Source organism: Cognatitamlana onchidii, assembly GCF_004804355.1.
Lineage (GTDB): Bacteria > Bacteroidota > Bacteroidia > Flavobacteriales > Flavobacteriaceae > Cognatitamlana > Cognatitamlana onchidii.
Map to the genome: position 1 here is coordinate 173015 of NZ_SRWZ01000004.1, position 193650 is coordinate 366664.

At 35.4% G+C, this 193650-nt stretch carries 175 protein-coding genes, 1 tRNA gene and 2 riboswitches (1 of these 178 running past the window's edge); of the genes, 109 read left to right on the plus strand and 67 right to left on the minus strand.

Annotated features, from left to right (window positions below):
- A protein-coding gene (galE, locus tag E5D58_RS09390; RefSeq protein ID WP_136481602.1) for a UDP-glucose 4-epimerase GalE crosses the window boundary here: on the plus strand, positions 1-176 show its 3' portion. The gene continues 850 nt to the left of window position 1, outside the view; 176 of the gene's 1026 nt are visible here — the last part of the coding sequence; its start codon lies off the left edge, out of view; its stop codon occupies positions 174-176.
- 47 nt (positions 177-223) lie between these two features.
- Here the strand turns inward: galE and lspA are convergent, their stop codons facing one another.
- The 4 genes from lspA to E5D58_RS09410 are packed head-to-tail and all read right to left on the minus strand — an operon-like array spanning position 224 to position 3827.
- On the minus strand, positions 224-733 hold the full coding sequence (gene lspA / locus E5D58_RS09395; RefSeq protein WP_136481603.1) for a signal peptidase II: 510 nt from the start codon (positions 731-733) through the stop codon (positions 224-226).
- Positions 734-744: 11 nt separating this feature from the next.
- A complete protein-coding gene (fabD, locus tag E5D58_RS09400) occupies positions 745-1626 on the minus strand; it encodes an ACP S-malonyltransferase (protein WP_136481604.1) in 882 nt (293 codons plus the stop codon).
- 38 nt (positions 1627-1664) lie between these two features.
- Positions 1665-2225 (minus strand): sugar O-acetyltransferase, encoded by a 561-nt coding sequence (locus tag E5D58_RS09405; protein ID WP_136481605.1) that lies wholly within the window; start codon positions 2223-2225, stop codon positions 1665-1667.
- A gap of 45 nt (positions 2226-2270) precedes the next feature.
- Positions 2271-3827, minus strand: a complete 1557-nt coding sequence (locus tag E5D58_RS09410) for an NAD(P)/FAD-dependent oxidoreductase (protein ID WP_136481606.1) — start codon at positions 3825-3827, stop codon at positions 2271-2273.
- Between the two features lie 157 nt (positions 3828-3984).
- Between E5D58_RS09410 and E5D58_RS09415 the strand changes: the two genes are divergently transcribed.
- Complete coding sequence (locus tag E5D58_RS09415; RefSeq protein WP_136481607.1) at positions 3985-4893, plus strand: DUF6268 family outer membrane beta-barrel protein; 909 nt, start codon at positions 3985-3987, stop codon at positions 4891-4893.
- A gap of 15 nt (positions 4894-4908) precedes the next feature.
- Here E5D58_RS09415 and E5D58_RS09420 read toward each other — a convergent pair whose 3' ends face one another.
- Together E5D58_RS09420 and E5D58_RS09425 are read right to left on the minus strand one after the other, a co-directional pair.
- Entirely contained in the window at positions 4909-6201 is a 1293-nt protein-coding gene (locus tag E5D58_RS09420) for an APC family permease (protein ID WP_136481608.1), read from the minus strand.
- A 58-nt stretch (positions 6202-6259) separates the two neighbouring features.
- Complete coding sequence (locus E5D58_RS09425) at positions 6260-7174, minus strand: dihydrofolate reductase (protein ID WP_136481609.1); 915 nt, start codon at positions 7172-7174, stop codon at positions 6260-6262.
- A 320-nt stretch (positions 7175-7494) separates the two neighbouring features.
- Here E5D58_RS09425 and E5D58_RS09430 point away from each other — a divergent pair, with 320 nt between their 5' ends.
- Positions 7495-7791: an isoamylase early set domain-containing protein gene (locus E5D58_RS09430; protein ID WP_136481610.1), complete on the plus strand. Its 297-nt coding sequence runs from the start codon at positions 7495-7497 to the stop codon at positions 7789-7791.
- Positions 7792-7850: 59 nt separating this feature from the next.
- On the opposite strand, the gene E5D58_RS09435 is transcribed toward E5D58_RS09430, so the two are convergent.
- From E5D58_RS09435 to E5D58_RS09455, 5 genes are all read right to left on the minus strand, one after another.
- A complete protein-coding gene (locus tag E5D58_RS09435; RefSeq protein ID WP_136481611.1) occupies positions 7851-8675 on the minus strand; it encodes a thymidylate synthase in 825 nt (274 codons plus the stop codon).
- 202 nt (positions 8676-8877) lie between these two features.
- Positions 8878-10404 (minus strand): NupC/NupG family nucleoside CNT transporter, encoded by a 1527-nt coding sequence (locus tag E5D58_RS09440; RefSeq protein ID WP_235835886.1) that lies wholly within the window; start codon positions 10402-10404, stop codon positions 8878-8880.
- A 9-nt stretch (positions 10405-10413) separates the two neighbouring features.
- On the minus strand, positions 10414-11037 hold the full coding sequence (locus tag E5D58_RS09445) for a bifunctional nuclease family protein (RefSeq protein ID WP_136481612.1): 624 nt from the start codon (positions 11035-11037) through the stop codon (positions 10414-10416).
- A 119-nt stretch (positions 11038-11156) separates the two neighbouring features.
- Positions 11157-12116: an electron transfer flavoprotein subunit alpha/FixB family protein gene (locus tag E5D58_RS09450; protein WP_136481775.1), complete on the minus strand. Its 960-nt coding sequence runs from the start codon at positions 12114-12116 to the stop codon at positions 11157-11159.
- A gap of 75 nt (positions 12117-12191) precedes the next feature.
- A complete protein-coding gene (locus E5D58_RS09455; protein ID WP_136481613.1) occupies positions 12192-12938 on the minus strand; it encodes an electron transfer flavoprotein subunit beta/FixA family protein in 747 nt (248 codons plus the stop codon).
- A gap of 360 nt (positions 12939-13298) precedes the next feature.
- On the opposite strand from E5D58_RS09455, the gene E5D58_RS09460 reads away from it, so the two are divergent.
- Together E5D58_RS09460 and E5D58_RS09465 are read left to right on the plus strand one after the other, a co-directional pair.
- The gene (locus tag E5D58_RS09460) at positions 13299-14276 is read left to right on the plus strand and encodes a pyruvate dehydrogenase complex E1 component subunit beta (RefSeq protein ID WP_136481614.1); all 978 of its coding nucleotides are present in this window, start codon (positions 13299-13301) and stop codon (positions 14274-14276) included.
- A 64-nt stretch (positions 14277-14340) separates the two neighbouring features.
- The gene (locus E5D58_RS09465) at positions 14341-16842 is read left to right on the plus strand and encodes a DUF5686 and carboxypeptidase-like regulatory domain-containing protein (protein ID WP_136481615.1); all 2502 of its coding nucleotides are present in this window, start codon (positions 14341-14343) and stop codon (positions 16840-16842) included.
- An 84-nt stretch (positions 16843-16926) separates the two neighbouring features.
- Here the strand turns inward: E5D58_RS09465 and metK are convergent, their stop codons facing one another.
- Positions 16927-18183 (minus strand): methionine adenosyltransferase, encoded by a 1257-nt coding sequence (gene metK / locus E5D58_RS09470; RefSeq protein WP_136481616.1) that lies wholly within the window; start codon positions 18181-18183, stop codon positions 16927-16929.
- Between the two features lie 525 nt (positions 18184-18708).
- Between metK and ilvD the strand changes: the two genes are divergently transcribed.
- The 7 genes from ilvD to azu all read left to right on the plus strand — a co-directional run bounded on the left by ilvD (position 18709) and on the right by azu (position 27822).
- Positions 18709-20394: a dihydroxy-acid dehydratase gene (ilvD, locus tag E5D58_RS09475; protein ID WP_136481617.1), complete on the plus strand. Its 1686-nt coding sequence runs from the start codon at positions 18709-18711 to the stop codon at positions 20392-20394.
- A gap of 55 nt (positions 20395-20449) precedes the next feature.
- On the plus strand, positions 20450-22183 hold the full coding sequence (ilvB, locus tag E5D58_RS09480) for a biosynthetic-type acetolactate synthase large subunit (RefSeq protein ID WP_136481618.1): 1734 nt from the start codon (positions 20450-20452) through the stop codon (positions 22181-22183).
- Positions 22184-22195: 12 nt separating this feature from the next.
- Entirely contained in the window at positions 22196-22729 is a 534-nt protein-coding gene (ilvN, locus tag E5D58_RS09485; RefSeq protein WP_136481619.1) for an acetolactate synthase small subunit, read from the plus strand.
- A 19-nt stretch (positions 22730-22748) separates the two neighbouring features.
- A complete protein-coding gene (ilvC, locus tag E5D58_RS09490; RefSeq protein ID WP_136481620.1) occupies positions 22749-24224 on the plus strand; it encodes a ketol-acid reductoisomerase in 1476 nt (491 codons plus the stop codon).
- A 10-nt stretch (positions 24225-24234) separates the two neighbouring features.
- Positions 24235-25500, plus strand: a complete 1266-nt coding sequence (ilvA, locus tag E5D58_RS09495) for a threonine ammonia-lyase IlvA (protein WP_136481621.1) — start codon at positions 24235-24237, stop codon at positions 25498-25500.
- 177 nt (positions 25501-25677) lie between these two features.
- Positions 25678-27270 (plus strand): NADP-dependent glyceraldehyde-3-phosphate dehydrogenase, encoded by a 1593-nt coding sequence (locus tag E5D58_RS09500; RefSeq protein WP_136481622.1) that lies wholly within the window; start codon positions 25678-25680, stop codon positions 27268-27270.
- A gap of 48 nt (positions 27271-27318) precedes the next feature.
- The gene (gene azu / locus E5D58_RS09505) at positions 27319-27822 is read left to right on the plus strand and encodes an azurin (RefSeq protein ID WP_136481623.1); all 504 of its coding nucleotides are present in this window, start codon (positions 27319-27321) and stop codon (positions 27820-27822) included.
- A 230-nt stretch (positions 27823-28052) separates the two neighbouring features.
- On the opposite strand, the gene E5D58_RS09510 is transcribed toward azu, so the two are convergent.
- The 3 genes from E5D58_RS09510 to E5D58_RS09520 are packed head-to-tail and all read right to left on the minus strand — an operon-like array spanning position 28053 to position 31217.
- Positions 28053-28856, minus strand: coding sequence for a 3-keto-disaccharide hydrolase (locus E5D58_RS09510; RefSeq protein WP_136481624.1), 804 nt, complete (start codon positions 28854-28856; stop codon positions 28053-28055).
- 14 nt (positions 28857-28870) lie between these two features.
- Complete coding sequence (locus E5D58_RS09515; protein ID WP_168796669.1) at positions 28871-29500, minus strand: gluconate 2-dehydrogenase subunit 3 family protein; 630 nt, start codon at positions 29498-29500, stop codon at positions 28871-28873.
- A 4-nt stretch (positions 29501-29504) separates the two neighbouring features.
- Positions 29505-31217 (minus strand): GMC oxidoreductase, encoded by a 1713-nt coding sequence (locus E5D58_RS09520; RefSeq protein WP_136481626.1) that lies wholly within the window; start codon positions 31215-31217, stop codon positions 29505-29507.
- A 147-nt stretch (positions 31218-31364) separates the two neighbouring features.
- On the opposite strand from E5D58_RS09520, the gene E5D58_RS09525 reads away from it, so the two are divergent.
- The 23 genes from E5D58_RS09525 to E5D58_RS09635 all read left to right on the plus strand — a co-directional run bounded on the left by E5D58_RS09525 (position 31365) and on the right by E5D58_RS09635 (position 54954).
- Positions 31365-32402, plus strand: coding sequence for an AraC family transcriptional regulator (locus E5D58_RS09525; RefSeq protein ID WP_136481627.1), 1038 nt, complete (start codon positions 31365-31367; stop codon positions 32400-32402).
- A gap of 95 nt (positions 32403-32497) precedes the next feature.
- Positions 32498-33466: a sugar phosphate isomerase/epimerase family protein gene (locus tag E5D58_RS09530; protein ID WP_136481628.1), complete on the plus strand. Its 969-nt coding sequence runs from the start codon at positions 32498-32500 to the stop codon at positions 33464-33466.
- 28 nt (positions 33467-33494) lie between these two features.
- Complete coding sequence (locus E5D58_RS09535; RefSeq protein ID WP_136481629.1) at positions 33495-34667, plus strand: MFS transporter; 1173 nt, start codon at positions 33495-33497, stop codon at positions 34665-34667.
- Between the two features lie 9 nt (positions 34668-34676).
- A complete protein-coding gene (locus E5D58_RS09540; protein ID WP_235835887.1) occupies positions 34677-35825 on the plus strand; it encodes a Gfo/Idh/MocA family protein in 1149 nt (382 codons plus the stop codon).
- Positions 35826-35838: 13 nt separating this feature from the next.
- Positions 35839-36891, plus strand: coding sequence for a sugar phosphate isomerase/epimerase family protein (locus E5D58_RS09545; RefSeq protein WP_136481630.1), 1053 nt, complete (start codon positions 35839-35841; stop codon positions 36889-36891).
- Between the two features lie 77 nt (positions 36892-36968).
- Complete coding sequence (locus E5D58_RS09550; RefSeq protein ID WP_136481631.1) at positions 36969-37943, plus strand: ThuA domain-containing protein; 975 nt, start codon at positions 36969-36971, stop codon at positions 37941-37943.
- A 547-nt stretch (positions 37944-38490) separates the two neighbouring features.
- Complete coding sequence (locus tag E5D58_RS09555) at positions 38491-39111, plus strand: GNAT family N-acetyltransferase (protein ID WP_136481632.1); 621 nt, start codon at positions 38491-38493, stop codon at positions 39109-39111.
- The gene (locus E5D58_RS09560; protein ID WP_136481633.1) at positions 39108-40289 is read left to right on the plus strand and encodes an argininosuccinate synthase; all 1182 of its coding nucleotides are present in this window, start codon (positions 39108-39110) and stop codon (positions 40287-40289) included. Before E5D58_RS09555 ends, E5D58_RS09560 begins: the two co-directional genes overlap by 4 nt.
- Positions 40286-41263 carry an N-acetyl-gamma-glutamyl-phosphate reductase gene (gene argC, locus E5D58_RS09565; protein ID WP_136481634.1) on the plus strand — a complete coding sequence of 326 codons (978 nt, stop codon included), beginning with the start codon at positions 40286-40288 and terminating at the stop codon, positions 41261-41263. Before E5D58_RS09560 ends, argC begins: the two co-directional genes overlap by 4 nt.
- A 121-nt stretch (positions 41264-41384) precedes the next feature.
- Positions 41385-42179, plus strand: coding sequence for a pyrroline-5-carboxylate reductase (gene proC / locus E5D58_RS09570; protein WP_136481635.1), 795 nt, complete (start codon positions 41385-41387; stop codon positions 42177-42179).
- 1 nt (position 42180) lies between these two features.
- Positions 42181-43335, plus strand: a complete 1155-nt coding sequence (locus E5D58_RS09575) for an aspartate aminotransferase family protein (RefSeq protein WP_136481636.1) — start codon at positions 42181-42183, stop codon at positions 43333-43335.
- A 13-nt stretch (positions 43336-43348) separates the two neighbouring features.
- Complete coding sequence (locus E5D58_RS09580; protein WP_136481637.1) at positions 43349-44542, plus strand: glutamate-5-semialdehyde dehydrogenase; 1194 nt, start codon at positions 43349-43351, stop codon at positions 44540-44542.
- Positions 44543-44544: 2 nt separating this feature from the next.
- Positions 44545-45309: a glutamate 5-kinase gene (proB, locus tag E5D58_RS09585; protein WP_136481638.1), complete on the plus strand. Its 765-nt coding sequence runs from the start codon at positions 44545-44547 to the stop codon at positions 45307-45309.
- A gap of 22 nt (positions 45310-45331) precedes the next feature.
- A complete protein-coding gene (locus tag E5D58_RS09590; RefSeq protein WP_136481639.1) occupies positions 45332-45751 on the plus strand; it encodes a GNAT family N-acetyltransferase in 420 nt (139 codons plus the stop codon).
- A 63-nt stretch (positions 45752-45814) separates the two neighbouring features.
- Positions 45815-46753, plus strand: a complete 939-nt coding sequence (locus E5D58_RS09595) for an N-acetylornithine carbamoyltransferase (RefSeq protein ID WP_136481640.1) — start codon at positions 45815-45817, stop codon at positions 46751-46753.
- Positions 46746-47528, plus strand: a complete 783-nt coding sequence (gene argB, locus E5D58_RS09600) for an acetylglutamate kinase (RefSeq protein ID WP_136481641.1) — start codon at positions 46746-46748, stop codon at positions 47526-47528. Before E5D58_RS09595 ends, argB begins: the two co-directional genes overlap by 8 nt.
- Position 47529: 1 nt before the next feature.
- Positions 47530-48597: a M20 family metallo-hydrolase gene (locus E5D58_RS09605; protein ID WP_136481642.1), complete on the plus strand. Its 1068-nt coding sequence runs from the start codon at positions 47530-47532 to the stop codon at positions 48595-48597.
- A gap of 35 nt (positions 48598-48632) precedes the next feature.
- Positions 48633-49907, plus strand: a complete 1275-nt coding sequence (gene argH, locus E5D58_RS09610; RefSeq protein WP_136481643.1) for an argininosuccinate lyase — start codon at positions 48633-48635, stop codon at positions 49905-49907.
- A gap of 144 nt (positions 49908-50051) precedes the next feature.
- The gene (locus E5D58_RS09615) at positions 50052-51149 is read left to right on the plus strand and encodes an NAD(P) transhydrogenase subunit alpha (protein WP_136481644.1); all 1098 of its coding nucleotides are present in this window, start codon (positions 50052-50054) and stop codon (positions 51147-51149) included.
- 11 nt (positions 51150-51160) lie between these two features.
- Complete coding sequence (locus E5D58_RS09620) at positions 51161-51469, plus strand: NAD(P) transhydrogenase subunit alpha (RefSeq protein ID WP_136481645.1); 309 nt, start codon at positions 51161-51163, stop codon at positions 51467-51469.
- Entirely contained in the window at positions 51469-52860 is a 1392-nt protein-coding gene (locus E5D58_RS09625; RefSeq protein WP_136481646.1) for an NAD(P)(+) transhydrogenase (Re/Si-specific) subunit beta, read from the plus strand. The genes E5D58_RS09620 and E5D58_RS09625 overlap by 1 nt, the downstream gene beginning before the upstream one ends.
- Before the next feature lie 240 nt (positions 52861-53100).
- On the plus strand, positions 53101-53883 hold the full coding sequence (locus tag E5D58_RS09630) for a hypothetical protein (RefSeq protein WP_136481647.1): 783 nt from the start codon (positions 53101-53103) through the stop codon (positions 53881-53883).
- A gap of 15 nt (positions 53884-53898) precedes the next feature.
- A complete protein-coding gene (locus E5D58_RS09635) occupies positions 53899-54954 on the plus strand; it encodes a bestrophin family protein (protein ID WP_136481648.1) in 1056 nt (351 codons plus the stop codon).
- Positions 54955-55162: 208 nt separating this feature from the next.
- Here the strand turns inward: E5D58_RS09635 and leuB are convergent, their stop codons facing one another.
- Together leuB and E5D58_RS09645 are read right to left on the minus strand one after the other, a co-directional pair.
- Positions 55163-56278 carry a 3-isopropylmalate dehydrogenase gene (gene leuB, locus E5D58_RS09640; protein WP_136481649.1) on the minus strand — a complete coding sequence of 372 codons (1116 nt, stop codon included), beginning with the start codon at positions 56276-56278 and terminating at the stop codon, positions 55163-55165.
- Between the two features lie 85 nt (positions 56279-56363).
- The gene (locus E5D58_RS09645) at positions 56364-57539 is read right to left on the minus strand and encodes a 2-isopropylmalate synthase (protein WP_136481650.1); all 1176 of its coding nucleotides are present in this window, start codon (positions 57537-57539) and stop codon (positions 56364-56366) included.
- Positions 57540-57687: 148 nt separating this feature from the next.
- Between E5D58_RS09645 and E5D58_RS09650 the strand changes: the two genes are divergently transcribed.
- The 24 genes from E5D58_RS09650 (at position 57688) to E5D58_RS09770 (ending at position 85033) form a co-directional block, all read left to right on the plus strand.
- Positions 57688-59232 carry a hypothetical protein gene (locus E5D58_RS09650; protein ID WP_136481651.1) on the plus strand — a complete coding sequence of 515 codons (1545 nt, stop codon included), beginning with the start codon at positions 57688-57690 and terminating at the stop codon, positions 59230-59232.
- Between the two features lie 93 nt (positions 59233-59325).
- Positions 59326-59451: riboswitch (SAM riboswitch) on the plus strand.
- A 111-nt stretch (positions 59452-59562) separates the two neighbouring features.
- On the plus strand, positions 59563-60837 hold the full coding sequence (locus tag E5D58_RS09655) for an O-acetylhomoserine aminocarboxypropyltransferase/cysteine synthase family protein (protein ID WP_136481652.1): 1275 nt from the start codon (positions 59563-59565) through the stop codon (positions 60835-60837).
- A gap of 30 nt (positions 60838-60867) precedes the next feature.
- Positions 60868-64266 (plus strand): bifunctional aspartate kinase/homoserine dehydrogenase I, encoded by a 3399-nt coding sequence (gene thrA / locus E5D58_RS09660; protein ID WP_136481653.1) that lies wholly within the window; start codon positions 60868-60870, stop codon positions 64264-64266.
- A gap of 96 nt (positions 64267-64362) precedes the next feature.
- Positions 64363-65535 (plus strand): trans-sulfuration enzyme family protein, encoded by a 1173-nt coding sequence (locus tag E5D58_RS09665; protein WP_136481654.1) that lies wholly within the window; start codon positions 64363-64365, stop codon positions 65533-65535.
- A gap of 6 nt (positions 65536-65541) precedes the next feature.
- Positions 65542-66159 carry a PhzF family phenazine biosynthesis protein gene (locus tag E5D58_RS09670; RefSeq protein WP_136481655.1) on the plus strand — a complete coding sequence of 206 codons (618 nt, stop codon included), beginning with the start codon at positions 65542-65544 and terminating at the stop codon, positions 66157-66159.
- Positions 66160-66354: 195 nt separating this feature from the next.
- A complete protein-coding gene (locus E5D58_RS09680; RefSeq protein ID WP_136481657.1) occupies positions 66355-66768 on the plus strand; it encodes an RrF2 family transcriptional regulator in 414 nt (137 codons plus the stop codon).
- A 168-nt stretch (positions 66769-66936) separates the two neighbouring features.
- A complete protein-coding gene (locus E5D58_RS09685; RefSeq protein ID WP_136481658.1) occupies positions 66937-67194 on the plus strand; it encodes a DUF2061 domain-containing protein in 258 nt (85 codons plus the stop codon).
- A 13-nt stretch (positions 67195-67207) separates the two neighbouring features.
- Positions 67208-67828 (plus strand): phosphoadenosine phosphosulfate reductase domain-containing protein, encoded by a 621-nt coding sequence (locus tag E5D58_RS09690; protein ID WP_136481659.1) that lies wholly within the window; start codon positions 67208-67210, stop codon positions 67826-67828.
- A 19-nt stretch (positions 67829-67847) separates the two neighbouring features.
- Positions 67848-68807, plus strand: a complete 960-nt coding sequence (gene cysD / locus E5D58_RS09695) for a sulfate adenylyltransferase subunit CysD (RefSeq protein WP_262710727.1) — start codon at positions 67848-67850, stop codon at positions 68805-68807.
- A 130-nt stretch (positions 68808-68937) separates the two neighbouring features.
- Positions 68938-70185 (plus strand): sulfate adenylyltransferase subunit 1, encoded by a 1248-nt coding sequence (locus E5D58_RS09700; protein ID WP_136481661.1) that lies wholly within the window; start codon positions 68938-68940, stop codon positions 70183-70185.
- Between the two features lie 49 nt (positions 70186-70234).
- Complete coding sequence (locus tag E5D58_RS09705; protein WP_136481662.1) at positions 70235-72340, plus strand: HEPN domain-containing protein; 2106 nt, start codon at positions 70235-70237, stop codon at positions 72338-72340.
- 8 nt (positions 72341-72348) lie between these two features.
- On the plus strand, positions 72349-73110 hold the full coding sequence (cobA, locus tag E5D58_RS09710) for a uroporphyrinogen-III C-methyltransferase (RefSeq protein ID WP_136481663.1): 762 nt from the start codon (positions 72349-72351) through the stop codon (positions 73108-73110).
- The gene (locus E5D58_RS09715; RefSeq protein ID WP_136481664.1) at positions 73111-73698 is read left to right on the plus strand and encodes a precorrin-2 dehydrogenase/sirohydrochlorin ferrochelatase family protein; all 588 of its coding nucleotides are present in this window, start codon (positions 73111-73113) and stop codon (positions 73696-73698) included.
- A gap of 1 nt (position 73699) precedes the next feature.
- Complete coding sequence (locus E5D58_RS09720) at positions 73700-74755, plus strand: NAD(P)/FAD-dependent oxidoreductase (RefSeq protein WP_136481665.1); 1056 nt, start codon at positions 73700-73702, stop codon at positions 74753-74755.
- 125 nt (positions 74756-74880) lie between these two features.
- The gene (gene epsC, locus E5D58_RS09725) at positions 74881-75624 is read left to right on the plus strand and encodes a serine O-acetyltransferase EpsC (protein WP_136481666.1); all 744 of its coding nucleotides are present in this window, start codon (positions 74881-74883) and stop codon (positions 75622-75624) included.
- Positions 75608-76498 (plus strand): cysteine synthase CysM, encoded by an 891-nt coding sequence (gene cysM / locus E5D58_RS09730; RefSeq protein ID WP_136481667.1) that lies wholly within the window; start codon positions 75608-75610, stop codon positions 76496-76498. The genes epsC and cysM overlap by 17 nt, the downstream gene beginning before the upstream one ends.
- A 79-nt stretch (positions 76499-76577) precedes the next feature.
- Positions 76578-76686: riboswitch (SAM riboswitch) on the plus strand.
- A 51-nt stretch (positions 76687-76737) separates the two neighbouring features.
- On the plus strand, positions 76738-77751 hold the full coding sequence (locus tag E5D58_RS09735) for a homocysteine S-methyltransferase family protein (protein ID WP_136481668.1): 1014 nt from the start codon (positions 76738-76740) through the stop codon (positions 77749-77751).
- A gap of 100 nt (positions 77752-77851) precedes the next feature.
- Complete coding sequence (locus E5D58_RS09740; RefSeq protein ID WP_235835888.1) at positions 77852-78040, plus strand: antibiotic biosynthesis monooxygenase family protein; 189 nt, start codon at positions 77852-77854, stop codon at positions 78038-78040.
- Between the two features lie 33 nt (positions 78041-78073).
- Positions 78074-80749, plus strand: coding sequence for a methionine synthase (metH, locus tag E5D58_RS09745; protein ID WP_136481669.1), 2676 nt, complete (start codon positions 78074-78076; stop codon positions 80747-80749).
- 3 nt (positions 80750-80752) lie between these two features.
- Positions 80753-80989 carry a hypothetical protein gene (locus tag E5D58_RS09750; protein ID WP_136481670.1) on the plus strand — a complete coding sequence of 79 codons (237 nt, stop codon included), beginning with the start codon at positions 80753-80755 and terminating at the stop codon, positions 80987-80989.
- Positions 80989-81933 (plus strand): methylenetetrahydrofolate reductase, encoded by a 945-nt coding sequence (locus E5D58_RS09755; protein ID WP_136481671.1) that lies wholly within the window; start codon positions 80989-80991, stop codon positions 81931-81933. Before E5D58_RS09750 ends, E5D58_RS09755 begins: the two co-directional genes overlap by 1 nt.
- Positions 81934-82114: 181 nt before the next feature.
- Complete coding sequence (gene metF, locus E5D58_RS09760) at positions 82115-83071, plus strand: methylenetetrahydrofolate reductase [NAD(P)H] (RefSeq protein ID WP_136481672.1); 957 nt, start codon at positions 82115-82117, stop codon at positions 83069-83071.
- A gap of 76 nt (positions 83072-83147) precedes the next feature.
- The gene (locus E5D58_RS09765; protein ID WP_235835889.1) at positions 83148-84206 is read left to right on the plus strand and encodes an acyloxyacyl hydrolase; all 1059 of its coding nucleotides are present in this window, start codon (positions 83148-83150) and stop codon (positions 84204-84206) included.
- 80 nt (positions 84207-84286) lie between these two features.
- Entirely contained in the window at positions 84287-85033 is a 747-nt protein-coding gene (locus E5D58_RS09770; protein WP_136481674.1) for a head GIN domain-containing protein, read from the plus strand.
- Here E5D58_RS09770 and E5D58_RS09775 read toward each other — a convergent pair.
- From E5D58_RS09775 to gldA, 3 genes are all read right to left on the minus strand, one after another.
- Positions 85019-86206 (minus strand): acetate/propionate family kinase, encoded by a 1188-nt coding sequence (locus tag E5D58_RS09775; protein WP_136481675.1) that lies wholly within the window; start codon positions 86204-86206, stop codon positions 85019-85021. The genes E5D58_RS09770 and E5D58_RS09775 overlap by 15 nt on opposite strands.
- A 1-nt stretch (position 86207) precedes the next feature.
- Positions 86208-88298, minus strand: coding sequence for a phosphate acetyltransferase (gene pta / locus E5D58_RS09780; RefSeq protein WP_136481676.1), 2091 nt, complete (start codon positions 88296-88298; stop codon positions 86208-86210).
- Between the two features lie 174 nt (positions 88299-88472).
- On the minus strand, positions 88473-89372 hold the full coding sequence (gldA, locus tag E5D58_RS09785) for a gliding motility-associated ABC transporter ATP-binding subunit GldA (RefSeq protein ID WP_136481677.1): 900 nt from the start codon (positions 89370-89372) through the stop codon (positions 88473-88475).
- A 326-nt stretch (positions 89373-89698) separates the two neighbouring features.
- Here gldA and E5D58_RS09790 point away from each other — a divergent pair, with 326 nt between their 5' ends.
- From E5D58_RS09790 to E5D58_RS09805, 4 genes are read left to right on the plus strand one after another with little or no spacing between them, the layout of a single operon-like run.
- Positions 89699-90526, plus strand: coding sequence for a prephenate dehydratase (locus tag E5D58_RS09790; RefSeq protein ID WP_136481678.1), 828 nt, complete (start codon positions 89699-89701; stop codon positions 90524-90526).
- Positions 90523-91668, plus strand: a complete 1146-nt coding sequence (locus tag E5D58_RS09795; RefSeq protein ID WP_136481679.1) for a pyridoxal phosphate-dependent aminotransferase — start codon at positions 90523-90525, stop codon at positions 91666-91668. Before E5D58_RS09790 ends, E5D58_RS09795 begins: the two co-directional genes overlap by 4 nt.
- A 2-nt stretch (positions 91669-91670) precedes the next feature.
- Complete coding sequence (locus E5D58_RS09800) at positions 91671-92522, plus strand: prephenate dehydrogenase (RefSeq protein ID WP_136481680.1); 852 nt, start codon at positions 91671-91673, stop codon at positions 92520-92522.
- Between the two features lie 10 nt (positions 92523-92532).
- Positions 92533-93615 carry a bifunctional 3-deoxy-7-phosphoheptulonate synthase/chorismate mutase type II gene (locus E5D58_RS09805; RefSeq protein ID WP_136481681.1) on the plus strand — a complete coding sequence of 361 codons (1083 nt, stop codon included), beginning with the start codon at positions 92533-92535 and terminating at the stop codon, positions 93613-93615.
- Between the two features lie 102 nt (positions 93616-93717).
- Here the strand turns inward: E5D58_RS09805 and E5D58_RS09810 are convergent, their stop codons facing one another.
- Complete coding sequence (locus E5D58_RS09810) at positions 93718-94167, minus strand: hypothetical protein (protein ID WP_136481682.1); 450 nt, start codon at positions 94165-94167, stop codon at positions 93718-93720.
- A 149-nt stretch (positions 94168-94316) separates the two neighbouring features.
- On the opposite strand from E5D58_RS09810, the gene rsgA reads away from it, so the two are divergent.
- From rsgA to E5D58_RS09875, 13 genes are all read left to right on the plus strand, one after another.
- A complete protein-coding gene (gene rsgA / locus E5D58_RS09815; RefSeq protein WP_136481683.1) occupies positions 94317-95267 on the plus strand; it encodes a ribosome small subunit-dependent GTPase A in 951 nt (316 codons plus the stop codon).
- Positions 95264-95716 (plus strand): D-aminoacyl-tRNA deacylase, encoded by a 453-nt coding sequence (gene dtd / locus E5D58_RS09820; protein WP_136481684.1) that lies wholly within the window; start codon positions 95264-95266, stop codon positions 95714-95716. Before rsgA ends, dtd begins: the two co-directional genes overlap by 4 nt.
- Positions 95717-95963: 247 nt before the next feature.
- Positions 95964-97871: a DUF3857 domain-containing transglutaminase family protein gene (locus E5D58_RS09825; RefSeq protein WP_168796670.1), complete on the plus strand. Its 1908-nt coding sequence runs from the start codon at positions 95964-95966 to the stop codon at positions 97869-97871.
- 15 nt (positions 97872-97886) lie between these two features.
- Complete coding sequence (locus E5D58_RS09830) at positions 97887-99905, plus strand: transglutaminase-like domain-containing protein (RefSeq protein ID WP_136481686.1); 2019 nt, start codon at positions 97887-97889, stop codon at positions 99903-99905.
- A 345-nt stretch (positions 99906-100250) separates the two neighbouring features.
- Positions 100251-102263, plus strand: coding sequence for a DUF3857 domain-containing protein (locus E5D58_RS09835; RefSeq protein ID WP_136481687.1), 2013 nt, complete (start codon positions 100251-100253; stop codon positions 102261-102263).
- Position 102264: 1 nt separating this feature from the next.
- On the plus strand, positions 102265-102591 hold the full coding sequence (locus tag E5D58_RS09840) for a nucleotide pyrophosphohydrolase (protein ID WP_136481688.1): 327 nt from the start codon (positions 102265-102267) through the stop codon (positions 102589-102591).
- 34 nt (positions 102592-102625) lie between these two features.
- A complete protein-coding gene (locus E5D58_RS09845; RefSeq protein WP_136481689.1) occupies positions 102626-103849 on the plus strand; it encodes a 3-phosphoshikimate 1-carboxyvinyltransferase in 1224 nt (407 codons plus the stop codon).
- A 158-nt stretch (positions 103850-104007) separates the two neighbouring features.
- Positions 104008-105057, plus strand: coding sequence for a tRNA preQ1(34) S-adenosylmethionine ribosyltransferase-isomerase QueA (gene queA, locus E5D58_RS09850; protein WP_136481690.1), 1050 nt, complete (start codon positions 104008-104010; stop codon positions 105055-105057).
- A 145-nt stretch (positions 105058-105202) separates the two neighbouring features.
- Positions 105203-106243, plus strand: coding sequence for a 23S rRNA (adenine(2503)-C(2))-methyltransferase RlmN (gene rlmN / locus E5D58_RS09855; RefSeq protein ID WP_136481691.1), 1041 nt, complete (start codon positions 105203-105205; stop codon positions 106241-106243).
- A 49-nt stretch (positions 106244-106292) separates the two neighbouring features.
- Positions 106293-107270, plus strand: a complete 978-nt coding sequence (locus E5D58_RS09860) for a polyprenyl synthetase family protein (RefSeq protein WP_136481692.1) — start codon at positions 106293-106295, stop codon at positions 107268-107270.
- A gap of 210 nt (positions 107271-107480) precedes the next feature.
- Positions 107481-108044, plus strand: a complete 564-nt coding sequence (locus E5D58_RS09865) for an RNA polymerase sigma factor (protein ID WP_136481693.1) — start codon at positions 107481-107483, stop codon at positions 108042-108044.
- Complete coding sequence (locus E5D58_RS09870; protein ID WP_136481694.1) at positions 108031-108780, plus strand: hypothetical protein; 750 nt, start codon at positions 108031-108033, stop codon at positions 108778-108780. Before E5D58_RS09865 ends, E5D58_RS09870 begins: the two co-directional genes overlap by 14 nt.
- Before the next feature lie 55 nt (positions 108781-108835).
- Positions 108836-109933: a hypothetical protein gene (locus E5D58_RS09875; RefSeq protein ID WP_136481695.1), complete on the plus strand. Its 1098-nt coding sequence runs from the start codon at positions 108836-108838 to the stop codon at positions 109931-109933.
- A gap of 3 nt (positions 109934-109936) precedes the next feature.
- Here the strand turns inward: E5D58_RS09875 and E5D58_RS09880 are convergent, their stop codons facing one another.
- Together E5D58_RS09880 and E5D58_RS09885 are read right to left on the minus strand one after the other, a co-directional pair.
- Positions 109937-111430 carry a YfcC family protein gene (locus E5D58_RS09880; protein WP_136481696.1) on the minus strand — a complete coding sequence of 498 codons (1494 nt, stop codon included), beginning with the start codon at positions 111428-111430 and terminating at the stop codon, positions 109937-109939.
- 76 nt (positions 111431-111506) lie between these two features.
- Positions 111507-112961, minus strand: coding sequence for a DUF3360 family protein (locus E5D58_RS09885; protein WP_136481697.1), 1455 nt, complete (start codon positions 112959-112961; stop codon positions 111507-111509).
- Between the two features lie 207 nt (positions 112962-113168).
- On the opposite strand from E5D58_RS09885, the gene dnaG reads away from it, so the two are divergent.
- A complete protein-coding gene (gene dnaG, locus E5D58_RS09890) occupies positions 113169-115127 on the plus strand; it encodes a DNA primase (RefSeq protein WP_136481698.1) in 1959 nt (652 codons plus the stop codon).
- Here dnaG and E5D58_RS09895 read toward each other — a convergent pair.
- Positions 115122-115751 carry a response regulator gene (locus tag E5D58_RS09895; protein ID WP_136481699.1) on the minus strand — a complete coding sequence of 210 codons (630 nt, stop codon included), beginning with the start codon at positions 115749-115751 and terminating at the stop codon, positions 115122-115124. The two genes, dnaG and E5D58_RS09895, sit on opposite strands and share 6 nt — an antisense overlap.
- A 96-nt stretch (positions 115752-115847) precedes the next feature.
- Complete coding sequence (gene nadE / locus E5D58_RS09900) at positions 115848-116636, minus strand: NAD(+) synthase (RefSeq protein WP_136481700.1); 789 nt, start codon at positions 116634-116636, stop codon at positions 115848-115850.
- A 93-nt stretch (positions 116637-116729) separates the two neighbouring features.
- On the opposite strand from nadE, the gene gldB reads away from it, so the two are divergent.
- Complete coding sequence (gldB, locus tag E5D58_RS09905; RefSeq protein WP_136481777.1) at positions 116730-117692, plus strand: gliding motility lipoprotein GldB; 963 nt, start codon at positions 116730-116732, stop codon at positions 117690-117692.
- Entirely contained in the window at positions 117692-118027 is a 336-nt protein-coding gene (gldC, locus tag E5D58_RS09910) for a gliding motility protein GldC (protein ID WP_136481701.1), read from the plus strand. Before gldB ends, gldC begins: the two co-directional genes overlap by 1 nt.
- A 47-nt stretch (positions 118028-118074) precedes the next feature.
- Here gldC and rodA read toward each other — a convergent pair whose 3' ends face one another.
- The 7 genes from rodA to E5D58_RS09945 form a co-directional block, all read right to left on the minus strand.
- The gene (gene rodA / locus E5D58_RS09915) at positions 118075-119352 is read right to left on the minus strand and encodes a rod shape-determining protein RodA (RefSeq protein WP_136481702.1); all 1278 of its coding nucleotides are present in this window, start codon (positions 119350-119352) and stop codon (positions 118075-118077) included.
- Positions 119352-121289, minus strand: a complete 1938-nt coding sequence (gene mrdA, locus E5D58_RS09920; RefSeq protein ID WP_136481703.1) for a penicillin-binding protein 2 — start codon at positions 121287-121289, stop codon at positions 119352-119354. The genes rodA and mrdA overlap by 1 nt, the downstream gene beginning before the upstream one ends.
- The gene (locus tag E5D58_RS09925; protein WP_136481704.1) at positions 121286-121792 is read right to left on the minus strand and encodes a rod shape-determining protein MreD; all 507 of its coding nucleotides are present in this window, start codon (positions 121790-121792) and stop codon (positions 121286-121288) included. The genes mrdA and E5D58_RS09925 overlap by 4 nt, the downstream gene beginning before the upstream one ends.
- Positions 121785-122597, minus strand: coding sequence for a rod shape-determining protein MreC (gene mreC, locus E5D58_RS09930; RefSeq protein WP_136481705.1), 813 nt, complete (start codon positions 122595-122597; stop codon positions 121785-121787). The genes E5D58_RS09925 and mreC overlap by 8 nt, the downstream gene beginning before the upstream one ends.
- Before the next feature lie 28 nt (positions 122598-122625).
- Positions 122626-123654 carry a rod shape-determining protein gene (locus E5D58_RS09935; RefSeq protein ID WP_136481706.1) on the minus strand — a complete coding sequence of 343 codons (1029 nt, stop codon included), beginning with the start codon at positions 123652-123654 and terminating at the stop codon, positions 122626-122628.
- A gap of 205 nt (positions 123655-123859) precedes the next feature.
- Positions 123860-125392, minus strand: coding sequence for a bifunctional phosphoribosylaminoimidazolecarboxamide formyltransferase/IMP cyclohydrolase (gene purH / locus E5D58_RS09940; RefSeq protein WP_136481707.1), 1533 nt, complete (start codon positions 125390-125392; stop codon positions 123860-123862).
- A gap of 188 nt (positions 125393-125580) precedes the next feature.
- Positions 125581-126036, minus strand: a complete 456-nt coding sequence (locus E5D58_RS09945; protein WP_136481708.1) for a GAF domain-containing protein — start codon at positions 126034-126036, stop codon at positions 125581-125583.
- Between the two features lie 76 nt (positions 126037-126112).
- On the opposite strand from E5D58_RS09945, the gene xrtF reads away from it, so the two are divergent.
- The 7 genes from xrtF to E5D58_RS15030 all read left to right on the plus strand — a co-directional run bounded on the left by xrtF (position 126113) and on the right by E5D58_RS15030 (position 131624).
- Complete coding sequence (xrtF, locus tag E5D58_RS09950) at positions 126113-126664, plus strand: exosortase family protein XrtF (protein ID WP_136481709.1); 552 nt, start codon at positions 126113-126115, stop codon at positions 126662-126664.
- Positions 126657-127085: an exosortase F system-associated membrane protein gene (locus E5D58_RS09955; RefSeq protein ID WP_136481710.1), complete on the plus strand. Its 429-nt coding sequence runs from the start codon at positions 126657-126659 to the stop codon at positions 127083-127085. Before xrtF ends, E5D58_RS09955 begins: the two co-directional genes overlap by 8 nt.
- Before the next feature lie 57 nt (positions 127086-127142).
- Positions 127143-127544 carry an HYC_CC_PP family protein gene (locus E5D58_RS09960; protein WP_235835891.1) on the plus strand — a complete coding sequence of 134 codons (402 nt, stop codon included), beginning with the start codon at positions 127143-127145 and terminating at the stop codon, positions 127542-127544.
- Positions 127545-127605: 61 nt separating this feature from the next.
- Positions 127606-128328 (plus strand): heavy-metal-associated domain-containing protein, encoded by a 723-nt coding sequence (locus E5D58_RS09965; RefSeq protein WP_136481711.1) that lies wholly within the window; start codon positions 127606-127608, stop codon positions 128326-128328.
- On the plus strand, positions 128329-130575 hold the full coding sequence (locus E5D58_RS09970) for a TonB-dependent receptor (protein ID WP_136481712.1): 2247 nt from the start codon (positions 128329-128331) through the stop codon (positions 130573-130575).
- Between the two features lie 10 nt (positions 130576-130585).
- Complete coding sequence (locus tag E5D58_RS09975) at positions 130586-130960, plus strand: heavy-metal-associated domain-containing protein (protein WP_136481713.1); 375 nt, start codon at positions 130586-130588, stop codon at positions 130958-130960.
- Between the two features lie 124 nt (positions 130961-131084).
- Positions 131085-131624: a collagen-like protein gene (locus tag E5D58_RS15030; protein WP_205660312.1), complete on the plus strand. Its 540-nt coding sequence runs from the start codon at positions 131085-131087 to the stop codon at positions 131622-131624.
- Between the two features lie 82 nt (positions 131625-131706).
- Here the strand turns inward: E5D58_RS15030 and groL are convergent, their stop codons facing one another.
- The 8 genes from groL to miaB form a co-directional block, all read right to left on the minus strand.
- Positions 131707-133338 (minus strand): chaperonin GroEL, encoded by a 1632-nt coding sequence (gene groL, locus E5D58_RS09985; RefSeq protein ID WP_136481714.1) that lies wholly within the window; start codon positions 133336-133338, stop codon positions 131707-131709.
- 66 nt (positions 133339-133404) lie between these two features.
- Complete coding sequence (locus E5D58_RS09990; protein ID WP_136481715.1) at positions 133405-133680, minus strand: co-chaperone GroES; 276 nt, start codon at positions 133678-133680, stop codon at positions 133405-133407.
- A gap of 152 nt (positions 133681-133832) precedes the next feature.
- Positions 133833-134210 (minus strand): preprotein translocase subunit SecG, encoded by a 378-nt coding sequence (secG, locus tag E5D58_RS09995; RefSeq protein ID WP_136481716.1) that lies wholly within the window; start codon positions 134208-134210, stop codon positions 133833-133835.
- Positions 134210-135142: a hypothetical protein gene (locus E5D58_RS10000; RefSeq protein ID WP_235835892.1), complete on the minus strand. Its 933-nt coding sequence runs from the start codon at positions 135140-135142 to the stop codon at positions 134210-134212. The genes secG and E5D58_RS10000 overlap by 1 nt, the downstream gene beginning before the upstream one ends.
- Positions 135120-135671, minus strand: a complete 552-nt coding sequence (gene lptE / locus E5D58_RS10005) for an LPS assembly lipoprotein LptE (protein WP_136481717.1) — start codon at positions 135669-135671, stop codon at positions 135120-135122. Before lptE ends, E5D58_RS10000 begins: the two co-directional genes overlap by 23 nt.
- Complete coding sequence (locus tag E5D58_RS10010) at positions 135661-136935, minus strand: sigma-54 interaction domain-containing protein (protein ID WP_136481718.1); 1275 nt, start codon at positions 136933-136935, stop codon at positions 135661-135663. Before E5D58_RS10010 ends, lptE begins: the two co-directional genes overlap by 11 nt.
- A gap of 14 nt (positions 136936-136949) precedes the next feature.
- Positions 136950-137288: a hypothetical protein gene (locus E5D58_RS10015; RefSeq protein WP_136481719.1), complete on the minus strand. Its 339-nt coding sequence runs from the start codon at positions 137286-137288 to the stop codon at positions 136950-136952.
- Between the two features lie 11 nt (positions 137289-137299).
- Positions 137300-138748: a tRNA (N6-isopentenyl adenosine(37)-C2)-methylthiotransferase MiaB gene (miaB, locus tag E5D58_RS10020; RefSeq protein ID WP_136481720.1), complete on the minus strand. Its 1449-nt coding sequence runs from the start codon at positions 138746-138748 to the stop codon at positions 137300-137302.
- A 237-nt stretch (positions 138749-138985) separates the two neighbouring features.
- Between miaB and E5D58_RS10025 the strand changes: the two genes are divergently transcribed.
- From E5D58_RS10025 to E5D58_RS10065, 9 genes are all read left to right on the plus strand, one after another.
- Positions 138986-139753 (plus strand): hypothetical protein, encoded by a 768-nt coding sequence (locus E5D58_RS10025; protein WP_136481721.1) that lies wholly within the window; start codon positions 138986-138988, stop codon positions 139751-139753.
- 12 nt (positions 139754-139765) lie between these two features.
- A complete protein-coding gene (locus E5D58_RS10030; RefSeq protein WP_136481722.1) occupies positions 139766-140536 on the plus strand; it encodes a hypothetical protein in 771 nt (256 codons plus the stop codon).
- Between the two features lie 143 nt (positions 140537-140679).
- A complete protein-coding gene (gene topA / locus E5D58_RS10035) occupies positions 140680-143184 on the plus strand; it encodes a type I DNA topoisomerase (RefSeq protein ID WP_136481723.1) in 2505 nt (834 codons plus the stop codon).
- A 5-nt stretch (positions 143185-143189) separates the two neighbouring features.
- Positions 143190-144356, plus strand: a complete 1167-nt coding sequence (locus E5D58_RS10040) for a formimidoylglutamase (protein WP_136481724.1) — start codon at positions 143190-143192, stop codon at positions 144354-144356.
- Between the two features lie 162 nt (positions 144357-144518).
- Positions 144519-145880 carry a T9SS ring complex lipoprotein PorK/GldK gene (porK, locus tag E5D58_RS10045; protein WP_235835893.1) on the plus strand — a complete coding sequence of 454 codons (1362 nt, stop codon included), beginning with the start codon at positions 144519-144521 and terminating at the stop codon, positions 145878-145880.
- Positions 145881-146025: 145 nt separating this feature from the next.
- Complete coding sequence (gene porL, locus E5D58_RS10050; protein ID WP_136481726.1) at positions 146026-146661, plus strand: type IX secretion system motor protein PorL/GldL; 636 nt, start codon at positions 146026-146028, stop codon at positions 146659-146661.
- A 55-nt stretch (positions 146662-146716) separates the two neighbouring features.
- Complete coding sequence (gene porM, locus E5D58_RS10055) at positions 146717-148276, plus strand: type IX secretion system motor protein PorM/GldM (protein ID WP_136481727.1); 1560 nt, start codon at positions 146717-146719, stop codon at positions 148274-148276.
- Positions 148277-148334: 58 nt separating this feature from the next.
- Positions 148335-149225, plus strand: a complete 891-nt coding sequence (gene porN, locus E5D58_RS10060) for a type IX secretion system ring subunit PorN/GldN (protein WP_136481728.1) — start codon at positions 148335-148337, stop codon at positions 149223-149225.
- Between the two features lie 93 nt (positions 149226-149318).
- Positions 149319-150362 carry an NAD(P)/FAD-dependent oxidoreductase gene (locus E5D58_RS10065; RefSeq protein WP_136481729.1) on the plus strand — a complete coding sequence of 348 codons (1044 nt, stop codon included), beginning with the start codon at positions 149319-149321 and terminating at the stop codon, positions 150360-150362.
- Between the two features lie 117 nt (positions 150363-150479).
- Here E5D58_RS10065 and E5D58_RS10070 read toward each other — a convergent pair whose 3' ends face one another.
- Entirely contained in the window at positions 150480-150863 is a 384-nt protein-coding gene (locus tag E5D58_RS10070) for a DUF983 domain-containing protein (protein WP_136481730.1), read from the minus strand.
- A gap of 85 nt (positions 150864-150948) precedes the next feature.
- Between E5D58_RS10070 and E5D58_RS10075 the strand changes: the two genes are divergently transcribed.
- From E5D58_RS10075 to E5D58_RS10110, 8 genes are all read left to right on the plus strand, one after another.
- A complete protein-coding gene (locus E5D58_RS10075) occupies positions 150949-152856 on the plus strand; it encodes an ABC transporter ATP-binding protein (protein ID WP_136481731.1) in 1908 nt (635 codons plus the stop codon).
- A gap of 76 nt (positions 152857-152932) precedes the next feature.
- Complete coding sequence (locus E5D58_RS10080; RefSeq protein ID WP_136481732.1) at positions 152933-154063, plus strand: efflux RND transporter periplasmic adaptor subunit; 1131 nt, start codon at positions 152933-152935, stop codon at positions 154061-154063.
- Positions 154064-157261, plus strand: coding sequence for an efflux RND transporter permease subunit (locus E5D58_RS10085; RefSeq protein ID WP_136481733.1), 3198 nt, complete (start codon positions 154064-154066; stop codon positions 157259-157261). It abuts the gene before it with no gap.
- On the plus strand, positions 157251-158567 hold the full coding sequence (locus E5D58_RS10090) for a TolC family protein (protein ID WP_136481734.1): 1317 nt from the start codon (positions 157251-157253) through the stop codon (positions 158565-158567). The genes E5D58_RS10085 and E5D58_RS10090 overlap by 11 nt, the downstream gene beginning before the upstream one ends.
- Before the next feature lie 157 nt (positions 158568-158724).
- Entirely contained in the window at positions 158725-159546 is an 822-nt protein-coding gene (locus tag E5D58_RS10095; protein WP_136481735.1) for a Two component regulator three Y domain protein, read from the plus strand.
- A gap of 75 nt (positions 159547-159621) precedes the next feature.
- The gene (locus E5D58_RS10100; RefSeq protein ID WP_136481736.1) at positions 159622-159804 is read left to right on the plus strand and encodes a CPXCG motif-containing cysteine-rich protein; all 183 of its coding nucleotides are present in this window, start codon (positions 159622-159624) and stop codon (positions 159802-159804) included.
- 59 nt (positions 159805-159863) lie between these two features.
- Positions 159864-159936: transfer RNA gene (locus E5D58_RS10105), tRNA-Met, on the plus strand.
- 154 nt (positions 159937-160090) lie between these two features.
- Complete coding sequence (locus E5D58_RS10110) at positions 160091-161290, plus strand: serine hydrolase domain-containing protein (RefSeq protein WP_136481737.1); 1200 nt, start codon at positions 160091-160093, stop codon at positions 161288-161290.
- A gap of 107 nt (positions 161291-161397) precedes the next feature.
- Here E5D58_RS10110 and E5D58_RS10115 read toward each other — a convergent pair whose 3' ends face one another.
- The 8 genes from E5D58_RS10115 to E5D58_RS10150 all read right to left on the minus strand — a co-directional run bounded on the left by E5D58_RS10115 (position 161398) and on the right by E5D58_RS10150 (position 168351).
- On the minus strand, positions 161398-161892 hold the full coding sequence (locus E5D58_RS10115) for a glycine zipper domain-containing protein (RefSeq protein ID WP_205660313.1): 495 nt from the start codon (positions 161890-161892) through the stop codon (positions 161398-161400).
- 16 nt (positions 161893-161908) lie between these two features.
- Entirely contained in the window at positions 161909-162394 is a 486-nt protein-coding gene (locus E5D58_RS10120; protein ID WP_136481738.1) for a nuclear transport factor 2 family protein, read from the minus strand.
- A gap of 68 nt (positions 162395-162462) precedes the next feature.
- Positions 162463-163269, minus strand: a complete 807-nt coding sequence (locus E5D58_RS10125; RefSeq protein ID WP_205660314.1) for a hypothetical protein — start codon at positions 163267-163269, stop codon at positions 162463-162465.
- A gap of 18 nt (positions 163270-163287) precedes the next feature.
- Positions 163288-163842 carry a porin family protein gene (locus E5D58_RS10130; RefSeq protein WP_136481739.1) on the minus strand — a complete coding sequence of 185 codons (555 nt, stop codon included), beginning with the start codon at positions 163840-163842 and terminating at the stop codon, positions 163288-163290.
- A 17-nt stretch (positions 163843-163859) separates the two neighbouring features.
- Positions 163860-164717 (minus strand): transporter family protein, encoded by an 858-nt coding sequence (locus E5D58_RS10135; protein ID WP_136481740.1) that lies wholly within the window; start codon positions 164715-164717, stop codon positions 163860-163862.
- A gap of 18 nt (positions 164718-164735) precedes the next feature.
- On the minus strand, positions 164736-165500 hold the full coding sequence (locus E5D58_RS10140) for a hypothetical protein (RefSeq protein WP_136481741.1): 765 nt from the start codon (positions 165498-165500) through the stop codon (positions 164736-164738).
- A gap of 17 nt (positions 165501-165517) precedes the next feature.
- Positions 165518-166642 carry an ABC transporter substrate-binding protein gene (locus E5D58_RS10145; RefSeq protein WP_136481742.1) on the minus strand — a complete coding sequence of 375 codons (1125 nt, stop codon included), beginning with the start codon at positions 166640-166642 and terminating at the stop codon, positions 165518-165520.
- A gap of 83 nt (positions 166643-166725) precedes the next feature.
- Positions 166726-168351 (minus strand): sulfatase-like hydrolase/transferase, encoded by a 1626-nt coding sequence (locus E5D58_RS10150; RefSeq protein WP_136481743.1) that lies wholly within the window; start codon positions 168349-168351, stop codon positions 166726-166728.
- A 108-nt stretch (positions 168352-168459) separates the two neighbouring features.
- Between E5D58_RS10150 and E5D58_RS10155 the strand changes: the two genes are divergently transcribed.
- Complete coding sequence (locus E5D58_RS10155; protein WP_136481744.1) at positions 168460-169404, plus strand: helix-turn-helix domain-containing protein; 945 nt, start codon at positions 168460-168462, stop codon at positions 169402-169404.
- Positions 169405-169433: 29 nt separating this feature from the next.
- Here E5D58_RS10155 and E5D58_RS10160 read toward each other — a convergent pair whose 3' ends face one another.
- The 3 genes from E5D58_RS10160 to E5D58_RS10170 all read right to left on the minus strand — a co-directional run bounded on the left by E5D58_RS10160 (position 169434) and on the right by E5D58_RS10170 (position 172118).
- Complete coding sequence (locus tag E5D58_RS10160; protein WP_136481745.1) at positions 169434-170228, minus strand: hypothetical protein; 795 nt, start codon at positions 170226-170228, stop codon at positions 169434-169436.
- A 78-nt stretch (positions 170229-170306) separates the two neighbouring features.
- Positions 170307-171278: a DUF481 domain-containing protein gene (locus E5D58_RS10165; RefSeq protein WP_136481746.1), complete on the minus strand. Its 972-nt coding sequence runs from the start codon at positions 171276-171278 to the stop codon at positions 170307-170309.
- Positions 171279-171464: 186 nt separating this feature from the next.
- A complete protein-coding gene (locus E5D58_RS10170; protein ID WP_136481747.1) occupies positions 171465-172118 on the minus strand; it encodes an outer membrane beta-barrel protein in 654 nt (217 codons plus the stop codon).
- Between the two features lie 162 nt (positions 172119-172280).
- Between E5D58_RS10170 and E5D58_RS10175 the strand changes: the two genes are divergently transcribed.
- Positions 172281-174449, plus strand: a complete 2169-nt coding sequence (locus E5D58_RS10175) for a tetratricopeptide repeat protein (RefSeq protein ID WP_136481748.1) — start codon at positions 172281-172283, stop codon at positions 174447-174449.
- Here the strand turns inward: E5D58_RS10175 and E5D58_RS10180 are convergent.
- The 13 genes from E5D58_RS10180 to E5D58_RS10240 all read right to left on the minus strand — a co-directional run bounded on the left by E5D58_RS10180 (position 174439) and on the right by E5D58_RS10240 (position 187755).
- Positions 174439-175791: a BatD family protein gene (locus E5D58_RS10180; protein WP_136481749.1), complete on the minus strand. Its 1353-nt coding sequence runs from the start codon at positions 175789-175791 to the stop codon at positions 174439-174441. The genes E5D58_RS10175 and E5D58_RS10180 overlap by 11 nt on opposite strands.
- Positions 175785-177488, minus strand: a complete 1704-nt coding sequence (locus E5D58_RS10185) for a VWA domain-containing protein (protein WP_136481750.1) — start codon at positions 177486-177488, stop codon at positions 175785-175787. Before E5D58_RS10185 ends, E5D58_RS10180 begins: the two co-directional genes overlap by 7 nt.
- Positions 177488-178480: a VWA domain-containing protein gene (locus E5D58_RS10190; protein WP_136481751.1), complete on the minus strand. Its 993-nt coding sequence runs from the start codon at positions 178478-178480 to the stop codon at positions 177488-177490. Before E5D58_RS10190 ends, E5D58_RS10185 begins: the two co-directional genes overlap by 1 nt.
- Complete coding sequence (locus tag E5D58_RS10195; RefSeq protein WP_136481752.1) at positions 178473-178946, minus strand: DUF4381 domain-containing protein; 474 nt, start codon at positions 178944-178946, stop codon at positions 178473-178475. Before E5D58_RS10195 ends, E5D58_RS10190 begins: the two co-directional genes overlap by 8 nt.
- A gap of 9 nt (positions 178947-178955) precedes the next feature.
- Positions 178956-179894 (minus strand): DUF58 domain-containing protein, encoded by a 939-nt coding sequence (locus E5D58_RS10200; protein ID WP_136481753.1) that lies wholly within the window; start codon positions 179892-179894, stop codon positions 178956-178958.
- 10 nt (positions 179895-179904) lie between these two features.
- Complete coding sequence (locus tag E5D58_RS10205) at positions 179905-180873, minus strand: AAA family ATPase (RefSeq protein WP_136481754.1); 969 nt, start codon at positions 180871-180873, stop codon at positions 179905-179907.
- A 31-nt stretch (positions 180874-180904) separates the two neighbouring features.
- Positions 180905-181936: an HAD family hydrolase gene (locus tag E5D58_RS10210; RefSeq protein WP_136481755.1), complete on the minus strand. Its 1032-nt coding sequence runs from the start codon at positions 181934-181936 to the stop codon at positions 180905-180907.
- Positions 181937-182060: 124 nt separating this feature from the next.
- A complete protein-coding gene (locus tag E5D58_RS10215; RefSeq protein WP_235835894.1) occupies positions 182061-182993 on the minus strand; it encodes a transporter in 933 nt (310 codons plus the stop codon).
- 65 nt (positions 182994-183058) lie between these two features.
- Positions 183059-183742 (minus strand): hypothetical protein, encoded by a 684-nt coding sequence (locus tag E5D58_RS10220; RefSeq protein WP_136481756.1) that lies wholly within the window; start codon positions 183740-183742, stop codon positions 183059-183061.
- Positions 183743-183789: 47 nt separating this feature from the next.
- Positions 183790-184872: a BamA/TamA family outer membrane protein gene (locus tag E5D58_RS10225; RefSeq protein WP_136481757.1), complete on the minus strand. Its 1083-nt coding sequence runs from the start codon at positions 184870-184872 to the stop codon at positions 183790-183792.
- A gap of 136 nt (positions 184873-185008) precedes the next feature.
- Positions 185009-185548, minus strand: coding sequence for a lipid-binding SYLF domain-containing protein (locus E5D58_RS10230; RefSeq protein ID WP_136481758.1), 540 nt, complete (start codon positions 185546-185548; stop codon positions 185009-185011).
- Between the two features lie 434 nt (positions 185549-185982).
- On the minus strand, positions 185983-186723 hold the full coding sequence (locus E5D58_RS10235) for a porin family protein (protein WP_235835895.1): 741 nt from the start codon (positions 186721-186723) through the stop codon (positions 185983-185985).
- 9 nt (positions 186724-186732) lie between these two features.
- The gene (locus E5D58_RS10240) at positions 186733-187755 is read right to left on the minus strand and encodes a S1C family serine protease (protein WP_168796671.1); all 1023 of its coding nucleotides are present in this window, start codon (positions 187753-187755) and stop codon (positions 186733-186735) included.
- A gap of 174 nt (positions 187756-187929) precedes the next feature.
- Between E5D58_RS10240 and E5D58_RS10245 the strand changes: the two genes are divergently transcribed.
- Positions 187930-190266: a serine/threonine protein kinase gene (locus E5D58_RS10245; RefSeq protein ID WP_136481760.1), complete on the plus strand. Its 2337-nt coding sequence runs from the start codon at positions 187930-187932 to the stop codon at positions 190264-190266.
- On the opposite strand, the gene E5D58_RS10250 is transcribed toward E5D58_RS10245, so the two are convergent.
- Positions 190263-191009, minus strand: a complete 747-nt coding sequence (locus E5D58_RS10250) for a protein phosphatase 2C domain-containing protein (RefSeq protein WP_136481761.1) — start codon at positions 191007-191009, stop codon at positions 190263-190265. The genes E5D58_RS10245 and E5D58_RS10250 overlap by 4 nt on opposite strands.
- 100 nt (positions 191010-191109) lie before the next feature.
- Positions 191110-191676, minus strand: coding sequence for a sigma-70 family RNA polymerase sigma factor (locus E5D58_RS10255; RefSeq protein WP_136481762.1), 567 nt, complete (start codon positions 191674-191676; stop codon positions 191110-191112).
- A 172-nt stretch (positions 191677-191848) separates the two neighbouring features.
- Between E5D58_RS10255 and E5D58_RS10260 the strand changes: the two genes are divergently transcribed.
- The 3 genes from E5D58_RS10260 to E5D58_RS10270 all read left to right on the plus strand — a co-directional run.
- The gene (locus tag E5D58_RS10260) at positions 191849-192316 is read left to right on the plus strand and encodes a DUF2141 domain-containing protein (RefSeq protein WP_136481763.1); all 468 of its coding nucleotides are present in this window, start codon (positions 191849-191851) and stop codon (positions 192314-192316) included.
- A gap of 170 nt (positions 192317-192486) precedes the next feature.
- Positions 192487-192951, plus strand: a complete 465-nt coding sequence (locus E5D58_RS10265; RefSeq protein WP_136481764.1) for a DUF1295 domain-containing protein — start codon at positions 192487-192489, stop codon at positions 192949-192951.
- Positions 192952-193336: 385 nt separating this feature from the next.
- Positions 193337-193650: linear amide C-N hydrolase (locus E5D58_RS10270; RefSeq protein ID WP_136481765.1), on the plus strand; the 314-nt coding region annotated here is incomplete at its 3' end.

Consider the following 193650-nt stretch of genomic DNA (forward strand, 5'->3'; position numbering starts at 1 on the left):
TCTCGGGTAAAAAATTAAACTACAAAATTGTTGGCAGGAGGGCAGGCGATATCATTTCGGCGTATGCCGATACTAATAAGGCCAATAACGAATTAGGATGGAAAACTAAATTAACGTTAGATGAAGCCATGGATTCGGCTTGGAAATGGGAGCAGAAGGTAAGGGCTAATGATTAAATTAATTGTGATATAAATGAAAAAGGGTTGCTAATTGCAACCCTTTTTTATGATGTTTTTTTCTTCTTAAAACTAAACAGTACTAAGATAATCATTCCTGTTGTAACAGACAGGTCTGCAAGGTTGAATATACCTGTTTTAAAAATACCTCCAAGGTCTATAAAAAGGAAATCGGTCACAGAACCATAAACGATTCTGTCATATACATTGGCTATGCCGCCTCCAATAATACTAGAAAAAGCAAAAAGAGACCAGTTGTCTAGCGTTTTGTCTTTTAAAATATGACGTAATACAAAACCGAGAACTAAAATTGGCAAAATAAGCAACAAGATAATTCTTAACGTAGGATTTAAATCACTTCCCATACCTAAAAAGGCTCCAGTATTCTCAACATTCATTAGCGTGAAATACTCGCCAATAATAGGAATACGTTCGCTAGGAGTTGTTTCTGTCCTCCCTAAGACATTAGCTCGAACAATAGCTTTAGATATTTGATCTGCTACTATGGTTAAAATTATTACTATGAAAATATACGCGGAGCGTCTTTCATGCTTCATTTAAAAAAAGTTTATAACGTAGCAGAAGCCGTTTCCGATGCTCTATTTATTTTCTTAACCAACCCTTGAAGTACCTTGCCAGGTCCTACTTCAGTAAATAATGAGGCACCATCTGCAACCATTTGTTGTACAGATTGTGTCCATCGAACAGGAGCGGTTAATTGGGAAATTAAATTAGCTTTTATTAGTGATTCATCCTTCACAGCATTTGCTGTTACATTCTGATAAATAGGACAGTTAGGTTTACCAAAAGACATATTTTCAATAGCTGCAGCTAATTCTTCTTTGGCAGGTTCCATTAAAGGAGAATGAAATGCACCTCCAACAGGCAGTACTAATGCTCTTCTTGCACCTTCTGCTTTTAGGGCTTCGCAGGCCTTATTAATGGCTTCGATTTCACCAGAAATTACTAGTTGTCCTGGGCAATTATAATTCGCAGCAACTACGGTGCCTTCAGTACTAGCACAAACTTTTTCAACAATATCATCATTTAAGCCTAGTACGGCAGCCATTGTACTTGGTTGAAGTTCACATGCTTTTTGCATGGCCATGGCCCGTTGAGCAACCAGTTTTAAACCGTCATCAAAGCTTAAGACACCATTAGCAACAAGAGCAGAAAATTCACCTAAGGAATGTCCTGCAACCATATCAGGTTTTAAAGAATCTCCTAAGACTTTAAATAAAACTACAGAATGTAAAAATATAGCAGGCTGAGTAACTTTTGTTTCTTTAAGTTCTTCCGCAGAGCCTTCAAACATAATATCTGTAATGTTAAATCCAAGAATTGCATTTGCTTGTTCAAATAACTCTTGTGCTAAGGATGAATTTTCATAAAGGTCCAGACCCATTCCGGAAAACTGTGCACCTTGTCCAGGAAAAATATATGCGTTCATTTGTTTAAAATTAGAATCGTAAAAATAATAATTAATATTTAACTGTTATCCATCCATTTAATAATTTTGGCAGGGTTACCACCAACTACCACGTTGGTAGGCACATCTTTTGTAACCACAGCTCCTGCTGCGATAACAGCATTATTTCCTATGGTAACACCAGGGCAAATGGTACTATTCCCTCCAATCCATACATTGTCGCCTATATTGATGGCCTTCGCATACTCTAAACCACTGTTTCTTAATTCATGTTCAAGAGGATGTGTAGCAGTATAGATCTGTACATACGGACCAATCATAACGTTATCCCCCAAGGTAACCGTTGCTACATCCAGAACGCAGCAATTAAAGTTAAAGTATACATTTTTCCCAGCTATTATATTGTAACCATAATCGCAATAAAAAGGAGGTTCTATGTATAGGTTGGTTTTGGCATTTGCAATTAACTTACTTAGTAACTCGTTGCGTTCGTGTTTTTTATTTTCAGAAAGGAAATTGAACTTAGTTTGAAGAATTCTACAGCGCCGTCGGTCTTCAACTAAGGTCTCGTCAGAAGGGTTGTACATCTCACCAGAAATCATTTTTTCTTTCTCCGTCATGTTTGAAAATTAATAGTTGTTATTGAAAATTCAATATAACAAAAATCACGGAGTTTTTGAAGCTGCTTCTGCACAGCGCTCGCCATCCATGGCAGCTGAGACAATACCTCCTGCATAACCACCTCCTTCACCACAGGGAAACAGATTACGAATTTCTGGATGTTCTAAAGTCTTATTTCTAGGTATAGAAATAGGGGATGAGGTTCTTGATTCTACACCTACAATATTGGCTTCCTCGGTGTAATAGCCATTCATTTTCTTTCCAAAAGCTTCAAATCCTTTTCTAAGTCTTCCGCCAATAAATTTTGGAAGTAAGGAATGAAGCGGCGCAGATTTTAAGCCGGGTTGGTACGATGTGTCGTTTAAGTTATTCGATAATCTACCCTCAACAAAGTCGGTTAAACGTTGGGCAGGAGCTACTTGACTCCTTCCTCCTGAAGTAAATGCAAGGCGTTCGAGGTTTTTTTGATATTCTAGTCCTTTTAAAGGGCCATATTGTTCGTACTTCGGTAAATCGGCATCCACATTGATTTCGACAACAATTCCAGAGTTTGCATACAGGTTATTGCGTCTTGATGGAGACATACCATTTACTACAACCTCTCCATGGGCCGTGGCAGCAGGTACTATAAAGCCACCTGGGCACATGCAAAAAGAATAAACGCCGCGGTCTTTAACTTGTTGCACTAGGCCATAAGAAGCAGCAGGCAATAGTTCGTGTCTCGCACCAGAACAATGATATTGTATAGAGTCTATAATATGTTGAGGGTGCTCTACACGAACCCCCATAGCAAAGGATTTCGCTTTTATGGAGATGCCTTTTTTGTTTAATAAATAGAAAATATCTCTTGCAGAATGTCCTGTTGCTAGTATAACTTTATCAACGTTCATAGTTTCTCCATTTTGAAGACTAATAGCGTTGATTTCGTTATTTTTTATGTTAAAATCTGTTACCCTTTTTTCGAAATGAATTTCGCCACCATATTTAATAATAGTTTCTCTAATGTTTTGAACAACTTTAGGCAATTTATTTGTACCTATGTGCGGATGAGCGTCAATTAGGATTTGTTCGGTAGCTCCATGATAAACTAGGTTTTCAAAAATTTTGCGAACATCACCTCTCTTAAGACTTCGTGTGTAAAGTTTACCGTCGCTGTAAGTCCCAGCACCACCTTCACCAAAGCAATAATTAGAATCTTCATTAACAATATGTTTTTGATTTATTGCTCTGAGGTCACGTCTTCTATCTTTTACATTTTTTCCTCGCTCTAAAACAATAGGTTTAAAGCCTAATTCAATACACCTTAAGGCGGCATACATACCAGCGGGGCCAAAACCTATAATATGAATTGGATTAGCGTTTGAAACATCTTTGTAATCAAAATTATAATTCGAACTCTTTGGAAGGGCTTCTCTTATGTATACGGCTACTTTGTAATTAAATATGATTTTTGGTTTTCTAGCATCGATAGACTTTCTTAGAACCTTAACCCCTGTAATATCTTCTCGGTCAATACCTAGTTTTAAAGCCGACTTAAAAACTAAAATATCATTGCGTTCTTCCTCCTGAAGTGTTATACGAAGTTGCAGTTCTTTCACCATTTGGCGAAGGTACTAAATAAAGCTGTTTGGTTTGAATGATTAAATCCAAAACAGATATATTCAGTATTGTTAAATCTTTAGCTTACTGCATGCTTCAAAAAAAGCATTTTTCTTATAAGATGGGTTAAGCTTTAATAAAATAGTATATTAGTAAGTCATGAATACTTTTAAAATCATATTATTTGCTTTAGTATGTGTCCCTTTATTAGTTGGTTCTCAAGACTATATAGATGTTTTTAAACTAGGAATGAGCCAGAGCCTAGAAAACAAGTTTGAGGGAACCAATCAAAGTACCAACATAACTTCACTAGAGGGCAATTTGACATTGCCAATTGTTTTAAATGACAATTATGCGATTATAAGCGGAGGCATATTCAGTAGAAATAGCTTGCAGTTATTTCCCTCTTCAGATAATATAAAAGCTCCATATACCAATTTGTATAGTACAACACTTAAAGTTGGGTTTAGTGGTTCTTTTTCTGAAAATTGGAGTATGTTATTGGTTTTCTTACCTAAAATTGCTTCTGATTATCATGACATATCTAGTAATGACTTTTTCTTTGGTGGTTATGGTATATTGAACTATCAAAAGAAAGACAATATTAAGTATCGTTTTGGTTTATATAGTTCTTCGGAAGCTTTTGGTTTTTATACAACCCCCATTTTAGGTTGGCATTCTTTAAGTAAGAATGAAAAAATTGAGATGGATATTTACATGCCTATATCGGCAGATATTAATTACACTCAAGGTAAGTTTACTTATGGGTTTAGTTATTTTGGTATAGGAAGGAGTTTTAATTTAGAAGAAGGCCAAGCCAATCAGTATGTACAATTAAATTCTTTAGAATTTGCTGGATATGCCCAGTATAATCGATTGTTTAAAAATGTCATATTAAGAGGGAAATTTGGATATGCTAGTGATGATTATGAAGTGCATACCTATGGGGATAAAATAGATTTTGGATTTATTGCATTTAATTTTGGAGATAATAGGCAACAGCTTAATCCAAAAATAAAGGGAAGTCTCTTCTTTAAAATGGAATTAATATACAGAGTGAAGATTTAGCAAAATGTAAAGCACTTAGTGTTTCTTGTTTTGTTTTTTTCTGTTTTGTTTATATATAACCTCCGCAATAAAACATAGGGCGATTATTGCAAAAGAAACCATGACTCCAATAAAATTAGATTGATATTGTTGGGATATAAGTATAATACAGGCCAATAAGCACATTATAAAGCCAAGGTAGGGAATGAATTTATTGCCTTGGACGTCTTTGTGTAATTTATACCCAACATAGTTTACCATAGCAAATATTAACAAGAAACCCACACTACCTGCTGTTGAAATACTCTCTAGGTTTAGAACATTTGCAAAGGTTAAGGTGGCTATTGCTGTTATTAGTAAACCTATAGGTTGGTTCCAGAGTTTGCTAGTTAAATGATGCGGGAGTTCATCGTCTTCAGCAATTTCAAAACTTACTCTGCTTCCTCCATATAAGGACGCATTAATAGCTGAAAAAGTAGAAATTAGGGCTGCTACTGTGATTATTTTAAAGCCTATAGCTCCAAGCATAGGTTTAGCGGCCTCTGCCAAAACATAATCTTCGGCGTTAGCTATAACTTCAAAAGGTAAAGAGCCTACAGTAACTATAGCAATGGTAAGGTACAAGAGAATAACAAATAACACAGAGTATAGATAGGCTTTTGGAGTATTTTTATTCGGATTATGAATATCTGGGGCAGCATTAGCAATAAGTTCAAAACCTTCATAAGCAACAAAAATAACCATGCCTCCAGTAATTAGTTGAAGCGGTGTTTTCCAGTTTTCAACAGAAAGTTGCTGGAGATGACTACTTGAAAACAACCCATATATTCCAATGACTATAAAACCCATTAGAATAATGAGTTTTATAACTACGGCATAGGCTTCTATTTTTCCAACAACTTTTATGCTATAATAGTTTATAAATGTGGCTAGAATAATAATACTGGTGGTATATATATGAAAGTCTATATCGGGGCTAACTAGTTCAAACAAGTTAGGAGCATACGATCCAAATGCAGAAGCGTATAAAGACAGCATAATTATATAGCTTATCCAGAGCAGGTTATTAATAGATCCACTAAATACTGTTTTTCCAAACCCTTGATTTATAAACTTGACAGTGCCTCCCCGGTCAGGAAACTTAAGAGATAACTTAATATAGCTATAAGAAGTTATTAATGCGATAGCACCGGCAAATAAAAAGGCCATGGGAGTTCCGCCTTTAGCTAGTGAGACTGCTAAGCCTAAAACAGCAAAAATACCGCCACCTACCATGCCACCAATACCAATGGAAACAGCTTCTTTAAGACTTATTTTTTTGTTCGGCATGAATTACAATTACTGGTATAAAATTGATTAAATAACGATTCAACCTACAATAAACATTTTAATCAACGCGGTTATAAGTAACAAACGAAAAATCATAATGATGTTTGTCATCTTTATGGTGCCTAATTTTGGTCGTTTCTCTCCAAACGGTAGGGTCTATTTCAGGAAAAAAGGCGTCTGCCTCAAAACTCTCATGCACACGTGTAAGTTCAATTCTGTCTGCTATGTTCATGGCTTGTTTGTAGATTTCTCCACCACCAATAATGAAAGGCTGAGAATCATGTCTACTAGCATCAATAGCGTCTGTTAGGCTATGAACCACTATAACGCCTTCAGGAGCTTTGTAATCTTTTTGTCTTGTAATTACCACATGTGTCCGATTTGGAAGTGGTTTAGGAAAACTTTCAAAAGTCTTACGTCCCATAATAATATGATGCCCATTTGTTAAAGTTTTGAATCGTTTCAAGTCATCACTTAAATGCCATATTAGTTTGTTCTCTTTGCCTATAGCATTATTCTCAGCTGCTGCAACAATAATAGTAAGGATGGTTTTTTTGGGGGATTCTAATGAACTATTTTTTGAGGTACTTGTTTCTAGTAGATTTTCTTCTTTTATTAATTTGGTTTTCATTTTTTTAATGCGAGCTTCTTGTTTAGATACTAATTTTTCCATTTGTTTTTGTTCCCATGCTTTTCCCATAAATTTATTAGTTATAAACACATTGAACATATGATAAATAAGAAAGAATAACCAAATAAGGATGGCAAATAAAAACCATTCTTTTCCAAAAAGCGTAACCTCTTTGCCAATACCTAACACCGTATTAGCTAGTATTAAAAATACACTACCTATTAAAAAAAAGATAAAATGAATGTATAACCTTTTTTTTTGCTTAATACGTTTTTGAGCATTTTCTAAAAGTTCTAACTGATCTTTATCTATAGATGTTGTGGTTTTCTTTTTGCTGAACATGATCTTATATTGTGGTTTGTAAAGTTAGAGTTTTTTTATTGACATCATAATCATTCCTAAAGCTTCTGAAAAATCAAAATATCGAAAACGTTTTCGATGTTAAGTATGCTGAAAATCAGTAAAAAAGACTGTTTTTTTGATTAAGAATTATATAATTATTATGCTAATTTTTTTATAGACTTCAATTTTTTGGGAAGTCATATTAGCAAATTGATAATTCTTTAGAACTATAGGTTACTGATTACCTTTGGGTTAAAAAATGTTTATAAATTTGTGGTATAAAAAAAGAATCAAAATAGATTATATCAAAAAATTATATTATGGCAATTAAGAAACAATTTTTAAAGAGTAAACCAGTTTGTAAAGTAACTTTTTCTTTACCTGCAGAGGATGCAAAAAAAGTATCGGTTGTTGGGTCTTTTAACGACTGGAATGAAAAGAAAGCAGTTTTGAAAAAATTAAAAAATGGTACCTTTAAAGGGACTGTTGATTTAGAAACTGGAAATTCTTATGAATTCAAATATGTTGTAGACGGCGTTTATGTTAATGACGAGGCTGCTGATGCTTATGCATGGAATGATTATGCAGGTGCAGAGAATGGCGTTATAAATATTTAATTTACCCTGGTAAAACTTAACTTAAAAGGCACCTTTTTACAAAAAGGTGCCTTTTTCATTTATACAGCTACAACACCTTTTATATGGGGGTGTGGGTTGTAATCTTTTAAAGTAAAATCTTCAAAGGTAAAATCGAAAATATCTTTTATATCAGGGTTTAAAATCATTTTAGGTAGGGGCCTGATATCTCTTGATAGCTGCAACTTTAGCTGCTCATAGTGATTGCTGTAAATATGCGCATCGCCAAATGTGTGAATAAATTCACCAGCCTCATAGCCGCATACCTGAGCCATCATCATTGTAAATAGTGCATATGATGCAATATTGAATGGAACTCCCAAAAATATGTCTGCACTTCTTTGATAGAGTTGACAAGATAGTTTACCATCGGCCACGTAAAACTGAAAAAAGGCATGGCATGGCGGAAGCGCTGCTTTTCCGTTAGAAACGTTTTCACTAAAAGAAACAGATGTGTCTGGTAGCACTGATGGATTCCAAGCAGAAACCAACATTCTTCTGCTATCTGGATTGTTTTTAAGAGTGGTAATAACTTCTTTAATTTGGTCTATTTCATCACTATTCCAATTACGCCATTGATGCCCATAAACGGGTCCCAAATCACCGTTTTCATCTGCCCATTCATTCCATATTCTTACCCCGTTTTTGGTAAGATAATCAATGTTAGTATCACCTTTTAAAAACCATAATAGTTCGTAAATTATCGACTTTAAATGTAATTTTTTTGTGGTCACCATAGGGAAACCTTCGCTCAAATCGAAGCGCATTTGATAACCAAATACACTTTTTGTTCCAGTGCCAGTACGATCGCTTTTTTCGTTGCCGTTCTCTAAAACATGCTTTACTAGGTCGTGGTATTGTTTCATATGCTATTCCTAGTATACATAGGAATTTTGGTTTAAAATTATACGTATTTGCAGGTCATAAAATTTTATGATTGCAGCATTGCAATTTAACAAAAAGACAAATTACTATTTTGAGAGAAAAGTATATAGATATTAAAAGTTATTAACGAGAAGCTAAATGGGTTAAAGGTTTTTTAAAACCTGTAGTGTTTGGCATTCTAAATTAGCCGATAATCATTCCAGCAATGGTTGCTGAAACAAGCGATGCTATGGTGCCTCCAATGAGTGCTTTCATGCCAAATCTAGATAGGGTTTTACGTTGCCCAGGAGCCAAAGATCCTATACCTCCAATTTGAATGCCAATAGAGGCAAAATTAGCAAACCCGCAAAGCATATAAGTGGCCATAATTATTGATTTTTCATAACGAAGGTGTAAAGCGTTTGAAGCATCTTTTAAGTCTGCTAATTGAATATATCCTATAAATTCACTAGCAGCCAACTTAATTCCAAGTAATTGACCCATCAAGGCCATGTCTTCTTTGGCAACACCAATAAGCCACATGAGTGGAGCAAAGGTGTAGCCCAAAATTAGCTCAAGTGATAGGTTTTCATAAGTAGTATTGGAAGCGATGAAATTATTTAAAGAAGTGATGTCTCCAATCCAACCTAAAATACCATTAAACATAGCAATAAAAGCAACAAAAACTAAGAGCATGGCGCCTACGTTTACCGCTAGTTTTAATCCTTCTGTGGTGCCGTTTGCAATGGCGTCTAAAAAGTTTGCTCCAATTTTTTCTTGAGAAACAGACACATCTGTGTTTACTCTGGCCGTTTGAGGATATAATATTTTTGAAATCACTATGGCGCCTGGAGCCGCCATTACTGAGGCTGCTAATAAATGTTTAGCATAGAAAAGGCGCAGGGCTTCATCACTTCCTCCAAGAAACCCAATATAGGCTGCCAGAACAGCACCAGCCACAGTGGCCATACCGCCAATCATAACCAGTAGCATTTCAGATTTGTTCATTTTTTCGAGGTATGCCTTTATTAACAGCGGGGCTTCTGTTTGTCCTAAAAAAATGTTGCCTGCCACACTAAGGCTTTCTGCTCCTGAAATTTTAAGTCCTTTAGAAAGTAGCCAAGCCATGGCTTTGACAATCTTTTGAATGATACCTAAATAAAAAAGAACTGAAGTTAATGCCGAAAAGAAGATAATAGTTGGAAGTACCTGAAAAGCGAAAATAAAACCGAAAGTTTCCATATCTACTACCAAACCCTCAAATAAAAATTTACTACCAGCTCTAGTGAAGTCTAAAACGCTAACAAATAAACTACCTATAAATTCAAATACATTTTTTATTAGGTCTATTTTTAAAACGCCTATAGCTATAAATAATTGAAAGGCTAGACCTAATCCTACAATACGCCAGTTAATTGCTTTTCTGTTGCTGCTAAAAAGTAAAGCAAGGCAAACTAAAGAGAGCATACCAATGAGGCCTCGGAATAAGCTATTCAATGAAAATCCTTGGTTTGGGATAATGGTTTTGGTTGTTGACTTTGGAATATCAAGGGCTGAATCACTAGTAACCTCAGTCTTGTGGGGTTTCTCAAACGATAATGTTGTCGAGTCTATTAACGTGGTTTTTTTAACAGGACTACTAATTATAGGATCGCTTTTGTCATTTTGCGCCTTAGCATTTAAAGAAAATAAGATGCAGGAAGCAACAAAAAACAAAAAAAGCCTTTTCATAATGCTGTATTACTCACGTTTTGAAATTTCATCTCTAATGCGGGCTGCTTTTTCGTAGTCTTCATTAGCCACTGCTTCATCCAACAGTTTTTTTAGCTCTTCAATGGATTTACCTTTAAAGCTTTCTTTAGGCTGATCGGATTCAAGTTCATTGGTAACCAATTCATCCATTAAGATACTATCTTCGTTTTCTTGGTTGGTATCTTCTTTTTTAGGGTTAACTTTTAAATAAATACCGGCCTTATCTAGTATGTTTTTATAAGTAAAAATAGGAGCTTGAAAACGCAGGGCTAAGGCAATAGCATCACTAGTTCTAGCGTCAATAATTTCTTCAATTTTATCACGTTCACAAATAAGACTTGAATAAAAAACACCGTCAACTAACTTGTGAATAATTACTTGTTTAACAACAATATCAAATCGATCAGCAAAGTTTTTAAATAAGTCGTGGGTTAATGGTCTTGGCGGGCTAATTTCTTTCTCTAATGCAATGGCAATGGATTGCGCTTCAAAAGCACCAATTACTATTGGAAGTTTTCTGTCGCCATCTACTTCATTCAAAATCAAAGCATAAGCCCCATTTTGGGTCTGGCTATAAGAAATGCCCTTAATATTTAATCTTACTAAACTCATAATAGTTAAAAACGCAAAGAACCACTTAATTTAGAACTTTACCAACTGCTAATGCAGAAATAGGTATAAAAAGCTAAATTAAGCAGTTCTATCGTCGATTACAATTTAATATTCTTTTTTTATTGCTGAGATTTAAACGCTTTTAATTTTTCTATGAGTTCTGGAACCACCTGAAAGGCATCGCCAACAACGCCATAATCGGCTGCTTTAAAGAAAGGAGCTTCAGGGTCTGTATTGATAACAACCTTGGTTTTGGACGCGCTTACCCCGGCTAAGTGCTGTATGGCACCAGAGATCCCAATGGCAATATACAGGTTTGAAGCAACAGGTTTTCCGGTCTGTCCAACATGTTCACCATGGGGCCTCCAGCCCAAATCAGATACTGGTTTTGAACAGGCGGTTGCTGCACCCAATACATGGGCTAATTCTTCAATCATACCCCAATTCTCAGGACCTTTTAAGCCTCTTCCACCAGATACAACTATTTCGGCATCTGCTATGGTTACCTTGTCACTTGCTTTATCGACAGATTTAACAGAAATGCCAGATTCAGGTAAGGCAGGTGCAAAATCTTCTACGCTGGCACTCGCACTATTTTCAACGATACCAAAGGCATTATTTGAAACACCTAATATTTTTATTTTGGTATTTATTTGTGTCAACTCAAATGCTTTGTTTGTAAAGGCATTGCGTTTTACAGTAAATGGACTTGTGTTTGAAGGTTCAGCAATAACATTTGAAGCATAACCAGCCTCTAGCTTAACGGCTAAAAGTGGGGCTAAATATTTACTATCGGCACTAGAACTTACAATAACAACCTGTGCAGATTCCCGCTCTGCAGCTTGTTGAATAATACTAGCATAGGTGTGCGCATTAAAGTCATTTAATGAAGGGTTGCTCACATTCAAAACTTTATCGACCCCAAAGTTTCCTAAAGGAGAAGCATCATTTACGTTTATGGAAATTGCTGTAACCGAAGTGCCTAATTGATCTGCTACGGCTTTAGCATAAGAAGCCACTTCAAAAGCTGCTTTTTTAAAAGTTCCTTGATCTGATTCTGTATATACTAAAACGGACATAATTTGTGTTTTGTCATCCTGAGTATACTCAGGGTTCATTAATTTATTTTTAAGATTCCTTACAAGCCTAAAGGTTTATATTACCTTAGCTTCATTATGAAGTAGGTTTACCAATTCGTCTAAGTTGTCTGGTTCTACTAACGTTACGGCACCTTTTGGGGCTGGTTTCTCAAACGAGACCGACGATGTTGCTGCATCTGCGCTTGTAGGTTCAACAATGTTTAAAGGTTTTTTACGTGCCATCATTATGCCACGCATGTTAGGAATACGTAGGTCGCTTTCTTCAACTAAGCCTTTTTGTCCACCAATAACCAAAGGTAAAGATGTGGATACTGTTTCTTTTCCTCCATCAATTTCTCTGGTTGCTTTTGCGTTGTTACCATCTATGTCTAGGCCAATGCAGTTGTTTACAAAGTTGGCATTGATTAAACCTGCAATCATACCAGGAACCATACCGCCATTATAGTCTATAGACTCACGACCAGCAATTACTAAATCGTATTCCCCTTCTTTAACCACATTGGCTAGTTGTTTGGCTACAAAAAAACCATCTGTTGCTGTTGCATTTACCCTTATGGCGGCGTCTGCACCAATAGCTAAAGCTTTTCTTAAGGTTGGTTCAGTATCAGCTCCTCCCACGTTTACAACAGTAACTTGAGCTCCTTGTTTTTCTTTAAACCACATGGCACGAGTTAAACCAAATTCATCATTTGGGTTTATTACAAACTGAACACCATTGGTATCAAATTTTGTATCACTTTCGGTAAAGTTAATTTTTGAAGTAGTGTCTGGAACATGACTAATACACACTAATATTTTCATCTTTTTGTCTATTAAAAGGTCTAATTTTTTGTGGCAACGAAGTTACTTATTTTATTCCATATTTTTACTATGCATGCATAGTAAAAATATAATAATTTCTATAATTGCAATAAGTTTTTTTTGAAAAAGCTATCTCTCGCCCATTTTTTTGACGTTCGCCGTAACAAATATCTTTTCGAGTTAGAAAATGCTTTTTAATGTCTTGCATAGTTTTTCTAATTCGTAGTTTTTTCTATTCAAGGCAGGTTTATTTGAAAATTTGCAAAGGAAATAGCTTATTTTTATCTTTTTTGAAATTACTTTTTAACGGAAGTGTTATGAAATATTCCTATTTTTGCAATTCGATTTAAAATAAATTTAATGAAGACAATTCAATTTAGAGAGGCTGTTTGCGAAGCCATGAGTGAAGAAATGCGCAGAGATGAAAGCGTATATTTAATGGGAGAGGAAGTAGCGGAATATAATGGTGCATACAAAGCATCCAAAGGAATGTTAGATGAGTTTGGTCCAAAGCGTGTAATTGATACGCCTATTGCCGAGCTAGGTTTTGCAGGTATTGCTGTTGGATCGACTATGACTGGCAATAGGCCTATCGTAGAATACATGACGTTTAATTTCTCGTTAGTTGGAATTGATCAAATTATTAATAATGCTGCAAAAATCAGACAAATGTCTGGTGGTCAATTTAAATGTCCTATCGTATTTCGTGGGCCAACAGCTTCTGCGGGTCAATTAGGAGCTACACACTCTCAAGCATTTGAAAGTTGGTTTGCAAACACACCAGGACTAAAAGTTATTGTACCTTCAAATCCATATGACGCTAAAGGATTGCTTAAAGCGGCCATTAGAGATGACGATCCGGTTATTTTTATGGAAAGTGAACAAATGTATGGAGATAAAGGTGAGGTACCAGAAGGTGAGTATATTGTGCCTATTGGAGTTGCCGATATTAAGCGAGAAGGAACAGATGTAACCATTGTATCTTTTGGTAAAATAATTAAAGAGGCTTACAAAGCAGCCGATGAATTAGAGAAAGAAGGTATTTCTTGTGAAATTATAGATTTGCGTACTGTTCGTCCAATGGATAGAAAAGCTATTGTTGAATCTGTTAAGAAAACAAATAGATTAGTCGTTTTAGAAGAAGCTTGGCCGTTTGGAAATGTTGCTACAGAGATTACGTACTTGGTACAATCTGAAGCATTCGATTATTTAGATGCACCAGTAGTAAAGATAAATACAGCAGATACCCCTGCACCATATTCGCCGGTATTACTAGCAGAATGGTTGCCAAACCATGAAGATGTTATAAAAGCTGTTAAAAAAGTAATGTATAAATAATATAACTTTTTTTACGTTATATAAACTTCATTAACAATATTTGTTGATGAAGTTTTTTTGTGTTATGAAATTAAGATTACTCATCGCCTTACTAGTTTTTGGAGTATGTGCCTCGTTTGCGCAAACCAAAGTTAGCGGTTATGTTTTTGATGTTAACAAAGAACCTGTTGCTTTTGCTAACGTAATTTTTTCTGGATCGACCGAGGGAACAGTCACTAATGAAAACGGTAAGTTTTATTTAGAGTCTGACGAAACTTGGGGTAGCTTGTCTGTGTCGTTTTTGGGTTACGAAACACTAAAGATTTCATTAAGCAAAAAAGTAAACTATAATTTGGAGTTAATTCTCAAAGAGGAAGCTGCTCAATTAAACGAGGTTGTTATTGTTTCAGGTAAACAACCTAAAAAGAATAATCCAGCCATCGATTTACTAAGGAAAATCTGGTCTCATAAGCGTAGTAATGGACTTAGGCAGTTTAAGCAATATCAGTATGACAAATATGAAAAGGTAGAATTTGATCTTAATACTGTAGATAGTGCTTTAATGAAAAGCAAACTTTTTCGAGGTATGGAGTTCGTTTTTGATAAAGTAGACACCTCACGAGTTACAGGGAAAACGTATTTGCCCATTTTTATAAATGAGGCCGTTTCAAAAGTGTATGGGGATAATAGTTTAAATAAAACTAAGGAAGTCTTAGAAGGAAATAAAAACTCTGGATTTAGTGATAATCAGGTTATAATTGATTTTATTGGCGATTTGTACTCAGATTTTAATGTGTATGACAATTATTTAAAGTTTTTTGATAAAAGTTTTGTAAGCCCGCTGTCTAGAACTGGTATTAGCACTTATAACTATGTATTGATGGATAGTGCCTATATTGATAATAAGTGGTGTTACAATATTGTATATTATCCACGACGTAAAAACGAACTCACTTTCAAGGGAGATTTTTGGGTGGCAGATACCACCTACGCCATTAAGGATATTAATTTACAGGCTTCTAAAAGTGCAAACATAAACTGGGTAAAAGAGATTTATATAGAACAGGAATTTGAAGTGCTTAATGACTCACTTTTTTTGATAAAACGTGACTATATGATGTCTGAGTTTGCTTTAAATAAAAAGGAAACATCTAGAGGGATTTATGGTAAGCGTACCACATTGTTTGATAATTACCAGTTTGATATTGAGAAGGAAAGGAAGTTTTATGAAAAGGAGGTTAATTTCTACGACAAAGATGTTTATGATAGAAGTGATGATTTTTGGGAAGAAAAGCGTTTAGAAGATTTAAATAAAGATGAAAGGGGCGTGTATAAAATGTTAGATACGCTCAAAACGGTGAAGAAGTTCAAGCGGCTTTATAATTTGGGAAGTGTATTGGCTTCAGGATATATAGAATTTAATTCGTTGCCATTAGATTATGGCCCTCTATTTTCTTCTGTTGGGTTTAATGAAGTTGAAGGTTGGCGGTTGCGCACTGGAGGGAGAACGTATTTTGGAAGAAACGATTTATGGCGAATAGAAGGTTTTTTAGCGTATGGTTTCAAAGATGATAAGTTTAAATATGGTATTTCAGGAAAATGGCTCATTGATAAGAAGAATAGGCTTATCGTATCTGGAGGGAATCGCCGCGATGTAGAACAAATAGGTGCGAGCTTGACGTATTCTACAGATGTTTTGGGCAGAAACCTTGCGTCTTCAGGTATTTTCACGACAGCACCTAATGATAAATTAACCGACATTAATTTAACAACATTAGCTTTTGAAATTGAGCCTATAAAGAATGTGGTATTTAAATTAGGAGGGAGTTACAGAACCCTTAAATCGGCTTCACCTACCTTTAGTTTAGACTATTTTGACCCCAATTCTCCTACTGGTATTTCGTCTGAAACCAAACAATATGAAACAGCCTTATCAGTGTCTTATTTTCCTGGAAGGAAAATGACAGGTTATGGTGTTGAGAGGTTGCATGCTAACGATGACTATGCACAGCTTTTTGCGCAAGTAAGCAGAGGGATAAAGGGGCGATTAGGGAATGATTTTGATTATACCAAAATTCAATTTAGATATTTACAACCATGGCAAATTGGCGGATTTGGTAGGTTATATACAACTGTGGAAACAGGAAAAACATATGGCGTAGTGCCTCTTGGCTTATTAAGTGTTATACCTGGTAATCAAAGTTATTGGTCTATATACAATACATTCTCTCAAATGGATTTTTATGAGTTTGTAACAGACTCATATTCAGCCGTTCATATTGAACATAATTTTAACGGGCGTTTGTTTTCTAGAATTCCGGTGATAAAAAAATGGAATTTAAGAGCGATTGCTGGTTTTAGAACCGTTATAGGATCGATTTCTCAAGAAAATAAGGATGTTAATGCTTCTGGTTTAGAGTATGTTGCGCCAAACGAAGTACCGTATTATGAGTATAGTGTGGGTGTTGGAAATATTTTCAAGGTGTTTAGAATCGATTTTAATTTCCGAGGAAATTATTTAAACCCAATAGACAATCCTAATGCTAGAAAATTTGGAGTCACAGGGTCTTTTGGTTTTCAGTTTTAAGACCTATTGTAAAATACATGAGTCATAAGACTAAAAAAGCCCTATAAGTAACTAATTATAGGGCTTTTCATGTTTTTTATTTATCTACTTAATATCAAACGCAGCCTTTACTTGATCTACATAATCTAATTTTTCCCATGTAAATAGTTCTACTTCAAGAGTTTTAGAATCGCCATTTGGTTGAGAAAAGGTTTTAGTTACTTTTTCATTATTGCGGCCCATATGTCCGTATGCAGCTGTTTCGCTATACATAGGTGAACGTAGTTTTAGGCGTTCCTCTATAGCAAATGGTCTCATGTCAAAAATTTCAGAAACTTTTTCTGCAATTTCTCCATCGGTTAAATTAAAAGGACAGGTGCCATAGGTGTCAATAAAAATTCCCATAGGTTCTACAACACCAATAGCGTAGCTAACTTGTACTAAAACTTCATCTGCTAAACCGGCAGCAACTAAATTTTTAGCAATATGTCTAGTGGCATAGGCGGCACTGCGGTCTACCTTACTGGGGTCTTTCCCTGAAAAGGCTCCGCCTCCATGAGCACCTTTGCCTCCGTAAGTATCTACAATAATTTTTCGACCAGTAAGTCCAGTATCTCCATGAGGTCCACCAATTACAAACTTTCCAGTTGGGTTAATATGATATGTAATGTTATCATTAAAAAGCGTTTGAATGTTTTCGGGAAGCTTTGCTTTGACTCTTGGAATTAAAATGTTGACAATGTCTTTTCTAATTTTTTCAAGCATGGCATCATCATCGTCAAAATCGTCATGTTGAGTGGATACCACAATGGCGTCAATGCGTTGAGGTACGTTATCGTCGCTATACTCAATGGTTACTTGGCTTTTTGAGTCGGGCCTCAAATAGGTTATGTCACTATTTTCACGACGTAATTCGGCAAGTTCCTTTAGAATTAAGTGTGACAAATCTAGTGCAAGAGGCATGAAATTTTCAGTCTCGTTGGTTGCATATCCAAACATCATACCTTGGTCTCCAGCACCTTGCTCTTCTTTACTGCCTCTATCGACCCCTTGGTTAATATCTTCAGATTGCTCGTGAATAGCGGATAGAACACCACATGAATTTCCATCAAACATATATTCTCCCTTGGTATACCCTATTTTGTTTATAGTGTCTCTTGCAATTTTTTGTACATCTAAATAGGTTGTGGATTTTACCTCACCGGCAAGAACTACTTGACCTGTAGTAACTAAAGTCTCACATGCTACTTTAGATTCTTTATCGAATGCTAGAAAATTGTCAATTAGAGCATCGCTAATTTGATCAGCAACTTTGTCTGGATGTCCTTCAGAAACACTTTCTGAAGTGAATAAATAAGCCATATTCTATGTTTTATGGGTAAGATTTGACGATAATAACGTCGCAGGGAGTTTTCACTGCCTTTAGCATTTTTAATCCCTCAATTAATGAGGAGTTTCACGTTTATAAATTTAAACCTGAAAAGAGGTTGCAATCAGTCAAATCTTTCCTCTGTTATTTGGTCCGCAAAAATAAAAAAATATAAGTAAATATCTACTAGTTTTGTTTTTTTTCTATTGATTAAGAACGAGAGGTGTTCTAAATTTAAAGATCTTTTAAAAACTCAATTCTACATATTTTTTTACAACTATTTTTCAATTTTGAACGTCATAAAAATATTGACTTAAATGATTGTTAATAAGTTTGTTAGAGTGTTTTTGGTGGTTGTGAATTTAACTAGAAGTAATGGCGGATAAAAAGAATTAACAGGTGAATAAATTATTTTCGAGCAATATTCCCAAAGGTTAAAGAATTTCTGTTAAAATTCTTAAAATACTGAGGGTATTTAAAAGTAAACAATAAAAGTAGTAAATCATCATTAACTAATTATGAAAGAACTAAATAAGTACAGTAGCAGATTAACTCAAGACGAATCTCAGCCTGCATCGCAAGCAATGCTATATGCAGCAGGTTTAACGGAGGAAGATATGAGCAAAGCTCAGGTTGGTATTGCTAGTACGGGGTACGATGGGAACCCTTGTAATATGCATTTAAATGGTTTAGCAGGAGAGCTTAAGGTAGATTGTAATATTGCAGGTATGGTTGGTTTAGGTTTTAATACTATTGGAGTTAGTGATGGTATTTCTATGGGGACTTCTGGTATGAATTACTCTTTGGTTTCAAGAGATATCATTGCAGATTCTATTGAAACCGTTATGAATGCTCAAAGTTATGATGCCTTAATTGCTGTAGTGGGATGCGATAAAAACATGCCAGGATCTATAATATCTATGTTACGATTGAATCGCCCTGCTATTATGATGTACGGAGGAACAACTGCGTCAGGGACTTACAAGGGGAAAAAGTTAAATATCGTTTCTGCTTTTGAAGCTTTGGGGCAGAAAGTAGCAGGTGAAATTGATGAGCAAGAGTATAAAGAAATTATAAAAAGGTCTATACCGGGTGCTGGAGCATGTGGAGGTATGTACACAGCTAACACGATGGCATCAGCCATTGAATGTATGGGCTTTGCATTGCCTTATAACTCATCAATCCCGGCAGAAAATCCAAATAAACTGTCGGAGGCAGAAAGATATGCTAGAGCAATCAAAAATCTATTAGAACTAGATTTAAAACCTTTAGATATTATTTCTAAAAAATCTATCGAAAATGCCATGACTGTTGTTAATGCTCTTGGGGGATCAACAAATGCAGTATTACATTTCTTAGCGATAGCACACGCTGCCGATATCGACTTTACTCTTGAAGATTTTCAACGTGTAAGTGACAGAACGCCCTTAATTGGCGATTTAAAACCAAGTGGAAAATATCTTATGGAAGATGTTCATGGTGTTGGAGGTACGCCTGCGGTAATGAAGTATTTATTAGACAACGGTTACTTGCATGGCGATTGTATGACAGTAACAGGTAAAACACTTGCCGAAAACTTAAAAGATGTTGAACCCTTAGTTTTTGAAGATAGTCAAGACATTATTTATCCAAAGGATAAGGCCTTGAAATCTTCGGGGAATTTACAAATCCTTTATGGGAATCTTGCCAGTGAAGGTGCTGTGGCAAAAATATCTGGTAACGAAGGTTTGTTGTTTGAAGGAAAAGCCGTGGTTTACAATAGTGAACAGGATGCAAACACCGGTATATCCAATGGTGAAGTAGAAAGAGGGGATGTTGTCGTCATTAGGTATGTAGGACCTAAAGGAGGTCCAGGAATGCCTGAAATGTTAAAACCAACATCTTTAATTATGGGAGCTGGTTTAGGAAAATCTGTTGCTTTAATAACAGATGGGCGTTTCTCTGGGGGAACCCACGGTTTTGTAGTGGGCCATATAACCCCCGAAGCACAGTCTGGCGGGACGATTGCTTTAGTACAAACAGGAGATAAAATTAGAATCAGCGCAGAAGATAATTCTATTAATGTTCTTATCTCAGATGAAGAACTTGAAAGAAGAAAATCAAACTGGGTTGAGCCAGAATTAAAGCATAAAAAAGGTATATTATATAAATATGCAAAATCGGTAGCATCAGCATCAAAAGGATGTGTTACAGATGCATTTTAAAAAATAGTTGTCATTCCTTGTAAAATAAGGAATCTCATCATGAATCGTTGAGAATATGAAAACACAAACAATTAATAATAAACAAGAGTTGGCAGAAGAAACGCAGCGAATAACGGGAAGTGAAGCAATCGTACGAAGCTTAATAGCTGAAGGTGTAGATATTCTTTACGGGTATCCAGGAGGTGCTATTATGCCTGTTTATGATGAATTATACAAATTCCAAGACCAAATTCATCATGTCTTAACAAGGCATGAGCAAGGTGCGGCACATGCAGCCCAAGGTTATGCACGTATATCTGGAAAAGTTGGGGTTGCTATGGCCACATCTGGACCGGGAGCTACTAATTTAATTACAGGAATTGCAGACGCCCAAATAGATTCTACGCCCTTAGTTTGTATAACGGGACAGGTTTTTTCTCATTTATTGGGAAGTGATGCGTTTCAAGAAACCGATATTGTGGGTATTTCTACACCTGTAACTAAATGGAATTGTCAAGTTACAGCTGCGGAAGACATACCAGACGCTATTGCAAAAGCTTTTTACATTGCTCGAAGCGGTAGGCCTGGTCCTGTGTTAGTAGATATAACCAAAGATGCTCAGGTTACAGAATTTGATTTTAAATATAAGAAGTGTAAAGGTGTTAGGAGTTATAACCCTGTTCCTAAAACGAGCCAAGAAGCTATTAATGCGGCAGCGGAGTTAATCAATAATGCTAAGAAACCAATGATTGTTTGGGGGCAAGGTGTTATTTTAGGTCAGGCAGAAGATGAACTTAAAGCCGTAATTGAAAAAGCTGGTATTCCCGCTGCATGGACCATTTTAGGAGCTTCAGCAATCCCAACATCACATCCCTTAAATATTGGAATGGTAGGAATGCATGGAAATTATGCGCCAAACCTTAAAACCAATGAATGTGATGTTTTAATAGCAATAGGTATGCGATTTGATGATCGCGTTACAGGGCGTTTAGATGCTTATGCTAAGCAAGCTAAAATCATTCATTTTGACATTGACCCAGCCGAAATAAATAAAAATGTAAAAGTAGACGTACCTGTTTTAGGAGATTCCAAAGAAAGTTTAGGTATGTTGCTTGAAGCTTTAAACCAAAATTCGCATGAGGCTTGGTTGCAAGAATTTAAGGATCTTTATGCCATTGAGTTCGAGAAAGTTATTAAAGATGATCTCACGCCTGCGAAGGAAGGTCTTACCATGGGAGAGGTGTTAAAGCAAATAAACATTGAAAGTAAGGGTAATGCTGCGATTGTTTCAGATGTTGGTCAGCATCAAATGATAGCTTGTAGATATGCCGATTTTAATGTTACAAAAAGTAATATTACATCTGGTGGTTTAGGCACTATGGGATTTGCTCTACCAGCTGCAATTGGTGCTAAAATGGCTGCTCCTAATAGAGAGGTAGTGGCTATTATAGGAGATGGTGGTTATCAAATGAATATTCAAGAATTGGGTACCATTTTTCAGCAAAAAGTACCTGTAAAAATTGTAGTGCTTAATAACGAGTTCTTGGGTATGGTGCGACAGTGGCAACAACTGTTTTTCGATAAGCGTTACGCCTCTACAGAAATGACCAATCCAGACTTTGTAACAATAGCCAAAGGCTATAGTATAGAAGGTAAGCGCGTTACAAAGCGAGAGGAATTGGCGGATGCTGTAAAAGAAATGATAGCATCAAAAGAGAGTTATTTCCTAGAGGTATGTGTGGAGAAAGAAGATAATGTTTTTCCAATGATTCCTTCGGGAGCTTCTGTTTCAGATATTCGCTTAAGCTAAATAAGAAAAGACATGAATGAAGACATAAAAACATTTACAATTTCTGTTTACACCGAAAACAATATTGGTTTATTAAACAGAATTTCTGCAATTTTCCAACGTAGGCATATTAATATAGAAAGCTTAACAACATCGCAATCAGAAATCGATGGGGTAAATCGTTTTGTTATTGTGGTTAATATGACTGAAACAAATGCCAATAAAATTGTAAGACAAATTGAGAAACAGGTTGAAACAATTAAAGCTTATTATCATACCAATGAAGAGACTATCTTTACAGAGTCATGTATGTTTAAAATAAAGTCTGAGTTGTTGTTCGACGAACCTCAAATTCAAAATATAATTAAAGAAAGTGACACGCGTATTATAACCGTAAACAAGGAGTTTTTTGTACTTGAAAAATCGGGTAGAAGACATGAAATAGAATCTTTAAGAAGAGATTTAAATGTTTTTGGAATCATGCAATTTGTGCGTTCAGGCCGCATTGCTGTCACTAAAGATGAAATGAAAATAACCGAATTGCTTACAGCATTCAATAATCAATAGTAATAATAATTAAATTAAAATGGGAAATTATTTTAACACGCTTTCGTTAAGAGATAAATTAAATCAATTATCGAAGTGCAGGTTTATGGACACTTCAGAATTTGCAGACGGAGTAAATGCTTTAAAAGGAAAGAAAATAGTTATCGTAGGATGCGGTGCTCAAGGATTAAACCAAGGTTTAAACATGAGAGATTCAGGTTTAGATATCTCTTATGCTTTACGTGATGCTGCTATTTCTGAAAAACGTCAGTCTTATATTAACGCTACAGAAAATGGCTTTACAGTTGGGGCATACCAAGAGTTAATTCCAACTGCCGATTTGGTATTAAATTTAACACCAGATAAACAACATACAAATGCTGTAAACGCTGTAATGCCACTGATGAAAAAAGGGGCAACGTTATCATATTCTCACGGTTTCAATATTGTGGAAGAGGGTATACAAATTCGTAAAGATCTCACTGTGATTATGGTGGCGCCTAAGTCTCCAGGTTCGGAGGTCCGTGAAGAATATAAAAGAGGTTTTGGTGTACCAACATTAATTGCTGTACACGAAGAAAATGATCCAGAAGGAAAAGGTTGGGCGCAAGCTAAGGCCTATGCCGTGGCTACAGGTGGCGATAGAGCTGGTGTTTTAGCATCATCTTTTATTGCTGAGGTAAAATCTGATTTAATGGGGGAACAAACCATTTTATGTGGATTATTGCAAACAGGATCTATTCTTTGTTTTGACAAAATGGTTGAAGAAGGTATTGACCCAGGATATGCTTCTAAATTAATTCAATATGGATGGGAAACAGTAACGGAAGGTCTTAAATATGGAGGTGTTACCAACATGATGGATCGTTTATCAAACCCAGCAAAAATTAAAGCTTTTGAGTTATCAGAAGAGTTAAAAGATATTATGCGTCCGTTATTCCAGAAGCATATGGATGATATTATTGAAGGTCGTTTTTCTGCTGGAATGATGGCAGATTGGGCAAATGATGATAAAGACTTATTAGGTTGGAGAGCAGCAACAGCTGAGACTAACTTTGAAAAAACACCAGCCGGGGATGTTGAAATTTCTGAGCAAGAGTATTACGATAATGGCGTGTTAATGGTAGCCATGGTTCGCGCAGGTGTTGAATTGGCTTTTGAGGCGATGACAGATTCTGGAATTATAGATGCTTCTGCTTATTATGAATCATTACATGAAACACCACTTATTGCAAATACTATTGCTAGAAAGAAATTATATGAAATGAACTCTGTGATTTCTGATACTGCTGAGTATGGATGTTATTTATTTGACCATGCTTGTAAACCATTATTAACAGACTTCATGAAAGGGATTAAAACTGATGTTATTGGAAAGCCGTTTGCAAAAGACAATGGGGAAGGTGTTGATAATGCGAAATTAATTGAAATTAATAAAGCGTTAAGAGAGCACCCAGTTGAAAAAGTAGGAGAGTTTTTAAGATCTTCGATGACGGCCATGAAGCCAATCGTTTAAAGCGTTATTTATGAATAAGGAAAACATACTGTATTTTCCTGAAATAAATGATATTAAAGTAGCTGCCGATACCGTTAAAAAGGTATCGGCAGTTACGCCTTTAGGCCCTAGCCAAAGATTGTCAAAACAATTCGGGGCTAATATTTATTTAAAGCGGGAAGACTTGCAACAAGTACGCTCGTATAAAATACGAGGTGCTTATAATAAAATAAGTTCGTTAACCTCAGTAGAATCAAGTTCTGGGGTTGTTTGCGCAAGTGCTGGGAACCATGCCCAAGGCGTAGCGCTATCCTGTAAATTATTGCAGATTAGAGGCACTGTATATATGCCGGCTCCAACGCCTAATCAAAAAGTAGAACAGGTTAAAATGTTTGGTGAAGACTTCATCGAAATAAAACTTATTGGAGATACTTTTGATGATGCGTACCATGCTGCTATGGAAGAATGTAAGGAGTTAGGTAAAATATTTATTCATCCTTTTAATGATAAAAAGGTTATTGAGGGACAGGCAACCATTGGTCTTGAGATTTTAAAGCAAGCCAAACATGAAATAGATTACGTGTTTCTTCCAGTTGGAGGAGGTGGTTTAGCTGCTGGTCTATCTACTGTTTTTAAAACACTGTCGCCTCAAACGAAAATAATAGGGGTCGAGCCCGAAGGTGCTCCATCAATGACCGTGTCTATTAAGAATAATAAAAACACAGAATTAGAATCTATTGAAAAGTTTATTGATGGCGCAGCAGTAAAACGGGTTGGAGACTTAAATTTTACTATTTGTAAAGCATATTTAGATGATATGCTATTAGTGCCAGAAGGTAAGGTATGTCAAACCATTTTAGAATTGTATAATAAAGATGCGATTGTTGTTGAACCTGCTGGAGCCTTAAGTATTTCAGCATTAGATTTTTATGCAAAGAAAATAAAAGGGAAGCAAGTGGTTTGTGTTGTAAGCGGAAGCAACAACGACATAACGCGAACCCCCGAAATTAAAGAACGCGCCTTGTTACATGCTAATTTAAAGCACTATTTTATTATAAACTTTCCTCAGCGAGCAGGTGCTTTGAAAGAATTTGTTGTTGATATGCTGGGGGATCATGACGATATTACTTATTTTCAATACGCAAAAAAAACAAATAGAGAAAACGGATCGGCAGTAGTTGGTGTACAGCTAAAAAATGCCTCCGATTTAGAGCCGCTTATTGCAAAACTAAAACGGCATAATTTTTTTGGTGAATATCTTAATAATAAGCCAGATTTATTTCAGTTTTTAGTGTAAAGTTTGATTTAAAACCAATTGATTATGCATAAAAACCGAAATCGTTTTCGTTGGGTTTTAAGTAGTTATTTGGTTTTTACAGGGTAAGAGCGTCTAATTTTTAGTTAATTTTATGGTACGTGAATAAAGCCACAAGCAAAACTCCTAAAAAAAAGAAGCTTGTTTTAAATACATATCATGAAACATTCGTTCAAAGACATTCCAGAACAATATCAGATTAAATCACTTTTCCATCAAACTACTTATCTTGTTAATGGCGAGTTAAGGTCCTGGAAAGGAGAAAAAGCAGAGGTGTATTCTACCATTTCATCAACACCTAAGTATAAGCAAACACTTCTTGGAACCATTCCTCAATTAGGAGAAAAAGAAGCTATGGAAGCACTTAATTCTGCTACCCAAGCTTATGATAGTGGGAAGGGCTTGTGGCCAACTATGAAAGTAGGCGATAGAATTGCTTGTATGGAAACCTTTGTTGAGCAAATGAAGACAAAGCGCGAGGAAGTAGTAAAGCTTTTAATGTGGGAAATTGGTAAAAACTTACCCGACTCTCAAAAAGAGTTTGATAGAACGGTTGATTATATTTATGATACCATTGAGGCCTATAAACAAATTGATAGAGATTCTGCTAAGTTTGAAAAGCACTCGGGCGTTTACGCACATATAAGAAGAGGACCATTGGGAGTGGTGTTGTGTTTAGGGCCTTATAATTACCCATTAAATGAAACATTTACGCTTTTAATTCCAGCTTTAATAATGGGTAACCCCGTAATATTCAAGCCTGCTAAGTTAGGGGTTTTATTGATTTCTCCTCTTTTGGAGGCCTTTCAAAGCAGCTTTCCAGAAGGTGTAGTGAATATTGTTTATGGTCGTGGACGTGTTTTAGCGACACCAATTATGCAATCGGGTAAAATTGATGTTCTGGCATTAATAGGTAACAGTAAATCTGCAAACGCCTTACAGGCACAACATCCAAAAGGGAATAGACTGCGCATGGTTTTAGGCTTAGAAGCTAAAAACCCAGCAATTGTACTTCCCGATGCCGATTTAGACTCTACAGTTGAAGAGTGTATTGCAGGTACCTTGTCATTTAACGGACAGCGGTGTACAGCACTTAAAGTACTATATGTGCACGAGTCTGTAATCGAGGAGTTTAACAGAAGATTTGCTTACAAGGTTGACGAGCTCAAGTTTGGAAACCCTTGGGAACAAGACGTTGAATTAACACCGTTACCAGAGGTAGATAAGCCACAATATATTAATGAGTTGATTGATGACGCCCTATCAAAAGGCGCTAAAGTAATGAATAAAAGAGGAGGCGAAATAATGGATAATTACATTTTTCCAGCCGTATTATATCCAGTTACCAAAGATATGCGCGTGTTTAAGGAAGAGCAGTTTGGTCCGATAGTGCCAATAGTTTCTTTTGCAGATATTGAGGAACCTCTCGATGATATGGCAGAATCTAATTATGGTCAACAAGTAAGTTTGTTTGGGAAAAATATTCATACGTTATCACCTTTAATCGATACATTGGTCAATTTGGTATGTAGAGTTAATTTGAATAGCTCGTGTCAAAGAGGACCGGATGTTTACCCTTTTACAGGACGAAAAGATTCTGCCTATGGGACTTTAAGCGTTCATGATGCTTTAAGATCGTTTTCAATTAGAACATTTGTTGCTTCAAAAGATAACGAGTATAATAACAAGATTTTGGAAGACCTGCTCGATAAAAAAACGTCTAATTTTATAAGTACAGATTATATTTTGTAAGGTGTGAATTTCATATTATCTTAGTGAGTGAACTTTAAAAAAAATACGATGAGGTTATTCGTTAGATTAGTAGCAGCAACTTTTTTTGGATTGATTTTAATATCATGCGGTGGAAAAAAGGAGAAAAAGGAAGGGTTTTCATATGAAAAGAAAGAGGTGAAACCTCGTGATGCAAGTGATCCAAATAGCATTATTTTAACCTCAAATGATGCGATGCAGTTTAATAAAAAAGAGATTAAAGTAAAAGCTGGAGCTAAAGTGACATTAACTTTGAAGCATGTAGGTAAGATGGATAAAAGTGTTATGGGACATAATTTTGTTTTGCTTAAACAAGGTGTAGATTTGGTGGCGTTCGGAAATAAAGCTGCAACCAAAAAAGAAACAGACTATATACCGTCTGGAACAGATGATATTATTGCACATACAAAGTTAATTGGAGGAGGAGAAACTGCCGTTATTGAGTTTGATGCTCCCGCTAAAGGGGTGTACGATTTTTTGTGCAGTTTTCCTGGGCATTATGCTTTAATGAAAGGGAAGTTTATTGTAGAATAAGGCTAATGGATAATTGTGCTTTATTATGATTAAGACCTAAGATAACTTGGAAGCTTCATTTTAAAGTTTATCTCATCAATCCTTAGTAATATTTTGTTTTAGTAGTTGCTATAGAACATCTAGCTTTTTTATAGAGCACAAGATGATTTTAGATGTTTGTTAGCGTATTTTTCAGGTGTCTCTTGATTAAAGAGAACACTCTGGAACAAATCAATTTAAATAAGAGAATTTCACCTATGGAGTTCAAGTAATTCGAGATTCTTAAACTCAACGGGGTGACTTTCGCTTTGTAGTGAAATATAACCACCTTTTAGGGGTTGGTTTTCTTTTGGTTTCCATTTGTCTCCCGTGTTTACCGCACCACCTCCAATATGTGGTTTAGTGTAACTTAACACTTCTTCGCCATTTATAAAATGTTTGATTATAGAATCGTTTCTAACCTCTATTTCAACATGTACCCATTGCTCTCCATGATATGTTTTTGAAGCGGATTTAATAATATGCTCCGTTACTAAAGTGTCTTTATACATCACATGAGTACCAGGAGTACATAAATTACCTGTAGAACGCTCGTCTACACCATTACCACCTAAAAGTTGCACTTCTATGCTCACAGGAAAGTTTTGGTCTGTTTCCATGCCTTTTGGATCTTCACAATGTATCATAATACCACTATTTCGCAATGCCCATGGTCTTCCTCCTGCTATCTGTTCTCCGGTAAAACGATAATCCATCCTAAATTTATAATCACTAAAAGGGGTTTTATAAAATAAGTGACCAAAAGCATTGTTAAAGGAATCGTAAGCTTTATAACTTACTTTAAGGATGCCATCTTCTACTACAAATGTATTATTATGATTGTCACCATACTTGTAACCTTTTATTTTTGGTGTCCAGCCTTCTAGATTTTTTCCGTTGAATAGTTTTATCCACTCTTTCTTTTCTGTCGGAAGTGTTTTGCTTTGATTTTTTTTACAGGAATATGTGATGGATAGTAATAAAATTATAACTACTAGCTTACTTGAAAATTTCATTATGTTATTTTTTATTAAAGAGACCAAGCAATGCCATTAGGCACGTCTTCAAGAGGGATACACCCTTTCTGCTCCCCTGGAACTGGATCGTAATTAAGCACTTGTTCTCCTACTTTTTCAGAAGTATAATATCCAAATAGGGTATACCGTCTTACGGAGAGTAAAAATTTATAAAGTAAATAATTATCCATCTCAGCCTTGGTTATACTTTCTATTGTCAGGCTTTGTAATTTAAAAATTGCTTTTTCATTTGCCTCAGAAATCTTAAAATAAGACTCCAAAAGTGTTTCATATTGTGCTTTGCTTCCTTCTGTAACCTCAATATCAAACTTTGTTTTAAACGTTTCAGCAAATAGTGCAGCGCCTTTTTTAAAAATATCTTGATTTTGTTCCTTTTCAATATCTGCATACATCAAATCTAAAAACTGAGGAACATTAACTTCTAGAGCTCCGGGAGTATCCGTAGTAGGTAAAATAATGTCTGCCAAATGTGTTACCATATGCTTTTCATCTGCAGATAAAAATAAAGGAGTCCATCCATTAGTTTCGGCAGAACATGAGGACAGCATATTAAAAATAGTAGGTGCTGCAACGGTATAGCCTAAACCAATACTTAAATTTTTTAAAGCAGTTCTTCTATCCATAATCTTAGGCTTTTTTATTCTTTTTAAATTCTTGAGCTGCATGATTAGCAGCTCTGGCAGTAAGTGCCATATAGGTTAACGATGGGTTTTGACATGCAGAAGATGCCATACAAGCACCATCTGTAACATAAACATTAGGTACTGCGTGTATTTGGTTATGTTTATTTAATACTGATGTTTTAGGATCATGTCCCATTCTGGCGGCACCCATTTCGTGGATAGCTATACCTGGTGTGCTTTCAGGATTATGACCTTCAACATCTTTAAATCCAGCAGCTTTTAGCATTGCTACAGCTTGTTCTGTAATGTCTTCTTTCATCTTTATTTCATTATTTCTAAAAGTAACATCAAAGTTTACTGTTGGTAAACCCCAGTCGTCTAACTTTTCATAATTTAAAGTCATTTTATTATCATGGTAGGGTAAACATTCTCCAAAGCCTCCCATCCCAATTCGCCAATGTCCGGGTTTCATCATCTCTTCCTTTAAATCTTCACCATAACTAAGCTCGCCCAAACCACTTTTCCAATTTGTTCTGCTAGCACTTCCTTGATAACCATAACCTCTTAAGAATTCTTTTTGCTGGGTTTTTTCATCCAAATTCCTGAATCTAGGAATATAAAATCCATTTGGACGCCGCCCTTTATAATAAAACTCTTCAAATCCTTCTACTTTTGCGGAAGCACCAGATTTTGATAAATGATCCATAATATTATGTCCCAATTCTCCACTGTCATTACCTAAGCCATTGGGGAATCTTTCAGACTTTGATTGCATTAAAATACTCGCTGATCCTATTGTAGAGGCACAACTAAAAATGATAGAAGCTCTAAAGAAAATCTTTTCTCGGGTTTCTGCATCAATAATTCGAACTCCAGAAGCTACGCCTTTTTCGTCATCATAAACTATTTCGTAAGCAATAGAGTTGGGTCTTAGATGCATATTCCCTGTGCGTTCTGCTGCAGGAAGTGTTGATGAGTTGCTGCTAAAATACCCGCCAAATGGACACCCTCTAACACATCTTCTTCTAAATTGACAATTGGAACGCCCCTCATGCACAGCATCTCCTGTTTTGTTAGCTGATCGTCCTATGGTTAGTAGGCGGTCATCAAATTTTTCTTCTAATTTCTTTTGCAACTCAAGCTCTACACAATTAAGCTCCATGGGTTTGGATAATTTTCCATCAGGTAAATGCGACAGCCCTAAATTTTGTCCTGATACACCAATAAATGTTTCTACTTTATCATACCAAGGTGAAATATCTTTATAGCGTATAGGCCAATCTACACCATGACCGTCTTTTTTGTTGGCTTCAAAATCTAAATCGCTTAAGCGGTAAGACTGTCTTGCCCACATTAACGACCTGCCTCCTACATGATAGCCTCTAATCCAATCAAATGGTTTGACTTGATTATAAGGGTGCTTAAAGTCGTTAACAAACCAATGTTGACTATGTGGACTTAGTATATACGATCTGTTTTGTATTGGCTGTTGTGCTACATCCACAGGGTTTTTAACACCCCTATATTTAGTGTCCCACGGGTCATCATACATGGTAGGATAATCCTCAATATGTTTCACCATACGTCCCCGATCTAAAACTAAAGTTTTTAGTCCGTTTTCACATAGCTCTTTTGCTGCCCAACCACCACTTATACCTGTACCAATTACAATGGCATCATAGGGTGTTGGGTATTCTGTAATGAAGTCTTCAGTCATAATGGTTTAACAGGATTTAATTAATCCAAATACTAGTTTTTGTTACCAGGGTTCTTCAAAATGTTAATATCCAAGGAAATAACAATATAATTCTTAGTTATTCGAAAATTAACTAATTTGCGTAGGACAAGTGTTTAAAATATTTCAGTGAAAATAAACATACATAAAATTGAACCGTATGAGGCCGATGGTGTTACCTATCACGCTGATACCTGCTTGCCTCTCATTGATGCTTACAAACGAAAAAAATTAAAGTTTAAAGCTTTGGCGCGCCATACTTATCCAGGAGATCGTTTAGATAGCAATACCCTGGGGTTAAACAGTATTGGGTATTGGGATGCTAACGAACCACAAGATTGGGGTTTAGGGTGGCACAGAAATGAAGGTATTGAATTTCATTTTTTAGAATCTGGAACTATGCCCTATGCTCAAGAAAACAAGGAGGTTGTTTTAAAACCAAATGATTTGACAATAACCAGGCCATGGGAGGCTCATAGAGTTGGTAATCCAAATATTGGAATGGGTAAGTTTTATTGGATTATTATTGATTTGGGAGTTCGACGGCCGCATCAAGATTGGAAGTGGCCTGACTGGATTACGTTAACAAATGAAGATTTGTCTAGGTTAACAAATATATTAAGGCATAATGAGAAATCTATTCTAAAAACAGATCAACGGGTAAGAGATTGCTTTAAAAGGATAAATGATGCGATTAATACAGATAAAAAAGGAAATAATGCATCAACACTAAGGTTGCTTATTAATTATTTGTTAATACTAATCTTGGAACTATTGAATGCCGAAAAAATAACGTTAAATGAATCTTTAACGGATAGTTCGAGGAGTGTGCAATATTTTTTGAAAGAATTAGAAAAAAACTTGGCAGAAAACTGGACGATTGAAAAAATGGCAAAATCTGCCGGTGTTGGCTTAACACGTTTTACGCATCATTGCAAGCGATTAACAAATCTTACCCCGATGCGGTATTTAACGATTAAAAGGTTAGAAATGGCTAAGGGTATTTTAATAAAAGAAAAAGATTTAACCATTGGTCAAGTAGCATACATGTGCGGCTTTGCAACAAGCCAGTATTTCTCAACAGTTTTTAAGAATCATGAAAAATGCTCGCCAAATGTTTATAGATCTCGAGTTTTAGATCCTGATAAAACAAGCGTTGCAATATAATTGTTTAAAATCTTTCACTGAATAAAAATAAACATAAGGTATTGTTATTTTATATAATTTCACGAGGTTACCAAACGTATATACACCTTTAAAGTATGAAGCGAAGACACTTTATGTTAAGAGCATCTCAGGGTATTTTGGGAATGTCTCTTTTTGGTCTGCACGCCTGCAGAAAAAAGAAAAAACACACATTAATAGCATCGCCTCAAGACCCTCAGGAGGATACTTTAAGCCCCCTTTTTTTTAAAATATCATTAGCACAGTGGTCCTTGCATAGAGCGCTTAGGGCTGGGGAGATAAAAAATCTAGATTTTGCAACCAAATCAAGAAGTTTCGGCTGTGAGGGGCTGGAGTATGTAAATTCGTTTTTCAAGGAAAAGGCCAAAGATATGGCTTATTTGAAGGAAATGAATTTGAGAGCTGATGCCGAAGGACAAGAGAATGTTTTAGTCATGATTGACGGCGAAGGTCAGTTGGCAGATGCAGATACTCAAAAACGCATCGAAGCTATAGATAATCATTATAAATGGGTTGAGGCGGCACATTTTTTAGGTTGCCATGCTATAAGAGTTAATTTGGCTGGAGGAGTAGATCCTCTTGAAGCTTCAAAAGCGGCGGTAGACTCGTTACATCGTCTATCCGAATTTGCTAAGGGATCGAATATAAGTGTGTTGGTTGAAAATCATGGCGGATTTTCTTCAAATGGTGACTGGATGTCTCAAGTTTTTTCAAACATAAGGCAAGATAATTGTGGAACCTTACCGGATTTTGGGAACTTTTGTATTACCAAAGATGAGAACCGAAACTGCTTAGAAGCGTATGATCGATATAAAGGGGTTAAACAGTTGCTTCCTTTCGCAAAAGCCGTAAGTGCCAAGTCCTACGATTTTGATGCTGAAGGAAGAGAAACCACTATAGATTATATGAAGATGATGCAAATGGTTAAAGATTCAGGTTATAATGGATTTGTTGGTATTGAATATGAAGGAAAAAAAATATCTGAAGAAGCCGGGATAAAACTAACCAAAGATTTGCTTATTAAAGTAGGTAGGCAATTGTCGTAAAATAAAATATTAATAAACTAAATTAGTTATGGAAGTTATTAATAAAAATAGACTTTTTTTGGCAAGCTGCCTCGCTCTAATAACGACTGCAATGACCTTTGCGATTCGAGCAAGGTTGGAAACCGTATTTGGACCAGAAGGTGTTGGTTTAACTCTAGAGCAGATTGGCTATGCTTTTGCTCCAGCATTTTTTGGATTTACTTTGGCTATGATAGTTGGTGGTCCTTTAGTTGATTGGCTAGGTATTAAAAAAATAACTTGGATGGCTTTTTTAACCCATACCATTGGTATTTTATTAACGCTTTTAGCCGACTCAATGACTTCTTTATTTGTGGCTACCTTATTTATAGGAGTGGGTAATGGCTTTGTAGAAGCTGCTTTAAACCCTATGGTAGCATCTTTATATCCTAGCGAGAAAACCAAAATGCTAAATAGGTTTCATGTTTGGTTCCCAGGTGGTATAGTAATTGGAGCCTTATTGGGCTGGCTAATTATGGACGTTTTTGGTTTGAGCTGGCATTTTATGGTAAGTACCTTATTTATTCCATTAATCGTTTACGGTCTATTGTTTTTTGGACAAAAGATTCCTGTTACAGAACGTGTCCAGTTAGGAATTAGCAGTAAAGAAATGTTTTCAAGTGTACTGAAGCCCTTATTTGTTTTTATGGTATTTTGTATGTTTTTAACTGCAGCGTCAGAACTTGGAACAACGCAACGTATAGAATCGTTGCTAAAAGAATCTGTTTCTGCTCCGTTATTGGTGCTCGCTTTTATTAATGGGATTATGGCTCTGGGCAGACTTTTTGCTGGGCAAGTTGTTCATAAACTTAAACCTTCGGGGATGCTTTTGTATTCTGCTATTTTTACGTTTATAGGACTTTGGATGCTCACAATAACATCGGGAGGAATGACCTTTATAGCTGCCGCTATTTTTGCAGTTGGCGTGACATTTTTTTGGCCAACTATGCTCGGCTTTGTGGCTGAATATATGCCAGAAACGGGAGCTTTGGGTTTATCTATAATGGGAGGAGCAGGTATGTTCTCGGTGTCCATTGTTTTGCCAGTCATGGGGAGTTTAATGGATAATACTGGAGCAATAGAAGCGTTGAGGACGATGTCCATATTGCCTGCTATTTTAATAGTGGCCTTCTTGGGGCTTAATATGTTTATGAAAAAAAGAACTAGTATCTCTCAAATATAACTAAAACGTATGAAAAGAAAACTAAGAATGGGAATGATTGGAGGAGGTCATGGATCATTTATAGGAGATGTGCATAGGCGAGCAGCATCTATAGATGGACTGATTGATTTGGTATGTGGTGCCTTTAGTAGTGATCCTAAGAAATCTATATTGTCTGGCAAGGATTTATTTCTTTCTGAAGAAAGGTGTTATGGAAGTTATGAGGAAATGATAATAAAAGAAAAAGAATTGCCTGAAGATAAGCGTATGGAATTTGTTGCCATTGTAACACCAAATCATATGCATTTTCATCCGGCAAAAATGGCGTTAGAGAATGGTTTTCACGTGGTTTGCGATAAGCCTATTACACTTACATTAGAGGAGGCATTGACTTTACAATCGGCTGTAAATAAAACCAAGAGACTTTTTGCGCTAACCCATAATTATACGGGGTATGCGCTTGTTAAACAAGCTCGGGCCATGGTTAGAAATGGAGATTTAGGAGATATTAGAAAAATTCAGGTTCAATATTTACAAGGATGGCTTTCAACAGCTGTTGAGGAAACAGGACAGAAGCAAGCATCGTGGCGTGTAGATCCCAAACGCTCTGGAATAGGTGGGGCTTTAGGTGATATTGGTACCCATGCCGAAAATTTAATTAACTATATTACAGGACTCCAAATATCAGAATTGGCGGCAGATCTGGGTGTTTTTGGAGAAGGCAGGGTACTTGACGACGATGCAAATTTATTGCTTAGAATGAATAATGGAGCAAAAGGTACGATGTCAATTTCACAAATAGCTTTGGGTGAAGAAAACAATTTGGCTATAAAGATTTATGGTACAAAAGGCAGCTTAGAATGGTGTCAAGAAAACCCAAATGAGTTGATAACACATTGGTTGCACGAACCAAAAAAAATATATACTCCAAACGGTAATGATTTATATCCTGAATCTTTAAAAGTATCGCGAATTCCAGCAGGTCATCCAGAAGGATATCTTGAGGCGTTTGCAACTATTTATAAAAATTTTGCTAATCATGTTATGGCTGTATACGATGGTGAGCTTAACACAGATTTAGACTATCCTTCGATATCCGATGGTGTGCGCGGTATGAGGTTTATTTATGCAGCGGTGGATAGTAATAAGAATAATGCTGCATGGACAGCTCTTGAATAAAATAATAAATCGCATGAAAACAATAAAAGGACCAGCAGTATTTTTAGCTCAATTTGCAGGAAATGAGGCGCCGTTTAACAGTTTGGATGGCATGTGCCAATGGGCATCTGGATTAGGGTATAAAGGCATTCAGATACCTACATGGGAAGCTAGTTTGATTGATATTGAAAAAGCAGCTGAAAGTCAAACCTATTGCGATGAATTAAAAGGAAAAGTAAATTCATATGGGTTAGAAATAACAGAACTGTCCACGCATCTGCAAGGTCAGTTAGTTGCTGTGCATCCAGCCTACGATAATATGTTTGATGGATTTGCTCCAGAACAAGTTAGAAATAATCCGAAAGCTAGGACCGATTGGGCAATAGATTTTGTTAAAAAGTGTGGGACCGTGAGTGGGCGACTCGGCTTAAATGCCCATGCTTCATTTTCTGGAGCGTTTATGTGGCATACTGTTTATCCTTGGCCGCAAAGACCAAGTGGTTTGGTAGAATTAGGGTTTAAGGAGCTGGCAGAAAGGTGGCTACCTATTTTAAATCACTTTGATGAACATGGTGTGGATATATGTTATGAATTGCATCCCGGAGAAGACTTGCACGATGGAATTTCCTACGAGCGCTTCTTGGAGGCAACGAATAATCATAGTAGGGCTAATGTGTTATATGATCCAAGTCACTTCGTCTTACAACAATTGGATTATTTAACATTTATCGATATTTATCATGAACGGATCAGGGCATTTCATGTTAAAGATGCAGAGTTTAATCCAACAGGAAGACAGGGTGTTTACGGTGGATATGCCGATTGGAAAGATCGCGCAGGACGTTTTCGTTCACTGGGAGATGGTCAGGTAGATTTTAGTGGGATATTCTCAAAACTAACTAAATACGGAATGGATTTATGGGCCGTAATGGAATGGGAATGTTGTATAAAATCTTCTGAGCAGGGAGCTAGAGAGGGGGCACCTTTTATTAAAAAACACATTATTGAAGCTGCAGAACGCAGTTTTGATGATTTTGCAGGGGGAGAAATTGATGAGGGGTATTTAAAGGGTATTTTAGGTTTATAGTTTTATGTAAACCTAAGTTTTATTGCAATTAGTTGCACTGTTGTGTAAATTTAATAATATTAAAAAAGTTTAAAAGGATGAAACGATATGTATTGTTGTTTATTGGCTTTTGTGTGTTAACGAGCGCATCATATAACGAGCGCTCAAAAGCTAGGATAAAGGTGCTAATAGTTGATGGCCAAAATAATCATGTTGTTTGGCCTAAATCAACTATAATGATGAAACAATATTTGGAGGATACAGGTTTATTTGTTGTTGATATTGAGCGTACACATTATTTACATAAAAGCGAGCAGTTTAAAGATTGGCTGCCTTATGCCGGGATTTCAGAAGGAATAGAAGGTAAACCAAAAACCGATCCTGATTTTAGCCCAAATTTTTCAAACTATGATGTGGTGATATCAAATTTTGGATGGCAAGCCGCTTCCTGGCCTGAAAAAACAAAACAAAATTTTGAGAATTTCGTAAAAAATGGAGGTGGATTTGTGAGTGTTCATGGCGCCAATAATAGCTTTCCAAAATGGCGGGCTTATAATGAAATGATAGCAGTTGGTGGGTGGGGCGATAGGACTGAAAAAGATGGTCCGTATCTGTATGTAGATAAGATGAATCGGGTAAAAAGAGATAGTACACCGGGGGCTGCCGGTAAACATGGAAAACGAGAAGCTTTTCTGGTAACCACTTTTAATAGTAACCACCCAATTACAGTGGGACTGCCAGAAGAGTGGATGCATGCAACAGACGAATGTTATGCTTATTTAAGGGGGCCAGCTAAAAACGTTACCATATTAGCAACAGCAGTTTCTAAAGTAAAGGCGCCAGAGTTGGAACAAAAAGAGCCAGTGGCTATGGTTATTGATTACGGGAAAGGACGTATTTTTCATACCACACTTGGGCATGATTCAATAGCCTTTGAATGCGTTGGTTTCCAAACACTTTTAATTAGAGGTATTGAGTGGGCAGCAACGGGTGATGTCTCACCAAGGGAGTTGCCCAAAGATTTTCCTTCGGCCTCTCAGGTTTCAACGAGAGATTTTCAGCATAAAAGCTAATTTCCTATTTTTTTCAGATTGGTTTTAAATAACCATAATACAAGGACGCTGTTTTAAATTTTTAAAGCCATCAAGACTTGCTATGCCTCGTCCCAAGGGTTTATGGATGCTTTAAATATTAAAAAACGGATTTGTAACTGTATTTTTTAAATCAAAATGTTGAAAAAATAGAGATATCTTCAATTTTTATGAAAAACGAAATCATTATTAGGCATTTAAGAAATAAAACTTTAGTTTTACAGCATGAAAAGTTTTAAAAATAAAATACGTTGTTCTACATCTGGTTTGCCCGCGCGCAATCGCCGCCGCTTCTAATTGCCCTTAAATTAGTCGAACTAACCTTAACGTAATTTTAATTTTTTCAAATTGTCCAAAGTTTTTATCATAGCATTTCAAAATAAAGTTAATTTAATAATTAACCAACACATTATGCGCCGTAAATTTCCACGTCGCCCGTAAGGGTATGTTTCATTTTTTTGAACTAGGTGCGTCCAGTTCAGCTATCAAGAAAGAATAACAATAATTGACATTCAATACAAACAAGGAAATGAAGGTTGTAATAGCCGATAAATCACATATAAAATACGCCGAAGCAATTTGCGAGACCATTGAAAGTTCCGCAGCTGTTAGGGGAACAGGTATCGCAAAGCGTACCCCCGAATATATAGCAGCTAAAATGAAAAATGGGAATGCTGTTATTGCGTTAGACGGTGAGGTTTTTGCTGGATTTTGTTACATAGAAAAATGGGGACACGGTAAATTTGTGGCCAATTCTGGACTTATCGTGCATCCTGATTTTAGAGGCAAAGGGCTTGCGAAAAAAATTAAGCATAAAGTTTTTGAGCATTCAAAAAGTAAATTTCCAGATGCTAAAATTTTTAGTATTACTACGGGTCCAGCTGTCATGAAAATGAATAGTGATTTAGGATATAAACCAGTGCCTTTTTCTGAACTAACAGATGACCAAACCTTTTGGGATGGTTGTCAGACTTGTAAGAATTACGATGTGCTAACGCGAACCAATAGAAAAATGTGTTTATGCACCGGGATGTTGTATGATGCCAAAATGAAAGAGCAAGAAGTAAAACCAATAAAGAAAAAGGTAGTAGCCAGATTAAAAAGAATCAAAGAAGCCTTATTCCTTAAAAAAGAAAAAAATAATAAATGAAAAAGTTAGTTATAGCCTATAGTGGCGGATTGGACACCTCATATTGTGCGGTAAGTTTATCAAAAGAATATGATGTGCATGCAGTAAGTGTAAATACAGGAGGGTTTACCCAAGAAGAGATTTCACATATAGAAAGTAATGCTTATAAAATGGGCGTGTCTACGTATAAAAATATAGACGCTGTATCGACATTTTATCAAAAGGTAGTTAAGTATTTAATTTTTGGTAATGTTTTAAAGAATAATTCATATCCTTTGTCTGTAAGCGCAGAACGTATTGTTCAAGCTATAGAAATAGTTGAGTATGCAAAAAGCATTGGTGCAGACTATATTGCTCACGGAAGTACTGGAGCAGGTAATGACCAGGTAAGATTTGATATGATTTTTCAAACGCTTGCACCTCAAATAGAGATTATCACTCCAATAAGAGATCAGAAGTTAACGAGGCAGGAGGAAATAGATTATTTAAAGGCGAATGGCATAGACATGTCATGGGAAAAAGCAAAGTATTCTATTAATAAAGGATTATGGGGTACAAGTGTTGGAGGCGCAGAAACCCTAACTTCAGAAAAGGCTTTACCAAATGAGGCTTACCCTTCTCAAATAAAACATGCTGAAGAAGAAAAAGTGAAACTAACCTTTACTAAAGGAGAACTAGTGGCGGTTAATGGGGTAGAAAATGCTCCTGAAATTAACATTGAAGTTTTAAACAATTTAGCGTCAGCTTATGCTATTGGTAGAGACATTCATGTTGGCGATACTATTGTAGGAATTAAGGGGCGTGTTGGGTTTGAAGCTGCGGCCGCCTTAATTACAATTAAAGCGCACCACTTGCTTGAGAAACATACTTTAACGAAATGGCAATTACAACATAAGGAATATTTGTCTAGTTTTTATGGGATGCATTTACATGAAGGTCAATACCTTGATCCTGTAATGAGAGATATTGAGGCTTTTTTACAAAACAGTCAAGATAAAGTAACTGGCGATGTGTTTGTAACTTTAAAGCCTTATCATTTTTCTTTAGATGGTATCGCGTCCGAGCATGATCTTATGAGTGCCAAGTTTGGTAGCTATGGAGAGGAAAACAAGGCTTGGACGGCTGATGATGCCAAAGGATTTATTAAAATTTTAGGGAATCAAAACAAAATATATCAACAGGTAAATTCGAAATCATGATACAAGTTGGAATAATAGGCGGAGCAGGGTATACCGCAGGAGAGCTTATTAGATTGTTAATTAATCATCCGGAAGCGCAAATTGATTTTGTATTTAGCACTTCCAATGCAGGGAATAATATTAGTAAAGTCCATCAGGATTTGGTAGGGGCCTTAGATTTGAAGTTTACCGATACGGTTAACTCCAATGTTGATGTATTGTTTTTATGTTTAGGGCATGGTAATTCGGTGAAGTTTTTAGAAGCTAATGTATTTTCAGAGAATACTAAAATTATTGATTTAGGAAATGATTTTAGATTGGAAGCCGATAAAGTATTTGATGGGAAAACATTCATTTATGGCCTTCCAGAATTACAAAGGGAGGCTATAAAAAATGCCAATTATATTGCTAATCCTGGTTGTTTTGCAACAGCTATTCAATTAGCGTTATTACCACTAGCAGATAATAATAAGTTGCACTCAGATATACACATAAACGCGGTTACAGGAGCAACGGGAGCAGGCACCTCATTATCAGCAACTACGCATTATACGTGGCGAGATAATAACTTCTCGTATTACAAACCTTTTACGCATCAGCACTTAGGTGAGATTAATCAGTCTGTAAAGCAATTACAGAATGATTTTTCTTCAGAGATATTGTTTATGCCGAATAGAGGGAATTTTTCAAGAGGTATTTTTGCAACAGTTTATACGGATTTTGATGGATTGGTTGAAGATGCCATCCGTTTATATAAGTCGTATTACAATGATGCTGCATTTACGTTTGTTTCCGATGATTTTTTACATTTAAAGCAAGTAGTAAACACTAATAAATGCTTAATTCATTTGCACAAGCATAATGGTAAGTTGTTAATTACGAGTGTTATTGATAATTTATTAAAGGGGGCCTCAGGTCAGGCGGTTCAGAATATGAATTTAATGTTTGGACTTGAAGAAACGACTGGATTAGGATTGAAAGGGACATATTTTTAAAAGTCACCTAAACCTTTTGGTAAAGGAAGACTCGTTGTCCGATCAAAATGAAAATAATAATTTAAAACAAAGCCCTTTTGGTTTCTTGCTTTTCGGAGATTAGAAGGGATCCATAGAGATTATGAAAATAGCCATTATAGGTACAGGAAATTTAGGAAGCTCGATCGCCAAAGGACTGATTGGGAATAAATCGTTTACCTCGTTATATTTGAGTGATATAAATACAGGAAACGTAGATAAATTTCGTAACGAGGATGGGGTAACCGTTACCAGTGATAATGCTTTGGCTGTAGCCGAATCTGATATTTTAATTTTTGCGCTACAACCTAAACATATTGATAAGGTATTAGCTAGCGTGGCCGATAAAATTACAGAGAACCATGTCGTGATGTCTGTAGCAGCAGGAGTTGAAATAGCCCGAATTCAGGGGGTAGTTGGTGCCGATAAAACCATTATTCGAGTTATGCCAAATACCGCAATTTCTATAGGGAAATCAATGACGTGTTTAGCGGCTAATGATAAGGGTAAGTCCAAAATGGATTTGGCCACTGGAATTTTTAATCAGTTAGGAACAACTATGGTAATTCCAGAAGATCAGATACAAGCAGCCACAGTAATTTGTGCTAGTGGCATTGCTTTTTGGATGCGATTAGTGCGTGCTACTACTCAAGGAGCTATACAGCTTGGGTTTGAGGCTGAAGAAGCCCATGAGTTGGCATTACAAACTTGCTACGGTGCAGCGAGTTTATTGAAAGAATCTGGAAGGCATCCCGAAGCAGAGATTGATAGAGTAACCACCCCAAGTGGATGTACTATTGAAGGTTTGAATGAAATGGAACACCAAGGTTTAAGCTCGTCCCTTATTAAGGGTATAACAGCTTCTTTTGAAAAAATTAACCAATTAAAGAAAAACTAACATGCCGCTTTTTAATGTTTATCCAATTTATGATGTCACACCTGTTTCAGGAAAGGGAGTTTATGTTTACGACGAAAATGGAACAGAGTATTTAGATCTATATGGAGGGCACGCCGTAATTTCTATTGGACACGCTCATAACAAGTATGTTAATGCTATATCTAAACAAGTTACTAAATTGGGGTTCTACTCTAATGCCATTCAAAACCCCTTGCAACATGAGTTAGCAGATCGGCTCGAAGAACTTTCAGGTTGTAAAGGTTACGAACTATTTTTATGTAATTCTGGCGCCGAGGCCAATGAAAATGCTCTAAAATTAGCGTCTTTTAAAACTGGAAAATCTCGAGTTGTAGCTTTTAAAAATGGTTTTCATGGACGTACATCGGCGGCGGTTGCGGCTACCGATAATAAAAATATAATCGCCCCAATTAATGCTCAGCAGGAAGTTACTATACTTGAGTTAAATGATGTTGAAGGTGTTAAAACTGAGTTGGAAAAAGGTGATGTTTGTGCCGTTATTGTCGAGTTTATACAGGGCGTAGGCGGTTTGGATCAAGGAACACAAGCGTTTTTTGAAACTGTGGATGCGCTTTGTAAAGCGAACAATACCATGCTTATAGCAGACGAGGTGCAATCAGGTTATGGGCGCTCTGGGAAATTCTTTGCATTCCAGCATTATAACGTAACACCAGATGTTATTTCTATAGCAAAAGGTATGGGGAATGGATTCCCTATAGGAGGTGTGTTAATTCACCCAAATATTGAAGCAAAATTTGGAATGTTGGGTACTACTTTTGGGGGTAATCATCTGGCATGTGCCGCAGGATTAGCTGTTTTAAATGTTATTGAAGATCAGAAGTTGATTGATAATGTTAATGAGATGGCAGATTACTTTGTTAAAATTGCAGAAACGATACAACAAATTAAAGAAATTAAGGGACGAGGTTTGATGTTAGGCTTGGAGTTTGATTTTGAAGTTGGAGAACTAAGAAAAACATTGATTTATAAACATCATATATTCACTGGAGGGGCCTCTAATAAAAAGTTGTTGAGAATATTACCGCCATTAACGGTGAGAAAAGAACATATTAATATGTTTTTTGAAGCATTAATAGAAGCCTTAACAGAAGTTGAAAGCACCTCCCTTCAAGAATAGAAAAAAGAATAAAATGAATACCTTACTATCTATTAATACAAGAAATGCAGTATTGCTTAAAATGGCGGAGCTTTTAGAGCGCGACCGCGAAGCAATTATTGCTATTAATAAAACAGACTTAGACGCTTACAGCGGGGACGATATTTCAATGTTTGATCGTTTAAAAGTAGATGATGCAAAAGTAGATGAAATGAAGAAAGCTGTAACCCATTTAGCCTCGCAGGATGATCCTGTTGGTGTGGAACGTTTCAGTTTTAAGCACGATAATGGCATGCAAGTATATAATAAAACGGCCTCTTTTGGTACAGTTTTAATTATATACGAATCAAGACCAGATGTTACGGTTGAAGCCGCTGGTATTGCATTTAAGTCTGGAAATAAAATACTACTTAAAGGAGGGAAGGAGTCCTTGCGATCAAATTTAAAAATAGTCGAACTATGGCATGAAGCTTTAAAAGCGTATAATGCACCGACTGATTGGGTAGAATATTTACAATTTAACAGAAGTGAAACCCAAGCCTTTTTGGAAAAACCAACACAAAAAGTTGATTTAATTGTACCTAGAGGTGGTGAGCGTTTAATTGCGTTTGTAAAAGAACACGCTACTTGCCCTGTAATTATTAGCGGACGAGGGAACAATTTTGTTTATGTGCATCAGGAAGCAGATTTAGATGTTGCTTTGGATGTCATTTTGAATGGAAAATCTAAAATATCTGCTTGTAATGCGGTTGATAAAGTTTTGATCGATGAAAAATTACCTAAAAAAGATGTTTTCGTAAAGCACTTAATTTCAAAATTAAAGCATTCTAATATCGAAGTTTTAGGAGATGAAACGATCTCAAAAGCACATGGATTAGAAGGTATTAAATCCGATGATATTTGGTATGAAGAGTTTCTTGATTATAAAATTCTTATTGGGGAAATAGGATCTAATCAAGATACGATTGCCATGATTAATAAATATTCTGGAGGGCATTCCTCATCAATAATAACAACCAATCAAAAGGAGGCCAAACTATTTATGGAAAATGTGGATACAGCTGCAGTATACCATAATGCTTCAACCCGATTTACAGATGGCGGGCAATTAGGGTTAGGTGGTGAGTTGGCCATTAGTACAGATAAACTGCATCAACGCGGACCAATTGGTTTGCAACATTTGGTGACAAATAAATGGTATGTTCATGGAAGTGGACAAATAAGGTAAGGATGCAAAAGAAGAAACGCATATTATTAAAAATAGGTTCTAATACACTTACTAAAGAAACCGATAATATTTCCCGAGGTAAGATAGAAGATTTAGCAAGTCAGATCGCTGCACTTCAAGATACTTACGAATTCATTATTGTGAGTTCTGGAGCTATCGCTGTTGCAAAGCAATTTGTAAAATTGGAAAGTAAACGAAAACCTATATTTGTAAAACAAGCGTTGGCTTCTATCGGGCAGCCACATCTTATCCGGATTTATCAAGAAATTTTTAGAGAATATGGGTTGTTAACATCTCAATGTTTGTTGTCGTATTCCGATTTTAAAAAAGAAGAAAGCCGTGCTAATATTACCAATACCATTAATGTCTTGGTAAACAATAATTATATTCCAATTATTAATGAGAACGACACAGTGGCCACTGATGAAATTAAGTTTGGAGATAACGATAAATTAGGGGCTCTAACCGCTTCTTTGTTAGAGGCGGATTTATTTATCATTGCAACAAATACCAACGGGATTTATACTAAGGCTTCTATGGAGAATGGGACTCCAAAAACCATTGAAGAAGTATTGGATTTTGAGGTTTTAAAGCAGGAAATAGTAGATTCAAAATCGTCGCATGGCAGTGGTGGCATGCAAAGTAAGATTGAAGCAGCAGAGGTAGCGCATAGGGCAAATGTGGAAACTTGGATAGTAAACGGGTTAGAAGATAACTTTATAGTAAATTCAATGGAAAACAAACGGTCGTTTACTAAAATAAAGTAAGTAGTTGTTTGCCTTAAAATATATGAATACAGAAAGCCCTTTTTATAAAGAGGCTGTTGCGGTTAGAGAAGAACTGTTTTTTAAAGAAATGAAAAATAGTAGGGATTTAATCAATGATGAGTTTGAGTTAAATGGAATTCATCTAGTCTGTTTGGATCAAGGTAAGGTAATTGGCACTGGCCGTTTAAATATTGTTGAAGACGAAGCTATAATATCTCAAATGGCTATAAAGGAGAATTATCAAAGGCAAGGTGTTGGAGCTGAAATTTTAAAGGAGTTAATAAGGTATTGTAAAAGAGAAGGTGTATTTTATCTTAAACTAAGTGCACGAGAAACGGCTATAGCGTTTTATAAAAAGTTTAATTTTAGGATACTCGGAGATAAATATCCATCGTTAAAAACAGGAGTAGTTCATCAAAAGATGACGCTGAAAATAGATTAATAAATTAAATTTAGATCTGTTAGTTTTTTTTAACCTAACAGGTCTGAAAAAGAAGAAAATAAAATGAAACACTACACGTCCATAACTGATATTGATGATATTAATGCTTGGATTGAAGAGGCCAAAAAATTGAAGCAAAATCCTTTGGCAGATAACGCACTAGGTAAAAACAAAACCTTAGGATTGTTATTCTTTAATTCTAGTTTGCGAACCCGCCTAAGTACACAGAAGGCAGCATTAAACTTAGGAATGAATCCTATTGTTATGAACGTATCTGGTGATGCATGGGGCTTGGAGTTTGAGGATGGTACTGTAATGAACGGAAGTACCGCAGAGCATATTAAAGAAGCCGCTGCTGTAGTGTCACAATATTGCGATATTATTGCTGTTAGAGCGTTTCCATCTTTAACCGATAAAGAAAAGGACGAAAGCGAGCAGGTACTAAATGCATTTAAACAATATGCAGCTGTGCCTATAGTTAATATGGAAAGCGCTACTGGGCACCCCTTACAGGCGTTAACCGATGCCATTACTATTTCAGAGCATACTAAAGTTAAAAGACCTAAAGTGGTATTAAGTTGGGCGCCTCATATTAAGGCTTTGCCGCATGCTGTTGGAAATAGTTTTGTTCAAGCTATGCAAAAAATGGAGGTAGACTTTGTTATTGCTAATCCTGAAGGTTATGATCTAAGTCCGGAGATAACCAAAGATACACCTATTTATCATAATCAGGAGGAAGCTTTTAAAGATGCCGATTTTGTATATACCAAAAACTGGAGTTCTTACGAAACGTATGGAAAGGTAATAAACACAGATACCGATTGGATGATTACTAAAGAAAAACTAGGAGATGCTAAATTTATGCATTGCTTACCTGTAAGACGTAACGTAGTAGTTGAAGATGCCGTTTTAGATACCGATAGTTCAATAGTTATTGAGCAGGCGAATAACAGAACTTATGCGGCGCAGTTGGTACTTAAAAAATTATTAGAGAATGGCTAAAGAAAAATTGTCTGTAGTAAAAATAGGTGGTAATATTATTGAAGATGAAGCATCTTTAAATGCATTTCTTAAACTGTTTTCGAATATAAAAGGTAAAAAGATTTTGGTGCATGGAGGAGGAAAACGAGCAACTCGTATTGCTTCAAAATTAGGTATTGAGTCGCAAATGGTAAATGGCAGACGTATTACCGATGCTGACACATTAGAGATTATTACCATGGTATATGGTGGTTTAGTGAATAAAAATGTTGTCGCCAAGTTACAAGGATTAAATACCAACGCTATTGGATTAACAGGAGCTGATGCGAATAGTATAATATCAGATAAACGCCCTGTAAAAGAAATTGATTTTGGCTTTGTGGGGGATGTAAAAAAAGTTGCCTATAAGTCTGTAGCTAAGTTAATTCAAGCAGGTTTTACACCGGTGTTCTGTGCGATTACCCACGATGGCAACGGGCAGTTATTAAATACTAATGCCGATACTATTACTTCTCAAGTCGCTGTAGGAATGAGTTCTTTGTACGAAACGACCATTTATTATTGTTTTGAGTTGAATGGTGTTTTACGCGATATTAACAATAAGGAATCGGTTATTAAGCATATTGATGCTAACATTTATAAGGATTTATTGGATAAAGGTATTATTGCCGATGGGATGTTGCCGAAGTTAGAAAATTGTTTTGATGCTCTTAATGGCGGGGTGAGTCGTATAAATATGGGGAATATCTCTATGTTAACTAAAGAAAATGATAATTTCACCAAAATAACCTTATAAAATGGGATTAGAGAAATTAACAACCGAGGCTATTGCACTGTTAAAAACATTGATTAAAACACAATCGTTTTCTTCGGAAGAAGAGCCTACCGCAGTCCATATTGAAGATTGGTTTAAGCGCAATGATATCGACTATAAACGCACAAAGAATAATATTTGGGCGGTCAATAAATATTTTGAAGAAGGTAAGCCAACCTTGTTGTTAAATTCACATCATGATACGGTAAAACCTAATTCAGCGTACACTAAAAACCCGTTTAATGCTCATGTAGAAGATGGTAAATTATATGGTTTGGGGAGTAATGATGCTGGAGGGTCTTTGGTGTCTTTAATAGCCACGTTTACTTATTTTTATAATCATGAAAACCTAAAATATAATTTAGTAATTGTGGCCTCTGCTGAAGAAGAAAGTAGTGGTCCCAATGGCTTAAATAGTATGCTGCCAATAATTCCTAAGGTAGACGTTGCAATTGTTGGGGAACCCACACTCATGAATTTAGCAGTAGCCGAAAAAGGGCTAGTGGTTTTTGATGCTGTAATTGAAGGCACCCCAAGTCATGCCGCACACCCTAACGATAATAATGCTATTTATAAAAGTATTGAAGCGTTACAGTGGTTTAAGGATTTTAAGTTTGATAAAAGTTCAGAAGCTTTAGGAGATGTTAAGCTAACAGTAACACAAATTAATGCGGGGTCTCAGCATAATGTGGTGCCAGGTCATGTAGATTTGGTGATTGATGTGCGGGTCAATGATGCCTATTCTAATAAAGAAATAGCAAATATTCTGGAAAAAAACGCACCAGTAACTCGAATTACGCCTCGTAGTTTACGATTAAACTCATCGTCCATACCTATGGAACACGATTTGGTGAAAGCTGGTATAGCTATGGGGAGAACAACCTATGGATCGCCAACATTATCAGATCAAGCAGTATTGTCTTGCCCTAGTTTAAAATTAGGCCCCGGAGATAGTACCCGCTCCCATTCGGCAGATGAATTTATTTATGTAAATGAAATAGAAGAAGGTATTAAAATATATGTTGAATTGTTGAAGCGTGTAATCGCTTAAACATAATAACGCAGTAACAAAAAACATAAGAACCTATGAAACTCTGGGATAAAGGTATATCAATAGATAACAAAATAGAACAATTTACAGTTGGAAACGACCGTGAAATAGATATGCATATTGCCAAATATGATGTGGTAGCGTCAAGAGCACATGCTAAAATGCTTCAAAAGATTGGTATAATTACGGTCGAAGAATTAGTTGATCTACTCAGTGGGCTAAAGGTTCTGGAAAGTCAAATTGAGGCAGGCACGTTTGTAATTGAAGAACAGTTTGAAGACGTACATTCTAAAATAGAGTTTGAATTAACCAAGTCCTTGGGTGAGGTTGGTAAAAAGATTCATACGGCACGCTCACGTAACGACCAAGTTTTAGTGGCTTGCCATTTGTATTATAAAGATAATTTAAAACTTGTTCAGCAGAAAACGAAAACGTTATTTGATACGCTTTTAAACCTGGCAGAACAATATAAGGACAAGGTTTTGCCTGGGTATACGCATTTACAAGTGGCCATGCCTTCCTCTTTTGGGCTTTGGTTTTCAGCCTATGCCGAGTTAATGATTGATGATGTGTTTTTATTAAATGCGGCATTAAAAACAGTAGACCAAAATCCTCTAGGGTCGGCTGCTGGCTATGGTAGTTCTTTCCCGATTGACAGGGAATTAACAACCCAAGAAATGGGCTTTGCTACCTTAAAATATAATGTTGTTGCAGCTCAGTTGGGAAGAGGTAAAAATGAGCGTACCATTGCTGCGGCTTTAGGCAGTTTAAGTAATACGCTTGCACGTTTTGCTATGGATGTATGCTTGTATATGAGTCAGAATTTTGGGTTTATTTCTTTTCCTGATGAATTAACAACAGGTAGTAGTATTATGCCACATAAAAAAAATCCAGATGTTTTCGAATTGATACGTGGTAAGTGCAATAAAATACAAGCATTACAAGGCGAAATGGTGTTAATAACAAACAATTTACCAACTGGTTATCATCGAGATTTTCAATTGTTAAAGGAGAATATGATAGCTGCTTTCGAAGAGCTAAAAGACATTTTGGATATTTTTAATTACTCCATTCAACAGATTGTTGTAAATGATGTAGATATCCATGATGATAAATACAAGTATTTATTTACTGTTGACAATATTAACACGCTAGTTGTGGAGGGACAATCTTTTAGAGAGGCCTACCAAAAAATTGGAGGCCAGGTACAGGACGGAACTTATGTCCCAGACACTTCTAAGCGGCATACCCATTTAGGCAGTATTCATAATTTAGCTTTAGACAAGATAAGGGCAAAGTTTCCGGAATAGTTTCTTATTTAAGAACCGTATCCCCATACTACAGGATAATACAATGGGATTAATAATGAATATTTGTAGGTCATGTATTGAATTGTTTTAGTTTAAGCAAGACTTAGCTCGTACTTAAAAGACTAATTAAACCAAACCAAATAAATGAAAATAGGAATTTTAAAGGAATCTCAAGAAGGCGAGAAGCGCGTTGCACTGTCTCCGTTTATTACCAAAAAATTGGTAGATAAAGGGTTTGAGGTTTTTGTTGAAAAGGGCGCAGGGGTTTATTCTCTGTACACCGATTTAGATTACGAAGAGACTGGAGCAAAACTAATTTCGAGACAAGCGATTTTTGAAACGGCTCAGGTTCTTATTAAGATAAACCCGTTTGATAAGGATGATTTAGAGTTGGTTCAAAGGCGTCATATTTTAATGAGCCAGTTATATCATCAATCAAGTCCAGAGTTAATTAAAGCTATATCTGATAAGGGAGCCACGGCTTTTTCTATGGATGCTATGCCAAGAATTTCGAGGGCTCAAGATATGGACGTATTAAGTTCGCAAAACAACTTAGCAGGTTATAAAGCTGTTATTTTGGGTGCTTATGAGATGACCAAAATTTTCCCTTTGATGATGACCGCTGCAGGAACCATTACACCTTCCAGAGTCTTGGTGTTTGGAGTGGGCGTAGCTGGATTGCAAGCAATAGCCACTGCGAAACGTTTAGGAGCTGTTGTTGAAGCTACAGATATCCGAACTGAAACTAAAGAACAAGCAGAGTCTTTAGGTGCTAAGTTTATTTCTGTTGACAATAGTACCGAAACTTCGGAAAAGGGCTATGCCAAAGAAGCTTCGGAGGATTATGTGAAAAGGCAAAAAGAAGCCGTAAACAATTCACTTTTTAAGGCAGACTTGGTTATAACTACAGCAAATGTACCTGGCAGAAAGGCTCCAGTCTTGATTACCAAAGAACAGGTTAAAAAAATGAAAAATGGGGCTGTAATTATTGATTTAGCAGCGAGCCAAGGAGGCAATTGCGAAGTCAGTAAATTAAATGAAAAGGTTGTTATTGATGGGGTAAAGGTCATTGGGACGACCATAGCTCCGGAGAGCGTTTCAACAAATGCAAGTGAACTGTATGCTAAGAATATTTATAATTTTATCATGCACCTTACAGAAGACTTAAACTTTAAATGGGACCTTGAAGAGGAGATAACCGACGAAACTCTTATTGTTCAAGATGGTGTTCAACGTAAATAACTAATCCAATCATGAAAGAATTTATTGAATTTATAAGTAATAATATACAAATAGTATACATTATTATTCTAGCTGTTTTTGTTGGGGTAGAGGTGATTAAAAGCATCCCTGCAGTTTTACACACGCCCCTTATGTCTGGAGCGAATGCTTTAAGCGGCGTTGTAATTGTAGGGGCCATCTTAGTAATGCTACATTCAGATCCAATGGATTACTTAGCTTTAGCCCTCGGTTTTGTAGCTGTGTTTTTAGGAATATTAAATGTTGTTGGTGGTTTTGCAGTTACCAACAGAATGTTAGCAATGTTTAAAAAGAAGAAATAATGAGTGTTACTTTAAGTATTATTTATTTGATTGCCACAGTAACATTTGTTGTTGGCTTAAAAAAACTAGGTCACCCTGATACTGCCAAATCGGGCAACCTAATTGCTGCCATTGGAATGGCGCTGGCTATTATAGGAACCATTTTTATACACGACTTGGAGGTTCCAACTATTATTTATGTGTTAATAGGGATTGCTATTTTTATAGGGTCTCTTGTAGGGTGGTTAATTGCTATTAAAGTGGAAATGACAAAAATGCCAGAGTTGGTATCCTTATTTAATGGGTTTGGAGGGGCTAGTGCGGCTTTAATTGGCATTGTAGAATTTGGGAATGCAGATATCAAAAATATAGACGTTACCATCGTTGCAACTATTTTGTCGGCTATTATTATTGGGGCAATAACGTTTTCAGGTAGTTTAATGGCATGGGGTAAACTTAATGGTTCTGTGAAAAGCGTAATTAAGATTCCGCAGTATAACATTATTAATAATTTATTCATTGTTTCAATTTTAGGATTAGCGACTTATGTAGTTCTTGGAAACGTAGACAGTTCTTTGATATTATATGCTCTATTAGCTGGTGGTTTAGTATATGGCGTGTTATTTGTAATGCCAATTGGTGGGGCAGATATGCCGGTAGTTATTTCATTGCTCAATTCATTAACAGGAATTGCAGCTGCTATTACGGGTGTACTGTACGATAATATGGTTATGCTTGTTGGAGGTATTTTAGTAGGTTCAGCAGGTATTATTCTCACTATAGCCATGTGCGTAGCTATGAATAGAACCTTAGCCTCGGTTATATTTGGTTCTTTTACGTCGGCAGCTTCAGATCAAGAGGGCGGTAATAAAGCATTAGGCTCAATTAAAAGTACAACGGCCAGCGATTCGGCCATAATGATGAATTATGCTTCCAACGTTATTATTGTACCAGGTTATGGTTTAGCTGTAGCTCAAGCTCAGCATGTTATTCACGAACTAGAAGATTTGCTTACAGCCAAAGGGGTAAATGTTAAATACGCCATTCATCCTGTGGCTGGGCGTATGCCAGGACATATGAATGTGTTATTGGCAGAGTCTAATGTTGAGTATGAGATGCTAGTTGAAATGGAAGATATTAATCCACAGTTTAATAATACCGATGTTGTTCTGGTGGTAGGGGCCAATGATGTTGTTAATCCTGCAGCGCATAACGACCCCGCAAGCCCTATTTACGGTATGCCAATTCTGGATGTTGAAAATGCGAAACACATTGTCGTTAATAAACGAAGTATGAATGCTGGATACGCCGGAATAGAAAATGAGTTGTTTTATAATTCGAAGACCTCTATGTTATTTGGAGATGCCAAAAAGGTGCTAACGGATTTGGTTGCCGAGTTAAAAAATATGTAGCAATATATAATCTTAGCATTTAAACATTCATTAGAATTAATGTATGTATAGCAATGTATAAAGAACAAGGAGCGACTGTTCGTAAATTAATTCTAATAATTTCATGTTTGTGCTCTGTTAAGAGATTGCAGCGAAAGCAAGGTTGAACAAAAGGTGTTTTTTCTTTTACTTATTTGGTTAGCTTAAATAAATTTTTTTTGATAGATTGTAACATCAATAAAACTTATTTAGGCTAGTCAAATGATAACGAGTTGTTTTATTCTTAGTTTTTTTCCACTTTGGGTTAATTATATTCTTGTTGTCATTCTTATTGTTCTAGCTATTCAAAGCGGAATATCGTTCGCTAAATGGCGAAAAAAAGCAGGTGCCAATGATGATGACTCTTCAATTAACACATTGGTTGGGGCTACACTCGGATTGTTAGCTTTTATACTGGCTTTTACATTTAGTTTAAGTTCTTCGCGCTTTGAAGCGCGAAAAGGCTTTTTACTTGAAGAAGTCAATTCGATTGAAACAAGTTGGTTGAGGGCCGGTTTAGTGAAGTCCCCTTATAGCGAACTGTTACGAAAAGAACTTGAGGAGTATACCGCAATCAGGGTGTTTTTAGTTAAAAATCCCTCAGAAGTGGAATCCGTATTAAAAAAGTCTGAGGAAATTCAAAGTACTATCTGGGAATTGGTAACAACTTTAGCTCAATCCAATAATAATCAAGAAATTAATAGACTTCTAATTGAGGCTATAAATGATATGTTTGATTTTCAAACCAAACGAGTTTCCAAAGGGCTCGTTGATAAAATACCCGCATTGATTTGGTGGGCTCTTTTCCTTTTGATTATCATTGCTATGTTTGAGGTAGGATATTTGTTAGGGAAAGGAGAGTCTTCAAATTGGACTTTGGTTTTAGCTCTATCAATGGCTTTTTCAGCCGTAATCATTATTATAGTTGACTTGGATAGTGTGACAGGGTTTATTACAATTAATAATCAGGTACTTTTTGATATGTATGAACGTATTAAAAGTTAAATTTAAATAGTTATTATGCACATTAAGAAAACCTATACGACTTTTGAAATGGCTTGGTGGACAAGATATGAAACCATGCTGTTTGTTATAATCATTACATTTTGGGTAGCTCTATACTATGTCTTTGAACTGAGTTGGCTTAGAATACCATGGACACCTCTGGCATTAATAGGGACTGCAGTGGCTTTTGTTATTGGATTTCAAAACAATGCAGCATATGGAAGAATTTGGGAAGCTAGAAAGATATGGGGTGGAATTGTAAATACCTCGAGAACCTTTGGGGTTTTTGTACAAGATATGGTTACAAATGAGTATGCAAAGGAAGATATTTCTAATGAAACCCTGAAGAAAGAAGTTAAGACGTTAACATATAGACATATAGCATGGATGAATGCTTTGCGTCATGCTATGCGTGTTCCAAAGCCTTGGGAGACTACCGTAAACCATAGAACTAATCGGGAATGGAATACCAGACCCCCAGAGTTAGATTCCGATTTGGAGACGGACCTAAAATCATACGTGTCGGATCATGATTTTGATTATGTAATGAGTAAAAGTAATAAGCAAACGGCTCTTTTATACCTTCAGTCTCATCATCTTAGAAGACTAAAAGAAAAAGGAGCAATTTGGGAGTTTTCTTTTTTGGAGTTAGAAGGGGTTATTGAAGAATTGTTTACGCTTCAAGGTAAAAGTGAGCGGATAAAAAACTTTCCTTACCCAAGGCACTTTGCTACCTTGAATCATTTTTTTATGTGGATTTTTGTTTTGCTCTTGCCCATGGCGTTGGTGCCTCAATTTGCTGAAATTGGAAATGAGGTTTTAGATCATAATCAAACGGTTGGAACGTTTTTTATTTGGCTAGCTATCCCGTTTTATGTGATAGTAGCATGGATATTTCATACTATGGAACGTATTGGAAGAACAGGGGAAAATCCTTTTGAAGGAACAGCAAATGACGTTCCCATTTCTACAATTTCAAGAGGAATTGAAATTGATCTGAGGCAAAATTTAGGGGAGCCGAAAGATGAAATACCTAAACAGTTTGAAGTAAAACACGATACCCAGTTTTAAAAAAATTACAGTACCAATTTTGGATATTTTCTTAGCTTAAGAGTGGGGTATGATTAATTCTTTGAAGGACTAGAACCTTTTAATCCATACAGCTGTTAAAAGTAAGCTTAAGGGAAATTTAGTCTAAAAAGAAAGCGCATTTTTTACAATGCGCTTTAAAGGACGTCCATCTTATTATGTTTAATAGTTTGTTGACTAACTCAAATAATTAAATGATAGTGGATTGTCCTAGATGTATATTTGTGAAATTTAGATTGGTTTCATCTGGATTGTTAATAAAGTCTTCAATAAAGTCACCTACTTTTGTTGTACTGATGTTATCATACTTGGTATTTAAATCTGGCGTTGTGATATGAAGTTTTAAAGATTTATCAACCCCGTCTCTTACGCGATTGGCTTCTTCATCCAAGCCAAAGTGATCTAATAGCATAGCTGCAGATAAAATAGATGCTATGGGGTTTGCAATCCCTTTATTTGCTGCTTTTGTGTAGGCGCCATGAATGGGCTCAAACATAACGTGCTTATCTCCAATAGATGCTGAGGCAAGTAAGCCTATGGAGCCTACAATAACACTGGCTTCTTCTGAAAGGATATCTCCAAACATATTTTCTGTTAGAATAACATCAAATTGCCTTGGATTAATAATAAGCTCCATGGCCGCATTATCAATATATATTCTTCTTAACTTAACATTTGGATACTGCGGTGCAATTTCATTTACAACCCGCCTCCAAAGTCTAGAACTTTCAAGTACATTAGCTTTATCTACCAGTGTTAACTTACGTTTTCTTGATTCGGCTGCTTTAAAAGCAGCATGTGCTATTCGTTCAATTTCAAAACGATTGTATTCACAAATATCTGAAGCTGTATTCCCATCTTCACTCAAATGCCTCTTTCCGAAATAAATACCCCCTGTTAACTCTCTGTAAATAACAATATTAGTATCCTTTATTTGCTTTATTTTTAATGAAGATTTATTAAGTAAATCCTCATAGGCAATTACAGGTCTAATGTTTGTGTGCAAACCAAGTTCTTTCCTAATTCCTAAAAGCCCTTGTTCTGGACGAATTTTAATGTCGGGGTCATCATATTTAGGGTTTCCAATAGCTCCGAATAATACAGCATCTGCTTTTTTGCAGATTTCAATGGTTTCCTCTGGTAGTGGAGATCCCGTTTGGTCGATTGCCGCGGCTCCAACTAGGGCTTTTTTGAAAGTAAAGATATGGTTAAATTCCATGGCTATGGCTTTCAAGACCTTAACAGCTTGAGCAGTAACTTCTGGACCAATCCCATCACCAGGTAAAACGGCAATATCTAATTTCATTTTTTAACCAATTAAATGTCGTACTAACTATGGAGCTATAGTCGTAAAATAAAGGGAATACCTTTACCAAACGAAAAAAACTCGATTAAGAGGAGGCAATTTCTTTGTATACCTTACTACCTTCAATTATTTGGTGGATATCATTATCGTCAACTTCTTTCTTCTTATCGGCAAAATCTAAAAAGTTTGTATAGATTTCATCCAATTGAAGTTTAGTTAATTCATACCCTATGTTTTTAGCTCTATAGGCCAAGGCTGCTCTACCACTTCTGGCTGTTAGCACAATGGCAGACTCTGTTACACCAACATCCTTGGGATCAATTATCTCATAGGTTTCACGGTTTTTGATTACCCCGTCTTGATGAATTCCAGAACTATGAGCAAAAGCGTTGGCACCTACAATGGCTTTGTTTGGCTGCGTATATATACCCATACTATCTGAAACTAACTGGCTAATACCATAAAGCATCTCGGTTTGAATACCTGTGTCTAAGTTAAGGTATGGATGTTGCTTTAATATCATAACAACTTCTTCTAAAGCTGTATTTCCTGCCCGTTCACCTATACCATTAATCGTACATTCTATTTGGCGAGCACCATTTATAACACCCTCGATAGAATTGGCTGTAGCTAAACCTAAATCATTATGACAGTGACATGACAAAATCGCTCTATCAATACCCGTAACATTTTCTTTTAAATATTTTATTTTTGCACCATATTCGTGAGGTAAGCAGTAGCCTGTAGTATCTGGAATATTTAAAACAGTTGCTCCGGCTTTAATAACAGCTTCACATACTCTAGCCAAGTACCCGTTGTCTGTCCTTCCTGCGTCTTCAGCATAAAACTCCACATCTTCAACAAAGGTTTTAGCATAGCTAACGGCCTTTACAGCACGCTCAATAATATCTTCTTGAGTAGATTTAAATTTAAATTTTATATGAGATTCAGAGGTTCCAATACCTGTGTGGATTCGCGCTGTTTTAGCATACTTTAAGGCTTCTCCAGCAACTTTTATGTCATTTTCAACAGATCTTGTTAATCCACATACGGTTGCATTTTTAACAATTTTAGAAATCTCTTCAACCGACTTAAAATCACCAGGACTTGATACCGGGAAACCAGCTTCAATAATGTCAACTCCTAATTTATCAAGCTGTTCTGCTATGATTAATTTTTGTTCGGTATTCAATTTACAACCAGGGACTTGCTCACCATCTCTTAAGGTTGTATCAAAAATTTGGACTCTATTATCAGACATTTATTAAAATATATTTTCGTATTGTTTTACGAATGTATATTTTGGTTTTGTAAAAAAGGAATTCCTCATTTATTTTTTACGATGTTTAACTTATGTGTGAAGATGTTAATATGCTGTAAATAAAGGTTTTAATACTGTTTTTGTAACTATGACAAGAGAGCAAAAAGATAATTTATTTGTTTTAATAAAATCACTTTCAAAATCCGAGAAAAGGCAATTTAAGTTATATGTAGGAAGATTAGGCGTAAACGAGGACTCTAAGTTTTTGATGTTATTCAATATTTTGGACAAACTTTCAAGCTATGATGAAAATGCCATTTTAAAAAAAGGAATCGTTAAAAAGCAGCAACTATCAAACCTTAAAGCACATTTGTACAAGCAAATTCTTATTAGTTTGCGATTAAATCCTTCTCATCAAGATATTCGAGTTCAAATTCGCGAACAGCTTGATTTTGCAACAATTTTATATCATAAAGGACTATACAAACAAAGTTTAAAAATATTGGATAAAGCCAAATCTCTTGCAATTAATCATGAAGAGAAAAATGTGGCTTACGAAATTGTTGAATTTGAAAAAATTATTGAGTCACAGTATATTACAAGGAGTTTAAATAATAGAGCAGATGAGCTATCTGTTCAAGCTAAGGAGTTAAGTCGACAAAATGTTTTGGCGAGTAAATTATCTAATCTTTCCTTGCAATTGTATGGACAGTTTTTAAAAACAGGTTATGTAAAAAATAAGGCGGAAACAAAGCGCATTACAGAGTATTATCATGACAGATTGCCTAGTTATGACATAAATGAACTTGGTTTTAGAGAAAAACTATGGCTTTTTAAGGCCAAATTATGGTACAGCTTTTTAACACAAGATTTTTTGGCATGTTATAAGTATGCCAGTAAGTGGGTTGACTTGTTTTACAAAAACAAAGAAATGATTACCCTTAATCCTGTGTTTTTTTTAAGGGGAAACCATTATTTGTTGGAGGCCTTGTTTTATTTAAGACAGTACAATAAATTTAAAAATGCTTTATCCGAATTAGAAATAGTTGTTAATGAAAAAACATTTCCGACCGACGATAATATTGATGGTTTAGCATTCTTATACATTTATAACAATAAGTTTAATCTTCATTTTATAGAAGGGAGTTTCGATGAAGGATTACCTTTAATTGAAGAAGTTTTAGATCGCTTGAAGAATTATAAAGACCGCATTGATGAACATCATGTTATGGTGTTTTATTATAAAATTGCAAGTATGTATTTTGGTGCTGGCGATACTAAAAAATGTATTTATTTTTTAGAGAAAATAATAAGCAATAAGTCGCTTCAAATGCGAGAAGATTTATTATGTTTCTCCAGAATTTTAAACTTGGTTGCGCATTATGAAGCAGGTCTAGATTATAATTTAGATATACTTATAAGAAGTACTTACAAGTTTTTAATAAAGATGGAGGACTTGTACGAGGTACAAAAGGAGTTTATTAAATTCTTAAGGGGCTTAGGAGATATATATCCTCACGAAGTGAAAAATGAGTTTGTTAAGCTTCATAGAAAGTTAAAGGAGTTTGAAGATGATCCTTATCAAAGCAGAGCATTTTTATATTTAGATATTATCTCATGGCTAGAATCTAAAATAGAAAACAGATCCATAGGAGATATCATCAGGCAAAAATTCAAGAATACGGCAAAATAGGGCTTGAACTTGAAAAAAAAGCACAGAAAAATTTGGATATTAACTTTTTCTGAATGAATATTTGCATTCACAAAGTTCAAAAAACTTACTGAAATGTTATCAAGAAAGGTGGAGGGATTAGACCCGCTGAAGCCTTAGCAACCCTTTAAACTTATTAAAGAAGGTGCTACGTTCTACTTAAATGACCGATTCATTTATCGGTGTTTGGATAGATAACCCTAAAAATTACATCCAGTAATTTAATTTTCTTCATAACATTTTTCTAATAAGTTCGCTTTTTAAGTGCTTTTTGGCTTTATTAATTAATTTATTAAACAAAAAATTAGAAAAATGAGCGATTTAAAATTAGCAACAAACGCATTGCACGCAGGACATGATGTTAAAGCAACGAGCGGAACCAGAGCGGTGCCAATTTATCAAACATCATCTTATGTTTTTAACGATTCCGACCATGCAGCGAACCTCTTTTCATTGCAAGAATTAGGGTTTATTTATACACGTTTGAATAATCCAACAAACCAAATTTTACAAGAGCGATTGGCAGCGGTTGAAGGCGGTATAGGCGCTGTGGTTTTTGCCTCTGGAACAGCGGCGATTTCAACAGGATTATTAACACTTTTAAAAGCTGGAGATCATGTTGTGGCATCAAGCAGCCTATATGGAGGGACTTATAATTTATTGAGTGTTACCTTACCAAGACTAGGTATAACAACAACATTTGTTGATGCATCAAATCCAGATAATTTTGCTGATGCTGTTCAAGATAATACAAGAGCATTTTTTGTTGAATCCTTAGGAAATCCAAAATTAGATGTATTAGATTTAGAGGCTATTTCGGTTCATTCAAAGGCTGCGGGAGTTCCTTTTATTGTTGATAATACGGTAGCAACACCAGCATTGTTAAATCCTATTAAACATGGTGCTAATATCGTAATTCATTCCTTAACCAAGTATATTGGTGGGCAAGGAACCTCGTTAGGCGGTGCAATTATAGATGCAGGGACCTTTGATTGGGCAAATGGAAAATTTCCTGAGTTTACAGAACCTTCAGCAGGGTATCATGGTTTAAAATATCATGAGGTTTTGGGAGCTGCTTCTTATACGTTTAAATTAATTCTTGAAGGTTTAAGGGATTTTGGCGGTGCTTTAAGTCCTACTAATGCCTTTAATATTATCCAAGGTTTGGAAACGCTGCCAGTAAGAATAAAACAACATAGTGAAAATGCCTTAGAATTGGCTCAATGGCTAGAAACTCAAGACGAAGTGGCATGGGTAAACTATCCAGGGTTAGAGAGCAGTAAGTATAAGGCACTAGCCGATAAATACTTGCCTAAAGGTCAAAGCGGTATTGTTACTTTTGGTGCCAAAGGAGGTTTTGAAGCGGCAAAAAAGATTGCAGATAATACTAAGTTGTTTTCTTTGTTAGCGAATATAGGAGACACGAAGTCATTAATTATTCATCCCTCAAGTACCACACATCAACAATTAGATGAAACAGAGCAAGAGTCGGCCGGTGTTACCGCAGATTTAATTAGGTTATCTGTAGGTATTGAAAACATTGAAGATCTTAAAGCCGATTTAAAGGAGGCATTTAAAACCATTTAACTTTAGTATTAAATTAAAGACTACATAACATTGAAGCATCCTTTGCAACATATTGTTTTTAAAGATTTTATTACCGAAAGTGATGTGAAAGTCTCCAAAATACAGTTAAGTTATCAGGTTTTTGGAAGATCTTTAGGGGATGCTCCAATTGTACTTATTAACCATGCCCTTACTGGTAATAGTAATGTGGCAGGTGATGATGGTTGGTGGCAAGATTTAATAGGCGATGAAAAAGTTATTGATACAAAGCTTTATACGGTATTGTCCTTTAATATTCCTGGAAATGGTTTTGATGGATTTGTAATAGATAACTATAAAGATTTTGTTGCTAGAGATATTGCGAAAATTTTCTTGAAAGGGCTAACAGAATTAAATACAGGAAAATTGTTTGCTGTTGTTGGAGGTTCTTTAGGAGGTGGTATTGCATGGGAAATGGCGGTGTTAAAACCAGATTTGGCTGAACATTTGGTGGTCGTAGCTACCGATTGGAAATCTACCGATTGGTTGATTGCCAATTGCCAAATTCAGGAGCAGTTTTTAATAAATTCTAAAAATCCGGTGCACGATGCTAGAATGCATGCTATGTTATGCTACAGGACACCGGAGTCGTTTAAAGAGCGTTTTCATCGCACTAAAAATGAAGATCTGGAGATTTTTAATGTGGAGAGTTGGTTACTACACCATGGTAAAAAACTACAAGAACGCTTTCAGCTATCTGCATATAAGCTGATGAATCAATTATTAAAAACAATTGATGTCACAAAGGGCCGCGATAATAACTTTAATGTCTTAGAAAATATTGAGGCTAATATTCATATTGTTGGAGTAGACTCCGATTTGTTTTTTACGGCAGAAGAAAATAGAGAAACGCAAAAGCAATTAGCATTAACACATCCTAACGTTACTTATAATGAAATTCATTCGGTACATGGACATGACGCCTTTTTAATGGAGTATGAACAATTAGAAGAAATTGTAGAAGGCATTTTTGTGCCACATTCTAAAAGAAAACCTATGAAAATATTAAAATTTGGAGGTAAATCTTTGGCCAATGGAAAAGGTTTAGATACCGTACTTTCAATTATTGAAAATAAAGTAAAATTGGGTGACCGAATCAGTGTTGTGGTATCCGCTAGAGGATCGGCAACAGACGATTTAGAAACCATTTTAAGCAAAGCCCTAAAAGGCGAATCGTATCAAGAAGAATTGGACGCTTTTAAGGTTTACCAAGCAGCACCATTAAAAACAGTTGATTTTTCAGCGGAGTTTGCCGTTTTAGATAAGTTATTTGAAGGAGTTAGTCTGTTGCGTGATTACAGTAAAAAAACGAAGGATAGTATTCTAGCGCAAGGCGAATTGCTATCTGTAAGGCTAATAACAGCTATTCTGAATGAGCGTGGTGTTAAGGCTAATGCTACTGATTCTCGGGAACTCATTAAAACCGATGAAGCTTTCGGGAATGCACAACCGCTGTCAAAACTTTCTAAAGAAAATACGCAGGCTTATTTTAAAACACATAAGAATGAGGTTAACATTATAACAGGGTTTATTGCTTCTAACTTAAAGAATGAAACAACAACTTTAGGTAGAAACGGAAGTAACTACACGGCCGCCTTATTAGCCAACTTTTTAGATGCCGAGGAGTTACAAAATTACACCCATGTTAGTGGTATTTATACAGCAGATCCAAGTTTAGTACCCGATGCAAAGCAAATTAGAGAATTGTCCTTTAGCGAAGCCAATGAGTTAGCTAATTTTGGGACGTCTGTGTTACATGCAAAAACGATAATACCTTTAGTAGAGAAGAACATTAGTCTTCGTATTTTAAATACTTTTAATGCAGAAGATGAAGGCACTTTAATTACAGCAAGGCCGAGTACGAAAGAAGTAACCTCATTATCTGTATTAGAAAATGTCGCGTTATTAAACTTGGAAGGCCGAGGTTTGTTAGGGAAGATTGGTGTGGATGCCAGAATATTTGGCGCATTGAGTAGGCATGGTATAAGTGTGAGTATAGTATCTCAAGGGTCATCAGAACGTGGTATAGGTTTAATTATTGATGCTGAAGATGCCACTCAGGCTGTAATTGCTTTAGAACGAGAATTTGAAAGCGATTTCTACTCACAAGATGTCAATAAAATTGATGTGGTAGATGATGTTTCTGTAATATCCATAGTGGGAATTGAGTTAAGTTCATTCCATAAGCCTTTCAATGCATTAATTAAAAACCAAATTACACCGTTGCTTTTCAATAATACAGTAACTGGTAAGAATGTGAGTTTGGTAGTTAAAAAGGATCAGTTGCATAAAGCGGTGAACGTAATTCATGGTGAGGTTTTTGGAATTTCAAAAAAGATAAACATTGCTATTTTTGGACATGGAGGTGTCGGAGGTGCGCTTATCAATCAAATTTTAAAATCGAAGGATGATATTGAACAACGAAAAGTTATTAATTTAAATGTATTTGCTATTGCGAATTCTACAAAACTTCTTTTAAATAAAGATGGCGTAGATGCTAATTGGAAAAAAGCCATAAAAGAAACCTATCAAGAAAGTTCGTTTGAAGCAATTATTGCGTTTGCAAAAGCACATCACCTTGAAAATTTAATTGCGGTAGATAATACAGCAAGTTCTGTGTTTTATAAAAACTATGTGCCTTTAGTAGGAGCTGGTTTCGATTTAGTATCGTCAAACAAAGTTGCGAATACGGTATCTCATAAGTTTTATAAAGACTTAAGGGTAAAGTTAAAAGAAAATAATAAGCAATACTTATATGAAACCACTGTAGGTGCTGGATTACCTTTAATAGATACTATTAAATTGCTGCATGAATCTGGTGAAAATATTACTAGAATACGTGGTGTTTTTTCAGGTACTTTAAGCTATTTATTTAATAATTTTTCTGTCCAGGACAAGCCTTTTAGTGCTATTGTGCAAGAAACCATTGATAAAGGGTTTACAGAACCAGATCCAAGAGAAGATTTTTCAGGAAACGATGTTGCTAGAAAGTTGTTAATTTTGGCAAGAGAATTAGATTTGCTAAACGAGTTTGATGATGTTAAAGTGCAAAATTTAATCCCTAAAGCTTATCAGGATATTTCGGTACAGGAGTTTTTAGGACAGCTCAGTGTTTTAGATGAAGAATTTGAAACGGTTAAAAACAACCAAGAACCAAATCATGTATTACGTTATGTAGGTGATTTGTCTGGTGATTTATCACAAGATAAAGGAAATTTAGAAGTTAAGCTCGTGTCTATTCCAGAAGATAGTACCTTAGGGCATGTAAAAGGGTCAGACGCTATTTTTGAAATATTTACAGAGTCTTATGGAGAACAGCCTATTGTTATTCAGGGAGCTGGAGCAGGAGCAGAAGTAACTGCAAGAGGTGTTTTTGGAGACATTTTAAGGCTTTCAAAGCATATAAATTAAATCGTAATATTTCTGCAAAGTATCAAAGGTTTTGCAGATAAAAAAGATTGTAGACCTGTCAATTTTTCTAAGTCGTACAGGTCTACTAAATAAAAAATGAGAAAGGATAAACAACAATTTGAAACACAGGCTATACGAACTCAAACGGAAACAACGCAGTTTTCAGAGCATTCGGTTCCATTGTATTTAACCTCTGGATTTGTATTTGATGATGCAGAGGAAATGAGAGCGTCGTTTGCTGAAGAAAAACAACGCGATTTATACAGCCGTTATAGCAATCCTAATGTTAACGAATTTGTAGATAAAGTTTGTTTAATGGAAGGTGCTGAGGCTGGCTTTGCTTTTGCAAGTGGTATGGCAGCAGTATTTTCTACGTTTGCAACCTTATTAGACGCTGGAGATCATGTGGTATCATGTAGTTCCGTTTTTGGCGCAACACATGGACTGTTTACCAAATATTTTCCAAAATGGAATATTGAATGTTCTTATTTCAATGTTAATGAAGTTGAAACTATAGAAGACTTAATACAGTCAAACACGAAATTTATTTATGCAGAAACACCTACCAATCCAGGTGTTGATGTATTAGATTTAGATTATTTAAGTGCGGTATGTAAAAAGCACAATTTGCTATTGGTGATTGATAACTGTTTTGCAACGCCTTATTTACAAAATCCAATTAAGCATGGTGCTGACTTGGTAATTCATTCGGCCACTAAGTTAATGGACGGTCAAGGTCGGGTGCTTGGAGGTGTTACTGTGGGGCGTAAAGAGTTGATTCGTGAAATTTATCTATTTTCAAGACTTACGGGACCCGCAATGAGTCCTTTTAACGCTTGGGTGTTATCAAAATCGTTAGAGACTCTAGCAATAAGAACGGATAGGCATTGTGAAAATGCATTAAAACTTGCAGAATATTTAGAAGCACATCCTAAGGTAAATTGGGTAAAATACCCATTTTTGAAATCGCACCCCAAATACGATATTGCTAAAAAGCAAATGAAATTAGGGGGTAATATTGTAGCCTTTGAAGTTAAAGGAGGTGTAGAAGGCGGTCGGGCATTTTTCGATAGTATTAAAATGTGCTCACTTTCTGCTAACCTGGGGGATACAAGAACCATTGTAACACATCCTGCTAGTACCACACATGCTAAGGTTGAAGATGAGGTGAAGGCTGCTGCAGGGATAACCGATGGTATGGTTCGCTGTTCTCTTGGTTTAGAGCATATTGATGATATTATAGCCGATTTTAAGCAGGCTTTAAAGTAATTATAGATGAGATTATTTACGGTAGATTCGTTTACAGATAGACCATTTGAGGGAAACCCGGCAGCAGTTTGTGTATTAGATAAATCCCTTCCCGATGGCAAGTGTTTAGCCATAGCTCAAGAAATGAATCTTTCTGAAACGGCTTTTGTTTACAAAGAGGATAACGTATACCACCTGAAGTGGTTTACACCGGAAGTAGAGGTGGATTTGTGTGGGCATGCTACCTTGGCAACCGCCAAGGTCTTATTTGATATATATCATGTTGAAGAAGAGGTTTTAAATTTTAATACCAAAAGCGGTGTGCTTGCTGTGAAGAAGGTGGAGGAATATTTTGAGATGAATTTCCCATTAGGGGATTTATCTGCTGTTTTGGATGGTGATGTCTTACTTAATGAAGCATTAGGCGCAACACCTTTAGAAGTATTTGAGAATGGCGACTGGTGTTTAGTCCGGTTCGAGGATGAAACGCAAGTAAAGGACTTAGAACCTAACTTTAGTAAATTGTTAGAACACTCATATAAGAAGTTTATTGTTACAGCGAAATCGAACAACAATTCTTACCACTTTATATCTCGTTTTTTTGCTCCTGCTTTAGGGATTAATGAGGATCCCGTAACAGGTTAGGCGCATTGTTATTTAGCCAACTACTGGGCTAAAGCCTTGTCTAAAACCAAAATTACTGGTTATCAAGCATCCAAACGAGGCGGGATTGTTGTGTGTGAAGTAACGGTTAACAAAAGAGTTTTGTTAAGGGGTTCTTGTGTAATTATGAGCGAATTGATTATCCATTGGGATTAATAATTTATCTATATTAGCGATATGCTATCCAAAAAAACTAAATATGGGTTAAAAGCACTGACCTACATTGCAAGAAGCGAGGCCGACAACCCTGTGCAGGTTAGTGAAATCGCTAAAAGTGAACAAATACCACAGAAATTTTTAGAAAGTATTTTACTTACACTCAGAAAATCAGGTATTCTAAGTTCTAAAAAAGGAAAACATGGGGGATATTATCTGCGAAGTGAGCCATCTGAAATAAAAATGACAGATGTAATGCGTGTTCTTGAAGGTCCAATTGCCATGGTGCCATGTGTTAGTCTGAACTTTTATGAAAAGTGCGATGACTGTCCAGACGAAGATAAGTGCAGTGTCAATAAACTCATGATTCAGGTAAGGGATAATACACTTAAGGTCTTTAGAAATACTACTTTAGCTGATTTATCGGAAGTGTAAATTTTGATAATTTATCAAGTTTTCTTCAATTGGATGTAAGTTTTCTTCAAAATTCCGTCAAAAAAATTCATTATCAAAAAAAATAAAGAACAAAGTTTGTAGTGCCAAAAAAAGTATTACTTTTGTAATCCCTACTAAATTGATAGGATTAATATAAAACAACGACAAATGATTGCGCAGATGTTATTAAAAAGCAAACAGAAATCTACTTATAAGGAGGATAGTGCCGGAGAGAAACCAATTAGAAGTGTTGCCAAGGCATTAAGCTGGAGGGTTGTAGGGACTTTAGATACATTAGTGGTTTCTTATGTTTTGACTGGAGAAATTTCTCTTGCAGCTTCCATTGCTTCTGTAGATTTTATAACTAAATTAATTTTATACTTTTTTCATGAACGCGCATGGAATGTTATTAAATGGGGGAAATAAATAGAAGGAAACTATGATTACAGAAGATCAAATAAAAGAATTGAACGAAGCATATAAAGATGCTTCTCCTGCAGACATCATAAAGAAAGCATTTGAGTTGAATAACAATGCCGTGGTGACTACTAATTTTAGACCATATGAAGCAGCAATTCTTCATGCCGTAAGTTTAGTAGAACCTAAAATATCTGTTGTTTGGTGCGATACAGGATATAATACGCCTCAAACATATAAACATGCAGAGCAGGTTATTAAAGATTTAAACTTGAATGTCTTTTTATATGTGCCAAAGCAAACCTCTTCGCATAGAGATGTTGTTATGGGTATTCCTTCTGTTGATGATCCAAAACATGCTTTGTTTACTGAGCAAGTAAAGTTGGAGCCTTTTAAAAGAGCAATGGATGAACATAAACCAAATGTGTGGTTTACTAACTTACGTCAAGGGCAAACAGCTTTTAGAAATAGCATTGGCATTTTTAGTTTAAGTAAAGAAGGTGTTTTAAAAGTGAGCCCTTTCTACTTTTGGAATGATGAGAAATTAGATAGGTATTTAGAAGAAAACAAGCTACCAAATGAGTTCAAATACTTTGATCCAACAAAAGCATTGGCCAATAGAGAGTGTGGATTACACGCTTAACATATTAAATTAAAGATAAATTGTTGGGTGCAAGGAGCCACAACCATTAACCAACAATCAACAAGAAACAATTATGAATAAAGACACATCACATATCAATTCATTAGAAAACGAAGCGATATATATTATGAGAGAAGTAGCAGCACAGTTTGAAAAACCAGTGTTGTTATTTTCAGGAGGAAAGGATTCAATTACTTTAGTTAGGTTAGCTGTTAAAGCATTTTACCCTGCAAAAGTACCGTTTCCTTTAATGCATATTGATACGGGACATAATTTCCCTGAAACGATTGAGTTTAGAGATCGGTTAGTAAAGGAGCTTGGTTTAGATTTAATTGTAAGAAATGTACAAGATTCTATCGATCAAGGAAAAGTAAAGGAGGAGTCAGGTAGATATGCTAGTAGAAACCAATTACAAACAACTACACTTTTAGATGCTATTGAAGAATTTAAATTCGATGCTTGTATTGGTGGTGCACGTCGTGATGAAGAAAAAGCCAGAGCTAAAGAACGTATTTTCTCTGTGCGCGATGATTTTGGACAATGGGATGAAAAAAACCAACGTCCTGAGTTGTTCGATATGTTAAATGGTGAAATAGAATTAGGGCAAAACGTTCGTGTATTTCCTATTTCTAATTGGACTGAGTTAGATGTTTGGTCTTACATAGAAAAAGAGAATATTGAAATCCCATCTATTTATTTTGCACATAAACGTAAAGTATTTCTAAGAGATGGTATGATTTGGTCTGCTGAAGATGAGGTGGTTTACAGAGATGAAGAAGAAGAAGTAATTGAAGAAATGGTGCGTTTTAGAACGGTAGGTGATATGAGTTGTACGGCAGCTGTGTTATCTGAAGCTTCAACGATATCTAAAGTAGTAGAAGAAATTAGAGATTCTACAATTTCGGAAAGAGGTGCGCGTATAGATGATAAGCGCTCTGAAGCAGCCATGGAAAAACGTAAACAACAAGGGTATTTTTAAAATTTTCTTTAGAAAATTTTGCCTTTAGCTTTAGGCAATTAAGCCATTAAGCAGACTAAAAAAGAATTTAAAAATAGGTTGAGGTAATTAGTCAACAACTAAAAAGCCAACAGCCAACAGCTAATAAAAAATGGAAGTATTAAAAATAGCAACAGCAGGAAGTGTAGATGATGGTAAAAGCACCTTAATTGGACGTATTCTTTATGATACAAAATCATTAACTACAGATAAGTTAGAGGCCATTGAAAAAACAAGTAAGCAACGTGGGTATGATTATCTAGATTTTTCATTAGCCACGGATGGTTTGGTTGCAGAAAGAGAGCAAGGTATCACCATAGATGTGGCACATATCTATTTTTCAACAAAGAAGAAAAGTTATATCATCGCAGATACGCCAGGTCACGTAGAATACACCCGTAATATGGTAACAGGGGCTTCAACATCTCAAGCATCTATCATCTTAATCGATGCTAGAAAAGGGGTGATTGAGCAAACAAATCGTCATTTTTTCATCAATAATTTATTAAGGATTAAAGATGTTGTGGTTGCGATTAATAAAATGGACTTGGTTGACTATTCAGAAGAGGTTTATAATAAGATTAAAGCCGACTTTGAAGAGTTAATGAGTAAAAGAGATTACCAAGATCAGAAAATTACATTCATCCCTGTAAGTGCTTTAAAAGGTGATAATGTTGTTAATAGATCAGACAAAATGCCTTGGTATGAAGGAGAAGCATTATTAGAACATTTAGAAGCTATTGATAAGGCAGATATTTTCAATGTTGGGACACCACGTTTCCCTGTGCAGTACGTTATTCGCCCGAAAACGGAAGATTTTCACGATTTTAGAGGATATGCTGGTAAAGTTTATGGGGGTAATTTAAGTGTAGGTGATGATATTATCGTATTGCCATCAAAAACGAGATCGAAGATAAAAGATATTTATTTCTATGATGAGAAGTTTGAAACGGCTTCAAGACGGTCGTCAGTAACAATCACATTAGAAAATGATATTAATGTGAGTCGTGGTGATATGATTGTTAAAGAAGGCGATTTACCAAAAATTGACAAGCAATTTACAGCCAATGTATGTTGGATGGATGCAACGCAATTAACCCCAGGAACAAAATATGTAGTGCAACATGGGGTTAATAAAGTGTTAGCTAAAGTTGATAGAATTAACCATAAAATAAATCCTGATTATTCAGGAATTGAGAAAGATGTTACAGGATTGAACGTTAACGATATTGCTTCAGTAACATTCAAATTAAATAAACCAATTTTTTACGATCAGTTTAAAAACCATAGAACAAATGGGTCGTTTATTTTAATTGATTCTCAAAATAATAATACTGTAGGAGCAGGTTTTATACAGTAATAAATAATTTAAAAATTCTTTTCTAAATAAAGAAAAGGTCAGGTATGTCATGCAAAGTTTTAGAACAGAAATAGAAAATCCAGTAGTTGAAAAGGATATTATTGAATTAGCTAACAAGATTGAGCTTTTTCATAATGGAAAGATAGATGAAGAAAAGTTTAGAAGTCTTCGTTTAGCACGTGGGGTTTACGGTCAGCGTCAAGAAGGCGTTCAAATGATTCGTATTAAAATACCTTACGGTAAGCTTAAGAGTAATCAATTACGAAGAATTTCTGAGGTGTCAGATGAGTATTCAAGAGGGCGTTTACATATTACAACTCGTCAAGATATTCAAATTCACTACGTAGATTTAAACAGAACACCAGAGCTTTGGGCTGAGTTAGAACGTGATGATGTAACACTTCGCGAAGCTTGTGGTAATGTGGTAAGAAATGTAACGGCAAGCGAAACTGCAGGAATTGATGTGGACGAACCTTTTGATGTATCGCCTTATGCAGATGCTTTGTACAAATTCTTTTTACGAAACCCGATTTGTCAAGAAATGGGGCGTAAATTTAAAGTGTCGTTTTCGTCAACAGATGAGGATACAGGATTATCTTATTTACATGACATTGGGTACATTGCTAAGGTAAAAGATGGTGTTCGTGGATTTAAGGTGATGGTAGGCGGAGGCCTTGGTTCGCAACCTCGTCATGCAGACGTATTGTTTGATTTTGTTGAAACAGATAAGATCATTCCTATCATGGAAGGCGTTTTAAGAGTTTTCGACCGTTATGGCGAGCGTAAAAGCCGAGCTAAAGCAAGAATGAAATTTTTGTTAAAGGACATCGGTTTAGAGGCCTTTAGAGAGTTAATTGAGCAAGAGCAAAACGCCATTGAGTTTAAAAGTGTAGCTATCGATGCTGATGCCTATCAACCATCTCAACCAGTGAAACTTGCTGAAATTCCAGCGGTTGAAATTAAAGATCAACAAGCTTTTGAAACTTGGAAATCAACTAACTTAATTCCTCAAAAACAAGAGGGGTATGTGGCTATTGGAATTAAAGTGTTATTAGGAGATTTTTATACAGATAAAGCACGTTTGTTAGCAGATTTAGTTGATAAATATGCCGCAGGTGAAGTACGTTTAACATTGCGTCAAAATATTGTGATTCCATTTGTAAAGCGGGAATTAGTACCTTTCCTTTACAAGGAATTAGAAAAGTTAGGTTTTGTAGAAGCAGGCTACAATAAAGCTGTAGATATCACGGCATGTCCTGGTACAGATACCTGTAACTTAGGGATTGCCAGTAGTACAGGGATTGCAGAGGAGTTAGAGCGTGTAATTAAGGCAGAATATCCTCAGTATTTAAAAAACGAAGATCTGGTTATTAAGATTAGTGGTTGTATGAATGCTTGTGGGCAACACAATATGGCAAATATTGGTTTCCAGGGAATGACTGTACGTACCCCAGATAAATTAGTAGCACCAGCCTTACAGGTGTTACTTGGTGGAGGTAATCAAGGTGATGGAAACGCAACCTTTGCTGATAAAGTAGTAAAAGTGCCAAGTAGAAGAGGACCAGAAGCATTGCGAAGAATCTTAAACGATTTTGAGGCGAATGCTAACGGCAAACCATTTGTAACGTATTACCAAGAAAAAGGCGAGAAGTATTTCTACGATTTCTTGAACGATTTACAAGATGCTACAAATCTAACCCAGGAAGATTTTATTGATTGGGGCGAAGAAGAGAAGTATGTTAAGGAGATTGGAATTGGAGAATGTGCGGGTGTAGTAATAGATTTAATTGCAACCTTATTCTTTGAAAGTGAAGAGAAAATAGAAAATGCTAAAACCTCTTTCGATGATAAAGTTTATTCAGGGGCCATTTACCTAGCTTATCAGTCATTAGTGAATTCAGCAAAAGCTTTATTATTGGCTGAGAATAAAAAGACAAATACACATGCTGGCATTATTTCTCAGTTTGATGAATTATTTGTTGCTAGTGGAAAACTTGATTTAGGTGTGTCTTTCTCTGATTTAATATATCAAATCAATAAATTTGCGCCGACTAAAGACTTTGCTTCTAAATATATTGAAGATGCAAACCAGTTTTTAGATAAGGTAAGGGCATATAGAGAGGCTCAAACGCAATTAGAGAAAAAGGCAGTTTAAAAAGTGCGATGAGTCATAAAACCCCAAAATTAACGGTAGTAGGTGCAGGTCCTGGAGATGAAGACTTAATAACGCTTAAAGCTATTAAGTCCATTGAATCGGCAGATGTTGTTCTTTATGATGCCCTAATCAACGAATCTTTATTGAAATATGCTTCAGAGGATGCTGAGCTTATTTTTGTAGGGAAGCGTAAGGGGTGTTATGCATTCCAACAAGAGCAAATAAATGAACTCATCGTTTCTAAAGCCAAAGAAAGAGGACATGTTGTACGTTTAAAAGGAGGTGATCCGTTCATTTTTGGTCGTGGTTCAGAAGAGATTGATTATGTAAAACCATTTGGTCTAGAAACTTATATGGTGCCTGGTATTTCATCAGCACTAGCGGTGCCTGCATATCAAGGTATTCCTTTAACAAAGCGTGGTGCATCAGAAAGTTTTTGGGTGGTTACGGCAACAACTAAGGATCATGCCTTGTCAAGCGATGTGGCTCTAGCAGCAAAATCATCAGCTACTATAGTAATCCTTATGGGGATGCATAAATTACATGAAATTGTTAAAGTGTTTTATGCCGAAAACAAGAGAAATACCCCAGTGGCTGTCATTCAAAATGGTACTAGAGATAATGAAAATGTGGGGATAGGGTATATTAGAAATATTCAACAAATAGTAAATGAAAAACAACTGTCGGCTCCTGCAATTATCGTTATAGGAGAAGTTGTTAAGCAAAGAGCGGAGTTGGATTCCATATATAGTAAAGTTGTAGAGGATTAAATGAAAGAAAGAAATAATTTATATCCTATTTTTTTAAAGGCCAGAAGCTTAAATATATTGATAGTGGGTGGTGGTTTTGTGGCTGAAGAAAAACTAACGTTCTTATTAAAGTCTAGTCCAGATGCTTCCGTAACTATGGTATCGCCTATGTTTAGAGAAGGAACAGTATCTTTAGCAAAAAAAGGAGATGTTACCTTAATTGAAGATACCTATAAGAAAAAGTATTTAAAAGGAAAGCATATAGTGGTTGCAACCACCGATGTTCCTGAAGTGAATATGAAGGTACATAAACATTGTAGAAAACGAAGCATTTTGGTTAATGTAGCAGATAACCCACCGTATTGCGATTTTTATATGGGAGGTATTGTTACCAAAGGCAATGTAAAGGTGGCTATTTCAACAAATGGAAAGTCGCCAACAACAGCTAAGCGTCTAAGACAATTTTTTGAGGAAGTAATTCCTGAAAATATAGATGATTTAGTAAAAAACTTAAACGAATATAGAAAAACAATAAAAGGTGATTTCGAAGAAAAAGTGGAGACACTAAACGAATTTACCAAAGGATTAATACAAAAAAGAGAGTCATAAAATGATTAAGACCGATATACTTATCATTGGTGCGGGGCCAACAGGTTTATTTACTGTTTTCGAAGCAGGATTATTAAAATTAAAATGTCATTTAATAGATGCCTTACCGCAACCAGGAGGGCAATGTTCAGAATTGTATCCAAAAAAACCTATTTATGATATCCCGGGGTTTCCAGAAATTTTAGCAGGAGATTTAACAAGAAACTTGTTAGAACAAGGTAAACAGTTTGAACCTGGATTTACCTTGGGGGAGCGTGCTGATACCGTTGAAAAACAAGAAGATGGTACCTTTATAGTTACTACAAATAAAGGGACCAAACATCAAGCGCCGGTAGTTGCAATTGCTAGTGGTTTAGGAAGTTTTGAACCTAGAAAGCCTCAACTTGAAAACCTTGCTAAGTATGAAGACAAAGGTGTTGAATACATTATAAAAGAACCTGAGTTTTACCGTGATAAAAAGGTTGTTATTGCTGGAGGAGGAGATTCTGCTCTCGATTGGAGTATTTTTTTAGCAGATGTGGCAAAAAGTGTAAGCTTGGTACACAGGCGTAATGAGTTTAGAGGGCATTTAGATTCTGTTGAAAAAGTTCAAGAGTTAAAGAATGAAGGACGTATTAATCTTATTACACCAGCCGAAGTAACCGATATATTAGGAGATGGTAAGGTTGAATCTATTGAAATTACGAAACAGGGAGAGGATCCTATTACTTTGGAAGCAGATCATTTTATACCCTTATTTGGACTCTCTCCTAAATTAGGCCCTATTGCAAATTGGGGCTTAGAAATCGAAAAAAATGCCATAAAAGTTAACAATGCATTAGATTATCAAACGAATATTCCAGGTATATTTGCTATTGGTGATGGTAATTACTACCCTGGAAAATTAAAACTAATACTTTGTGGTTTTCATGAAGCTACCATCATGTGTCAGGCGGCCTATAAAATTATTAATCCAGGTAAGAAATTTGTATTAAAGTACACGACGGTCTCTGGAGTAAATGGTTTCGATGGTACCAGAAAAGAGGCGCCAAAAGCGGTTGTTCAGGCGATAAATTAATTTGGCCTTTATCATAAAATGATATCCCGCGAGTTTTAAATAAAACCGCGGGATTTATTATTTAAAATAAGATTATTTGGGTATTAGTTTTATTTTTATCCTTCCATAAAAAGAATTTTTCACTGATGAAAAGCTATAATGTTTGCTTAAAAGATACTGTAAAGACGTTTACCAAACGATTGTTTTACTCCCTGTTCGATTGTGAACAAGAAGAGGAGCATGGAAAATATCTAGAAAAGACCTTTTTGAAAATCTTATCTAAGTTGGATATTGAAAATGGAGAAGCTATTTGGGAAGACTTTAAAAATGAATTGCCAAAAATTAGAGGAAAATTAGATTTAGATGCCATTGCATTTGAAAAAAATGACCCTGCATCCCATTGTTTAGAGGAGATTTATTTGGCATATCCAGGGTTTTACGCTATTTCTATCTACAGATTAAGTCATGCACTTTACAAACGTAACGTATATATTCTACCTAGAATGATGAGTGAGTATATTCATGGAATTACAGGAATCGACATTCACCCTGGAGCAACTATTGGCGATTCGTTTTATATAGATCATGGTACGGGTATTGTAATTGGTGAAACGTCCATTATTGGTAAGGATGTGAAAATTTATCAAGGAGTTACTTTAGGAGGGATTTCAGTGGCTAAAAATTTGGCAAAAACAAAACGTCATCCTACTATTGAAGACGGTGTTTGTATTTATGCGAATGCTACCATTTTAGGCGGTGATATCTCAATAGGGGCAAATAGTATTATTGGAGCTAATGTCTGGATTACCGAATCGGTTCCACAAAACTCATTAGTAACTTACCAAACAGAAATTAAAATAAGACCTAAAAAAAATGGCATACGAGAATAGTATTATTGGTCAAATAGGGAATACCCCTTTGGTAGAGGCTACCCACTTGATTAAAAAAGAAGGGGTTCGTTTATTTTTAAAGCTGGAAGGGAATAACCCTGGAGGTAGCGTTAAAGATCGCCCAGCCTTTAATATGATTAACGAAGCCTTAAAACGAGGTGATATAAAAAAAGGAGGGACACTTGTAGAAGCGACTAGCGGAAATACTGGTATCGCATTGGCTTTTATAGCGAAGTTATTGGGCTTGAAAATGGTATTAATTATGCCTGAAAATTCAACTGAAGAACGTGTAAAAACGATGCGGGCCTATGGTGCTGAGGTTATTTTAACACCTGCCGATATTGGTATTGAAGGCTCACGTGATTTAGCATTTAAATTACGGGATGAAAAAGGTTACACCTTGTTAAATCAGTTTGAAAATCATGATAACTGGAAAGCACATTACAAAACAACCGGTCCAGAAATATGGGAAGCCACCAATGGAAAAATAACACATTTTGTGTCTGCTATGGGTACCACAGGAACTATAACAGGAACATCTAAATATTTGAAAGAAAAAAATAATACGGTAACTATTGTTGGAGCGCAGCCAGCCGATGGAGCCAGAATTCCTGGGATTAGAAAATGGTCGCCAGAATATGTGCCAAAGTTTTTCGAACCTAAGCGGGTAGATATCGTGGTAGACGTTTCAGAAGAAGACGCTAAAGCTACTACCATTAAATTAGCTAAGGAAGAAGGGGTATTTGCAGGTATGAGTAGCGGTGGTTCAGTGTTTTGTGCTTTAACTATTGCAGAACAAATTGATGCAGGAGTTATTGTAGCAATTATTTGTGATAGAGGAGATAGGTACTTATCTTCATCTTTGTTTGAGTAGCAGCTAACGATTTTTACAAAATTAGTGTGAATAAAGGAATATAGTTAGTATTTTTGTTCGCCAGTTCATTAACGTATTAGTGTTATCAAGAAAGGTAGAGGGATTAGACCCAATGAAACCTTGGCAACCCTTTAACTTGTAAAGAAGGTGCTACGTTCTACTCCAAAGTTTTAGGAGACAGATAACGAATAGTATTTTTGCTTTTCTTGATGATATTATACATTAAAATAATATCAAAAATGTCTAACATACACCAAGCTTTAAAAGAACGAATTTTGGTTTTAGATGGTGCCATGGGGACCATGTTACAAGCCTATAAATTTACGGAGGAAGACTTTAGAGGAGAACGCTTTAAAGATTACCCAGTGCCTTTACAAGGTAATAATGACTTGCTGTCTATTACACAGCCAGAGGCTATTAAAACCATTCATGGTAAGTATTTCGAGGCAGGAGCAGATATTATTGAAACGAATACCTTTTCAGGTACTACTATTGCCATGGCAGACTACCAAATGGAAGATTTGGTTTATGAATTAAATTATCAATCAGCCAAAATAGCCAAAGAAGTTGCGGAAGAATTTACAGCAAAAGAACCTCATAAACCTCGCTTTGTAGCAGGTTCTATAGGGCCTACTAATCGTACGGCAAGTATGTCACCCGATGTAAATGATCCAGGGTATAGAGCGGTAACCTTTGATGAATTAAGAATTGCTTATAAGCAACAAGTTGAAGCTTTAGTAGATGGAGGGGCAGATTTAATGTTAGTAGAAACGGTGTTCGATACCTTAAATGCCAAAGCGGCCTTGTTTGCTATTGAGGAAGTAAAAGAAGCGCGTAATATTGAAATGCCAATTATGTTGAGTGGTACGATTACAGATGCTTCTGGAAGAACCTTGTCTGGACAAACAGCAGAAGCCTTTTTAATTTCGGTATCACATGTGCCATTGCTTTCGGTTGGATTTAACTGTGCTTTGGGAGCAAATTTGTTACAACCACATTTAGAGGCTATCGCTAATAAAACTGATTTTGCTATTTCTGCACATCCAAATGCTGGTTTGCCAAATGCTTTTGGTGAGTACGATGAGACCCCAGAAGAAATGGGAGCGCAAATTGAAGAGTATTTAAAGAAAAATTTAATAAATATTATTGGTGGTTGTTGCGGTACATCCCCGGAACATATTAAGGTTATTGCAGATATAGCGGCTAAGTACGAACCGCGCCCACATGCAGAACTAGTTTCGGCATTAAATTAAGACAACGTGATTTTAGAAGTGGCCATTTTGAATATTAAAACAGGAATGTCAGCTGATTTTGAAACCAGTTTTAAAAAAGGCTGAGAATATTGTTTCATCAATGAAAGGTTACATCTCACATCAGTTAAAAAAATGTGTCAAGGAAGACAATAAATACATATTACTAATAAACTGGGAAACGATTGAAGACCATGAAATTGGATTCAGACAATCAGATCAGTATCAAGAATGGAAAATGTTATTACACCATTTCTATGAGCCTTTTCCAGTAGTTGAATATTACCAGTAAAAGTTTTACACCTGATAGATCCAAGTAAAGTCCATGAAAATAAAACAAACCAAATACATGAAACTGTCAGGGTTAGAACCTCTAATCCTAAACGAGAACAGCAACTTTATTAATGTTGGGGAGCGTACCAATGTTGCAGGTTCTAGAAAGTTTTTACGATTAATCAAGGAAGAAAAGTTTGATGAGGCACTTGATATTGCACGTCATCAGGTCGATGGAGGCGCACAAATTGTTGATATTAATATGGACGATGGGCTTCTTGATGGAAAAGAGTCAATGGTACGCTTTTTAAACTTGATAGCAGCAGAACCAGATATTTGTAGAGTACCAATGATGATTGATAGTTCCAAATGGGAAATCATTGAGGCGGGATTACAGGTAGTACAAGGGAAGTGTGTCGTTAACTCTATTTCACTTAAAGAAGGGAAAGAAAAGTTTATTTGGGAAGCTAAACAAATAAAGAAGTATGGCGCAGCGGTAATTGTTATGGCTTTTGATGAAGTGGGCCAAGCCGATAATTATGAGAGACGCATTGAAATTGCAAAACGATCTTATGATATCTTGGTTCATGAAGTAGGCTTTCCGTCTGAAGATATTATTTTCGATTTAAACATATTTCCAGTAGCTACTGGCATGGAAGAACATCGTAGAAATGCCATCGATTTTATCGAAGCCACAAAATGGGTTCGTGAGAATCTTGAGAATGTTTCGGTAAGTGGTGGTGTGAGTAATGTATCCTTTTCTTTTAGAGGAAACAACGTGGTTCGTGAGGCCATGCACTCTGTATTTTTATATTATGCGATTCAGAATGGCATGAATATGGGTATTGTAAACCCAGCTATGCTAGAAGTATACGATGATATACCGAAGGATCTGTTAGAGCATGTTGAAGATGTTATTTTAGACAGACGCGATGATGCCACTGAGCGATTACTAGATTTTGCCGAAACGGTAAAAGGTTCAAAAAAGGAAAAGATAGTAGATTTAACTTGGAGGGAGGGCTCCGTTCAAGATAGAATTACACATGCTTTGGTAAAAGGATTGGATGCTTTTATTATTGAAGATGTTGAGGAAGCAAGGTTAGCATCAAGTAAACCTATCGAGGTTATTGAAGGTCATTTAATGACTGGTATGAACGTGGTTGGCGACTTGTTTGGCGCTGGAAAAATGTTCCTTCCGCAGGTAGTAAAATCAGCCCGAGTAATGAAGAAGGCTGTAGCCTATTTGAATCCGTTTATTGAGGCTGAAAAGTCGGATAAATCAGAGCCTGTTGGAAAAATATTAATGGCCACTGTAAAAGGAGATGTGCACGATATTGGTAAGAATATTGTAAGTGTGGTATTAGCCTGTAACAACTACGAAATTGTTGATTTAGGGGTTATGGTACCTCCAGAAAAGATTATTGAAACCGCCATTAGTGAACGAGTTGATGCCATAGGCTTATCTGGTTTGATTACACCGTCATTAGATGAAATGGTGTATTTGGCTAAAGAAATGCAAAACAAAAACTTTGAAGTGCCATTGTTAATTGGTGGAGCGACAACATCTAAAGCGCATACAGCAGTAAAGATTGATACCGAGTATAACAACGCGGTGGTCCATGTAAACGATGCATCGCGGGCTGTAACAGTGGTTGGAGATTTGTTGAACAAGAAAACATCTAATGAATATGTTGCAAAGCTTAAGCAAGATTATGATGAATTTAGAACCAAGTTTTTAAAACGCGGTAAGGAGAAATCATATATTTCTATAGAAGAGGCAAGAAGCAGGAAATTTAAAATTGATTGGAATACTTCAGAAATTGTAAAACCAAAGGAATTGGGTGTTCAGATTTTGAAACAACTTAGTTTAAAAGATTTATTACCATTTATAGATTGGAGTCCGTTTTTTAGAAGTTGGGATTTGCATGGAAAATACCCAGATATTTTGAAAGATAATGTTGTAGGCGAACAAGCTGTACAACTATACAATGATGCTCAAGAAATGATCCAGCAAATAGTTGCCAAACAATTATTAAAACCAAAGGCAGTTTTTGGTTTATTTGAGGCCAATACTATTAATGATGATGATATTTCTGTAAAAAAGAAAGGTGAAGAAATTGCAGTTTTTAGAACGTTACGCCAACAATTAAAAAAGCGTGAAGGTATTCCTAATCATGCACTAGCCGATTATATTGCACCTGAAGACACAGGAAGGACAGATTATATGGGGGCTTTTTGTGTGGGGATTTTTGGAGCGCAAGAATTAGCAGATTCATATAAAGAAAGGCATGATGATTATAATGCCATTATGGCTCAGGCCATTGCAGATCGTTTTGCTGAAGCTTTTGCCGAATATTTGCACAAGCAAATTAGAATTAAGCATTGGGGTTATGCTGCAGATGAGAATTTTAGTAATGATGAACTAATTAAAGAAAGCTATAAAGGGATTCGTCCGGCACCAGGCTACCCAGCTTGTCCCGACCATTTAGAGAAGGAAACCATCTGGGACTTACTTGAGGTTGAAAAACTAATTGGTGTTACTCTAACCGAAAGTTTAGCTATGTGGCCTGCAGCAGCAGTTTCTGGCTATTATTTTGCTAACAAAGAAGCTAAGTATTTTGGTTTGGGTAAAATTACGGATGGCCAATTGACCGATTATGCAGAAAGGAAAGGTATAGATAAAGCAAAAGCTAGAAAGTGGTTGCACCCAAATTTAGCGAACCAATAAAATATGACATTCATAGAATTAACACTTGGAAGCTATATGATTTCTCATGGATATGATGAGCATAACAAAGAAATATTAGAAGAGGTTACTGTCGATGGGTTTTCGAAAAAAATTGTGGCTATTTCTAGGATAAAATCAATTAGTGAAAAATATATTCTAACAGATTATCTAGGGGGCAGATGGATTTATTGGGAATATAAAGAGTCTTTTAAGGAGTTAAAACGCATTTTGGTTAAGTAATGCTAGAGGATAAAATCAAAAATAGGACCTCAGGGATTTTGCTTTATGGATTAACACCTCCAAAGTTACATGCCGATACGAGTAAAATTAGAGCCATCGCTAGCAAACAAATGGAGCGTATTAATGGTTTAGAAATAGATGGTATGGTGTTATACGACATTCAAGATGAATCTTCTAGAAATGATGCGCCACGACCATTTCCTTTTATGGAAACCTTAAGTCCAGAGGTTTATAGCGCCAACTATTTAAAGGATTTAAATCTGCCGAAGATTATATACAAAAGTGTTGGCAAGTATTCTAAAGAACAATTACAGGATTGGATAAACCAGAATTCTAAGGATATAGATTTCTCTGTTTTTGTTGGAACACCTTCAAACAAGCAAAAATCTAGTTTGTCTTTAAACGAGGCCTATGCTATTAACTTAAAGGCGAATTCATCTATGACTTTAGGCGGCGTTACCATCCCTGAAAGGCACTACAAAAAAAATGACGAACATAAACGTCTTTTTAGTAAGATAGATAAAGGGTGTCATTTTTTTATTTCACAATGTGTTTACAATATTAATAATTCAAAAAACTTTCTTTCTGACTATTACTATAATTCGATTAATAATAACCGAGAGCTACTACCTATTATATTTACGCTAACGCCATGTGGTTCCATAAAAACTATGGAGTTTATGGAGTGGTTGGGAATTGATATTCCAAAATGGTTAAAAAACGATTTAAAACATTCTGAGGATATTTTAGCGAAGTCCATCGACGTTTGTAAAAGCATAGCCCATGAATTATTAGATTTTTGTACAGGAAAAAATATTCCTATTGGATTTAATGTGGAAAGTGTGTCAATTAGAAAGGCTGAAATTGACGCTTCTATTGAATTACTCAAAGATATAAAGGCCATGATGAATAAATATGAAACTTCTGCTGCTCCATTAAGATAAGTGTATTATGTTTGTGTTTGGGATTGAGGCAGATGTTGAAACTCCCTGACTTAAGTAGGAGTAATTTCCGAAAACCTAGCCGTAAGTAACATGTCAGACATAGTTTTCGAATACGTTTTAAGGTGAAGGTAATGCTCATAAAAGATTATTTAGAAAGAAATGCTGAAATAATTCAGGATAAATGAAAGTAACAGATCACATAAAAAAAGCCAATGGAAAAACCTTGTTTTCGTTTGAGGTAATTCCACCAAAGAAAGGTAAAAATATTCAGGATTTATATAACAATATAGATCCCTTAATGGAGTTTAAACCGCCATTTATTGACGTTACCACCTCTCGCGAAGAGTATGTATATATTGATAAGGGGAACGGGCTTTTAGATAAACGAATTACCAGAATGCGCCCAGGAACTGTTGGTATTTGTGCGTCTATTATGCATAAGTATCAGGTAGATGCTATTCCGCATTTATTGTGTGGTGGTTTTACTAAGGAAGAAACTGAATACGTTTTGGTAGATTGTCATTACCTGGGATTGGATAATGTCATGGCTTTACGGGGCGATTCAATGAAGGACGAGCCTTATTTTAAACCATTAAAGGGAGGTAATGCTTTTGCTAGTGATTTGGTCGAGCAGATTGCTAACTTAAATAAGGGTAAATATTTACATGATGATGTTGAGGTAGAACATAATTCTAATTTCTGTATTGGGGTGGCAGGATACCCCGAAAAACATATGGAAGCACCTTCGTTACTAACAGATTTAAAACGTTTAAAGGCTAAGGTCGATGCGGGTGCCGATTATGTGGTTACACAAATGTTTTTTGATAACAGTAAATATTTTGAGTTTGTAGATATGGCTAGGGATATGGGGATAACCATTCCTATTATTCCAGGTATTAAACCTATTGCTGTAAAACGTCATTTACAATTGTTGCCACAGGTATTTAAAATTGATTTACCTCAAGATTTAATTGATGCGGTAGAAGGCTGTAAAGACAATAAGGCTGTGCGTCAGGTTGGAGTGGAGTTTGCCATTCAGCAATCTAAAGAACTGAGAGACGCTGGGGTCCCCGTCTTACATTATTATTCGATGGGGAAAAGTGATAATGTTCATGCAATTGCTAAGGCTTTGTTTTAATAATTATCTTACATTTACGGCTTTAAACCCAAAAATGAAGTTTTTTTATTCCTGCTGTTTTTGTTTGTTGTGCATTATGGGGTTTACTCAGGATAAGGAGACATCGTCTTATTTTGATTTAAACTATTTTACAGGGAATATAGCCAATCACAACAATGATATTCTGCACTTAATACAAGGACATCCGGAGGGTGTTATTGTAGGTTGGAATAAAAAAACCTTTGGCTTTGCAGACTGGGAGCAGCACTACAATTATCCAGACCTAGGTGTTTCTTTTTTGTATCAAGATACTAAAAATGAAGTTTTAGGTGATAATTACGGCCTTTATGCGCATTGTAATTTTTATTTTTTTAAACGAAATTTGATGTTTAGAATAGGGCAAGGTCTTGCTCTAACAACTAATCCTTACGATAAATATTATAATTTTAGAAATAATGCATACGGCACCGCATTGATGAGCAGTACCTATTTAATGCTTAATTTTAAAAAGGAGCGTCTTTTCAAACAGTTTGGTTTACAAACAGGATTATCATTAATTCATTATTCAAATGCAAATGTAAAAGCACCTAATAGTAGCACCAATTCCATAACATTTAATTTGGGTGTTATTTATAGTTTAGATGAGGTTGAACCCGAATATCAAACAAATATTCGCGATGGTGCAAACCAAAAATTTACCGAGCCTATAAAGTATAATCTGGCTTTTAGAACAGGGATTAATGAAAGTGATGTGGTAGGTAGTGGACAATTTCCATTCTATATTTTTTCAGGATACGCAGATAAGCGTTTAAGTTATAAAAGTGCTATTCAAATAGGTGCAGACGTGTTTTTCTCTAATTTTTTAAAAGAACTCATACATTATAAAAGTGTATCGTTTCCAGAAGAAAATGTATCTGGTGATGAGGATTATAAACGTGTAGGGGTTTTTATTGGACATGAGTTATTTATAAGCAGAACCACATTAGTCACTCAATTAGGATATTATGTATATTATCCTTTTGATTTTGAAGGGAGAACATATATGCGTATTGGATTAAAACGATATTTTGGAAAAAAGATTTTTGGAGCGCTTACCTTAAAATCTCATGGGGCAAAAGCCGAAGCTCTTGAATTTGGAATAGGGGTAAGATTGTAGGTGATTATGGAAAAGCTTTTGTTTATTTTTATTATTGTTTCTATAGAACTATTAACAGAGGGTAAAAAAGTTGATATAACTTGAAAAGATTAATTTACATATTGGTTTTAATATGTTTTTTTGCTTGTAATAGCGAAAACGCGGGGGATTGCTTTCAAACTTCAGGAACCATAATACAACAGGAATATGCCTTAGATGATTTTGAAAAGGTTTTGGTTAATCGAGATATTGAGCTGATTGTAAGGCAAGGGCAAACTCAAAAAGTAGTTATTGAAACGGGTAAAAACTTAATTAATGATGTTAAGGCCGAAGTGGTTGATGGTCAGCTAAGATTAACCGATGGGAATACCTGTAATTTGGCTAGGGCTTATGGAGTGACTAAGGTCTATATAACATCTGCTAATATTACGCAAATACGAAGTGCTACGCAATATGATGTAAGATCGGAAGGTACTTTAAACTACCCGAGTTTAGCCATTTTTTCCGAAGACTTTAATGGAGAAGCAGAAGTTAATAGCGGAAATTTTGATTTAACTGTAAACTGTAATCGCTTTAGTTTGGTATTTAATAACTTATCAAATGCTAAAATATCTGGTAATGCAGAGGATTTGAGTATTACCCTAGCCGCAGGGTTGTCCCGTGTTGATTGTGGTGCGTTAGTAGCTAAAAATATATCTGTTTGGAATAGAAGTTCTAATGATATTATAGTGAATCCGCAATTGAAACTGTCTGGTCAAATATTGGGTACAGGAGATGTTATATCACTTAACAAACCTCCTCAAGTTGATATTGAAGAGGTTTATAAAGGCCGTTTAATTTTTAAATAGGGTAACAGATTGCTTTGCGATTTCCAATTCTTCGTTAGTCGGAATCACAAGTATTTTAACTTTTGAATTCGCTGTACTAATGCTTCTAATACCGTCTGCTCTTTTGTTATTAGCTTCTTTGTCTAGATCTATTCCAATAAAGTCTAAATCTTCACAGGCCATTTCTCTTATAATACTAGAATTTTCACCAATTCCAGCCGTAAAAACTATTGCGTCTAAACCATTTAAAACTGCTGCGTAACTACCAATGTATTTTTTAATACGGTAAGTATTCATATCTAAGGCCAACTGGCAATCTTTGTTTCCGCTGGCAGCTTCATTCTGGATATCTCGTAAATCGCTAAACCCTGTTAACCCTAGCATGCCACTTTTCTTTTGTAGCAGATTATTGATTTCTTGTAGACTATAATCGTATTTCTGAGCCAAATAGAAAATAATGGATTGATCAATATCTCCACAACGTGTTCCCATTATAAGCCCATTTACAGGCGAAAACCCTAAAGAATGGTCAATACTTTTACCATCCTTAATGGCTGTCATGCTGCAACCATTACCTAAATGAATAGTTATTATTTTTGATTTGGGCTTACCAATAAATTCAATAGCTTTTTCAGAAACATATTTGTGGCTAGTTCCGTGAAATCCATAGATGCGAATGTTATGCTTTTCAGAAAACTCTTTTGGTATAGCATATCGATATGCTTTTTCTGGAATTGACTGATGAAATGCCGTATCAAAAACAGCTACCTGTTTTGCATTCGGAAAAATAGCTTCTGCTACCTCTATCCCTTCAAGGTTTGCTGGGTTATGCAAAGGGGCCAACGATGACAGGGCTTTTATTTTTTCTTTTACCTCTGGGGTGATTTCAGTGGTGTCACTAAAATATTTGCCTCCATGAACAACACGATGCCCAACAACAGCAATGTCGTCTGAAGATTTTATTATTCCAGTATCTGGATCCAACAACTGTTTAGCCAATAGTTCTAAACCTACTTTATGATTAGGTATCGCTGTAGACAATTCAACCGTGTTGTCAGCAGTTTTAAATTTGAAGTTGCCATTTTCTAAGCCAATACGTTCTATTAAGCCAGAGCATAAAATGGTTTCATTAGGCATAGAAAAGAGTTGGAATTTCAATGATGAACTTCCTGAGTTTAAAACGAGTACTTGCATGTTAAAATTCTTGTGCTTGAATAGCGGTTATTATTACGGTACTATAAATATCGTCGGCAGTACAGCCTCTACTTAAATCATTAACAGGTTTATTTAAACCTTGTAGCATAGGGCCTATAGCCAGAGCTCCTGTTTCACGTTGAACAGCTTTGTACGTATTGTTACCAGTATTTAAATCAGGAAATATTAATACACTAGCCTGACCTGCAACTTCCGAATCTGGTAGTTTGCTTTTTCCTATACGCATATCTACTGCTGCGTCATATTGGATTGGGCCTTCTATTTTTAGGTTAGGTGCAGAAGCTTTTGCAAGTTCTGTAGCAGATCTTACTTTGTCTACTTCTTCGCCTTTACCAGAAGCCCCAGAAGAGTAAGATAGCATGGCTACTTTTGGTTCAACACCAAAATTTTGCGCAGTATGAGCAGAAGATATAGCTATTTCTGCCAATTGTTCTGCATTTGGATTCGGATTAATGGCGCAGTCACCGAAAATAGAAACACGGTCTTCCAAGCACATAAAGAATACAGAAGACACGATATTTACACCTGGTTTTGTTTTAATGAATTGAAGCGCTGGTCTTAAAGTATGTTGAGTGGTATGAACAGCTCCAGAAACCATACCATCTGCGTGCCCCTTATAAATCATCATTGTAGCAAAATAAGACACATCGTTCATGGTATCTTTAGCCATTTGGAGATTTACATTTTTATGCTTTCTCAATTCATAGAACGTCTGTGCGTAATCATCAAAGTGTTCAGAGGTTTGTGGCCATACCACATTAATATCGTTCAAATTTAAAGGGATGTCGTGCTTGTTAATACGTTCTTGGATTTTGTCTTTTTCTCCAATAAGTGTGAGCTCGACAACATGTGCATCGATAAGTCTTGCTGCCGCTCTTAAAACGCGTTCGTCATATCCTTCTGGTAAAACAATATGTTTTTTGTTTTTAAGAGCACGTTGTAATAAAGTGTATTGAAACATCCTTGGCGTAAATACACCAGATTCAAAGGTTACCAAGTCATTTGATAGTTTATCAGTATCTACATGTTTTTCAAATGTTGCAATCGATGTTTCTATCTTTTCTGTGTTCTCAGCATATATTCTGGATTTAATTTTACCAATGCTATTGGTTACCGAAAAGGTGCCCTCATTTACACTAATAATTGGCACAACGCTCGATAATCCCTCAATTAATTTTAAAATAGAATCTTCTGGAATTAATCCTCCCGATAGCACAATTCCTGCTATTTTTGGATAGTTTTTTGATGCGTGCGCTTGCAAGGCACCAAGAATAATATCTGCGCGGTCACCTGGGGTAATCACTAAAGCATTTTCTTTTAAGTGTGTAATATAGTTGCGCAGTTGCATCGCACCAACACTAAAGTTCTCTGATTGGTTGTTAACCATATCTGCCCCAAAAAGAACATTACCATTAAGTTTTTTTACAATTTCCTTAATGGTTGGGCTTGCCAGACTTTTTATTTTTGGTATGACAGTAATGTCTGTACCATCATTAATTCTTTCTTTAAGTTGACCTTTAAGATCGGAAACAAATTCAGGATCAATTTTATTGGTCATTATGGACAAAACGTCCACTTCTTCTTTGAATGTGTCGTAGGCAAGTTTAACACTATCAACTATTTCAGATAGACTCTTTTTGTCTCCCTGCGATACAATAATAGCTGGAAGTCCAAGATTTTTAGAAATAAGAAGGTTCATATCCAGTTCTAAACTAGAATTTTCATGCGAAAAATCGGTACCTTCAACCAAGATAAAATCAAATCGTTCTTCTAGATATTTATATTTTTTTATTATTTCATCAATAACATCACCAGATTTACCTCTGTTATATAAATCTAGAACTTCGGTTCTGGAATAAGCAAAAGTCTTCTTGTAATTGATATCAATTTCAAAATAGGATATTACTGTATTAATATGGTTGTCCATTTCTCCAATTTCAGTATCTTCAATTATGGGTCTGAAGTAACCTACTTTAGCAGTTTTTCCTAATAGCATGCGCATTAATCCAAGAACGACTACAGATTTTCCGCTGTTAGGTTCGATAGTTGCGACATAAATTCCTTTACTCATCTCTTAATTTTAATAATGTTATAAAGATAGATTTTTGATACTGTTCAATTGTCTATCTGGGTTTGTTTCCTTTTAACCGAAGCAAAATTAATGCGTTGAATCATTCATATAGATGATTTTTGTCATACTTATTCTAACGAATGTTTAAATTTCCTGCAGTTAATAAATTTTAATCTATAAACTTGAAGTTAAATCTCTAAATAAGGTTTCTAAACTAGTGTTTTTTTTGTTTAATTGAAGAATTTTTAATTGATTATCATGAGCAAAATCAAACACATGAGATCTCATGTCTTGGGATGTATTAAATGTAATTTCGTAAACAAAGTCATAGGTGTTTATTACTTTAGAAACTTTAGGGAGCTTCAAAAGAAAAGCGTCTTCCACACGATAGTCAAATTCAACAACAACTATTTGTTCTTTTTCATCTCTTAAGTCTTTTAAAAACCTATCTGCCACAATTTCTCCTTTGTTAATAATAATAACTCTATCGCACATAGCTTCAACTTCTTGCATAATATGTGTTGAAAGAAATACCGTTTTCGTTTTCCCAATAGATTTAATAAGGTTTCTAATATCTATGAGTTGGTTGGGGTCTAAACCAGTAGTTGGTTCGTCAAGGATGAGCACTTCAGGATCATGCAATAGGGCATTAGCCAGCCCTACACGTTGCCTGTATCCCTTAGAAAGTTGACCGATTTTTTTATGAGATTCAGGTGTTAATCCAGTAAGCTCAATAACCTCTTGGATGCGCTTTTTGGCAATACCATATATGTTGGCATTAAATGATAAATATTCTTTTACGTATTGTTCTAGATATAAGGGGTTGTGTTCGGGTAAATAACCAACACTTTGCTGTGCTTCTTTGGTGTTAAGATTAACATTAAATCCGTTTATTTTTGCCTGTCCTTGACTAGCGCTTAAGTATGTAGTTAAAATTTTCATCATAGTGGATTTACCAGCACCATTAGGACCCAAGAATCCAACAATTGCTGGCTTATCAATTTTAAACGAAATTTCATTCAAAGCCTTTTGGGTACCATAAACCTTTGTAACTCCTTCAACTTCAATAGACATAATTAAAATAATTTGTTCAAAAATAATTGATTATATAACGTAAAGGAAGTTTTGCTATAAAATCTTTAAAACTTTTAGGAATTCTATAAAAAAGGGTTTTACAGGTTTTATTTTCTTAAATAATTATTTACTTTAGCCGCTCAATTAAGACTATGACAGTATTTTATACATATTTTAACTACTATTTCTTTTTTAGTAAAAGAAACGAGACGTTATGTGTATAATTTAAAACATAAATAAGCATGATAAGTCTCGATGAAAATCGAGACTTTTTTTTGTTAAGCCATTAATAGAATTTTGAATAACTAGAGTTTAGAATATAAAAATTGATTAATAAAGTAGCCATACAAGGGGTAAGAGGGTCGTTTCATCATATTGTATCTCAACAATTTTTTGATGATACTATAGATTGTATTGAATGCTTAACCTTTGATAGGGTAGTGGAATCATTAATCACTGAAGAGTGCGATGCCGCTATTATGGCGCTAGAGAATTCTATTGCTGGTTCCATTATTCCTAATTATGCTTTAATAGATAAGTATGAACTTCATGTTGTAGGAGAGCATTATTTAGATATTCAGCATAATTTAATGGCCCTGCCCGATCAACGTATTGCAGATATAAAAGAAGTGTATTCGCACCCGATGGCACTACTGCAGTGTAAAGAATTTTTTAAGAAACACCCGCATATTAAGCTAGTTGAAGATAAAGACACGGCAGAGGTGGCAGAGCGAATCCAAGAAATGAAGCTAAAAGGTGTTGCAGCTATAGCAAGTGTAACTGCCGCTGAGATTTTTAAGTTAAATATTCTTGCACACAGTATTCAAACCATAAAGCATAATGAAACTAGGTTTGTTATTGTAAAGCGAACAAATTCAGAAGTACATAAGGATGTAATTAACAAGGCATCAGTTAAGTTTGAAGCCAACCATAAACGTGGTAGCCTGGCAACTATTTTGAATGTTATGAGTGATTGTAAGTTGAATTTAACCAAAATTCAATCTTTGCCTATCGTTGAAACTCCTTGGAAGTACGCTTTTTTTGTCGATGTAACTTTTGAGCAATACTTAGATTTTGAAAAAGCTAAATCGGTTATCGACATTATGGGCGATGGATTTAAAGTATTAGGGGAATATAAAAATGCAAAGTTATGATTGAAGTAGCAAACCGATTACATACCGTAGAGGAATACTACTTCTCGAAAAAATTAAGAGAGGTAGGACTGCTAATAGCCAGCGGAAAACCTATAATTAGTTTAGGTATTGGTAGTCCTGATTTGCAGCCACCACAAAAGGTTCTTGATGCGATATTAGAAAGTTTTAAAGATGCAAATGCCCATAAATACCAAAGCTATCAGGGTTTGCCTGAGCTTAGGGAGGCTATGGCCTCTTTTTACAAGGCGCATTTTTCGGTAAACCTAAGTGCACATACAGAAGTACTGCCATTAATGGGCAGTAAGGAGGGTATTATGCATATTTCAATGGCTTATTTAAACGAAGGTGATGAGGTGCTTATTCCAAATCCAGGGTATCCAACGTATCAATCTGTAACTAAACTGGTAGGCGCCAAAGGCGTACTATATAATTTGGATGAAAAGAATAATTGGCTACCAGATTTTGATGCTTTAGAAAAACAAGATTTAACCAAGGTAAAGTTGATGTGGGTTAATTATCCGCATATGCCAACAGGTGCGCAACCCGATAAATATGTATTTGAAAATTTAGTCTCTTTTGCCAAGCGTCATAATATCTTAGTTGTTAATGACAATCCATACAGCTTTATTTTAAATGATTCACCTAAAAGTATTCTAAGTGTTGAAGGAGCAAAAGATGTATGCTTGGAGTTAAACTCTTTAAGTAAAACGTTTAATATGGCAGGTTGGCGCGTAGGCATGGTTGTTGGAAATAGTGAGCATATAAAAAACATTTTGAAAGTAAAGAGTAATATGGATTCCGGGATGTTTTATGGTATTCAAAAGGGAGCTATTGAGGCATTGAAGTGTTCTAGTATGTGGTTTGCAACGTTAAATAATGTGTATAAACAACGTCGAGATTTAATATGGAAATTGGCTGATGCTTTAAACTGTACTTACGATAGGAATGCTATCGGTATGTTTGTATGGGCTAAATTACCTCCTCAGGTTAAGTCGGAAGAGTTTATTGATTTGGTCTTGAAAGACAATCACATTTTTATAACGCCAGGAACTATTTTTGGCAGCCAGGGAGAAGGTTATGTTAGATTTTCGTTGTGTTCATCAACAGATAATATTGAAGAGGCAATTGCAAGAGTGAAATGAGTATGAAAAATATATACGCTATTGGAGTTGGATTGATTGGGGGCAGTCTTTGTTTAGATATAAAGAAGCATAACCCAGAGGTCTTAATTCATGGAATAAGCAGAAAGGATGCTACCTTAAATAAGGCCCTTGAATTGGGTTTAATTGATAAAAAAGCAACCTTAGATGATGTGTATAAAGCCGATTTAGTGGTTGTTTCTATACCAGTAGATGCTACTGTAAAATTATTACCAGTCATTCTGGATAAGATTTCTGATACTGGTTTGGTTGTTGATGCAGGTTCAACTAAAGTAGATATATGTGAGGCTGTAGAGAATCATCCTAAACGAAGAAATTTTTTAGCCATGCATCCTATTGCAGGTACAGAACATTCTGGTCCCGCAGCGGCTGTTGAGGGCTTGTTTGTTGGAAAGACCAATATTGTTTGCGAAGTAGAAAAAACCACGTTTAAACTACAAGAAAAGGCGCTAAAACTGTTTTCAGATATTGGTATGCGCATGCGCTATATGAACCCAAGAGATCATGATAAGCATATTGCCTATGTGTCGCATTTATCGCATATAAGTTCTTTTATGCTAGGGAAAACCGTTATAGAAAAGGAAAAAAATGAACGGGATATTTTTGATATGGCAGGAAGTGGGTTTGCTTCAACAGTACGTTTAGCAAAAAGTTCTCCTGAAATGTGGACCCCTATTTTTAAACAAAACAAAACGAATGTCATTGAAACTTTAGATGAATATATAAGCAACTTAACTCAGTTTAAACAATTAATGGAAGCAGATGATTTTGAGTCTATTAATACTGAGATGAAAAACACAAATCACATTAAAGATATATTAAAAGGAATTAGTTAAGAGTAAAATTATGGAAAACAAAAAAGAAATGAGAACCTGGCTAGATGATTTAAATCTAGATCATCCCTTAGTAATAGCAGGTCCATGTAGTGCAGAAACAGAAGAGCAAGTTTTAAAAATAGCGCACGAGCTTAAAGATACTGACGTAAGTTATTTTAGAGCAGGTATTTGGAAACCACGAACAAGACCAGGGAATTTTGAAGGTGTTGGGTCATTGGGGTTAAAATGGTTGCAAAAAGTAAAGGAAGAAACCGGTATGAAAATCTGTACCGAAGTAGCAAACGCTGCGCATGTAAAGTTAGCTTTAGAGCATGATGTAGATTTATTGTGGATTGGAGCTCGTTCTACAGTGAGTCCGTTTATTATGCAAGAGATTGCAGATGCATTGCAAGGAACAGATAAACCAGTTTTAGTTAAAAACCCAGTTAATCCAGATCTTTCTTTATGGCTAGGTGGTATTGAAAGAATTTACAAGGCAGGTGTTAAAAATATTGGAGCTATTCATAGAGGATTTTCTACTTATGAAAAAACGAAGTTTAGAAACAATCCTAATTGGCAAATGGCTATCGAATTTCAAAATAAATTCCCAGACATTCCTTTAATTAATGATCCATCGCATATTACTGGGAAAAGAGATATGATTTTTGATGTTTCTCAGGTAGCATTAGATCTTAATTTTGATGGTTTAATGATTGAAACACATCACGATCCAGATAGTGCTTGGAGTGATGCCTCTCAGCAAGTAACACCATCTACTTTGGTACAAATCATGAAAGATTTAAAGATTAAAAAGGAGTCTGATCCGGAAGCAGATTACAACAACACCTTAAATAACTTAAGAGCTCAAATTGATGTAGTCGATAACCAGATTATTGACTTATTAGGTAAGCGTATGAAGGCTTCAGATGGTATAGGAAAGCTTAAAAAATCTAAAAATGTTGCGGTTTTACAATCTAAACGTTGGAATGAGATTTTAGGAAGAATGGTACTAGAAGGAGAGCAGCATGGATTGAGTGAAGAATTTATTCTAAAAATGTTCAAAGCCGTACATCAAGAATCAATTAATCATCAAGAAAAAATTATTAACGGATAATGAAAAAAGCCTCCTTAATTGGAGGCTTTTTTATTTCAGAAACTGTCCCGTCCTGAAATAAGTCGCTTTTGTGTCAACCTATTTTAGGACGACTCAAACTACTTACTTCTGTCTTTTAAAGATGTAACGGGTTATAAAAATACCATTACCATCTCCTTTACCTGCATCGCTTTCAACTGCACTGGTTACAAAAGCGAGTTCCCAACCATCGGCGATCATGGTGTTAATTTTTGAGGTAATTACCGCATCATTAGCGGCAATATTTTGAAATCTAATACCACCAATATTAAAGAAGTTTAAAAGTTTGGTTTCATCAAAATCTTTAACTCTAATTTCCCCGCGGTCAGATTTGTTTCTTTTGTTATCTTCTTCAGTCTGGGTACTGGTGTAATCTTTATAATTTTTCTCCTCGTTGCCAGATATAATTCTAGATCTTCCAAACCCGTTAGGAACAATAGACTCTACACTGGTAACAACTTTAAATTCTACTTGGGCATTAGATTCGAAAAATGCAAACAAAGAAATGGTTAATACAATTAATAGTTTTTTCATGTTTTTTTAATTTTTAAATATTTGACTTCTAATATAAATATATTTTATCTTGAATTTTAAGTGCGTTACTTTTTCTTAGATTAAAGAACTGAATATTTACGGTTTCTTAATAATAAGTTGAGCTAAATAGCTATTTTTGATGTATCATTATGACAGGAAAAGTTTATAAATCTACAGGAAGCTGGTATACCGTAAAAACCGAACTAGGTCACACATATGAATGTCGTATAAAAGGGAAGTTTAGAATAAAAGGTATTAAAAGTACTAATCCAATTGCTGTAGGAGACCATGTGGATTTTGATTTAGAAACTAATAATAATGAAGAGACAGGTGTTATTTATAATATTCACGAGCGGTCAAATTATATTGTAAGGAAATCCGTAAACTTATCGAAACAAACGCACATTATTGCAGCTAATTTGGATCAGGTTTTTTTAATGATTACTATTAATAATCCGCCTACCTTAACCAGTTTTATAGACCGATTTTTAGTAACCGCAGAAGCTTATTCTATTAAAACGATTTTATTGTTTAATAAAGTGGATACTTATGATGAAGACACTCTAAATGAAGTAAAGTATTTAGCCCATGTTTATAGAAAAATTGGCTACAAGTGCATTGGTGTTTCGGCAAGCACAGGGAAGAATGTTGATAAGGTAAAGGCCTTAATGCATAATAAAGTAAGTATGTTTTCCGGGCATTCTGGTGTGGGTAAATCTACTTTGGTAAATGCTATTGAATCGTCTTTAAGTTTAAAAACAAAGGAGATTTCATCCTTACATATGCAGGGGCAACATACTACCACTTTTGCCGAAATGTTTGATTTGAGTTTTGGCGCTCAAATTATTGACACACCTGGTATTAAAGGGTTTGGAGTAGTAGACATGGATAAAGAAGAGGTCGGCGACTATTTTCCCGAGATGTTTGCACTTAAGCAAGACTGCAAGTTTAATAATTGTTTGCATCTAAAAGAACCAAAGTGCGCTATAAAAAGAGCTTTGGAAGACGATGAGATTGCTTATTCAAGATATCGAAGCTATTTGCAAATATTGGAAGGCGATGAAGCACATTATAGAACCGATATTTGGGATAAAGAATGAAAGTAGTTGTTCAAAGAGTTGCCCATGCTAGTGTTTCCATTGAAGGCAAAAAAGTTGCTTCTATAGAACAGGGCGTTTTATTGTTATTGGGTATAGTTGATGATGATACGCTTGAAGACATAAAATGGCTGACAAATAAGATTGTTAATCTTAGAATTTTTAATGATGGAGATGGTGTGATGAATAATTCTTTAAAGGATGTTCAAGGAGATGCTATTGTAGTAAGTCAATTTACATTACACGCTTTGACTAAAAAAGGAAACCGACCAAGTTATATAAAAGCAGCAAAACCTAATGTTGCCATACCACTTTATAAAAGTTTTATAACCCAATTAGAATCTAATTTAGGTAAGCCGGTAAAAACTGGCGAGTTCGGAGCGGATATGAAAGTAGAGTTATTAAATGATGGTCCTGTAACCATTATTATAGATTCGAAAAATAAGGAATGAGCGTTTTGAGTTTCTTCTATCTCAAAGAAAACAATTGCTCTATAGCGCTTTTTGACCAGTCCAAATTGTTGAAAAATTTCCTTTCATCGAATCAATACACGGATATTCATATTTCTTATTAAATTTTTTGTAGGATTTTTAATAAATGCATTATATTAGTTCTTGGCTAATGGAATGTGACTTTTCTCATAACTTTAATTGTGACGAACAGTTAGATTTGCATTTAAGCAAGATTAATAGCCAACATATGAATATAAGATTTTTAGTTAACGGTCTAGTTTTCCTATGGACCTTACTTTCCTTTGCCCAAGAAAAACTATATGTTTCCTATGCCATACCAGATAGTTTAGTAGCCAATGCCAATGCTGTTATTCGGTTAAACGATATAAGCATCAACTTAAGATCATCACATGAAATGCAAGTTGTTCAAAAACGCATTATAACGGTTTTAAACAAAAATGGTAATGAAGCGGCAGATACCTACGTGTACTACGATAATAATATTAAAATAAGAGAACTAGAAGCAGTTGTTTATGATGCTTTTGGTGCTCAGATTAAAAAGATTAAGAAGAATGATTTTAAGGATATTAGTGCGGTTAGCGGTGGGACATTGTATTCAGACTCTAGAGTAAAATATTTAGATTACACACCTATTGCATATCCTTATACCATAGAGTTTACCACAGAGATAATTAATAAAAACACTGCTTTTATTTGGCCTTTTAGGCCTATTGATGATTATTATGTAAGTACCCAGAAAAGTACTTATTCAATAGAGCGTCCTCCATATTTGCAAATAAGAACTAAAGAGAAGAATTTTGAATCTTTTAACTTAGAAAAAGTAGAGGACTCTACAAAAACAACCTTCAAAGTTGAAAACTTAAAGGCAATAGAACCAGAAATGTATGGCCCGTCATTTTTTGATGTGTCTCCAACGGTTTTGGTGGCGGCAACACAATTTTCCTTAGAAGGAGTGGAGTCTGTGGTTGAGAATTGGAATGATTTTGGAACATGGATGTATCAAGATTTAATTAAAAACACTCATGACCTACCACAAAGTACGATTTTAAAAGTTCAAGAATTAGTAAAGGATGAGACAACGGACTTGGGGAAGGCTAAGAAGGTGTATCAATATGTTCAAGATAAAACAAGGTATATAAGCGTTCAAGTAGGTATAGGAGGGTGGAAACCATTTAATACCTCAGAAGTGGATAGATTAGGTTACGGAGACTGTAAGGGCTTATCAAATTATACCATGGCTCTTTTGAAAGCTGTTGGGGTAAAGTCAAATTATGTCGTGCTTTATGCTGGTGAGTCTCAGAGAAGTTTTGAAAAAGACTTTGCCGCAATGATGGGTAACCATGTCATTCTTAATGTGCCCTTGGAAAATCAGGACATATGGTTGGAGTGCACAAATCAGAAGGTTCCTTTTGGCTTTATAGGTGATTTTACTGATGATAGAGATGTACTAGTTGTAAGTCCAGAAGGAGGTAAAATTATACATACCAAGAAGTATGAGGCAGAAGAGAGTATACAATATATTCAAGGGAGTTATAATGTGTCAAGCGAAGGAAGGATAGATGCAAAAGTAAAAGTTAAATCGAATGGAATTCAGTATAATTCTAAATACCCATTAGAGTCTGAAACAGAAAGAGATTTAGATACATACTATAAAAACCGGTGGGGTTATATTAATAGAATGTCAATAAAAGACATGCATCTTGAGAATAACAAAGATGACATTCAGTTTGTTGAAGAAGTTAGCTTTCAAGCCCCCAATTATTCTAAAATTATTGGAAATAGAATGTTGCTTAATGTTAATGCATTCAACAGAAATGAACATATTCCCGATAGGTGCAGAGACAGAAAGCATGTATTAAAAGTAAAAAGAGGGTTTAAAGATTTAGATGAAGTAGAAATTAAGATTCCAACAAATTATTTGGTAGAGACATTGCCAAAGAACAACAACATAGAAAACAAATTTGGCGTATATAAAACAGAGCTTACTCTAAAAGATGAGCATACATTAATTTACAGAAGAGAGTTTACAATTAGAGATGGCGAATTCCCAAAAGAGGATTACAAAGCGTTCAGAGATTTTTACAAAACTGTATCTCGAAAAGATAATGCTAAGATAGCACTAATAAAAACCTAACCAAACCAACCAAAAATGAGGAAATTACTATTTTTAATGGGCTTTGGCTTTGCCCTGTCATTGCAAGCCCAAGATTATGATTTTGGGGATGTGTCCAAAGCAGAATTGAAGGAATCCTATTGTGATATAGATAGCACCGCTAGTGCATGTTATTTGTATAAGTATAGAAAGACATACTTGAATTATGAACAAAGTACTGGATTTGAGTTGATAACAGAGGTGCATGAACGCATAAAAATATATAACAAAGAAGGTCTGGGTTATGCAACTAAGTCTGTTAAACTGTTTAAGAATGGTAATGAAGATGAACAATTAAACGGAATAAAGGGCTACACTTATAGTTTAGTTGGCGATGAAATTAGTAAGGATAAACTTAAAAAAGATGGTGTTTTTAAAACAGAATTATCAAAATATAGGGATGAAGTAAAGTTTACCATGCCTAATGCCAATGTCGGAAGCATAATTGAGTTTAAATACAAGGTGAACTCACCTTTTTTTACAAATGTTGAAGCGTTTGTATTTCAGCATGATATTCCTACTAAAAAGCTAAACTCCAAGTTTGAAAGTCCAGAGTATTTTAGTTTTAAATTAAATACTAAAGGTTATATGAGCGTGGTTCCACATGTGGAGCGAAAACCCGGAAAAATCACCTTACATAATAAAACAAGAACTGGAGGAGATAGTGCGCGTGATGGAAGCGTTCGCACTACATATACTTCAGAGAATATAGACTTCTTAACAACGGTATCAACTTATGATTTAGAAAATATTCCAGCCTTAAAAAAGGAGCCGTATGTAAACAATATTGACAACTATAGGTCATCAGTAAAATATGAGCTTTCATATACGCAGTTTCCAAATTCGGGTACAAAGAATTACACAACCACATGGGAGGACGTGGTGAAAAGAATTTATGAAAGTTCAAGTTTTGGAGGTGAATTATCAAAAACAGGTTATTTTAAGAATGATATTGATGTTTTAACTAGGGATATTTCTGATCCTATAGAAAGAGCAAGTAGAATTTACAACTTTGTAAAGACAAAAATTAAATGGAATGGATACTACGGATATCTTGTAAACGATGGTGTTAGAAAAGCGTATAAGAATCAAGTAGGTAATGTTGCAGAGATAAATTTAATGTTAACAGCAATGCTTAACCACGCCGGCGTGAAAGCGTATCCGGTATTGGTTAGTACAAGACAAAACGGGATTCCTTTATTTCCAACTAGGGAAGGGTATAATTATGTGGTAACCTATGTAAAAGATGCCAATCAGGAGTTTTTGCTCGATGCTACAAGTAACTACAGTTTACCAAATATCTTACCTTTTAGAACTTTAAACTGGCAGGGTAGAGTAATTACTGAGCACGGGAACTCTAAATTGATAAACTTATACCCAAATAGTTTGTCCAAGAACGATTACACCATTATGGTTAACATGGACAATGAAGGCACAATTACTGGAGGCTGTAGAAGTGTTAAAACTGGTCATAGTGCTTTGGACTTCAGAATAAAATATAATAATCAAAATAAAGATCAATATTTGGAAGATCTTGAAAGCAAATATGGAGATCTTGAAGTATCTGATTTTAGTGTAAAAAATGAGAATGATTTAACTAAGCCCGTAATGCAATCCTATAAGTTTATTAAGGAAGCTCAAGCCGATGTTGTTGGTGATAAGTTATATTTTTCACCTATGTTTTATTTTAAGATCGATGAAAATCCTTTCAAGTTAGAGAATAGAGATTATCCAATTGATTTCGGTTATCCAACAAAAAATGTTTACAAGATCATTATTAATATCCCAGAAGGTTATAAAATTGATGAATTGCCTGAGGGTACGGCAGTGGTTTTGCCAGATAATTTGGGTGCTTTTAAGTACAATCTCAAAGGAAATGGTAGAAATATTCAATTAGTTGTATCTACACAAATTAATAGCGCAATTGTGAATCCAACTCATTATGAGATTTTAAAAATGTATATCTCTCAATTAGTTGAAAAGGAGGCTGAGCAGATTGTGATTTCTAAGGTGTAATAGCGATTATCTTTTACTAATAAACATATCAAATGAACACATAAAACGGGCAAAAGGAAGTAGGTGAAGTGCCAATAATTATTGCCAAGTGCTATGGAGAATAAAATAAGGAAGAAAGTGATTAAAATAACTATTTAGTAAATAATTGCCAACTTTTTTATAAGTTGTTTCGTATTTGGCAAATCAAAAAGGAGGTAGATTTACAAGAAGCATTTGATAAAAAAAGTTTACCAGTTAAGACGACGAATTTTTAAAAGCAGATTATGCTGCTTTTCAACAATAATAAAACAGTATTAAATCAAGACTATGTTAAAATAGGCAGAATTTAAAAGTAAATAAACATTTATGAAAGTTAATATCCTTTTATTTTACATTCTTATTTCAGCAAACACTTTTTCCCAAAATCACAAATTTGGTAAAGTGTCAAAAGAAGAGTTGGAAGAAACCGTTTGTCCAATTGATTCCACAGCAAGCGCTTCTTATCTGTATAAGTACAGAAACACTTATTATGAATACAGAAAAGATGCTGGGTTTGATTTAATAACAGAGGTGCATGAGCGCATAAAAATTTATAACCAAGAAGGGTTTGATTATGCCACTAAACAAATAAGACTTTATAAAATGAGTACTGGCAGTAAGGAAGACCTATCGTCTTTAAAAGCGTATACATATAACTTGGACAAAGGCAAGGTAGTTGAAGTGAAATTAGACAAAAGTGGCATTTTTGAAACAGAATCCAATAAGTATAATGATGAGATTAAATTTACGATGCCAAAGATAAAAGAAGGTTCTATCATTGAATATAAGTATAAAATAACCTCGCCCTTTTGGTCTCAAGTTGACGAGTTTGTTTTTCAGCATAGTATACCCATTAAGAAAATGGAAGCAAGGTTTGAAGCTCCAGAATATTATTCTTTTAAAGTAAATACCAAAGGGTTTTTAACTATAACCCCTGAAATTGAGTATGAAAGAGGTTTTATTTCATTTATCAATAAAACGAGAAATACAGGAAATGGACGCAGTAATGCATCAGCCACAACTATTAGTAAATCTGAAATAGAATATAGTAAACAAATTAGTAAATACATTTCGGAAAACATTCCCGCGCTAAAAGACGAACCTTATGTTAATAGTATAAATAACTATAGGGCATCAGTGAAATATGAACTCTCATATACAAAGTTTCCAAACTCAGTTGCAGAAATGTACTCTACGACTTGGGGAGATGTTGTTGAAAGAATTTACGAAAGTTCTAGTTTTGGAGATGAGCTTAAAAGAGCAGGTTATTTTAAGAAGGATATTGATGCTTTAGTAGGTTCAGTTTCAGATCCTGAAGCCAAGGTAGAATTGATATACGATTTTGTAAAATCACAAGTTAAATGGAATGGTTACTATGGTTTTTATGCAGACGATGTTAGAAAAGCTTACAAAGAGGGTGTTGGTAGTAGTGGCGATATTAATTTAATGCTAACAGCTATGTTAAGATATGCTGGTTTAAATGCAAACCCAGTTTTAGTCAGTACAAGAACTCATGGGGTACCCTTGTTTCCAACAAGGGAAGGTTATAACTATGTGGTGACTTGGGTTAAAATAAATGATGGTTCAGTAGCATTGCTGGATGCCACTGAGCAATATGCAGAACCTAATATATTACCTTTTAGAGCTTTGAATTGGCAAGGAAGGATTGTTGCTGATAATGGAGGTTCTCAGCAGGTGGATTTATATCCTAAGACTAAATCTAAAAATTCGATAACCATGATGGTAAAAATTGATGATGAGGGAACTTTAGAGGGTAACTACAGAAGTATGAAAACTAATCACCATGCTTTGTCGTTTCGAGCGAAATACAACGATATTGATCAAGAAGAGTTTTTAGAAAATTTAGAAAATGAAGGACTTGAAATTTCTGATTATAATGTAAAAAATGGTACAGACTTATCAAAACCCGTAGCAGAATCATACAAATTTGTTAAGGAAAGTCAAGCCGATATTATTGGCGATAAAATGTATTTTTCGCCTTTGTTCCACTTAAAGATAAATGAAAACCCATTTAAATTAGAAAAAAGAGAATTTCCTGTAGATTTTGGATATCCATCAATAACATCATATCGGGTAATTATAAACATTCCAGAGGGTTATAAAATTGAAAATTTACCGGAGCCCGCAGTCATTGGATTACCAGACAATTTAGGGTCTTTTAAATTTAAAGTTGTGGGTAGCGGAAATACAATTCAAGCATCAGTGGTATCTCAAATTAACCAATCTGTTATATCTCCAGTACATTATGAGGCTTTAAAAGAATATTTTAATACATTCGTCCAGAAAGAAGCTGAACAAGTCGTATTAACACGAATATAAAATGAACATACAAAACGCTCAAATAGTTGTAGATAATTGGATTAAAGAACACGGTGTACGTTACTTTAATGAGCTCACTAATATGGCTCAACTTACAGAGGAAGTTGGTGAAGTGGCAAGAATTATAGCTAGGCGCTACGGAGAACAAAGTGAGAAAGAAAGTGATAAAGATAAAGATTTAGGTGAAGAACTGGCAGATGTATTGTTTGTAGTCTTGTGTCTTGCCAATCAAACCGGGGTAGATTTACAAAAGGCCTTCGATAAAAGAATGGATAAGAAAGCAAAACGAGACCATGATAGACACCATAATAATGAAAAATTAAAGTAAATTTGCCCTTCTTTTAAATACTAGGTTAAAAAGTATGCATTTTACACTTAATAAATCAAAAGTACATCAAGCTTCTAATATAGAAATTACTGGGTCGAAGAGCGAATCGAACCGTTTATTACTTCTTCAAGCGTTATATCCAGAATTCAAACTAGAAAATGTTTCTAATTCTGATGACAGTAATTTAATGATAAAAGCGTTGGGGTCTCAAGAGACTACCGTTGATATTCATCACGCAGGAACAGCTATGCGGTTTTTAACAGCCTATTTTTCAATTCAAGAAGGAAGAGAAACCGTGTTAACTGGTTCAAAACGCATGAAGGAACGCCCTATTAAAATTTTAGTAGAAGCCCTTAGAGAGTTAGGAGCGGAAATTAGTTATGAAGAGAATGAAGGTTATCCTCCAATAAGAATAATTGGTAAAACGATCCATAAAAATAAAGTGTCGTTAAGTGCAAATGTTAGTAGCCAATATATATCTGCATTACTTTTAATTGCGTCTAAACTTGAAAATGGTCTAGAGTTAACATTAGAAGGTGAAATCACCTCGATTCCATATATAAAAATGACATTAAGTTTATTGGATGAAATTGGTGTAGAGTCATTGTTTGTCGATAATGTAATTACCGTAAAACCTAATACTAAACATTTAAAGGCTAAAACACTAACTGTAGAATCCGATTGGTCCTCGGCGTCGTATTATTTTAGCATAATAGCATTGAGTGATGTTGGGACCCAAGTTACTTTGTCGTCTTATAAAAAGAATTCACTACAAGGCGATTCTGTTTTAGTTGATATATATAAGCATTTCGGAGTATCAACATTTTTTGAAGGGAATAAGATGACCTTGAAAAAAGAACAAACTCAATTGAAACCTTTGTCTCTCGATTTAAAGAATGCACCAGACATTGCTCAAACCATTGCGGTAACTTGTTTGGCATTAGGGGTTTCTTGTGATTTAACAGGACTTCATACCTTAAAGATTAAAGAAACCGATAGATTGGTAGCATTAAAAAATGAAATTGAAAAGTTAGGAGGTGAGGTAAGAATAACCGACCGTTCTTTGCATTTGTCCAATGCAGAATCTATCAATGAATTTGTCTCAATTTCTACATATCACGATCATAGAATGGCTATGGCCTTTGCGCCATTAGCACTAAAGGTTCCGGTTGTTATTGAAGATGCTATGGTAGTTTCAAAATCGTATCCTACTTTTTATAATGATTTGGAGTCTATTGGCTTTCAAATAACTAAATAATAATTTCGTATTTACTTGACAACCCCTATTCCCAGATTGTATATTTGCAACTTTCTGAGAAAAAGAAAAGTATTACAAAAGTTTTTAAACCACTATTTTGCTTCGAAGCAAATGGTGTTTATTACAAAATTGGCAATTAAAAAAATAAAAGCGAACACATGAAATTATCAAACTTTGGCTTCAATTTACCTGAAGATTTATTAGCAGAGTATCCTGCCGAGAACAGAGATGAATCTCGTTTAATGGTTTTAAACAGAAAAGAACAAACTATTGAACACAAAATGTTTAAGGATTTAATTGATTATTTCAATGAAGACGATGTTTTAATTCTTAATAACACCAAAGTTTTTCCTGCAAGATTATATGGGAACAAGGAGAAAACAGGAGCAAGAATTGAGGTGTTTTTATTAAGAGAATTAAACGAGGAGCAACGTTTATGGGATGTTTTAGTCGATCCTGCTAGAAAAATAAGAATAGGGAATAAATTGTATTTTGGCGATGACGATACGCTAGTAGCCGAGGTAATCGATAATACAACATCAAGAGGGCGTACGCTTCGTTTTTTGTATGATGGGTCCTATAGAGAGTTTCGATTAAAGCTTAATGAGCTTGGTGAAACGCCGCTTCCTAAATACATAAAAAGAGATGTCGAGCCTGAAGATGAAGAGCGATACCAGACCATTTTTGCTAAAAATGAAGGTGCTGTAGCTGCTCCTACAGCTGGTCTACATTTCTCTAAACATTTGCTAAAACGTTTAGAGATAAAGGGCGTGAATTTTGCCGAGGTTACTTTACATGTTGGCTTAGGAACTTTTAATCCTGTTGAAGTAGAAGATTTATCTAAACACAAAATGGATAGTGAGGAGTTGCGTATTGGTCCAGATGCCGTAAAAACGGTGAATAAAGCTCTTAACGAAAAACGACGTGTGTGTGCCGTTGGTACTACGGCAGTAAGGGCCATTGAAAGCGCGGTATCATCAAACGGGATGTTAAACGAGTTTGAAGGGTGGACAAATAAATTTATTTTCCCTCCTTACGATTTTAGTATTCCTAACTGTATGATAACCAATTTCCATACTCCAAAGTCAACTTTGTTAATGATGGTTTCTGCTTTCGCAGGTCATGATTTTATTAAACGTGCTTACGACGAGGCAATTAAAGAAGGTTATAAATTTTACAGTTATGGAGATGCTATGTTAATTCTTTAACAAGCTAAACTTATAACATTTAAATAGAGCTCCTCAATACGAGGAGCTTTTTGTTTTATCTGTCCGAACGAATAAGCTTGCTATGATATAAATTTTAACCCAATTAGAATTGATATGCAATGCTTTCATTATTTTTGCAACAATTATGACAGATAAGAAAAAGGATATAAGAGCCTTAACAAAAGACCAGCTGAGAGCATTTTTTGTCGATCAAGGCGATAAGGCATTTCGTGGAAATCAAGTCTATGAGTGGCTATGGAAAAAGGCGGTATATTCTTTTGAAGATATGACCAACATTGCCAAAGAAACGCGTCAATTATTAGAAGACAATTTTGTAATAAATCACATAAGGGTTGATACCATGCAGCGCAGCAGCGATGGTACCATAAAAAATGCAGTGAGGCTGCATGATGGTTTAGTTGTAGAGTCGGTGCTAATCCCTACTGCAACTAGAACAACAGCTTGTGTGTCAAGCCAAGTAGGTTGTAGTTTAGATTGTAAGTTTTGTGCGACTGCTCGTTTAAAACGCATGCGTAACTTAAATCCAGATGAAATTTACGATCAGGTGGTTGCTATTCATAATGAAAGTAGATTGTATCATAACAGGCCCTTAAGTAATATTGTATTTATGGGAATGGGGGAGCCCTTAATGAATTACAATAATGTAATTAAGGCCATAGATAAAATAACATCTAAAGAAGGTTTGGCCATGTCTCCTAAGCGCATTACATTATCGACTTCAGGCATCCCAAAAATGATAAAAAAAATGGCCGACGATGGTGTTAAGTTTAACTTGGCAGTGTCGTTGCACTCGGCTATTGATGAGGTAAGAACTTCTATCATGCCTTTTAATGAAAATTTTCCGCTGCATGATTTAAAAGAAGCCCTAGAGTATTGGTATTCAAAGACAAAAAGTAGAATTAGTTATGAGTATGTGGTATGGAAGGGAATTAACGATACTAGAAAAGATATTGATGCACTGGTGCAATTTTGTAAATATGTACCTAGTAAAGTTAATATTATTGAATATAACCCTATTGATGACGGGCAGTTTCAGCAAGCATCTAGCACGGCGTTAAATCTTTATATAGAAGAGCTAGAAAAACATAGAATTGTTGTTAATGTGCGCAGAAGTAGAGGAAAAGATATTGATGCAGCTTGCGGGCAATTGGCTAATAAAACTTAAAAATATGTTTTTCTAAATCCTATATTTGGAATGGTTAAAATTATTTAATTTGAAAATAGTAGAACAAATTAAGCAACCTATTGGTTTTGAGATGGATCTGTTTGAGCAGAAGTTCCAACTTTCCATGTCTAGTAAGGTGGCTTTGCTAAATAGAATTACCCATTACATTGTAAATAGAAAGGGCAAGCAAATGCGACCTATGTTTGTGTTTTTGGTCGCGAAAATGGTCTCTAAAGGAGAGGTGAGTGAACGCACCTATAGAGGAGCTTCTGTAATTGAACTAATTCATACAGCTACTTTAGTTCATGATGATGTAGTCGATGATAGTAATAGAAGACGCGGTTTCTTCTCTGTTAATGCCTTATGGAAAAATAAAATTGCAGTTCTGGTAGGAGATTTTTTATTGTCTAAGGGCTTACTACTTTCTATAGATAATAATGATTTTGATTTATTGAAAATCATATCCATAGCTGTGAGGGAAATGAGTGAAGGAGAACTACTGCAAATTGAAAAAGCTAGACAACTTGATATTACAGAAGCCGTTTATTACGATATTATACGTCAAAAGACCGCTACTTTAATAGCGGCATGTTGCAGTTTGGGAGCGGCATCGGTACAACCAAATTCTCATCATGTCGAAACAATGCGCTACTTCGGAGAACTTATTGGTATGGCATTTCAAATAAAAGATGATTTATTTGATTATGGTGATGCCCAAATAGGTAAACCAACTGGCATTGATATTAAAGAGCAAAAAATGACACTACCGCTTATTTATGTTCTAAATAAGGCTCCAAAAAAAGAGAAGAGGTGGTTAATCAATTCAATTAAGAACCATAACAAGGATACCAAGCGTGTTAAAGAGGTGATTAATTTTGTGAAAGATAACGGCGGACTTGACTACGCCATTTCTAAAATGAAAACTTTTCAAAAACAAGCTCTAAGCTTGCTCAGTGACTACCCTAATTCTGAGTTTAAGAATGCGCTCGAACTTATGGTGAACTATGTTATTGATAGAAAAAAATAATTCTAGCAGGCTTTAAATAGTTTTCTTTTTTTTCGACGAAAAATATACAGCTGTTGTCTCTTTTTATAGCCTAATAGTTGGAAATAAGGTGCTATATTTTTTGTAATTTCAGTTATATTGTTTTGAGATTAAAACAAAAAACATGAAGATCAGGCAACCTTTTTCTAATAAAATGCGTCTTTATAAATAGATGACCAAATGAAATCCTTTTTGAAAGTTATTAAACTTCATAAAAACGAATTAGATCTTATAAATAGAGCAACAAAGCATGATCGGGAAGCTCAAAGGCTTTTGTATAACATGTATGCTCCTAAAATGTTGAGTGTGTGTAGACTTTATATTAAGGATTTGCACCATGCTGAAGATGTAATGCTTAATGGATTTTTTAAAGTATTTAAATATTTGGGTAGCTATTTGGGGCAGGGAAGTTTTGAAGGTTGGATACGAAAAATTATGATAAGAGAATCCATTTCTTTTATAAGAGCAAAAAAGGATTTGGTTTTTTCAGAAGCAGATGTTGCACTGCGGCAAGTGCCGTATAATGATGTCTTCTCAGAAATAGAAGTAGCCGAAATACAGCAGGTTATAGATGAACTGCCAGAAGGTTATAAAATTGTTTTTGTTATGTATGCCATAGAAGGTTATACGCATCAAGAAATAGCAAGTGAATTAAAAATTTCCATTGGTACGTCCAAGTCTCAATTATATAAAGCACGTAAATTATTGCAAAAGGAGCTTGAGAAATTAAATAAGGTGAATTATGGAACAAAATGATTTTGATGAAATTTTAAAGAAAAAACTTGATCAGCGAATAATTGAACCTTCAAGTGAATCTTGGTCTAGGTTATCAGAAAGATTAAGTAAGAAAGTTGAACCCAAGAGAAGTAAAGCTTACTGGTGGATAGCTGCGGCTTGCCTTGTTTTAGGTCTGTTTTTTGGAGCGGATGTGTTAAAATCATCTTCTTTTAAAGAAGAGAAAAAAACTAATAAACTAGTTAATTATCCAAATCGGTCTATTGAACTTGAGGTCAATAGTGAAAGTCAAATATCACATCAAGAAGAAATGGTAGTGAAAATTGAAAACCCAGAAGAGATAAAGAATGAACAGACAGATTTAAATGTTGCTAATAATACAAAGGTTAGAGTTTTTAAAGGGCAAGAACGAAAACAACTTATGGATAATCAAGTTGATAAAGTATTCTCCGAAAATTCTCATACAGGTAAATTATCATTTGAAGAACAAAAAATACAAGAGGTGGTAGCCCAAGTTCGTGAATTGAAACGTCAACAAGATACAGTTTCAGATGCCGATATTGATGCCTTATTATTAAATGCCCAAAATGCTATTGCTAAGGAACGTATAAACAATGAATTAAGTGCTAAAGTAGATGCTAATGCCTTATTAAAAATGGTGGAAGGAGAATTAGATCAGTCATTTAGAGTTAAAGTCCTTGAGGCTATAAAGGAAAGTTATAATACTGTAAAAACCGCGGTTGCGCAACGGAATTAAGAGTATTCAATCAATCATCAATCAAATCTTTTAATCAACAAAAAAACGAACATTTATGAAAAGAACGATTTTGCGCCTAGTGCTTATAGCACTCTTGGTTCCTGTGCCTTTAATTCAAGCTCAGGATACTATTCAGAAGACTAAGAACCAATATAAAATTGAAGCACTTAAAAAGCGTAAGGATACTGTTACCGAGGAAGAAAAAGCCCTTTTGAAAAATGAAGTAAAAGCCATTAACGAAAAACTAAGTCTAAAAGAAATAAGTGAGGACGAAGCAAAAATATTAAAAGAGAAGGCTGCAAAAAAGAGGGCTCTAAATATTGAAAATAGAATGGCTATTATTGATAATGAAATTGAACTTCTTGAAAGAAATGATGAACACTATATTAGGGAGTTCGATAAAGGAAAAAAGCGTATAGAAATAGTAATTAATGATGAAGTTGATGATGCCGAAGATTGTGACTTTATTGGAATAATAACAAAGGGAACAGATAAACCAAAAAAATATGATAAACGAACTGTTAGCTCACCTGTTTTTGCAATTGGATTTAATAATGCCGTAATTGAAGGACAAAAACTTGATGATTCCCCTTATAAACTTGGCGGATCTGGTTTTGTAGAATTAGGATATGCTTGGAAAACTAGGTTACTCAATAACTCCAATTTTTTAAGGTTAAAATATGGAGTGTCCTTCCAATGGAATAAGCTTAATATAAAGAATAACCAGTATTTGGTGAATAATAATGGTGTTATAAGCCTCGAGCCTTTTCCAAATCAGGCTAATGTTATTAAATTTAGAATGACCAACTTGGTATTTCCTGTACATCTGGAATTTGGTCCTTCAAGACGCATTGATCGGGATTCCTATTACCGATATTCAACCAAAAAACAATTAAAATTTGGTGTTGGTTTCTTTGGAGGGTTTAATATTCAAACCATGCAAAAGTTAAAGTACAGGGACGATCAAGGTAATAAGAATAAAGATAAACTAAAAGGAGGGTACAACACCTCAAATTTAGTCTATGGACCAAGTGCTTACATGGCACTAAATTGGGTTGCTGTTTATTTTAAGTATGATTTAAATCCTTTTTTTAAAAACCAAGCAGTTAGCCAGAATAACATTTCTCTTGGTCTGAGGTTCGATATGAATTAAATCTTAGTAAACCGATAGCGTTAGTAACAGCATGGTGGTTAAAAATAAAACTACTAGTAAAGGAGTTATAAATTTAAGCCATTTATTAAATCCAATTTTTACCATGGCCAAAGCGGCCAGTATAAGACCAGTTGGGTTAATAAGAAAGAATAATCCAGGGCCGTATTGGTAGGTGTCAACGATGGTCTCCCGTCCTATATTTACCGTGTCTGCAAGAGGGGCCATAACAGGCATTGTTAAAACGGCCATGCCAGATGAGGATGGCATAAAGAATGAAAATCCGCTATAAACGAATAGCATTACATTAGTAAAAACACCTTTATTCATGCCTTCCGCAAGGATGCTAGCATGATATAATATCGTGTCACTAATGAAACCATCTTCCATAATTATGGTAACACCTCTAGCAATACCAACAATAAATGCTACGCTCAATAAACTAGCGGCTCCTTTTACAAACTCCTCAACAAAAACATATTCTTTTAATTTGGCAATAAAACCAATAATTATAGCCCCTAGAAGAAATACTGCTGTCATTTCGATAAACCACCAGTCTAAGAGCGAGACACCTACTACCATAATAATAAAACATAAAGAGAACACACCCAATATAAGTTTAAGTTTGGTAGTAAGCCTAGTATGTTTATCCATATGGTTTAAACCAAAAAGCTTCTCAATGGCTTCCTTTTGCTCATAAATTATAGATTTGGTTGGGTCTTGTTTAACGCGTCTGGCATATCTAAGAATATAGATAATAGTTATAGACAGGCAGGTTACAAGCATAATCAGTCTATTTGTTAAGCCAGTAGTCCAATTAATACCAGCAGCATCAGAAGCAATAATTGTTGAAAAAGGGTTTATTGTGGAGCACATGGTCCCTATGGCGGATCCCAAAAAAATACAAGCTAAGCCAACCATGGCGTCGTATTTAGCAGCAATAAAAACGGGTATTAGAATCGGAAAAAAAGCCATGGTCTCTTCTGCAAGACCAAAAGTGGTTCCTCCAATAGCAATGAGTGTAGTAACTAATATGATTAAAATATAGGCTCTACCCTTTAAAATCTCCGATAACCAAGATATTCCAGCATCAAAGGCACCAGTTTTATTCATAACTCCTATGAGCCCACCAATAATAAGTATCAAAAAAATAATGTCGGCTGCCGCAACTATACCTTTTACAGGGGCAGTTATAAAGGCCTTCAAACCCTGAGGGTTGGGTTTTAGTTTTTTATAAGTATCAGGTATTCCAATAGGCTTATAAATATCACCGTTTGTAAATTTTTCTAAAGGAATATTTATATTTAAATGTTCAAGCGTTTCTTGGGTCGCAGGTAAGTTGACGCTATGCTCCTGATCTGTCTTTATAAATGCCTTTTCCGATTTATTATAAGCGAGTGTGTCATATTTACCTGCAGGAATCACCCAGGTTAAAAGAGCTACGAAGCCTGCAATAATAAACAAAATGGTTTGCGCCGAAGGAAATTTTAGAGTTTTCAAGTAACTAATTAGAATAAATTACCTGTCTAACTTACTAAAATTTTCCTGTTATTCCATAAATCTATTATTCGTCATTTTAAAATATGCCTGGAATACCGGGTAATTGCCCAACAAGTGCTAGGGAAACGACGCAAATAACAAACATTATACCAGGGATAACCAATTTTTCTTTAAGGCTAAGTTCTTTAGCACGGTCACGGTCTCCAATTAACCCCATATTATCAAGAAGCATAGTTAATGCCCATCCAAAAACTGGATTTACAAATGCACAGGCAAAAATACAAGTACCTGCACTTAAAGAATCATTGTGTTTTTGAACCATTTGCATTCCGGCTTCAAGTAGTGGTAAAAATACACCAACAATAAGGGCTACTCGTAATACGGGCTCCCACATGGCTAAATCCATAGGGTATCCAAATATAGCAGCCAATACACATAGTAAAGCAGTTAATACCGCGCCACCAGGTATTGGGCGCTTTGCAATGGCCGCAGGAATCATATAGGTTCCCCAAGATGAGGCAATATTCCCACCACCTAGAATAGAACCAAATATTTGTCTTAAAGAGGAAACAGTCATCGTGTCATCAACATCCATAAGGACATCTTTTGTGTTCTTAGGGTAGTTTAATTCTTGAAATACGCGATGTCCTAGATAATCAGGTGACCACATAGCAACTGCTAGAATGGCAAACGGAATAACCGCAATAAAGTGCCCAAAATTAGGCCAACCTATTTGCCACCCGGTATCTTCGCCCCACCACCAAAAGGGATTCATGTGCGGTAACCCTGGGGTAGTGGAAAATTCAAAGCTCATTCCCATCGAGTAGGCTACAATACCAGCAATGAGAGAACATAAGGGAATAGCTAGCCAACGCTTTTTAATTCTTGCCAAATAAGCATAAATTAAAATAGTAATACCTATTACGGCAAACGAAACCGTACCAGATTTTGCGTTAGCAGTCCAGGCTTCAAATTTTGTTATCTGCCCAATAAGCCCCATTGCTCCCAGATAAATTAATAATCCACCTCTTACTCCTACACCCGTTAAGGCCATAAGTTTAGAGCCTCCTTTTGTAAGGCTTAATATTATACCAAAAACACCAATTAGAATACCCAAAGCTAAAGGGTGGCCTCCAGCAGCTGCTATAATTGGTATTAATGGAATCATGGGTCCGTGTGTTCCAGCAAGATTTGCCCTTGGATTTAAAATGGCCGAAAATAATATTACAAAAATGCCTCCTGCTATTAAAAGCTCGAATCGTACGTTCTCTGCTACAAACTCCGGAGACAATCCAAATTGAGCGGCGAAAGCAGCCACCATAGCTGTAACCATAACAACCTTTCCAATAGTTGCGGCTAAGGCTGGAACCCAATCTTCAAGCTCAATATTAAAATCTCTAAAGGGGAGATGTATACGCCATCTCCTAAACTTCATAATGCTGAGTTCATGCTCAAGGTAATCTTCTCTTTTTTCAAATTCTTTTGATTTTTTGTGATGTTCCTTGTAAAAGTTCTTGTTAGATTCTTTCATTATAGTCTGGTTTTAGCATAATCATGCTTGCAGGGGCAAAGCTAAATACCTTATTGAGTTTTAAACATGAGGTTTGTCAGGTAAAAATTATTTTGTGTTACTTATAGGGCTTTCTGCAAAGCATTTGAATAATGTTTTAGCTATTAATAAGAATGATTCATAAAATGGCTTAATTTGTTATTTTTGCTAATACCAAAAAAAGACCAATTGATATCAGCTTCAAGTATAGAAAGAGTTTTTGAGACAGCCCGAGTTGAGGAGGTAATAGGTGACTTTGTACAATTAAAAAAGGCTGGAAGTAATTTTAAAGGCTTAAGTCCTTTTAGTGACGAACGGTCTCCAAGTTTTATGGTGTCTCCTGTAAAACAAATCTGGAAAGATTTTTCTACAGGAAAAGGGGGGACAGCCGTGTCTTTTTTAATGGAGCACGAACATTTTACATATCCTGAGGCTATAAAATATTTAGCAAAAAAATATAACATTGAGATCGAGGAAACGATTCAATCGAGTGAGCAAAAAGAAAAAGCTAACGAACGTGAAAGTTTGTATCTAGTAAGTGAATTTGCAAACACCTATTTTCAAAAAATACTTCATAAATCGGATAAAGGAAGGTCCATTGGTTTAAGTTATTTTAAAGAGCGTGGATTTACCGAAACGACTATAAAAACCTTTGAGTTAGGATATGCGCTCGATACTTGGCAAGGTTTTACAGATGAAGCCTTAAAGCAAGGTTATAAAATTGATTTTTTAGAAAAAACAGGCTTAACTATTGTTAAACCAGATAAGCAATTTGATAGGTTTAAAGGACGCGTTATGTTTCCTATTAAAAGCATGAGTGGACGCGTTCTTGGCTTTGGAGGAAGGATACTTGGAAATGATAAAAAGGCGGCCAAATATATGAATTCGCCTGAAAGTGATATTTACCATAAAAGCAAAGTGCTTTATGGCATTTATCATGCCAAACAAAGTATTGCAAAAGAAGATAATTGTTATTTAGTTGAAGGTTATACAGACGTTATTCAGTTTTATCAAACAGGGATAAAGAATGTTGTGTCTTCATCTGGAACGGCGCTTACTTCAGAGCAAATTCGTTTAATTAATAGGTTAACAAAAAACATTACGGTTTTATTTGATGGTGATGCTGCTGGTATGAGAGCTTCATTAAGAGGTATTGATTTGATTCTAGAACAGGGAATGAATGTTAAGGTTTGTACCTTTCCAGAAGGCGAAGACCCCGATAGTTTTGCCAAGCAGAATACACTTGAAGAATTATCCTTGTATTTAAAAGAGCATGCGAAAGACTTTATTCAATTTAAGGCTTCTATTTTATTTGAAGAATCAAAGAATGATCCCATAAAAAAAGCAGAAACAGTTAGGGATATTGTTAATAGTATTTCAAAGATTCCTGATAGAATAAAAAAGGAAATATACGTTCAGGAGTGTGCAAGAATCATGGACATAAGTGAGGAGGTCTTGTTTAGTACACTGGCTCAAATTAATAAAAAGGAAACAGACGGCGTTTCAAAAAAGTTAAAGTCAGAACAAAAAGCGTTTCAAGTTATAAAGCATCAGCAACCAGTAAAAAAGGTTGATGTACAATATGTTTTGGAGCGAAAAATTATTGAAGTATTATTACTATATGGCAATGTGACTGAAGATTTCGAAGATTTAGTTTTAAAAGAAAATGATAAAGGGGAGTTAGAGCTAGAACCAGTAATACAACAGGCAAAGGTTTTTGAAAAAGTGTTTTTAGATTTGCAGGATGATGAAATGGAATTCACTAACCCTCAGTTTAAAACTTTATACTACACTATAATTGATAGACTTAATCAAGATGCTAATTTTGAACTGAAAACCTTTGTTAATTCTGTTGATCAAGATATGGCTAATCACATCACTAGTATTTTAATGGAAGACGAGCGCTATGCCCTTGATAACTGGAATAGAATGAATATTTTTCCTAAAGAAAAAGATACCACTGTGGCTCAACTAGTAAGTGAAACAATTTTAAGTTTACGTTGCTTTTTAATTGATCAAAAAGTAAAGGAGTTTCAGGAGGAAACATTACAAAACAAAATAGACTCGAATAGAAATATACTTGAAGAAGTAAAAGACTATTCGAGTCTAAAAATGCTACTCTCTCGAAAATTAAACAGAGTGTTATAGTTGTTCTGCTAGCTTAGCTTGGTTAACCAAATCAACTAAGTTGGTAACCTTTAATTTCCGCATTAATCTAGCTTTATAAGTACTAACAGTTTTTTCGTTAATATTTAATTCTTTGGAAATTTCTTTGTTTTTTCTACCAATAGTAAGCAGTTTTAATACTTCGGCTTCACGCGTAGAAAGCTTCTTATAAAACGAGCCACCTTTGTTTATTCTAGAACCAAAAGCTAACTGCTGGGTAAGGTCATTACTTAAATAAATTCCACCATCGGCAACCTTTAAAATAGCCTCGTTGATAGTTATGACATTTACAGATTTATTGATATAACCTGCGGCGCCAGCTTTAATGGCATTGATGGCATAAACTTCTTCAGGTTGACCACTGAAGATGATGGTTTTAATTTCCGGATGATCATTTTTTAAATATCTTAGCAGCGTTAACCCGTTTAACTTAGGGAAATCGGCTTCGGTCAAAATAATGTCTACCGGGTTTTGTTTTACAAATTCTAGGATGGCTTCGCCATCGTCTAAACTTCCTACAATTTTAATGTTAGAAGATGCAGAGAAAAGGACTTCTAGTCCTTTTCTAGTAATCGGATGGTTATCCGCTATTAATAATTTTATCATAATTGAGCGCTTTTTATGCGACTATTTAAGAGTAGGCCGCACATGAGAGAATAAGCTAACGGTAAAAGTAATACTTTTTTGAAAAATCTGCAATAATTACATCAAATTATTAGGGATTTTGCATATGGGTATAGGAACCATTTTGTGTTTATTAGATGTATTAAAGCGCTTATATATTTTGTAAACTTCGGCTTCTCTCCCTGTAAAGTCTTCAACTGTTTTACCTTGGTCGTCCATTGACATGGCCCATTCTAACTCTGGGTAAGATGCACCAATTTGGTCTTCATCACTTCTGGCATCTCCAAATAACCCATCACTTGGAGCTGCTTTCATAATTGATTCTGGTACGCCTAAAAATTCTCCCAATTCATATACTTGCGATTTAACTAAATCTGCTATTGGGCTTAAATCAACACCACCATCGCCATATTTAGTGTAAAACCCAACGCCAAAGTCTTCTACTTTATTTCCCGTGCCAGCTACCAATAATGAATACAGTCCAGCATAATAATATAAAGTTGTCATTCTTAACCTTGCTCTAGTATTAGCCAAAGCCATATCAATAGTAGCTTGATCACCATCAAAAAACACTTCGGTTTTAAACTCTTCAAAAACAGGTGTTAAATCGGTTCTAGTATCGCTTACGTTGTCGAATTTTAATTTGAGTTGGGCAATGTGCTCTTGGGCTCTAGAAACATGGCTTTCAGCTTGATGAATTGGCATTTCAATGCATAGTACGTTTAATCCTGTTTTAGCACATAGAGTAGAAGTCACCGCAGAATCTATGCCCCCGGAAATACCGATTACAAAACCATTCACTCCCGCATTATTAGCATAATCTTTTAACCAACTTACTATATGGTTGGCAACTTTTTCTGTTTGCATTTTTAAATGAATTTTATGTCAAGAATAGTACCTTTGCAAACAAAAATAACCCATACATCCAATTTATAAAAATTTATGTCGTTTAAGTTTCCTATGAAATTCTTGTTAGTCTTAGCATCTTTATTTGTTTTAGTGGTTTCGTGTAAAAAGGAGAGCCAGTTAGAGCTGGAAATAGCTAAGCTAAATACGGATATTGAAGTTGAACGTTTTGACAGGTTATTTGCAAGCGTTACAACGGATGGTATTGAGCAACTTAAGCGAACATACCCTTTTATGTTTTCAGTAAAGTACTCTGATGATTTTTGGCTAGCAAAGAAAGAGGATAGTTTACAGCAGCTTTTATTTAAAGAGGTAAATGAAGTTTTTTCAACTTTCGAAGAGATTGAAATTGATATTGAAAGCATGTTTAATCATTTAAAATACTATGATCCTACTTTTCATACTCCACGAGTGATTACAGTTACAAATGATGTAGATTATAGAAACAGAGTTATTGTTACAGATACTATTGTGCTTATAGCTCTAGATTCTTACTTGGGGAATAACCATGAATTTTATGGAAGCATTCCGCAGTACATAAGAACGGATTTAAATAAAGAGCAGATTACGGTTGATTTGGCAACTAAATATGCCGAAAAGTATATCTTTCAACCACAGCGAAAATCTTTACTTGACGAGATGATATATTTTGGGAAGCAGCTCTATTTTAAAGATTTAGTGATACCCTTTAGGTCTGAAGCCCAACGTATCAGTTATGCTCAGGAAGCGTTAGATTGGGCTAGAGCTAACGAAAGCTATATTTGGCGGTATTTTGTAGAGCGAGAACTTCTTTTTAGTACAGATTCTAAATTACCTGGTAGGTTTATAAACCCAGCACCTTTTTCTAAATTTTATTTAGAAGAAATTGACACCGAATCTCCGGGACGTTTGGGACAGTACATAGGCTGGCAAATAGTGAGAGCCTATATGGAGAACAATGAGGTTGCTTTGCGAGATATGCTTAATGAAAACCCTCAAGACATATTTAATAATTCAAAATTTAAACCGCGTAAATAATGGCCGATTTAAGAAAATCAAAGATAGAATTGAATGTAGAATTGGATGAAAATAGGGTGCCCGAAAAACTACATTGGACAGCCCAAGATGGAGGCATAACGAATGAAGAAGCCAAAGCTATGATGTTAGCGGTCTGGGACGCAAAGGCGCAAGAGGCTTTGCGCATAGATTTGTGGACTAAAGATATGCCCGTTGATGAGATGAAGGTGTTTTTTCATCAAACACTTGTATCTATGAGTGATACCTTCTACAGAGCGACTCAAGATGATAAAATGAGCGCTACGATGAAAGATTTTTGTGACTATTTCGCTGAAAAATTAGAGCTAAAGAAATAGCCTTTTTTATATAGTAAACGGTTGGGAAGCGCTGGGGAAGCGAATAATTACCATTCGTTAATTCTGTTGGAATCTAGTTTAATAAAGATAAATATTAGAATAGTAAATGCCCATAAACCTGAGCCTCCATAGCTAAACATGGGTAGAGGAATTCCTATAGTCGGTATAAGCCCCATAACCATCCCGATATTAATGAAGAAATGAATAAAAATAATTGAGGCTACCCCATAGCCATAAACGCGACTAAATTGTGATTTTTGAAGTTCGGCCAAGTGTAAAATCCTGAGCAGAAGTAAAACAAAAACCACCACCACAAAGGTGCTTCCTAAAAAGCCCCATTCTTCCCCAACAGTGCTAAAAATATAATCGGTATGTTGTTCTGGTACAAATTTACCTGTTGTTCTTGTGCCTTCCATAAAGCCTCTGCCCGTTAACCCTCCCGAGCCTATGGCTTTTTCAGATTCATTGAGGTTATACGCAAAGGTTTGCTTCATTTTTTCAAGCTTAGAAGGGTCTTTCTCTAAATTGAGCCACAAGCTAATACGGTCTTGTTGGTGTGGTTTTAAAATACTTTGATAAAAGAATTTAACCCCAAAAGATACTGCTACTACCATTAAAAGAATGACAAAAATTTGCAATATTTTTAACTTTCTTTTGGTAAGGAAGTGAAAACCAACAATGAATATTAAGGCTGTAACAGATGTTATAATAGGTCCGAATTTTAAAGATAATACTGAAACGATAATAAGGGAGATTCCAATGTTTAAATAATATTTGGGTAAACCTTCTCTATATAAAACAAAAAAGAAAGAGGCGTATACCAGCGTGCTTCCAGTGTCATTTTGAAGTAAAACTAAAATGGCGGGAATAATGATTATGGTAAACGTTTTAATTTGATCTTTGAGCAATTTAATATTAGTATTTAAATCACTAACATATTTCGCAACGGCAAGCGCTGTAGCCATTTTAGCAAACTCACTTGGCTGTAAAGTCATACCTCCAATGGCATACCAGGAGGTGGCTCCATTAACATTTTTTCCAAAAATAAAGAGCCCTACCAAAGAGAGCATCGAAGCAATATAAATAACACTTGAAAAACGTTCATAAAACTTAGCATCTATGGCTAGTAAGATCACTATCAGTCCAAAGGTTAAAAAGATGAAAAGTAGCTGCTTCCCGAATGGTTGAGAAAAATCAAAATAATCAATATTAGACCCGGTATGGGATGCCGATAAAATATTAAGCCAACCAAAACCAACTAATAATAAGAAGAGAAAAATGGTAATCCAGTCAAATTTAAAATGTCTGTTAGTTTCTCTAACCATTAAAGTTTGGGTTTATTTATTCTTTTGAGTTCCCTCTTTAGCTGGTAATACTCTTTCTCTTCTACGATTTGCAAGGTTGTACTGCCATTAATTTTAAAAGGTTTCCCTGAATAAGGTTTCGCGTATTCATCTTCCAAGCTGTGTTTTAATAACCACTCTTCTAAATCAGTTCTTGTTATGTAGCCTTTTATGTGTTTTTCAATCATTAAACTAGCAACTCTACCGGCAAAGCGACTTCCCCAATATCCGTTTTCAACAAATACTGCAATGGCAATTTTAGGATTTTCTTTTGGTGCAAAAGCAACAAAAATAGAATGGTCTGTTAGTTGGGTTTTTACGCTGTCAATTTTAACAAAATTTTCAACGGTTCCTGTTTTACCACAAATATCAATGTCTTTAACTTGTAATGAGGCTGCGGTCCCTTTTTTGTAAACCTGGTACATCCCCTCTATTACAGGTTCAAAGTATCTTTTGTCAATAGTTGTGTGTTTAGGTTTAGTGAATTGTTCTGGGAGAGTTTCACCTTCAATATGTTTAATAATATGCGGAGTGTAGTAATATCCTCTATTGGCAATGGCAGCTACCATATTTGCTAACTGAATAGGCGTGGTGGCCACTTCCCCTTGTCCAATGGCATTTGATATAGTATAAGTGGAGTAAAATGTTTTAGGGTAAATATGCTTATAGTAGGCTCTGTCTGGTATTCTACCTTTTTGCCCCACGAATAAATCATTATTCAAAAACTGTCCTAGTCCGAAGCTTTTAGCGTGTTTACTCCAGACATCAATACCGTCGGACGCGCTACCATTTTTGTCTAAAATTTTTCGGTAGGTGGTTGCAAAGTAAGCATTGCAAGATCTTTGTATACCACCTATCATATTATTTCTAGTGCCATAGTTACAATGGCACTTCATAACCCTATTGCCGTATCGGTAACCCCTATAACAGGTTACTGTTTCGTTGGGAGACATAACCCCTTCTTGAAGGGCAATAAGCGCATTCATTAACTTAAACGGTGATCCAGGTTCATAAACACCCTGAAGGCTCCGATTGAAAAGAGGTTTAGCAATAGAGTCGTTGTGGAGTTTGGTGAAGTTTTTGGAGCGTTCTCGTCCTACAAGAATGTTAGGGTCATAGGAAGGCGCGGCTACCATGGCCAGTATTTCACCAGATGATGGTTCGAGGGCGATAACACCTCCTCTTTTGTTTTTCATAAGGAGTTCGCCATAGGCCTGTAATTGGGCGTCTATGGTGATGGTGATATCTTTTCCTTGTTCTGGAATGGTGTCGAACTTGCCTCCTTTGTAGGGACCAATATTCCTATTAAAGCGATCCTTTTGAATAAATTTAATCCCCTTGACGCCTCGTAAGGTTTTTTCGTAAGAAGCTTCAACGCCTTGTTTACCAATAAGATCTCCCATTTTATAATAGGGGTCTTTTTCAATAATTCGATTGTTTACTTCTCCTATATCACCAAGTACATTGGCTCCAATGGTGGTCTCATAATTCCTTAAAGAACGTTTTTGTATATAGAAGCCTCTAAATTTTCGCATTTTTTCCTGCAAAACAGCATAATCTTCCTTGGATAGGTGCGACACAAAAACAGAGGGTAGTCTTGGAGAATACCGTCGACATTTGTCGTAGGTTTTGACAAATCTTTCTTTAGAAATTTTTAAGAGAGAACAAAACTCAAGCGTGTCTAAAGGTTCAACCTCTCTGGGGATTACCATGACGTCATAAGAAGGTTGATTGGCTACCAATAATTCATTGTTTCTATCGTAAACAAACCCTCTTTTAGGATAATCGTAAACTTTTCTTATCGCGTTATCTTCAAAGAGATTATGGGCGTTAGAACTGTATATTTGTAGGTAAAACAGTCTTGAGACAAATAAAAGTCCAACCGCAATAACAGAAATAAAAAGTAAAAGTTGTCTCATTTAGATTTTCTACTGAAAATAATAGTTACTATGATGCTCAATAAGATAGTAAATATACTAGAGAATAACGTTTTTCGAAGTACTAAAAGTATTTTTGAGATACTAAAAATTTCTAACGAAAATAGAACCAGATGGTGCGTGATTGTTAGTAGTGTGAAATAGGTGAGTTTTGAACCAAAATCCACAGTGTTAAACTTTATGGACTGGTGCTCGTAAATAGCGCCAAAAGAAGCTTTTAGTATCACAGGTCTTGCATAGGCAATAAGTACCGAAGCTCCTGCATGAATACCACCAGAATCCAGAAACAAGTCTATTGTAATGCCTATAAGAAAACTTAAAAGAATAAGAACAATTCTGTTGGTGCTAATTGGGAATAAGGCTATGAAAAGAATATAAATATAGGGGTTAATATAGCCCAGAAAATTAATATGGTTTAATATGATCACTTGAAGCATGACCAATGAAATAAAACGGATGGTATGTATAGAAAATATACTATTCATCAAATAGACTGTTTATTTCGCCAGAGTTTATGTTTTCAATAATGTAAACATGTTCAATATTGGTCATGTCATTGAATAATTTTACATTTATTTCATAGTAATTCTCGGCCTGATCTAATTCAAAACTATCAATAATACCTACAGGGATTCCCTTCGGAAATATGGAAGACCTGCCAGAGGTTATTATGGTATCTCCTTTAGCTACTGGAGCAATTTTTGGAATATCTATTAATTGCGTTATTTCGGGTGATTTACCATTCCAAGTCAACGTTCCAAAATGATTGCTCTTTTTTAACTGGGCACTAATTTTACTTGTTGTGTTTAAGATTGAAATTACAGTACTAAATCCTCCACCTGTTTTATCAACGATACCAATGATACCCTTTGATGAAATAACTCCAAAATCTTGTTTTACACTATCAATAGTCCCTTTATTAATGGTTAGATAGTTATCTGTTAAACTGTAAGTGTTTTTAATAATATTGGCCGTATAAAACCTATATGGCGTTTTAAAGGAGATAGTATCTATAAAGACAGAGTCTACTTGAACATTGGCATTTTGGAGTAATAATCGTAATGTCTTGTTTTCTTCAGCAAGTAGTTTATTTTGTGATTTTAAACTAAAATATTGAGAGATGTTGTTAATGGAATTGTAAACACCTCCAGTTAAAAAATTCGCAGAGTTAATAAATTTACTTTTATGATATGAATGAGATTGAATGGTAAATAAAAGCGAAATTCCGAACAGCAGGAAAAACAGCAAAAAGTTTTTGTTCCTTAATATAAAATTAATAATCTGCTGCATAGTCTGGGCTTAGGGCTGTTTTATGCGATTATTTTATCAATACACTCTTGTATTTAGGTAAGTTTTTAAGCGTAATACCCGTACCACGAACTACAGCTCTTAATGGGTCTTCAGCAATGTAAACAGGTAAATCTGTTTTTTGAGACAATCGTTTATCTAGCCCACGCAGCATAGAACCACCACCAGCTAAATATATACCTGTGTTGTAAATATCGGCGGCCAGTTCAGGCGGGGTTTGTGATAACGTTTCCATAACAGCATCTTCAATTCTCAGAATAGATTTGTCAAGTGCTTTAGCTATTTCTCTATAAGAAATCGATACTTGCTTTGGTTTACCAGTAAGTAAATCACGTCCTTGAACACTCATGTCTTCTGGTGGTAACTCTAAATCTTCAGTAGCTGCACCTATTTGAATTTTTATTTTTTCAGCAGTACGCTCACCAACATATAAGTTATGCTGTGTTCGCATATAATAAACAATATCATTGGTAAATACGTCCCCTGCAATTTTAACCGATTTATCACAAACAATACCTCCTAAAGCTATGACGGCAATTTCAGTAGTTCCACCACCTATATCAACCACCATATTACCTTTTGGTTGCATAATATCAACACCAATACCAATAGCCGCTGCCATAGGTTCATGAATTAGGTAAACTTCTTTTCCGTTTACACGTTCTGCACTTTCTTTTACTGCGCGCATTTCAACTTCTGTAATACCTGAAGGAATACAAATTACCATTCGTAAAGCAGGAGAAAAGAATTTCTTCTTTAATGCGGGTATGTTTTTTATAAACATACTAATCATCTGTTCAGAAGCATCAAAGTCGGCAATAACCCCATCTTTTAATGGACGAATGGTTTTGATGTTTTCATGAGTTTTCCCCTGCATTAAGCTAGCTTCTTGTCCGACATGTGTGATTTTTCCTGTAACTCGGTTTCGAGCTACAATTGAAGGAGCATCAACAACAACTTTGTCGTTATGGATAATGAGAGTATTTGCAGTACCTAAGTCAATTGCAATATCTTCAGTTAAGAAGTCAAAAAAGCCCATGCGCTAAAAGTAATTTAATTTGGTTTAAAATCGAACCCCGTAAATGTAATAAAAGTTGATAAATATATGAGCTTTACAAGCTTCAAATTCATTTTTAAATAAAACACCTGATTCTTATACGTAATTCATCGATTTTTAGACTGTTGGGTAACCGTATAAAAACCGATGAATTAATTAAATTTATGAAGGATAATTTAGAGTAAATCTAGTGCTTGAAATGACGAGTACCTGTCATAACCATGGCTAAATTATTATCATTACAATAATCAATACTGAGTTGGTCCTTGATAGATCCTCCAGGTTGAATGACAGCTGTTATTCCAGCATTTTTAGCAATTTCAACGCAATCTGGGAAAGGAAAGAAAGCGTCACTTGCCATGGCAGCATCATTCAAATCAAAGTTAAAAGATTTAGCTTTGTGAATGGCTTGTTGCAAAGCATCTACACGACTTGTTTGCCCTGTGCCGCTGGCACATAATTGTTTGTTCTTGGCTAAAACAATGGTATTAGACTTGGTGTGTTTGCATATTTTAGAAGCGAACAGTAAATCTTCAATTTGAGCTGTTGTTGGTGCTAAATTTGTAACAGTTTTTAAGTCTTTGGCCTGATCGGTCACACTATTTCTGTCTTGTACTAAAACACCATTTAAACAACTTCGTACGTTCGTTTTTGGCATCTCAATATCATGAATTACAAGTAAAATTCTGTTCTTTTTACCTTTTAATAGTTCCAATGCTTTATCAGAAAAAGACGGCGCAATTACAACTTCGCAGAACAATTTATGTATCTCTTCTGCCGTAGCTAAGTCAATTTCAGAATTACTTATTAAAACCCCTCCAAAGGCAGAAACAGGATCGCCAGCTAAAGCATCAACATAAGCTTGGTGTAGGGTGTCGCGCTGTGCCAAACCACAAGCATTATTGTGTTTTAAAATGGCAAAAGTTGGTGCGTCATTTTTAAATTCTAACATTAAATTTACTGCAGCATCGACATCAAGTAAATTATTATAGCTTAACTCTTTACCATGTAGTTTGGTAAATAGTTCATCAAAATCGCCAAAAAAGAAACCTTTTTGATGTGGGTTTTCACCATACCTTAAAGTTTTGCCATTTTGGTCGCTTATTTTTAGAACAGTTTCTTCATTGTTTTTGTTGAAATAATTAAAAATAGCTGTGTCATAATGTGAAGATACGTTGAACGCCTTAGCAGCAAAACGTTTTCTATCTTCTTCAGAAATAGAACCATTGTTATTTGAAATTAGTTCTAAAAATTCTGAATAGTCATTTACAGAAGATACACAGATAACATCGGCATAATTCTTAGCTGCAGCCCTAATTAGAGAAATGCCACCAATATCAATTTTTTCAATAATATCTTGGTTATTTGCTCCAGAAGCTACTGTTTTTTCAAAAGGATATAAGTCAACAATAACGACATCTATTTGAGGTATTTCATATTCAGCCAATTCAGCAACATCACCATCGTGGTTTTGTCTGTTTAAGATGCCTCCAAACACTTTAGGGTGTAAAGTTTTTACACGGCCTCCAAGTATAGAAGGGTAAGAGGTTACATCTTCCACAGGAACAACACCTACGCCTAAGTCGTTAATAAATTTTTCTGTGCCACCAGTTGAGTAAATAGTTACACCTTGTTTATCAAGTTCTCTAACAATGGGTTCTAAACCATCTTTACTAAATACAGATATTAATGCCGATTTAATAGTTTTTGTGTTGCTCATTATTGCTTTAATTTAATTTTTATTCTTCTGGAAGAATGTGATTTTATGCTTGTTTATCAGTGAATTAGACTGAGTTTTTAAAATAATTGCAAAAGTACTTATTTCTATGAATTAACAAGCTTAGAAATATTAAAAATGTTTGTGTTTTTTGTAATTTAAAGAAATTCAAATGCTCTTAAACATCATGCTTAAAGTATAGATGCCACTTGGTTACAAACAAATTCTAAAAATCGTTCATCAGCTTCCGTAAAGGGGTTAGGGGTATTGGAATCAATGTCTATTTGACCAATGTTTTCACCATTAACAAAAATAGGGATCACGATTTCAGCTTTTACGGTTATACTGCATGCTATATAGTTATCTTGCGCGGATACATCTGGCACCACAAAATTTTTATTGCTCACTGCTACTTGCCCACAAATACCCTTTCCAAAGGGAATGACTGTATGATCGGTAGGTTCGCCAATATATGGTCCAAGAAGCAACTCTTCTTTGTCGCCATTTTTAAAATAAAACCCAACCCAGTTATAGTATGAAATGCTAGTTTCAAGCAACTCGCATATTTGTAATAAACGTTCGTTAGTGGTTATTTTGGTGTTTGAAACTATAGAAATTACTTGTGGTTTCAGTTTTTCAAAAATCATTGATGTAAAGTTTTAGCAAAAGTATTTAAAAAGATGTAATTTCGACATTCTATTATTTTAAGGATATAAAAAGCAATTGAAAGCATTATTTTCGAAATATAAAGCCGTTATAAGGTTTATTGTTACGTTTTTATTGGTTTACGTTGTCTTGTCTTTTGCCTACACGTTTTATTTACAGTATTCGGATGGATCCATGTATTATCCGGATTATTTTACACATCTTGTGTCCATACAGACCGATAATGTTCTAGATGCTTTGGGTTATCAATCTGTCGTAGTACCTCATACTGATGAGCCTTCTGTAAAAGTTATAATAAATGGCACCTATATAGCAAGGATAATAGAGGGATGTAACGGATGGAGTGTTATTATTTTGTTTATTTCATTTGTTGTGGCGTTTTCAGCAAGGTTAAAGACAACACTAATCTACCTTTTGGCAGGTAGTGTTTTAATTTATGTTGTGAATCTGTTAAGAATTGTAATGCTCACCGTAGGCTTATATCGTTACCCACAACACGAACATATTTTGCATAATGTTATCTTCCCTTTTGTAATTTACGGTCTTGTGTTTTTGCTTTGGGTTTTTTGGGTGAATAGGTTTTCAAAATTAAACACAAAGAATGTATAAAATACTAAGCTTATTATGTATTGGGGTTTTAGTATTAGGTCTTCTGCTAATTCGTTTTTATGAGGATGTTTTGTTTTATGACCCTTATTTAACGTTCTTTCAAAATGATTACTTGTATATAGATAGCCCAAGAAGGGAGGTAGCCAAACTTGTGGCTTTTACCACCTATCGTTTTGCTTTAAATACTATAATTTCATTAGGTATTTTGTTTTTAGTTTTTAAAGATAAAAGTGTAATCAAGTTTTCTTTGCTAATCTATGGAATAGGATTTTGTTTGCTTATGTTGGCCTACTTGTATTTTGTTGTCAATCCGAAGCAAGAAGATTATTATTTATTTTTTAACGTGCGCAGATTTTTAATACAACCTATTATTTTAATTTTATTGCTACCAGCTTTTTATTATCATAAACTTAAAAGTTAAGTGTTAAACATTCGATAAATTGGTTTGCTCTCAAAGGCTTTTTGCTATTTTTGTACCGTGACAAGACTTCTACTATATAAAATATTGCCGGTGTTTATGGCCTTATTGGTGCTGTTTTCAACAGTTTCTATTGCCATAGAAAAGCATTATTGTGGTGATGTTTTAATAGATGTTTCCATGTTTGTGGAGGCTGAAAAATGCCAAATGGAAACACTTGAAGTCCTTCAGGAAAAATCCTGTTGTAAAGATGAAATTCAGGTTGTAAAAGGACAAGACGAACTAAGTGTTACCTCCTCTGATGATTTAGACATTAAACAGCAGTATTTTTTTGCCAGCTATTTATTTAGTTATTTAAATAGTTTTGAAAGCTTACCAAAACAAACCATTCCTCACCAGGATTACGCTCCACCCAATTTGGTGCATGATATTCATGTTTTAGATGAAGTGTATTTAATTTGATGAAAAAGTATTTCAGTTCCTTTTTAGGAAAGCATATTTTTTTAATTCAAATTATTTCAAAATGAAACATATATATACCGTTACGGGTATGACCTGTAATAATTGTAGAGTATCGGTAGAAGAAGTATTAAATAACGTACCTGATGTAAAAATGGCTTCGGTTAATCTTGAGCGCGCTGAGGCGATTATTGAAATGGATAACCATATTCCAATTCTAACGTTACAAAAAGCGCTTTCAAATAAGTATACTATAGCAGTTGCTAAAAAAGACCTTAGTACTTCAAGTCTAATGTCGCAAGAAGACAGTCTAGTTAAGCAACTATTTCCATTGTTTTTAATTTTTGCCTATATTTCGTGTACGGCCCTGTTACTTAATTTTAAAACTTGGAACGTTTCAAGTTTTATGTTAGATTTTATGGGGCTATTTTTTATCGTATTTAGTTTTTTTAAATTTCTTGATCTAAAAGGGTTTACAAACTCTTTTAGAATGTATGATCCTATAGCCAAACAGGTTCCTCTATACGCCTGGGTTTATCCTTTTCTTGAACTCGTGCTCGGACTTATGTTTTTAATACGTATACAAATAGATAGTGCATTGGCGTTAACGCTTGTTTTACTTGGTGTGACTACTGTGGGAGTAATAAAAGTGCTTCTTAAAAAACAAACTATACAATGTGCATGCCTAGGTACGGTTTTAAAACTTCCTATGACTAAGGCTACATTTATTGAAAACACCATTATGATTGTAATGGCCCTATTCATGCTAATAAAATCATTTAATTAGATGCGATTTATATTAGTTTTTTTGTTGATGTTACCAGAATTAGTGACATCACAAAATGATATTAGTGGTGTGATTTTTGAGGATAATCCAGATAACAAACATTTGGTTTTGCCTGGGGCTAATGTCTATTGGCTTCATACCAATATAGGAACTGTTACCGATATAAATGGCCAATTTTCGCTTGCCTATGAGCCACGATTTAAAGAATTAGTAGTAAGCTATGTTGGTTTTAAAACAGATACTTTAAAGATTAATGAGCCTCAATACATTGAGCATTGGTTGAGTCCCACAAGCAGCTTAGAGGCTGTAACTGTAAAATCCAGAAAACAAGCAACAGCTAAATCATATTTAAAAGCAACAAATACGTTTACCGTAAGTAGTGATGAATTGTTAAAAGCGGCCTGTTGTAACTTGGCTGAAAGTTTTGAAACGAATCCGTCAATTGATGTTAATTTTGCAGATGCTTTAACTGGTACAAGGCAGATAAAAATGTTGGGGCTTACCAGTCCTTATATCTTAATAGCAACAGAAAATATTCCTTCAATAAGAGGGGCTTCTCAAGCTTTTGGATTAAGTTTTATTCCTGGGACTAGGGTGGAAAGTATTCAAATAACCAAAGGGGCTGGAAGCGTTGTGAATGGGTACGAAAGTATTGCCGGACAAATAAACGCTGAATTGGTTAAGCCGACTACAGATGATAAGCTATTTATTAATCTTTATGGGGCTTCCAGTGAGCGCGTAGAACTTAATACACATTTTAATACTATGGTAGATGATAAATGGAGTACAGGGTTGTATTTACATGGAAACTCACATAATAAAAAGCATGATTTAAATAATGATGGGTTTTTAGATATGCCGCTCTACAATCAAATAAATATTTTGAATAGATGGCAATATACGAATCCAGAAAAAGGGCTTGTTAGTTTTATTAATTTGAAATTTTTAAATGATGAAAAGCAAACTGGTGAGCTTCATTTTAATCCTACAACGGATAAGTTGACTACTAACGCTTGGGGGAGTGAGATTGATACCAGAAGATATGAGATATCATCAAAACTAGGGTACGTAAATCCAAATATTCCTTACCAAAGTCTTGGGGTGCAAGCAGCATTTAGTAGCCATGAGCAAGCATCTTATTTTGGGTTGAATTCATATAATATAAAGCATAATAGTGTGTACTCAAATGCTATTTATAATTCTATTATTAGTGATTCTCGGCATAAAATTAAAACAGGGTTAAGTTATACTTACGATCATTACGATGAATTATTAACGGCATCAGATTTAGAACCAAAGTATGAGCGTACGGCACGTTCTTTAGGTGCCTTTTTTGAGTATAATTTTGATAATTTAGATAAACTCAATCTTACTGCTGGTCTGCGTATAGATACGCATAATTTGTTAGGCACTTTTATAACACCAAGGTTTCATATGCGTTATACACCTTGGGAAAAGTCGGCATTTAGAGCTTCTTTTGGGAGGGGAAAGCGAAGTGCTAATATTTTTGCAGAAAACCAAAATATGTTTTCAACATCAAGGCGTCTTAATATTTTAAATCCCGATGGGAATATATACGGATTAAACCCTGAAATTGCATGGAATTATGGTCTGTCCTTTTTGCAAGGGTTTAATCTGTTTGGAAGAAAGGCCGATGTGACTTTAGATTTTTATAGAACAGACTTTCAAAATCAAGTAGTTGTAGATTATGAAAACCCACAAGAAGTGAGTTTTTATAATTTAAATGGAGATAGTTTTGCAAATAGTTTTCAGTTTGAATTTAATTATAACGCCTTCGAGCGTTTTGATTTAAGAATGGCCTACAAATATTATGAGGTTAAAACGCAATATGTCTCTGGAACCCTTGATAAACCTCTTGTGCCCAAGCATAGAGTATTTGCAAATGCATCTTACGAAACCCAAATTAAGGAAACGGGACAGTGGAAATTTGATGCAACGTTCAACTGGTTGGGTAAGCAACGATTTTCTTCAACGGTTACGAACCCTCCTGAATACAGACTGCCAAATTATACTCCAACTGTGGCAACCTTAAACGCGCAACTAACAAAAGTTTTTTCTAGTAAATTTGAGATGTATTTAGGAGGAGAAAATATTACCAATTTAAGGCAGCCAAATCCAATTTTGGCAGCCAATGATCCTTTTGGACCCAATTTTGATACCACGTTTGTGTATGGTCCAGTATTTGGAAGTTTATATTATTTAGGACTTAGATTTAGAATAAATTAAAAGAGAAATTATGAAAACAATTGTAATACTTATTATGTTAACAGCTTCATTAGGTTACGGACAAAATAAAAATGCTAAGGCAAGTATGGAGGTTAATGGGGTTTGTATGATGTGTAAAACCAGAATTGAGAAAGCCTGTTATAAAACCAAAGGTGTAAAATCGGCCGTTTGGAATGTTAATACACATGAGTTAAGACTTATTTATGATGAACGCAAAACAGATATTAACACTATTCAATCAAATATTTTAGGAGTAGGTCATGATGTTAAAGATTTAAAAGCAACAGATGAAGCATATGCTACAGTGCACCCTTGTTGCAGGTATAGAGATAATGAAGTTAGGAAGGATCATGAGGATAACACAATTAAAGAAAGAGATAAGTAGCTTAGATACGGTCTTTTTTTGAAGCAAGTATTATATGGATTTATAATAAAAAAAGTTTAAATTCGTTTCCTTTATGCTTAGATAAAAGCAATAACTTATTAGAAAACAATTTAAAAAATTACGTATGAAAACATTATTATCAAAAATGAAATATCTGGCTTTGGCGCTTGTTGTGGTTTTGGCTTTTTCATGTTCGGCTGAGGATGGTGCTCCAGGAGAACAAGGGCCACAGGGGGTTCAAGGGCCTCAGGGGCCACAGGGAGAAAAAGGTGAGAAAGGTGATCCAGGGGACTCCGGAAGTGGAAGTGTAAAAACAGTGTTGTTTGAAGATCAGTTACTGCAGTCTGGTGAGACTGGGGTAATAGAGTTTAATGTTCCTCAATTGACTCAAGATATTTTTGATAATGGATTGGTTTATGCTTACATATCAGAAAGTGAAAATAACTCATCTTGGAGTCCATTACCATTCTCTTTGCTGGAAGAAGTCTCTACCCCAACAGGGACAACAGTTACATCTACCATAGTTGTAGAAATTTTAACAATAGAAGTAGGAAAGGTGTCTTTGTTTTACCTGCTTAATGATGCAAGTTGGGATGTTAAATTTGTCTTAGTTCCAGGGGCCGCTGCTGAAGCAAGTTCTTTTGATATTAATGACTTTCTTTAATTAAAAAGAGCTTTAAGTGCATAAAAAAAATCCGAAGTTTATTAGCTTCGGATTTTTTTGTTTGGCGATATGAACATCTTTATTACATCATTCCCGGCATGCCACCGCCACCCATTGGAGGCATAGCAGGAGCATCTTCTTTAATGTCTATTAAAGCACATTCGGTTGTTAAGATCATACCAGCAACAGAAGCAGCATTTTCTAAGGCTATACGTGTTACTTTCTTAGGGTCAATAATACCTGCTTTAAGCATGTCTACATAGGCTTCAGATTTAGCATCATAACCAAAATCTTTTTTGCCTTCCAAGACTTTATTGATAACAACAGAACCTTCGCCACCAGCATTTTCAACAATAGTTCTTAAAGGTGCTTCAATAGCTTTATTTACTATTTGAACGCCGGTTGTTTCATCTAAATTAGTGGTTTCTATTTTTTCTAAAATAGACTTAGCTCTTACTAAGGCAACACCACCTCCTGCAACAATACCTTCTTCAACGGCAGCTCTGGTAGCATGTAAGGCATCATCAACACGGTCTTTCTTTTCTTTCATTTCAACTTCACTTGCTGCACCTACATAAAGAACAGCAACACCGCCAGCTAATTTAGCTAAGCGCTCTTGAAGCTTTTCTTTGTCATAATCAGACGTGGTAGTCTCAATTTGCGATTTAATTTGATTAACCCTTGCTTTGATGGCATCGGCATCACCAGAACCATTAACGATAGTAGTATTGTCCTTATCAACGGTCACTGTTTCTGCAGTACCTAACATGGATAAATCAGCATTTTCTAATGTAAATCCGCGTTCTTCAGAAATAACCGTGCCTCCTGTTAAGATGGCAATATCTTCAAGCATAGCTTTACGTCTATCTCCAAAACCAGGAGCTTTAACAGCTGCGATCTTTAATCCTCCTCTTAACTTGTTTACAACCAAAGTAGCCAAGGCTTGACCATCAACATCTTCGGCAATTATTAACAACGGACGACCAGATTGAGCAACAGGTTCTAAGATTGGAAGAATTTCTTGAAGGTTAGAAATCTTTTTGTCGAATAATAAGATATAAGGATTTTCTAAATCGGCAATCATTTTGTCAGAATCTGTAACAAAATAAGGAGATAAGTAGCCTCTATCGAATTGCATACCTTCAACCACATCAACATAGGTATCCATTCCTTTAGCTTCTTCAACTGTAATAACGCCTTCTTTGCCAACTTTTTCGAAAGCCTTAGAAATCAATTCCCCGATAGTATCATCGTTATTAGCTGAAATTGCAGCAACTTGCTTTATTTTTTCTGAAGAGTTCCCAACTTTTTTTGCTTGGTCTTCAAGGTCGGTGGTAATAGCATCAACAGCTTTATCAATACCACGTTTTAAATCCATTGGGTTGGCGCCGGACGCTACGTTTTTAAGGCCTTCTTTTACAATAGCTTGAGCCAAGACCGTAGCAGTGGTAGTACCATCACCTGCTAAATCGTTAGTTTTTGAAGCAACTTCTTTAACCATTTGCGCACCCATGTTTTCATGAGCGTCTTCAAGTTCAATTTCTTTAGCTACAGAAACACCATCTTTAGTTACTTGAGGCGCGCCAAAGCTCTTACTAATAATTACGTTACGTCCTTTAGGTCCTAAAGTAACTTTAACCGCATTTGCCAAAGCGTCTACACCGCGTTTTAAACCATCGCGAGCTTCAATATCAAATTTTATATCTTTTGCCATTTTTATATATTTTTGTTTTTAACCTTTAGCATTTTGCTAGAGGTCTTTTTAGTTGAATTAATAGTTTTAGATTATTGCTAAAATGTCACTTTCACGCATGATTAAATAATCGTTGCCTTCAAGTTTTAACTCTGTGCCAGCATATTTTCCATATAAAACGGTGTCGCCAACTTTAACTGTAATAGGTTCGTCTTTAGTACCGGGGCCAGCAGCAACAACGGTTCCTTTTTGAGGTTTTTCTTTGGCATTGTCTGGAATGATAATCCCAGAAGCTGTTTTGGTTTCAGCAGCAGCAGGCTCAATAAGAACTCTATCTGCTAATGGTTTAATGTTTAATCCCATTTTGTTTTATATTTTAATTATTAAGTTATTATTTAACGCTAATGCGTTATACGAAAAATGTGCCAATATAGAGTGACTGACAAACTTGCAGAAACAAAAAATGTCAACTTTGTAAGTTGACATTTTTAATCGTATTACATATGAATGTACAGTTACTCTGCTTCGTTTTCAGAGGTTTCATTGTTTGAGCCCGTTACTGGTAATGTTTCTTCAGATGCGTTAGGCAATGCTTCGGGTAAAGGCTGTGTTGTTTGGGCATCTGGATCTAGTGCTTTCGAATCGATACTTGAGTTTCCTCTGTTTATGGTAATGTTTGATGCAAGTATCAATACTAATAATACCGTTGCTAGAGTCCAAGTACTTTTATCAAGAAAGTCTGTTGTCTTTTTTACACCACCTAATTGTTGTGTGCCGCCACCTCCGAAAGAAGATGATAAACCACCACCTTTAGGGTTTTGAACCATAATTACTACGACAAGTAAAAAGGCTACAACCACTATAAGGACTAAAAATATTGTAAACGTACTCATTATTCTTTTTTATTTTGTTCTTGTAATTGTTCTACCGCTTTAATTTGGTTTGCAAAGAAACTACTTTTTTCTGGATATTTCAAACTTAAAATTTTATACGATTGAATGGCCTTTTTATAGTTTTTTTGTTCTACATATATACGAGCCAAAGTCTCTGTCATTAGGGCTTCGGGCTGTATCATCTGGGCTTTAGCCAAATTCCCTTTTTGAGAAACTGGTTTGGTCGGTTTAATTTTGGGATTGGTTGATATAAACTTATCTATAAGTTCAAATTTCTTTTCTTTTTCTGATGCCGGTTTAGTTTTGTCTTCAGGCTCTAAGGCGTCTTGCTTTATTATTCTTTCAATGGATTTAAAACGGGTTAGTTTTAGCCATTCATTAAAGGAGTGCGTTTCTGTTTTTTTAAATTGAAGAGGTTTACCAATATCTAAAATTTCTTCAGCGGTAGGTTTTTGGGGTACTTCGGTTTCTTTAAGAGGGGTGTCTGGAGTTTTTGGTTGAAATAGGTCTGGGTGCAGTGTTTCCTCTGTCGCTTCTATTCTGTCTTCTAATTCTTGGTCAATGGCCGTACTCTTGTTAAGAGAGATATCTTCTATGTTCACTTCAATTTCTCTTAAATGAGCCGTATTTTGCTTGATAATTTCAGAAATTTCATTTTGCACAAATGCATCCGAGGTTATAAAATCGAATAAAATACTTCTGTCTGTGGTATATGCTGCTGTTACTTTTAATTCTTGATTGTAAGTTATGCTGCTTTGGTCTTTTAGTCCTTTTAAGTAAAGCGCTCTTGCCGATTGAAAATAAGGATATTTATCAATAATTGATTTTACACCTTCAGTTTGTTCATGTGATATGGCATGAGGTTTTTGAAGGATCTTTATAAAATCGTTTGGTGTCATCACAAAGTCATTACCATTTTGCCAGAGTGGCATTAAAAATATCTTGGGTTATACGTTCAAAAATTTCTTCATGAGCTGTAGTTTTTTGCCCGCCAATAAGTTGTTCTGTACCTGGGTAGTCATAAAAGAACGAAAAAGTTTGTTCTAGATCGTCCTCCTTATCTTTTCTGTTAAAAAACCTAACTTTTACCGCTATGGTTAATCTATTTTGTGCAGCGGTTTGATCGGCAGTTGCGGTGGTTGGAGAAATTCGGTATTGGGTTATCTCGCCTTCATAAACTAAATCGCCTCCCGACGGAACTAAAGTTAAATTGGTTTGGTTTTGTATTAAATCTTCTAATGCAATTTTAAAATCACGTTCTAATCCTGGTTCAATGAGAGGGGCTATATTATCAAATCTATTAACCTGATAAGTTTTAGTGCCAGTAGGAATGGAGGCGCCTGTAAACGAATAAGGACCACAGCTAAAAAGTAATAGCGTTAAGGAGCAAATTAAAACTGATTTTATATTATAAAAATAACGCAACGTATTATGGTGTATTAATGATTTTTTACAAATCATATTGTTTGATTTTTCTGTAAAGGGTTCTTTCGCTAATCCCAAGTTCGGCTGCAGCTAATTTACGCTTTCCGTTGTGACGTTCAAGCGATTTTTTAATTAATTCTAATTCTTTATCATGAAGCGATAAGGTTTCTTCTTCCTGAATTTCTTCAGCAAAATGATATTTATCTTGAATAATGGTGTCTTCGGCCTCTAGATTGTGTTCAGGAATTGATAGAACAGAGGTGTCGGGCACAACAGGTTCTTGGTAGTCAAAGTTTTCTTCTTTGTCATCATTGCCATAAATCTTTTGAATTAAACTTTCGTTATTCTTTTCAACATCTTTTGAATTGTCATTTTTCATGAGCTCCATGGTAAGCTTCTTTAAATCATTTAAATCGCTTTTCATATCAAAAAGGACTTTATAAAGAATTTCGCGCTCACTACTAAAATCGCTTTCAGACTTCGATGTTTTAACTACCGCAGGCAGATTGGTGTTGGCAGAAGCCGGTAAATAACTTCTTAAAACATCTGCAGTAATAGTTCTGTTTTGCTCTAATACTGAAAGCTGCTCTGCAATGTTTCTTAACTGACGGATGTTGCCGCCCCATCGGTGCTTTAATAATACTTGCACGGCATTATCAGAGAGCTTTACGGTTGGCATTTTATATTTTAAAGCAAAGTCACTGGCAAATTTTCTAAATAATAAATGAATATCCCCTTGTCTCTCACGAAGAGGAGGTAAATTAATGTCGACAGTACTTAATCTGTAATAAAGGTCCTCTCGAAATTTTTCCTTTTCAATGGCTTCTTGCATATTTACGTTAGTGGCTGCAACAATACGAACGTTTGTTTTTTGAACCTTACTTGATCCCACCTTTAAAAACTCGCCATTTTCTAAAACGCGTAAAAGACGTACCTGGGTGGTAAGGGGTAATTCTCCAACCTCGTCAAGAAATATGGTTCCACCGTCGGCGACTTCAAAATACCCAGCTCGGGTTTGCGTGGCGCCGGTAAAAGCTCCTTTTTCATGACCAAACAATTCACTATCTATGGTGCCCTCTGGAATAGCACCACAATTAACTGCAATATATTTGTTGTGCTTTCTGTGAGATAATTGATGAATAATTTTAGGAATACTTTCTTTACCTACACCACTTTCTCCTGTTACTAAAACCGAAATATCAGTGGGTGCTACTTGTATAGCTTTTTCGATGGCGCGGTTTAAAGAAGGTGCATTGCCAATAATACCAAAGCGTTGTTTTATAGCTTGAACTGATTCCATTTATTTTTTAATATTTAATTCTCAATATATTCTGAAATACCTTCCTCTTTATTATCTAATAACCATTTCCAATAAAGTTTAAGGATTATTTTATTGTTTGAATTTAAGCTTATTTTGGCTTTAGCCTTTCCTGCTTTTAACTCGTTCTCTACTGTTATACATTGGTATAACATATTGAGTTCATTATTTTTTAAACTGGCAATTATGGTTCCGTATTTAATTAGACCGCCATAATATTCAGCTGTTACCATATTGCCTTCTTGCTTATATTTAAATATTGTTTCAGAATTTACTTTGCCCTCTTTTGAGTTTTCTAATAATGAAAACGTTTTATTGTTAAAGTTAAACTCCACTTCAATATTGATTAGTTGTTTTTCGAATACCCAACTGCCTCACCAATAAGGGTTGCTGTTGTGCAATCAGTTGTTTTAACATCTACTAAATCCCCTACCTTGTATTTTTCTTTTGGGAAAACAACAACGGTATTTTGCGGAGTTCTACCAGACCAATGCAGGTTAGACTTTTTAGATTCTTTCTCAATGAGGACTTCTACAACGGTATTTAAATGTTCTTTAATTCTTTGGCCGCTATGTTCTTGTTGAAGTTTTACAATTTCAGCAAGCCTACGTTTTTTTAAAGGTTCTGGTACATCGTCTTCCATGTTGCGTCCGGCCATGGTTCCTGGTCGTTCAGAGTAGGTAAACATGTAGCCAAAGTGATACTTTACATATTCCATTAAAGAAACAGTATCTTGAAAATCCTCTTCTGTTTCAGTAGGGAACCCTACAATCATATCTTGGCTAATGGCGCAGTCCGGTATAATCTGATAAATATTATCTATTAATTCAAAATACTCTTCGCGCGTGTGTAATCGATTCATTTTTTTTAGAATTCTGTTACTGCCGCTTTGTACAGGTAAGTGAATATGATTACATATATTATAATATTTAGCCATGGTTTCTACCACATCAAGGGTTAAATCTTGAGGGTTGGATGTAGAAAACCTAATGCGCATTTTAGGTTGGGCTAAGGCACAAAGCTCTAAAAGTTTAGCAAAATTTACCGAAGTCGCTTTCTGGATATCGCTCGCTTTTACAAAATCTTTTTTAAGTCCACCACCATACCATAAATAGCTGTCTACATTTTGACCTAGCAAGGTAACTTCCTTATAGCCTTTATTCCATAAATCATTAATTTCTTCAATAATACTTTGTGGATCTCTACTGCGTTCTCTACCTCTTGTAAATGGCACTACGCAGAATGTACACATGTTGTCACAACCTCTAGTTATAGAAACAAATGCTGTAACACCGTTGGTGTTTAGCCTAACAGGCGCGATATCTCCATAGGTCTCTTCTTTAGAAAGAATTACATTAATAGCATCTCTGCCCTCATCAACCTCGGCTAAAAGATTTGGTAAATCTTTATAAGCATCAGGTCCAACTACTAAATCTACTATCTTTTCTTCCTCAAGAAATTTGGTTTTTAAACGCTCTGCCATACAGCCTAAAACTCCAACCTTCATTTTTGGGTTATGGTCTCTTTTTACAGCGTTATATTTTTCTAAACGTTTTCTAACCGTTTGTTCGGCTTTATCTCTTATTGAACAGGTGTTTACTAACACTAGATCGGCCTCTTCAAGCTTTTGTGTAGTATTGAAGCCTTGATTAGCCATTATGGACGCAACAATTTCACTATCGCTAAAATTCATAGCACATCCATAGCTTTCAATAAAAAGTTTTCGTTTGTTACCTTCTTTTTGGTCTAATACCAAAGAATCTCCCTGTTTACTTTCGTCTATAACTTTTTCCATACTTGTATAACTTCCTCTATCGCTCAATAAGCATGCAAAGATACAATATATTTGTATTTTATGACAAAGTGGCAGTTTAAAATAGTAGGAGATTTTTAAAGATTTATGACATCTTTCTTAAACTATTGTTTAAACAGTCTTAGATAGTCTGATGTTTTTGTGTCGAGAATTCTAATTTCTGAAATAATCAAAAAACACTTACATTTAGCCTCATTAACGTCTAAAATTAATTTATGAATGAATTCGTTTGAGAGACTCATGGACAAAATTGAACGAGCAAAAGAGCTTGATTTTGGAACTATTTTCGATCGAGTTATTACGCTTTTTAAAAAGGTCTATTTAAAGGGCTTCTTAATGCTTTTAATAACAGTTATTTTGGCGTTTGCAATTAACATGGTTTTCGCGCTTATAGGTTTAGCTCCTAAAAACGACTTTTTAATCAATGGATTTGATATAGATTCATTCTATTCATTTTACGCGCTAAATGTGGTTTATAGTATTCCTCAAACTATTTTGGTAACCACGATAACGATGGCTTTAGTTTCTGCGTTTTATAGGATTTGTAAACAAGTTGATTTAGGAGAAACTGTTGTAGACGACTATTTTTACTTTTTTAATAAATCTCATTTTTCAAAGCTATTGACTTTAGGGATGATTTCTACAGGTATTACGGTGCTAGCTCAGTTATTATTTATTATTCCAGCTATTTATGTGTTTGTACCATTGTTGTATTTCTCAATAATTTTTGCAAATAATCCCAACCTTAGTGAGATGGAGATTATTAAGGCTAGTTTTATATTAGGTAATAAAAAGTGGTTTTTAACTTTTGGACTTGTATTTGTCTTCGGTTTATTGGGGGCTTTGGGAATTGTGTTATGTGTTGTTGGAATGCTATTTACAGTTCCTATTATATACCTTCCCGTGTATTTTATTTACAAGGAAGTTATTGGTTTTGAAGAGACTAGTGAAATTGATCAAATAGGGAAACACGACTCAATAATATAAAGCAGGAGAGGTATGAATACTTTAATTGAATTAACTCGTAAGATTGAAAGGGCAAAGCCTTTAAGTTTTGGTGATATTTTTAGCAAATCTTTAGATACGTTTAAGAAAGTTTGGCTTCAAGGGTTGGTGTCCTACCTTCTTAGTATGGTACTGGCGTTACCGTTGTTTTTCATTTTTTATGTGCCTACTGTGGTTTTAGGAGTAATCAATGCCGAAACTTTTGAGGGCGATATTGAATTTCACGGAATGAGCGCGTTCGCTATAATTGTCATTGTTCTTTTATTTGCTGTTTTGTTTGTTGGTCTAGCAACAGTTACTTTAGCCCTAAAGGCTGCGTTTTATAGAATTGTTAAAAACAAAGAGTTAGGTTCTCAGGCGTCAGACGATTATTTTTTCTTTTTTAGAAAGGCGTATCTAAGAAAAACAATAGGTTTATCGTTAAAAATACTTGGTATTTTAATACTGGCATATGTGTTATGTGTTCTACCTGTATTTTATGTTATTGTGCCCATTTATTATATGACTTTAATATATGCTTTAAATCCAGATTTATCTACAGCAGAGATAATAAAAGCAGGGTTCATACTTGGAAATAAAAAATGGTTCTTAAGTTTTGGGTTGGTTTTTGTATCTGCTATTTTGAGTTCCCTAATAGGGTTTTTAATGTGTTTTATTGGGATTTATATAACGCAGCAATTTGTTGATTTACCTTGCTATAGTATTTATAAAGAGGTTATAGGGTTAAATGATAAGAGTCCAATTGATGAAATAGGAAAATATTAAATCGATTCCTTAATAACGTGTTAAATAACTGTCTTTTGCTAACCAAAAAGCAGATTTTAGTATTAAAATAATAGTCAGATAAACCATAAAATGTTACAGATAAACTTTTTTTCATATACATTTGTAGCTTCAAAAAACGTAGTATGGCGAAGAATTTAGTGATAGTAGAGTCACCAGCAAAGGCAAAAACCATTGAAAAATTTCTAGGAAAAGATTTTAAAGTAGAGTCCAGTTTTGGACATATTTCTGATTTACCGTCTAAAGAGCTTGGTGTAGATGTTGAGGGGGATTTTAATCCAAAATATGAAGTTTCAAAGGATAAAAAGGCGGTTGTAAAAAAGCTAAAAGATTTAGCTAAGAAAGCTGATACTGTATGGCTTGCAAGTGATGAAGACCGCGAAGGAGAGGCTATAGCATGGCATTTAGCTGAAGCTTTAAAACTAGATAAAGCCAAGACCAAACGTATTGTTTTTCATGAAATTACAAAGTCGGCTATAAAAAAAGCTATTGAAAACCCAAGAGGGATTGATTATGATTTGGTTGATGCGCAACAAGCACGTCGCGTACTGGATAGAATTGTAGGTTACGAATTATCCCCAGTATTATGGAGAAAAGTAAAAGGAGGACTCTCAGCTGGTAGAGTTCAGTCTGTTTCGGTGAGGTTAATTGTTGAAAAAGAACGCGAAATACAAGGCTTCAAGCCTGTGGCTTCGTATAGAATAGATGCTGAGTTTGCCAATGAAGACGGGAAGACTTTTAAAGCAAAGCTTCCAAAGAATTTTTCATCAAAAGAAGAAGCTTACAAGTTTTTAGAGCAAAATGCCAAAGCTGAATTTAAGGTAGCAGACTTACTGAAAAAACCAGCAAAAAAATCTCCTGCAGCACCATTTACAACATCTACATTACAGCAAGAAGCTTCACGTAAGTTGTATTTTTCTGTGAGTAAGACTATGACCATGGCGCAACGCTTATATGAAGCTGGTTTAATAACATATATGAGAACAGACAGTGTAAATTTGTCTGATGAAGCTAGGCAAGGTGCTGAAGAAGAAATTAAAAATGCCTTTGGAGCTAAGTACAGTAAGCCACGAAACTATAAAGGAAAGGCCAAAGGGGCCCAAGAGGCGCATGAGGCGATTCGCCCCACTAATTTTGCTGCTCATTCTGTAAATATGGAAAGAGATCAAGCGAGGTTGTACGAGTTAATTTGGAAAAGAGCCATTGCTTCGCAAATGAGTGAAGCCGAATTAGAAAGAACCAATGTTAAAATTAGTGCTTCTACGCATGGTGAAACGTTTTCTGCAAATGGTGAGGTTATCACCTTTGATGGATTTTTAAAGGTATACCTTGAAGGGACTGATGATGAGCATGTAGAACAAGATGGTATGTTGCCAGCCATGAGGACTAATGAGACGTTAATTAATAATTTTATTACAGCAACAGAGCGTTACACAAGGCCACCGGCAAGATTTACAGAGGCTTCTTTGGTTAAAAAGCTTGAAGAATTGGGTATTGGAAGGCCATCTACTTATGCGCCAACAATTTCAACCATTCAGAACAGAAATTATATAGAAAAAGGAACCGTTGAAGGTGAAGAACGTCAGTATTCTCAGTTAACTTTAAAAAATGGAGAGGTCAAAGATAAAACGCTCTCCGAAAAAGTTGGTTCAGATAAAGGTAAACTTGTGCCAACAGATATTGGAATGATTGTTACCGACTTTCTAGTGAATCATTTCGATTCTATTTTAGATTATAATTTTACCGCTAAGGTAGAGGCAGACTTTGATGAAATTGCAGAAGGAAACGAAGATTGGAAAAAAATGATGAAAGACTTTTATAAGAGTTTTCATCCTGTAGTTGAAGATGTAAAGGAGAATGCCGATAGGGAGTCTGGGGAAAGAATTCTAGGCGTAGACCCAAAGAGCGGAAAACAAGTAAGTGTTAGATTGGGAAAATTTGGTCCTATGGTACAGATTGGGACTGTTGATGATGATGAAAAACCCCAATTTGCTAGTCTAAGTCCAGATCAGCAGTTAAATACTATTACTTATGAAGAGGCTATGGATTTATTTCAGTTGCCAAAAACACTGGGTAATTATGAGGGCGAAGAGGTGTTAGTTAATAACGGACGCTTTGGGCCTTATGTTAAATTTGGTAGTGCGTTTGTATCGCTTCCCAAGGGATCTGATCCTTTAAGTGTGGAGCTAGATGACGCCATTGTCTTAATAGAAGAAAAGAAAAAGGCAGATGCACCTATTTATATGTATAAGGATCTACCTGTTCAAAAAGGCAAAGGGCGTTTTGGACCATTTATTAAATGGAACAATATGTTTATAAATGTAAACAAGAAATATGATTGGGATAACTTATCGGATGCTGATATCGTAGAATTGATTGAGACTAAGATTCAGAAGGAGATTGATAAAGTTATTCATAATTGGGAAGATGAAGGTATAAGAGTTGAAAAGGCAAGATGGGGTAGGCATAATGTCATAAAGGGTAAAGTAAAAGTGGAATTGCCAAAAACAGTGGATGTTTCTGAAATGACACTTGAAGAGGCAAAGGGACTTATTGAGGTCAATGCGCCAAAAAAGAAAGCAACCAAACGAAAAACGGCTAAAAGCAAAGCAACCGCTAAAAAGAAATAATATTTATGAATTTTAATTTTCTTTCTCCAGTTTCAGATTCGGTATTAGCACATAACGAACTACTTTCACCGCAGGCTTTAGGAAGAAAACTTAAAATTCATTCTGCACAGCATGGTATTCCAGATTTAGAAGGCGTGCACCTTGCCATTATAGGAGTTCTCGAAAATAGGAATGACATTAATTATATAGGAGAAGAGTTTCAGCTCAACGAAATAAGAAAGTCTTTTTATAGCCTATTTCCTGGTAGTTGGAATGTTTCGGTAGCCGATTTGGGAGATATTAATAGAGGAGAGCGTGTTGAGGATACTTATTTTGCTCTCAAGGAATCGGTGTCTATATTGGTTAAAAGGCGCGTTATCCCTATTATTTTAGGAGGTTCGCAAGATTTAACATATGCCAATTACAGGGCCTACGATGATTTGATACCCATGGTTAATATTGTAAATATCGATGCACAGTTTAATTTAGGTGATTCTACAAAGCCTATAAAGAATGATAGTTTTGTTGGAAAGATTATCCTAGATGAGCCCTTTAATCTATTTAATTATGCCACCATTGGATATCAAACGTATTTCAATTCGCAAGAAGAGATTGACTTAATGGATAGTCTTTACTTTGAATCTTACAGATTAGGAGAGGTTTCTCGCGATATAACTGTTGTTGAACCTGTTTTGCGAGATGCGAATATTGTAAGCATTGATTTGAATGCCGTTAAAGGATCCGAATTAAGCTTGTATCAAAGATATTCGCCAAACGGCTTAGATGGCAAAGAGATATGTGCCATAGCCAGATACGCAGGGATTAGTAATAAGGTAACTTCTTTTGGTGTTTATGAGTACAAGCCTTCAAAAGATGATGACATGACCTCTATGTTAATCGCTCAAGTTATTTGGTATTTTATTGAAGGCGTAAACTATAGAGTTAAGGACGATGATTTTTTAGATGAAAATAACTACCAAAAGTTTATAACCCTAGTCGAATCTCAAGAGCTTGTGTTTTATAAGAGTAATAAGACAGGCCGTTGGTGGATCGAAATTCCTTTTTTGGCTGAAGTCAATAATAAATTGAAAAGACACACGTTATTACCATGCATGCACCAAGATTATCTAGACGCCTGTAATAATAAGGTGCCAGACCGCTGGTTTAAAGCGTTTCAAAAGAATTGTGTGTAAGGAAAGAAAATAGTTAAACAGTTAATTTCATCGGTGAAATGCCTTTTTTTTACGACGAAATGTTATTTTTTTAGATAAATAGTTGTTTTTTAAGAAATATATAAATATGTTTACGCTCTCGTAAATGAAGCTAAATAAATTAACCTCGAGTTTTCTATGGATATGAAGAAGTTTGTATTATTAACCGCATTATTAGCAATACTTGTCAGTTGTGGCTCAAAAGATAGGGGCGAACTGGTAGGTGTTCAAGGAAAGAAATGGCACCCCGAAAAACCATTTGGTATGGAACTTATTCCTGGTGGTGCTTTTATTATGGGTAAAGCCGACGATGATTTGGCAGGAGTCCATGATGCACCGGCAAAGACCGTGACTGTAAGAGCCTTTTATATGGACGCTACAGAAATAACAAATAGTGAGTATCGCCAATTTGTAAATTGGGTAAGAGACTCCATTGTAAGAATGAAACTTGCTGTACTAGCCGATGAGGTTGGAATGACTCCTGAAGATGGGGGCATAGGTGAGTATGCATTTAAAGATGCAGATACGGCTAACATGTCTGTTTATGAAAGATACATGTTCGAAAACTACACCGGATTAGGCCCAACAGGCTATGAAGGAAGAAAAATCAACAAAGATGTTGACTTAGTTTTTGATACCTCTGAGTATCCGGATGAATATTATACAGAGGTAATGGATACGATGTATCTGCCTATTGAAGAGTCCTATAACGGGCAAAGAACTTGGGATGTTACCAAGTTTAAGTTTCAGTATAATTATATGGATATTCAGGAAGCTGCCCGAAATAGAGGAGTAAAGCGTAAGGATGTTATTATAAAAGAAGAAGTTGAGGTATATCCAGATACAACAGTTTGGATTAGAGACTTTGCGTATTCTTATAATGAGCCTATGCATAACGACTACTTTTGGCATGACGCTTACAGCGATTATCCTGTAGTTGGTGTTACTTGGAAACAAGCCAAAGCTTTTTGTGAGTGGCGTACACTTTGGAAAAACACTTACCAAAAGTCTAAAAAAGGAGCAGCAAATGTGAATACATTTAGATTACCATCTGAAGCAGAATGGGAGTATGCTGCAAGAGGGGGGCTGCAAGCAGCTACTTACCCTTGGGGTGGTCCTTACACGAAAAGTGATAGAGGTTGTTTTATGGCAAACTTTAAGCCTGTTAGAGGAGATTATGCTGCAGATCAAGCATTGTATACAGTGGAAGCCAGATCGTATGAGCCAAATGATTATAATTTATATAATATGGCTGGTAACGTCTCAGAATGGGTAAATGCTTCCTACGACCCGTCATCTTACGAACATACATCAACGATTAACCCAAGTGTTAATGATGCAGATAACCAACGTAAAATTGTTAGAGGTGGATCATGGAAAGATGTGGCATACTTTTTACAGGTAAGTTCAAGAGATTACGAATATGCTGATTCAGCAAGAAGTTACATAGGTTTTAGAACCGTTCAAGATTACATGGGGACAAAAGTAACCAGTAGCGGTAAATAATTTGAATTAAATCCAAATCAATAACCAAGAAGATGTGTTTGAATATAACCATTAAAACCTGGCTTAAGACAGATACATCGAAATAAACATTATTTATTAATCAACCTACTTAAGTAGAATCTACTTAAATTAAAAACCGAAAATTATGGCAAAGTCAAAAGCAAGTAAGAAATTTATGAATATGGCATATGGATTAGGAGCAGCAATTGTAATTGTTGGTGCCTTATTCAAGATTATTCATTTTGAAATTGGTCCTCTTACAGGAAACGTAATGTTAACTCTAGGTCTTGTAACCGAGGCGATTATTTTTGCTTTATCAGCATTTGAACCTGTTGATGAAGATTTAGATTGGTCTTTAGTATATCCTGAATTGGCAGGAGGACAATCTGCAGAAAAAAATCAAAAAGAAGATGCTCAAGGGTTATTATCTAAAAAATTAGATGACCTATTGAAAGAAGCTAAAATAGATGGAGAATTAATTGCTAGTCTAGGAGAAAGTATTAAAAACTTTGAAGGTGCTGCAAAAAATATGTCTTCAACTGCAGACTCCATTGAAGCAACAAAAAAATATGGCGAAGAATTGTCATTAGCTGCTGCTCAAATGGAATCTTTGAATAGCTTGTATAAAGTTCAGTTAGATAGTATTAATAAGCAAGCTGCTATTAATGAGGAATCATTAGAAGATGCTGCGAAGTTAAAAGAACAAATGAAGTCTTTAGCTTCTAACTTATCATCATTAAATGGTGTTTACGGAGGTATGTTATCTGCTATGAATAAATAATTAGGGAATTAATAATCTCAAATTTTATTATTAATTAACCAAAAACTTAATTAACATGGCAGGAGGAAATTTATCACCTAGACAGAAAATGATTAATCTGATGTATTTAATATTTATAGCCATGCTAGCTTTAAATATGTCAAAAGAAGTGCTTTCGGCCTTCGGATTAATGAACGAAAAATTAACGAAGTCCAATGCAGCGACCGAGTTAAGAAACGATAGTTTCATGGCAAGCTTAGAAGTAAAAGCTAGCGAGTCTGAGAACTATAAAGAGCTTAAATCTAAAGCAGATCAAATAGATAGATTAGCTACTGAGTTTGATAGCTATTTAGAGGAGTTAAAAGGTAAAATGACGGCCAAAATTGATGATCCTACAGATTATGAGATCATGGACAAAGGCGATTACCTTGATGAAAACTTTTTTAAAGGAGACAAAATTAAAGAAGAAGGTCAAGCCTTTTTAGGTCACATTAACGGGTTTAGAGATGGTGTTGTTAACATTCTTAAAACTGAGGAGGGTATGGATCATATCATCAAAGAAGTGGAAGAGAAATTTAATACCGACGAAGTTAAAAACAGAGATGGGATTAACGTAAACTGGTTAGATTATCATTATAAAGGTTTTCCTTTAGTAGCTTCTTTAACAAAAATGACGCAACTTCAGGCAGATATCAAAACCACCGAATCTGAGATTTTATCTAAAATGTTAGAAGGTCAGTTAAGTGCTGTTGCATCTATGACCAACTATACCACACTTTTAGAAACATCAAAATCAGCTTACTTTAACGGAGAAAAGTTCGATGGACAGATTGTTTTAGGACGTAAAGATGCTAGTACAAAACCAAATAGAGTTGAATTAACACTAGATGGTCGCAAACTAACGCCTGAACAGTACTCTATTGAAGACGGTAAAGTGAAGTTGAAAGTTGGAACAGGTGGTGTTGGAGAACATAAAATAGAAGGTAAATTAATTTTTGCTCAAGATGGAGAAGAAATTGAGGTTCCTGTGAGTTCTTCTTTTGCTACAGTTGCGAAACCAAACGCTGCAACTATTTCTGCCGATAAAATGAATGTGGTGTATCGTGGTGTTAAAAACCCTATGACTATTTCATTTGCTGGTATTCCAGATAATAAAGTAAATGCTAGTGCGCAAGGTTTATCGAGAGCTGGTGGTAGCAAATATGTAATGGATGCTACAAGAGTTAAAGGTAGAGAGGTTACAATCAATGTAACGGGTACTTTGCCAGACGGAGGAAAAGTTAGTGATAACGCTAAATTCAGAATTAAAGATTTACCAAAACCAACAGGTACGGTAAGAGGCGAGGATGGTGCCTTAAAAATGCAACGTAATAGTCTTAAAATTTCTACTATCGGTGCTAAGTTCGATGATTTCGATTTTGAACTACCATTACGTGTAACAGGGTTTAAATTTAAAGTGCCAGGACAACCTACTATCAATGTTAAAGGAAATAAGTTAGATAGTAGAGCTCAAAAAGCTTTAGCTAAAGCGAAAAGAGGATCTGGTGTTCAAATATTTGATATTGAAGCAAAAGCTAGTGGTGTAAGTGTTATTCTTAAAAAGGTATCGCCGGTTTTTGTTGAGTTAACAAATTAAACTAAAGGCAATGGCCTTATGGCCGTTGCCTTAGAATAAATATGTAAAAAAGAATAAGATGAAGTTAAAAAGTTTTTTATTAACCGCAGCAACTGTTTTTACAGTATCAGGGGTATTTGCTCAAGCTAATATTCTTAATGCTAAGAGTCCTGATGAAATTGGTGTTAGAACTGAAAGTCAAAAGGCGGTAGATAATGATAAGCCATTGGAGTATGGGTATGTTGATGATAGAGACATCCTGTTTTCTAAAATGGTTTGGGAGAAAGTAGTGCTTGATGAGCGCGTTAACTTCCCATTATATTACCCAGTTGATACTAATAATATTGGCAGCGATAGACGTTGTTTATATGATGTACTCATGAAAAACATCAAAAATGGTAAAATTAAAAACATTTATGATGATTCTTATTTTACCACAAAAAGAACGCTTAAAGACATTGAGTCTGCTCTTACTATGGTAGATACAACCGAGTTAGGTATAGAACAATTAAATGCAGGAGAAGAGTTGTCTGCCGAGTATATTAACAAAAGAACCATTGCTGCAGCCGATATCAAAGAATACCATGTAAAGGGTCTTTGGTATTTTGACAAACGTCAGGCAGAAATGAAGTACAGATTGTTAGGGATTGCTCCAGTAGCTCCAGACGTTAACTTTATTGATGAAGCAGAGCCAGACTTAGTACCTTTATTTTGGGTTTGGTTCCCAGATGCCAGAGAGGTATTGCATGAAGCTAAGTCTTTTAACGATTCAAACAGTTCAATGCCTTTTTCTTTTGATCATTTGTTAAATGCCAGACGTTTTCAAGGGTATATTTTCCGCGAAGAGAATGTGCAAGGAGACCGCGCTATTTCAGAATATGTGTCTGAAAATGCATTGATGCAATTATTAGAGTCTGAACGAATTAAGAGCAAGATTAGAGATTTCGAACTTGATATGTGGACGTATTAGGCCATGAAAAAATAAATAAGTTTAACGCCCGCTTTTTGCGGGCGTTTTTTTTAATGCGTATTATAACTGATAATCTAAGTATCTTCGCAACAAATGAAACAAGTAGATTATATAATAGTTGGTTTAGGAATTGCTGGAATTAGTTTTTGCGAGTTTTTAAAAACTAATAATAAAACTTTTGTGGTATTCGACGATGCATCGCAAAAATCTTCTAGAGTTGCTGGAGGCTTATATAACCCAGTTGTTTTAAAACGGTTTACTTCTGTTTGGAAGAGTAAGGAACAATTAAATTTGGCCCTGCCACTTTACGCAAGTATAGAAAAGGAGCTTCAAATAAAGTTGGACTATAAAATACCAGTTTACAGACGGTTTGCGTCTATCGAAGAGCAAAACGATTGGTTTTCTGCTTCCGATAAACTTGGGCTTTCTGGATTTTTATCTTCAGAGATTATTAGAAATAACAACCCGTATATTGAAGCGCCATTTGGGTTTGGCAAAGTGTTACAAACTGGCCGAATAGATGTTAAGGCTATGATACAAGCGTACAAGGCACATCTCCTAAGTCAAGGCATATTATTTCAAGAATCTTTTCAATATGATGCTTTAAGTTTTTCAGAAACAGGTGTGCAATATGAACAGTTTTCGGCAAGTAATGTTGTATTTTCTGAGGGATATGGTATTAAGCGCAATCCATATTTTAAAGACTTGCCACTAAATCCAGCAAAGGGGGAGTTATTAGTTATTTATGCGCCTCAATTAAAGATAGACTTTGTTTTAAAGTCGGGTGCCTTTCTTATTCCTTTGGGAGATGATAAGTATATAGTAGGAGCAACCTATGAATGGAAAGATTTAAGTCAAAGTCCCACAGAATGTGCTAAAGAAGAACTTTTAAATAAACTACAAGGCCTAATAAATTGTTCTTTTGAAGTGATTGACCAAGTTGCCGGAGTTAGGCCTACAGTAAAAGACAGGCGCCCACTAGTAGGAAGGCATTTGGTCCATAAACAATTATTTGTTCTTAATGGTTTAGGTACACGAGGCGTTATGATTGGACCGTATGTAGCAAAGCAACTCTTTGATTTTATAGAAAACAATAAACCTTTAGAAAAAGAAATCGATATTGTTAGGTTTTCATAATTGTGGCTAATACTAGAGGATGTGAAATAATAGGTGTTAGTCCATTATCTAGGCAAAGTCTATAAGGGCTATTAGTTAAACACTAAAAAATGTTTCTTTTAAAGAAAGCTATAATTTTTATTTTTTAGCTAAGGACTTGTCATAACTCATAAAAAAGTTAATCCAAATATTCCTTGAGAGCCTCAAAATAATAGGCATACATATAATAAGGGTCCCTACTATCGATATAAAAACAGTATCAATACCCGCGTTAAAAACAAAAAAGGAAATCACAAAGGCGGCAACAGCAAAGGCAATACCAACAGCATAACTAACATACATGGAGCCGTAAAAAAAAGAGGGCTCTATTTTATATTTAGTCCCGCAGTTAGAGCAGGTGTCGTGCATATCTAGAGCTTGCGATAAAATGTAAGGGTTTTTGTTTATAAACATAGATTCCTCATGGCATTTTGGACAACAGCCAGTGAATATGCTATACAATTTTGAGCCTTTTTTAAACATATAATTTAACGTACTTTTGCAAGCGCAATTACAGTGCAAAAATACTACTTAAACCGTTATGCACTGTGATAAAAGTTACATTTCTATGATGAACATTCATAATTTATCGATTTCATTTCAAGGCGAATACCTGTTTGAAGATATTACATTTAAACTAGGTAATGGGGACAGAGTGGGGTTAATTGGAAAAAATGGGGCAGGTAAATCGACCATGCTTAAAATTTTATCAAAAGAGCTAGAACCAGATACGGGACAAATAGCTTCTGATAAAACGCTGAATATTGGGTTTTTAAAGCAAGATATAGACTTTATTTTAGGTAGAACAGTTCTCGAAGAAGCATACCAAGCATTCACAGAAATAAAAACTCTGGAAGCGAAGATGGATGCTGTTAATACTGAAATGGCTGAAAGAACAGATTATGAAAGCGAAGGATACAATCAGCTCATGATCGATATTAATGAATTACAACATCAGTATGAAATTTTAGGAGGTTATAATTATCAGGGGGATACAGAAAAAATACTACAAGGCTTAGGTTTTAAGCGTCAAGATTTTGATAAACTTACAGATACCTTCTCTGGCGGATGGCGCATGCGAATAGAGTTGGCCAAATTACTGCTTCAAAACAATGATATTCTGTTATTGGATGAGCCAACAAACCATTTGGATATAGAATCTATTATATGGTTGGAAGGGTTTTTGAAAAATTATGCGGGGGCTGTCGTTATTGTGTCGCATGATAAAATGTTTCTAGATAATGTAACTAATAGAACGATTGAAATATCATTAGGAAGAATATACGACTACCCCAAGCCCTATTCAAAATATTTGGTGCTTAGAAAAGAATTAAGAACACAACAATTAGCCTCTCAAAAAAATCAGCAAAAACAAATTGAGCAAACAGAAAAACTTATTGAAAAGTTTAGAGCCAAAGCCTCAAAAGCTACGATGGCACAGTCACTCATTAAAAAGCTAGATAAGATTGATAGAATTGAAGTTGACGAGGATGATAATAGCGTCATGACCCTTAATTTTCCGGTATCGGTTACCCCCGGTAAAGTGGTTGTCGAAGCAGATAATGTATCGAAAAACTATGGGAATAACCAAGTGTTATCTAAAGTTGATTTGCTTATTGAAAGAGATACGAAAACAGCATTTGTTGGACAAAACGGTCAAGGTAAGTCTACTTTAGCTAAGATTATTGTTGGAGATATAACACACGATGGTGCGTTAAAGTTAGGGCATAATGTTCAAATTGGTTATTTCGCACAAAACCAGGCAGAATATCTAGATGGTAATAAAACGGTGCATGATACCATGATTGATGCAGCCAACGAAACCAATAGGAGTAAAGTACGGGACATATTAGGATCCTTTTTGTTTAGGGGCGATGAGGTAGAAAAATATGTAAGAGTTTTATCTGGTGGGGAACGAAACCGACTGGCCCTAGCTAAGTTGATGTTGCAGCCGTTTAATGTGCTTATTATGGATGAGCCTACCAATCATCTAGATATTAAATCTAAGAATGTTCTAAAAGAGGCTTTGAAACGTTACGAAGGCACGCTAATTGTAGTGTCACATGACCGCGATTTTTTACAAGGACTTACCAATATTGTATATGAATTTAAAGATCATAAACTAAAAGAATATTTAGGAGATATTGATTTTTACCTAGAGCAGCGTAAAGTTGAGAGTTTAAGGGAAGTTGAAAAGCGTACGGTTGTAAAGGAAACCCCCAAAGTTAAGAAGCAAACTTCTTATGAGGATCAAAAGAAACTTAAATCTTTAAATAATAAATTAAGTAATGTGGAATCTAAGATTAATCAATTAGAGCGCGACATTAAGGCAATCGATTTAGAGCTTGAAATTAATTATGAGGAAACGGCATCAAAACCAAACTTTTTTGATGATTACCAAAATAAAAAGAAGGATTTGGAATCTTTAATGGAGAAATGGGAACGTATTCAAATGCAGTTAGAAGACATAAGCTAAAGTCTTTTTAGCTTTTTTTTAACTTTAAAGGCACATATATTCGGTAATTTTGTTGGCTAGACCATCAAAATAACACATGCGAAAACTTATTCTATCTGCAATTGGACTTCTTCTAATTGCTGCTTCCTATTATATTGCCGTAACATTAATTGCTAATAAAAATAAACCTAGACCAGTTAAGGAAAAAGTTGTAAAAACTGTCTTGGTGGATACGGTAAACAACGAAACTGTTAAAATAATCATTCCGGCAAACGGAAATTTGGTTGCCAAACGCAGAGTGGAGCTATTTGCTGAGGTGCAAGGGGTTTTTCAGCCATCAAGAAAGTTTTTTAAACCTGGTCAAACCTATAGAAAGGGAGAGCCCCTAATAACCATAGATGCTTCAGAGTATTTTGCTAGTGTACAAGCTGCAAAGAGTGATTTGTATAATACGCTGGCAGCCATTATGCCCGATTTACGACTCGATTTTCCTGATGTTTTTGAAAAGTGGAAAGACTATTTGTTAAGTTTCGATTTGAACAAAACAACACCGAAATTACCTAAAATAACGTCCGATAAAGAGAACTATTTTATAACCGGTAGAGGTATTGTATCCAGTTATTATAATGTAAAAAACTTAGAACAACGTCTTTCAAAATATGCTATTTCTGCTCCTTTTACAGGAATACTTACCCAAGCTTTAGTTACCGAGGGGTCTTTAATTCGTTCTGGTCAAAAATTAGGTGAGTTTATAGACCCATCTAAATATGAAATGGAGGTGGCTCTTAGTAAAAGTTATGCCAGTTTACTTAAAGTAGGAGAGTCTGTAAAATTGAATAACTTGGATGGTACAGAATTTTATAAAGGGACAGTTTCACGAGTGAACGGAAGCATAGATATGGCAACGCAAACCATCACAGCCTTTATAGAGGTTGCAGATGATAATCTTAAGGAAGGGATGTATCTGGAGGCTAAATTAGATGCAAAGGAAGAACAAGATGCTATTGAAGTAGATAGAAATTTGTTGCTAGAAAGTCAGCAGGTATTTGTTGTTAAGGATAGTATTTTAGACTTAATCGATGCCAAACCAGTTCATTTTTCAGAAACAAAGGTCGTTTTAAAAGACATTCCCAATGGGACTATTATTTTAAAGAAACCGGTGCCAGGAGCTTATGCGGGTATGTTGGTTAAGCCTTTCAAGTCTTCAAGAAAAAAAGCTGATAAATAGATGAGAAAGTTAATAGCTTATTTTATAAAATACCATGTTGCGGTTAATGTTTTTCTCTTAGCTTTTTTGGCTTTTGGAGTTATTGGTATGCGTTCTTTAAAGTCCTCTTTTTTCCCTTTAGTGGACACCATAACCATAAATATAAATATTACGTACCCAGGAGCCTCGCCTCAGGAGATAGAAGAGGGTATCGTACTAAAAATAGAAGATAACTTAAAAGGTTTAGAGGGGGTCGATCGGGTAACATCTGTATCTAGAGAAAACAGCGGTGTAATAACCGTTGAAATAGACAAGGATGAAGATATTGACTTCATGCTTTTGGAGGTTAAAAATGCCGTAGATCGCGTACCATCATTTCCAACAGGCATGGAGCCGCTTGTCGTCGCAAAGCGAGAATCTGTAAGACCAACTATTTCGTTTGCTGTAAGCGGTGAAAATATTCCCTTAAGTACTTTAAAAACTATTGGAAGACAAATAGAGGGAGATTTAAGAGCTATTGATGGCATTTCACAAATTGAAATAACCGGTTATCCAGATGAAGAAATTGAAATAGCCGTTAATGAGTCCAGTTTACTTGCATATAACCTCTCTTTCAGGGAGGTCTCAGATGCAGTAAGTACTTCGAATATTTTGGTTACGGGAGGAAATATTAAAACAAATGCTGAAGAGTATTTGATTAGGGCTAACAACCGCTCTTATTATGGGGACGAGCTCTCCAATATCATAATAAGGGCAGATCGCGATGGTAGAGTTATAAGGCTCAAAGATGTTGCTGTTATAAGAGATCGTTTTTCTGAAACACCAAGAGCTACCTTTTTTAATGAGGAGTTATCCGTTAACGTTACAGTAACCAGTACCAATAATGAAGATTTAGTATCGTCTGCCCAAAAAGTGGTAAAATATATCGAAGCATACAATCAGAGTCATAACAACGTTCGACTTGATGTTATTCGAGACCGGTCCATAACTTTAACACAAAGAACAGAACTTCTCATAGAAAATGCTATCACAGGGATTATTTTGGTTTTAATATTTTTATCGTTATTTCTCAATACGCGCTTGGCATTTTGGGTGGCGTTTGGGTTACCTGTGTCATTTTTAGGGATGTTTATTTTTGCAGGCCAATTTGATGTTACCATTAACGTACTATCGTTATTTGGCATGATAATCGTAATTGGTATTTTGGTGGATGATGGTATTGTAATCGCAGAGAATATATATCAGCATTACGAAAAAGGCAAGTCACCTATTCAAGCTGCCATAGATGGTACGATGGAAGTTATCCCACCAGTAGTGTCTGCTATCATAACAACATTACTGGCCTTCTCATTGTTTTTGTTTTTAGACAGCAGAATAGGGGAGTATTTTAGTGAAGTTTCGGTGGTTGTTATTCTCACTTTAGCGGTCTCATTAATAGAGGCATTAATTATTTTACCTGCGCATTTGGCTCATTCAAAAGCCCTCAGGAAACCTGCTCCAGAAGAAAACCCTTCCAAAATGAAGAGGTTCTTTTCCAAAATGCGATCAATAAATAAAGTAGGAGACCGGATTATGGCCTTTCTTAGAGATAAGGTATACAGTCCAACATTAGATTTTGTTCTCAAGTTTAAAATGTTAGCACTGGGTATTTTTGTAGCGCTTTTGGTTTTAACCTTTGGATCAATTGGAGGAGGTATTATTGGCGTAACTTTATTCCCTTCCATAGCAAGCGATACGGTGTCCATTGAATTAGATATGCCTAACGGAACCAATGTGAAGATAACAGATTCTATCATTTCTATGATTGAACAAAAATCGTATATCGTTAATCGAGAACTGACAGAAGAATATTTAAAGGGTACAGGCAAGGAACTGTTTGAAAATACAATTTTATCGCTAAATAGCTCTTCGAGTGCGCGTTTACAAATTAATATGTTACCTGGTGAGGAAAGGCCAGATGCAATCAATTCACGAATGGTTGCAAATAGACTACGCGCTGTAGTTGGACCAATAATAGGTACAGAACGTTTAATTTTTGGTTCTGGGGGAAACTTTGGAGGTAGTCCTGTTTCTGTTTCTCTATTGAGCAATGATATTAAAGATCTTAAAGCAGCAAAGACAGAATTGAAGCGTGTCTTAAAGTCTAATCCACTGTTAAAAGATATAGAAGACAACGACCCTGCTGGAATCAAAGAAATTAGGTTGGAACTAAAGGAAAGTGCTTACCTTTTAGGATTAGATTTAAGAGCTGTTATGACCCAGATAAGAGCTGGATTTTTTGGTGTTCAAGCACAACGATTCCAACGAGGGCAAGACGAAATAAAGGTTTGGGTGCGGTACGATAGGGCGAATAGAGAGTCTATTAACAATCTCGACGATATGCGTATTATAACCCCGGCAGGCGATAGAGTTGTTTTAAAAGACATAGCCAACTACACCATAGAGCGGGGCGATGTGGCTATCAATCATTTATTAGGGAAACGAGAAATTCAGGTGTCTGCAGATTTAAAAGACCCAAGTAGCAGTGCCACCGATATTCTTGATGATATAAGGAATAATGTGATTCCAGAAATTCAATCGCGATACCCTACCATTACCGCGTCTTTTGAAGGCCAGAACAGGGAGGCTACTAAACTATCTAATTCATTGGGGAGTGCTGGTATTCCTATCTTAATTTTAATTTATATAACGATTGCCTTTACGTTTAGAAGCTATAGCCAGCCTATTCTCTTATTGTTGTTAGTGCCCTTTAGTTTAACAGCCGTGGCTTGGGGACATTGGCTCCTTGGTTTTTCTGTAAATGTTTTGTCCTTGTTGGGTATTATAGCCTTGATTGGGATTATGGTTAATGATGGGTTGGTTTTAATTGGTAAATTCAACAGTAATCTTCGAGATGGCAAATCGTTTGATGTGGCGCTTTCCGAAGCAGGAAAATCTCGATTTAGAGCTATTTTTTTAACATCTTTAACAACCGTTGCTGGTTTAGCACCTTTGCTGCTAGAAAAGAGTAGGCAAGCACAGTTTTTAAAGCCGATGGCTATTTCCATATCGTTCGGAATAGCCTATGCTACAGTTTTAACCCTATTAGTGTTGCCTTTATTTTTGGCCTTTAGTAATGACATTAAGAAAAACACAAAATGGTTAGTTACTGGACGGAACATAACTAAAGAAGAAGTAGAACGCGCTATAAAAGAACAAAAAGAAGAGCATGAGCATTAAATTACACTTTTTTTATATGCTTCTAATGGTTCAATTTCCATTGTTTGCACAAAATATACTAACGCAAAAGGAAGCTGTGGCCTTGGCCCTAGAAAATAACTATGGTATTAAACTTATAAATACTGACGTTGAAATAGCCAAGAATAATGCCGATATATTAAACTCAGGTTATTTGCCTTCAGTTACTGGAAATGCTGGTGCTATATACAATAGAGATAATACCGAAGCAGAGTTTGCCGATGGTAGAGTGGCTGTTCTAAATGGCGCAGAAAGTTCTAGGTATAATGCCTCTGTAGATTTAAATTATGTATTGTTTGATGGTTTAGGAAGATCATACAATTATAAGCAGCTAAAAGGCGTTGAGCAATTAACAGAGTTGCAAGCCCGAGAAACCATTGAACTCACCATGTTACAGCTATTTACAGTATATTTTAATGTGGCGGAGCTTACAGAAAATGTAAAGGCACTCAATCAAACTTTAAGCGTTTCAAAGGATAGGTTACAACGTGCAGAATATCAGTTTGATTATGGACAAAGTACAAAGCTTAACGTACTTAGTGCTGAGGTCGACGTAAATAATGATAGCATTACGGTTATGAATACCGAACAACAATTGCGAAATTCTAAACGGGATTTAAATTTAGTACTTGGAAATGTTTTAGCAGAGGGGTTTGATATAGATACCTTTGTGAGTTTTAATAATATATATAACAAGGAGGAATTATTTAAAAAGACCTTACTCAATAATGTAAGCCTGCTGCAAGCTGAAAAAAATATTGCAATTAGCTCCTATGGCATTAAAGCTGAAAAATCGGCTTATTTACCAACAATAGGTTTAATAGGAAGTTATGGGTGGAATAGAAATAATAACAATGCAGCGGCCTTTGTTGCAACCTCAACAAATACTGGGATTTCTGGCGGGCTTAATTTACGTTGGAATTTATTTGATGGAGGCAGTACCATTACTAGAGTAAAAAATGCCAAAGTTAATCTAGAAGCTCAGGAAATTAGAAAAGAAGAAATTCAAGTAACTTTAAGTAGAGATTTTAATAATGCCTGGGATAATTACCAAAACCGTTTAGAGATTTACAAACTAGAAGAACGGAATATTAAAACCTCACAAAACAACTTTAATAGGACACAGGAAAAGTTTAGACTTGGTCAGATTAGTTTTGTGGAATTTAGGTTAGCTCAGGTTAATTTACTTAACGCAGAGATAAATTGTAATAGGGCAAGGTACTTTGCTAAAATTGCAGAATTAGAAATGCTACAAATTAGTGGGGAGTTGCTCAATGTGGCGTTTTAGCACAAAGTTTTCGTTAGTAAGCTTCAAGTTGCAAAAATATATAGCTCGACAAATGAAATTAAAATGTTAAAATTACATGTATTTCGTCGAATAAAATAGTTTTTAATCTATGTTTGGTCGTAATTCGTAGGAAAGTTAATCCCAAATTCGACTAAAAATGAAATTTTTGAAACTAATTTTTGTATACCTTTTCATGACCAGTTATGTGTTTGCCGATGTTTCTCCAAAGGAGAAAAGTGCATTGGAGGCTCTGTATATAGCCACTAAGGGAGATCAATGGAATGTATCTTGGGATATGAAAGATCCCATAACAAAGTGGCATGGTGTAAAGCTTGAAAATAATAAAGTTGTTGAAATCAATCTAGAATTTAACAATCTACAAGGGCATTTACCTAACGAAATAGGTGATTTAGTTTATTTGAAAAAAATAAATTTAGGCTTTAACAAAATAGGAGGTGAACTTCCTAAGAGTATCTCTAAACTTAGTGAATTAAGAACGTTAGAATTATTTATGAATGGTTTTGAGGGACATATTCCTTCGGAATTTGGAGCCTTAAAAAAGTTGGAATCGCTAAAGTTATACAGTAATAAATTAACTGGCGAAATTCCTGAAAGTATCATGGACTTAACCGAGCTCAAGGAGTTGTTGCTTGGCAGTAATTATCTGTCTGGAACCATTTCTAATAAAATTGGAGCCTTAACCAAGCTTGAAAAATTAAGTCTTATGGATAATAAGCTTCAGGGAGAAATTCCTGCTGAAATAGCATTTTGTTCTAATTTAGAAGAGCTATTGCTATCAACCAATCAGTTAACGGGTGTATTGCCTTTAGAATTTTCAAGATTAACCAAGCTAAACACCATTATGGTGAGCGACAATAATTTAAGCACCGACTACACGACTATTTCTGGTCAAGAACCGCTTAATGGTAGCCTAAATATTGAAAGCGCAGCAGCAACTGTAGATATTGAAGAAGAATAGTTATTTCATATAGAATTATTAGTTAGTTAGAAGCCATCGTAATTTGATGGCTTTTTTTGTATATTCATAGGCCATATGATGGAACATTATTTTATATGTCCTTATTGCTGGGAAACTATTTCTATGTTGTTGGATACCTCTGTACCTCTCCAACAATATGTTGAAGATTGCGAAGTATGTTGCCATCCTATTCAAATACAAGTAGCGTTTGTAAATTCAGAATTAGACGCTTTTCAAGCCGATAGCATTGAGCAATAATTTTTTTAAAGTTTATTCTTGTAGGATTTAAAAAGGATTGTATATTTGCAGTCCAATATCGCGGGATAGAGCAGTAGGTAGCTCGTCGGGCTCATAACCCGAAGGTCACTGGTTCGAGTCCAGTTCCCGCTACTAGGAAAGCCTTTCAATAATTTGAGAGGCTTTATTTTTTTATAATTTAGACATCATCAAATAATCATAAGATTGAATAAGGCGGTTCTTGTACGTTATATTTTGAAAAAATTAAAATGCTTCTTACTTTAGGCGCAAATTTCGGTTACCCTAGTTGAAAAGATATACACGAGAAATATTTGTTTTTTTATTAGTTGTTTCATGCACTTTTTTGTTTACGGCCATTTCATCAAGTTCGGAAAAGGAGCCAGTCGTGGCCGAGGTAAATTCGGATGATGAGATAATTGAAGAGCAGCCATTCTCCATTGAAGCGTATCCAGAAGAAGCTTCAAAAGAAGTTCGAAACAAGTTAGATTCATTGCTTAAGCGAATTAACAAAAGGCATGATTTTCATGGCGCCGTTTTGGTATCGAAGAAAGGTAAAGTCGTTTATAACAACCAAATAGGTTTTGCCAATTTTCAGAAAAAAACCACCTTAAATAAAGAGTCTGCATTCCAATTAGCTTCTGTTAGTAAGCAGTTTACCGCTGCTGCGATTATGTTATTGCATGAGCGCAATCAAATCAAGTTAACCGATTCGGTAAATGATTATTTCCCTAATTTTCCATATCACGGGGTGACTATTGAAAATCTCTTGAATCATACAGCAGGTTTGCCTAAATACTTTTGGGTGGCCGAGCATAAGTGGCATGAAGAACATGCGCCAAGAAATAAAGAAATGATGGCACTACTAGAGTCAAGTAAGGTGCAGCGGTTTTATAAACCAGGATATAAGTTTGATTATTCTAATACAAACTACATGGTACTTGCTTCGATTGTTGAAGAAGTTTCAGGAATGTCTTTTAGCAAGTTTGTAAAGACTAATATTTTCGATCCGTTACAGATGAACAATTCTTATGTATATAGTTTTGAAAATGATAGTATTAAAAAAAATCAATTAAAAGGATATAGACTTTACAAGGGATGGAGGCATTTACCAATCAATAATACGGTAAATGATGCTATTGTAGGGGACAAGAATGTGTATTCCACAACGGAAGATTTATTTAAGTGGACAGTGTCTTTAAATGAGGGAAAACTGCTTTCAAAGGAATCATTGGAGCTAATGTATGCCCAAGGGGAAACTATTAACGGGAGAAAAATACCGTATGGCTTTGGGTTTAGAATTGATACTAAAGAGCAAAACAGTATTTATCATCATGGTAAATGGAATGGCTTTAGTACAGGACTTACACAATACATAGATGAAGACTTGGTGGTTGTTGTTTTAGAACACACAGGCTATAAAGCTATTAAAGCGCTTAGTAAAACAATTAAAGGTATAGTCGCTGAGCACATGGCCTTGGATTCGTAATAACAGGAGGGTTTGATGGTCTTCAAAACTTATGGGTGTTTTAGTAACCACCTCCTTGCCAGAGTTCAAGTAGATATAGTTTAACGTTTCATTCTATTTCAGAAAGGCTATTTAATCGTATATCCTTTACCTTCCATACAAACTGAAAAAGCCTTTTTGTAATCGTTCTCTAACTCTTGCGATTTAGCTTTGGCTGCCTGATTATTCGCCTCTTGTTGCTGGGCATCCTGGGATCTTTTAGCACGTCGTCCTCTTACGCCTCCTACAATAGCTCCTATAGCTGCTCCATCCCCAGCATCTCCTGCAATGGCTCCAATGGCAGCACCTCCGGCAGCTCCAACAGCAGCACCTCTTACTGCGGCACCATCTGGAGAGCTGTCAACTTGATCGGCAACAATTTCTGGCGGGTTAAGTGGATCATAACCTGTTTGTTGTATGGCCCATTTGTAGCAAGCAGATTCATCGGCGTCTTGGGTAGCTTGATCTTGATCGTTGCTAGGAAAAACATACATGCCCAAACTTTTAGCTATACTTTGAGAATTAATTATATTGAAAGTACATATTGTAACAAGAATGAAGAGAAGGAAATTTACTTTTTTCATTTTTTCATTTTTTTAATTATTTCATTGTAAAGTCTAATTGTTCTAAGGCATCGGCCTCATTGTAGAACGAGTAACTTTTTGTAATCTTACCATTCTTAATTTGATAAATGGTATTGGCCCAAATAGTTACCTCACCTTGATTGGCTATATATTTAATATTTAACTGCGCCCAGTTTGAAACCCATTCTCCCTCATTCTCTCCTGAATCTACTATAACTGTTGCATTTCTAGATTTCTCGTATTTGATACTCTCATACAAGTACTCGACGTTATCTTTCCAGTTTGCTATAGCATCTTCCTTATTTATAGAGTCGTTAATTGAAGGGCCATAACCAACGTAACTGTCATCTAGGATTGATTCCATAACGCCGTAGTCTAAATCTTCAACAGATTGAACATATTTTTCAACTAAATCAAGATTTGCTTTCCTGTTTTTTGCAGTATCATCACATCCAACAATAAAAATTGATAGAATAAATAGTATTAATATCGACTTTTTCATATGATTTATTTTTTAATTATGTCGTCACTAGCTAATATATAAAAAAGACGCTTTTGTTTGTACAGATCTTATTTTTTTGGAAACAGCAATTGTACTTGAATTCTAGCTTGCCAGTTTCCCCATCCATCGGGTCTTACTACGTTATTGTATACTTGGGCATTAATATTAATGGGTTGCTTTCCAAGTTTAAAAACCTTTCCGGCTCCTGCACCAAAAGGGACTATCCATTGTTGGTCACTAGCAGCATTCCAGTTCGCTGTTAAAATGGGCGCAGATACCACATACCAAGCCTTAGGTAAATTGTAGTTTACAAAATACTGAAATAGAAACTTATTCTCCTTAACATCACCGAAGGTCCAAATATTATTGATAACAAAACCAGCTACCCAAGGACCATCAGTTGTAAGTGCTACTGCAGAGGGGCCAATGCCAAATTCTCCACTACCGTAAATATCTTTAGATGCCGTCGGGATTTGAAATGCAGGTCCAATACCCCAAGTGATTTTTGATGCTTTTGTGGGCGATAACCATGCTGTATAGTTTACATCTCCCAAACCTGTTGACGAGCTCGTGCCATTGTTCCCATAAGGTTGGGTAATAATAGGAATAATCACTCTGTTTATTAAATTGATACCTTCGGTTAAACTTATGGGAATAACAGGTTGTATGTTTAATACGTTGTGCGTACGTTCAGCAGGTCCAACATGAAATGTGGTATTGTTTTGAAAAGGAAGGCTATACATAGCGGCCAGTGGATTTTGCGTAGCCTTAGCGAGTTTGGCTTCTTCGGAAAGTTCTGCGTTTTTGTTGTCTTGAGCCATTAGTATTGAAGACCCTAAAAAAAGTATGCTTATTGCAAGTAGTTTTGTTTTCATAAGTTAGTTGTTAAGAGGTTAAAAACGTTTACCTATACCCAATGCAAAGGTAAGTACATTTATATGTCCATTTTTTAAATCGTATATAAGTTCTGGAGCAAAATCCCAGTGGTTACCTAATTCAAATTCTGAACCTGCTCCAACTCTAAAGACAACAAAGTTTTGCTTTGGCGAAAACTCTATGCCCGGTCCTAAAATAAAAGTGAAGTGTGTTCGGTCCCAAGGACTGAACAAAACGGGAAGAGCCAAAATGAAGGGGTAGTTTCTTTCTATCAATGGGCCATTATTTTCAGATTTGTTTTCAACCAGATACTCGGCAAATTCAATATCGTTTTTAAGGGCTACACCCCATTTGTGATTAAACCAGTATTGGACATCTAAGCCTAATGTTGGAATGAGCAGGAAACTAGAAGTTTCTGTTTTGGCTTCCGGACTAAAGGCATGACCTAATAGCGCGGCAATTCTAAGATGTTTAAAACTGTGATGACCATCTTCATGATTGTTTTGACCATAACCTATATTATTGATTATGAATAGTGCTGAGATTATTACTAAATGAAGATTTTTTTTCATTGGTATTGATAAACTTTTTAGTCTAAAAAAGGGCTCTTAATAATTGGCGCGATTTGTAACCTAACATTCCAGACATTGCCATAGTTATCTGGTCTTACAATACTGTATTGAGGTTCAAGCCTCATTTTTACAGGTGTTTTCCCCATAAGTACGGTTTGGGTATAGCCAAGGCCTATGGGTATTGTTATACCGTCTTTAAATCCTTTTGTCCAGTCTATGCGTATAGAGGGTCCCATTCCAATAGAGGCTTTCTTTAAGTTTTTTCTAATAACATATTGAATGTCTGTAGTAACAACTTCACTCCGGTCTTCATGACCAGCGTAAGACCACCAATGTTGGATAAAAACACCTTTATTCCATTTTTCTCCTAAGTGAAAAATCATTGCTGTAGGGCCTATTTGATATTTGCCTTGTCCTAGGTTAAAGTTGGAGGCTGTGGGGAACACAAAGGTTGCGCCAACGCCCCAAACCCATCCACTGGCGTTACCTGGCCCTATTAAAGCGGCCATTTGTATATCTCCAAATCCCGTTATTTTTTTGCTGCCGCTTGGGTCTGTGGAAAAATTAGGTTGTGTTACTAAAGGAAAAACGGGGCGTGCTGTAAAAACCAGGTTGTTTCCAAAGGGTATTGGCAAAGCAGGTTGAAAGAATACGGTGTTTGATATCACACCATTTTCAACTAAATCTCCATTATTAACTGATAAATTTTCTTGAAAGACAAGTGACCAATACTTAGCTAAAGGGTTATCCAATTCACGGTTTAGTTTGGCTAAGTCGTCTTTACTTAAAGACTCACTCTGAGAAAAACCATGAAATGACAAAAACAGCATTAACCCTAAGGCTATATTCAGGTTTAATATCAGTGATTTCTTCATTTTTTTGTGTAAAATAGTTTATTTCGAGCTCATGTTGACCTCTTTTAAAAAAGCCTTGATGATATCGTTAAAACCATCTTCATTGCTATTGTTCTTCACGATTTGATGAAAATTAATTACAGCATTTATGAACTCACTTCTTGTCTGCGAATCTTTTTTAACCAGTTCTAATAATTTATCTTTTTTTGAGTGTTTATTAGCAAGAATTTTGTCACTATTTGGGTTAATAGACAATAATGTTTTTTCTAGTTGCGCTGCGGTATAACCAACTTCTTCGAGCCCCTCTTGAATTAGGTCTTTTTGATCTTTGGAAATGTTCGAGTTATTTACACTAGCTTTAGTCTTTTCAAAACGATCTTTACCTTTTGATGCTTTTTTTTCAAGTTTCTCGATTCTTTTTTGTGAAGCAGTTATTGAGGATTCTAAAATGTTACTCCATTCTTGATCCTCTATTTTTTCGAATATTAAAATCCGTTTATCAATAATTGTATTTTGATACTTATTTCTGGCTGCTAGTAGATTATTAAAAAAAGATTCTAAATCTGTATTAGTTGTATTAAAACTACTGTAAATATTCTTAAATACCTTGAAATCTTTTTTTCTTTGTTTTTCATAATCCTTGATAACTTCTTTGGTAATTTTAAAATCGGCAAGTATTTCTTTTTTTCTTTCTTTGTCAAGAATATTTTTCTTAATCCCTTTTTCTAGATCATCCACGTAAAATATCTCACCAGGTCCTCCAAAGAACAAGGCAGTAATTAAAGCTATTATTCCTACAATCATTATTTATGTTTTATTAATTAGTTTTCTTTTAAAGTAAGCGTTGAAGCTTCAAACAATTCATTAATAGTTAGGTGTTTACTACTTAATCCTTGTTCATAAGAATATCTAAATAATGTTTCTAAAGCTTTTCTATTAGCTTCAATACCATAGGGCCAGAAATTATCACCCATTAGTTTTCTGGTTTCTTCAAATTCTTGAGCAAACCAAGGTAATGATGAATAGGCCCACCCTACTTTTTTTAATTTTATATAATGCTGCGTTTTTGCTTTGGAATAGGCTTCAAAAACGGCTTTAGGTAACCATGGGTGTTTTTTAATCAATGCTGTTTTAATAGCTACGGCATGCATAATAGGAAAGATGCCTGTTTTTTTAAAATAGGCTCTTTCGGTAGCACGCGCATCGGCAAACAGTCTTTTTACCTTTGGGTTGCCTTTTACAAATGCATTAGGTTCTGCGGCATGAAATAAGGCATCAACTTCGCCAGATAAGAGTAATTCAGATTCATCTTTTCCGGCAGTACCATATCTGGCGGTTATACCTTCAGGAACCACTTGCTCTTCTTTTGAAATTTTCCCTGCAGTATCTGCTGAGGAATCTTTATTCGACAGCACCCAATCAATATCATTGGGACTAACGCCGTATTCGTCTTGTAGCATGCCTCTGATCCAAGTTAATGATGTTGAAGAATAACCAGGTGTTCCTATTTTTCTACCTTTTAAATCCTCAGGGTTATTTATTCCTCTATCGCTATGTATAAATATACTTTTATGTCTAAATACTCTAATAGGAAAAACTGGAATAAGCGTATAATCTCTAAAATTGTCATTAGCATAAGCTAGCATATAGGGGTTTAGACCAATTTCTGTTACATCGTAAGTTCCTGTTCCACTAAATGCTGCAGTATTAGCATCACCAATACCAATTTTATGAAACTCAACCTCACAGCCTTCAATTTTTATTTTTCCATTAACAATTCCCTCTAAACGATCTAGGTCGTAACCTGCGACTTTTAGTTTTATAAGCTCCTTATAGGATTCCGTAGTTGTTTTTTCTTCTTTGATTTCTTTGCTTTTATCGCACCCAGTAAATAATTGAAGTGTTAGGAAAGCAATGGTGATTAAAAATATGTTTTTTGTTTTCATAATCAAGAAAATAATTTTATAAAAACAGCTATTACAGGAGTGTCTGCAATAGCTGTTTTTTTGTGTTTTAAAAACGAATCTATTTATTTTCCTGTATTCATTGTTTTGCGCACAGTTTCTTGATAAACCTTACTTTCCGGTCTTAAATTTTCAATGCCTTCAAATGGAACACCAAAGCGTCTATAAAATGGGTATTTTTCATTCATGGCATCGTGACGTTTTTTCATCATATCGAAAGGTCCCCAAGCCCATAAAAATTGAGCCATCATACCTCTCATTTCACGAGGGTCTGCATATAAATCATAGAAATCGTTTTTTACCAATCCTGGACGACCACCAATCCATACTCTTTTATATTGTTGCTTTATAGTAGCCGCGTGATATGTTCCAGTATAAACATGGTAATAATCTCTTCTACTTTGACCATCACCATATAAGAAAACAGCAGTCTGATCAATACCATCAATAATACGATCGGTAGGAATCTTATCCATTCCACCACCTAATCTTGCAAATGTGGTAAATAAATCGTGCACCGTAATCATATCACCAACATAAGTACCTGGCTCAATTACACCATCCCATTGGGCAAAAGCAGCCACACGAATTCCTCCTTCACGATAATCTCCTTTACCACCATTAAATACATTTTGATACATTGCATTCGGTACTTCAGCCATAGGACCATTATCTGCCATGGCAATAACTAAAGTGTTTTCTGCTATTCCTTGTGCTTTTAATTCGTCAAGTATTTGTCCAACGTATTCATCAAGGAGTTCTATGTTTTGAGCAAATAAGGTACTGTTACTTGTTGTAATTTCTTGACCTCTCTTATTAAGATCATAGAGGTTTGGCCAATACGCTAGATAAAAAGGTTTGTCATCATTAGCCTTACGTCTAATAAAATCCAGTGTTTTAGCCTGATGTTGTCTGTTAACTTCACGATAGTTATCTAATGTTGGAGGTAATGTTTCACGTGCTTTCTCTCCTTTTTTTCCTTCGATATCCATAATATATCCATGAGGACGCCATGTCTGATCAACTAAATATTTCTTTTCTTGACGTTCTTTTGTATATCCAATTGTCATACTTGCAGCTTCACCATCAGCGTGCCAGAAAATAGGTGGAAACTGATTGTATAATGAGAATTGAGCTTCATCAAACCCTTGGTTGTGCATATAACTTTCTTCAATATCACCTTGATGTGCTTTTGCATAAAAAGCAGTACTATACCCTACTTCCGATAAAATTTCTGCTATGGTTACTTCTTCAGCAGGTAAACCAGATCCTTCAGGAGGGAAAGCTACCGTGTGCATTCCACTTCTAACAGCTAGTCTTCCTGTTAATGCAGCCGCACGCGTTGGTGTACAAGATGGTTCGGTATACATACGTGTAAATACGATGCCATCTTTACCCATTTTATTCAAGCGTGGAGTATCGAACCCTCTAATCTTATTGAAGGCCTCAATACCAACTTCTCCAAAACTGTTATCATCCCACATAATATGGACAATGTTCGGTTTTTTACCAAATTTCTTTTCTAAGGCCTTTAACTTCTTGTCAATGTCTTTGTCTTGTTCTGCCCATTGCACGCCGTATTGTTCTAAAAGGATGTCTTGTTCAGCATCATGAATAATGTTTTGTGCATTGGAAAATAAAAATATACACAGCATAAAACACAAGGACAATGTAATGTTTAATTTTTTCATAATTTTTTTTGAAATTAAATTAGGTGTTTTTGATTAATTAATTAATGATTCTAACAAATTTAGAATGAAATATTTTCTATTTATATCAAAAAACCGCAACTTTGGAAAATGATTCAAGAACCTAAACCTACTGTTTTTTCTTTGTCAGGTATTACATTATTCCATTTTGTTAATATAGTAAGGCAATGGGATTTACAATTTTTGCAATTAGAGCCAGGCGTTTTTAGTGTAGATTTGAAACAGTTTATTTCAAAAGATTTTCAGTTAGGTTATGGAAAGTTTAATAGAAAAGTAAAACAAGAAGGGTTTTCTCCAAAGGGAATATGGTCTTTTGCATTTGTGAATGCCGTTAAACTATATTGGAGAAACTATAAGGTTTATCCTAGTTCGGTAATAATTTATGCGCCAGGGTCAGAAATAAATGCAGTAAGCGATGCTGGCTTTGAGGTGATGACCATCTCAATTCCGGATGCCTATTTGTTTGAAATTGCAAAACGTGAAAGCCAATTGGATAGCTATAATGTTTTAAAAACTATTAGTTTAATAAGTGGTGAACACCCGTTATGGCAAGAACTAAGAGCGTCTATTTTATCAGAAATTAATCGTCGTTTAATAGAACAGGATTTAAAGTCTAAGGATGATTATCTGGAAGTTTTTACATTAAAGCTTTTGGAACTAATAACCCATTATAGAATTAGTAATGATATCGTGAGTAGTTTTAAACGCTTAACATTATTAAAAAAAGCCGAGGCATATATTTTTGAGAATATTACCGAACCCATCACAGTAAATAGATTGGCTTCATATTTGAATGTTAGCGAGAGAACGCTACTTTATGCCTTTAGGGAACGATTTGAAATGGGACCCAAGGAGTATATGAAATTTTTGAAACTGAATCATTTGCATGTTCGGTTGCATGAACAAAAAAGTAAGGCTTCCATTGCTAGTATTTCAAGAGATAGCGGGTTTTGGCATATGGGGCAATTATATAAAGACTACAAAACATTTTTTGGAGAATTGCCCTCAGAGACGCTTAAGAAAAATATACTTTAATTTTAGTTGTTTTGCAACACTGTCTTGACTTAAAAAGTTTTAATGATTCTTAAAACAGCGGAAGCATCCACCTGATTTTCATAGAATTTAGGACCAAGCCCAAATTGAAATGCTAAACCACTCTCAAATTCATAATGGGCTTGCGGTAAAACGAGTAATTCCATGTCATTATTATCAATGCTTTGAAAGGTAGGGTCTGAATTATTTATTTCCAATCCAACAACGGTATGTTTGTTAAGATCGGTAAAGACAGAAGCATTTAATATAATGGTGTGCTTTTTCTTTGCAGCGTCAGCACCAGATTCTAACATGACACCAAACAAACCAATACAACTCCAAATGTTGTTAAACCTGTAGGCTGGCACATAAAGAAAGTTAAGTTCAAGGATATCCTCATGGATGTAGGCTTCACCCATCACTTGAATACCATGAATAAATTTGTGGTTTTTAGAGCTTCCAATAGTCCACTGGATAGCCATTTTGTAAGCTTCTAATTCAAAGTTTTTAAACGGGAATTCCAATTCAACGGCAAAATTATTAAAGAGCGCATATTCTATTTCTGGTGCCCATTCTACGCCTCGGCTCTTTGCCTTGTTTAAAGGGAAATCTGCTAAAGCGTTTATCTCTAATTCTCCTTGTTTGGCCCCTAAGCCTCTTACCAAATCGAACATAAGGGGTTCAGGGATGCTAACAGTTTCTTTAATAGGTTCGTTTTGACTAAAAAGGATATGGCAGTTTAGCAAAAATATGGTAGTAAGCACTGATAATCTGATCCAACCACAAGGATATATGAAGTTTAGTCTTTTTTTATTTTTTGAAACCATATATGCGTTTTTATTTGAGCGGATGGGCTATTTTAAACTCTAAAAATGCCATTAATAATAAGTTTAAATCTTGAATCGTTATTTATTAAATTTCCAGCCTATCCCGCTAGTAAAATTATAATCTATTTCATTACCCTGAACAGCAGGTTGGTTATCATAGTTAATAGTAAGCCCTATTTTTACATAAAAGTCATTAATAATCTTGTACTTACTGGTTACATTAAAATCTGTTCTAAAACGGCCTCTTTCAGATAAACTAGGATACATATTTAAGTTACTGAGTAAATCAAAATCCTTCATATCAAAAATATTGAAGTTGGTAAATATAAAGGCTTCTGTAGAGGTCTTATCTAGCGAGGTATCAACATAGTTCTCAATATTATAAGTAAGCCCTAAACTGACGCCCAGATATAATTGATTGGTACTTACTAAAAACCGACCGGCCCCTAAACTGGGGCTAACCCTAGCATCAAGTGCTTGCTCGGTGTTACTTAAAAAAGAAACGGTACCCATAAGATACCAGTACCTCATAAACAATCTAAAAAACTCTAATTTCGCATCGGTTCTGCTTAGGTCTTCTGTGTTATCTTGTTTCGAATTTAAGGCATCGAGTGTACCATTTATAACCGAATTCTTGTCTATGTAACTTAATTCGGTGCCTAGGGTTAGTTGATTAAAGTTATTCGCTTTGGTTAGGTTAAACCCTAAATCGAATGATCCCTTAAAACGATTCCAGAATTTATCATAGATTTCGTCTAGCGAAATGATTTCATTAATTCGGTATCGTTCTATTTGGCCGTCAGTAAAAGTCATTGTAAAAAAACCTTCTTCTTCAGAATTTACATGACCGTATCTGCGTCTATTTTGAGTTAATATAACGAGACATTTTCGTTCTATGTGTAGCCTTTTTACGCGCCCAAATTTCACTTGAAAATCGGAATCACTAAAACTAGTTTTTATAATTAGGACGCCTTTCGCTAAACTTTTTATTTCCCCTTTTATAACGGTTTGATCTCTTAACTGAATGCTGTCATTTTGTGAAAATCCCATCCAGGGAATAAATAGGAGCAGTAACCAAGTTAATCTGGCTTGTTTAAAAAATAAGGATACTATGAAATGAAATATACCCAATTAAATACTTGAACCTTTACTTATAAAAGACGCTTAATTCTTAAAACAAGATGACTTGTTATAGCTTTACAAATCATCTTGTACTTCTAAATCTAGTTTAAAGAATTAAATCCTAAACACTAAGCCGCCACTAACACCACCAATTACCATAGTACTTGAAACGCTTACACCGCCACCACCGGTACCAACATAAAAACCGCCCCAATTAACAGGGAATAATAAATTACCTTGCAGGTTAATACCAACATGTTCAGAGAACATAATATTTACCCCTCCTTTAAAGGAAAAGGCAAAATTGGTATCGCTACCGTAAGATGGGATGTTCGGGAAAGCATCTCTATTTTCGTTTTTTGGAGAAACAATAACAACGCCCAACGCACCACCAACAAATGGTCTAATATTTCCGTTAGGGAAGTATTTGGAACCTCCAACCATAATCCAGTCTCCAGCCACATCGGTAAGTCGTTCTTCAACTGGGCTGTAAATAATATCTCGGAGTCTAATTTCAGAATCCTGCCTGATGTAGGACACTTCAACCATGGTGTCATCAAAGGTTTCAAACCCTACAGAAACACCCCATTGGCCACCATCTTTTAACTTTAAGTAATTTGCTCCGTAGCTTGCTTTAGCACCAAATTGATAACCATAGGACGGAATGATTTCAACTGTTTGAGCATTACCGCTTGTTGAGAATATAAAAGCTATCAACATCAAAAATGAAGCAGCATAGGTTTTTGTAAATGTAATTTTTCTAGTCATAATTTTTTTTTCAAATCGTTAATGTTAGTTTGAATATTAAGATATGTTTCATGCAATTTAGTAATAATTATAATTTCATAGGTTGGAAGGTTGCATTTTTCTCTAAAAAATATATACTTGTGGCTGGATTTCTTTAAGTTTGTTTCGTATCAATTTATTTAGATGATTAAGTTAAAAAACAGTCTAAAATTACTTGCTATTAGTTTCCTATTAGTGGGTTGTGGTAAAGACAAATACCAAAATTCTACGACATTATCTTTTCATGCAGGGCCGAGTAAATATGTAGGTTCCAAACAATGTGTGTCTTGTCACGCTGAGGCTTATAATACCTGGAAGGGATCTCATCATGATTTAGCTATGCAAATAGCCAACGATTCCACAGTTCTTGGAGATTTTAATAATGTAAAAACCGAGATTGATGGTGTTAAATATACGTTCTATAAAACAGGTTCAGAATACCATGTCACTATTACAGAGTTGGATAATACAACCCAGAACTATAAAATTAGTTATGCCTTTGGGGTAACGCCATTGCAGCAATATCTTGTTGATTTTGAAGATGGTAAAAAACAAGTACTTAGAGTGACTTGGGATGCTATTAAAAAGCAATGGTACCACCAGTATAAAGGTGATAGAATTCAAGCACACGATTGGTTGCATTGGACAAGAGGGGCGCAAAATTGGAATACCATGTGTGCGGAGTGTCATTCCACCAATTTAATAAAGAATTATGATACGGATTCCGATACTTTTAAGACGGTTTATGATGAAATTAATGTGGCTTGCGAGAGTTGTCATGGACCTGCAAATAATCATATAAATTGGGCGAATGCTGCTCCTCAAGATTCACATACTTATATCCTTTCTGGTAAAGGTCAAGAACAACAAATGAACCTTTGTGCCCCTTGTCATGCTAGGCGTGTTAAACTTACTCCAAACCTAAAACCAGGAGAAACTTTTGAGAACCAATATATGCTTCAAAATATTACCTCTAATTTTTATCACGGAGATGGTCAGATTAATGATGAGGATTATGTTTTTGCATCGTTTAAACAAAGTAAAATGTTTAGCGAAGGGGTTACCTGTACAGATTGTCATAACGCACACTCCTTAAAACCTAAATTTGAAGGTAATCAATTATGTACCCAATGCCATGTGGCAAGTACTTATGACTCTAAACAACATCATTTTCATGAAGCTAATACGGCTTCTAGTTTATGTGTTAATTGCCACATGACTGGTAAAACCTATATGGGTAACGACTTTAGAAGAGATCATAGCTTTAGAATTCCTAGACCAGATCAATCAGAGGTCTATGGAACCCCAAATGCTTGTACTGGTTGTCATCAAGATAAAACAGATGCTTGGGCAGCAAAGACAGTTGTAAAGTGGTACGGCCCCGAACGTGCAGATCATTTTTCTGACGCGTTATTGGTTAGCAACAAATCGAATATCAGCCTTGATGAACGTAAAATGTTGGATTATTTTATTAATGATTTAACATATCCTACCATTGCGAGAGCTACAGTTATTGAAAACTTACCATACTATACCCAAGAAAGTTTTAAGAGTTTAAATATTGCTTTAAATGATGCGTCTCCTTCAGTAAGATACAATGCGCTTTTAAAGTTTAGGGGGTTACCACCTGAGATAAGACGGGCAACAGCAGTTAAGCATATGAGTGATTCAATAAGGTTGGTAAGAATTGGTGCTGCACAGATAGTGATGGATATGGATCTTAATCAGTTTGATCCTAAAGATGTACCAGGCATAGAAGCTGCTAAAGGTGAGCTTGAAAACATGTTATTTAGTAATACCGACTTTTCCACAGGCAGAATGCAACTGGGAGATTATTTTATGCAAACCAATGATATTAATAATGCTATAAAACATTATGAAGTGGCTTTGGAAATGGATAGTTTATTGATTCCTGTATATTCTAATTTGGCCACGGCCTATGCTTTAAATAAAGAACATGGAAAGGCTGAAGAGACTTTAGATAATTGGATTAAATTTGAGCCAGAACAAGGAAGACCTCACTATTTAAAGGCGCTTTTATATTTTGAAATGCAAAAAAATGATGCAGCTGTGGCACAGTTAGAATTAGCGATTAGAAAAAATCCTAAGGATACACGTTCCATGTATAATTTAGCAACGTATTATTATCAAGAAAATAGAGATGCTAAAAAAGCAGAATTCTATATTAATAAGGCGTTAAGACTAGAGCCTGAGAATAAAGATTTTAAATATCTTTTGGCTTTAATTTACAAGAATTTGGGTCAGGTTAAAAGAGGGCAGGCTATTTTGGATGAACTTCGATCTACGACTTAGATATAGGATTTAACCAGGTAGTACTTTTTGAAGTCTCTTTTTTAGTAATACGTTGTGTTTTAAAATAAGCCTGTCGTGTTGCTTTGATGGCCGCCAATACTTCACTGTATAAAGCTATGTTTGTTTGTTCATCTTTAAATAATGCATGATTTAATTTTGACAGCGCATTATTTAGGGGTTTAGAATTAGTTTGTACAGCCAAATCTTCCAGTGTTTCAAATTTAGAACTTAATTTTTTTACCCAAACGTGACTCGTTCTAGAAAAGGCGAAATAATCGTGATGTTTTAAGGCTTTTTTTAGCTGAGCAAATGCAAAGCCCTCTGATTGCAAGTAGTGTGTTCTTTTAAGCTTAATGAACGCGATAAGTCTTTTTGATATATAAAAAAGGATAAAACCTCCAACAAGTGTTAAAATTAAATAGATAACGAATGTTTTTGGGGTTAAGCCAAATATTAAAAAGGGTGTTTCTTGAGTTTTGGCAGCTTCAATAGTGTCCTTTTGTAACGATTTTTTTATGCTTGAGAGCATGCTTAAATCTGGATTTGGTTTCACTTGAACCACAACAGAGTCAATATATTTTTTGTAAAACTTTTTATTATTTGAATTCCAATACATGTATTCTGTAGCAGGGAAAACAACTTCACCTTCTTTTTCAAAAAGGTAGTTAACAGTTTCTGAACGTGAAGCAGATATGGCTGTTTTTGACTTCTTAGTATTTACTTTGGCACGCCTAGGATAAACACTAATTCCTGCAATGCTATCCCAAATCGATACGGGTATGAATTCAGCCATGGTCCCGCCTGCAGATCTGTTAATAGTGCGTTGTACCACGTCTCCCACCTTGATGTTATCTAGAGCAGTAGACCATTTTTGATTTACGTTTAAATAAGTAGCTACTAACCAATTATTTGGATTGTACCCCAATGGCACAGGTAATACATTAAAGCTTTTTGGTTTCGTTGTCACGGTTCTCTTGATGCCCTTATATCCTCCGGGTTTAGGTGACGCAATATTTATGGATAAACTGGGGATGGTAATTTGACCTTCTTCTGTTGGAAATACATTGTAATAAAAACTTACGCCAGCGTAATTTTTGCCACTAAATGCTCTACTGTTACTAACCGAACGAAAGTAAACGGTTAGTGCATTGTCAATTTGAATATTGCCTAAATCTACACCTTCGGTAAACCATGTTGAGGTATATACAGAAACGGTTAGTTTCACGGGCTGCCCAATGTAGGCTTCATTGGTGTTTACAGTGGCATAGGCAATGATGCTTTGACCCAAACTAGAAAGCGGTATCAACAAAAACGTCATCATAATTCCAATTGTTTTTACCATGACGCTTCTGTTTTTTGTACTTCAACAATTCCTTTCTTTACTTGATATTTAAACTTTCTAGTTAAAAAAAGCGCAGGATCATCATCAACTTTTCGCATTAAAATGTTTTTAGGAAGTTCACCCTTGCCTGATTTAAAGTCGTCTGGCAATTCATCCATTTCTTTGCCTTTCCTTTTGTCAGTCTCGGCGGTCTCTTCTAATCGTTCTTTCTCCATATCTTTTTTAGTAGCTTCTTGTCCACCGCCACTTAAATCTTCTGGAGATTTGTTTTGTTTGTTCTTTGCAGCTTTTTTGTCATTTTTGATATTGCTTTCTTCTTGTTGAGAGGCCATTTTATCCTTTGCTGTAATAATTTGTTTAAGATTAGAACTTGCCTTTTCATTTGATGGATCTTTCTGAAGTACTTTTTCGAAGACCGCTTGTGAGGCATCTAGCTTGCCCAATTTAGCATAGGTTAAACCTAAGTTATATAAGCCATTAATAGTAGTGTCTTTTTTAAATGCAGATTCTGCACTTAAAAAATCACCACCTTTATAGTAGGCTACACCTTTATGCATGGGGTCATCAAAACCCGAGGCTGCTTTTAAGTAGTTTTCAGAGTCATAGTCTTGTTGGGCTTGATAGGCCTTAGTATACCATAAGTCTTTGAATTTAAATTTAGTGGTTTCTTTTGTTGTATTCTTGGTACAGGATTGAAGAAATAAGGCTAGAATAATAAGGTTAATAGACCAGCCTTTTCTGAAGCTGAACATAAAAATAAAGGCTAGCGGAAAAATTAACCAGTAACCATTGTCTTGCCAGTCTTCTTCCTCTTGATTGGTTTGGTCTTCAAAAACCAAATCGTCACTAATGGCTTTGGCTAAATCTTTAACATCGCTATCATCCAACGTAATTTCCAAAATATCCAAGGCCTCCATTTCTGATAAAGCCTTTAGTTTAGAAATATTTAAAGCTGAGTTTTGCTTGGTTGTTGGTATTTTGGCACCGCTTTGTGAAGCTAACGGATAGATGAAAAGCTGTACGTTATTGTCCTGTAAAAAGACGCTAACCTGCTCTAGTGAAAGGTCTTCTAAATCATCAGTTACTAATAGTATTTTACCTTGGGCTTTGTTCTCATCAAAGAGCGCATCCATTTTTTTAAATAGGCCGTTGTATTCAGTACCCTGTGCAGGCATCATTTTTGGTTGTAATCCGTCCAGTTGATCCAGAATAATTTTGTAATCTGTTGTAAACGGAATCGCAGTATGTGCGGAACCGGCGTAAACTAGTAAATTAGTTGCTGCTCTAGGACCAGCTTCTAAAAGATCACGAATTTTAAATTTAGCACGCTCTAGTCGGTTAGGTGAAACATCTTCTGCTAACATGCTTTTCGATAAGTCTAGAGCAATCACAAATTGGGATTCAACCTTTTTAGCAGGGGCTTTAATTTGATTCCAGGTAGGGCCTAAAAAGCTAATAATACCAATGATAAACATTAGAATGACAGATGCCCTTATAAGATAGGCTTTCCAAGATGTTCCCTTTTTAATCACATAAGGTCGCAAATGAGGCGCAATATTTTTTTTCCAAGCATTGGACTCTCTATAGAATAGGAATCCAATGATTAAAACTAAAACAGTTCCAATCCCCAAATACAAATACTCGATTCGTAAAAAGTGGAAGTTTTCCCAATTGATATGTTCAATGTTTTGCGTCATCAACGGTTTGTAAAACGTTTAAAAATTATCACAATATTGTTTATCATGATTAAAACAAACCCTAAAATTAGGGCTGCTCCTAAAGGATAATAATAAAGTAATGTTTTAGGTGTATAGCTTTCTTCTTCATATTCAACGGGCTCAAGCTTTTCAAGCTCAACATATATGTTTTCCAGTGCCTCAGTGTCTTTTGCTCTAAAATATTGTCCTTTTGTTAGTTCGGCAATCTCTGTTAGCGTACGTTCATCGAGGTCAGAACCAACATTACCTGGGTCGCCAATGCCAACAGCGTATATTATTGTTGAGTCTTTTTTTGCCATATTTGCAGCGTCTAATGGAAGAATATCCATGCCGCTGTCAACCCCATCTGTGAGTAGTAAAATAACTTTATTAGGTATGGTATCTCTTTCAAACATATCCATGCCTTTTACAATCGCCTTTCCAATATTGGTCATTTGCCCTGCCATGCCCACATCTGCTTCATCAAGCATGGTTTGTACCGTTTTTAAATCTGTTGTAAAAGGTGCTTGTATGTAGGCGTTACTTGCAAAAAAAATAAGTCCCATTTTGTCGCTTTCTCGCTTTACAATAAAGTCTTGCATGATGTTCTTAACAGCCTCCCAACGCGTAACTTTCTTGTTGTCAATCATCCAGTCATTATTGGCCATGCTGAAGGATAAATCGGCAAGAATAAGAAAATTTCGAGATGTTTTTACTTTTCTTTCAGGTTTACCAACCAATTCTGGCGAAGCCATAGCCGATAAAAGTAAAAGCCAAATAATAAACATACAAAATGATGACAACCACGATCGCTTTTTTATGTGTGAGGCTTTTTTAGGTTTCTGGTTAGCCGTTTTAGAACTGGAATCAAAATAGGGGTAAATCAAAGCAGTACTTCGGTTTTTTATAGCTGGTAATATCCAATAAATTAGAATTGGAAGCACCGCCAAAAAAGCGACATACGGATATGCGAATTGAAAATTATCAGGCATGATGCTTAATCCATTTTATACTGCTACTTACAAACTCATCCATTTTAAAACTATCTGAAATGGTAAATTCACCTTTATAAACCGCCGAAGCAATACTGGTTTTATATTTAATAAAAACGGGTTGATTGAGTTTGCTGTCTAAAAAATTAAGCCAATTTTCCCCTTCTAGTGAGGCTACTTGTTTTCTGCTATAGGTTTGTAAGGCGGTCTGTTTTAACAAAAACATAATTTGAACAATATTGGTGCTTATTGTGTTCTCTTTAGCATGCATTAGTTTCTGTATACTGGAAATGGCAGTTCTACGATAGACGTTTTGTTTATATTTTTTATAGTAGGTATATACTATAAACAGGATTAAGCTGGCCAATATTATAAATAGAATTTTCCATCCTATAGTGTCCATCGTAAAAGGTATAGGGTCTGGAGTGATAATTGGACTTAATTCAATATTTTGATCCTGTTGCATGTAGTCAAATTATTTATTGTAATTACTAAAAACTTCAATGAGTTGTTCTTCAATAGGGCTTGAAGTATTAACCTGAAACAAATTAATGTTGTATTTCTCTAATTCGACTTTAAAATTTTTGTAATTTGTTTTAAATGATTTACTTAGTTTTTCTTTGAGTTTTTTATTGTCTCCATTTAAATTGACTTGATACGTGTGGTCTGTTATGATCATTTTTTCGTTAGGAACATCGGCTTCTAATTGATCATAGACTTGTATTAAAACAAGGTCATTATGCAGCGCAAGTTGGCTAAGGTATTGCAGTACCGAATTGTTATATCTATGAAAATCACTGATAATAAAAACTAGAAAGTCATGGGTAACAATATTATTTATTTTAGCAAAAATATCGGTTAAAGAGGCTTCAAAATTAAAGTCTTTTACATTGTAAATGTCTTGATTTGCCTCTATAATTTTTTGTAGAAAATAAATGATGTTTCTTGGGTCGCGTTTTGGAGTTATTAAGTCATACTGATCTCCAGTATACACCATGCCACCAATACGATCGCCTCCTTTTTTTATTTTGTGGGCAATAATAGAAGCCAGTTCTCCAGCTACAACTGCTTTAGTTTTTTCCTGAGAACCAAAACCCATAGATGTCGACTGGTCAACAAAAATAAAAGCAGGTTTTTCTTTTTCTTCAGTAAATACTTTAGTGTGTGTTTTTCCTGTTTTGGCCGTGACACTCCAGTCTATATTTCTAATATCGTCACCAAGAACATAAGGTCGAGATTCTTCAAAATCTAAACCTCTGCCGCGTAAGCGCGATGCATAACGCCCTGATAATAAGCTGTTTGACTTTTTTTTGCCAGTGCCTAAATTCAGAACAGAAGCAAACAACTCAAACTTCAAGAGATGTTCAAGGGTTAAAAAAACATTTGGGTGGTTATCTTTGTTTTTGGATTTCATAGTATGTGCATTAAGCAACTACTGCTACAACCTCAATCAATTTTTCAATAACCTGATCGGCGGTAACGCCTTCGGCTCTGGCTTTATAACTTAATGCCAGCCTATGCCGCAATACATCTTTGATGGTCTGATGAATATCCTCAGGTGTGACATAGTCTCTATTTTGCATCCATGCGTGTACTCTACTGCATCTATCTAGAGCAATAGTTCCTCTAGGGCTTGAACCAAAATCAATTAATTTGGCAAGTTCTTCATCAAACTTTTCAGGGTACCTCGTTGCCGAAATTAAACTAACCATATATTTCTCTATGTCTTCTGAAGTTTTTACTTTATTAATCTCCTTTCTGGCGTCAAAAATGACTTGCTGCGGAATAATATTGACAGTTTTTTTAGCTTTTTCTTTAGAGGCTTCGCGCTTATTAAGCCGCATGATTTCTAATTCTGATTCGTCATCAGGGTAACTAATTATGGTATGTACTAAAAAACGATCCATTTGAGCTTCAGGTAGGGGGTAGGTTCCTTCTTGTTCAATTGGGTTTTGGGTAGCCATCACCATAAATAATTCATTCATTTTGTAGGTTTTTCCGGAAACTGTTACCTGACGTTCCTCCATAGCTTCAAGCAGCGCTGATTGCACTTTGGCAGGCGCTCTGTTAATCTCATCAGCAAGGATTAAATTGCTAAAGATAGGACCTTGTTGGAATACAAATTTTTCTTTTTCGCTTGGTAGATAAATCTCAGTACCTGTAATATCCGATGGTAATAAATCTGGTGTGAATTGTATTCTGCTCAAACCACAATCTAAATTTTTAGCTAATGCATTAATGGCTCTGGTTTTTGCTAAACCCGGTAACCCCTCTAAAAGCATATTACCATCTGCAAGTAGAACAAGAATAATTCTGTCAATGAGTTGTTGTTGTCCAATTATAGATTTAGACATTTGTTCTTTTAGTGTGGTAATCGATTCAAATGATGTCATAAAACTTTAATAATTTGATTCTTACTTCTATTTATTTTTCAAACGGATAAATAAGCTTCCAGTCGTTTTTCATGTCGATAATGGTCCAACCGTCTTTTTGCGCCTGGTCCAAGCCTTTGTCTAGTCTTCCAATGTGCGATGCTCTATCATAGGCCCATTCTCTTTCAGAATCTGTGTGGTGCAGGTACAACATAAAACTCTTATACTTGTTAGAGGCCGCCCATTGTAGCATTTGCAAATCGCCATCAGAGTTGCCAGACGCAAATACCGGTTTTTTGCCTATAATGGTATTAATATTAATGGGTTTACCTTCTTTGTCATCGATAAAATCAAGGGCTGCTAAACGCATAATTTTTGGGTCTCCGTTATTATATTTAAATTCTGTTTTTAAGCGACTACCTATTATTTTTTCTTTTGGAATTCCATATATTTCGGTTACGAATGCTCGCATAAAATCAACACCTCCACCAGAAACAATATAGGTTTGAAAATCGTTAGCTCTTAAATAATCTAACAATTCTAGCATGGGCTGATAAACCAATTTGTCATATCCAACACCTTTGGTAGGATGTTTAGCGGTCTTTATCCAGTCTTGAACAATAGTCTCAAACTCCTCTGTTGACATGCCTGCATGGCTTTCCATAACAAGGGTTAATAAACCATGTTCACCTTGCTGTATCAAGGTTTCCATATCGTCCTCTAAAACAGCTTTGAATGGTTGCTTGTTTTTCCACTCTGGATGTTCACTAGCCAGAGCTTTAACTCTATCTATGGCAAAGAACAATTGGAAATAAGCTGGTTGTTCACTCCAAAGATTTCCATCATTATCGAAAGTTGCAATGCGATCTTTAACTGGAATAAAATGATTACTCTCCGGGTTAGTTACATCGGCAACATAATTTATAATAGCTTCTTTAGAAAGACTTTTATTCCAAGATGGAAGCGGATCTACAATTTCAACCGTTTCTGTTTTTGGAGCTTCTTTTTTTTGTGAGTTACAACTTAAAATTATTGTTCCAATTACTGCCAATGCAATACTCTTTAAAAAATACTTTGGTGTCATAATAAAATGAATTAATAGCTTTATTGATAGTAAATATACAAATTAGCTTAGTATAACAAACCGCCTCTAGACACGAAAAATTACACGGTTAGAGAATTTTGAAAAAACAAAAACTTAAAGGAATTCACAATAATAAAGCCCAGCCAAGAGCGATAGAATCTGTATTGCTACCTATTAAACGTGTAGTTCTGGAATATATATAAGCCAGTTTTAAAGATTGTCTTTTTGAAATGGAATAGCCAGTAGAAAGCGATGCAAGTACATCATTTCTTCTGTCGTCTTTAGATTCGTTATTAATGGTTGATTTACTTCCAGTGCCAGTTCCAACGCTTAATGAGGCCCAGAGTATGGAATTAAAGCGTTTTATTAAATGAGTTTGGGCAGCAAGCATTGGTTTTTGAGATCGTGTATTGCCCCCAAAAAAATTGTTGTTATTGGTAAAGAAAATAACCGATGTGGTAAATTCAAAAGACCACAAGCCCCAGTTATGCAGCACGCCAACTTGAGGCCTTATAACAAATCTATTTTGCCCAAGATTTAATAACTTATCTGCATGATAGAGTCCTGTGGGTAGTGTAATGGCTATAGAAGCTCCAACCGTTGTATTTACAGGGTTTTCTTTAAAATATTTAAACAATTCTTTTGGTTGTGCAGCTGGTGGGCCAATAAGGTTAACAGATAGCCTTATTCTAGAATCCATGAACCCATTTCTATTGGTGGAAGCAAATTCTCCATTTAGTATGCCTTTCCAATATGCAAAACTAGCAGGCAGCTTAACATCAACTCTGGCTAGTTTTGATCCTAATTTAAATGGACGCACATATTGTATTATAACAGAATGCGCGTCTATTTTAGCGTCTTCAAGATTAAGTGCAGGGTCCAGCAAAATATCACCACTAGTAAAGGCATATCCCCCGCCAAGTACCTGAGTTCCCAAAGGGAGCGCATTCCATCTTCTTGGTTCTAAATCTTGTGCAAAGTTTTGAAAAGAACAAAGAAAAGTTCCGATAATGAAAGTTACTATATGCTTATTAAGGTCTTTTTTAAAGCTAATCATTAATCTTAAAGATAAAGATTTATATATATCATTATACCAAGTAATGTTAGAACGGGCTATTTGCTCTATACTTTTTGTAAGCTTTCTAAAATCTTGGCAACATATTTTTCGGCAGTTTTATAAGCGTCTTTAGGGTTTTTTAGAGAGGTTGTTACTACGGCTACCAATTGACTATCTGCGGGTTCATCTAAATTATAAGCAACGGTTTCAAGAACGTACTCTGTACTTGTTCTGGTGGTGGTTCCTCCTGTTGGGACAAATCCTCCAAAAGAACTATAATAAGGGCCGTAGGCATATGGGTATCTGTAGTAACTTCCGAAGCCACCATAATAACTTGGATATCCATATCCCATACCCATATAAATACCATCTTGTGTTGTGGTTTGCGTCAACTTTTTATCTTTTACAACAGTAAGTATAATGGCATTAAACCCTTCACTTTCTAAAATGCTGTTAATAAACTTCATGCGTTCTTCCGTCATTTCTCTCTCTGGATGAATTTGAGGGGCTTGTGTATAACTTTCAATGGCATTGAGTCCATGTTCTCTAAGGTCTTCTGCAAGTTCAAGCTCGAAAGCTACTCTAGCTTGATTATCGGTGGTTCTAGCAATAACTAAAATCTTTTTCTCCTTAAATAACTCAACTACTGGCTTTTCGGCTTTCCATGCATTAATGACCTTAACGCCTCCGCACGCTTGTACAAATAGTACTATTGATAATAAAGTGGTAACTAAAGTAGTTTTTTTCATTTTAATATGATTGAGTTTGATTTTGTGTAAATATATAAAAGGCATGTTTAGAAAGACTCCTCTATTCCAAAATAAATTCCGGTATTCCCATCTCGCCCAATCCCAATATCCATTCTAAAATTCACTTTTTCTTTTTTATTGAACAAATACCTAAGCCCGCCACCATAGCTATATTTTAATTCATTAATACTTAAATCGATAATTTCTTCACCCACATCACCAATACCTGCGAAAGCTACAAACCCAAATCTTTTCCAGAAATATTGGCGGTATTCACCCTGAAGCATAACATAGGTCTGGTCTCTATACCTACCAAGGAAATAACCTCGCATCCGGTTTTGCCCGCCCAGAGCAGGTAACTCGTAAAAAGGTGCATTTGTTCCAACGCTTTTTACATAGAGGTTAGTAGCGACTACTTGATTTTCTTTAAATTCTTTATAATACCTAGCATCTAACTCGAAAGTGGTATATACAAAATCACTTGGTTCGGGATGAACAATAAATTTAATCGACTGATAATGACCGGATGTTGGATAAAACAGGTTATCGCGCCTGTCCCATATAAGGTTTAATCCGAGTCCAAAAATATTACCGCCCTTAGAGCCATTAACTAAGCCATTATTTATAAACTCGTTATTTTTGGGATCGACAATATCGGTGTTTTTATATTCAATAATAAGCCCAGCGCGGTCTGAAAATAATAAAACAGGGGGTACTTGAACTTCCAGTTCGAACTCAAAATCTTGCCTTAGGTATGGTTCGGTTCCGGTTTCTACGGTTTCATTGCCAATCCCCCAGAACTTATCTAATCTATAACCGTATGAAACGGGCATATTTACAACAATGTTGTTTGAATTAAAATAAAGACTCGGTTTAACAGAAAATTTATATTGGTTGTTAGAGGTGTAATAAGCTCCAAATCCTACTTTTGAAGGTCTTAAGTTCTCGGAGCGCTTGGTGTAAAAGAGTATAATTCCGCCTGCTCCAATAGCGGCTTGTGTTTCAGGGGTGTAAAACACATAGGGGTAACCGTTAAAAGAGACCTTTTTTGTTTTTACACTGTCATGCTGCCTTGCTATAATAGAATCAATAGCCTGTTTTCCTTTTTGGGAATATACCAAAATGGACATTAATAAGGCGCATATGTTAATAACCTGACGAGGCTTTATAGTATAGTAGTTTTGCCTATTGAATTAAAAATAAAATATAGAGTCGAGGTTAAGGTATATTAAACCTGAGCTCATTTTGTAATTGCTTTTTTATGCACTATTTCCCTGCTTCATAAGTAAAATGCTGCCCTCCCAGAGAGGCTTCATACATAAGGCCCCCTTTTGTATGAGTAAAAACAGCCACCCCACTTTTATAGGCCACATCTACAGAAGCACCTTCTGTAATAGCCACGGCAGAGGCCTGTCCATCAAATTTTAAGTTTCCATTTGTAAAATGCTCAAAAGCGTCTTTGTTTTCAAAAAAGATAACCTCGCTATATTGTTGCCCTCCTAACTGTAAACCTATAGATGCCTGTTTTAATTTTGAAGAACCAATGGCTGCATGGTCCTTGTACACGATGCCTTTTCCGGCTGCTCCACCAATACCAACACCTGCTTTCGTAATTCTTGGAAACACGGCGTAGGCATAGGCTTTGTTTTTAAAGCTCTCTAGTTTAGGCGTTCTTTTAATCATGGTTGCCAGGGCTTCATCGGCATCTGTCTTAAGTTCAGGCTTCCAGCCTCCAACTTGCGCAGATACGGTAAATGCGATAAAAACGAGAGTAAATGTTGATACTAATAGCTTAAAAGATTTCATTTCTGAGGGTGTTTTTTGAATTAAAAAATAAAGTTAATCAATTTGGGTCATATAACCGGTAGGGTTACAATAAGAACCTCCAGTTTACGGAAAGCATAAACGATTTTCGATCGCCTATAACGCCGGCTTCGGTTCTAAACATCCAATTCTTGTTATGCTGGTATTGAGCTCCAATAATACCATTCCACTTTTCCTTTAGCTTTTTATCTGGTCCATATCTAATTATACTTTCCGCATCAGCTCTGTTAAAGGCATCAATATTATGGCCTAGTGTTATATAGGCAATAATTTTTTGAGGGGGCGTTCCAACATTATCATACCAATTATGGTATTGTTCTACAATCTCGTTGGCACGTTCCCATGATTCTGGGGGTAAAGCATCCTTCCGTTTTAGTTCACCTACGGTCTAGCTACCTAATATTTTAATTAGGTTTTTATTTCTTTTTACTATCACCTTTTTTTGAGGTCGGTTCTTCTTTTTTCTTATCTGCCCCTATAGGAATATTAACTTTTAAAAATAAGCTATTATGTTTAAAATTATTATTTCCTTTATAAACATTAGCAAGGCCCAAGTAATATCTAACACCAACGGTCATTCCATTTTTTGGTAATAATTTATAGCCAGCTCCAAAGGCTACACCAGCGTCTATTCGATTAAGTTTATCGGTATTAGAAATCCTTTTTCTTATTTCTACACCCCCAACGTCTGAATTAAATTCCACCCAAGCTTTTCTCATGTAGCCTATTTGTGGTCCCGTTTCGGCGTATATTCTATTTTTGAAGGAATACTTAATAAGTGCCGGAATCAAAAAATACTCGGCATTCTGACTATATCTGCCCGATTCTGGTTCGGGGGATATTTCTAAAAAGTTTAAATCGTTCTCAGATAAATTGTTGTCGCCTAGTTTAGATTTCACCAAGACGCCCGTATACAGGTTCCATTGGTTTTTTAGTCGGATATCAAAATAGAAGCCTAAGTTAAATTTTGACAATGGTTTATCCGCTTCAAGATTACTTATACTCGACAAATTCATGCCGCCCTCTAGACCAAACTCTAAACCGTCAGAATTTAATTTGTCGCCAAAAATAAGGGACAAAAGTACTTGCGATTGCATGCTCATTGAAATCAATAAAAATCCTATTAGGATGAAGGGTTTTAATTGTGGGTTTTTCATTAGTCGCTATTATTTAGACTGTAATGTCATTACTTTTCCTTCTCTTAAGATAGTAATTTCAAACTTAGTGTCTTTGTCAATACTATTGGCGAATTCTGCTAGTTTTACCAAAGTGTCATCAACTGTATTATATTCTATGCCGTTAAAAGCAAGGATAATATCTCCACCTAATATAAGCTTTTGTTTTCCAATAGAAACCTCGGTATCACCCTCTCTAACTCCCATACGGCCCAAAATAGATGAAACAACAACACGCTGCACTAGAAGTCCGTTTGGTTGCGGTAAATTAAATATTTTAGCCTCTTTACCACTTAATGAGTACAAGTCTGCCCCAAACCAAGGCATTTTATTATTTAGTAATAATTTAGCTGCTAAATTAGAGCTAGAGGCAAAACCAATACCATCAGACCCACCAGATTTGCTGGTTATATGGCTCACAATACCTATAACTTCCCCATTAAGATTAAACATAGGTCCGCCAGAATTCCCTTGGTTAATGGCCGCATCGGTCTGTATAAAATCGGTGTTGGTAAATGGGTTTTTTCCTAATGTTTGTCTTCTAAATCCGCTGATGTAACCAGAAGACATGGAGAAGCCAACACCTAGCGGAACACCAACAACAAATACTTGCTGGCCAATTTTCATTTTATCAGAATCTCCAAAACTTACCAAGGTCGCATTGTTTTTTTCTCTTGTTAGGCCAATTAGAGCAATATCCGGTGCTTGGTATGATGAAATTACTTTAGCTGGAATCACTTCGCCATCGGCAAACTGTACCATTAAACTCTTTGGAGCCTTTACAACATGTGCAGCTGTTACAATAAGTCTATTACTAACCATAAAACCAGAGCCTAACCCGCCATTGGTGACCGTTTGAGAATGATTTGAGTCTTGGGTAATTACAGTGTTTTCCTCGGTAAAAATAGCCACAACGGCAGGACTTACCTTTTCGTAAATTTTTGAAATGTCTTGAGATTGAACTGAACTGGCGGTTAAAACAAGTACCGCAAACGTTCGTAGTAATAGTTTCATTTTAAAGAGGGTTGTGTTAGTTACTGCGAAGTTATAATTTCCTTTCATGAAATACACCTTTATAGCTAAAAAAAGAAGCGAGGGAATAGGAATAACTCTGTGATTACATGGAATGTATATCCAATTTGGTTAATGTCTATTTTTATTAACTTTGCTTGAAACTAATATAGATTAATGCATAATAACTTACACGAAAGAGCTACCGAAATTATTGGGCGGGTTCTTGATATGGAACACGAACAAGCAGAAAAGTACATCGCAAAGGCTTGTGCAGGTGATTCAGATTTAGAGAAGATCGTTTTAGAACTGTATAGCAATATTAAGGAAGATGATAAGCGTGAAAAACCTAAAGATGAAACCCGTCAAGAAAGTCGTGGTTTTTCAAAATCTCGTATTGGACCCGGGCAGAAAAGTAAGACCCGTATTTTAGGCAATGTAACTCAGGTTTTGTTTGGGAATAAGCGGGGTAGGTTGTTAAGTCTTATTTTGTTTCTGGCTGTTGTATTTACATTTGGTTTTGTGATTAGGCAAGAATACAGAAAGCGTATTATAGAGCTTAAGCGCCAGGAACAAATAGCCATGCTCAATATACACTATAAGTCCTTAGAACAGTGGATTTCATTAAAAAGAGAACTGCTGTCTGATTTAGCCGAGAACCCAGATATTGTTTATGCGATTAAGCATCTAGATAGCCTAGTTTTAAAAGATCCTAGTTATGTGGCAATTAAGCAAGATCCCAATGGAGATTCTATTTACAACCTTGTTAATAGTGTTCGAAAAGCGCATAACGTTGAGTCCTTAACTTTTGTGAATAAAAGAGACCCTCAGTTTATGCTGGTTTCTGGCGAAGGTTTGTCTGGAATGAATAAAATGGCAAGTGATATCCGGCTGGGACCTAAAGGTTATCAATACTACTTGAAGGTGCAAAAGGAACAGGATTTTGTCTTCATACCTCCTATGTATGATTCTGATAGGTTTGAAGTTATTCCTCCAGGGATACAAGCAGCTACCCTGTGTACTTTTGTTCAACCAGTACGCTCTAAACAAGGTGGTTTACTAGGCTTTATCGCTATTGATTCTGATGTTGAAAATGAATTCTCTGAACTTTTAAATTTATCATATCATAATGAAACGGCTGAAACGTATGCTGTGAATTTAGATGGTTCTATGGCCTCTAAAAGTAGGTTTGAGAAGGAGCTACAACAAACATTCTTACTCTCTAATGATACGACAAAAACATCGGTGCATCACATCATGATGTACGATCCTGGTGTAAACGTTTATGAGGCCGATGGGCATGTTCAGGAGCAGGTAGAGATGGATTATACGGTTATTTTTGCCGAGCTATTAAAAAATGTTACCTCCGAAACTGGCGTTTTTGAAGGTGCCGTTCTGACACCCTATAAGGACTATAGAGGGATAGATGTGGTGGGTTCATGGAAATACTTGCCAGAATATGGTTTTGGTTTAATTAGTGAAATTGATGTGTCTGAAGCTTTTGTAGCCCTCGATTATTTTGATGGCGCTTTTTACCTGTTCTTATTGCTTTTAATTGGTTTAACCGTGTTGTTGTATAACAGTAATGTCCGCTTGGCAAAGTTTGGGAAAAAAATGAAGGATTTCCAGCAGTTAGGACAGTACTATCTTAAGCAAAAGTTAGGAGAAGGTGGCTTTGGAGAAGTTTACCAAGCAGAGCATACTTTTCTAAAAACACCAGTAGCCATTAAGTTGCTTAAAAAGGAGTTTATAGGAACCGATATGTTAGATCGTTTTCAAAAAGAAGTTAAGGTAACAGCATCTTTATCGAATCCAAATACCGTAAGAGTTTTTGATTATGGTACCTCTGAAAGTGGTCAGTTTTACTATGTGATGGAGTACTTAAATGGTATTACCTTGGATAAAATTGTTGATCAATCGGCTGCTATACCTGTAGCTAGAGTGATTCATATTTTATTGCAAACCTGTTACTCTTTGGCCGAGGCACATACCAAGGGTTTAGTGCATAGAGATGTAAAACCAATGAATATTATGGTTTGTAATCAAGGCGGGTTGTATGATACTATCAAACTTCTTGATTTTGGGTTGGTTAAAAATGTGGATACGAGCATAACACAGCAAACGCAAATAAATAGAATAGGGGGGACCCCTATGTTTATGGCTCCAGAGCGCCTAAGAGACCCTTTTAATGCCGATCATAGGGTAGATGTTTATGCTATAGGAACAGTAGGTTTATATATGTTAAGCGGACAGTATTTATTGGAATTGGTTTCTCAAAAAATGTTATCTGGGCAGGAAACGTTGCAGGGTGGCTTTAAGCAGCAGCTTATCGAGAGAACCGACGTTCCAGACAATTTGAAAGCCTTATTAGAACAATGTATTTCCTTTTCTGTAGATAAACGACCAGAATCCGTAGAAGTGATTATTGATGCTTTAGAAGTTCTAAAAAAAGAATATCCATGGACACGACAGGATGCAAAACATTGGTGGAAAACTTACGACGTATATAACTAATCTTTGGGGTTAATTATTCGCATTATGCTTAAGTCGTCATAAAGTGTAAAGCCTTTTAATGCCAGTTTTTTGTATTGTTTTTCAAAGAATAAATCAGACTTTTTAGAAGGTTTTTCAACAAGAAAAGCATATCTTGTTTCGTTTATCTCTTCTGGGTTTTTTAAATCTTTGCGTAGTTTATCAATACCATCTGTCGCAATACAAACATCATTTGCGTTTTCGAAATTATAGGTAGCAATAGCACTTAATTTGACGTCCTCAAAATTTTTTGCTAAATGATATCCCAGAAAATTCGGAACGTTGTTTTGATCAATACTAGTAATCCGACCATTTATAGCAAATAAACCATCCCCGCTTATTTTAATGCAAGCTTTTAGGGTATCATGGTTGTAAATCAATAAACTTAATGTTGAAAGTAGTTCTTCGGTGGATAAAAAGAAGAGTCTTTTGGTTTTTTTTAGATCGTCGAAAAGTTGTTTTAAGATGAAATTACCGATTTCATTTAACTCCATGGTGGCCAAATCAAAATCCTCAACAATCTCTTTCATCTGTGGTAGCATTCTGCAGGATTTATGAATAGATTTGCTAAAAAGCGCAGAGCTAAAATGACTATCCTTGGCACTGGAGCATCCATCCATAACGGCACAAACTAAAATATGATCAGTAAGTTGATAGGAATAGAAGAAATCTTCAGAAAAATGAGGATGGTATATACTGCGCTTATGTATTGATAATATCTGCATTATGATGCCATTAAAGGTTCTAACCTAATAAGGGAAAAAGCTGTTAAAAAAACCTAATTAAAGGCTTCATGATTAAAGGAGTTATGTGCTAGAAAGGTTTCTACACATCACTATTCATAAACTTTTTAAGCCAGGCTTTAGCAACTTTCCAATCGACCTCTATCGTTTTTATAGAAACGCCTAACTCGTCTGCAATTTCCTGCATTTTCATCCCACCAAAAAATTTCATTTCAACTACTTTTGCTTGCCTTTCATGAAGCTTTTCTAGGTGTTCCAAGGCCTCATCAAGTGATAATACAACTTCATCTTTTTCAACAGAATAGGTAAGGCCCTCTTCTAGGTCAAGATGGTGTTGTCCAGATCCACGTTTAATCGCATTCTTTTTTCTGGCATGATGCACTAAAACCCGTCTAATAGCTTGAGCGCTAACAGCAAAAAAATGTGACCTGCCTTTCCAATTTATCTGATCTTGATCTACCAGACTCATATAAGCTTCGTTAACTAAAATGGTGGGTTGTAAGGTATGTCCAGGGCGTTCTCTTCGGTAAAGTTTTTCAGCGATTTCATGTAAATTATTATAGACTAAAGGGTATAAGTCTGCTGTTCTGCTACTAGATTCAATATTATTCAGAATTTGTGTGACTTCGTTTTTTTTATTTGATGGCATGAAAGTTTCATTTAATGTTTAAGTAAAGTTAGAAAATTATTTGCGAGCATTAAAGTAAATAGCCTTTTGTAATATGTCCTTTAGCGTCATTATAGGGTTTTTTATTGAAGAGTACCCTGTTTAGAGTGTAACAAAAACCGAAGTAAAACGCGGTTAATTAAAACATTTATTTATGAAAGCAATTAAAAAACTAAAAATGTACTCTAAAACTATTTTGTTAGGATTAGGGCTGCTATTGCTAATGTCATTTAGCGCAAATGATCATTCAATAGATTCGAATACTATTAAGATAACCATTACTGGTGTTAAAAATAGTAAGGGACAGGTTATGATTGGGTTGTACAAATCAGCTCATGGTTTTCCAGATTTTGATAGGGCTTATAAAACTGGGGCTGTAAAGTCAAACCTTAGCGATATTACATTTTCTTTCGAAGGTGTTAAAAATGGTAGTTATGCTATTGCTGTTTTTCAAGACGAAAATGAAAACGATCAGTTAGATAAAAACGTGTTTGGCATTCCAAAGGAGAAGTACGGTTTTTCAAATAATAAGTTTGGGAAAACGGGACCACCAAAATTTAATGAGGTAAAGTTTAATGTTACATCCGATTCTAAAAATGAATTGGTAATACATCTGAAATAATAAAAAAATAAGAAATTATGAAAATATCAACCTATATCAACGCACACAAAATTTTATTAATTCCGTTTGTTTTATTTCTCATGTAGTTTTTTGATAATTGGTCGACCGAGGCCTTTATTTACCTAGCTATTCATGGCACGTATTGTTTATTATGGCTCATAAAACATCAAATGTTTCCTGATAATAGGTTTAACGAGAAACAACCTTTTTTTATTGGTCTTTTCTTTATCTTTTTACCATTGGGAGGTTACTATTTAGCACCTTATTTACTTATTAGTAATCATTTAGTATTACCTCCATACATCATTGGGATAACCTTATTCCTATACATAATGGGCATATTTATGCATTATGTAAGCGATGCGCAAAAGTACGCTATTTTAAAACTGAAAAAGGGATTGATTCATGATGGTATCTTTAGCCGAACAAGAAATCCTAATTATTTTGGCGAAATTCTTATTTATTCGGCTTATGCCGTTATGGCAATGAACTGGATAGCTTGGATTCCATTGGCTTGTTGGGTATTTGGTTTCTTCCTTAGGAATATGCTTAAAAAAGACAAATCTATGTCCAGATATCCTGAGTTTACGGACTACAAAAGGAAAAGCTGGTTACTATTGCCTAGGCCATTTTAAATGAATCATCTATATGTGTTCTATAACAAGAATAGACGGTACAGGTCTGCTAAATAAATGGTTGATCTAGTGATTTGGTAAGTTTACTTTTAGTTTTGGTTGTCTCACATTAAAAGCCTCTAACAGCTGCATGTAGGATGGTATATTTGAATAGAATTTAAAACAAATAAGAAAAGAAATAAGGGTTTTAGAGGATTGTTCCCTAAAATTAATACAAGACAAGAATAGTAAGTTTTTCATATAGTTAGTTTGGTTAGTTTGAAACCGCTCAGTCATCTCAAAAGGCTGAGCGGTTTTTTTATAAAAATAGGAAAGCGATTAGGGGTTTTAGGGATTGTTGCCCTGTTATAAGTGAAAGCAAATTATAAATCACAAAAAATATATTATGAAAGCGATTAAAACGAAAACAAGAAAAGAGTTTGTGCGAAAGTTTAGGGCTATTGTAGCAATGGTTCTGTCTGTATTAATTTTAGGGAACAACCCAGCGAATGCTTGTTCATCTTTTGTGTTTTCTACACCCCAAGGAAACCAGATACAGGGACGAACCATGGAACTTGGATTTGAAGCTGGGGAACAATTTATTATTGCGCCACGTAACTACGACCTTTTAGGGGTTAAGGGCCCAATAGGTTATGTAGGCATGCGTCATGCTAACACAGAATGGGTCTCATCAGGAATGAATGAGTTTGGGTTGTCGGT

What these genes read in the sequence shown, in the direction of transcription:
- lspA (WP_136481603.1), bottom strand. Translation starts at nt 733, where the DNA reads ATGAAGCATGAAAGACGCTCCGCGTATATTTTCATAGTAATAATTTTA.
- fabD (WP_136481604.1), bottom strand. Translation starts at nt 1,626, where the DNA reads ATGAACGCATATATTTTTCCTGGACAAGGTGCACAGTTTTCCGGAATG.
- E5D58_RS09405 (WP_136481605.1), bottom strand. Translation starts at nt 2,225, where the DNA reads ATGACGGAGAAAGAAAAAATGATTTCTGGTGAGATGTACAACCCTTCT.
- E5D58_RS09410 (WP_136481606.1), bottom strand. Translation starts at nt 3,827, where the DNA reads ATGGTGAAAGAACTGCAACTTCGTATAACACTTCAGGAGGAAGAACGC.
- E5D58_RS09415 (WP_136481607.1), top strand. Translation starts at nt 3,985, where the DNA reads ATGAATACTTTTAAAATCATATTATTTGCTTTAGTATGTGTCCCTTTA.
- E5D58_RS09420 (WP_136481608.1), bottom strand. Translation starts at nt 6,201, where the DNA reads ATGCCGAACAAAAAAATAAGTCTTAAAGAAGCTGTTTCCATTGGTATT.
- E5D58_RS09425 (WP_136481609.1), bottom strand. Translation starts at nt 7,174, where the DNA reads ATGTTCAGCAAAAAGAAAACCACAACATCTATAGATAAAGATCAGTTA.
- E5D58_RS09430 (WP_136481610.1), top strand. Translation starts at nt 7,495, where the DNA reads ATGGCAATTAAGAAACAATTTTTAAAGAGTAAACCAGTTTGTAAAGTA.
- E5D58_RS09435 (WP_136481611.1), bottom strand. Translation starts at nt 8,675, where the DNA reads ATGAAACAATACCACGACCTAGTAAAGCATGTTTTAGAGAACGGCAAC.
- E5D58_RS09440 (WP_235835886.1), bottom strand. Translation starts at nt 10,404, where the DNA reads ATGAAAAGGCTTTTTTTGTTTTTTGTTGCTTCCTGCATCTTATTTTCT.
- E5D58_RS09445 (WP_136481612.1), bottom strand. Translation starts at nt 11,037, where the DNA reads ATGAGTTTAGTAAGATTAAATATTAAGGGCATTTCTTATAGCCAGACC.
- E5D58_RS09450 (WP_136481775.1), bottom strand. Translation starts at nt 12,116, where the DNA reads ATGTCCGTTTTAGTATATACAGAATCAGATCAAGGAACTTTTAAAAAA.
- E5D58_RS09455 (WP_136481613.1), bottom strand. Translation starts at nt 12,938, where the DNA reads ATGAAAATATTAGTGTGTATTAGTCATGTTCCAGACACTACTTCAAAA.
- E5D58_RS09460 (WP_136481614.1), top strand. Translation starts at nt 13,299, where the DNA reads ATGAAGACAATTCAATTTAGAGAGGCTGTTTGCGAAGCCATGAGTGAA.
- E5D58_RS09465 (WP_136481615.1), top strand. Translation starts at nt 14,341, where the DNA reads ATGAAATTAAGATTACTCATCGCCTTACTAGTTTTTGGAGTATGTGCC.
- metK (WP_136481616.1), bottom strand. Translation starts at nt 18,183, where the DNA reads ATGGCTTATTTATTCACTTCAGAAAGTGTTTCTGAAGGACATCCAGAC.
- ilvD (WP_136481617.1), top strand. Translation starts at nt 18,709, where the DNA reads ATGAAAGAACTAAATAAGTACAGTAGCAGATTAACTCAAGACGAATCT.
- ilvB (WP_136481618.1), top strand. Translation starts at nt 20,450, where the DNA reads ATGAAAACACAAACAATTAATAATAAACAAGAGTTGGCAGAAGAAACG.
- ilvN (WP_136481619.1), top strand. Translation starts at nt 22,196, where the DNA reads ATGAATGAAGACATAAAAACATTTACAATTTCTGTTTACACCGAAAAC.
- ilvC (WP_136481620.1), top strand. Translation starts at nt 22,749, where the DNA reads ATGGGAAATTATTTTAACACGCTTTCGTTAAGAGATAAATTAAATCAA.
- ilvA (WP_136481621.1), top strand. Translation starts at nt 24,235, where the DNA reads ATGAATAAGGAAAACATACTGTATTTTCCTGAAATAAATGATATTAAA.
- E5D58_RS09500 (WP_136481622.1), top strand. Translation starts at nt 25,678, where the DNA reads ATGAAACATTCGTTCAAAGACATTCCAGAACAATATCAGATTAAATCA.
- azu (WP_136481623.1), top strand. Translation starts at nt 27,319, where the DNA reads ATGAGGTTATTCGTTAGATTAGTAGCAGCAACTTTTTTTGGATTGATT.
- E5D58_RS09510 (WP_136481624.1), bottom strand. Translation starts at nt 28,856, where the DNA reads ATGAAATTTTCAAGTAAGCTAGTAGTTATAATTTTATTACTATCCATC.
- E5D58_RS09515 (WP_168796669.1), bottom strand. Translation starts at nt 29,500, where the DNA reads ATGGATAGAAGAACTGCTTTAAAAAATTTAAGTATTGGTTTAGGCTAT.
- E5D58_RS09520 (WP_136481626.1), bottom strand. Translation starts at nt 31,217, where the DNA reads ATGACTGAAGACTTCATTACAGAATACCCAACACCCTATGATGCCATT.
- E5D58_RS09530 (WP_136481628.1), top strand. Translation starts at nt 32,498, where the DNA reads ATGAAGCGAAGACACTTTATGTTAAGAGCATCTCAGGGTATTTTGGGA.
- E5D58_RS09535 (WP_136481629.1), top strand. Translation starts at nt 33,495, where the DNA reads ATGGAAGTTATTAATAAAAATAGACTTTTTTTGGCAAGCTGCCTCGCT.
- E5D58_RS09540 (WP_235835887.1), top strand. Translation starts at nt 34,677, where the DNA reads ATGAAAAGAAAACTAAGAATGGGAATGATTGGAGGAGGTCATGGATCA.
- E5D58_RS09545 (WP_136481630.1), top strand. Translation starts at nt 35,839, where the DNA reads ATGAAAACAATAAAAGGACCAGCAGTATTTTTAGCTCAATTTGCAGGA.
- E5D58_RS09550 (WP_136481631.1), top strand. Translation starts at nt 36,969, where the DNA reads ATGAAACGATATGTATTGTTGTTTATTGGCTTTTGTGTGTTAACGAGC.
- E5D58_RS09555 (WP_136481632.1), top strand. Translation starts at nt 38,491, where the DNA reads ATGAAGGTTGTAATAGCCGATAAATCACATATAAAATACGCCGAAGCA.
- E5D58_RS09560 (WP_136481633.1), top strand. Translation starts at nt 39,108, where the DNA reads ATGAAAAAGTTAGTTATAGCCTATAGTGGCGGATTGGACACCTCATAT.
- argC (WP_136481634.1), top strand. Translation starts at nt 40,286, where the DNA reads ATGATACAAGTTGGAATAATAGGCGGAGCAGGGTATACCGCAGGAGAG.
- proC (WP_136481635.1), top strand. Translation starts at nt 41,385, where the DNA reads ATGAAAATAGCCATTATAGGTACAGGAAATTTAGGAAGCTCGATCGCC.
- E5D58_RS09575 (WP_136481636.1), top strand. Translation starts at nt 42,181, where the DNA reads ATGCCGCTTTTTAATGTTTATCCAATTTATGATGTCACACCTGTTTCA.
- E5D58_RS09580 (WP_136481637.1), top strand. Translation starts at nt 43,349, where the DNA reads ATGAATACCTTACTATCTATTAATACAAGAAATGCAGTATTGCTTAAA.
- proB (WP_136481638.1), top strand. Translation starts at nt 44,545, where the DNA reads ATGCAAAAGAAGAAACGCATATTATTAAAAATAGGTTCTAATACACTT.
- E5D58_RS09590 (WP_136481639.1), top strand. Translation starts at nt 45,332, where the DNA reads ATGAATACAGAAAGCCCTTTTTATAAAGAGGCTGTTGCGGTTAGAGAA.
- E5D58_RS09595 (WP_136481640.1), top strand. Translation starts at nt 45,815, where the DNA reads ATGAAACACTACACGTCCATAACTGATATTGATGATATTAATGCTTGG.
- argB (WP_136481641.1), top strand. Translation starts at nt 46,746, where the DNA reads ATGGCTAAAGAAAAATTGTCTGTAGTAAAAATAGGTGGTAATATTATT.
- E5D58_RS09605 (WP_136481642.1), top strand. Translation starts at nt 47,530, where the DNA reads ATGGGATTAGAGAAATTAACAACCGAGGCTATTGCACTGTTAAAAACA.
- argH (WP_136481643.1), top strand. Translation starts at nt 48,633, where the DNA reads ATGAAACTCTGGGATAAAGGTATATCAATAGATAACAAAATAGAACAA.
- E5D58_RS09615 (WP_136481644.1), top strand. Translation starts at nt 50,052, where the DNA reads ATGAAAATAGGAATTTTAAAGGAATCTCAAGAAGGCGAGAAGCGCGTT.
- E5D58_RS09620 (WP_136481645.1), top strand. Translation starts at nt 51,161, where the DNA reads ATGAAAGAATTTATTGAATTTATAAGTAATAATATACAAATAGTATAC.
- E5D58_RS09625 (WP_136481646.1), top strand. Translation starts at nt 51,469, where the DNA reads ATGAGTGTTACTTTAAGTATTATTTATTTGATTGCCACAGTAACATTT.
- E5D58_RS09630 (WP_136481647.1), top strand. Translation starts at nt 53,101, where the DNA reads ATGATAACGAGTTGTTTTATTCTTAGTTTTTTTCCACTTTGGGTTAAT.
- E5D58_RS09635 (WP_136481648.1), top strand. Translation starts at nt 53,899, where the DNA reads ATGCACATTAAGAAAACCTATACGACTTTTGAAATGGCTTGGTGGACA.
- leuB (WP_136481649.1), bottom strand. Translation starts at nt 56,278, where the DNA reads ATGAAATTAGATATTGCCGTTTTACCTGGTGATGGGATTGGTCCAGAA.
- E5D58_RS09645 (WP_136481650.1), bottom strand. Translation starts at nt 57,539, where the DNA reads ATGTCTGATAATAGAGTCCAAATTTTTGATACAACCTTAAGAGATGGT.
- E5D58_RS09650 (WP_136481651.1), top strand. Translation starts at nt 57,688, where the DNA reads ATGACAAGAGAGCAAAAAGATAATTTATTTGTTTTAATAAAATCACTT.
- E5D58_RS09655 (WP_136481652.1), top strand. Translation starts at nt 59,563, where the DNA reads ATGAGCGATTTAAAATTAGCAACAAACGCATTGCACGCAGGACATGAT.
- E5D58_RS09665 (WP_136481654.1), top strand. Translation starts at nt 64,363, where the DNA reads ATGAGAAAGGATAAACAACAATTTGAAACACAGGCTATACGAACTCAA.
- E5D58_RS09670 (WP_136481655.1), top strand. Translation starts at nt 65,542, where the DNA reads ATGAGATTATTTACGGTAGATTCGTTTACAGATAGACCATTTGAGGGA.
- E5D58_RS09680 (WP_136481657.1), top strand. Translation starts at nt 66,355, where the DNA reads ATGCTATCCAAAAAAACTAAATATGGGTTAAAAGCACTGACCTACATT.
- E5D58_RS09685 (WP_136481658.1), top strand. Translation starts at nt 66,937, where the DNA reads ATGATTGCGCAGATGTTATTAAAAAGCAAACAGAAATCTACTTATAAG.
- E5D58_RS09690 (WP_136481659.1), top strand. Translation starts at nt 67,208, where the DNA reads ATGATTACAGAAGATCAAATAAAAGAATTGAACGAAGCATATAAAGAT.
- E5D58_RS09700 (WP_136481661.1), top strand. Translation starts at nt 68,938, where the DNA reads ATGGAAGTATTAAAAATAGCAACAGCAGGAAGTGTAGATGATGGTAAA.
- E5D58_RS09705 (WP_136481662.1), top strand. Translation starts at nt 70,235, where the DNA reads ATGCAAAGTTTTAGAACAGAAATAGAAAATCCAGTAGTTGAAAAGGAT.
- cobA (WP_136481663.1), top strand. Translation starts at nt 72,349, where the DNA reads ATGAGTCATAAAACCCCAAAATTAACGGTAGTAGGTGCAGGTCCTGGA.
- E5D58_RS09715 (WP_136481664.1), top strand. Translation starts at nt 73,111, where the DNA reads ATGAAAGAAAGAAATAATTTATATCCTATTTTTTTAAAGGCCAGAAGC.
- E5D58_RS09720 (WP_136481665.1), top strand. Translation starts at nt 73,700, where the DNA reads ATGATTAAGACCGATATACTTATCATTGGTGCGGGGCCAACAGGTTTA.
- epsC (WP_136481666.1), top strand. Translation starts at nt 74,881, where the DNA reads ATGAAAAGCTATAATGTTTGCTTAAAAGATACTGTAAAGACGTTTACC.
- cysM (WP_136481667.1), top strand. Translation starts at nt 75,608, where the DNA reads ATGGCATACGAGAATAGTATTATTGGTCAAATAGGGAATACCCCTTTG.
- E5D58_RS09735 (WP_136481668.1), top strand. Translation starts at nt 76,738, where the DNA reads ATGTCTAACATACACCAAGCTTTAAAAGAACGAATTTTGGTTTTAGAT.
- E5D58_RS09740 (WP_235835888.1), top strand. Translation starts at nt 77,852, where the DNA reads ATGAAAGGTTACATCTCACATCAGTTAAAAAAATGTGTCAAGGAAGAC.
- metH (WP_136481669.1), top strand. Translation starts at nt 78,074, where the DNA reads ATGAAAATAAAACAAACCAAATACATGAAACTGTCAGGGTTAGAACCT.
- E5D58_RS09750 (WP_136481670.1), top strand. Translation starts at nt 80,753, where the DNA reads ATGACATTCATAGAATTAACACTTGGAAGCTATATGATTTCTCATGGA.
- E5D58_RS09755 (WP_136481671.1), top strand. Translation starts at nt 80,989, where the DNA reads ATGCTAGAGGATAAAATCAAAAATAGGACCTCAGGGATTTTGCTTTAT.
- metF (WP_136481672.1), top strand. Translation starts at nt 82,115, where the DNA reads ATGAAAGTAACAGATCACATAAAAAAAGCCAATGGAAAAACCTTGTTT.
- E5D58_RS09765 (WP_235835889.1), top strand. Translation starts at nt 83,148, where the DNA reads ATGGGGTTTACTCAGGATAAGGAGACATCGTCTTATTTTGATTTAAAC.
- E5D58_RS09775 (WP_136481675.1), bottom strand. Translation starts at nt 86,206, where the DNA reads ATGCAAGTACTCGTTTTAAACTCAGGAAGTTCATCATTGAAATTCCAA.
- pta (WP_136481676.1), bottom strand. Translation starts at nt 88,298, where the DNA reads ATGAGTAAAGGAATTTATGTCGCAACTATCGAACCTAACAGCGGAAAA.
- gldA (WP_136481677.1), bottom strand. Translation starts at nt 89,372, where the DNA reads ATGTCTATTGAAGTTGAAGGAGTTACAAAGGTTTATGGTACCCAAAAG.
- E5D58_RS09795 (WP_136481679.1), top strand. Translation starts at nt 90,523, where the DNA reads ATGATTGAAGTAGCAAACCGATTACATACCGTAGAGGAATACTACTTC.
- E5D58_RS09800 (WP_136481680.1), top strand. Translation starts at nt 91,671, where the DNA reads ATGAAAAATATATACGCTATTGGAGTTGGATTGATTGGGGGCAGTCTT.
- E5D58_RS09805 (WP_136481681.1), top strand. Translation starts at nt 92,533, where the DNA reads ATGGAAAACAAAAAAGAAATGAGAACCTGGCTAGATGATTTAAATCTA.
- E5D58_RS09810 (WP_136481682.1), bottom strand. Translation starts at nt 94,167, where the DNA reads ATGAAAAAACTATTAATTGTATTAACCATTTCTTTGTTTGCATTTTTC.
- rsgA (WP_136481683.1), top strand. Translation starts at nt 94,317, where the DNA reads ATGACAGGAAAAGTTTATAAATCTACAGGAAGCTGGTATACCGTAAAA.
- dtd (WP_136481684.1), top strand. Translation starts at nt 95,264, where the DNA reads ATGAAAGTAGTTGTTCAAAGAGTTGCCCATGCTAGTGTTTCCATTGAA.
- E5D58_RS09825 (WP_168796670.1), top strand. Translation starts at nt 95,964, where the DNA reads ATGAATATAAGATTTTTAGTTAACGGTCTAGTTTTCCTATGGACCTTA.
- E5D58_RS09830 (WP_136481686.1), top strand. Translation starts at nt 97,887, where the DNA reads ATGAGGAAATTACTATTTTTAATGGGCTTTGGCTTTGCCCTGTCATTG.
- E5D58_RS09835 (WP_136481687.1), top strand. Translation starts at nt 100,251, where the DNA reads ATGAAAGTTAATATCCTTTTATTTTACATTCTTATTTCAGCAAACACT.
- E5D58_RS09840 (WP_136481688.1), top strand. Translation starts at nt 102,265, where the DNA reads ATGAACATACAAAACGCTCAAATAGTTGTAGATAATTGGATTAAAGAA.
- E5D58_RS09845 (WP_136481689.1), top strand. Translation starts at nt 102,626, where the DNA reads ATGCATTTTACACTTAATAAATCAAAAGTACATCAAGCTTCTAATATA.
- queA (WP_136481690.1), top strand. Translation starts at nt 104,008, where the DNA reads ATGAAATTATCAAACTTTGGCTTCAATTTACCTGAAGATTTATTAGCA.
- rlmN (WP_136481691.1), top strand. Translation starts at nt 105,203, where the DNA reads ATGACAGATAAGAAAAAGGATATAAGAGCCTTAACAAAAGACCAGCTG.
- E5D58_RS09870 (WP_136481694.1), top strand. Translation starts at nt 108,031, where the DNA reads ATGGAACAAAATGATTTTGATGAAATTTTAAAGAAAAAACTTGATCAG.
- E5D58_RS09875 (WP_136481695.1), top strand. Translation starts at nt 108,836, where the DNA reads ATGAAAAGAACGATTTTGCGCCTAGTGCTTATAGCACTCTTGGTTCCT.
- E5D58_RS09885 (WP_136481697.1), bottom strand. Translation starts at nt 112,961, where the DNA reads ATGAAAGAATCTAACAAGAACTTTTACAAGGAACATCACAAAAAATCA.
- E5D58_RS09895 (WP_136481699.1), bottom strand. Translation starts at nt 115,751, where the DNA reads ATGATAAAATTATTAATAGCGGATAACCATCCGATTACTAGAAAAGGA.
- nadE (WP_136481700.1), bottom strand. Translation starts at nt 116,636, where the DNA reads ATGCAAACAGAAAAAGTTGCCAACCATATAGTAAGTTGGTTAAAAGAT.
- gldB (WP_136481777.1), top strand. Translation starts at nt 116,730, where the DNA reads ATGAAATTCTTGTTAGTCTTAGCATCTTTATTTGTTTTAGTGGTTTCG.
- gldC (WP_136481701.1), top strand. Translation starts at nt 117,692, where the DNA reads ATGGCCGATTTAAGAAAATCAAAGATAGAATTGAATGTAGAATTGGAT.
- rodA (WP_136481702.1), bottom strand. Translation starts at nt 119,352, where the DNA reads ATGGTTAGAGAAACTAACAGACATTTTAAATTTGACTGGATTACCATT.
- mrdA (WP_136481703.1), bottom strand. Translation starts at nt 121,289, where the DNA reads ATGAGACAACTTTTACTTTTTATTTCTGTTATTGCGGTTGGACTTTTA.
- E5D58_RS09925 (WP_136481704.1), bottom strand. Translation starts at nt 121,792, where the DNA reads ATGAATAGTATATTTTCTATACATACCATCCGTTTTATTTCATTGGTC.
- mreC (WP_136481705.1), bottom strand. Translation starts at nt 122,597, where the DNA reads ATGCAGCAGATTATTAATTTTATATTAAGGAACAAAAACTTTTTGCTG.
- E5D58_RS09935 (WP_136481706.1), bottom strand. Translation starts at nt 123,654, where the DNA reads ATGGGCTTTTTTGACTTCTTAACTGAAGATATTGCAATTGACTTAGGT.
- purH (WP_136481707.1), bottom strand. Translation starts at nt 125,392, where the DNA reads ATGAGCAACACAAAAACTATTAAATCGGCATTAATATCTGTATTTAGT.
- E5D58_RS09945 (WP_136481708.1), bottom strand. Translation starts at nt 126,036, where the DNA reads ATGATTTTTGAAAAACTGAAACCACAAGTAATTTCTATAGTTTCAAAC.
- E5D58_RS09955 (WP_136481710.1), top strand. Translation starts at nt 126,657, where the DNA reads ATGTATAAAATACTAAGCTTATTATGTATTGGGGTTTTAGTATTAGGT.
- E5D58_RS09965 (WP_136481711.1), top strand. Translation starts at nt 127,606, where the DNA reads ATGAAACATATATATACCGTTACGGGTATGACCTGTAATAATTGTAGA.
- E5D58_RS09970 (WP_136481712.1), top strand. Translation starts at nt 128,329, where the DNA reads ATGCGATTTATATTAGTTTTTTTGTTGATGTTACCAGAATTAGTGACA.
- E5D58_RS09975 (WP_136481713.1), top strand. Translation starts at nt 130,586, where the DNA reads ATGAAAACAATTGTAATACTTATTATGTTAACAGCTTCATTAGGTTAC.
- E5D58_RS15030 (WP_205660312.1), top strand. Translation starts at nt 131,085, where the DNA reads ATGAAAACATTATTATCAAAAATGAAATATCTGGCTTTGGCGCTTGTT.
- groL (WP_136481714.1), bottom strand. Translation starts at nt 133,338, where the DNA reads ATGGCAAAAGATATAAAATTTGATATTGAAGCTCGCGATGGTTTAAAA.
- E5D58_RS09990 (WP_136481715.1), bottom strand. Translation starts at nt 133,680, where the DNA reads ATGGGATTAAACATTAAACCATTAGCAGATAGAGTTCTTATTGAGCCT.
- secG (WP_136481716.1), bottom strand. Translation starts at nt 134,210, where the DNA reads ATGAGTACGTTTACAATATTTTTAGTCCTTATAGTGGTTGTAGCCTTT.
- E5D58_RS10000 (WP_235835892.1), bottom strand. Translation starts at nt 135,142, where the DNA reads ATGCCACTCTGGCAAAATGGTAATGACTTTGTGATGACACCAAACGAT.
- lptE (WP_136481717.1), bottom strand. Translation starts at nt 135,671, where the DNA reads ATGATTTGTAAAAAATCATTAATACACCATAATACGTTGCGTTATTTT.
- E5D58_RS10010 (WP_136481718.1), bottom strand. Translation starts at nt 136,935, where the DNA reads ATGGAATCAGTTCAAGCTATAAAACAACGCTTTGGTATTATTGGCAAT.
- miaB (WP_136481720.1), bottom strand. Translation starts at nt 138,748, where the DNA reads ATGGAAAAAGTTATAGACGAAAGTAAACAGGGAGATTCTTTGGTATTA.
- E5D58_RS10025 (WP_136481721.1), top strand. Translation starts at nt 138,986, where the DNA reads ATGAATTCGTTTGAGAGACTCATGGACAAAATTGAACGAGCAAAAGAG.
- E5D58_RS10030 (WP_136481722.1), top strand. Translation starts at nt 139,766, where the DNA reads ATGAATACTTTAATTGAATTAACTCGTAAGATTGAAAGGGCAAAGCCT.
- topA (WP_136481723.1), top strand. Translation starts at nt 140,680, where the DNA reads ATGGCGAAGAATTTAGTGATAGTAGAGTCACCAGCAAAGGCAAAAACC.
- E5D58_RS10040 (WP_136481724.1), top strand. Translation starts at nt 143,190, where the DNA reads ATGAATTTTAATTTTCTTTCTCCAGTTTCAGATTCGGTATTAGCACAT.
- porK (WP_235835893.1), top strand. Translation starts at nt 144,519, where the DNA reads ATGAAGAAGTTTGTATTATTAACCGCATTATTAGCAATACTTGTCAGT.
- porL (WP_136481726.1), top strand. Translation starts at nt 146,026, where the DNA reads ATGGCAAAGTCAAAAGCAAGTAAGAAATTTATGAATATGGCATATGGA.
- porM (WP_136481727.1), top strand. Translation starts at nt 146,717, where the DNA reads ATGGCAGGAGGAAATTTATCACCTAGACAGAAAATGATTAATCTGATG.
- porN (WP_136481728.1), top strand. Translation starts at nt 148,335, where the DNA reads ATGAAGTTAAAAAGTTTTTTATTAACCGCAGCAACTGTTTTTACAGTA.
- E5D58_RS10065 (WP_136481729.1), top strand. Translation starts at nt 149,319, where the DNA reads ATGAAACAAGTAGATTATATAATAGTTGGTTTAGGAATTGCTGGAATT.
- E5D58_RS10070 (WP_136481730.1), bottom strand. Translation starts at nt 150,863, where the DNA reads ATGTTTAAAAAAGGCTCAAAATTGTATAGCATATTCACTGGCTGTTGT.
- E5D58_RS10075 (WP_136481731.1), top strand. Translation starts at nt 150,949, where the DNA reads ATGATGAACATTCATAATTTATCGATTTCATTTCAAGGCGAATACCTG.
- E5D58_RS10080 (WP_136481732.1), top strand. Translation starts at nt 152,933, where the DNA reads ATGCGAAAACTTATTCTATCTGCAATTGGACTTCTTCTAATTGCTGCT.
- E5D58_RS10085 (WP_136481733.1), top strand. Translation starts at nt 154,064, where the DNA reads ATGAGAAAGTTAATAGCTTATTTTATAAAATACCATGTTGCGGTTAAT.
- E5D58_RS10090 (WP_136481734.1), top strand. Translation starts at nt 157,251, where the DNA reads ATGAGCATTAAATTACACTTTTTTTATATGCTTCTAATGGTTCAATTT.
- E5D58_RS10095 (WP_136481735.1), top strand. Translation starts at nt 158,725, where the DNA reads ATGAAATTTTTGAAACTAATTTTTGTATACCTTTTCATGACCAGTTAT.
- E5D58_RS10100 (WP_136481736.1), top strand. Translation starts at nt 159,622, where the DNA reads ATGATGGAACATTATTTTATATGTCCTTATTGCTGGGAAACTATTTCT.
- E5D58_RS10115 (WP_205660313.1), bottom strand. Translation starts at nt 161,892, where the DNA reads ATGAAAAAAGTAAATTTCCTTCTCTTCATTCTTGTTACAATATGTACT.
- E5D58_RS10120 (WP_136481738.1), bottom strand. Translation starts at nt 162,394, where the DNA reads ATGAAAAAGTCGATATTAATACTATTTATTCTATCAATTTTTATTGTT.
- E5D58_RS10125 (WP_205660314.1), bottom strand. Translation starts at nt 163,269, where the DNA reads ATGAAAACAAAACTACTTGCAATAAGCATACTTTTTTTAGGGTCTTCA.
- E5D58_RS10130 (WP_136481739.1), bottom strand. Translation starts at nt 163,842, where the DNA reads ATGAAAAAAAATCTTCATTTAGTAATAATCTCAGCACTATTCATAATC.
- E5D58_RS10135 (WP_136481740.1), bottom strand. Translation starts at nt 164,717, where the DNA reads ATGAAGAAATCACTGATATTAAACCTGAATATAGCCTTAGGGTTAATG.
- E5D58_RS10140 (WP_136481741.1), bottom strand. Translation starts at nt 165,500, where the DNA reads ATGATTGTAGGAATAATAGCTTTAATTACTGCCTTGTTCTTTGGAGGA.
- E5D58_RS10145 (WP_136481742.1), bottom strand. Translation starts at nt 166,642, where the DNA reads ATGAAAACAAAAAACATATTTTTAATCACCATTGCTTTCCTAACACTT.
- E5D58_RS10150 (WP_136481743.1), bottom strand. Translation starts at nt 168,351, where the DNA reads ATGAAAAAATTAAACATTACATTGTCCTTGTGTTTTATGCTGTGTATA.
- E5D58_RS10155 (WP_136481744.1), top strand. Translation starts at nt 168,460, where the DNA reads ATGATTCAAGAACCTAAACCTACTGTTTTTTCTTTGTCAGGTATTACA.
- E5D58_RS10160 (WP_136481745.1), bottom strand. Translation starts at nt 170,228, where the DNA reads ATGGTTTCAAAAAATAAAAAAAGACTAAACTTCATATATCCTTGTGGT.
- E5D58_RS10165 (WP_136481746.1), bottom strand. Translation starts at nt 171,278, where the DNA reads ATGGGATTTTCACAAAATGACAGCATTCAGTTAAGAGATCAAACCGTT.
- E5D58_RS10170 (WP_136481747.1), bottom strand. Translation starts at nt 172,118, where the DNA reads ATGACTAGAAAAATTACATTTACAAAAACCTATGCTGCTTCATTTTTG.
- E5D58_RS10175 (WP_136481748.1), top strand. Translation starts at nt 172,281, where the DNA reads ATGATTAAGTTAAAAAACAGTCTAAAATTACTTGCTATTAGTTTCCTA.
- E5D58_RS10180 (WP_136481749.1), bottom strand. Translation starts at nt 175,791, where the DNA reads ATGGTAAAAACAATTGGAATTATGATGACGTTTTTGTTGATACCGCTT.
- E5D58_RS10185 (WP_136481750.1), bottom strand. Translation starts at nt 177,488, where the DNA reads ATGACGCAAAACATTGAACATATCAATTGGGAAAACTTCCACTTTTTA.
- E5D58_RS10190 (WP_136481751.1), bottom strand. Translation starts at nt 178,480, where the DNA reads ATGCCTGATAATTTTCAATTCGCATATCCGTATGTCGCTTTTTTGGCG.
- E5D58_RS10195 (WP_136481752.1), bottom strand. Translation starts at nt 178,946, where the DNA reads ATGCAACAGGATCAAAATATTGAATTAAGTCCAATTATCACTCCAGAC.
- E5D58_RS10200 (WP_136481753.1), bottom strand. Translation starts at nt 179,894, where the DNA reads ATGAAATCCAAAAACAAAGATAACCACCCAAATGTTTTTTTAACCCTT.
- E5D58_RS10205 (WP_136481754.1), bottom strand. Translation starts at nt 180,873, where the DNA reads ATGACATCATTTGAATCGATTACCACACTAAAAGAACAAATGTCTAAA.
- E5D58_RS10210 (WP_136481755.1), bottom strand. Translation starts at nt 181,936, where the DNA reads ATGACACCAAAGTATTTTTTAAAGAGTATTGCATTGGCAGTAATTGGA.
- E5D58_RS10215 (WP_235835894.1), bottom strand. Translation starts at nt 182,993, where the DNA reads ATGATTAGCTTTAAAAAAGACCTTAATAAGCATATAGTAACTTTCATT.
- E5D58_RS10220 (WP_136481756.1), bottom strand. Translation starts at nt 183,742, where the DNA reads ATGAAAAAAACTACTTTAGTTACCACTTTATTATCAATAGTACTATTT.
- E5D58_RS10225 (WP_136481757.1), bottom strand. Translation starts at nt 184,872, where the DNA reads ATGTCCATTTTGGTATATTCCCAAAAAGGAAAACAGGCTATTGATTCT.
- E5D58_RS10230 (WP_136481758.1), bottom strand. Translation starts at nt 185,548, where the DNA reads ATGAAATCTTTTAAGCTATTAGTATCAACATTTACTCTCGTTTTTATC.
- E5D58_RS10235 (WP_235835895.1), bottom strand. Translation starts at nt 186,723, where the DNA reads ATGAAAAACCCACAATTAAAACCCTTCATCCTAATAGGATTTTTATTG.
- E5D58_RS10240 (WP_168796671.1), bottom strand. Translation starts at nt 187,755, where the DNA reads ATGAAACTATTACTACGAACGTTTGCGGTACTTGTTTTAACCGCCAGT.
- E5D58_RS10245 (WP_136481760.1), top strand. Translation starts at nt 187,930, where the DNA reads ATGCATAATAACTTACACGAAAGAGCTACCGAAATTATTGGGCGGGTT.
- E5D58_RS10250 (WP_136481761.1), bottom strand. Translation starts at nt 191,009, where the DNA reads ATGCAGATATTATCAATACATAAGCGCAGTATATACCATCCTCATTTT.
- E5D58_RS10255 (WP_136481762.1), bottom strand. Translation starts at nt 191,676, where the DNA reads ATGCCATCAAATAAAAAAAACGAAGTCACACAAATTCTGAATAATATT.
- E5D58_RS10260 (WP_136481763.1), top strand. Translation starts at nt 191,849, where the DNA reads ATGAAAGCAATTAAAAAACTAAAAATGTACTCTAAAACTATTTTGTTA.
- E5D58_RS10265 (WP_136481764.1), top strand. Translation starts at nt 192,487, where the DNA reads ATGTTTCCTGATAATAGGTTTAACGAGAAACAACCTTTTTTTATTGGT.